196 protein-coding genes, 1 tRNA gene and 2 pseudogenes (2 of these 199 only partly in view) are annotated in these 226,755 nt (G+C 63.7%); 96 read left to right on the forward strand and 103 right to left on the reverse strand.

Annotation, left to right across the window (positions count from 1 at the left end):
- The 4 genes in view from glcF to C4K27_RS11365 are tightly spaced (at most 29 nt apart) and all read right to left on the reverse strand, a layout consistent with a single transcriptional unit that may run on beyond the window.
- Positions 1-539: the start of a glycolate oxidase subunit GlcF gene (glcF, locus tag C4K27_RS11350; RefSeq protein ID WP_053260492.1), read on the reverse strand. Its footprint begins 712 nt before the window's first position; only the first 539 of its 1,251 coding nucleotides appear in the window; its start codon is at positions 537-539; the stop codon falls past the left edge of the window.
- 14 nt (positions 540-553) lie between these two features.
- On the reverse strand, positions 554-1,618 hold the full coding sequence (gene glcE / locus C4K27_RS11355; RefSeq protein ID WP_053260493.1) for a glycolate oxidase subunit GlcE: 1,065 nt from the start codon (positions 1,616-1,618) through the stop codon (positions 554-556).
- A complete protein-coding gene (gene glcD / locus C4K27_RS11360; RefSeq protein ID WP_053260494.1) occupies positions 1,618-3,117 on the reverse strand; it encodes a glycolate oxidase subunit GlcD in 1,500 nt (499 codons plus the stop codon). Before glcD ends, glcE begins: the two co-directional genes overlap by 1 nt.
- 29 nt (positions 3,118-3,146) lie before the next feature.
- Entirely contained in the window at positions 3,147-3,326 is a 180-nt protein-coding gene (locus C4K27_RS11365) for a hypothetical protein (protein ID WP_053260495.1), read from the reverse strand.
- Between the two features lie 25 nt (positions 3,327-3,351).
- Here C4K27_RS11365 and glcC point away from each other — a divergent pair, with 25 nt between their 5' ends.
- Positions 3,352-4,116 (forward strand): transcriptional regulator GlcC, encoded by a 765-nt coding sequence (glcC, locus tag C4K27_RS11370; RefSeq protein WP_053260496.1) that lies wholly within the window; start codon positions 3,352-3,354, stop codon positions 4,114-4,116.
- Positions 4,117-4,219: 103 nt separating this feature from the next.
- On the forward strand, positions 4,220-4,390 hold the full coding sequence (locus tag C4K27_RS11375) for a metallothionein (RefSeq protein ID WP_007930741.1): 171 nt from the start codon (positions 4,220-4,222) through the stop codon (positions 4,388-4,390).
- A gap of 151 nt (positions 4,391-4,541) precedes the next feature.
- Here C4K27_RS11375 and C4K27_RS11380 read toward each other — a convergent pair whose 3' ends face one another.
- Entirely contained in the window at positions 4,542-4,769 is a 228-nt protein-coding gene (locus tag C4K27_RS11380; RefSeq protein ID WP_007930743.1) for a DUF6555 family protein, read from the reverse strand.
- A 212-nt stretch (positions 4,770-4,981) separates the two neighbouring features.
- Between C4K27_RS11380 and C4K27_RS11385 the strand changes: the two genes are divergently transcribed.
- The 3 genes from C4K27_RS11385 (at position 4,982) to C4K27_RS11395 (ending at position 7,274) form a co-directional block, all read left to right on the forward strand.
- Positions 4,982-5,761 (forward strand): AraC family transcriptional regulator, encoded by a 780-nt coding sequence (locus C4K27_RS11385; RefSeq protein ID WP_053260497.1) that lies wholly within the window; start codon positions 4,982-4,984, stop codon positions 5,759-5,761.
- 339 nt (positions 5,762-6,100) lie between these two features.
- Positions 6,101-6,274, forward strand: a complete 174-nt coding sequence (locus C4K27_RS11390; RefSeq protein ID WP_007930748.1) for a DUF1427 family protein — start codon at positions 6,101-6,103, stop codon at positions 6,272-6,274.
- 43 nt (positions 6,275-6,317) lie between these two features.
- The gene (locus C4K27_RS11395) at positions 6,318-7,274 is read left to right on the forward strand and encodes a quinone oxidoreductase family protein (RefSeq protein WP_053260498.1); all 957 of its coding nucleotides are present in this window, start codon (positions 6,318-6,320) and stop codon (positions 7,272-7,274) included.
- A gap of 224 nt (positions 7,275-7,498) precedes the next feature.
- Here the strand turns inward: C4K27_RS11395 and C4K27_RS11400 are convergent, their stop codons facing one another.
- Positions 7,499-8,542, reverse strand: coding sequence for a purine-nucleoside phosphorylase (locus tag C4K27_RS11400; RefSeq protein ID WP_053260499.1), 1,044 nt, complete (start codon positions 8,540-8,542; stop codon positions 7,499-7,501).
- A gap of 23 nt (positions 8,543-8,565) precedes the next feature.
- Positions 8,566-9,522 carry a nucleoside-specific channel-forming protein Tsx gene (locus tag C4K27_RS11405; RefSeq protein WP_053260500.1) on the reverse strand — a complete coding sequence of 319 codons (957 nt, stop codon included), beginning with the start codon at positions 9,520-9,522 and terminating at the stop codon, positions 8,566-8,568.
- 423 nt (positions 9,523-9,945) lie between these two features.
- On the opposite strand from C4K27_RS11405, the gene selD reads away from it, so the two are divergent.
- Both selD and mnmH read left to right on the forward strand, forming a co-directional pair.
- Positions 9,946-10,980: a selenide, water dikinase SelD gene (gene selD, locus C4K27_RS11410; RefSeq protein WP_053260501.1), complete on the forward strand. Its 1,035-nt coding sequence runs from the start codon at positions 9,946-9,948 to the stop codon at positions 10,978-10,980.
- Positions 10,980-12,083 carry a tRNA 2-selenouridine(34) synthase MnmH gene (gene mnmH, locus C4K27_RS11415; RefSeq protein WP_007932608.1) on the forward strand — a complete coding sequence of 368 codons (1,104 nt, stop codon included), beginning with the start codon at positions 10,980-10,982 and terminating at the stop codon, positions 12,081-12,083. Before selD ends, mnmH begins: the two co-directional genes overlap by 1 nt.
- 122 nt (positions 12,084-12,205) lie before the next feature.
- On the opposite strand, the gene C4K27_RS11420 is transcribed toward mnmH, so the two are convergent.
- Positions 12,206-13,261, reverse strand: coding sequence for a permease (locus tag C4K27_RS11420; RefSeq protein WP_007932609.1), 1,056 nt, complete (start codon positions 13,259-13,261; stop codon positions 12,206-12,208).
- 183 nt (positions 13,262-13,444) lie between these two features.
- Positions 13,445-14,221, reverse strand: coding sequence for an IclR family transcriptional regulator (locus C4K27_RS11425; RefSeq protein WP_009043140.1), 777 nt, complete (start codon positions 14,219-14,221; stop codon positions 13,445-13,447).
- Positions 14,222-14,390: 169 nt separating this feature from the next.
- Between C4K27_RS11425 and C4K27_RS11430 the strand changes: the two genes are divergently transcribed.
- From C4K27_RS11430 to C4K27_RS11445, 4 genes are read left to right on the forward strand one after another with little or no spacing between them, the layout of a single operon-like run.
- Positions 14,391-15,152 (forward strand): ABC transporter substrate-binding protein, encoded by a 762-nt coding sequence (locus C4K27_RS11430; RefSeq protein ID WP_053260502.1) that lies wholly within the window; start codon positions 14,391-14,393, stop codon positions 15,150-15,152.
- A 60-nt stretch (positions 15,153-15,212) separates the two neighbouring features.
- Positions 15,213-15,869 (forward strand): amino acid ABC transporter permease, encoded by a 657-nt coding sequence (locus C4K27_RS11435; RefSeq protein ID WP_009043142.1) that lies wholly within the window; start codon positions 15,213-15,215, stop codon positions 15,867-15,869.
- Positions 15,866-16,612, forward strand: coding sequence for an amino acid ABC transporter ATP-binding protein (locus tag C4K27_RS11440; protein WP_009048220.1), 747 nt, complete (start codon positions 15,866-15,868; stop codon positions 16,610-16,612). The genes C4K27_RS11435 and C4K27_RS11440 overlap by 4 nt, the downstream gene beginning before the upstream one ends.
- Complete coding sequence (locus C4K27_RS11445) at positions 16,609-17,898, forward strand: NAD(P)/FAD-dependent oxidoreductase (protein ID WP_053260503.1); 1,290 nt, start codon at positions 16,609-16,611, stop codon at positions 17,896-17,898. The genes C4K27_RS11440 and C4K27_RS11445 overlap by 4 nt, the downstream gene beginning before the upstream one ends.
- 10 nt (positions 17,899-17,908) lie before the next feature.
- Here the strand turns inward: C4K27_RS11445 and C4K27_RS11450 are convergent, their stop codons facing one another.
- On the reverse strand, positions 17,909-18,583 hold the full coding sequence (locus C4K27_RS11450) for a hypothetical protein (RefSeq protein WP_007932610.1): 675 nt from the start codon (positions 18,581-18,583) through the stop codon (positions 17,909-17,911).
- A gap of 326 nt (positions 18,584-18,909) precedes the next feature.
- Here C4K27_RS11450 and C4K27_RS11455 point away from each other — a divergent pair, with 326 nt between their 5' ends.
- Both C4K27_RS11455 and C4K27_RS11460 read left to right on the forward strand, forming a co-directional pair.
- The gene (locus C4K27_RS11455; RefSeq protein WP_053260504.1) at positions 18,910-19,614 is read left to right on the forward strand and encodes a glutathione S-transferase family protein; all 705 of its coding nucleotides are present in this window, start codon (positions 18,910-18,912) and stop codon (positions 19,612-19,614) included.
- Positions 19,615-19,822: 208 nt separating this feature from the next.
- Positions 19,823-20,665 (forward strand): PhzF family phenazine biosynthesis protein, encoded by an 843-nt coding sequence (locus C4K27_RS11460; RefSeq protein WP_053260505.1) that lies wholly within the window; start codon positions 19,823-19,825, stop codon positions 20,663-20,665.
- A 57-nt stretch (positions 20,666-20,722) separates the two neighbouring features.
- Here the strand turns inward: C4K27_RS11460 and C4K27_RS11465 are convergent, their stop codons facing one another.
- Positions 20,723-21,646: a LysR substrate-binding domain-containing protein gene (locus tag C4K27_RS11465; protein ID WP_053260506.1), complete on the reverse strand. Its 924-nt coding sequence runs from the start codon at positions 21,644-21,646 to the stop codon at positions 20,723-20,725.
- Positions 21,647-21,873: 227 nt separating this feature from the next.
- On the opposite strand from C4K27_RS11465, the gene C4K27_RS11470 reads away from it, so the two are divergent.
- From C4K27_RS11470 to C4K27_RS11510, 9 genes are all read left to right on the forward strand, one after another.
- A complete protein-coding gene (locus tag C4K27_RS11470; protein WP_053260507.1) occupies positions 21,874-23,178 on the forward strand; it encodes a dicarboxylate/amino acid:cation symporter in 1,305 nt (434 codons plus the stop codon).
- A 9-nt stretch (positions 23,179-23,187) separates the two neighbouring features.
- Complete coding sequence (gene cuyB, locus C4K27_RS11475; protein WP_053260508.1) at positions 23,188-24,657, forward strand: cysteate racemase; 1,470 nt, start codon at positions 23,188-23,190, stop codon at positions 24,655-24,657.
- Positions 24,658-24,955: 298 nt separating this feature from the next.
- On the forward strand, positions 24,956-25,891 hold the full coding sequence (locus C4K27_RS11480) for a Ppx/GppA family phosphatase (RefSeq protein ID WP_053260509.1): 936 nt from the start codon (positions 24,956-24,958) through the stop codon (positions 25,889-25,891).
- Positions 25,892-26,145: 254 nt separating this feature from the next.
- A complete protein-coding gene (locus C4K27_RS11485) occupies positions 26,146-27,117 on the forward strand; it encodes a Bug family tripartite tricarboxylate transporter substrate binding protein (RefSeq protein WP_053260510.1) in 972 nt (323 codons plus the stop codon).
- Position 27,118: 1 nt separating this feature from the next.
- Entirely contained in the window at positions 27,119-27,613 is a 495-nt protein-coding gene (locus tag C4K27_RS11490) for a tripartite tricarboxylate transporter TctB family protein (protein WP_053260511.1), read from the forward strand.
- Positions 27,614-27,637: 24 nt separating this feature from the next.
- Entirely contained in the window at positions 27,638-29,146 is a 1,509-nt protein-coding gene (locus C4K27_RS11495; RefSeq protein WP_053260512.1) for a tripartite tricarboxylate transporter permease, read from the forward strand.
- A 236-nt stretch (positions 29,147-29,382) separates the two neighbouring features.
- Positions 29,383-30,480 carry a carboxynorspermidine decarboxylase gene (gene nspC / locus C4K27_RS11500; RefSeq protein WP_053260613.1) on the forward strand — a complete coding sequence of 366 codons (1,098 nt, stop codon included), beginning with the start codon at positions 29,383-29,385 and terminating at the stop codon, positions 30,478-30,480.
- A 26-nt stretch (positions 30,481-30,506) separates the two neighbouring features.
- Positions 30,507-31,742 (forward strand): saccharopine dehydrogenase family protein, encoded by a 1,236-nt coding sequence (locus C4K27_RS11505; RefSeq protein WP_037036272.1) that lies wholly within the window; start codon positions 30,507-30,509, stop codon positions 31,740-31,742.
- A 300-nt stretch (positions 31,743-32,042) separates the two neighbouring features.
- The gene (locus tag C4K27_RS11510) at positions 32,043-32,447 is read left to right on the forward strand and encodes a DUF1801 domain-containing protein (RefSeq protein ID WP_125738009.1); all 405 of its coding nucleotides are present in this window, start codon (positions 32,043-32,045) and stop codon (positions 32,445-32,447) included.
- 66 nt (positions 32,448-32,513) lie between these two features.
- Here the strand turns inward: C4K27_RS11510 and C4K27_RS11515 are convergent, their stop codons facing one another.
- Complete coding sequence (locus C4K27_RS11515; RefSeq protein ID WP_007932635.1) at positions 32,514-33,056, reverse strand: Hsp20/alpha crystallin family protein; 543 nt, start codon at positions 33,054-33,056, stop codon at positions 32,514-32,516.
- Between the two features lie 499 nt (positions 33,057-33,555).
- On the opposite strand from C4K27_RS11515, the gene hemB reads away from it, so the two are divergent.
- A complete protein-coding gene (gene hemB / locus C4K27_RS11520; protein WP_053260515.1) occupies positions 33,556-34,530 on the forward strand; it encodes a porphobilinogen synthase in 975 nt (324 codons plus the stop codon).
- 157 nt (positions 34,531-34,687) lie between these two features.
- Here hemB and C4K27_RS11525 read toward each other — a convergent pair whose 3' ends face one another.
- The 3 genes from C4K27_RS11525 to C4K27_RS11535 are packed head-to-tail and all read right to left on the reverse strand — an operon-like array spanning position 34,688 to position 37,277.
- Complete coding sequence (locus C4K27_RS11525; protein WP_053260516.1) at positions 34,688-36,208, reverse strand: FAD-dependent oxidoreductase; 1,521 nt, start codon at positions 36,206-36,208, stop codon at positions 34,688-34,690.
- Positions 36,209-36,260: 52 nt separating this feature from the next.
- Positions 36,261-36,875, reverse strand: a complete 615-nt coding sequence (locus C4K27_RS11530) for a LysE family translocator (RefSeq protein WP_053260517.1) — start codon at positions 36,873-36,875, stop codon at positions 36,261-36,263.
- A 33-nt stretch (positions 36,876-36,908) separates the two neighbouring features.
- Positions 36,909-37,277, reverse strand: coding sequence for a VOC family protein (locus C4K27_RS11535; RefSeq protein ID WP_053260518.1), 369 nt, complete (start codon positions 37,275-37,277; stop codon positions 36,909-36,911).
- A 186-nt stretch (positions 37,278-37,463) separates the two neighbouring features.
- On the opposite strand from C4K27_RS11535, the gene C4K27_RS11540 reads away from it, so the two are divergent.
- Entirely contained in the window at positions 37,464-38,561 is a 1,098-nt protein-coding gene (locus C4K27_RS11540) for a DUF1615 domain-containing protein (protein ID WP_053260519.1), read from the forward strand.
- Between the two features lie 100 nt (positions 38,562-38,661).
- On the opposite strand, the gene C4K27_RS11545 is transcribed toward C4K27_RS11540, so the two are convergent.
- From C4K27_RS11545 to C4K27_RS11595, 10 genes and pseudogenes are all read right to left on the reverse strand, one after another.
- Positions 38,662-39,102, reverse strand: a complete 441-nt coding sequence (locus C4K27_RS11545; RefSeq protein ID WP_053260520.1) for a hypothetical protein — start codon at positions 39,100-39,102, stop codon at positions 38,662-38,664.
- Between the two features lie 133 nt (positions 39,103-39,235).
- Positions 39,236-40,846 carry an ABC transporter ATP-binding protein gene (locus C4K27_RS11555; protein WP_053260521.1) on the reverse strand — a complete coding sequence of 537 codons (1,611 nt, stop codon included), beginning with the start codon at positions 40,844-40,846 and terminating at the stop codon, positions 39,236-39,238.
- Position 40,847: 1 nt separating this feature from the next.
- Positions 40,848-41,870, reverse strand: a complete 1,023-nt coding sequence (locus tag C4K27_RS11560) for an ABC transporter permease (protein ID WP_009043168.1) — start codon at positions 41,868-41,870, stop codon at positions 40,848-40,850.
- Entirely contained in the window at positions 41,870-42,934 is a 1,065-nt protein-coding gene (locus C4K27_RS11565; RefSeq protein WP_053260522.1) for a microcin C ABC transporter permease YejB, read from the reverse strand. The genes C4K27_RS11560 and C4K27_RS11565 overlap by 1 nt, the downstream gene beginning before the upstream one ends.
- A gap of 1 nt (position 42,935) precedes the next feature.
- Positions 42,936-44,816, reverse strand: a complete 1,881-nt coding sequence (locus C4K27_RS11570; protein ID WP_053260523.1) for an extracellular solute-binding protein — start codon at positions 44,814-44,816, stop codon at positions 42,936-42,938.
- Positions 44,817-44,951: 135 nt separating this feature from the next.
- Positions 44,952-47,674: pseudogene (locus tag C4K27_RS11575) on the reverse strand (TonB-dependent receptor).
- Between the two features lie 207 nt (positions 47,675-47,881).
- A complete protein-coding gene (locus C4K27_RS11580) occupies positions 47,882-48,283 on the reverse strand; it encodes an ExbD/TolR family protein (protein WP_009043172.1) in 402 nt (133 codons plus the stop codon).
- The gene (locus tag C4K27_RS11585) at positions 48,283-48,990 is read right to left on the reverse strand and encodes a MotA/TolQ/ExbB proton channel family protein (RefSeq protein ID WP_009048248.1); all 708 of its coding nucleotides are present in this window, start codon (positions 48,988-48,990) and stop codon (positions 48,283-48,285) included. Before C4K27_RS11585 ends, C4K27_RS11580 begins: the two co-directional genes overlap by 1 nt.
- A 50-nt stretch (positions 48,991-49,040) precedes the next feature.
- Positions 49,041-49,862, reverse strand: a complete 822-nt coding sequence (locus tag C4K27_RS11590) for an energy transducer TonB (RefSeq protein ID WP_053260525.1) — start codon at positions 49,860-49,862, stop codon at positions 49,041-49,043.
- Positions 49,863-51,530: 1,668 nt separating this feature from the next.
- Positions 51,531-52,319, reverse strand: a complete 789-nt coding sequence (locus C4K27_RS11595) for a DUF4349 domain-containing protein (RefSeq protein WP_053260526.1) — start codon at positions 52,317-52,319, stop codon at positions 51,531-51,533.
- Between the two features lie 216 nt (positions 52,320-52,535).
- Between C4K27_RS11595 and C4K27_RS11600 the strand changes: the two genes are divergently transcribed.
- On the forward strand, positions 52,536-52,949 hold the full coding sequence (locus C4K27_RS11600) for a PaaI family thioesterase (RefSeq protein WP_053260527.1): 414 nt from the start codon (positions 52,536-52,538) through the stop codon (positions 52,947-52,949).
- A gap of 169 nt (positions 52,950-53,118) precedes the next feature.
- Here the strand turns inward: C4K27_RS11600 and rtcR are convergent, their stop codons facing one another.
- Positions 53,119-54,726, reverse strand: coding sequence for an RNA repair transcriptional activator RtcR (gene rtcR / locus C4K27_RS11605; RefSeq protein WP_053260528.1), 1,608 nt, complete (start codon positions 54,724-54,726; stop codon positions 53,119-53,121).
- Between the two features lie 204 nt (positions 54,727-54,930).
- Between rtcR and C4K27_RS11610 the strand changes: the two genes are divergently transcribed.
- The 10 genes from C4K27_RS11610 (at position 54,931) to C4K27_RS11650 (ending at position 63,772) form a co-directional block, all read left to right on the forward strand.
- Entirely contained in the window at positions 54,931-56,481 is a 1,551-nt protein-coding gene (locus C4K27_RS11610; protein WP_053260529.1) for an RNA-binding protein, read from the forward strand.
- A 434-nt stretch (positions 56,482-56,915) separates the two neighbouring features.
- A tRNA-OTHER gene (locus tag C4K27_RS31215) sits at positions 56,916-57,052 on the forward strand.
- 124 nt (positions 57,053-57,176) lie between these two features.
- Positions 57,177-58,403, forward strand: coding sequence for an RtcB family protein (locus C4K27_RS11615; protein WP_053260530.1), 1,227 nt, complete (start codon positions 57,177-57,179; stop codon positions 58,401-58,403).
- A gap of 4 nt (positions 58,404-58,407) precedes the next feature.
- The gene (locus tag C4K27_RS11620) at positions 58,408-59,751 is read left to right on the forward strand and encodes a hypothetical protein (RefSeq protein WP_053260531.1); all 1,344 of its coding nucleotides are present in this window, start codon (positions 58,408-58,410) and stop codon (positions 59,749-59,751) included.
- A 71-nt stretch (positions 59,752-59,822) separates the two neighbouring features.
- Entirely contained in the window at positions 59,823-60,611 is a 789-nt protein-coding gene (locus tag C4K27_RS11625; RefSeq protein WP_053260532.1) for a nucleotidyltransferase domain-containing protein, read from the forward strand.
- A gap of 8 nt (positions 60,612-60,619) precedes the next feature.
- The gene (gene rtcA / locus C4K27_RS11630; protein ID WP_053260533.1) at positions 60,620-61,651 is read left to right on the forward strand and encodes an RNA 3'-terminal phosphate cyclase; all 1,032 of its coding nucleotides are present in this window, start codon (positions 60,620-60,622) and stop codon (positions 61,649-61,651) included.
- A 43-nt stretch (positions 61,652-61,694) separates the two neighbouring features.
- Complete coding sequence (locus C4K27_RS11635) at positions 61,695-61,913, forward strand: hypothetical protein (protein WP_053260534.1); 219 nt, start codon at positions 61,695-61,697, stop codon at positions 61,911-61,913.
- A 43-nt stretch (positions 61,914-61,956) separates the two neighbouring features.
- Positions 61,957-62,586: a glutathione S-transferase family protein gene (locus tag C4K27_RS11640; protein ID WP_053260614.1), complete on the forward strand. Its 630-nt coding sequence runs from the start codon at positions 61,957-61,959 to the stop codon at positions 62,584-62,586.
- Positions 62,587-62,714: 128 nt separating this feature from the next.
- Positions 62,715-63,008, forward strand: coding sequence for a DUF3144 domain-containing protein (locus C4K27_RS11645; RefSeq protein WP_007932658.1), 294 nt, complete (start codon positions 62,715-62,717; stop codon positions 63,006-63,008).
- A gap of 347 nt (positions 63,009-63,355) precedes the next feature.
- Positions 63,356-63,772 carry a fascin domain-containing protein gene (locus C4K27_RS11650; RefSeq protein WP_007932660.1) on the forward strand — a complete coding sequence of 139 codons (417 nt, stop codon included), beginning with the start codon at positions 63,356-63,358 and terminating at the stop codon, positions 63,770-63,772.
- Between the two features lie 158 nt (positions 63,773-63,930).
- On the opposite strand, the gene lysA is transcribed toward C4K27_RS11650, so the two are convergent.
- Complete coding sequence (gene lysA, locus C4K27_RS11655; protein ID WP_053260535.1) at positions 63,931-65,169, reverse strand: diaminopimelate decarboxylase; 1,239 nt, start codon at positions 65,167-65,169, stop codon at positions 63,931-63,933.
- A 136-nt stretch (positions 65,170-65,305) separates the two neighbouring features.
- On the opposite strand from lysA, the gene C4K27_RS11660 reads away from it, so the two are divergent.
- Both C4K27_RS11660 and C4K27_RS11665 read left to right on the forward strand, forming a co-directional pair.
- Positions 65,306-66,229, forward strand: a complete 924-nt coding sequence (locus C4K27_RS11660) for a LysR family transcriptional regulator (RefSeq protein ID WP_007932667.1) — start codon at positions 65,306-65,308, stop codon at positions 66,227-66,229.
- A 75-nt stretch (positions 66,230-66,304) separates the two neighbouring features.
- Positions 66,305-67,510 carry an MFS transporter gene (locus C4K27_RS11665; protein WP_053260536.1) on the forward strand — a complete coding sequence of 402 codons (1,206 nt, stop codon included), beginning with the start codon at positions 66,305-66,307 and terminating at the stop codon, positions 67,508-67,510.
- A 21-nt stretch (positions 67,511-67,531) separates the two neighbouring features.
- Here the strand turns inward: C4K27_RS11665 and C4K27_RS11670 are convergent, their stop codons facing one another.
- From C4K27_RS11670 to C4K27_RS11685, 4 genes are all read right to left on the reverse strand, one after another.
- Positions 67,532-68,122 (reverse strand): hypothetical protein, encoded by a 591-nt coding sequence (locus C4K27_RS11670; RefSeq protein ID WP_053260537.1) that lies wholly within the window; start codon positions 68,120-68,122, stop codon positions 67,532-67,534.
- 347 nt (positions 68,123-68,469) lie between these two features.
- Positions 68,470-69,648 (reverse strand): acetyl-CoA C-acetyltransferase, encoded by a 1,179-nt coding sequence (locus C4K27_RS11675; protein WP_053260538.1) that lies wholly within the window; start codon positions 69,646-69,648, stop codon positions 68,470-68,472.
- Between the two features lie 14 nt (positions 69,649-69,662).
- Positions 69,663-70,322: a CoA transferase subunit B gene (locus C4K27_RS11680; protein WP_009043191.1), complete on the reverse strand. Its 660-nt coding sequence runs from the start codon at positions 70,320-70,322 to the stop codon at positions 69,663-69,665.
- Positions 70,323-70,354: 32 nt separating this feature from the next.
- The gene (locus C4K27_RS11685; RefSeq protein WP_007920583.1) at positions 70,355-71,053 is read right to left on the reverse strand and encodes a CoA transferase subunit A; all 699 of its coding nucleotides are present in this window, start codon (positions 71,051-71,053) and stop codon (positions 70,355-70,357) included.
- Between the two features lie 158 nt (positions 71,054-71,211).
- Between C4K27_RS11685 and C4K27_RS11690 the strand changes: the two genes are divergently transcribed.
- Positions 71,212-72,117: a LysR family transcriptional regulator gene (locus C4K27_RS11690; protein WP_053260539.1), complete on the forward strand. Its 906-nt coding sequence runs from the start codon at positions 71,212-71,214 to the stop codon at positions 72,115-72,117.
- On the opposite strand, the gene C4K27_RS11695 is transcribed toward C4K27_RS11690, so the two are convergent.
- From C4K27_RS11695 to C4K27_RS11705, 3 genes are all read right to left on the reverse strand, one after another.
- Entirely contained in the window at positions 72,114-72,953 is an 840-nt protein-coding gene (locus C4K27_RS11695) for an NAD-dependent protein deacetylase (RefSeq protein WP_053260540.1), read from the reverse strand. The two genes, C4K27_RS11690 and C4K27_RS11695, sit on opposite strands and share 4 nt — an antisense overlap.
- Positions 72,954-73,083: 130 nt before the next feature.
- Positions 73,084-75,309 (reverse strand): LTA synthase family protein, encoded by a 2,226-nt coding sequence (locus tag C4K27_RS11700; RefSeq protein WP_053260541.1) that lies wholly within the window; start codon positions 75,307-75,309, stop codon positions 73,084-73,086.
- Between the two features lie 221 nt (positions 75,310-75,530).
- The gene (locus C4K27_RS11705) at positions 75,531-76,607 is read right to left on the reverse strand and encodes an AbrB family transcriptional regulator (RefSeq protein WP_053260542.1); all 1,077 of its coding nucleotides are present in this window, start codon (positions 76,605-76,607) and stop codon (positions 75,531-75,533) included.
- Between the two features lie 128 nt (positions 76,608-76,735).
- Between C4K27_RS11705 and C4K27_RS11710 the strand changes: the two genes are divergently transcribed.
- A complete protein-coding gene (locus C4K27_RS11710) occupies positions 76,736-77,638 on the forward strand; it encodes a LysR family transcriptional regulator (RefSeq protein ID WP_053260543.1) in 903 nt (300 codons plus the stop codon).
- Positions 77,639-77,816: 178 nt separating this feature from the next.
- Here C4K27_RS11710 and C4K27_RS11715 read toward each other — a convergent pair whose 3' ends face one another.
- The 5 genes from C4K27_RS11715 to C4K27_RS11735 form a co-directional block, all read right to left on the reverse strand.
- Complete coding sequence (locus C4K27_RS11715) at positions 77,817-78,185, reverse strand: type II toxin-antitoxin system RelE/ParE family toxin (protein ID WP_394325640.1); 369 nt, start codon at positions 78,183-78,185, stop codon at positions 77,817-77,819.
- Positions 78,076-78,306 carry a ribbon-helix-helix domain-containing protein gene (locus C4K27_RS11720; protein WP_053260615.1) on the reverse strand — a complete coding sequence of 77 codons (231 nt, stop codon included), beginning with the start codon at positions 78,304-78,306 and terminating at the stop codon, positions 78,076-78,078. The genes C4K27_RS11715 and C4K27_RS11720 overlap by 110 nt, the downstream gene beginning before the upstream one ends.
- A gap of 214 nt (positions 78,307-78,520) precedes the next feature.
- The gene (locus C4K27_RS11725) at positions 78,521-79,501 is read right to left on the reverse strand and encodes an FAD:protein FMN transferase (RefSeq protein WP_053260545.1); all 981 of its coding nucleotides are present in this window, start codon (positions 79,499-79,501) and stop codon (positions 78,521-78,523) included.
- Positions 79,485-81,680, reverse strand: coding sequence for a PepSY domain-containing protein (locus C4K27_RS11730; protein ID WP_053260546.1), 2,196 nt, complete (start codon positions 81,678-81,680; stop codon positions 79,485-79,487). Before C4K27_RS11730 ends, C4K27_RS11725 begins: the two co-directional genes overlap by 17 nt.
- A 26-nt stretch (positions 81,681-81,706) precedes the next feature.
- Positions 81,707-82,177, reverse strand: a complete 471-nt coding sequence (locus C4K27_RS11735; RefSeq protein WP_053260547.1) for a DUF2271 domain-containing protein — start codon at positions 82,175-82,177, stop codon at positions 81,707-81,709.
- A 235-nt stretch (positions 82,178-82,412) separates the two neighbouring features.
- Here C4K27_RS11735 and C4K27_RS11740 point away from each other — a divergent pair, with 235 nt between their 5' ends.
- Together C4K27_RS11740 and C4K27_RS11745 are read left to right on the forward strand one after the other, a co-directional pair.
- The gene (locus tag C4K27_RS11740) at positions 82,413-83,072 is read left to right on the forward strand and encodes a response regulator transcription factor (RefSeq protein WP_053260548.1); all 660 of its coding nucleotides are present in this window, start codon (positions 82,413-82,415) and stop codon (positions 83,070-83,072) included.
- Positions 83,069-84,394: an ATP-binding protein gene (locus C4K27_RS11745; RefSeq protein WP_053260549.1), complete on the forward strand. Its 1,326-nt coding sequence runs from the start codon at positions 83,069-83,071 to the stop codon at positions 84,392-84,394. Before C4K27_RS11740 ends, C4K27_RS11745 begins: the two co-directional genes overlap by 4 nt.
- Before the next feature lie 54 nt (positions 84,395-84,448).
- Here the strand turns inward: C4K27_RS11745 and C4K27_RS11750 are convergent, their stop codons facing one another.
- The 8 genes from C4K27_RS11750 to C4K27_RS11785 all read right to left on the reverse strand — a co-directional run bounded on the left by C4K27_RS11750 (position 84,449) and on the right by C4K27_RS11785 (position 92,549).
- Complete coding sequence (locus tag C4K27_RS11750; RefSeq protein ID WP_053260550.1) at positions 84,449-84,889, reverse strand: CBS domain-containing protein; 441 nt, start codon at positions 84,887-84,889, stop codon at positions 84,449-84,451.
- A 174-nt stretch (positions 84,890-85,063) separates the two neighbouring features.
- On the reverse strand, positions 85,064-86,248 hold the full coding sequence (solA, locus tag C4K27_RS11755; protein WP_053260551.1) for an N-methyl-L-tryptophan oxidase: 1,185 nt from the start codon (positions 86,246-86,248) through the stop codon (positions 85,064-85,066).
- A 24-nt stretch (positions 86,249-86,272) separates the two neighbouring features.
- Positions 86,273-86,797 (reverse strand): DUF2867 domain-containing protein, encoded by a 525-nt coding sequence (locus C4K27_RS11760; RefSeq protein ID WP_053260552.1) that lies wholly within the window; start codon positions 86,795-86,797, stop codon positions 86,273-86,275.
- A 504-nt stretch (positions 86,798-87,301) separates the two neighbouring features.
- Positions 87,302-88,408: a polyamine ABC transporter substrate-binding protein gene (locus C4K27_RS11765; RefSeq protein ID WP_394325641.1), complete on the reverse strand. Its 1,107-nt coding sequence runs from the start codon at positions 88,406-88,408 to the stop codon at positions 87,302-87,304.
- 170 nt (positions 88,409-88,578) lie between these two features.
- Entirely contained in the window at positions 88,579-89,475 is an 897-nt protein-coding gene (locus C4K27_RS11770) for an ABC transporter permease subunit (RefSeq protein ID WP_009043201.1), read from the reverse strand.
- Positions 89,472-90,353, reverse strand: coding sequence for an ABC transporter permease subunit (locus tag C4K27_RS11775; RefSeq protein WP_162235127.1), 882 nt, complete (start codon positions 90,351-90,353; stop codon positions 89,472-89,474). The genes C4K27_RS11770 and C4K27_RS11775 overlap by 4 nt, the downstream gene beginning before the upstream one ends.
- A gap of 41 nt (positions 90,354-90,394) precedes the next feature.
- Positions 90,395-91,537 carry an ABC transporter ATP-binding protein gene (locus C4K27_RS11780; protein WP_007922906.1) on the reverse strand — a complete coding sequence of 381 codons (1,143 nt, stop codon included), beginning with the start codon at positions 91,535-91,537 and terminating at the stop codon, positions 90,395-90,397.
- 250 nt (positions 91,538-91,787) lie between these two features.
- Positions 91,788-92,549, reverse strand: a complete 762-nt coding sequence (locus C4K27_RS11785; RefSeq protein ID WP_053260554.1) for a gamma-glutamyl-gamma-aminobutyrate hydrolase family protein — start codon at positions 92,547-92,549, stop codon at positions 91,788-91,790.
- A gap of 265 nt (positions 92,550-92,814) precedes the next feature.
- On the opposite strand from C4K27_RS11785, the gene C4K27_RS11795 reads away from it, so the two are divergent.
- The 4 genes from C4K27_RS11795 (at position 92,815) to C4K27_RS11810 (ending at position 98,092) form a co-directional block, all read left to right on the forward strand.
- Positions 92,815-94,191 carry a glutamine synthetase family protein gene (locus C4K27_RS11795; RefSeq protein WP_053260555.1) on the forward strand — a complete coding sequence of 459 codons (1,377 nt, stop codon included), beginning with the start codon at positions 92,815-92,817 and terminating at the stop codon, positions 94,189-94,191.
- Between the two features lie 33 nt (positions 94,192-94,224).
- The gene (locus tag C4K27_RS11800) at positions 94,225-95,715 is read left to right on the forward strand and encodes an aldehyde dehydrogenase (protein WP_053260556.1); all 1,491 of its coding nucleotides are present in this window, start codon (positions 94,225-94,227) and stop codon (positions 95,713-95,715) included.
- A 207-nt stretch (positions 95,716-95,922) separates the two neighbouring features.
- Complete coding sequence (locus tag C4K27_RS11805; protein ID WP_053260557.1) at positions 95,923-97,206, forward strand: NAD(P)/FAD-dependent oxidoreductase; 1,284 nt, start codon at positions 95,923-95,925, stop codon at positions 97,204-97,206.
- A gap of 337 nt (positions 97,207-97,543) precedes the next feature.
- Positions 97,544-98,092: a cupin domain-containing protein gene (locus tag C4K27_RS11810; RefSeq protein ID WP_007922919.1), complete on the forward strand. Its 549-nt coding sequence runs from the start codon at positions 97,544-97,546 to the stop codon at positions 98,090-98,092.
- 343 nt (positions 98,093-98,435) lie between these two features.
- Here C4K27_RS11810 and C4K27_RS11815 read toward each other — a convergent pair whose 3' ends face one another.
- Positions 98,436-100,934: an AAA family ATPase gene (locus C4K27_RS11815; RefSeq protein ID WP_162235124.1), complete on the reverse strand. Its 2,499-nt coding sequence runs from the start codon at positions 100,932-100,934 to the stop codon at positions 98,436-98,438.
- A 472-nt stretch (positions 100,935-101,406) separates the two neighbouring features.
- On the opposite strand from C4K27_RS11815, the gene C4K27_RS11820 reads away from it, so the two are divergent.
- The 3 genes from C4K27_RS11820 (at position 101,407) to C4K27_RS11830 (ending at position 103,464) form a co-directional block, all read left to right on the forward strand.
- Complete coding sequence (locus C4K27_RS11820; protein WP_053260558.1) at positions 101,407-101,679, forward strand: hypothetical protein; 273 nt, start codon at positions 101,407-101,409, stop codon at positions 101,677-101,679.
- Between the two features lie 227 nt (positions 101,680-101,906).
- Positions 101,907-103,064, forward strand: coding sequence for a polymorphic toxin type 44 domain-containing protein (locus tag C4K27_RS11825; RefSeq protein ID WP_053260559.1), 1,158 nt, complete (start codon positions 101,907-101,909; stop codon positions 103,062-103,064).
- A complete protein-coding gene (locus C4K27_RS11830; RefSeq protein ID WP_238437604.1) occupies positions 103,042-103,464 on the forward strand; it encodes a hypothetical protein in 423 nt (140 codons plus the stop codon). The genes C4K27_RS11825 and C4K27_RS11830 overlap by 23 nt, the downstream gene beginning before the upstream one ends.
- Before the next feature lie 123 nt (positions 103,465-103,587).
- Here C4K27_RS11830 and C4K27_RS11835 read toward each other — a convergent pair whose 3' ends face one another.
- The 4 genes from C4K27_RS11835 to C4K27_RS11850 form a co-directional block, all read right to left on the reverse strand.
- Positions 103,588-104,340 carry a carbonic anhydrase gene (locus tag C4K27_RS11835; protein ID WP_053260560.1) on the reverse strand — a complete coding sequence of 251 codons (753 nt, stop codon included), beginning with the start codon at positions 104,338-104,340 and terminating at the stop codon, positions 103,588-103,590.
- 224 nt (positions 104,341-104,564) lie between these two features.
- Positions 104,565-105,329 (reverse strand): Fic/DOC family protein, encoded by a 765-nt coding sequence (locus C4K27_RS11840; protein WP_053260561.1) that lies wholly within the window; start codon positions 105,327-105,329, stop codon positions 104,565-104,567.
- Positions 105,326-105,589 (reverse strand): hypothetical protein, encoded by a 264-nt coding sequence (locus C4K27_RS11845; RefSeq protein WP_007922928.1) that lies wholly within the window; start codon positions 105,587-105,589, stop codon positions 105,326-105,328. Before C4K27_RS11845 ends, C4K27_RS11840 begins: the two co-directional genes overlap by 4 nt.
- 281 nt (positions 105,590-105,870) lie before the next feature.
- On the reverse strand, positions 105,871-106,173 hold the full coding sequence (locus C4K27_RS11850; RefSeq protein WP_053260562.1) for a hypothetical protein: 303 nt from the start codon (positions 106,171-106,173) through the stop codon (positions 105,871-105,873).
- Between the two features lie 283 nt (positions 106,174-106,456).
- On the opposite strand from C4K27_RS11850, the gene C4K27_RS11855 reads away from it, so the two are divergent.
- The 3 genes from C4K27_RS11855 (at position 106,457) to C4K27_RS11865 (ending at position 110,859) form a co-directional block, all read left to right on the forward strand.
- Positions 106,457-106,963 carry a sigma-70 family RNA polymerase sigma factor gene (locus tag C4K27_RS11855; RefSeq protein ID WP_007922932.1) on the forward strand — a complete coding sequence of 169 codons (507 nt, stop codon included), beginning with the start codon at positions 106,457-106,459 and terminating at the stop codon, positions 106,961-106,963.
- Positions 106,960-107,925, forward strand: coding sequence for a FecR domain-containing protein (locus tag C4K27_RS11860; protein ID WP_053260563.1), 966 nt, complete (start codon positions 106,960-106,962; stop codon positions 107,923-107,925). The genes C4K27_RS11855 and C4K27_RS11860 overlap by 4 nt, the downstream gene beginning before the upstream one ends.
- Before the next feature lie 96 nt (positions 107,926-108,021).
- Positions 108,022-110,859 carry a TonB-dependent receptor gene (locus C4K27_RS11865; RefSeq protein ID WP_053260564.1) on the forward strand — a complete coding sequence of 946 codons (2,838 nt, stop codon included), beginning with the start codon at positions 108,022-108,024 and terminating at the stop codon, positions 110,857-110,859.
- 52 nt (positions 110,860-110,911) lie between these two features.
- Here the strand turns inward: C4K27_RS11865 and C4K27_RS11870 are convergent, their stop codons facing one another.
- Positions 110,912-111,853 (reverse strand): LysR family transcriptional regulator, encoded by a 942-nt coding sequence (locus tag C4K27_RS11870; RefSeq protein ID WP_053260565.1) that lies wholly within the window; start codon positions 111,851-111,853, stop codon positions 110,912-110,914.
- Positions 111,854-112,008: 155 nt separating this feature from the next.
- Here C4K27_RS11870 and C4K27_RS11875 point away from each other — a divergent pair, with 155 nt between their 5' ends.
- Positions 112,009-113,226, forward strand: coding sequence for an MFS transporter (locus C4K27_RS11875; protein WP_053260566.1), 1,218 nt, complete (start codon positions 112,009-112,011; stop codon positions 113,224-113,226).
- 157 nt (positions 113,227-113,383) lie between these two features.
- Here the strand turns inward: C4K27_RS11875 and C4K27_RS11880 are convergent, their stop codons facing one another.
- From C4K27_RS11880 to C4K27_RS11910, 7 genes are all read right to left on the reverse strand, one after another.
- On the reverse strand, positions 113,384-115,585 hold the full coding sequence (locus C4K27_RS11880; protein ID WP_053260567.1) for an OsmC domain/YcaO domain-containing protein: 2,202 nt from the start codon (positions 115,583-115,585) through the stop codon (positions 113,384-113,386).
- Between the two features lie 132 nt (positions 115,586-115,717).
- The gene (locus tag C4K27_RS11885; RefSeq protein WP_053260568.1) at positions 115,718-116,335 is read right to left on the reverse strand and encodes a hypothetical protein; all 618 of its coding nucleotides are present in this window, start codon (positions 116,333-116,335) and stop codon (positions 115,718-115,720) included.
- Positions 116,336-116,392: 57 nt separating this feature from the next.
- Positions 116,393-116,692 (reverse strand): bacteriocin immunity protein, encoded by a 300-nt coding sequence (locus tag C4K27_RS11890; RefSeq protein WP_238437603.1) that lies wholly within the window; start codon positions 116,690-116,692, stop codon positions 116,393-116,395.
- Positions 116,680-116,919, reverse strand: coding sequence for a pyocin S6 family toxin immunity protein (locus C4K27_RS11895; RefSeq protein ID WP_053260569.1), 240 nt, complete (start codon positions 116,917-116,919; stop codon positions 116,680-116,682). The genes C4K27_RS11890 and C4K27_RS11895 overlap by 13 nt, the downstream gene beginning before the upstream one ends.
- Positions 116,916-118,085, reverse strand: coding sequence for a colicin E3/pyocin S6 family cytotoxin (locus tag C4K27_RS11900; protein WP_053260570.1), 1,170 nt, complete (start codon positions 118,083-118,085; stop codon positions 116,916-116,918). Before C4K27_RS11900 ends, C4K27_RS11895 begins: the two co-directional genes overlap by 4 nt.
- Before the next feature lie 368 nt (positions 118,086-118,453).
- On the reverse strand, positions 118,454-118,948 hold the full coding sequence (locus tag C4K27_RS11905) for a PaaI family thioesterase (RefSeq protein ID WP_053260571.1): 495 nt from the start codon (positions 118,946-118,948) through the stop codon (positions 118,454-118,456).
- Between the two features lie 44 nt (positions 118,949-118,992).
- The gene (locus tag C4K27_RS11910; RefSeq protein WP_053260572.1) at positions 118,993-119,424 is read right to left on the reverse strand and encodes a hypothetical protein; all 432 of its coding nucleotides are present in this window, start codon (positions 119,422-119,424) and stop codon (positions 118,993-118,995) included.
- 272 nt (positions 119,425-119,696) lie between these two features.
- Here C4K27_RS11910 and C4K27_RS11915 point away from each other — a divergent pair, with 272 nt between their 5' ends.
- The gene (locus C4K27_RS11915) at positions 119,697-120,026 is read left to right on the forward strand and encodes a hypothetical protein (RefSeq protein WP_007924875.1); all 330 of its coding nucleotides are present in this window, start codon (positions 119,697-119,699) and stop codon (positions 120,024-120,026) included.
- A 422-nt stretch (positions 120,027-120,448) separates the two neighbouring features.
- On the opposite strand, the gene C4K27_RS11920 is transcribed toward C4K27_RS11915, so the two are convergent.
- Complete coding sequence (locus tag C4K27_RS11920) at positions 120,449-121,345, reverse strand: DMT family transporter (RefSeq protein WP_053260573.1); 897 nt, start codon at positions 121,343-121,345, stop codon at positions 120,449-120,451.
- Positions 121,346-121,472: 127 nt separating this feature from the next.
- On the opposite strand from C4K27_RS11920, the gene C4K27_RS11925 reads away from it, so the two are divergent.
- Positions 121,473-122,807 (forward strand): aminotransferase-like domain-containing protein, encoded by a 1,335-nt coding sequence (locus tag C4K27_RS11925; protein ID WP_053260574.1) that lies wholly within the window; start codon positions 121,473-121,475, stop codon positions 122,805-122,807.
- A 37-nt stretch (positions 122,808-122,844) separates the two neighbouring features.
- Here C4K27_RS11925 and C4K27_RS31730 read toward each other — a convergent pair whose 3' ends face one another.
- The 4 genes and pseudogenes from C4K27_RS31730 to C4K27_RS11940 all read right to left on the reverse strand — a co-directional run bounded on the left by C4K27_RS31730 (position 122,845) and on the right by C4K27_RS11940 (position 127,091).
- On the reverse strand, positions 122,845-123,708 hold the full coding sequence (locus C4K27_RS31730; RefSeq protein ID WP_370686802.1) for a methyl-accepting chemotaxis protein: 864 nt from the start codon (positions 123,706-123,708) through the stop codon (positions 122,845-122,847).
- Positions 123,703-124,473: pseudogene (locus C4K27_RS31735) on the reverse strand (MCP four helix bundle domain-containing protein); the annotation flags it as partial. The gene C4K27_RS31730 and the pseudogene C4K27_RS31735, both read right to left, overlap by 6 nt.
- 319 nt (positions 124,474-124,792) lie before the next feature.
- A complete protein-coding gene (locus C4K27_RS11935) occupies positions 124,793-125,500 on the reverse strand; it encodes a DUF6602 domain-containing protein (RefSeq protein WP_053260575.1) in 708 nt (235 codons plus the stop codon).
- 145 nt (positions 125,501-125,645) lie between these two features.
- Entirely contained in the window at positions 125,646-127,091 is a 1,446-nt protein-coding gene (locus tag C4K27_RS11940; protein WP_053260576.1) for a SulP family inorganic anion transporter, read from the reverse strand.
- Positions 127,092-127,263: 172 nt separating this feature from the next.
- On the opposite strand from C4K27_RS11940, the gene C4K27_RS11945 reads away from it, so the two are divergent.
- From C4K27_RS11945 to C4K27_RS11960, 4 genes are all read left to right on the forward strand, one after another.
- Positions 127,264-127,623: a hypothetical protein gene (locus C4K27_RS11945; protein ID WP_007924887.1), complete on the forward strand. Its 360-nt coding sequence runs from the start codon at positions 127,264-127,266 to the stop codon at positions 127,621-127,623.
- A 168-nt stretch (positions 127,624-127,791) separates the two neighbouring features.
- Entirely contained in the window at positions 127,792-128,397 is a 606-nt protein-coding gene (locus tag C4K27_RS11950; protein ID WP_007924889.1) for an SCO family protein, read from the forward strand.
- The gene (locus C4K27_RS11955; protein ID WP_053260577.1) at positions 128,397-128,888 is read left to right on the forward strand and encodes a copper chaperone PCu(A)C; all 492 of its coding nucleotides are present in this window, start codon (positions 128,397-128,399) and stop codon (positions 128,886-128,888) included. The genes C4K27_RS11950 and C4K27_RS11955 overlap by 1 nt, the downstream gene beginning before the upstream one ends.
- 41 nt (positions 128,889-128,929) lie before the next feature.
- Positions 128,930-129,124, forward strand: coding sequence for a DUF1289 domain-containing protein (locus C4K27_RS11960; RefSeq protein WP_007924891.1), 195 nt, complete (start codon positions 128,930-128,932; stop codon positions 129,122-129,124).
- A 31-nt stretch (positions 129,125-129,155) separates the two neighbouring features.
- Here the strand turns inward: C4K27_RS11960 and dsdC are convergent, their stop codons facing one another.
- The 3 genes from dsdC to C4K27_RS11975 are packed head-to-tail and all read right to left on the reverse strand — an operon-like array spanning position 129,156 to position 132,845.
- The gene (gene dsdC, locus C4K27_RS11965; RefSeq protein WP_053260578.1) at positions 129,156-130,103 is read right to left on the reverse strand and encodes a DNA-binding transcriptional regulator DsdC; all 948 of its coding nucleotides are present in this window, start codon (positions 130,101-130,103) and stop codon (positions 129,156-129,158) included.
- Between the two features lie 24 nt (positions 130,104-130,127).
- The gene (locus C4K27_RS11970; protein WP_053260579.1) at positions 130,128-131,480 is read right to left on the reverse strand and encodes a D-serine ammonia-lyase; all 1,353 of its coding nucleotides are present in this window, start codon (positions 131,478-131,480) and stop codon (positions 130,128-130,130) included.
- A gap of 24 nt (positions 131,481-131,504) precedes the next feature.
- Positions 131,505-132,845, reverse strand: coding sequence for a GntT/GntP/DsdX family permease (locus tag C4K27_RS11975; protein WP_053260580.1), 1,341 nt, complete (start codon positions 132,843-132,845; stop codon positions 131,505-131,507).
- A gap of 282 nt (positions 132,846-133,127) precedes the next feature.
- Between C4K27_RS11975 and C4K27_RS11980 the strand changes: the two genes are divergently transcribed.
- Complete coding sequence (locus C4K27_RS11980) at positions 133,128-133,763, forward strand: hypothetical protein (protein ID WP_007924896.1); 636 nt, start codon at positions 133,128-133,130, stop codon at positions 133,761-133,763.
- A 42-nt stretch (positions 133,764-133,805) separates the two neighbouring features.
- On the opposite strand, the gene C4K27_RS11985 is transcribed toward C4K27_RS11980, so the two are convergent.
- The gene (locus C4K27_RS11985; RefSeq protein ID WP_007924898.1) at positions 133,806-134,351 is read right to left on the reverse strand and encodes a hypothetical protein; all 546 of its coding nucleotides are present in this window, start codon (positions 134,349-134,351) and stop codon (positions 133,806-133,808) included.
- A gap of 375 nt (positions 134,352-134,726) precedes the next feature.
- Here C4K27_RS11985 and C4K27_RS11990 point away from each other — a divergent pair, with 375 nt between their 5' ends.
- Entirely contained in the window at positions 134,727-136,148 is a 1,422-nt protein-coding gene (locus tag C4K27_RS11990; RefSeq protein WP_053260581.1) for a phosphatidylserine decarboxylase family protein, read from the forward strand.
- 51 nt (positions 136,149-136,199) lie between these two features.
- Here C4K27_RS11990 and yghX read toward each other — a convergent pair whose 3' ends face one another.
- Positions 136,200-137,099 (reverse strand): YghX family hydrolase, encoded by a 900-nt coding sequence (yghX, locus tag C4K27_RS11995; RefSeq protein ID WP_053260582.1) that lies wholly within the window; start codon positions 137,097-137,099, stop codon positions 136,200-136,202.
- Positions 137,100-137,279: 180 nt separating this feature from the next.
- Between yghX and C4K27_RS12000 the strand changes: the two genes are divergently transcribed.
- The 3 genes from C4K27_RS12000 to C4K27_RS12010 all read left to right on the forward strand — a co-directional run bounded on the left by C4K27_RS12000 (position 137,280) and on the right by C4K27_RS12010 (position 140,412).
- Positions 137,280-138,068: a DeoR/GlpR family DNA-binding transcription regulator gene (locus C4K27_RS12000; protein WP_007924902.1), complete on the forward strand. Its 789-nt coding sequence runs from the start codon at positions 137,280-137,282 to the stop codon at positions 138,066-138,068.
- A gap of 64 nt (positions 138,069-138,132) precedes the next feature.
- Complete coding sequence (locus C4K27_RS12005) at positions 138,133-138,999, forward strand: helix-turn-helix domain-containing protein (RefSeq protein ID WP_053260583.1); 867 nt, start codon at positions 138,133-138,135, stop codon at positions 138,997-138,999.
- A 153-nt stretch (positions 139,000-139,152) separates the two neighbouring features.
- Positions 139,153-140,412: a DUF1479 domain-containing protein gene (locus tag C4K27_RS12010; RefSeq protein ID WP_053260618.1), complete on the forward strand. Its 1,260-nt coding sequence runs from the start codon at positions 139,153-139,155 to the stop codon at positions 140,410-140,412.
- 73 nt (positions 140,413-140,485) lie between these two features.
- On the opposite strand, the gene C4K27_RS12015 is transcribed toward C4K27_RS12010, so the two are convergent.
- Together C4K27_RS12015 and C4K27_RS12020 are read right to left on the reverse strand one after the other, a co-directional pair.
- Positions 140,486-141,427, reverse strand: a complete 942-nt coding sequence (locus C4K27_RS12015; RefSeq protein WP_053260584.1) for a class I SAM-dependent methyltransferase — start codon at positions 141,425-141,427, stop codon at positions 140,486-140,488.
- Positions 141,428-141,548: 121 nt separating this feature from the next.
- A complete protein-coding gene (locus tag C4K27_RS12020; protein ID WP_081002254.1) occupies positions 141,549-141,737 on the reverse strand; it encodes a hypothetical protein in 189 nt (62 codons plus the stop codon).
- Positions 141,738-141,966: 229 nt separating this feature from the next.
- On the opposite strand from C4K27_RS12020, the gene C4K27_RS12025 reads away from it, so the two are divergent.
- A complete protein-coding gene (locus C4K27_RS12025) occupies positions 141,967-143,643 on the forward strand; it encodes an MFS transporter (RefSeq protein ID WP_053260586.1) in 1,677 nt (558 codons plus the stop codon).
- A gap of 69 nt (positions 143,644-143,712) precedes the next feature.
- Here C4K27_RS12025 and C4K27_RS12030 read toward each other — a convergent pair whose 3' ends face one another.
- Complete coding sequence (locus C4K27_RS12030) at positions 143,713-144,099, reverse strand: VOC family protein (protein ID WP_009048333.1); 387 nt, start codon at positions 144,097-144,099, stop codon at positions 143,713-143,715.
- A 229-nt stretch (positions 144,100-144,328) separates the two neighbouring features.
- Between C4K27_RS12030 and C4K27_RS12035 the strand changes: the two genes are divergently transcribed.
- Complete coding sequence (locus tag C4K27_RS12035) at positions 144,329-144,709, forward strand: RidA family protein (RefSeq protein ID WP_053260587.1); 381 nt, start codon at positions 144,329-144,331, stop codon at positions 144,707-144,709.
- 124 nt (positions 144,710-144,833) lie between these two features.
- Positions 144,834-146,822 carry a peptidase U32 family protein gene (locus C4K27_RS12040; protein ID WP_053260588.1) on the forward strand — a complete coding sequence of 663 codons (1,989 nt, stop codon included), beginning with the start codon at positions 144,834-144,836 and terminating at the stop codon, positions 146,820-146,822.
- Positions 146,823-146,937: 115 nt separating this feature from the next.
- On the opposite strand, the gene C4K27_RS12045 is transcribed toward C4K27_RS12040, so the two are convergent.
- Complete coding sequence (locus C4K27_RS12045) at positions 146,938-147,483, reverse strand: thioesterase family protein (RefSeq protein ID WP_053260589.1); 546 nt, start codon at positions 147,481-147,483, stop codon at positions 146,938-146,940.
- A gap of 107 nt (positions 147,484-147,590) precedes the next feature.
- Between C4K27_RS12045 and C4K27_RS12050 the strand changes: the two genes are divergently transcribed.
- The 10 genes from C4K27_RS12050 (at position 147,591) to C4K27_RS12095 (ending at position 172,824) form a co-directional block, all read left to right on the forward strand.
- Positions 147,591-148,556 carry a GlxA family transcriptional regulator gene (locus C4K27_RS12050; protein ID WP_053260590.1) on the forward strand — a complete coding sequence of 322 codons (966 nt, stop codon included), beginning with the start codon at positions 147,591-147,593 and terminating at the stop codon, positions 148,554-148,556.
- 254 nt (positions 148,557-148,810) lie between these two features.
- Entirely contained in the window at positions 148,811-151,639 is a 2,829-nt protein-coding gene (locus C4K27_RS12055) for an ATP-binding protein (protein ID WP_053260591.1), read from the forward strand.
- Positions 151,627-152,808, forward strand: a complete 1,182-nt coding sequence (locus C4K27_RS12060) for a response regulator cyclic di-GMP phosphodiesterase PvrR (protein WP_053260592.1) — start codon at positions 151,627-151,629, stop codon at positions 152,806-152,808. The genes C4K27_RS12055 and C4K27_RS12060 overlap by 13 nt, the downstream gene beginning before the upstream one ends.
- 53 nt (positions 152,809-152,861) lie before the next feature.
- Positions 152,862-156,092 (forward strand): hybrid sensor histidine kinase/response regulator, encoded by a 3,231-nt coding sequence (locus tag C4K27_RS12065; protein WP_053260593.1) that lies wholly within the window; start codon positions 152,862-152,864, stop codon positions 156,090-156,092.
- A 58-nt stretch (positions 156,093-156,150) separates the two neighbouring features.
- Positions 156,151-156,798: a response regulator gene (locus C4K27_RS12070; RefSeq protein ID WP_053260594.1), complete on the forward strand. Its 648-nt coding sequence runs from the start codon at positions 156,151-156,153 to the stop codon at positions 156,796-156,798.
- Between the two features lie 368 nt (positions 156,799-157,166).
- Positions 157,167-166,355, forward strand: a complete 9,189-nt coding sequence (locus C4K27_RS12075; protein ID WP_164523764.1) for an Ig-like domain-containing protein — start codon at positions 157,167-157,169, stop codon at positions 166,353-166,355.
- A 224-nt stretch (positions 166,356-166,579) separates the two neighbouring features.
- Positions 166,580-168,094 (forward strand): TolC family outer membrane protein, encoded by a 1,515-nt coding sequence (locus C4K27_RS12080; RefSeq protein WP_053260620.1) that lies wholly within the window; start codon positions 166,580-166,582, stop codon positions 168,092-168,094.
- On the forward strand, positions 168,091-170,247 hold the full coding sequence (locus C4K27_RS12085; protein WP_053260621.1) for a type I secretion system permease/ATPase: 2,157 nt from the start codon (positions 168,091-168,093) through the stop codon (positions 170,245-170,247). The genes C4K27_RS12080 and C4K27_RS12085 overlap by 4 nt, the downstream gene beginning before the upstream one ends.
- 19 nt (positions 170,248-170,266) lie before the next feature.
- Entirely contained in the window at positions 170,267-171,484 is a 1,218-nt protein-coding gene (locus tag C4K27_RS12090) for a beta-barrel domain-containing protein (protein ID WP_053260622.1), read from the forward strand.
- Positions 171,485-171,492: 8 nt separating this feature from the next.
- Positions 171,493-172,824, forward strand: a complete 1,332-nt coding sequence (locus C4K27_RS12095) for a tetratricopeptide repeat protein (protein ID WP_249040641.1) — start codon at positions 171,493-171,495, stop codon at positions 172,822-172,824.
- A 135-nt stretch (positions 172,825-172,959) separates the two neighbouring features.
- On the opposite strand, the gene C4K27_RS12100 is transcribed toward C4K27_RS12095, so the two are convergent.
- On the reverse strand, positions 172,960-173,889 hold the full coding sequence (locus C4K27_RS12100) for a LysR family transcriptional regulator (RefSeq protein ID WP_053260624.1): 930 nt from the start codon (positions 173,887-173,889) through the stop codon (positions 172,960-172,962).
- Between the two features lie 137 nt (positions 173,890-174,026).
- Between C4K27_RS12100 and C4K27_RS12105 the strand changes: the two genes are divergently transcribed.
- The gene (locus tag C4K27_RS12105) at positions 174,027-175,082 is read left to right on the forward strand and encodes a tartrate dehydrogenase (RefSeq protein ID WP_053260625.1); all 1,056 of its coding nucleotides are present in this window, start codon (positions 174,027-174,029) and stop codon (positions 175,080-175,082) included.
- A 91-nt stretch (positions 175,083-175,173) separates the two neighbouring features.
- Complete coding sequence (locus tag C4K27_RS12110; RefSeq protein WP_053260626.1) at positions 175,174-176,514, forward strand: dicarboxylate/amino acid:cation symporter; 1,341 nt, start codon at positions 175,174-175,176, stop codon at positions 176,512-176,514.
- A gap of 14 nt (positions 176,515-176,528) precedes the next feature.
- On the opposite strand, the gene C4K27_RS12115 is transcribed toward C4K27_RS12110, so the two are convergent.
- The 6 genes from C4K27_RS12115 to C4K27_RS12140 all read right to left on the reverse strand — a co-directional run bounded on the left by C4K27_RS12115 (position 176,529) and on the right by C4K27_RS12140 (position 180,369).
- Positions 176,529-176,969, reverse strand: a complete 441-nt coding sequence (locus tag C4K27_RS12115; protein WP_053260627.1) for a GNAT family N-acetyltransferase — start codon at positions 176,967-176,969, stop codon at positions 176,529-176,531.
- Positions 176,970-176,984: 15 nt separating this feature from the next.
- Positions 176,985-177,383 carry a hypothetical protein gene (locus C4K27_RS12120; protein ID WP_007924960.1) on the reverse strand — a complete coding sequence of 133 codons (399 nt, stop codon included), beginning with the start codon at positions 177,381-177,383 and terminating at the stop codon, positions 176,985-176,987.
- Between the two features lie 115 nt (positions 177,384-177,498).
- Positions 177,499-177,864 (reverse strand): DUF2784 domain-containing protein, encoded by a 366-nt coding sequence (locus C4K27_RS12125; RefSeq protein WP_007924961.1) that lies wholly within the window; start codon positions 177,862-177,864, stop codon positions 177,499-177,501.
- Positions 177,865-177,900: 36 nt separating this feature from the next.
- Complete coding sequence (pcsA, locus tag C4K27_RS12130) at positions 177,901-178,620, reverse strand: phosphatidylcholine synthase (protein WP_007924962.1); 720 nt, start codon at positions 178,618-178,620, stop codon at positions 177,901-177,903.
- 301 nt (positions 178,621-178,921) lie between these two features.
- The gene (locus C4K27_RS12135; RefSeq protein ID WP_053260628.1) at positions 178,922-179,518 is read right to left on the reverse strand and encodes an NADPH-dependent FMN reductase; all 597 of its coding nucleotides are present in this window, start codon (positions 179,516-179,518) and stop codon (positions 178,922-178,924) included.
- Positions 179,515-180,369: a sterol desaturase family protein gene (locus C4K27_RS12140; protein WP_053260629.1), complete on the reverse strand. Its 855-nt coding sequence runs from the start codon at positions 180,367-180,369 to the stop codon at positions 179,515-179,517. The genes C4K27_RS12135 and C4K27_RS12140 overlap by 4 nt, the downstream gene beginning before the upstream one ends.
- Positions 180,370-180,438: 69 nt before the next feature.
- Here C4K27_RS12140 and C4K27_RS12145 point away from each other — a divergent pair, with 69 nt between their 5' ends.
- Both C4K27_RS12145 and C4K27_RS12150 read left to right on the forward strand, forming a co-directional pair.
- On the forward strand, positions 180,439-181,398 hold the full coding sequence (locus C4K27_RS12145; RefSeq protein WP_053260630.1) for an AraC family transcriptional regulator ligand-binding domain-containing protein: 960 nt from the start codon (positions 180,439-180,441) through the stop codon (positions 181,396-181,398).
- Between the two features lie 135 nt (positions 181,399-181,533).
- Positions 181,534-182,775: an MFS transporter gene (locus C4K27_RS12150; protein WP_053260631.1), complete on the forward strand. Its 1,242-nt coding sequence runs from the start codon at positions 181,534-181,536 to the stop codon at positions 182,773-182,775.
- Here the strand turns inward: C4K27_RS12150 and C4K27_RS12155 are convergent.
- Positions 182,772-183,398 carry a TetR/AcrR family transcriptional regulator gene (locus C4K27_RS12155; protein ID WP_009043262.1) on the reverse strand — a complete coding sequence of 209 codons (627 nt, stop codon included), beginning with the start codon at positions 183,396-183,398 and terminating at the stop codon, positions 182,772-182,774. The genes C4K27_RS12150 and C4K27_RS12155 overlap by 4 nt on opposite strands.
- Before the next feature lie 104 nt (positions 183,399-183,502).
- On the opposite strand from C4K27_RS12155, the gene C4K27_RS12160 reads away from it, so the two are divergent.
- Positions 183,503-184,117: an NAD(P)H-dependent oxidoreductase gene (locus C4K27_RS12160; protein ID WP_053260632.1), complete on the forward strand. Its 615-nt coding sequence runs from the start codon at positions 183,503-183,505 to the stop codon at positions 184,115-184,117.
- Between the two features lie 53 nt (positions 184,118-184,170).
- Here C4K27_RS12160 and C4K27_RS12165 read toward each other — a convergent pair whose 3' ends face one another.
- Positions 184,171-184,488, reverse strand: coding sequence for a DUF2388 domain-containing protein (locus C4K27_RS12165; protein WP_007924983.1), 318 nt, complete (start codon positions 184,486-184,488; stop codon positions 184,171-184,173).
- 168 nt (positions 184,489-184,656) lie between these two features.
- Positions 184,657-186,030 (reverse strand): nucleotide 5'-monophosphate nucleosidase PpnN, encoded by a 1,374-nt coding sequence (gene ppnN, locus C4K27_RS12170; protein WP_007924984.1) that lies wholly within the window; start codon positions 186,028-186,030, stop codon positions 184,657-184,659.
- A gap of 275 nt (positions 186,031-186,305) precedes the next feature.
- Between ppnN and C4K27_RS12175 the strand changes: the two genes are divergently transcribed.
- Positions 186,306-186,716, forward strand: a complete 411-nt coding sequence (locus tag C4K27_RS12175) for a hypothetical protein (RefSeq protein WP_053260633.1) — start codon at positions 186,306-186,308, stop codon at positions 186,714-186,716.
- Positions 186,717-186,934: 218 nt separating this feature from the next.
- Positions 186,935-187,342 (forward strand): response regulator, encoded by a 408-nt coding sequence (locus C4K27_RS12180; RefSeq protein WP_053260634.1) that lies wholly within the window; start codon positions 186,935-186,937, stop codon positions 187,340-187,342.
- A 95-nt stretch (positions 187,343-187,437) separates the two neighbouring features.
- Here C4K27_RS12180 and C4K27_RS12185 read toward each other — a convergent pair whose 3' ends face one another.
- The gene (locus C4K27_RS12185) at positions 187,438-188,307 is read right to left on the reverse strand and encodes an isocitrate lyase/PEP mutase family protein (protein WP_009043268.1); all 870 of its coding nucleotides are present in this window, start codon (positions 188,305-188,307) and stop codon (positions 187,438-187,440) included.
- A 504-nt stretch (positions 188,308-188,811) separates the two neighbouring features.
- Between C4K27_RS12185 and C4K27_RS12190 the strand changes: the two genes are divergently transcribed.
- Entirely contained in the window at positions 188,812-189,351 is a 540-nt protein-coding gene (locus C4K27_RS12190) for a DUF4174 domain-containing protein (protein ID WP_007924989.1), read from the forward strand.
- Between the two features lie 140 nt (positions 189,352-189,491).
- Here the strand turns inward: C4K27_RS12190 and C4K27_RS12195 are convergent, their stop codons facing one another.
- A complete protein-coding gene (locus C4K27_RS12195; protein ID WP_053260635.1) occupies positions 189,492-190,715 on the reverse strand; it encodes an acetylornithine transaminase in 1,224 nt (407 codons plus the stop codon).
- A gap of 101 nt (positions 190,716-190,816) precedes the next feature.
- Here C4K27_RS12195 and C4K27_RS12200 point away from each other — a divergent pair, with 101 nt between their 5' ends.
- Positions 190,817-191,719 carry a LysR family transcriptional regulator gene (locus C4K27_RS12200; protein ID WP_053260636.1) on the forward strand — a complete coding sequence of 301 codons (903 nt, stop codon included), beginning with the start codon at positions 190,817-190,819 and terminating at the stop codon, positions 191,717-191,719.
- Positions 191,720-191,794: 75 nt separating this feature from the next.
- On the opposite strand, the gene C4K27_RS12205 is transcribed toward C4K27_RS12200, so the two are convergent.
- The 4 genes from C4K27_RS12205 to C4K27_RS12220 form a co-directional block, all read right to left on the reverse strand.
- Complete coding sequence (locus tag C4K27_RS12205; protein WP_053260637.1) at positions 191,795-193,633, reverse strand: flavin monoamine oxidase family protein; 1,839 nt, start codon at positions 193,631-193,633, stop codon at positions 191,795-191,797.
- Positions 193,634-193,846: 213 nt separating this feature from the next.
- A complete protein-coding gene (locus tag C4K27_RS12210; protein WP_053260638.1) occupies positions 193,847-194,353 on the reverse strand; it encodes an NUDIX hydrolase in 507 nt (168 codons plus the stop codon).
- Positions 194,354-194,361: 8 nt separating this feature from the next.
- The gene (locus tag C4K27_RS12215; protein ID WP_007924996.1) at positions 194,362-195,069 is read right to left on the reverse strand and encodes an NUDIX hydrolase; all 708 of its coding nucleotides are present in this window, start codon (positions 195,067-195,069) and stop codon (positions 194,362-194,364) included.
- A gap of 1 nt (position 195,070) precedes the next feature.
- Positions 195,071-195,616: an adenylyltransferase/cytidyltransferase family protein gene (locus tag C4K27_RS12220; RefSeq protein ID WP_053260639.1), complete on the reverse strand. Its 546-nt coding sequence runs from the start codon at positions 195,614-195,616 to the stop codon at positions 195,071-195,073.
- 183 nt (positions 195,617-195,799) lie between these two features.
- On the opposite strand from C4K27_RS12220, the gene C4K27_RS12225 reads away from it, so the two are divergent.
- From C4K27_RS12225 to nadE, 3 genes are read left to right on the forward strand one after another with little or no spacing between them, the layout of a single operon-like run.
- Positions 195,800-196,447 carry a nicotinamidase gene (locus C4K27_RS12225; RefSeq protein WP_053260646.1) on the forward strand — a complete coding sequence of 216 codons (648 nt, stop codon included), beginning with the start codon at positions 195,800-195,802 and terminating at the stop codon, positions 196,445-196,447.
- 9 nt (positions 196,448-196,456) lie between these two features.
- Positions 196,457-197,686 carry a nicotinate phosphoribosyltransferase gene (pncB, locus tag C4K27_RS12230; RefSeq protein WP_053260640.1) on the forward strand — a complete coding sequence of 410 codons (1,230 nt, stop codon included), beginning with the start codon at positions 196,457-196,459 and terminating at the stop codon, positions 197,684-197,686.
- Position 197,687: 1 nt separating this feature from the next.
- Positions 197,688-198,515: an NAD(+) synthase gene (nadE, locus tag C4K27_RS12235; RefSeq protein WP_053260641.1), complete on the forward strand. Its 828-nt coding sequence runs from the start codon at positions 197,688-197,690 to the stop codon at positions 198,513-198,515.
- A gap of 108 nt (positions 198,516-198,623) precedes the next feature.
- On the opposite strand, the gene C4K27_RS12240 is transcribed toward nadE, so the two are convergent.
- From C4K27_RS12240 to C4K27_RS12255, 4 genes are all read right to left on the reverse strand, one after another.
- Positions 198,624-199,937 (reverse strand): NAD(P)/FAD-dependent oxidoreductase, encoded by a 1,314-nt coding sequence (locus C4K27_RS12240; RefSeq protein ID WP_053260642.1) that lies wholly within the window; start codon positions 199,935-199,937, stop codon positions 198,624-198,626.
- 57 nt (positions 199,938-199,994) lie between these two features.
- Positions 199,995-201,359 carry a glutamine synthetase family protein gene (locus tag C4K27_RS12245; RefSeq protein WP_053260643.1) on the reverse strand — a complete coding sequence of 455 codons (1,365 nt, stop codon included), beginning with the start codon at positions 201,357-201,359 and terminating at the stop codon, positions 199,995-199,997.
- 480 nt (positions 201,360-201,839) lie between these two features.
- On the reverse strand, positions 201,840-202,499 hold the full coding sequence (locus tag C4K27_RS12250; protein ID WP_053260644.1) for a methyltransferase family protein: 660 nt from the start codon (positions 202,497-202,499) through the stop codon (positions 201,840-201,842).
- Between the two features lie 141 nt (positions 202,500-202,640).
- Positions 202,641-203,543, reverse strand: a complete 903-nt coding sequence (locus C4K27_RS12255; protein ID WP_053260645.1) for a LysR family transcriptional regulator — start codon at positions 203,541-203,543, stop codon at positions 202,641-202,643.
- A gap of 176 nt (positions 203,544-203,719) precedes the next feature.
- On the opposite strand from C4K27_RS12255, the gene C4K27_RS12260 reads away from it, so the two are divergent.
- On the forward strand, positions 203,720-204,364 hold the full coding sequence (locus C4K27_RS12260; protein WP_007925013.1) for a hydrolase: 645 nt from the start codon (positions 203,720-203,722) through the stop codon (positions 204,362-204,364).
- A gap of 147 nt (positions 204,365-204,511) precedes the next feature.
- On the opposite strand, the gene C4K27_RS12265 is transcribed toward C4K27_RS12260, so the two are convergent.
- Complete coding sequence (locus tag C4K27_RS12265) at positions 204,512-204,841, reverse strand: hypothetical protein (RefSeq protein ID WP_009043285.1); 330 nt, start codon at positions 204,839-204,841, stop codon at positions 204,512-204,514.
- Between the two features lie 569 nt (positions 204,842-205,410).
- On the opposite strand from C4K27_RS12265, the gene C4K27_RS12270 reads away from it, so the two are divergent.
- Positions 205,411-207,771: a DNA polymerase II gene (locus C4K27_RS12270; RefSeq protein ID WP_162235128.1), complete on the forward strand. Its 2,361-nt coding sequence runs from the start codon at positions 205,411-205,413 to the stop codon at positions 207,769-207,771.
- A 187-nt stretch (positions 207,772-207,958) separates the two neighbouring features.
- Here C4K27_RS12270 and C4K27_RS12275 read toward each other — a convergent pair whose 3' ends face one another.
- Positions 207,959-208,255, reverse strand: a complete 297-nt coding sequence (locus C4K27_RS12275; protein ID WP_007925020.1) for a hypothetical protein — start codon at positions 208,253-208,255, stop codon at positions 207,959-207,961.
- A gap of 278 nt (positions 208,256-208,533) precedes the next feature.
- Here C4K27_RS12275 and C4K27_RS12280 point away from each other — a divergent pair, with 278 nt between their 5' ends.
- Positions 208,534-209,967: a serralysin family metalloprotease gene (locus tag C4K27_RS12280; RefSeq protein ID WP_053260648.1), complete on the forward strand. Its 1,434-nt coding sequence runs from the start codon at positions 208,534-208,536 to the stop codon at positions 209,965-209,967.
- A gap of 120 nt (positions 209,968-210,087) precedes the next feature.
- On the opposite strand, the gene C4K27_RS12285 is transcribed toward C4K27_RS12280, so the two are convergent.
- Positions 210,088-211,710 carry an MFS transporter gene (locus C4K27_RS12285; RefSeq protein WP_053260649.1) on the reverse strand — a complete coding sequence of 541 codons (1,623 nt, stop codon included), beginning with the start codon at positions 211,708-211,710 and terminating at the stop codon, positions 210,088-210,090.
- 204 nt (positions 211,711-211,914) lie between these two features.
- Positions 211,915-213,561 carry a GMC family oxidoreductase gene (locus tag C4K27_RS12290; RefSeq protein WP_053260650.1) on the reverse strand — a complete coding sequence of 549 codons (1,647 nt, stop codon included), beginning with the start codon at positions 213,559-213,561 and terminating at the stop codon, positions 211,915-211,917.
- 133 nt (positions 213,562-213,694) lie between these two features.
- On the opposite strand from C4K27_RS12290, the gene C4K27_RS12295 reads away from it, so the two are divergent.
- Positions 213,695-214,597, forward strand: a complete 903-nt coding sequence (locus C4K27_RS12295; protein WP_053260651.1) for a LysR family transcriptional regulator — start codon at positions 213,695-213,697, stop codon at positions 214,595-214,597.
- Between the two features lies 1 nt (position 214,598).
- Here the strand turns inward: C4K27_RS12295 and C4K27_RS12300 are convergent, their stop codons facing one another.
- The 5 genes from C4K27_RS12300 to C4K27_RS12320 form a co-directional block, all read right to left on the reverse strand.
- Complete coding sequence (locus C4K27_RS12300; protein ID WP_053260652.1) at positions 214,599-216,479, reverse strand: DUF3857 domain-containing transglutaminase family protein; 1,881 nt, start codon at positions 216,477-216,479, stop codon at positions 214,599-214,601.
- A gap of 374 nt (positions 216,480-216,853) precedes the next feature.
- A complete protein-coding gene (locus C4K27_RS12305; RefSeq protein ID WP_053260653.1) occupies positions 216,854-217,249 on the reverse strand; it encodes a YybH family protein in 396 nt (131 codons plus the stop codon).
- Between the two features lie 17 nt (positions 217,250-217,266).
- Complete coding sequence (locus tag C4K27_RS12310) at positions 217,267-218,367, reverse strand: DNA alkylation repair protein (protein WP_053260654.1); 1,101 nt, start codon at positions 218,365-218,367, stop codon at positions 217,267-217,269.
- A 137-nt stretch (positions 218,368-218,504) separates the two neighbouring features.
- Positions 218,505-220,328: a monovalent cation:proton antiporter-2 (CPA2) family protein gene (locus tag C4K27_RS12315; protein WP_053260655.1), complete on the reverse strand. Its 1,824-nt coding sequence runs from the start codon at positions 220,326-220,328 to the stop codon at positions 218,505-218,507.
- Between the two features lie 220 nt (positions 220,329-220,548).
- On the reverse strand, positions 220,549-221,439 hold the full coding sequence (locus C4K27_RS12320; RefSeq protein WP_009043295.1) for a LysR family transcriptional regulator: 891 nt from the start codon (positions 221,437-221,439) through the stop codon (positions 220,549-220,551).
- A gap of 169 nt (positions 221,440-221,608) precedes the next feature.
- Between C4K27_RS12320 and C4K27_RS12325 the strand changes: the two genes are divergently transcribed.
- The 4 genes from C4K27_RS12325 to C4K27_RS12340 all read left to right on the forward strand — a co-directional run.
- Positions 221,609-222,685: a 4-oxalomesaconate tautomerase gene (locus tag C4K27_RS12325; RefSeq protein WP_053260656.1), complete on the forward strand. Its 1,077-nt coding sequence runs from the start codon at positions 221,609-221,611 to the stop codon at positions 222,683-222,685.
- Between the two features lie 45 nt (positions 222,686-222,730).
- Positions 222,731-224,053, forward strand: coding sequence for a C4-dicarboxylate transporter DctA (gene dctA, locus C4K27_RS12330; protein WP_053260657.1), 1,323 nt, complete (start codon positions 222,731-222,733; stop codon positions 224,051-224,053).
- A gap of 129 nt (positions 224,054-224,182) precedes the next feature.
- Positions 224,183-225,487 (forward strand): CitMHS family transporter, encoded by a 1,305-nt coding sequence (locus C4K27_RS12335; RefSeq protein ID WP_053260658.1) that lies wholly within the window; start codon positions 224,183-224,185, stop codon positions 225,485-225,487.
- Positions 225,488-225,639: 152 nt separating this feature from the next.
- Positions 225,640-226,755 carry the 5' portion of an OprD family porin gene (locus tag C4K27_RS12340; protein ID WP_053260659.1) on the forward strand. It continues 138 nt past the right edge of the window, so only the first 1,116 of its 1,254 coding nucleotides appear in the window; its start codon is at positions 225,640-225,642; its stop codon lies off the right edge, out of view.

The raw sequence follows: 226,755 nt of genomic DNA on the forward strand, positions 1-226,755 counted from the left end.
CTCGCTTGCACGCAGCCTTCCAGCAGCAAGACACGCCGCACGTGGGCCGTGGTCGGACGCGCCTTGGCCGGCTGCACCTGGCGCGGCAGCTTGCCTTGCACGGCCTCGGGCAGCCACGGACGCAAGGTGGCGCCGGTGCCGAGCAGCGCCTTGAACAGCGCCGGGTTCGGCGCCAGGGCGCGCAGGCCCTGGCGCAGCAGGCGCTGGCCGAGGGGCCGGGGCACGGCGGCATCGACCACGGCGCGGCCGATGTCCAGCAGGTTGTGGTAATCCACCCCGGACGGGCAGGTGGTTTCGCAGTTGCGGCACGACAGGCAGCGGTCCAGGTGCAGCTGGGTCTTGGCCGTGGCCTCGTGGCCTTCCAGCACCTGCTTGATCAGGTAGATGCGCCCCCGCGGTCCGTCCAGCTCATCGCCCAGCAACTGATAGGTGGGGCAGGTGGCGTTGCAGAAACCGCAGTGCACACAGGTGCGCAGGATGCTCTCGGCCTCCGCGGCGCGGGGCAGCTGGCGCGCCTGTTCGCTCAGGGTGGTTTGCATGCTCAGGTCTCCGATCAGAGCTCGGCGTAGAGCCGGCCGGGGTTGAAGATCCCTTGCGGGTCCAGTTGCGCCTTGAGCTGGCGGTGGTAGCGCAGCAGCACTGCCGGCAGTGGCTGGAACGGGCTGTCCACCAGGCCGTGGCTGTAGCAGGTGGCATGACCGCCGACGCGCTCGACCAGGCTGCGGATGCGCTCCGCGGGCGCCGCGGATTTCAGCCAGCGCTGGGCGCCGGCCCAATCTATTAACTGCTGGCCGGGCAGCTCCAGAAGTCCCGTGTTATTGGGCAGCGACAGGCGCCATAACGGCAGGCCTTCGTCGAAGAATGCCAGCCGTTGTTCGTTGAGGTTGGCCCAGTAATCGGCCGCCAAGGGCTCGCCACCCAGGCGGTCGCGGGCCGCGGCCACCGAACCTTCGCCGCCCTCCAGGCGCAGGTGCAGGCGCTGGCCGTCATGGCTGGCGGCGCTGATGGGCAGCGGTTGCTGGCCCCAGTCGGCGAGCCGGGCCAGGGCCTTGGCGCTGTCCATTTCCAGGCTCAGGCTGAGGCACTGGCGCGGTTTGGGCAGGACCTTGAGCGACACCTCGGTGAGCACTCCCAGGCAACCGTAGCTGCCCACCAGCAAGCGCGAGAGGTCGTAGCCGGCGACGTTTTTCATCACCTCGCCGCCAAAGCGCAGGAGCTTGCCGGTGCCGGTGATCACCCGGCTGCCGAGGACAAAGTCGCGCACCGAGCCGGCCCAGGGCCGCCGCGGGCCGGACAAGCCGGTGGCGACCATGCCGCCGACCGTGGCGCCGTCGCCGAAGGCCGGCGGTTCGCAGGCCAGCATTTGCCCGGCGGCGTCCAGCGTGGCCAGCAGTTCCGCAAGCGGCGTGCCGGCGCGGACCGTCACCACCAGCTCGGTGGGGTCGTAGCTGACGATGCCGCGATGGCCGCGGGTGTCGAGCACTTCTCCAGCACTCATCCGCCCGAGAAAGGCCTTGCTGTTGCCGCCCTGGATCAGCAGCGGGGTATTGCCGGCCAGCGCCTGCCCGACCTGTTCCAGCAGTTCGCCGCTGGCGTCGTTATCCGCGAGTGCCGTCATCAGAAACGCTCCAGCTCGGGGAAGGGCAATTGTCCGGCGTGCACATGCATGGCGCCGAATTCGGCGCAGCGGTGCAGGGTCGGGATGTTCTTGCCGGGGTTGAGCAGGCCGCCGGGGTCGAAGGCCGCCTTGACCGCGTGGAACAGGCTCAGCTCGTCGCTGTTGAACTGGGCGCACATCTGGTTGATTTTCTCCCGGCCGACCCCGTGTTCGCCGGTGATGCTGCCGCCGACCGCTACGCACAGTTCGAGGATCCTGCCGCCCAGGGCTTCGGCGCGGTCCAGTTCGCCGGGCTGGTTGGCGTCGAACAGGATCAACGGGTGCATATTGCCGTCGCCGGCATGGAACACATTGGCCACCCGCAGCTGGTATTCGGCGGCCAGCGCGGCGATGGCCTTGAGCACCCCCGGCAGTGCGCGGCGCGGAATGGTGCCGTCCATGCAGTAGTAGTCCGGCGACAGCCGGCCTACCGCCGGGAAGGCGTTCTTGCGCCCGGCCCAGAAACGCACCCGTTCGGCTTCGTCGCGGGCCTGGCGGACCTCGGTGGCGCCGGCCCGTTCGAGCACCGCGCGGACCCGGTCGCAGTCGTCGTGGACATCGGCTTCGACACCGTCCAGTTCGCACAGCAGGATGGCCTCGGCGTCCACCGGGTAACCGGCGTGAATGAAGTCCTCGGCGGCGCGGAGCGCCAGGTTGTCCATCATTTCCAGGCCGCCGGGGATGATGCCGGCGGCGATGATATCGGCCACCGCACGGCCGGCTTTTTCCACCGAGTCGAAGGCCGCCAGCAGCACCTTGGCCAGTTGCGGCTTGGGCAGCAGCTTGACCGTGACTTCGGTGATGATCCCGAGCAGGCCTTCGGAGCCGGTGAACAGCGCCAGCAGGTCGAAGCCTGGCGCGTCCAAGGCGTCGCTACCCAGGGTCAGGCGTTCGCCTTCGACGCTGAGGATCTCCACCTTGAGCAGGTTGTGCACGGTCAGGCCGTATTTCAGGCAATGCACGCCGCCGGCGTTTTCCGCGACGTTGCCGCCGATCGAGCAGGCGATCTGCGAGGACGGGTCGGGGGCGTAGTACAGGCCGAACGGCGCGGCGGCCTGGGAGATCGCCAGGTTGCGCACCCCGGGCTGGACCCGCGCGGTGCGGGCGGCGGGGTCGATATGCAGGATCTGGTTGAAGCGCGCCATCACCAGCAGCACGCCCTGTTCCAGGGGCAGGGCGCCACCGGAGAGGCCGGTGCCGGCACCGCGGGCGACCACCGGCACGCGCCGTTCATGGCAGATCCGCAGCAGCTCCTGCACCTGCTCGATATGCCGCGGCAGGGCCACCAGCATCGGCGTGGTGCGATAGGCCGAGAGGCCGTCGCATTCGTAGGGCTTGAGGTCTTCCGTCTGGTGCAGCAGGTCGAGGTCGGGCAGGCGCTGGTGCAGCGCTTGGAGCAATGCCGCTTTATCGACGCTAGGCAGCGCGCCGTCGACGCGTTCGTCGTAGAGGATATTCATGGGTGGCTGACGACCCTGAGTTGTTTTTATTAGGCGGCCGGCAGGGGCAGGCCGCTCAGTTGCATCATTGGCCCGGCTGGCCTTACTGTCCACGGGGCCGAACGCTGGTCGAACCAGTTTGTTTTGTCGTCGATGCCGGGTTTTTTATAAAAAGCCAGGTATATCAGCAGGATGGCCTGGCGGTCCGTTTGATCGGGTTTTTTCTTCACGGCTGGTCATACCAGTGGAGGGCGCATGCACAGGAGCGATTCGGGCCGGCACCAGGTGGCGGATGTGGTGTGTGAACGCATCGAACGCCTGATCGTCGACGGCGTACTCAAGACCGGCCAACTGCTGCCCTCGGAGCGGCGCCTGACGGAAAAACTCGGGGTGTCGCGCACGGCCTTGCGCGAGGGCCTGAAGCTGCTGCGGGCGCGGGGCATCATCGAAACCGAACAGGGCAAGGGCTCGTTTGTCGCCCAACTGTCGGGGCAGGGTACGACCTCGGCGCTGATGCACCTGTTCAGCTCCCAGCCGCGCACCCTCTACGACCTGTTCGAAGTGCGCAGCCTGCTGGAAGGCGAGTCGGCGCGGCTGGCGGCGTTGCGCGGCACCGAGGCCGATTTCGTGCTGATCGGCCGTGCTTACCAGGCGCTGCTGGACGCCCACGACCAGGCCCTTGATGCCTCGGCCCACGCGCGCCTGGATCACGCTTTCCACCTGGCGATCTGCGAGGCTTCGCACAACCCGGTGCTGGTGCAGACCCTGCGCTCGCTGACCGACCTGCTGCTCAATTCGGTGTTCGCCTCGGTCAACAACCTCTACCACCGCCAGGCGCAGAAGCGCCAGATCGACCGCCAGCACGCGCGGCTCTACAACGCCGTCACCGGACGCCTGCCGGAGCAGGCGCGCAAGGCCGCCATCGCGCATATCCAGGGCCTCTGCGACAACCTGCGGGAGATCGAAAACGAAGAGCAGCGCTTGGTGCGCGCGACCTTGCGCCTGGAAGGCTGGAACTGAAGCCGCCGCGACCAGGGGCCAATGGCGGCGATGGGCAGTTACTACACTGCTAGAGACGCGGCAACATCCGCGTCGTCGACGACCACCACAAAGGAGTCACCTTATGTCCAATGAGACTTGTGCCTGTCCGGGCTGCACCTGCAAGGTCGGCGCCCATGCCATCGTGCGTCACGGCAAGCACTACTGCTGCCAGGCCTGCGCCAGCCACCACGCCAACGGCGAACCCTGCGCCTCCACCGAAGGCTGCGATTGCGCCAAGGGCGCGCATCACTGACGTGCTGCAACAGTGGCGGGGCGAAAAAAACAGTGGAGCCTGTCGTGGCTCCACTTTCAATTGCGCAGGTGCAGGTAGTGGTTTCGCTGGCAAGGCGGCTGGCCGGCGGCTTTGGCAGCACACGCCGCACAAGGCATCGACCTCGCTTGGCTCAGGTCGACGGTCGCCAGGTGACGTTCTCGATACCGAATTTTTCCGCCAGGGGCTTGCTGGTCTTTTTCACCCGTTCCAGGCCAAAGCGGCCGATGCGGCCGACACCGGCGTCGCAGCTTGCCCAGTGCCACGCCTCGGCGTTGTCCATCTTCTCCGAGCGGATGATGAAGGACTTGGGGGTGCCGTGCAGGGTGTATTCGATGACGAAAAGTTTTGCGTTGTTCATAGAGCTATCAATCCTCCCTGTGATGGTTTAGTGACCCGCGCGGGCAGGGAAAAATTCACTCGGATTGTCGAGCAAGGGTATCAGCGGTCGGGCGAGCATCCGAACGGCTTATTGCCTGTCGCTGCGGCGCCCGTTCGGATGTTTTCTCGCGGTTTTCCAGGCGGATCGACGGGGTTACCATGGGCCCCCTTGCTTGACGACGATGCCCGGCCATGGCCCTTGCCGCACCTCCCGACCTCAGCGACACCGACGTACCGGTGCAACCCCTGGCGCGCACCTATCCGCGTGGCCTGTTCATCGAGCCCCACGAACATGCCTGGGGGCAGCTGCTGTACGCCATGAGCGGGGTGATGTGGGTCGAGACGCCGAACGAGGCGCTGGTGGTGCCGCCGCAACGGGCGGTGTGGTTGCCGCCGGGCGTGCCCCACGGGATCCGCGTGGTCACCGACCTGCAGATGCGCAATATCTATCTGCGCCCGTGCCTGGCGGCGACCCTCGACAGCCAGGTGCAGGTGTTGCAGGTGGACAACCTGCTGCGCGAGCTGATCGTACGCCTGGTGGAGCATGACGGCGCGCCGCAGCCGGAGTACTACGACGCGCTGGTGGGCCTGGCCCTGCTGGAGCTCAAGCGCGCCCGGCGCTCGCGGTTGAAGATCGTCCTGCCGGACAGTTCCGACCGGCGCCTGATCAGCCTCTGCCAGGCGGTGATGGCCGCGCCTTCCCTGGACATTCCCTTCGAACGCCACGCCGAGGCGGCGGGCGCCAGCGTGCGCACCCTGGCGCGGCTGTTCAAGGACGGCCTGGGCATGGGCTTCGCCGAGTGGCGTCGCCAGGTGCAGCTGGCCACGGCTGCCGCCGAGCTGATCCAGGGCGTGCCGGTCGGCACCATCGCCCGTGAGCTGGGGTATTCCCCCGGTAGCTTCAGCGACATGTTCCGCCGCGAGCTGGGGCTGGCCCCGTCGCAATACGCGGCCGGGGAAGCCCGCGCCTGAGCCGCGCTTCCTGTGGGCGCAAAGTGTGTTGGCGATGCAGGCGCTGCGGTAGGCAGGCCTGCCGTCATCGCGAGCAAGCTTCGCTCCTACGGGTAGGCGGCCTCCACGAAATAGCGGCCTGCCCGCACCTCTTCTGTAGGAGCGAAGCTTGCTCGCGATAGCGTCCTGTCTGGCACACCACAGTATCGGCATCGCCAACCAACCAGGCCGCCACGGCGCCCACCCACAGATTGGCCGAAATCCTGAAGTGCTTGGCCGGTTGCCCGGTTCGGCGTTCCCTAGACTCCCGGCATGCCCAATCGTCGCCGCTCTGGCGCGGCGCACTGCCTGGAGTTCGTCATGCATTACCTCATCTCCCTGGCCATCGGCCTCGGCGTCGGATTGCTCTACGGCGCCTTGAATTTTCGCTCGCCGGCGCCGCCGGCCATCGCCCTGGTCGGGCTACTCGGCATGCTTGCCGGCGAACAGCTGTGGCCCATGGGTCGGCAGCTGGTGAGCAACTGGTTGTCCTGAGGTCTTTCGATTCTTTTATGTATTCCTGTTCATGGAGGTGCTTATGCACGCCCTGCAATTTTCCAAGACCGGCGATCTCTCGTCGCTGCACTACGTCGAGGTGCCGACCCCGGTGCCGGCCGCCGATCAGGTACTGGTGCGGATCAAGGCTGCCGGCCTCAACCCCAGCGACGTGAAAAACGTGCTCGGGCGTTTTCCCTACACCACCGTGCCGCGTATTCCCGGGCGGGACTTTGCCGGAGTGGTGGTGGAGGGGCCGCAGGAGTGGGTGGGACAGGAGGTCTGGGGCACCGGCAAGGAGCTGGGGTTCTACGCGGACGGCTCCCATGCCCAGTACGTGGCGCTGTCGGCCAAGGGCGTGGCGCACAAGCCGGCGCAGCTGAGCTTCGCCCAGGCCGCCAGCCTGGGCGTGCCTTACACCACCGCCTGGGATGCCCTGGAACGCAGTGGGGTAAGCGCCGGCACCACTTTGCTGGTGATTGGCGGTGGGGCGGTGGGCAGCGCCGCCCTGGCCCTGGCGAAGGTTCGCGGAGCCCGGGTGCTGGCCGCCGCGCGGCGCCCGGAGCAGGTCAAGGCCTTGCAGGCGCAGGGGTTCCAGACCGTGCAGCTGGACCAGCCGGAAGACCTCGGGGCGCAGGTCAACGAGGTGTTCGCCGGCGGCGCCGAGGTGATCTTCGACACCACCGGTTTCTGGCTGCCGGCCTCGGTCGCGGCCCTGGCGCCGTTCGGCCGCATCGCCATCATCGCCGCGCCGGTGGACGGTCATGTGCAACTGCCGGCCCTGGGCCTGTATCGCAAGGGCGGTTCGGTGGTCGGGATCAACTCGTTGCTGTACGGCGTGCAGGCCTGCGCGGCCATGCTCGAGCAGTTCGGCCGGTTCTTCGATGAGGGGCTGTTGCCGTTGCCGCAGGGGCTGTTCGAATCGCCGCTGGAGCAGGGCGTCGAGCGTTATCACGAGGTGAACAAGGGCAGCGGCGAGAAGGTGATTCTGTTGCCATAAGGGTGGCCAACCTGCCTGAATCGGCAGGCTGGCACGGCTTTGTGTAGCCGCTGCCGAAGGCTGCGATAGGTCCGCAGGACCTCAACAATCGCAAGATCGCCACATCAATCGGCTTTATGTAGCCGCTGCCGCAGGCTGCGATAGGTCCGCAGGACCTCGGCAATCGCAAGATCGCCACGCCCCTTCGGGTCGATCGCAGCCTGCGGCAGCGGCTACAGGTTGGTTTACGCCTCCGGCACGCCTTTCTCCCACGCCGACCAGTTCTTCAGGATGTCCTGCACCAGCGGGTTGCCGGTGCGATAGAGGTTTTCCAGGGCCGGGACGAAACCGCCCTGGTCGGCGTACTTGAGCAGGTTGTCGACCTCGCTGCCGCCTGGCTCGGGGCGGTCGAAGTCGGAGCCGGCGCGGACCACCGCCAGCCGCTGCACGTCCACCCGGCCTTCGCGGCTGGCGCGCAGCAGGGCCTCGTAGGTCGAGTTGTCTTCCTGCTGGGTGGTGCAGTACTCGCCCTTGTTGTCGGTCAGCAGGCGGGTCCAGACCTCGGCCCGCTCGCTCAGGCGCGTGCCGGAGAACCAGGTGTTGCCCGCCAGGGTGTCGCACTGGGTCACCACCGGCGGCTGGTTGGCCGGGGCCGCCGGGTACTTGAGGCGCCAGGCCGCCGATTCCTTGCTTTCGCTCAGGCTTACCCGACGCGACAGGGCGAAGGCCTTGGCCTGGAGTTTCGGGTTGAGTTCGAAGACTTCGGTCTTGTAGTCCAGCGGCGGTTTCTCGTTCGGGCCTTTGGTATTGATGCCCAGGTAGCCGGTCGGCCAGTCCTTGGGCGCGTCCCGCGAATCCAGTTCCCACTGGGTACCGAATTCCACCAGGTAATGGGCCCAGGCAGTGGTGCCGATGGTCCCGTGTTTAGGGCTGATGCCGGCGATCCCGGCGACCAGGAAATAGCTTTTGCGCAGGTCGAATTTCGGCGACAGCGCCAGTGCCAGGGTCGAGGCCGCGGCGTTGGTCTGGCCCATGCCGGTGACCAGCAGGCAGACGTCCTTGGTGTTACAACGAATCGCCGGGTACTCCGCCGACAGGCCGGGTACGCGCACTTCCTGCTTCAGCTCCAGGCGCTCGATCCAGTGCTGGGCCTCGGGGGCGAACATGGTGATCAGCATCACCTTGGGTTTGATCGGGGTCGCCGGGGCCTCGGCGGCCCAGGCCGTCGACGCGAGCAGGGCGCCGCAGGCCAGGCCCACGGAAAGGGAAAGACGGGTCATCGCGTGCATGAAAGCCTCCATTGCTTGAGTGATCAGAACTGGTAACCGATGCCGGCGTAATAACCCCAGCCATTGGACCGGGCGCGGAAATCGCCATCGCCGAAATTCAGCTCGCTGCCGTCCTGCCAGTTGCCGCCGTTGTGGAAGTAACGGCCGACCAGAGTGAACCGCAGGTGGGTGAAGGAGTACAGCAGCACATTGGTGGCTACCGTGGCATTGGCGGTGCGGGCCGGGTTGTCCTTGTGCAGGTCCGAGCCGAAATCGAAGTTGGTGAAGCCGATATAGGTCAGCGACGCGCCGTTGCCGAACTTGCTGATGGGCACGATGTACTTGAGCTGGGCGCGGTAGCCGTCCCAGGAGTATTCATTGCTGGCGCCGTAGTTCTCCCATTGGTAGCGCCCGTAGAAGTTGGCCGACAGGTTGACCCGCGAATGGGTGTCGATGTCGGTGCCCAGGCCGCTGTACAGGGTATTGGCGCGGTTGGCGCTGTTGCTGCCGTGGTCGTAGATCCAGTCGAACGCCACGTACCACTCCTTGAACGGGCCGATGGCCAGGCTGCGCCCGGCCAGGTAGTCGATGGAGATCCGCGGCTCGTGCTCCATGAACACCGGCGAGCCGTGGTCCCACACGCCTTTGTCGTGGCTGTTGCCGATGTTGAAGATCTTCGGGATGTCGATGTAGCCGTACAGCTCGAACGGCCCCTTGCGACCGAAGTACTCGTACTCCAGGTAGATATCGTCGGCCGGCTGCGGGCCGAAACTGATGTCCTTGCTGCCGATCAGGGTCAGGTCCTGGTTGTACCAGTCCGACAGGTAGGGGCCTGGTTTCGCCGGTGCGGCAGCGGGGCTCAGGCTCTCGCCCTGGGCCGAGTCGTCGAGGGTTTTTTCCTCGGCCTGGGCGGTAGCGCTGAGTAGTCCTGTAACGGCGCTTAGTAGCAAGGAAACAACCAAGGTGTGGCGGGACGCGGAGGGGGTGAAAGGTACGTGCATTGAAAATCCCTGTTCGTGCGGTTCTGAAGCCCGAGTGGCCCGGCCTGGCCGAACTGGCGGCGAAAGCTCTCGAAGGCTGACCTCGCAAACGTTTGCATATGCTGTACCAACTTGAAGTATCTGATTGAAATAAAGGTGAAACCTACCCATAAGCTGTCTTTTCGGTCAGGACGTTGCACCGCGCCTGGGCGTTGTGCGCAAAGAAAGGGCGAAGGCGCTGGCGCCTGGCACAGGGCCGATGCGCCCTCGTTCAATCATCGAGGTGATGGCAACCAACGACCTTCGCGGCCTCGGGTCGAGTATTCGCTGACTATCTGGCTGCGTTCGTTCGATGCTGGTTCTGCAGTGCAGGGAAAGGGTGCTTGACGTTCTGCTCGGGTCGCTCTGCTAGAATCGCCGCTCCACGACTTCCAGAGGTGCCCCATGAGCGAGCCGATTCGCCTGACCCAGTACAGCCACGGCGCGGGTTGCGGTTGCAAGATTTCTCCCCAGGTCCTGGAGGTGATTCTGGCCGGCAGCGGTGCGCAGAACCTCGACCCGAAACTCTGGGTCGGCAACGCCTCGCGCGACGACGCGGCGGTGTACGCCATCGACGAAGAGCGCGGCGTGGTCTCGACCACCGACTTTTTCATGCCGATCGTCGACGACCCGTTCGACTTCGGGCGCATCGCCGCGACCAATGCCATCAGTGATATCTACGCCATGGGCGGCGACCCGTTGATGGCCATCGCCATCCTTGGCTGGCCGGTGAACGTGCTGGCGCCGGAAATCGCCCGCGAGGTGATTCGCGGCGGCCGCGCGGTGTGCGACGCGGCTGGCATCCCCCTGGCCGGCGGCCATTCGATCGACGCCCCGGAACCGATCTTCGGCCTGGCCGTGACCGGCCTGGTGGAAAAGCGCCATATGAAGCGCAACGACACCGCCACCGCCGGTTGCCTGCTGTACCTGACCAAGCCCCTGGGCATCGGCGTGCTGACCACGGCCGAGAAGAAGGGCAAGCTGCGCAGCGCCGACGTCGGCCTGGCCCGCGACTGGATGTGCACCCTGAACAAGCCCGGCAGCCGCTTCGGCAAGCTTGACGGCGTGACCGCGATGACCGACGTCACCGGTTTCGGCCTGCTCGGGCACCTGGTGGAAATGGCCGATGGCAGCGGCCTGACCGCGCGCATTCACTACGATCGCGTGCCGCGCCTGCCCGGGGTCGAGTACTACCTGGACCAGGGCTGCATACCGGGCGGCACCCAGCGCAATTTCGACAGCTACGCCGACAAGCTCGGGCGTATCCAGGCCCTGCACAAGCTGGTGCTGTGCGACCCGCAGACCAGTGGCGGGCTGTTGATCGCTGTCACCCCGGAAGGCAATGCGGCCTTCCTCGCGCTGGCCGCCGAACTGGGCCTGGAACTGGCGCCGATCGGTGAGCTGGTGGAACGACAGAGCACCGCGGTCGAGGTGATCTGATGCCCATCGATATTACCGACTACCGCGAAATCTTCCTCAACGACCGGCCGATGATGGATACCCGTGCGCCGGTCGAATTCAGCAAGGGCGCCTTTCCCGGGGTGGTCAACCTGCCGCTGATGACCGACCACGAACGACAGCGGGTCGGCACCTGCTACAAGCAGCAGGGCCAGCAGGCGGCGATCGTCCTCGGGCACCAGTTGGTGTCCGGGGCGATCAAGGCCGAACGCATCCAGGCCTGGGCCGACTTCGCCCGGGCCCACCCCGACGGCTACCTGTATTGCTTCCGCGGCGGCCTGCGTTCGCAGATCGTCCAGCAGTGGCTCAAGGACGAGGCCGGCATCGACTACCCGCGGGTCGGCGGCGGCTACAAGGCCATGCGTACCTTCCTGCTCGACACCCTCGAAGGAGCGGTGGCCGAGTGTGATTTTGTCCTGCTCGGCGGCATGACCGGCATTGGCAAGACCGAGGTGCTCAACCAACTGGCCAACGGCCTGGACCTGGAAGGCCACGCCAACCATCGTGGCTCCAGTTTCGGCAAGCGCGCCAGCGGCCAGCCGTCGAACATCGACTTCGAGAACCGCCTGGCGGTGGACATCCTGAAAAAGCGCGAGCGCGGCATCGGCGGGTTCGTGCTGGAAGACGAGAACCGCATGATCGGCAGCTGCGCCTTGCCGTTGCCGCTGTACCAGGGCATGCAGCGTTTCCCGATGGTCTGGCTGGAGGATGGCCTGGAGGGGCGGGTCGAGCGGATCCTGCGCGACTACGTGATCGACCTGTGCGCGGAGTTCGTCGCGGTGCATGGCGAGGACGGTTTCGCGCGGTTTTCCGAGCGCCTGCTGGAAAGCCTGAACAACATCCGCAAACGCCTGGGGGGCGAGCGTCACCAGCGCCTGTACCAGCTGCTGGAGGCCGCCCTGGCCGAGCAGGCCCGCAGCGGCAGCGTGGACCTGCACCGGGCCTGGATCGAAGGCTTGCTCAAGGAATATTACGACCCGATGTATGCCTTCCAGCGCGAAAGCAAGGGCGCGCGCATCGAGTTCGTCGGCGAGCAGGCGGCGGTGCTGGAGTATTTGCGCGAGCGCGCTCGTCAGCGCGGTTGAGTCGGTAGAAGGGCGGGGCCTTTGGCCCCATCGCGGGCAAGCTCGCTCCTACGGGGGGCGCTAACCATGTAGGAGCGAGCTTGCTCGCGATGACGTCCAGGCGGACGCCATCGAACCTTGGGTTACAACAGCGCCGCGCCAATCAACCCGCACACCACGCCAATCAGCATGGTCAGGCCGGCGACGGTCATCAGCACCCGCGCGTCGAAATCCTTGCGCAGCATCAAAAGCGACGGCAGGCTGATGCTCGGCAGGGTCATCAGCAAGGCCACCGCCGGGCCGGTGCCCATGCCCAGGGTCATCATGGTCTGCACGATGGGGATTTCCGCGGCGGTGGGAATCACGAACAACGTGCCGACAATCGCCAGCGGCACCAGCCACAGCAGGCTGTCGCCAATCGCGCCCTCGACATGGGGGAACAGCCAGACCCGCGCCGCGCCCAGCACCAGCACCGCCAGCACATAGATCGGAATGGTGCTCCAGAACAGTTGCCACAGGCTGCGTGCCCAGCGGCTAAAGAACGCACCTTCATTGCCCGTGCTGGCCTCGACCACGGCCTCCACCGCCGCTTCCGGCAGTTGCTCGGGACGGGCGATGCGCTGGGCCACCAGCGACACTCCCAGCACCAGCACGATGCCCGCCACCAGCCGCAGCGCGGTGAAACCCCATCCCAGGACAAAGCCCATGAACACCAGGGTCGCCGGGTTGAGTACCGGGTTGGCGATCCAGAAGGCCAGCGCCGCGCCCACCGAGACATTCTGCCGGCGCATGCTCGCCGCCACGGGCGCGGCGCAGCAGGAACACATCATGCCCGGCAGGGCGAACAGGCCGCCGCGCAAGGTCGAGCCGAAACCGGCGCGGCCGAACAGGCGCAGCAGCCAGTCCCGCGGGATCAGCACTTGCAGCAGCGAACCGAGGATCACCGCCAGCACCGCGGCCTTCCAGATCGCCAGGAAATACACCTGGGCGTAGGCCAGGGCGGCGTTCAGAGGCGAGGAGGGCTGATCGTTGATGATCGAGGCGCCGATGCTGTGGCTGTCGGCGGCGATAAAGGCCTTGGCGTAGTAGGGCGACCACTTGACGAAGTAGAGGCCGACGCACGCCACCAGGACGAACAGGGCGGGTTTCCACCAGAACGACCAGCCCCGGACGGGGCTGGCAGGGGCAAGGCTGGACATGAACAGTGATTCCGGGCAATGACGTTAGGTCGCGAATCTTAGCCTACTCGCGCACCTTGCGCGCCTGTGTAGCCGCTGCCGAAGGCTGCGATCGACCGCGCAGCGGTGGTAAAACCTCGCAACACGGAGTGCCGGGCCAAATCCCGGAATCCGCACCGGCGACTACAAAAGGGTCATGGCCACTCAGAGGGTACGAATCGAGGTGCGAATCGCCCGGGCGCACTCGATCACCGAAGGCGCCAGCTTGCGTTCGGCTTCTTCCAGGGTCCAGCGGCTGCTGGGGATCACCACGTGCACGGCGGCCACCGGCAGGCCCTGGCTGCCGATAATCGGCGCGGCGATGCTCATGTCGCCGAGAAACAGCTCTTCCTGGTTCAGGGCGTAACCGCGCTGGCGGGTGGCGACGATTTCCCCATGGATCGCGTCGATCCCGGTCAGGGTATGCCGGGTATGGGCCTGGCGGTCGCTGGCCTGGAGCATCGCCAGGGCTTCCTGGTCGGGCAGGGCGCTGAGGTAGGCGCGGCCGGAGCCGGTGCAGTACATCGGAATGCGGCTGCCGATGGGCATGTGGATCGGAATGAACTTGGGCGCCACGAAGCGCGCGACATAGACCATGTCCAGGCCATCGGGCTCGGTGAGGTTGGTGGTTTCGCCGGTGACCTGGGCCAGTTCGGCAAGGAACGGGTTGGCCACGTCCACCAGGGTGTCGGCGGCGAGGTAGTTGTAGCCGATCTCCATCACCCGCGGGGTCAGCTGGAAGCGTTTGGTCTGCGGGTGCTTACGCACGTAACCGAGCTGCTCCAGGGTGTGGATCATGCGTTGCGCCGAGCTTTTGTTGATCTCGGCGGCCTCGGCGATTTCCGCCAGGTTCATGGTCCGTTGGGCAGCGTTGAAGGCGCGCAGGACCGCCAGGCCTTTTTCCAGCGACTGATTGAACAGGCTATTGGGGGTGTCGCTCATGGCGGTTCCTTTGGATTTTTTGTGTTTTAAATATCGATATTCGATATTTATAAATCTATTTACGATTTTTGTAAATTGTTTATAGTCGAGCCCATGCCTCCTGCCCCCACTTTCAGAGGCCAACCATCACGGACTTCCAACAATAAAATCGTCCAATGGGAGATTCGCCATGCAAAAGCGTTTTCGTGTCCTTGCATTGTGCTGCGCACTCACCGCCGGCCTCGTCGGTTCTGTCAGTGCCGGCGCCGCGCCGGTGTACAAGGTCGGCGCCACCGCCACCGGCATTCCCTTCACCTTTCTCGACGTCAAGAGCCAGAGTATCGAAGGCATGATGATCGACGCCGCCCGTGCGGTGGGCCAGGCCGGCGGCTTCGAGGTGGACATCCAGCAGACCACCTTCGCCGCGCTGATTCCCTCGCTGACCTCGAACAAGATCGACATCATTTCTGCCGCCATGCTGCGCACCCCGGCGCGGGAGAAGGTGGTGCAGTACTCCAACCCGGTGTTCAGCTATGGCGAGGGGCTGATCGTGCGCGCCGACGACAACACCGCCTACACCCGCATGGAGGACTTCAAGGACCAGGTGGTCGGCGCCCAGGTCGGTACGGTGTTCATCGATGAGTTGAACAAGCGCGGGATTTTCAAGGAAGTGCGCGGCTACGACTCGATCCCCGACCTGCTGCGCGACCTGGCGCTGGGGCGGATCAAGGCCGGTTTCGCCGACCGGCCGATCGTCGCCTACCAACTGGCCCAGGGCACCCAGAACAAGGTGCAGCTGGTGAAAAGCTACCAACCGGTGGTGATGGGCGATGTCTGCCTGATCGTGCGCAAGGGCGATGCGCAGACCCTGGACGAGGTCAACCGCGGCATCGCGGCGATCAAGGCCGACGGCTCCCTGGAGCGGATCATCGAGAAGTGGAAGCTCAACTGACCACCCCGCGGCCCGGCCGTCCGGCGGGGTCGCTTCACTCCTGATTGCGCAGGTCCTCCTATGTTTCTCCAGAACGCTCTGGACTTCCTCCCCATTCTGCTGAAAGGGGCGGTGGTCACCTTGCAGGTCACGGCCGGCTCCTTTGTGCTCAGCTCGCTGATCGGCCTGGTATTCGCCTTGATGATGGTGTCCAAGGTGCGCTCGATCTCCCTGTTCGCGATTGGCGTGGTCAACGTCATTCGCGGCCTGCCGATCATCGTGCAGCTGTTCTACATCTACTTCGTGCTGCCGGATTTCGGCATCCAGCTCACGGCCATGCAGGCCGGGGTGATTGGCCTGGGCATCGCCTACTCGGCGTACCAGGCGGAGAACTTCCGCGCCGGCATCCAGGCCATTCACCAGGGGCAGATCGAGGCGGCCGAATCCATCGGCATGCGCGGCGGCATGATCATGCGCCGGGTGGTCCTGCCCCAGGCCTTTCGCATCGCCTTGCCGCCCTATGGCAACACCCTGGTGATGATGCTCAAGGACTCCTCGCTGGTGTCCACCATCACCGTGGCCGAGATGACCCGCGCCGGTCAGCTCATCGCGTCCTCGACCTTCGAGAACATGACCGTCTACACCCTGGTGGCCTTGCTCTACCTGGCCCTGAGCTTGCCGTTGTCCTTTGCCCTGCGTCGCCTGGAGGCGCGCTTCAGCACCCGGAGAAAGTCATGATCGAGATCAAGGGCGTACACAAGAGCTTCGGCAACGTGGCGGTACTCGAAGGCATCGACCTGAGCGTGCAGAGCGGGGAAGTGGTGTGCCTGATCGGACCCTCGGGGTCCGGCAAGTCGACCCTGCTGCGCTGCATCAACGGCCTGGAAAGCTACGAGCAGGGCGACATCCTGGTCAGCGGCGAGCGGGTCGACCGCCATGGCAAGACCATTCATCAGCTGCGCACCCAGGTGGCCATGGTGTTCCAGCGCTTCAACCTGTTCCCCCATCGCACCGCGTTGCAGAACGTCACCGAAGGGCCGATCTACGTGAAGAAGCAGAACCCGCAGCAGGCTCGGGAGCGGGCCGAGGCGCTGTTGGAAAAGGTCGGCCTGGCCCATCGCATGCATGCCTATCCGGACGAACTGTCCGGCGGCCAGCAGCAGCGGGTGGCGATTGCCCGGGCCCTGGCCATGGACCCGCAGGCGATCCTGTTCGACGAGCCGACCTCGGCGCTGGACCCGGAGCTGGTGGGCGAGGTGCTGGCGGTGATGCGCAAGCTCGCCGACGAAGGCATGACCATGATCGTGGTCACCCACGAAATGGGCTTTGCCCAGGACGTGGCGGACAAGGTGTGTTTCCTCCACAGCGGCAAGATCGTCGAGGCCGGGCCGGCGAAGCAGGTGCTGAGCGCGCCGCGCCATCCGCGCACCCAGGACTTCCTCAAGCGCCTGCTCAACCAGGGCGCGGAGGTGCAGGCATGAAGGCCGCCGAAACCTTGCGCCTGCCGCCTTCCTTGTGGGCCGCCACGGCGACGGCGGCGGTCGAGACCCCGGCGCTGGCCGAAGACCTGCGGGTCGACGTGGCCATAGTCGGCGCCGGCTACACCGGGCTGGTGACCGCGCTGCGCCTGGCCGAGGCCGGGGTCAGCGTCTGTGTGCTGGACGCCGGGGAGCCGGGTTGGGGTGCCTCCGGACGCAACGGCGGGCAGGTGATTCCCGGGCTCAAGTACGACCCGGATCAGTTGCTGGCCAAGTTCGGCGCGGCCCGCGCCGAAGCCATGCTGGAGGCGGCCGGCTCGGCCGCCGACGAAGTGTTCGCCCTGATCGAGCAGCATCGCATCGCTTGTGATGCGACGCGCAAGGGCTGGATTCAACCGGCGTTTTCCGCCAGTTCCCTGCAGGCCATCGAACAGCGCGCCGAACAGTGGCGCCGGCGCGGGGTGGCGGTGGAGTTGCTCGATCGCGCCGCCGTCGGTCGGCGCATCGGCAGCCAGAACTACCTCGGCGGCTGGGTCGATCCGCGCGCCGGCAGCCTGCACCCGCTGAACTATGCGCGCGGCCTGGCCAGGGTGGCGCAGCAGCAGGGCGTGCGGATTCACGGGCAGACTCGGGTCGAGGCTTTGCAGCGCGAAGGCGGGCAGTGGCAGCTGCGCACCGCCCAGGGCCATCGGGTCCAGGCCCAGCGCGTGGTGCTGGCGACCAATGGCTACACCGACGACCTGTGGCCACGGCTGCGGCAGACGGTGATTGCTGCCAACAGTTTCATCATCGCCACCCGCCCGCTGTCGGCCGAGCTGCGTCAGGGCATCCTGCCGAACGGCGAGGTCTGTTCCGACGCCCGGCGCCTGTTGCTGTATTTCAAACAGGATGCCCAGGGGCGCTTGTTGCTGGGGGGGCGCGGACCGTTTTCCGAACCGAGCCACAGCGGCGACTGGCGTCATCTGGAACGTTCGTTGCTGGGCTTGTTTCCGCAGTTGGCGGGCACGCCCATCGAGTATCGCTGGAGCGGGCGGGTGGCGTTGAACCAGAGTTTCCTGCCGCAACTGCATGAGCCGCAGCCGGGGTTGTCGATCCTGCTCGGCTACAACGGTCGCGGCATCGCCTTGTCCACGGCCCTGGGCAAGCACCTGGCGGCGCGGCTGTCGGGGGCGAGCAGTGAATTTCCGTTTCCGGTGACGCCGATCCGGCCGATTCCGCTGCATGGCTTGCAGCGCCTGTACCTGGGGGCGGGGATCGCCTGGTACCGCCTGCTGGACGCCCTGCGCTGAGGGCGGCGTATCAGGTCGGGCAGTTTTCCTCGCCGTTATCCAGGCCCTGCTTGTAGCTGCGGCTGTCGAGGGTGGCCTTGCCGTTGTGCCAGGTCAGGGTCAGCACGTAGAGCGAGTCGAAGTCGTTGGAGGCCCAGTCGTCGGTGATGGTGCGTTTCTCGCCGACGGCTTCGCGCGCCACCTTGTTGATCAGTTCCGGCAGGTAGCCGTGGGACCAGGCGGTGTAGATGATCGAGTTGTGGTAGCGGTCATGCAGCAGCTCATCGGCCAGTTCGCTGGTGTCGTTGGCCGAGAATTCGATGTTCACTGGCAGGCCGAGCTTGATGGCGCTGGGGCTGATGGTCATCAGCGGGCGGATGTAGCTGTAGGAGTTGTCGAGCTCACCTTCCTCGACATTGCGCGTCGGGTTGGCGGCGAACACGTAATTGGCCTTGCCGAATTTTTCCGGCAGCAGGGATGCCAGGTCGATGGCGCGGTTCAGGCCCTGGCAGTTGAGCTGGCCGAGGCCGCCGGCGGGTTTTTCCGCGTGGCGCAGAAAGACCAGGGTCTGGGTGCCGTCCACCGGCTGGGCGCGACTTTCGCTGGACTCCAGCGACAGCAGCAGCGCACTGGTCAGCAGCAGCGCCGGGAAGAACACGTAGGACCGGCGTTGCAGGCGTTGGGTGAAACTCAGCAGATTCTTCATGGATCGTCGGTACTTCAGCGCAATCGGTTAAGGCTGACAAACCTTTCCACGGCGAGCTCCCGGCATCGTGTGGTTTTCCCTGTCATTGAACGGGTGTTCTACCCGTAGGTAGCTCAGAGTCCCGGGATGTCTTTTGGTTCGATCCGACGTGGACTGCGAGTGTGGCCCCGTTACTTTATCCGCACCGCTGTCTGGCTGCCGGGAAGCTTAACCACCGGATGTTTCGAATTTAAGAATGCGCGCCGCGGACCGATGCCTGTAATCTAGCGCCGTCGCGCCCGGCCCCGGGCCACGGCCTTTCATCTGACTGTCATTGGAAGCCTGTCATGACCGATCTCCATGCATTCCCCATCACGCAGAAATGGCCCGCGCAGTACGCCGACTGGATTCAGCTGTATTCCTTGCCGACTCCCAACGGCGTCAAGGTCTCGATCATGCTCGAAGAGATCGGGCTGCCCTACGAGCCGCATCGCGTCAGTTTCGAAACCAACGACCAGATGTCCCCCGAGTTCCTCTCGCTGAACCCGAACAACAAGATCCCGGCGATCCTCGACCCCCACGGCCCGGGCGACCAGCCGCTGGCGCTGTTCGAGTCGGGGGCGATCCTGATCTACCTGGCGGACAAGAGCGGGCAACTGCTGGCCCAGGAATCCGCGGCGCGTTACGAGACGATCCAGTGGCTGATGTTCCAGATGGGTGGCATCGGCCCGATGTTCGGCCAGCTGGGCTTCTTCAATAAACTCGCCGGCAAGGACTACGAGGACAAGCGTCCGCGCGACCGCTACGTCGCTGAATCCCGCCGCCTGCTGAGCGTGCTCGAGGGCCGCCTGCAAGGCCGCGACTGGATCATGGGCGAGCGCTACACCATCGCCGATATCGCCACCTTCCCCTGGGTGCGCAACCTGATCGGCTTCTATGAAGCGGGCGATCTGGTGGGCTTCAAGGACTTCCCCAATGTGCAGCGTGTGCTCGAGCGTTTCCTCGCGCGCCCGGCGGTGATCCGCGGCCTGGAAATCCCCAAGCCCGTCTGACTGCCCTCTCTGTAGCCGCTGCCGCAGGCTGCGCTCGACGACGCAGTCGTCGCAAAAGGCCTGATGCGTTGTGCCAGATACACCGCGTCGTCAGGTTCTACGACGACTGCGTCGTCGAGCGCAGGCTTCGCCAGCGGCTACAGGTGAGCTTTTTTGCAGGTCAGGCCGGTTCCAGGCCTGGCCGTGTTCATTCAGACAAGGACCCGTAATGAGCCGCTTCGATTTCAAGCAAGTAGATGTCTTCAGCAACCAGCCGCTCAAGGGCAACCCGCTGGCGGTGGTGTTCGGCGCCGATGAGTTGAGCGACGCGCGCATGGCGGCGTTCGCCAACTGGACCAACCTCAGCGAAACCACGTTCCTCCTCGAACCTCGCGACCCGCGGGCTGATTACCGCCTGCGGATTTTCACCACCCTGCAGGAACTGCCGTTCGCCGGCCATCCGACCCTCGGCAGTTGCCATGCCTGGCTGGAAGCCGGCGGCGTGCCCAAGGGCGAGGAGATCGTCCAGGAATGCGCGGTCGGCCTGGTGCGCATTCGCCGCAACGGCGCCGAGCTGGCGTTTCTCGCGCCGCCTTTGCTCAAGTCCGGCCCGGTCGATGACGGGTTGCTGGAGCAGGTGCGCCAGGGCCTGAGGCTGGCACCCGGGGCCATTCTCGACGCGCAATGGGTGGACAACGGCGCCGGCTGGCTGGCGGTGCTGCTGGCCGAGCGCGGCCAGGTGCTCGACCTGCAACCCGACTATTCGCAGCTGAGGGGCCTTGCGGTGGGGGTGATCGCGCCCTGGAGCCCCGAGCACGATGGCGACGCGGCGCAGTTCGAAGTGCGCGCCTTTATCGCCGGCGACGGCATGCCGGAAGACCCGGCCACCGGCAGCCTCAACGCCGGCATCGCCCAATGGCTGCTGGGCGCCGGCCTGGCCCCGGCGTCCTACGTGGTCAGCCAGGGTTTGAGCATGGGCCGGGCCGGGCGCATCCAGGTCGAGCAGGTCGGCGATGAAATCTGGATCGGCGGCTCGGTGGTGACCTGTATCGAGGGCAGCCTGACGTTGTAGGCGAGGGCTGCAGGGGCTGGCCTTCCCCCCCCCTGAGTGTCGGGGAATGGTTGGCCATCAACCCTGGGCGGCAAGGTTCTGCGAGGCTTTTTCCAGGGTTTTCCAAAGCTCCAGCATGGTTGGGTTCTGGTTGGCCCTGGAGCAGTACGAACGTATTTCCAGCTGGGTGCTCCACTCGCTGCCGCCGGCCCGGACCAGGCGCCCGTGCTGCAGCTCCTCGGCCACCGCGCTCTCCGGCAGCCAGGCCACGCCGTAGCCCTCCATGGCCATGCGCATCAGCAGCATCGCCATGTCTGCTTCATAACAGCGCGTCAGCACGCACGGGACATGGCTGTCCTTGATCACGATATCGGCCACCCGGCCGAGAAAAGTGGTAGCGGTATAGGCTAGGTGCGGTACCGGTTTGCCGGCCTTGCCCGGCAGGCGGTGCAGGGGCTCGCCGCGCCGGTTCGGCGCGCACAGCGGGATGAACGAATCCTGGCCCAGGGTCAGGCTGACGAACTTTTCGTGGTCCAGCAGGATCGGCGCTTTGGGATGGTGGTAGACGATCATCAGGTCGCAATTGCCCTCCGCCAGGGCGATCACTGCGTCATGGATATTGGCTGCCACCACCCGGGCATTGAAGGGCTCGTTGTGCTGCTGGAACCGCGCCAGCCATTTGGGCAGGAAAGTCATCGACAGGCTGTGCCCGGCGGTGACCTGGATCGAGCGTCCGGGCATGCGCTCTTCCTGGCGTAGCGATGAGCGCAGTTCCAGCAACGAGGACAAGGCTTCGCGCCCCTGTTCGCAAAAGGTCTGTCCGGCCAGGGTCAGTTGAATGGGATAGGTACCGCGGTCCACCAACTCGACGCCGACCCAGTCCTCCAGCGAGCGGATCCGTCTCGACAGGGCCGATTGGGTCACGCAGCGGATCTCGGCTGCCCTGGAAAAATTCTTGCACTCGGCGATCGCCAACAGATCGTCCACCCACTTGATTTGCATGCCGCATCCTCAACCATGGCTGGAAAAAGTCTACGCCGCCGATCACGGATATTCGCGGCCTTTCGGAAACTATTCCAATAACGCATCAAGCTATGGCGATTACTCATCATCTGCGCCTCACGGGCTCCCTAGAATCGCCCTGACTACGCGCCACCGCCGAGTGGCCGTGCCTTCGATTCCTTCTCCTGCCAAGTAGAAATCCAATAACACCACTTGAGGAACGCACCGTGAAAAAGAACCGACTTCCCCGGCAGATCGCCTGCGGTATTGCCTTGGGCGTACTTGTGGGCTGGCTTTGTCATCGTTTTGCAGCGGATGCCAATGAGGCCAGGGACATCGCCTCGTACTTTTCGATGGTCACCGACATCTTCTTGCGCATGATCAAGATGATCATCGCGCCGCTGGTATTCGCCACACTGGTGGGCGGCATCGCCAGCATGGGCAGTTCGAGTTCGGTGGGGCGTATCGGCACCCGGGCGATGGCCTGGTTCGTCAGTGCCTCGATGGTGTCGCTGCTGATCGGCATGCTCCTGGTGAACCTGTTCCAGCCCGGGGTCGGGCTCGATCTGCAAGCCAGCCAGGCGGGTGCCGCCCCGGTGGCGATCAGCACCGGCGATTTCAGCCTCAAGGTGTTTATCGGACACGTCTTCCCACGCAGCATCGCCGAGGCGATGGCCAATAACGAGATCCTGCAGATCGTGGTGTTCTCGCTGTTCTTCGGTTTTGCGCTGGCGGCGGTGAAGAGGGCGGGGTTCACCCAGATCCCCGCGCTGGTGGATGACCTGGCCAGGGTGATGTTCAAGATCACCGACTACGTCATGGCCTTCGCCCCCATCGGTGTGTTTGCCGCCATTGCCGCGGCGATCACCACTGGCGGGTTGGGCCTGCTGCTGGACTACAGTAAGCTGATCGCCGAGTTCTACCTGGGCATCGCGATCCTCTGGGCGGTGCTGTTCGGCGCCGGTTATCTGTTTCTCGGGCGCTCGGTGCTGACCCTCGGGAAGTTGATCAAGGAACCCATCCTGCTGGCGTTCTCGACGGCCAGCAGCGAGTCGGCCTACCCGAAAACCATGGAGGCGCTGGAGAAGTTCGGCGCGCCCAAGCGAGTCTCGAGTTTTGTCCTGCCCCTGGGGTACTCGTTCAACCTCGACGGTTCGATGATGTACCAGGCGTTTGCCATCATGTTTATCGCCCAGGCCTACAACGTCGACCTGAGTTTCACCCAGCAGCTGTTGATCCTGCTGACCCTGATGGTGACCAGCAAAGGCATGGCCGGGGTCGCGCGGGCGTCGATCGTGGTGGTGGCGGCCACGCTGCCGATGTTCAACCTGCCCGAAGCCGGCATCTTGCTGATCCTCGGCATCGACCAGTTTCTCGACATGGCGCGTACCGCCACCAATGTGGTGGGCAACAGCATTGCCACGGCGGTGATTGCCAAGGCCGAAGGCAACGAGGAACCCAGTGCCGATGCCGTCGAGTCGCCGCTTGGCGTGGCGCGGGCCACGCAGAATCCTTCCTCCGTTTCCGCCTGAGAACCCGCGATGAAAAGCCTATCCAAACCGACACGCAAGCCAGCGCCGGCCAGCAGGCTGGGCATCGTAGGGGGACTGGGCTCCCTGGCCGGCGGCGATCTGTTCTTCAAGCTGGTGAAGTCCCGGGCGGTGTTGGCCGATCAGGGGCGTTATCACTTCCTGTTCGAGCAGCACCCGTTCAAGGACCTGCTGTTGCCGCTGGACCGCGACGCGAACATGACGTCCAGAAAGTTCTATGTTTTCCAGGTCTGCCAGTCGTTCGAAGGCAGCGGGGTGGACGCGATCATGCTGCCGTGTTTTGCCAGCCACACCTTCCGCGAAGAGATCCAGCAGGAGTTGGGCATCCCGATCCTGGACATGATGGCGGCGCTGAGCGCGCATATCCGCCATGTGCTGGAACCGGGCGCGGTCCTGGGCGTACTCGCCTCGGATTTCGTGCGGTACGCCGGGCTCTTCGAGCGGTACCTGGGGGCCGACTTCCAGCTGGTCTATCCCGAGCCGCAGGATCAGCAGGCCATGATGGCGGCGATCTACGGGGTGGACGGAATCAAGGACGGGCACCTGGACGGGGTGCCACTGGAAGGGGTGTACCAGGCTTGCCTGTCGTTGCAGGCACAGGGAGCGAACCTGATAGTGCCCGGGATGACCGAGCTGTCGCTGGTGTGCGCCGACCTGCAGCGTCGCGGGGTGACGCTGCTCGACGTCAACGAGATCTACGCCGCGGCGGCGACCCAGGCCGATGGCCAGCCCGCCCGGCCGCCGTTCAAGCTCGGCATAGTCGGCGGCGTGGGGCCGGCGGCCACCGTGGACTTCATGGCCAAGGTGGTCCGACATACGCCGGCCGATCGGGATCAGGATCATATCCGCATGGTGGTCGAGCAGAACCCGCAGATTCCGGACCGGACCGCGAGCCTGCTGTTCGACCAGGCCGACCCGACCATGGCCATGTATGCCACCTGCAAGCGGCTCGAAAGCGCCGGGGCCAACGCGATCGCCATACCCTGCAATACCGCCCACGCCTTTGTCGAACGCATCCAGCCTTACCTGCAAGTGCCCATCGTCAACATGCTCAACGAAACCGTCGAGGCGATCGTCGAGCAATACGGTCCAGGCAAGCCCATCGGCCTGCTGGCCACCTCGGGTACGGTGCAGAGCCGGGTCTACCACGAGGCTGCGCGGCTCGCCGGCCTGTCGTTGCTCACGCCGGGTTTCGATTATCAGGAACTGGTGATGAGCGCGATCTACGGCGAGCGCGGGATCAAGGCGGGTTTCGTCGACGGCATCTGCAAGGAGCAATTGCTGCTCGCCGCCGAGCACCTGTGCGAGCTGGGGGCCGAGGTGCTGATCCTGGGGTGCACCGAGCTGCCGCTGGTCCTCAGCCATTGCGCCGATTTCCAGGTCGGCGCTTACCGGGTGGCGCTGGTGGATCCGACCAGCATTCTGGCAATCCGTTGCGTGCAGCTGGCGACGCGCCCTTGAGCGCGATTCACGGGCAAAAAAAAGCCGCCGGGTGGGGCAGCTTTAAAGGAGAGCACGCGTTGTAGAACCCGAGTGTCACCGCGGGAAATGACAGAATGATGACAGGGTGTTGACGTTGTCGGCGGCCGCGCCCTGCGCCTGATTCACAGGCAGGGACATGGTGCGCGGGAGTGGGCCTGGAAAAGGCGGGCGGCTGTCATCTTGGCGTCATCGACGCCATGGCAAGATCGCCGCAAACCGTCTTGAGTGCTCGACAGGCCGCGGCCTGCCGGTCGATGAACCTGCCAGGAATCCCCCCATGAAAGGCGACGCCTCTCTGTTCGCAGCCATTGATCTTGGGTCCAATGCGTTTCGCCTGATGATCGGCCAGCCGGTCCGGCGCAGCCAGGGGTTCATGATCCAGGAAGTGAAGACCCTGCGTGAGCCGGTGCGCTTGGCGGAGGGCTTCCAGGAGGGCGCCCTGGACGAGCTGGCGCTGGACCGGGGCTGGCAGGCACTGGCGCGCTTTGGCAAGAAGCTGCGCGGTTTCGAGGCCGGGCGGGTGCGGGCGGTGGCCACCAGCGCCGTGCGCGAAGCCGACAATGCGCCGCTGTTTCTGGCCAGCGCCGAGCGTCACCTGGGGTTTCGCATCGATGTCATTTCCGGGCATGAGGAGGCGCGGCTGGTGTATGCCGGCGTCGCCCATACCGTGCCGGGCAGCGAAAGCATGCGGCTGGTGGTGGACATCGGCGGCGGTTCCACCGAGTTGATCCTCGGGCAGGGCGCCCAGCCCTTGCTGACCGAGAGCATCGCCATTGGCAGCGGGAGCTTTGGCGCGCGCTACTTTCCGGGCGGCGCGGTCTCGGCTCATGCCCTGCAGGAAGCCGAGCGCCTGGCCAGCCTGAAGTTCGAGAAAGTCGCCCGGCGTTATCGCCAGCTCGGTTGGCAGCAGGCCATAGGCTCCTCGGGCACCGCCCGGTTCCTGGCCAAGGTGCTCAAGGCCAACGGCCTGAACGACTATGGCCAGGACGGCATCACCTACGGCGGGCTGTTGCGCCTGTCGTTGCGCCTGCTGGAGGCCGGGCATGTCAAGCGCCTGCGGCTGGCCGGGCTGCAATCCCATCGCCTGGGCATCCTGCCCGGCGGCCTGGCGGTGATGCTGGCGGCGTTCAAGGTGTTTGGCGTCACCCATATGACGCCTTCCGAACCGGGGCTGCGCTTCGGCGTGCTGCATGGCCTGATATGTAATAACTGATTACCTAGCTTTATCCGCACAAGCGGCTGGCCTTCCTCCAGCCGGCCGGGCTTCATGCCGGCCAACCCCTCCCAATCAAGCCTCCCCAGGCGGCCCCTTGGCGGCGGCGCCCGGCCCTGGGGGCTTTGTTCAGCTAGGCTGCTCTGGCGGCCACGAAGCGCCGGCCGTCTACACTTAACCGCAGGCCCCGCAGGGTTACGCTCTGGGCGCATTCAACCGGTATCAACAAAAACAATAGTCTCGGGAGAAACCTGATGTTTACAGCACTGCGTCGATTCAGCCGCGGCATGGCCCTTGCCGCCAGCCTCGCCACGCTCACCCTCGCAACCCCGGCGTTTGCCCTGGATACGGTCAAGTTCATGGCCCCGGGCTCCGTGGGCGGCGGTTATGACCAGACCGCGCGGGTCTTGGGCAAGGCCCTGCTCGAGGCCGGCACGGCCAAGTCCGTGACCTTCGAGAACAAGGGCGGGGCCGGGGGCACCCTGGGGCTGGCGCAGTTCGCCAACAGCACCAAGGGCGACCCGAATGCGCTGCTGGTGGTGGGGGCGATCATGGTCACGGCGGTGGAGCAGAACAAGCCGCAGATCAGCCTCAAGGACGTGACGCCGATCGCCCGGCTGTTCACCGAATACAACGTGCTGGCGGTGCGTGAGGATTCGCCCTACAAGACCCTCGACGACCTGCTCAAGGACTTCAAGGCCAACCCGGCCAGCATCAAGTGGGGCGGCGGCTCCAAGGGTTCCATCGACCATATCGGCATCGCCGAGCTGGCGAGCAAGATGGACGTGCCGGTGAACAAGGTGAACTACGTCGCCTACGCCGGCGGCGGCGAAGTGGTGGCCGCGACCCTGGGCGGCCACATCACGGTGATCACCGGCGGTTATGCCGAGCTGGCCAAGTACGTGCAGTCCAAGCAGTTCCGCCTGCTCGCCATCGGCGCTCCGGAGCGCGTTCCCGGCATCGATGCGCCGACCCTCAAGGAGAAGGGCTACGACGTGATCATCGGCAACTGGCGCGGTGTCTATGGCGCGGCCAACCTCAGCGCCGAGCAGCGCAAGCAAGTCACCGAGGCGGTGCTGGCCGCCACCAACAGCAAGGTCTGGCAGGACAATGTGAAAGCCAACGCCTGGTCGCCGAGCGTCCTCACCGGTGACGAGTTCGGCCAGTTCGTCGACGAGGAACACCTGCGCCTGCGAGCGATGCTGGTCAAGGTCGGGCTGCTTTGAGATGGCCGGGCGCAGCAGGGTCGTACTGTCGCAGCTGGCGATTGGCCTGGGGCTGATCGCCATCAGCCTGGCGCTGGTCATCGGCGCCTTGCGCTTTCCGCCCGAGATGGGCTTCGTCATCCTCGGTGCCCATGTCTATCCCAGCGCGGTCGCCGCCTTCCTCGGCGCCGTGGGCCTGTTGCTGAGCTACCAGGCCTGTACCGGCGGTTTCCGCGAACTGGCCGCCCATGACGACGAAACCGCCCAGGCCTTGCCCGGTGGCAGGCTGGGCGTGGCCTGGGTCACCGCCGGCCTGGTGGCGCTTGCCGTACTGATCGACCTGATCGGTTTTGTCCTGGCCGCCAGCTTGCTGTTCGCCTGCTCGGCCCGGGGTTTCGGCAGCCGGCGGCCGCTGCGTGACCTGGCTATCGGCATCGCCCTGACCCTGCCGATCTACTGGCTGTTCAACGCCGGGCTGGGCGTGGCCCTGCCACCCCTGGTCAACGCCTGGATCTGAACCGGGCCCGAAGGAGGTCACACGGTGGACATTCTCTTGAGCCTGGCGACAGGTTTCTCCGCGGCGCTGGCGCCGATCAACCTGCTCTGGGGGTTTATCGGCTGCCTGCTGGGCACGGCGATCGGCGTGTTGCCGGGGATCGGCCCGGCGCTGACCGTGGCGCTGCTGTTGCCGATCACCGCCAAGGTCGATCCCACCGGCGCGCTGATCATGTTCGCCGGCATCTATTACGGCGCGCAGTTCGGTGGTTCGACCACCTCGATCCTGCTCAATACCCCGGGCGAGTCGTCGTCCATGGTCACCGCCCTGGAAGGCAATCTCATGGCCCGCAACGGCCGCGCCGGGCCGGCCCTGGCCACCGCGGCGATCGGCTCGTTTTTCGCCGGGACCATCGCCACGGTGCTGCTGACCCTGTTCGCCCCCATCGTCGCCATGCTGGCGCTGAAGTTCGGCCCCGCGGAGTATTTCGCGATCCTGGTGCTGTCCTTCACCACGGTGTCGGCGGTGCTCGGCGCGTCCATGCTGCGCGGTTTCGCTTCGCTGGGGATCGGCCTGGGCATTGGCCTGATCGGCCTCGACTCGACCTCGGGCATTGCCCGCTACACCCTGGGCGTTCCCGAGCTGGTCGATGGCATCGAGGTGGTGCTGGTGGCGGTCGGCCTGTTTGCCGTGGGGGAGGCCTTGTACAGCCTGCTGTATCAAAAGGAGGAAGCGTCCGGCCGACATCGCCTGACGTCCTTGTGGATGACCCGCGAGGACTGGAAACGCTCGATTCCCGCCTGGCTGCGCGGCACCCTGATCGGCTTTCCGTTCGGCTCGATCCCGGCCGGTGGCGCGGAAATCCCGACCTTCCTGTCCTATTCCACCGAACGCAAGCTGAGCAAGCACCCGCAAGACTTTGCCGCCAGCAAAGGGCCGGGCGCCATCGAAGGGGTGGCCGGCCCGGAGGCCGCCAACAACGCCAGCGCCACCGGTTCCCTGGTGCCGCTGCTGACCCTGGGCATTCCGACCTCCGCCACCGCGGCGATCCTGTTGGCGGCGTTCCAGAACTACAACCTGCAGCCGGGGCCGCTGCTGTTCCAGACTTCCGGTGAGCTGGTCTGGACCCTGGTGGCCTCGTTGTATATCGGTAACGTTATCCTGCTGGTATTGAACCTGCCGTTGGTCGGGCTCTGGGTGAAACTGCTGCAGATCCCGCGGCCGTACCTCAATGCCGGGATTCTGGTGTTCGCCTCCATCGGCGTGTACGGCATGCGCCATTCGTCCTTCGACCTGTTGCTGATGCTGGCGATCGGTTGGGGCGGGGTGCTGATGCGGCGTTTCGACTTCCCCGTCGCGCCAGTGATCGTCGGCATGCTGCTGGGGCCGATGGCGGAAAAACAACTGCGCAACGCCTTGTCCATCAGCCAGGGCGACTGGTCGATCTTCGTCACCCAACCCATCGCCGCGGCCTTCCTCGGCTTGACCCTGCTGGTGCTGGTGGTGCCCCACCTGCTGCACGCCCGGGGCATCAAATTGCACGAGGATGATTGAGCGGCGGGTGCGATGCGCCAGCCACCGCGGCGTGCCACGTCAGAACGTCATGGCGGGCCCCTAGGATAGGGGCTGCCAGGCGGTTTGCGTCCTGGCCCATTGCCTGCGACGGCGCCGATCCGGACACAGTGCCGAGGCACTGACCCGGCGAGCGGTGCTTTCTGCCCTTTCGATACGCAGCAAGTGAAGGCACAATGCGCATCCTTTTTTTGGCTGGCCTGGCCGGAGGCCTCGAAATGATCAAAACGCCGTACTACCTCATCGACAAACAGAAACTGCTCGGCAACATGGAGAAGATCGCCTATGTGCGCGAGCAGTCCGGCGCCAAGGCCCTGCTGGCGCTCAAGTGCTTCGCCACCTGGTCGGTGTTCGACCTGATGCAGCAGTACATGGACGGCACCACCTCGTCGTCGTTGTACGAGCTCAAGCTCGGCCGGCAGAAGTTCGCCGGCGAGACCCACGCCTACAGCGTGGCCTGGGCCGACGACGAAATCGAAGAGATGCTCGACAACTGCGACAAGATCATCTTCAACTCCATCGGCCAGCTGCAGCGCTTCGCCGAGGCGTCCGCGGGCAAGGTCCGCGGTCTGCGGGTCAACCCTCAGGTGAGCAGTTCCGATTACCTGCTGGCCGACCCGGCGCGTCCGTTCAGCCGCCTGGGCGAGTGGGACCCGGTGAAGGTCGAGGCGGTCATCGAGCAGATATCCGGCTTCATGTTCCACAACAACTGCGAGAACGCCGACTTCGGCCTGTTCGACCAGATGCTGGGCACCATCGAGGAACGCTTCGGCCATCTGCTGCACAAGGTCGAATGGGTCAGCCTCGGCGGCGGCATCCACTTCACCGGCGAAGGCTACGACCTGGACGCCTTCTGCGCGCGCCTCAAGGCGTTCTCCGAGAAGTACGGCGTGCAGGTCTACCTGGAGCCGGGCGAAGCGGCGATCACCCAGAGCGCGTCGCTGGAAGTCACCGTGCTCGACACCCTCTACAACGGCAAGCACCTGGCGGTGGTCGACAGCTCCATCGAAGCGCACATGCTCGATCTGCTGATCTATCGCCTGAACGCCAAGCTGGCCCCCAGCGCGGGCGAACACACCTACATGGTGTGCGGCAAGTCTTGCCTGGCCGGAGACATCTTCGGCGAGTATCAATTCGATCGTCCGCTGACCATCGGCGATCGGCTGTCGTTCGTTGACGCGGCGGGTTACACCATGGTCAAGAAAAACTGGTTCAACGGCCTGAAAATGCCGTCCATCGTAGTGAAACAACTCGACGGTAGTGTCGAGGTGGTTCGTGAATTTGGGTTCGAAGACTACCTGTCCAGCCTCTCGTAAGCTGGCGGAAAGGAGAGATAAAGAAATTGAAGAAGAACGTTCTTATCATTGGTGCAGGAGGTGTCGCCAAGGTGGTGGCCCACAAGTGCGCGCAGCACAACGACGAACTCGGTCGTATTGCTATCGCGTCGCGCAACATCTCCAAATGCCAGGCCATCATCGACAGCGTCAAGGCCAAGGGCAGCCTCAAACAGCCCGCGCAAATCAAGGCCTATGCGCTCAATGCGCTGGATATCGAGGCGACCAAGGCGCTGATCCGCGAGACCGAATCGCAGATCGTCATCAACGTCGGCTCCGCCTTCCTCAACATGTCGGTGCTGCGTGCCTGCATCGATACCGGCGTGGCCTACCTGGACACCGCCATTCACGAAGAACCGGGCAAGATCTGCGAGACGCCGCCCTGGTATGGCAACTACGAGTGGAAACACCTCGAGGAGTGCCAGCAGAAGAACGTCACCGCCATTCTTGGCGTGGGCTTCGATCCGGGCGTGGTCAACGCCTATGCGGCCCTGGCCAAGCAACAGTATTTCGACCGCATTGATTCGATCGACATTCTCGACGTCAATGCCGGTTCCCATGGCAAATATTTCGCCACCAATTTCGATCCGGAAATCAATTTCCGCGAATTCACCGGGCAGGTGTGGAGCTGGCAGGACAGCCAGTGGACCAGCAACACCATGTTCGAAGTCAAGCGTACCGACGACCTGCCGGTGGTCGGTTCGCAGAACCTGTACCTGACCGGTCACGATGAAGTGCACTCGCTGTCGAAGAACCTCGACGTGCCCAACGTGCGCTTCTGGATGAGCTTCGGCGAGCACTACATCAACGTGTTCACCGTGCTCAAGAACCTCGGCCTGCTCTCCGAGCAACCGGTCAAGACCGCCGAAGGCCTGGAAGTGGTGCCGCTGAAAGTGGTCAAGGCCGTGCTGCCCGATCCTGCCTCGCTGGCGCCGGGCTACACCGGCAAGACCTGCATCGGCGACCTGGTCAAGGGCACCAAGGATGGCCAGCCGCGCGAAGTGTTCATCTACAACGTGGCCTGCCACGAAGAAGCCTTTGCCGAAACCGACAGCCAGGGTATTTCCTACACCGCGGGCGTACCGCCGGTGGCCGCGGCCTTGCTGGTGGCCCGTGGCGAGTGGGACGTGCAGCGCATGGTCAACGTCGAGGAACTGCCGGCCGAGCCGTTCCTCAAGGCGCTGGACCTGATGGGCCTGCCGACCCGGGTCAAGGACGAGCACGGCGACCGTCCGTGGAACTGATTCACCCCCCGCTGTAAAGAAACCAGGTGCGCATGGATGGCGTGCCTGGCTCTCGATTCCCGCTACTCCCTCCTGTCAAGACAAGTGCCTCCTGCCTTCAATCTCAGGGGCGCCAGCGAATCCGAGCGACGCCAGAAGCAAGCCCGCATCAAGGGCATGCGGCGCCTGAAGACGGAAAACCCCATGCCAAAAAACAAACCGGGCACCGCGCTGCCGGTGTGACGCTCGTCGGTTACCTGGAGGGAAATGCCCCGTCAGCGATACTCAAATGTCGGGCGACCCCTCCAGAGGATGACCAGGATGAAGAAACAGAGCAGCGACGCCACGCCGGCAGAGCAGAGCGGTTGCGCTTCACAGCTGATAGACGGGCGCATCGAAGAGCTGGGCGACTGGCGCGGCGAGACGCTGGCCCGGGTCCGGAGGCTGATCCGCCAGGCCGACCCGCAGGTGATTGAGGAGTGGAAGTGGCGCGGGGTGCCGGTGTGGTCCCACGACGGAATCCTCTGCACCGGCGAGACCTACAAGAACGTGGTGAAACTGACCTTCGCCAAGGGCGCCGCGCTGGACGATCCGGCGGGTCTGTTCAACGCCAGCCTCGAGGGCAATACCCGACGGGCGATCGATCTGCATGAGGGTGACAAGATTGACGAGGCCGCCTTGAAGGCGCTGATCCTGGCGGCCGTGGCGCTCAATACGACGCGCTGAGCGGGTGTGCCGGCCGGCAAAAAAAGCCCCTTGCCATTTTCCCGGCAAGGGGCTGGCTGGCCTGGCTCATTCGCCTTTGATCTGCACGACCTTGTCCGCTGTCATGGCGGCGGGTTTTTTCGGCAGCGAGATACTCAGCACGCCTTTGCTGAAGCTCGCTTCGATCTTTTCGGCATCGACCCCCTTGGGCAGGTTGAACACCCGCTCGAAGGAGCCGTAATGACGTTCGCTCAGGTGGTAGCCCTTTCTGTTTTCTTGGGTTTCCTCGCGCTTTTCACCCTTGATGATCAGGCTGCCGTCGGAGAGTTTGATCTCGATATTCTTCTGATCCATGCCGGGTAATTCGGCAGTGATTTCGAAGCTCTCGTCTTTCTCGGTGATGTCGACGGCAGGCATGCCGCGGCCGATCAGCTCGCGCCGCCAGAACGGATCCACATCGAACAGCCCGCGGCTGAAGGGTGACAGGCCGGGGCCGCGATTGAAGTCATCGAACAGGTGATCGACCTGTTGCCGCAGTTTTTCCAGGGGTTGCCACAGGTCGCTCATGCTTGAGCGCCGGGTGGCCTTGTCTTCAGTCTGGATCGGCATTTTTTTCACGGAGTTGGTCATTTTCGCTTCTCCTCCCGGGTCAAGGGGCGGGCCGCGAACGTCCCTGTGGCGACCCGCCACGACAGAACGACAACCGGGCTCACAGCCTGCAAACCCGGTTCTTGTGCCCGCGACAGCCATCGCGCGAATGTGCTGCCAGGGAGCTCGACTGGAATCCTCGATGTCGTCCCCGGCAGATGATTCGCCCGGGCCCGCTTCTATCGGGCGCAAGGTCCTGCACACGCGGCGAGCAGGTGCCGCAGGCACTGGTCTTCAAGGCCGGCCTGCGCAGCTCTGCGTGTCTTATTTAGATCGAAAATCGACGCGACAGTTTCGCCGTGGAGCATTTGTCTGACAGGCGTAACCCCCTGCTTTCACGGCATTGTTACCAACGCGCAAACACAGTTTTGGCGACGCGGTATTTGTGCCGGTCGGGGCTTGGGGCATAAGCTTCGCTTCTTTTGGCTGCGGTCTTTTCGCGCCCAGCCTCGTCTTACTTGGCCTGCCCTGAGGAAGTCCCATGTCCAGCCAGTTCCCCCAAGCCCGTCCCCGTCGCCTGCGCCGCAGCGAACAGATGCGCAGCCTGTTCCAGGAAACCGAGTTCACCCTCAACGACCTGGTGCTGCCGATTTTCGTCGAGGAAGAGATCGACGATTTCGTGCCGATCAAGAGCATGCCGGGGGTGATGCGCATTCCGGAATCGAAGCTGGCCGGGGAGATCGAGCGTTACGCCCGCGCCGGGATCAAGTCGGTGATGACCTTCGGCGTGTCGCACCACCTGGACAGCAACGGCAGCGACACCTGGAACGACAACGGCCTGGTGTCGCGCATGTCGCGGATCGCCAAGGACGCGGTGCCGGAGATGATCGTGATGTCCGACACCTGCTTTTGCGAGTACACCGACCATGGCCACTGCGGCGTGCTGCACGGCCATGAAGTGGACAACGACCAGACCCTGGTCAACCTCGGCAAGCAGGCAGTGGCCGCGGCCCGCGCCGGCGCCGATGTGATCGCGCCGTCGGCGGCCATGGACGGGCAGGTCCAGGCCATCCGCCGCGCCCTGGACGAGGCCGGCTTCAGCCAGACCGCGATCATGGCTTATTCCACCAAGTTTGCCTCGGCGCTCTACGGGCCGTTCCGCGAGGCCGGCGGCAGCGCCTTGAAAGGCGACCGCAAGAGCTACCAGATGAACCCGATGAACCGCCGCGAAGCGGTGCGCGAGTCCTTGCTGGACGAACAGGAAGGCGCGGACTCGCTGATGGTCAAGCCGGCCGGCGCTTACCTGGACATCATCCGCGACATCCGCGAAGCCTCGCGCCTGCCGGTGACGGCTTACCAGGTCAGCGGCGAGTACGCGATGATCAAGTTCGGCGCCCAGGCCGGGGCCATCGACGAAGCGCGGGTGGTGCGTGAAAGCCTGGGCTCGATCAAGCGCGCCGGTGCCGACCTGATCTTCACCTACTTCGCGATGGACCTGGCGCTCGCCGGGATCTGACGCGCTCCAGTGGTGTACCAGATGTAAATGTATCGCCCTCAAGGGCTCTATCGCGGGCAAGCCTCGCTCCTACAGGTTTTATAGGAGCGAGGCTTGCCCGCGATGACGTCAATCCAGGCGCTGCATAATCCCGTCGACGAATTTATCTGCCCCCCCTTCACAGCGTAATCTTGCGCTCCTCGAAATACCGTTCCAGCACCTTCGGGTCCGCCGATTTCTCCGCCAGCGCCACGTAAGTGTCCGGCCGCAGCAGGTAGAAACCGTTGCGCGCGAGGCCAGCGGCCTGGTGCGCCGGTTCCCAGTCGAACACCGTCAGCGGCATCTGCCGCTCGGCGCACCAGGCGCGCAGGGCGTCGCTGGTGACGCCGTACACATGCACCTGCCACCCCAGGTAGTCGAGGCTGGCGAAGTTGTCGGTGACGGCGCCGTGGGCCCAGGGCAGGCGATCGCCGCCGTGGACATGGCCGGCGCTGCCGCAGCTCAGGGGCATGTCGCGGTAGTTGAGGGTGATCTGCGACACCGTGCGAAACAGGAACTCGCGCGCCGCTTCCACCGCAGTCACCTTGGGGATCAGCAGCGGCGCCAGGCGGGTGCGCAGCAGGTTGGCGATCGGCCCGTCGGCGGTGACGAAGCTGAACACCCGGTCGGTGGTGGCCACCAGGCGCCGGGCGAATTCGATGCGTTCGAACTCGTAGGTCGCCAGCAGGTGCTCCTCGGCCTTGCCGTTGAGCACCGCGGCGAGCTTCCAGGCCAGGTTGATGGCGTCGCCGATCCCGGTGTTCATGCCCTGGCCGCCGGCCGGACTGTGCACGTGGGCGGCATCGCCAAGCAGAAAGGCGCGGCCGCTGAAGAAGCGCTCGGCTACCCGGTGATGCACGCGGTAGGTGGAGAACCAGTTGACCTTGTCGACCTGGACCTTGAGGTTGTCCATGGCGCGCCGGCTGACGTCCTCGAACTTCAGGGTTTGCGCCTGTTCGGCACGTTCGTCGCGCACCGTGCCGATCAGCCGTGCCCGGCCTTCGCCGGCCAGCGGAAAGACCGCGAGGAAGTCCGCCTCGTCGAGGTCCGCGTGCAACTCGCCATTGAGCGCCGGCCCGCGGGCGTCGACATCGGCCACATAAAACACCTGCTGATAGGTGCCGCCGGGAAAGTCGATGCCCAGGGTCTTGCGCACTGTCGAATGGGCGCCGTCGCAGCCGGCCAGGTAGAAGGCCTGGCAGGTTTCCTCCTGGCCGTCGGGGCCGCGCAGCTGGGCGCTGACCAGGTGGCCGTGGTCGATGAAGCCCAGCAGTTCGGTCTGGCGCTCGACCGTCACGCCGAAACGCTGCAGACGCTCGATCAGCAGTTGTTCGTGCTGGTCCTGCGGGTAGATTTCCAGGAAGGGGTAGGGCGTCAGGTCGGCGCCGATGCTGCTCAGGGGCAGGTGGGCGGCCTGTTCGCCCTTGACCCAGAGGTTGGCGGCCGGCACCCGGTGACCCTGGTCGAGGATCGCCTGGGTCAGGTCCAGCTGGCGGTACAGCTCAAGGGTCCGGGCCTGCACCGCCAGGGCCCGGGAGGTGGTGCCGGGGCCGGCGGTCTGGTCGAGGATGCGCACCTTGACCCCTTGCCGGCTCAGCCACAGCGCCAGAACCAGGCCGGTGGGGCCGGCGCCAATGATCAGTACGTCGCTGCGGTTCATGTCCTTGCCCTCGTCGAGAGATCAATGTCATGCCGGTTTCGTGTAGCAGGTTTCAGCGCTGGGCGAACGCCAGGTTCAGGCCCAGGGCGGCGAAGCTCGCGGCAAAGCTGCGGCGCAGCCAGTTCTGCACCTGGGGCGACTCGATCACCGCCTTGCGGAACAGGTTGGCCAGCAGGCCGTAGACCACGAATACGGCGAAGGTCATCGCCATGAACACACCGCTCAGGCCGAGCATCTGCATGGCCGGCGAGGGGCCGTCGTGGCTGATGAACTGCGGCAGGAAGGCCAGGAAGAAAATCGTCAGCTTGGGGTTGAGGATGTTCAGCAGGCAGGCCTTGAGCACCAGGCCGCCGGCGCTGGTGGCGGGCAAGCGGGTGTCCACGGCGAAGGCCGAGCGGTCGCGCCAGGTGGCGTAGGCCAGGTACAGCAGGTAGGCGACCCCGGCGAACTTCAAGCCCTGGAAGGCCAGCGCGCTGGTGTGCAGGATGGCCGACAGGCCCAGCACCGAGGCCAGCAGGTGCGGGACTATCCCGGCGGTGCAGCCGATGGCGGTGAACAGGCTGGCGCGCTTGCCGGCCACCAGTGCCGTGGAAATGGTCAGGATCACGCCGCTGCCGGGGATCAGCACGACGATCAGCGAGGTGATGAGAAAATCCAGTGAGAGCATGGCGCAGGGAACTCCAGGGCAGGTAAAGGACGCTCAGGTCTGGCTGAACACTTCCAGTAGGTGGCCGTCGGGGTCATCAAAATACACCCGGCGTCCGCCTTCGTGGCGGTTGATTTCATTGGGGCGCTGCTTGCCCGGGTCGGCCCAGAACGCCAGGCCGCGCTGGCGAATGCGTTGCAGTATCGGTTCGAAGTCGTCGGCGGCGACCAGAAAGGCGTAGTGCTGGGAAGCGATGGGCGGGTCGTTGTCGTAGTAATCCAGGGACACGCCGTTATCCAGCTGCACCACCAGCATCGGGCCGAAGGGCACAGGTGGCGGCAGGCCGAGCACCTGCACGAGAAAATCCGTCGACCGTTGCTTGTCGCGGCACCAGACGATGGTGTGGTTGAGTTGCACGCTCACGATGGGCCCCCTGTGTTGTTTTTCTGTGGGCGATGAGGTTTCAGATTAGGTGAAATTCGCCGTCGGTCACGGGGAATGCTCAAATGGCCTGTCGCTGGTACGGAACAGCGCGGCGCCTTGAGGGTCGATATCCGCGGCGACGCATGCACCTCAAGCGCGGGCCACCTTCGGAATTACTGGGAAGCCATGTCTATAAAACCTCTGCATTCACTTCGCTGGGCCGCTGTCGCGGCCTCGCTGGCCCTGGCCGGCTGTGCCGGCCAGTTCGGTTCAAAGGCGCCGGCGCCCAGCCCGGCGCAGGTCCAGGCCCAGGTGGCGCGCCTGTTGCCGGCCAAGGTCGCCGATCGCCAGGGCTGGGCCCGGGATATCCAGGTGGCCTTTACCGCCCAGGGCATCGAGCCGAGCAAGAGCAACCTCTGCGCGGTGCTGGCGGTGGCCGAGCAGGAGTCCACCTATCAGGTCGACCCGCCGGTGCCGGGGCTGGGCAAGATCGCCCGCAGCGAAATCGACCGCCGCGCGGCCAAGGTGCATGTGCCGTCGATGCTGGTGAGCGCGGCGTTACAGGTGCGTTCGCCGAACGGCAAGTCCTACAGCGAGCGCCTGGCCGGGGCGCGCACGGAGAAGGAACTGAGCACGATCTTCGACGACTTCATCGGCAGCGTGCCCATGGGCAAGACCCTGTTCGGCGGTTTCAACCCGGTGCACACCGGCGGGCCGATGCAGGTCAGCATCGACTTCGCCGAGCAGCAGGCGCGCAATTACCCCTACAGCGTGGACGGCTCGATCCGCCGCGAGGTGTTCAGCCGGCGTGGCGGCATGTATTTCGGCATCGCCCACTTGCTCGGTTACCCGGTGAATTACCCGCAGCCGCTGTACCGCTTCGCCGATTTCAACGCCGGTTGGTACGCCAGCCGCAATGCCGCGTTCCAGAACGCCCTGAGCGTAGCCTCGGGGATTTCCCTGGCGCTGGACGGCGACCTGATCCGCTACGACTCGATCATGCCCGGCAGCACCGAGCTGGCGGCGCGCGCCCTGGGCAAATCCCTGGACATGCGCAACCCGACCATTCGCAACCAGCTGGAGAAGGGCAACAGCCTCGAGTTCGAAGACACCAAGCTGTACAAGCGGGTATTCGCCTTGGCCGATCAGGCCCAGGGCAAGGCTTTGCCGCGGCAGATCCTGCCGGGTATCCAGCTGAAGAGCCCGAAGATCACCCGCAAACTGACCACCGCCTGGTTCGCCAAACGGGTGGACGAGCGGTATCAGCGCTGCATGGCGAAGTGAGCAGGGTGAAAGCGATCGATCGGGGAATCCCGACGCCCTGAAATGAAAAAAGCCCGGCTGATAAGGCCGGGCTTTTTTTCGAGTACTGCGGACCGCGCAATCATACGGCGCGACGCTCGATCAGACGGTCGGAACCACCTTCGGCAACGCGACGCTCGATCAGACGATCGGAACCACCTTCGGCGACGCGACGCTCGATCAGACGGTCGGAGCCACCTTCGGCAACGCGGCGTTCGATCAGACGATCAGCACCACCTTCGGCAACGCGACGTTCGATCAGACGGTCGGAACCACCTTCGGCGACGCGACGCTCGATCAGACGGTCGGAGCCACCTTCGGCAACGCGACGTTCGATCAGACGATCGGAACCACCTTCGGCAACACGGCGTTCGATCAAGCGATCGGCGCCACCTTCGGCGAGACGTTTTTCAATCAGGCGATCCGAGCCGCCTTCGGCGACCACAGGGTAGGCCGAGGACGCGGCAAAAGCGTTTGCTGCAAGAACCGAGAAAGCGATGCTGAGAAGAATTTGGCGTTTCATGGTGGTGTGCTCCGGGGTGTTGTTTGGTTGGTATGGAGCAGATGTTACGTGGCGGATTTTTTTTGAGAATTTCATTGGGTCGATGGTGACCATCGACGCCAATGATAGCTGCGCCAACCCCCGGAACAGAGCCTCAGGCCGGTTCTTCGCAGGCCTGCGGCGGGCTCCATTGCAGCCCCGAAGCCTGTAACAGCTCCCGGGTATAGGGGTGTTGCGGCGCGCTGAAGATCGCCTGCGACGGCCCTTGTTCCACCACCTTGCCGTCCTTGATCACGATCAGGTCGTGGGCCAGGGCGTGGACCACCGCCAGGTCGTGGCTGATAAACAGGTAGGTCAGGCCGTGGCGTACCTGCAACTCCCGCAGCAGTTGGACCACCTGCTTCTGTACGGTGCGGTCGAGGGCCGAGGTGGGTTCGTCCAGCAGAATCAGCGCCGGCTCCAGCACCAGGGCGCGGGCGATGGCGATGCGCTGGCGCTGGCCGCCGGAAAACTCGTGGGGGTAGCGGTGGCGGCTCTGCGGGTCGAGGCCCACTTCCTCGAGCACGCGGATCACTGCCGCCTCGCGTTCCTCGGCGGTGCCGATGCCATGGGTCAGCAGGCCTTCGGCGATGATCTGCTGCACCGACATGCGCGGGCTGAGACTACCGAAGGGGTCCTGGAACACCACCTGCAGCTGCCGGCGCAAGGGGCGCATCAGGCGCTGGTTGAGGATGCTCAGCTCCTTGTTGCCGAAGCGGATGCCACCCTCGGACTCCACCAGCCGCAGGATCGCCTGGCCGAGGGTGGACTTGCCCGAGCCGGACTCGCCGACGATGCCCAGGGTCTTGCCCCGGTGCAGGCTCAGGCTGACGCCGTCCACCGCCTTGATGTAGTCGCGCTGGCGGCTGAACAGGCCCTTGGGCAGGGGAAACCAGACCTTGAGTTCACTCACTTCCAGCAGGTTGTGCGAATAGGCGCTGGGCACCGGGGCGCCGCTGGGCTCGGCTTCGATCAGCAAGCGACTGTAGGGATGCCGCGGAGCGCGAAACAGTGCTTCGCACTCGGCCTGCTCGACGATCTCGCCCTGGCGCATCACGCACACTCGCTGGGCGATGCGCCGCACCAGGTTGAGGTCGTGGCTGATCAGCAGCAGCGACATGCCCAGGCGTCGTTGCAACGCGATCAGCAGTTCGAGGATCTTGCGCTGCACCGTCACATCCAGCGCCGTGGTCGGCTCGTCGGCGATCAACAGCTCCGGCTCATTGGCCAGGGCCATGGCGATCATTACCCGCTGGCGCTGGCCGCCGGACAGCTGGTGCGGGTAGGCCTTGAGGCGTTTGTGCGGCTCGCGGATGCCCACCAGTTCCAACAGTTCCAGGGTCCGCGCCCGGGCCGCGCGACCGCGCAGGCCCTTGTGCACGTCCAGCACTTCGCCGATCTGTTTCTCCACGGTGTGCAGCGGGTTCAGCGAGGTCATGGGTTCCTGGAAGATCATCGCGATGCGGTTGCCGCGCAGGGTGCGCAACTGGGCGTCGCTGGCCTGCACCAGGTCCAGGCCGGCGTAGCGGATGCTGCCCTGGGTCTGCACCTTCTGCGCCGGCAGCAGGCGCAGGATCGAGTGGGCCGTCACCGACTTGCCCGAGCCGGACTCGCCCACCAGGGCCAGGCATTCGCCACGGCGGATATCCAGGTCCAGGCCATGGACCACTTCGGTGCCGGCGAAGGCCACCTTGAGGTTGCGGATTTCAATCAGGTTGTCGTGCATGTCAGCTCCGGGGATCGAAGGCGTCGCGGCAGGCCTCGCCGATAAACACCAGCAACGAGAGAATCAGCGCCAGGGCGAAAAACGCCGTCAGGCCCAGCCAGGGGGCTTGCAGATTGCGCTTGGCCTGGCCGATCAGTTCGCCCAGGGAGGCGGTGCCGGCGGGCATGCCGAAGCCGAGAAAATCCAGGGCGGTGAGGGTGGCGATGGCGCCAGTGAGAATGAACGGCAGGTAGGTCAGGGTGGAGGTCATGGCATTGGGCAGGATGTGCCGGCGCATCAGCTCGCCGTCGCTCAGGCCCAGGGCCCGGGCGGCCTTGACGTACTCCAGGTTGCGCCCGCGCAGGAACTCGGCGCGCACCACGTCCACCAGGGCCAGCCAGGAGAACAGCGCCATGATCCCCAGCAGCCACCAGAAGCTCGGCGAGACGAACCCCGAGAGAATGATCAGCAGGTACAGCACCGGCAGCCCCGACCAGATTTCCAGCAGGCGCTGCCCGAACAGGTCGACCCAGCCGCCGTAATAACCCTGCAGGGCGCCGGCGGTGATGCCGATCAGCGCACTGATGACGGTCAGCGCCAGGGCGAACAGGATCGACACCCGCGTGCCGAAGATCACCCGCGCCAGCACGTCCCGGGCCTGGTCGTCGGTGCCCAGCCAGTTCTGCGCCGAGGGCGGGCTGGGGGCCGGCAGGCTGAGGTCGTAGTTGACCGTGTCGTAGCTGAAGGGGATCGGCGGGAACAGCATCCAGCCGCCCTGGCCCTCGATCAGTTCGTGCACGTAGCTGCTGGAATAGTCGGGCTGGAACGGCAGTTCGCCACCGAACTCGGTTTCGTCGTAGTCGCTGAGGATCGGGAAATACCAGGCGCCGTGATAGCGGATGACCAAGGGCTTGTCGTTGGCGATCAGCTCGCCGCCCAGGCAGACCAGGCACAGGCCGATAAACAGCCACAGCGACCAGCGACCCCGGCGGTTGGCCTTGAAGTGTTCGATGCGACGACGGCCCAGGGGAGAGAGTGTGAACATCAGGCAGTCCTCGCCGAGAAGTCGATGCGCGGATCGACCAGGCTGTAGCACAGGTCGCCGATCAGCTTGATCAGCAGGCCGAACAGGGTGAACAGGAACAGCGCGCCGAACACCACCGGGTAGTCCCGCGACACCGCGGCCTCGTAGCTCATGCGCCCGAGGCCGTCGAGGTTGAAGAGGGTCTCGATCAGCAGCGAGCCGGCGAAGAACACCTCGATCAGCGCTGTGGGAATGCCGGCGATCACCAGCAGCATGGCGTTGCGAAACACATGGCCGTAGAGCACCCGACGCTCGCTCAGGCCCTTGGCCCGGGCGGTGACCACGTACTGGCGGCTGATCTCGTTGAGGAAGCTGTTCTTGGTCAGCAGGGTCAGGGTGGCGAAGCCGCCGATCACCAGCGCCGACACCGGCAGCACCAGGTGCCACAGGTAGTCGCCGACCTTGGCCAGGGGCCCGAGGCTGGCGAAGTTGTCCGAGACCAGGCCCTGCACCGGGAACCAGTCCAGGTAGCTGCCGCCGGCGAACACCACGATCAGCAGGATGGCGAACAGGAACGCCGGCATGGCGTAGCCGAGGACGATGGCGCTGCTGGTCCAGGCATCGAAGGCGCTGCCATTGCGGATCGCCTTGCGCACTCCCAGGGGAATCGACACCAGGTAGGTGATCAGGGTCGCCCACAGGCCGAGGGACAGCGAGGTCGGCAGTTTCTGCAGGATCAGGTCGGTGACCTTGGCCCCGCGGAAGAAGCTGTTGCCGAAGTCCAGTTGCGCGTAGTTCTTCAGCATCAGCCACAGGCGCTGGTGCATTGGCTTGTCGAAGCCGTAGTGGTGCTTGATCTCCTCGATCAGCGCCGGGTCCAGGCCACGGCTGCTGCGTCCGCTGCCACCCACGGCGGCGACCTCGGCGCCACCGCCCATGGCATGCCCGCCGAAGCCTTGCAGGCGGGCGATGGCCTGTTCCACCGGGCCGCCGGGCGCGGCCTGGACGATCAGGAAGTTGACCACCAGGATGCACAGCAGGGTGGGGATGATCAGCAGCAGGCGACGACTCAGGTAACGGCCCATGTCAGTGCGCCTCCAGGGTGCCGCGCAGGGTGCTCATCTGGCGGCTGGTCAGGGCCTTGGGGCTGACCTCCCACCAGGTGTTCAGGCCCTCGTCGTAGATCGGCGCGATGGCCGGCCGACCGAAGCGGTTCTGGAACACCGTGGGCGTGCCCTTGGAGTAGTAATTGGGAATCATGTATTGGCCCCATTGCAGCACCCGGTCCAGGGCCCGGGCGTAATGCACCATCTCGTCGCGGCTATTGGCCTGGACCAGGCCATCGATCAGGCGGTCCACTGCCGGGTTGGCCAGCACCATGGAGTTGGAGCTACCGACCTGGGTCGCGCTTTGCGAACCGTACAGGCTGTACAGCTCGCGACCCGGGGAGACGATGGGGTCGCCGCTGCGGGGGAAGCTGGTGACGATCATGTCGTAGTCCCGGGCGTTGAGCAGGTTGATGTACTGCGCCGAATCGATGCGCCGCAGGTTGAGGGTGATGCCGATCTGCGCCAGGGTGCGTTTGTACGGCAGCAGCATGCGGTCGAAGCCGCCCTGGCCATCGAGAAAGGTGAACTCCAGCGGCTCGCCGGCGGCGTTCACCAGTCGGTTGTTCCGGGGTGTCCAGCCGGCCTCGGCCAGCAGGCGCAGGGCCTGCAGCTGCTTGTCACGGATGCGGCCGCTGCCGTCGGTCTGCGGGGGCCGGTAGACCTGGGTGAAGACTTCGTCGGGGATCTGTCCGCGCAGGGGTTCGAGGATCTCCCGTTCGCGGGCGTCCGGCAGGGCGGTGGCGGCCATCTCGCTTTTCGGCCAGTAGCTCTGCTGGCGCACGTAGAAGCCGCGCATCATCTGCTTGTTGGTCCACTCGAAATCCCACAGCAGGGTCAGCGCCTGGCGCACCCGGCGGTCGTGGAAGACCGGCTGCTGCAGGTTGAACACAAAGCCCTGGGCGGCGGTGGGCTTGTCGGGTGCGAGGATCGCCTGTTGCAGGCGGCCGTCGCGCAGGGCCGGGCTGTCGTAGCCGACCACGTAACCGGACGAGGAAAACTCGCGGTTGTAGTCGAAGGCGCCGGCCTGCAGCAACTGGCGCGCGACGTCGGTGTCGCCGTAGAAATTCACCGTCAGGCGGTCGAAGTTGTACAGGCCGCGGCTGACCGGCAGGTCCCTGGCCCACCAGTTCGGGTCGCGCTCGAAGCTGATGCTGCGCCCGGCGTCGACCTTGCCGACCTTGTATGGCCCGCTGCCCAGGGGCGGCTCGAAACCGCCGCCGTTGGCGAAATCGCGGGTCCTCCACCAGTGTTCGGGCAGCACGCGCAGGGTCGCCAGGTCCAGGGCCAGGGTGCGGTTGAGGTTGTTCTTGAAGTCGAAGCGCACCTGCCCGGGGCCTTCGATCACCACGTCCCGCACGTCGCCGTACAGCTGGCGATAGCTCAGGCTGCCCTTGCTCAGCAGCAGGTCGAAGGTGTAGCGCACGTCTTGCGCGGTGATCGGCGTGCCATCGGCGAAGCGTGCCCTGGGGTCGAGGTAGAAGCGCACCCACAGGCCGTCGGGGTCGCGCTCCATGCGTTCGGCCACCAGCCCGTAGACGGTGTAGGGCTCGTCCAGGGAACGAAAGGCCAGGGGCGAATACACCCAGTCGTTGACCTGGGCCACCGCGATGCCCTGGTCGGCATAGGGGGTGATGTAGTTGAACTGGCCGATCTCCATCGAGGCGCGGCTCAGGGAGCCGCCCTTGGGCGCATCGGGGTTGACGTAGTCGAAGTGCTGGAAGCCCGGCGGGTACTTCGGCGGTTCGCCATAGACCGTCATGGCATAGCTGCCATGGGCGGCGGCCAGGGCCCCGCCGGCGGCGCCAAGCAGCGCGGCAGCCAGCGCCAGCCCAGCCAGGGTGCGGGTCAGTGCAGACATGATCGAAAGGTTCCTCGTGATGCCGGAAAGCCAGGGTCGGCAGGGCGAAAAGACCCACGGCGGCGGGCCGCCATGGGGCGCGAATTCGCAATGCGGCCGGGGCCGGCCGGAGTCTTGCGCGGCCCCGGCGGTGACTCAGAAGTGGTACGTCATGCGCGCGAACAGGGTGCGGCCCAGCGGGTCGGTGTAACGGGGGTCGTAGCCGCTCTGGAAGTTGTAGGCCTGGTTGGAGAACGGTGGGTCGCGGTCGAAGACGTTCTTCACCCCGGCGTCGACGTCCAGCACTTTGTCGAAGGTGTAGCCGGCAGCCAGGTCCCACACCGAGTACGAGGCCACGCGGGCGTTGGTGCTGCGGTCGTAGTCGTTGTAGCCGGTGGTGAAGCGGTTGCTCAGCGAGGCCCGCGCGGCGCCCAGGGTCCAGGTGCCGGTGAGATTGTGTTTCCAGCGGGCGATCACGCCATCGCCCTCGAAGTCGCCGACCTTGTCGGTGAACGGCCCCTTGATGGTGCTCTGGAAGTCGTAGCTCTTGACGTAGGTGCCTTGCAGCCCGAGGCCGAACTGGCCGTAGGGGTATTGGGGAAACGGTAGTCCAGGGATACGTCGACACCGTTGGTTTCGACTATGCCCAGGTTGGCGTTGCCGGTGACGATGTAGTTCAACGAACCGTCGGCGTTGCGCACGAAGCGGTCGGCGTAGGCGCCGGACTGGTCGAATACCGTGGATTCGGGGAACGGTTGGATCTGGTTGGAGATGTGAATCCACCAGAAGTCCAGGCCCACCGACAGGTCACGGATCGGCTGATAGACGAAGCCCAGGGTCACGTTGCGGGCCTTTTCCGGGGCCAGGTCGGTGTTGCCGCCGATCTGGTTGAGGAACTGCTGGCCGCAGTCACGCCCGCCGTTGCCGCCGGGCTGCACCACGCCGCCGGTACAGAGCACCGGGTCGTTGTAGTAGCCCTGGGTGTAGGTGATGCTGCGCGGCGCATACAGCTCGTACAGCGACGGTGCGCGGAAGCCTTCACTGTAGGCGCCGCGCACCACCAGCTCCTTGATCGGCTGGTAGCGGAACGAGTATTTCGGGTTGGTGGTGCTGCCGAAGTCGCTGTATTTGTCGTGGCGGATGGCGACGGACAGTTCCAGGCTGTCGAGCACCGGTACGTTCAGTTCGGCGTAGGCCGCCCTGACACTGCGATTGCCCTCGACACTGCCGGACGGGTCGATGCCCAGGCTCTGGATGTCACCGGCGAACTCTTCGTAGTCCTGGTGGAATTTCTCCTTGCGGTACTCGCCGCCCAGGGCCAGGCCGGAGGGCCCGGCACCGAACCAGTCGCCGATCTCGCGGCTGACGCGCCCATCGAAACCGACCACCCGACCGACAGCCGTGGAGTAGGCGCCGTGGTAGGCCGCCTGCTCGATGTAGTCCTGGCCGGCCTGGGTCTGCGGGCCGAACGGGTTGAGCAGGCCGCTGGCCAGGCCGGCGATCATCGCGCGGTCGCTGACGTAGCCGTTGGTGACGCTGGAGACCACCTTGTTCTGGTTGTAGGAGGCGCCGAGGTTGTAGTCCCAGCCGGCCACCAGGCCGTCGAAACTCAGGACGAAGCGCTGGCTGGTGTTCTGGTCTTTGGATTCCCGCGCACCGGCGGCGGTTTCGCGCCAGTTCACGCCGATCGGCTGGCTCGGGTCGAGGGTGAAGCCGGTCGGTGCCGGAGTGATGCCGTTGCCCGGGTAGTAGGGCGAGGAAGAGTCCAGGCTCAGACCGGTGAGGGGCGCCGGGCCGACCGCCGTAGCGTTGTTGTTGCGCGACCAGAAGTACTCCAGGTTGACGTTGTGGTCGTCGGCCAGCTTGGCGGTGCTCTTGCCGAAGAACGAGGTCTTTTCGGTCTCCGGCACCAGGTCGATGTACTCGCGGGTACTGAAGCGGCACAGGCCCTGGCGGGCAATCAGGTTCGGCCCGTTGCAGTTGCTGCCGGCCAGCGGGTTGGTGGCGTTGTCGCCCTGGGAGTAGTTGCCCGGAAAGGCCGTGCCCGAGGTCTGGTCGAGGCCACGGCCGGGACGGTAGTCGGTGGCGAAGGAGCGGTCGTTGGCGTCCAGGTTCTGCTGCTTGTTGTAGTTGAACACCCCAAGCACGTTGAAGCGGTCTTCTTCCAGGTCGCCGAAGCCCCAGCTGGCACTCATGTCCTTGCTCGCACCGCCGCCGCTGTGGGTCGGGGTTTCGCCGCCCAGGGTCAGTTGGCCGTCGGTCAGGGATTTCTTGGTGATGAAGTTGATCACGCCGCCGATGGCGTCGGTGCCGTAGAGGGCCGAGGCGCCGTCGCGCAGCACTTCGACCCGGTCGATGGCGGCGAAGGGGATCATGTTCAGGTCCACCGCGCCGCCGGCCGAGTTGGTGCCCGACAACGCGTTGTTGGCCAGGCGCCGGCCGTTGAGCAGCACCAGGGTCTTGTTGGCGCCGATGCCGCGCATGTCGGCGAAAGAGGCGCCGCCGGTGGCGGCTCCCACCGAGCCGGCGCTGTTATTGATCGACTGGCTGCCGGTGATGCGCTGCACCAGTTCGGCGGTGGTGCTCACCCCCTGTTTGCGCAACTCTTCGGCGCGCAGGATGGTGATTGGCACCGCGGTTTCGGCATCGACCCGGCGGATCGCCGAACCTGTCACTTCAACCCGTTGCAGTTGGGTGGTGGGCGCCACGGCCGCGGCACTGGCGGCCGGGACGGCGGCGCTGCTGTCAGCGTCCTCTTCCGCGGCTTGCGTGGTGCCGGCGCCCAGGCCCATGGCCATCAGGTACAGCGGGACAAAACGGTGCCGTTGCAGCGTGGTCACCAGTGGCTTGAGCGTGAAACGTGGAATGTTCATCAGCATGATTACTTCCGACTCTTTCAGACGTTTATCGAAATGGCCTTGTGGGCCCTCATTGCTCCGGCTGGGTTGTACCGGCCCCGGAAAACCACTTTCTTCAAGCAAGCCGATCCCCTCCGCAGGCGCGTGGCGCCTTGCGGTCGGCCGATTGCGACGGGATTTTTCGAGGCAGTGCCTGGCGCGTCCCTCAGGGGGCGCCAGGCACTGCCTTCATCGGGTGGTCATCACGGATATCCTGGTGATTCCCGAACGTTCGATGGAGGCCATGGCCTTGGCCACTTGGCCGTAGTTGACGGCGGCGTCGGCCTGCAATTGCACGCGCACCTCGCTGTCCTTGGCCTTGACCTCCTTGAGGCTGCTTTCCAGCAGCTCGGGGGCCACTTCGGACTTGGCCAGGTAGAACTTGCCGTCCTGGTCGACGCTGACCACCACCGGGTCTTTTTTCTCGGCAGGGGCCACGGCGTCGGTTTTCGGCAGGTTGACCTTGATCGCGTTGGTCATCAGCGGGGCGGTGACGATGAACACCACCAACAGCACCAGCATCACGTCCACCAGTGGCGTGACGTTCATTTCACTGAGCACTTCGTCGCTGTCTTGAGTAGAGAAGGACATCAGCTGGCCTCCCGTACGGCGTGGGCAGTCTTGCTGGCGATGGCCTGGCGGCTGATGGCGAAGGCGCTGCGCTGGGCCAGGGCGTCGAAGTCATGGGCGAAGTCGTCCATGCTGGCCGAGGCCAGCTTCAGGCGGCGCAGGAAGAAGTTGTAGATCAGCACCGCCGGCACGGCGACGGCAATGCCCACGCCAGTGGCGATCAACGCATGGCCGATCGGCCCGGCCACGGTTTCCAGGCTGGCCGAACCGCTGGCGCCGATGCTCTGCAGGGCCTCCATGATTCCCCAGACCGTACCGAACAGGCCGATGAAGGGCGCGGTGCTGCCGATACTGGCGAGCACCGCCTGGCCGCTTTCCAGGGCCCGGCGTTCCTTCTGGATCTGCTGGCGCAGGTTGCGCTCCAGGCGGTCGGCGCGGTTGATGGTGTGGGCCAGCTGCTGGGTGGTGCGCGGCGACTCTTCCACCAGCAGGGCCTCGAAGCCGCTGCTGGCGATGCGCGCCAGGGAGCCGGGGTACTGGCTGGCGTGCTCGGCGGCGGTGAGCAGGTCCGGGGCGCTCCAGAAGGCCTTGCTGAACTGCCGGTTCTGGGTCTTCTGCCGCAGGTACTGCGCCGACTTGACCAGCAGCAATGCCCAGCTGACCACGGAAAACAGCACCAGGGCCCAGAGCACACCGGGGACAATCAGGGATGTCAGGGAATCGTTCATGGCTACACCTCGCATGCGTAAACAGGTTGTGAGTTCAGGTCAGGCCGCGGTCATTGCGGCAATTTGAAATCGATGGTCTGGGTGGCGAAGCCTTCGATCGGCGTGTCGCCGCGCTTGGCCGGGATGAATTTCCAATTCTTCACCGCGGCCACGGCGGCCTCGTCCAGTTGCGGCTTGCCGCTGGAACGGGTGACTTCCACGCTGCCGGCGCGGCCGTTGGGCAGCACCTTGATGCGCAGCACCACGGTGCCTTCCCAGTTGCGGCGCAGAGCCAGGGACGGGTATTCCGGCGGCGGGTTGCCGAGGCTGGCCAGGCCGGAAACCGCCGCCGATTCCTTGACCGGCCCGGGGGCCGCGGCAGGCGCCGCAGCGGCGGCCGGCTGGCTGGGCGCTGCGGGCGCGGCCGGTGGCGCGGGGGCGGGTGGCGCCGGCGTTTTCGGCGGCTCGGGCTTTTTCACCGGCTTGGGTTTTTCGACCAGCTTGGGCTTTTCGATGGGCTTGGGTTTCTCCACCGGCTTGGGCGGCGGCTTGAGCGCGTCTTCGTCTTCCACCGGTTGCTCGGGTTCGGGCGGCGGTGGCGGCGGCGGAGGTTCCGGGGTGGGCGGCGCGGGCGGGGTCGGGCTGCTCAGCTCGACGGTCATTTCCGGGATTTCCGGGGGCGTTTCCAGCGGCGCGGCGCGGGTCTGCTGGAAGAACCACCAGGCGCCACCATGGAGCAGGGCCGAGACCGTCACCAGCAACAGCACCTGGCGCTTGCTCAGGCCTCCGGGTTTCGATGCATTACCCTTATAAGGACGGCCCCGCGCAACCTGGACGACGGCTTCATCGCCCAAGGGCCTCGGCAGGGTTCTGTTCTTTACCGCATCGTTCATTAAAGCTCCCTCGGTCGGATGAAGGGCAATAAGGCACCGTTCGAACATTGGCTGGAATGTTCGAAAGTCGGGTTTAACTTTTTCAAGGGTGAGCAAAAGCCGATAGTTGAACTATCCGGTTGAACGGCCCTGTGCAAACGAGTGGCTTATCGCCTTCGGCTTAGATTGTTCATTACCACTCCCTGGAAGATTGTTGTGGGATGAGCCGGTGTTTGTAATGCACCTGTCTCGTACTCGTTACATATAGCAACCGCTATGCCAGATTGTGTCGGTCTTTATGCAATTGGCGACGGCTCGTAGTGCATGTCGCATTTATATAAAATTGCGAGAAAAACTGGCGCAACAATATATATTCAGCGCCTCGAAAAGTTGACCGTAAATGCTTTTTACGGGCGAGCCTGCCTGCCCTGGGTTATCCGCTTTTCAGCCGGAAACAGGGGCGATCAATGCCGTGGCCAACGCACTAAAAAGTGTCTGGCGAATTGATTTGGTGCAAATAAATAGTGACTAGCCGGTCATTGCCTGGAGGTCCTTGATCTTGTTGTTTTCAGGGCTCTGCGTAGGGCTTCTGTAGTCTTTTACGGCCCGCTCGGGGAGCATTCTTGAGTATCCATGGCGCGCTCGCCTGCCCGCCATTGAGCAGGGCGATGACGGGCCTCTTATTAGCTTGTTGGGGGTACGGATAATTAACCGGTGCGTACATTGAATGTATGTAAACGGTGGTCCGTTCATTACCCAGTGGTCGATGCATTGATATTGAATTGCCTTATTGTCGGACAACGCTCTGATCATCCACTTTTAACGCGCTTTGGCACGTTTGTTTATTGTCGAATACGCAACGATAGAAATACGGCTTTCGCTCGGTGAAGTGTCACCGAGTGCAAAATGAAGTTGGCTGCTTAGTGGTTCAAAAACAGTCGACGATCGGTCTTGTCGAGGGTTCTTCCGTCGACGCTACTTGGACAGTGGCGAGACCGGGCTGGGGGCGAATGTTTGTGTCGGGATACTTTGGGCGGTACCTGGGAAGACTGGCTTGGATATCGGTACCGGGAGAGGGTCGGTCTTATAACAGCCGCTACCGCCAGCCTGAAAGTTGCCCCATCGACTGGAGCAGGGGTCATCGTCAGAGGCTGGCACAGGCAGCGCCGCGTAGCGTGCGCAAGGTCGATCGTCGATGACGCACAGGGCGCGAGGGCCGGTCCGGGCAGGGCTGCCGGACGAGGCGGAACCAGGGGCGAAACGGTGGAGCCAATAGCGGAAAACGCCGGTGAACATGACTGCACATCGCACATGAGACTTCCTTATCGCCAGTCTCAGCTCAACGAGCTTTTGGCTCGCCGTCTGCACTTTATGGGGACGCGGATAGCGTCCGATGATTGCTATTGGTGCGGGTAGGCACCGTCGATGCGGCTCTTGCGGTGGCTCGATTCGCAAGCTGCAGGTGCATGGGAAAAACGTGCCAGTTCCAGGTACGTTCGTGCAGTTTTCTTCGCCTATGCCCGCCAGGCCTTGTTTGGCGGGGCCTGGCGGTGGGCAGCCGATGTTGGCGGGGCAGGGGGCGGCCCGGCTCGCGATAAAAATCCTCGGGACGACAAGCTCGCCCATCGTGCCCATAAAAAAGCCCGGCGCATCAGGCCGGGCTTCTTGGGCTTTGCAGAGTGCTGCGACTCAACGACGGCGCACGAACCGGCGCCACAGCCAGACCCAGATCATCACCAGCGGGAAGGCCAGGATCAGGAACGGCAGCACGTAGCTGCCTTTCTCCAGGGCTTCGGCGGTGCCGTAGGCGAGGTTGTCCAGCAGGTTGTCGAACGCGCGTTGCAGTTTCGAGCCGCGCTGGCTGCTGTCGGTGGGCACGAAGTTCAGGGTCAGGCGGTTGGTGTCGAGCCGGCGCTGGTGCCCGGCGGCGACCTGGGCCAGGGCCTGCAGGTCGTTCTCGATGCTTGCCTGTTCCTTGCTCAGGGCGATCAGGTCGCTGACGGTGATGTCCTTGCGCGCCGCCAACTGGTCGAGGCGTTGCTGCTGGGCCTTGAGCCGTTCCTGCTGGCGCTGTACGTCGGCCACGGCGTCGGCCAGGTCTTCGGCGCTGGTGATGCGTTCGCCGATTTCGGCGCCCTGGGCGGCCAGCGCGACTATCGGTTCGACGCCGTCGGGCACGATGCGCAGGATCACCTGGGCGCGGTACTGGCCTTGTTGCAGGCGCAGGATATTGCAGGCGCCGAACGTGGCGTTTTCGCAGGCTTCGCGGGTGGCGGCCAGGCGCGGCGCGATCTGCGCCGAGGGCAGCGACAGGCTCAGTTCATGTTCATAGGCCAGTTGCGCGCCGGCCTTGCCCTGGGCGCCGCCGACCGCCACCGAGGACGAACGATCGCTGGGGGAACAGGCGGCCAGCAGGGTGCTGAGCAGCACTACGGCGAGGCTGCGCAGCGGGGTGGGGGTGTCGTCCTGAGGGTGCATGGTCGCTCCTTGAAATAAATGATCGTGCCCGGGGCTGGCGGGACGGCTGCGTATCTTATCGTCGATTGTGCGGGGAGGGGCGGATGTCGTGTCGCCGCGACTTATCGCCAGGAATTTGCCGGATGGATACGGCTGGGCGCGGGCACCGCTTCGGGGTACACCTCGGGGACCGATGACCCGTGCCTCGGTCATCGCCATCGGCAACGGAGATCCGTCATGAGCTCGCTCGAGTTACCCGAAGGTTATGCCCCCTTGTCCCGCAGCAGCCCGCTGCTGGAGCTGATCGGCCCGGTGTATTGCCGTGGCAGCGGCCTGCAACTGGAGATCGGCCTGCGCGCCGACCACCGTCACGCCAACGGGCGTGGCACCGTGCACGGCGGCATCCTCGCCACCCTGGCCGATATCGGCATGGGCTACGCCATGGCCTTCGCCAGCGACCCACTGCTGCCGCTGATCACCGCCAGCATGCACCTGGACTACCTCGGCGCGGTGCAGGTCGGCGAGTGGATCGACGTGCGCCTGGAACATTCCAAGCGCGGCCGGCAGATGGCCTTTGCCACCGTCACCCTGCAGGTCGGCGAGCGGGTGGTGGCCAGGGCCAACGCGGTGTTCGCGGTGCCGGGTGGCTGAGGGCAGGGCAGGTGTGTGGGGCGCTTTTGCGAGCGCTTCGCGCTCGATCGCAGGCTTCGCCAGCGGCTACCGGGGAAGCGATCTGTGCCGTTGGCGGGAGGGGCAGTGGGCTTGTGTAGCCGCTGCCGCAGGCTGCGATCGAGCGCGCAGCGCTCGCGGGCAACCCCTCTTAGTCCGCTGGTGCAACTATCTGCTTCCACTCCAGGCCGAAGCGCGCCAGGTACTTGCGCAGGCGGTCGGCGTCATTGGGCTGGGCCTTGGTCTGGCGGGACACGCCAAACAGTTTGCGCCCGGCATCGGACAGGCTGTCGGCCTGGCGACAGACTTCGATCACCGCCTGCAGTTGCAGGCGGTCGAACAGGTCGAGTTCGGCCGTGTCGCCCAGCAGGGTGGCCAGCGGATCCTGCTCCTGGCTCAAGCCCCAGGCATACCGTAGCCGCTCGATTTCTTCCTCGGCCTGGGCTTCGTCGATGCGCCCGCTGTCGGCCAGGGTGGCCATGCGGGTAATGGACGCCGACAGCTCGCGGAAGTTGCCCAGCCACGCCGCCTCGCTGGAACTGGCAAACGCCAGGTAGCGCCGCCGCGCCTCAAGGTTGAAGCGCACCAGGCGCCCTTGCTCGCGGGCGTGGCGTTCCAGTTCGAAATCGATGTTCGGCTCGATGTCCTCGCGCCGCCCGGCCAGCCCCGGCAGGTTGAAGGTCCAGAGGTTGATCCGCGCATACAGGTCCTCGCGGAACAGGCCCTGGGCGACTCGGCCGCGCAGGTCGCGGTGGGTGCCGGCGATGATCAGGAAGTCGCTGTCCACTTCCTTGTCCGAGCCCATGGGGAAGAAGCGTTTTTCCTCGATGGCCTTGAGCAGCATCGCCTGTTCGTCGAGCCCCAACTCGCCAATCTCGTCGAGAAACAGCATGCCGCCGTCCGCTGCCCGCAGCAGGCCGTCGCGGGCGTTCTGGGCGCCGGTGAAGGCGCCCTTGAGATGCCCGAACAACGCCGACATGGCGCCGTCGCCGCGCAGGGTGGCGCAGTTGACCTCGACAAAACGCCCCTGGACCTGATGCCGGCCGCGCTTGAGTTCATAGATGCGCCGGGCCAGGAACGACTTGCCGGCGCCGGTGGGGCCGATCAGCAGCATCGGTGCCCTGGAGCGCAGGGCCACCCGCTCGATCTGTTCGATGGAACGGTTGAACGCGGCGTTGCGGGTGGCGATCCCGGACTTGAGGAAGGCCAGGCCTTCCAGGCGCTTGCCGGCGAAGCGCGAGGCGATGCGGTCGTAGCGCGACAGGTCGAGGTCGATCAGGGCATGGGTGCCGGTGGCGTGCTCCTGCGGGTCGCGGCGCCGCGCCGGGGAGGTCTGGATCAGCCGCGCCGGCAGGTAGCGCGCCTCGGTCAGCAGGAACCAGCAGATCTGCGCCACGTGGGTCCCGGTGGTGATGTGCACCAGGTAGTCCTCACGCTCGGTGTCGAAGGGGTAGGCGCTGGTGAAGTCGTGCAGGGCGCCGTACACCTCTTCGAAATCCCAGGGGTTCTTCAGGCCCATGGGGTGCAGGCGCACCTCGGTCTGCGGCGACACCTGGCGAATGTCGCTGGCCACCCGCTCGGCCAGGCTGACGTCCCGGGCATCGACGCCGTGGATCAGCTCCAGGCGGTGGATCAGCACGTCCTGCTGCTGGCACAGGCCGACACTGGGGCGCCAATGGTTCCAGCGGTTGGCGCCCTTGCCGACGCGATCGAGGGTGGAACCGACAAAACCTATGGCGACCGTGGGCTTGCTCGACATGTTTATACCTGAAGATAAAAAGCGATAAACAAAGATATAAAATTATCGACAGCTTTGTCTCGAAGACTCGCAAAGGAAAAAGTATTTAAAAATAAAATCGTTATAAATCAATCAGTTAAAAAATAATTCGCAGGAAAAAATAAAACTGGCACAGCGGCTGCAATCTCTCTGGCAACGAACAAGACAACAGAGCGAGACGCCAAGATGGCCAACTTCCAGCTGTTCAACACCCAACAGGCCAAAGCGCCAGCGAGCAACACCCTGAACGCCGCCCAGGCCCCGGCCTATGCCTACAACGCCAAGCACCGCCTGGCCCAACTGGCGGTGACCGGTTGCTTGAACTCGACTTTCTACACCTCGCCCGAAGGCCAGCTGGAAGCGGTGCTGCAACTGGTGAACGAAGTCGACAGCCGTTTCGTCGCCCAGGCCGCGCGCTACGCTCGGCAACAGGGTCATATGAAAGACATGCCGGCCTTGCTGCTGGCGGCGCTGACCGCGCAACGCTCGGCCCTGGTGCCGGAGCTGTTCGCCCAGGTGGTGGACAACGGCAAGATGCTGCGCAACTTCGTGCAGATCCTGCGCAGCGGAGCGACCGGGCGTAAATCCCTGGGGTCGCAGCCCAAGCGCCTGGTGCAGAACTGGTTGAACAGCGCCACCGAACGCCAGCTGTTGCAGGCTGCGGTGGGCAACCAGCCGTCGCTGGCGGACGTGGTCAAGATGGTGCATCCCAAGCCTGGCGAGGCCTGGCGCGCAGCCTTCTTCGCCTGGTTGATCGGCAAGCCGGTGGAGGTGCAGGCGCTGCCTGAGCTGACCCGCGCCTTGCTGGCCTTTCGCAGCGGTGCGACCACGGCGGTGCCGCAGGTGCCGTTCCAGTTGCTCGGCAACGAAACCCTGAGCCGCGAGCAATGGGCCGAACAGGCGCACAATATGGGCTGGCAGGGGCTGCGCATGAACCTCCACACCCTGGCTCGCCATGGCGCGTTCCAGGTGCCGGGTTGCACCGAGTATGTGGCGGCGCGGCTGGCGGATGCCGCCGAGGTGGCCAAGGCCCGGGTCTACCCGTACCAGTTGCTGGCGGCCTACCGCATGGCCGGGGACGAGGTGCCGCAGCCGGTGCGCGAGGCGTTGCAGGATGCCCTGGAGCTGTCGCTGGCCAACGTGCCGGCGCTGCAAGGCGCGGTGGTGGTGTGCCCGGATGTCTCGGGGTCAATGCACAGCCCGGTCACCGGTTATCGCCAGGGCGCCACCACGGCGGTGCGTTGCATCGATGTGGCGGCCCTGGTGGCGGCCGCGGTGTTGCGCAAGCAGCCGGCGGCGCGGGTCATGCCGTTCGAGGTCGGGGTGGTGGATATCCGCCTCAACCCGCGGGACAGCGTGATGAGCAATGCGCAGAAACTGGCGGCCATCGGCGGTGGCGGGACCAACTGCTCGGCGCCCCTGGCACAACTGGCCAACGCCAAGTGCAAGGTGGACACCCTGATCCTGGTCTCGGACAACGAGTCGTGGATCGATGCGCGGCGCCATGGGGCGACCGAGACCCTGCGCCAGTGGGAGCGGATCAAGGCCATCAACCCGCAGGCGCGGCTGGTGTGCATCGATATGCAACCCGGGGCCACCACCCAGGCGCCGGACCGCGAGGACATCCTCAACGTCGGTGGCTTCAGTGACGCGGTGTTCGATGTGATCCAGCAGTTCACCGCAGGCAACTACGGTGCGCAGCACTGGGTCGAGGCGATCGAGGCGATGGCGCCCTGATCGGCAAGGCATGAGATAAACCGTGCGCCGCTCACCCGGCGCACGCCGAAGAATTTTTGTTCATAGGCCCCGAATGCCGCTGTGACTACATCCAAAGACGTCCCAGCACATGTTGTCAGGGCCTGTGAAGGCACGAATGCCAGTGGCTGTACATCATGGTTATGCCGGTTCGATTCCGGCGATCAGTCACTTCTTTTGTCGTGCCACCTTTTTTGCGGTTTCAGCGACGAATGCTGATGGAACTACATCCCAGATTCGTGATGCGGGTTCGAGTCCCGCCGGTGCCTGAAAAGGCGCCGTAGTTCAAAGGGTCAGAACACGAGTGCACGGTTTCATCGACCCTTGTCGTCGCAGTTTTTTCTCCCGCCCGAGCGGGATGGCAGCGAATGCCACAGGTACTACATCGTGTCGCGGGTTCGAACCCCGCCAGCCGCAAGGCTGTAGCTCAGTCGGTAGAGCAAATGTGCCTGTTCTCTTGTCGCTGCCCGCAGGCCCTGCCTGTACCGATTGACCCGGCGAATGCCGGTGGAACTACAGGACAGCGTGGTCGCGGGTTCGATTCCCGCCAACCGCAAGGGGCTAGCTCAGTGGCAGAGCGCGCTGCATGTTCCGCCTTCACTGGTCGCCGTTTTATGCCGGACCACCGGCCACCGAACAAGGCTGGATTTTCAGCCACAGAAAAAAGAGTCAGGAACATGGAACACAAGACCTACCAACTGCTGGAAGTCGCCAACGGCAAGCCGATCAAGATGTGGACCGAGGGCGTGCCCGTGGAAAACGAAGCCCGCCAGCAATTGATGAACACCGCGAAGATGCCGTTCATCTTCAAGCACCTGGCGGTGATGCCGGATGTGCACCTGGGCAAGGGCTCGACCATCGGCAGCGTGATCCCCACCCTGGGCGCGATCATCCCGGCGGCGGTCGGGGTGGATATCGGCTGCGGCATGATCGCCGCCCGCACCTCGCTGACCGCAGCCGACCTGCCGGATAACCTGCACGGTTTGCGCAGCGCCATCGAACAGGCGGTGCCCCATGGCCGCACCTCGCCGCGCAGCGGCCGCGACAAGGGCGCCTGGGGCGACGTGCCGCGCCAGGCCGACCAGGCCTGGGCGGCCTTGCAGCCGCGCTTCAAGGCGATCACCGACAAGTACCCGGCGCTGGCCAACAGCAACAACCGCCAGCACCTGGGCACCCTCGGCGGCGGCAACCACTTCATCGAGGTCTGCCTGGATGAGGCCAACCGGGTCTGGTTCATGCTTCACAGCGGTTCCCGTGGCGTAGGTAACGCCATCGGCAACCTGTTCATCCACCTGGCCCAGGCGGACATGCGCCAGCATATCGCCAACCTGCCGGACCGCGACCTGGCCTACTTCGAGGAAGGCAGCCGGCACTTCGACGATTACGTCGAGGCCGTGGCCTGGGCCCAGGACTTCGCCCGGCACAACCGTGAACTGATGATGCAACTGGTGATCCAGGCCACCCGCAAGGTGATCAACAAGCCTTTCGAGGTGGCGCTGGAGGCCGTGAACTGCCACCACAACTACGTGCAGAAGGAGCGCCACTTCGGTGAAGAGGTGCTGGTGACCCGCAAGGGCGCGGTGTCGGCGCAGAAGGGCGAGCTGGGGATCATCCCGGGATCGATGGGCGCCAAGAGCTTCATCGTTCGCGGGCTGGGCAACGAGGAGGCGTTCTGCTCCTGCAGCCACGGTGCCGGGCGCACCATGAGCCGCACCAAGGCCAAGAACACCTTCACCCTGGCCGACCAGATCCGCGCCACCGCCCATGTGGAATGCCGCAAGGACACCGCGGTGATCGATGAAATCCCGATGGCCTACAAGGACATCGACCAAGTCATGCACGCCCAGCGCGAGCTGGTGGAAGTGCTGCACACCCTGCGTCAGGTGGTGTGCGTCAAGGGGTAGAACAATGCACGACATGGACGCAGTAATAGAGGCCCCGCCCAGCTGGCATGACCAGCTGAGCGACTACGAAGCCCGCCGCGTGCGGGAAGTGATGGACACTCTGGACAGGCACAGCGCCTGGCTGGAACTGAGCCGCTTCGGCAACGGATTCGTGCGGCAGGCCGCGGTGCGTGGATTGTCCGCGCAGCCATCGGCCGAGGCCTTGGCGGCGCTGCTGGAACGTCTCAACGATTGGGTGCCCCAGGTTCGCCAGGAGGCGGCCGCGGCAGTCGAGGCGTATTGGGCGCCGGAGCACGCCGGGCTGCTGTTGCAGACCCTGGCACCGTTGCTGGCCCTTGCCAGCAAGCAGCGGGCCGACCACGGCGCGACTCTGGAGCGGGCCACCGCGGTGTTGCAACTGGCCCAGGTGCGCGACGAAGTGCAAGGGGCCTTTGGCGATTGCCGGGGCAAGGCCGCGCGCTTTGTCTTCGAGCTGTTGCTCAAGGGCGTCGAGGACCGGCCGGCGCTGCTGGCCATGGCGTTGCGCCACCCCGAGGTCAGCGTGCGGCAGATGGCAGTGGATGCCTGCGCTGAACTGCCCGACGAGCAGGCGGTGCCTTTGCTGGAAGCAGTGATGCGCAGCTGTGGTGCCAGTGTGCGGGTCAAGGCCTTGCGGCTGCTGTTGTCACGCTTGGCCGATTGTCGCGGGTACCTGGCGCAGGCCCTGCTCGACCCTTCGGGGGCCTTGCGTTGCCTGGCCCATTGGGCCGCGCCACGCCATGGGCTGGACCCACGGCAAGTGCTGCTGGACCGGTTGCAGCAGCCGGCTCCGGGCAACAAGCGCGAGTGGCTGGGCCTGCTGGGGCTGCTCAAGGAACTGCGGGAGCCACAGGCCGACGCCATGCTGCAACAGGCCCTGGCCTCGAAGGCGCTGACGGTGCGCCTGCTGGCCCTGCAGACCCTCGGCGAACGTGGCGTGGCCCAGCAGTTGGCGGCCCTGGACGATCCGTCGGACAAGGTCTTCGACTGCGCCCTCGACCTGCTGCGCGAGCAGCCCTGGGCGGCGTTCGAAGAGGCCCTGGAACAGCAGCTGGACCAGCATTGGCATGCGCTGCCGAAGGCGCGTCGCTGGGCCTTGCTGGGGCTCAAGCCGGGCTGGCGCCAGTTGCAATACCTGCTGTGTCGCCTGGATCGGGCGGGCAGCGAAGCCGCTTATTGGCGCGAGGCCCTGGCCCGTTGGTGCGATGCCCGCTACGCGATGTTCGACCCGGTGACCCCCAAGCCACTGCGAGAAGCATTGGCGCAGCGGTTGCAGGCGATGGAGGAGGCCGGTGAACTGCCTCGCGGATCGCTCAAGCGCCTGTTGTGAATATCGATGTACAAGGCGATCAGGCCAGCGCTGAGGTGCTGGCAATCGTCGATTGAACAGGACAAGGAATCATGGAATTCAATGAACGCTACCCGCTGAGCAGCGCCATGCGCGAGCGGGTACTGGATGAGCTGGCGCGGATCGAGCGCGAGCGTAACGTGCAGGTGTTGTATGCCTGCGAATCGGGCAGCCGGGCCTGGGGCTTTGCCTCCACCGACAGCGATTACGATGTGCGGTTCGTCTATGTGGAGAAGCCCGAGTGGTTCATCCAGGTGGACGCCGGGCGGGACGTGATCGAGCGGCCGCTGGACGACGAGCTGGACATCAGCGGCTGGGAGTTGCGCAAGACCCTCGGGTTGCTGCGCAAGTCCAACCCGACCCTGCTGGAGTGGCTGGATTCGCCCCTGGTGTATCGCCGCGAGCCGGCGGCAACCGCGCGCCTGCGAGAGTTGGCGGAGGCCTTCTACAGTCCGCCGGCGGCACGCAATCACTACCTGTCGATGGCCAGGAAGAACTTCCGCGGCTACCTGCAAGGCGACAGCGTGCGGTTCAAGAAGTACTTCTACGTGCTTCGGCCGTTGCTCGCGGTGCGCTGGATCGATCAGGGGCGCGGCCGCCCGCCGATGACCTTCGCCGAGCTGCTGGGCACCGTCGACCATCGGCCACTGCTGGACGAAGTGGATGAGTTGCTGGCCTTGAAACGCAGCGCCGACGAGGCCGCTTACGGGCCGCGGCGCCCGGCGCTGCACGCCTTTATCGCCGCCGAACTGGAACGCCCGGTGCCCAAGCTGGCGCGCACCCATCAAGACAACGCTGTGCTGGACGCCTACTTGCGAGACAGTGTCCGGCGCTACGCCTGAGGAATGTGATGAAACAGGATGTCATCGAACTGGACGGCGCCATTGGCGGCGGCCAGGTCCTGCGCAGTGCCCTGAGCCTGTCGATGCTCACCGGCAAGACCCTGCGCATCCACAACATACGGGCCCGGCGCAGTCGCCCGGGGTTGCTGCGCCAGCACCTGACCGCGGTGCTGGCGGCCGCGCAGGTCTGCGCGGCCAGGGTCTCGGGCGCCGAGCTGGGTTCCCGGGCGCTGACCTTCGAGCCGGGACCGATTCGCGGCGGCGACTACCGTTTCGCCATCGGCACCGCCGGCAGCTGCACCCTGGTGTTGCAGACCCTGCTGCCGGCGCTGTTGCAAGCCCCGGAGCCCAGCCGCGTGAGCATCAGCGGCGGCACCCACAACCCGCTGGCACCGCCGGTGGATTTCCTCCAGCAGGCCTGGCTGCCGCAACTGCGGCGCATGGGCGGGCAGGTGGAGGTGCAGCTGCTGCGCCATGGCTTCGTTCCCGCCGGCGGTGGCGAACTGCAAGCCTTTATCCAGCCCTCGACCCTGCAACCCCTGCACCTGGAACAGCGTGGCGAACTGCTCGGGCGTCGGGCCTGGGCCTTGAGCGCCGGCCTGCCGGAGCATGTGGCGGAGCGCGAATTGCGCCGCGTCGGCACTCGTCTGGAGCTGCCTCGGGAGCACCTGAGCCCGGTGCGCCTGGATGAGCAATGCGGCCCGGGCAACGTGTTGTTGCTGGAGTTTGTCTTCGAGCACCTGACCGAGCTGTTCAGCGGTTTTGGCCAGAGCAGCCTGCGGGCCGAAAGCGTGGCCGATCGTGCCATCGACCAGGCCCGCGAGTGGCTGGATTCCGGCGCCGCGGTGGCCGAGCACCTGGCGGACCAACTGCTGCTGCCCATGGCCCTGGCCGGCGGCGGGAGCTTCACCACCCCGCGCATGAGCGAGCACCTGCAGAGCAATATCCGGGTGATCGAGGCGTTTTTGCCGGTGCGTATCGACTGTGCGACGGGCGTTCACGGGGTGCTGCGCATCGAGGTTCTAGCCCAGCGTCATTGAGCTTGTCCATCACCAGATCCGGTTCTCCGCTTGCGGCAAGTTCTTGCAGGTCAAGGCCGGGATGCGGCTGGAGATCGAGCGCTTTGGGATGCTCAATCGCTTGATCCATTTCCTGGTGCGGCGCATGCGGGCTCCCGAGCCGCTGAGCCTTTACCTTTTGAGCTACCGTGGAAGCGTTCTGCGCGTGCCGGCCGAGGCTGTTCACCAGCATCCGACCTATCGCCTCGCGGACTTCCGGCACTGGAGTGAACAACCCGCGTAAGCCACCCGTCAGATGTAAGGCCCAGTCAAGCGAGGGGATGGTCATGTATCAACTTTATGGGACACAAGGCTCCGGCTCGGCCATCGTCGAGATCGCCCTGGAGTGTTGCCAGGTGCCGTACCGCATCGTCGAAGCCTCGTCCTGGGCGCCGTCGCCCGGGGCCGATGAGCTGGCGCGGCTCAATCCGCTGAAACAGGTCCCGACCCTGCAACTGCCGGACGGCAGTGTCCTCACCGAGAGCGCGGCGATCCTGATCGAGCTGGGTTTGCGTTATCCGCGCTCGGCGCTGCTGCCCGAGGATGAGAGCGCCCGGGCGCAGGCCATTCGCGGCCTGGTGTTTATCGCCGCCAATTGCTACTCGGCGATCAGCGTGATCGATTACCCGGAACGCTGGCTGCAGGGCGCCGATGAAGCGCTGAGGGCGCGGGTACGGGACGCGGCCCATGAGCGCCTGCACCGCAACTGGGAGGTGTTCGCCGATCAGTTCGCCACGCAGCTGTACGCCAGCGGTTCACCCCTGGCGGCCCTGGATTTCCAGGCGGCGGTGGTGTCGCGCTGGTGCGGCACGCGCGAGCATCTGCGGCGCGAACGCCCCGAGTGTTGTGATCTGCTGGAGCGCATCGACCGCCACCCGCAGGTGGCACAGGTGCTGGAGCGGCATTGGCCGGACTGAATACGGCAGAGCGCGAGGCAGCAAAAGCCGTCGATGGTTGGGCGCGAGGCTTTTATACTCGCCGGCTTTCTTCAGGCTCATGTTTCATCGCCTATCGCTCATCTGCCCACTTTCAAGAGGAATGCCCCTTGGCCAACGAAACGGATCAGGATTTCTACAACCGCGCCGATGCCATCATCGAACTGGCAAACACCCATATCGGCGACAGCAGCCGCGGCAAGGCCAGTGCCTCGCTGATGTACGCCAACTCGCGCTTCGCCGCCTGGGTCAGCGCCTGCGGTTGCCGCAACGCCGAAGAACTGGCGGCGGCCAAGCAGCAGGCGGTGGATTATTTCGTCGAGGAATTCCGCCTGATGATGGAAGAGAACCTCACTGACTACATCGAGAATTTCTCGCGGTACATGAACCCCCAGCAAGACTGAATCCTTCCCCCGACAGGCTTCACAGCCCAGCTGTGAAGCTGTCCCGGCACTCGACTCCTGGCTCTTCGGAGCATGGGCACTCCGCGGTTTTTTATAGCCTTGTGGCGTCTGCATCTGGCTGTGCATAGCGCTTTGATCTGAGGGCGGCGGGGCCGCGGCAACCGCTGGTCCAGTTGTCTCCCGGGCGCCCAGGGAGCCGGCAATCGCTCGACTACACTGCGCCTGCGGCAGGCAATCCAGGGGTGTTGAATATCCCATCCGGGATGAGCACGGTCATGAGTTGCCAAGGCATTGCTGCGCCTGTGGTTACACCAGGGAACCTACCCAATCAGCAAGGAGTGCCAAACATGATCGTTCTTCCTCAACGTGTGATTGAAAACGGTACTGTCATCTCGCTACGCGGCGACTCGGGCAACTACATGTCGCGGATGGGCGCGACCGGGCTCGAACTGTCCAAGGGCGCCATCGACCAGTACTGCAAGTTCAGGGTCACCCTGATCCAGATCGGCAACGACAAGAAGCTGGCATTGCAGGGCGACACCAACAAGTTCATGTCGCGGATGGGGGCGACGGGGCTTGAACTGTCCAAGGACAGCATCGATCAGTACTGCCAGTTCTCCTATGCCATCGACACCGCCAGCGGGCAGATTTCCCTGCGTGGCGACAACGGCAAGTGGATGTCGCGCATGGGCGAGACCGGGCTTGAGCTGTCCAAGGACGGCATCGATCGCTACAGCCAGTTCCTGGTGGTGGTCGAGGGCTAGCACCAGGCGGTACCCGGCGTCGGGGCAGGTTTTTTGATTGGCGTGGCCAGCACTCCAGCGGCTGGCCACGAAGTCCCGGCGTCGATCGAGGGGCGATGTCTGGAAGGGGGGACAGGCAGATCGTCCCCCGCTTACCTGTGACGTTGCGTCTCAGGCCCTTACAGCCCCATCTCCAGTTCCAGCAGGTCCGCCAGCGGCTGGCGCCGGCGGATCAGTTTCACCTGGCCATCCTCGAACAGCACCTCCGGCAGCAGCGGCCGGCTGTTGTAGTTGGAGGACATGCTGGCGCCATAGGCACCGGTGTCGTGGATCACCAGCAGGTCGCCGACCCGGGCCTGGGGCAGCAACTGCGGGGTCAGGCTTTCGTCGTCCTGGGTGAAGATATCGCCGGACTCGCACAGCGGGCCGCCGACCACGGTGGGCCGCAGTGGACGCTGCACCGCCTGGCCGTTGGCGTCGATCAGGTTCATGGCGTGATAGGCGCCGTACATGGCCGGGCGCATCAGGTCGTTGAAGCCGGTGTCGGCCAGCACGAAGTGATGGTTGCCGGCGTCTTTCACCACCCGCACTTCGCTGACCAGGCAGCCGGCCTCGGCCACCAGGAAACGCCCGGGTTCGATTTCCATGCGCACGCCGTGGCCGAGCCAGGCTTCGATTTCCTCGCGGGCCTGGCGCCAGGCATTGGCATAGCGCCGCACGTCCACCGGCTCATCGCCCACGCGGTACGGGGTGGACAGGCCGCCGCCGATGGAGAAGGCCTCGATGTCGTGGTCCAGGGACTTGACCGCGGCCACCATGGCGGCGCCGACCTGTTCCAGGTGCCCGTAGTCCACGCCGGAGCCGATGTGCATGTGCAGGCCTACCAGCTTCAGGCCGTACTGGCGGATCACTGCGAGGGCTTCGCCGACCTGTTCGTGCCAGATGCCGTGCTTGCTGTTTTCACCGCCGGTGTTGGTCTTGCGGCTATGGCCGTGGCCGAAGCCCGGGTTGATCCGCAGCCACACGCGGTGGCCCGGGGATTTCTCACCAAGCTGGCGCAGCATGTCGATGGAACCGGCGTTGACCTCGATGTTCAGCTCCACCACCCGTTGCAGGGTGGCGGTGTCGAACAGGTCGCAGGTGAAGACGATGCCGGCCGGATCGCCTTGCGGGCTGAACCCAGCCAGCAACGCCCGCTCGATTTCCCCCAGGGACACCGCGTCCACCCGCACCCCGGCCTCGCGGATCAGGCGCAGCACCTGCAGGTTGGAGCAGGCTTTCTGCGCGTAACGCACCACGTCGAAGGCCTTCAGTTGCTGGATGCGCACCTTGATGGTCCGCGCGTCGTAGCACCACAACGGGGTGCCGTACTGGCGGGCGGCGGCGGTCAGTTGCTCGGGAGAAAAGGGAATGGCCATGGCAATCGTCTGTGGCGAGGAAAGAGGCCTGCATGATGCCGAGGGCGGCGTATTCAATAAAATATCTATTCTTTGTATCTCGATTCAGTTCTGATATGACTTGTGTGAATCAACGTCTCAAACCGAGGAGCAAGCCGTGGACATTTCCCTGCGCCATATCGAGGTGTTCCGCGCCATCATGCAGGCCGGCAGCGTCACCGGCGCCGCGCGCCTGCTGTTCACCTCGCAACCCACGGTCAGCCGCGAGCTGGCGCGGCTGGAGAGCCTGTCCGGGCTGAGCCTGTTCGACCGCGAGGGCGGCCGCTTGCTGCCGACCGCCCAGGCCATGCTGTTGCTGGAAGAAGTGGAGCGAGCCTATGTCGGCCTGGAGCGGATCAACAGCGTGGCGCAATCGATCCGCCGCTTCGAGCACGGCCAGTTGAGCCTGACCTGCCTGCCGCTGTTTTCCCAGACTTTGCTGCCGCGGGTGTGCAAGCACTTCCAGGAGCAACACGCCGGCATCGGCCTGAGCATCACCGCCCAGGAATCGCCCTTGCTGGAAGAGTCCCTCAGCGCCCAGCGCCACGACCTGGGCCTGACCGAAAGCGAACACCTGCCACGGGGCACCCAGGGCGAACTGCTGTTTTGCGCCGACATGGTGTGCATCCTGCCGGAAGGGCACCCGTTGCTGGCCAAGCCGCTGCTGCACAGCGAAGACTTTCGCGGGGTGGATTTCATCAACCTGTCAGGCCTGGACATTTATCGTCAGACCCTCGACGAGCACTTTCGCCAGGCCGGCGTCGACCGCCGGGTGGTGATCGAGACCACCAATGCCGCCTCGGTCTGCGCCATGGTGCGCCAACAGCTGGGGGTGGCGATCATCAACCCGCTGAGCGCCATGGAGGAGGCGGGCAGGGGCCTGGCGATCCGCCCGCTGCAGTTGTCGGTGCCATACCGGGTCATGCTGATCCGTCCGGATTTCCGACCGTCGTCGATTTTCGTCGAGGCCTTCTGCGCCTCCTTGAAACAGGAGGCCTCGGTGTTGGCCGCCGCCCTCGAGCGCCGGCTGCGACGGGAGTGAAGGCAGCAGGGCCGCCGTTGTGCGCCTAGGCTTGAAGCGACCGGTAGCATTTGTACCCCTTGAGGACTGTCTGTCATGTCGGAACCTGCAATGAGCGACACCGGCAAGCCCCTGAGCCGCGGCATTCCGCGCACGGTCTGGGCGCTGGGATTCGTCAGCCTGTTCATGGACGTGTCGTCCGAGCTGGTGCACAGCCTGTTGCCGCTGTACATGGTCGGCACCCTGGGCATCAGCATGCTGGCGGTCGGCATCATCGAAGGGGTGGCGGAAGCCACGGCGCTGATCGTGAAAGTCTTTTCCGGCGCCCTCAGCGACTTCATCGGCCGGCGCAAGGAACTGCTGCTATTGGGTTACGGCCTGGCGGCGCTGACCAAGCCGCTGTTCCCCCTGGCGAGTTCGGCGGAACTGGTGTTCAGCGCGCGCCTGCTGGACCGCATCGGCAAGGGCATTCGCGGCGCGCCACGGGATGCCCTGGTGGCGGACGTGGCCCCGGCAGAAATTCGCGGCGCCTGTTTTGGCCTGCGCCAGTCGCTGGACACCGTGGGGGCGTTCCTCGGCCCGATCCTGGCCATCGGCCTGATGCTGTGGCTGGCCAACGATATCGCCCAGGTTTTGTGGCTGGCGGTGATTCCCGCGGCGCTGGCCGTGGCGCTGTTGGTCTTCGCCATCCGCGAACCCGAGCACGCCCCCGGCCGCCGGCACTTCCAGTCGCCATTGCGGCTGGCCTCGCTGCGACGGTTCTCCCGGCATTACTGGTGGGTGGTGGCCATCGGCGCGGCCTTCACCCTGGCCCGTTTCAGTGAGGCGTTCCTGGTGTTGCGGGCCCAGCAACTGGGCTTCTCCGCCGCCTGGGTGCCGCTGGTGATGGTGGTCATGGCCGGGTTCTATATGGTCTCGGCCTATCCAGTCGGCAAATGGTCGGACCGCATCAACCGCAGCGCCTTGCTCAGCGTCGGCCTGCTGTTGCTGATCCTCGCCGACCTGGTGCTGGCCTATGCCGAGTCGGTGCCGCAGGTGTTGCTCGGCGTCGCCCTGTGGGGCCTGCACATGGGCTTCAGCCAGGGCATCCTCGCCACCCTGGTGGCCGACACCACGCCCGCCGACCTCAAGGGCACGGCCTTCGGTGTGTTCAACCTGTTGAGCGGAATGGCCCTGCTGCTGGCCAGCGTAATCGCCGGCTGGCTGTGGCAGGCCCATGGCGCGGCGCTGACGTTTTACGCCGGGGCGGGGTTTGCCGGCTTGTCGTTGTTGTTGCTGATGGGCAAGCCGAAGTCGCAGTGACAGCCTCTGGGGGGCAAGGCGCTAACGGCTCCCGCCGGGCTGATCGGCCGACAGGCTCCAGACAATCGAGCTGAGGATGCCCAGGTCGAGCAACAGGGCCTGCGAGCGCAGGACCTTGCGCAAGGATGGGTAGTCGGCCTTGGTCGCCTTGAAGCTGGACCTTTCCAGCACATGGATATGCCTGGTCACCACAGTGACGGCCAGGCTGGCCAGCTGCTTCTCGGTGTCGGGCACCGCGATATCCAACTCTTGCAAGCGGTTCTGGAAGGCGCTGATGGCGTCTTTTTCACTGTCATCCCGGGGCTGGTAGAGGATCTTCTGCTCGGAGGCGCTTGCAGTGACTTTCTTGTACAGGGCGACCGACTCGTTGAAGTGCTCCAGGGCTGCTGCCTTGGCCTCGGTGGCATGCAGGGTGTCCCGCAGTTCGAGGTACATCAGCATTTCGTGGGACTTCTGCAAGCCTCGGTGCAGCTCGGCGCCGGCGTTGGTCGAGAGTTTCTCGAGTCCTTTTCTGTCCGCGTCGAAGGAGGGGCCGGCACTGGCCTGGAGGCTGGCCAGCCCCGCCAGCACTATGCAAAAGCCGGTGTAGAGCAGGCATCTGATCGGGCGCATGTTCCGCTCCTCGTTATCGGGTCGATGAAGCAGGCAAAGGACTGGGTGGCATACCGGGCTCTGCCCATGGGGGCTTGAGCGCTGTGATCCGGCTTCGACGGATAAGGCTCCACGCATCGGCCTGGACTGTTTCAGCCGTGAGTCAGTGGGCAGGAAGGCGTGGAAAACGAGTCTCGCCAGCCGCATGAGTTGAATGTAGCTGACGGATGGGGGGCTGCCAGCGGCCTCTGGCCGGCGTCTGCCGGGCCGCAAAACGAACCCGGCGCACCATGGGGTGCGCTGGGCGTATTGCCGGCCAGCCGCCGGATGTCGTGGGTCCGAGGGCCGGCCGTGGTGCGCGGTAAGCGTTAGCGTTCGATGGCCAGTGCCACGCCCTGGCCGCCACCGATGCACAGGGTGGCCAGGCCTTTCTTGGCGTCGCGCTTGAGCATCTCGTGCAGCAGGGTCACCAGCACCCGGCAGCCCGAGGCGCCGATCGGGTGGCCGAGGGCGATGGCGCCGCCGTTGACGTTGACCTTGCTCGCGTCCCAGCCCAGCTCCTTGCCCACCGACAGCGCCTGGGCGGCGAAGGCTTCGTTGGCTTCGATCAGGTCCAGCTGCTCCAGGGACCAGCCGGCCTTGTCCAGGCAGCGGCGGGTGGCCGACACCGGGCCGATGCCCATGATCGCCGGGTCGACGCCGGCGTTGGCGTAGGCGGCGATCTTCGCCAGCACCGGCAGGCCCAGGGCCCGGGCCTTGGCGGCGCTCATCAGGATCACCGCGGCGGCGCCGTCGTTGAGCGACGAGGCGTTGCCGGCGGTGACCGTGCCGTCCTTCTTGAAGGCCGGCTTGAGCTTGCCCAGGGATTCGGCGGTGGTGCCGGCGCGCGGCTGCTCGTCGGTGGCGAAGGCCACGGGCTCGCCCTTGCGCTGGGGAATCAGGATCGGGGTGATTTCATCGACGAAACGTCCGCCTTCGATGGCGGCCACGGCCTTCTGCTGCGAGGCGGCGGCAAAGGCATCCTGGGCTTCGCGGCTGATGGCGTATTTGTCCACCAGGTTCTCGGCGGTGATGCCCATGTGGTAGTCGTTGAAGGCGTCCCACAGGCCGTCGCTGATCATGCTATCGACGATCTGGCTGTGACCCATGCGCAGACCGGTGCGGGCACCGGGCAGCACGTAATTGGCCAGGCTCATGTTCTCCTGGCCGCCGGCGATGATTACCTCGGCGTCGCCGCAGCGGATCGCCTGGGCGCCCAGGTGCAGGGCCTTGAGGCCGGAGCCGCAGACCTTGTTCAGGGTCAGGGCCGGCACGGCGTGGGGCAGGCCGGCCTTGATCGCGGCCTGGCGCGCGGGGTTCTGCCCGGCGCCGGCGGTGAGCACCTGGCCCATGATCACTTCATCGACCTGGGCACCGTCCAGGCCGGTCTGGGCCAACAGCTGGCGGATCACCGCGGCGCCGAGATCGACCGCGGGAATGGTCGCCAGCGAACCCTGGAAACTGCCGACCGCGGTGCGGGTGGCGGCAACGATTACGACGTCTTGCATGGTCTGGTTGCTCCTCAGGCGAACTGCATTTCAGGCACGTGGGCCGGCACGATCAGCTTGCCGGCGGTCTTGCCGACGATTTCCTCGACGCTCACGCCCGGGGCGCGCTCCTTGAGGATGAACGCGCCGTTCTCGATCTCCAGGTAAGCCAGGTCGGTCAGCACGCGCTTGATGCAGTTGGCGCCGGTCAGCGGCAGGCTGCAGCGCGACAGCAGTTTCGACTCGCCGTCTTTCGAGGCGTGGGTCATGGTGACGATGATGTTGTCCGCGCCGGCCACCAGGTCCATGGCGCCACCCATGCCCTTGACCAGCTTGCCGGGGATCATCCACGAGGCGATGTTGCCCTGCACGTCGACCTCGAAGGCGCCGAGCACGGTGAGGTCGATATGGCCGCCACGGATCATCGCGAAGGATTCGGCGGAAGAGAAAATCGACGCGCCGATGCGCGCGGTGACGGTCTGCTTGCCGGCGTTGATCATGTCGGCGTCGACTTCGTCGTCGGTGGGGAAGGCGCCCATGCCGAGCAGGCCGTTTTCCGATTGCAGCATCACTTCCATGCCGTCGGGGATGTAGTTGGCCACCAGGGTCGGGATACCGATGCCGAGGTTCACGTAGAAGCCGTCCTGCAGTTCGCGGGCGACGCGTTGAGCCATTTGTTCGCGGGTAAGAGCCATTTTTTATTCTCCGTCAGTCGTTGGGCGGGCGATTACTTGCGCACGGTGCGCTGTTCGATGCGTTTTTCGAACGTGCCGCAAATGATCCGGTCGACGTAGATGCCGGGGGTGTGGATCTGCGTCGGGTCCAGCTCGCCCGGCTCGACGATCTCTTCGACCTCGACCACGGTGATCTTGCCGGCGGTGGCGGCCAGCGGGTTGAAGTTCTGGGCGGTGTGGCGGTAGACCACGTTGCCGAAGTGGTCGGCTTTCCAGCCTTTGACGATGGCGAAGTCGCCGGTGATGGATTCTTCCATCAGGTAGGCGCGGCCGTTGAATTCACGGGTTTCCTTGCCGTCGGCGACCGGGGTGCCGACGCCGGTGGCGGTGAAGAAGGCCGGGATGCCGGCGCCACCGGCACGCATTTTCTCGGCCAGGGTGCCTTGCGGGGTCAGCACCACTTCGATTTCACCGCTCAGCAGCTGCTTCTCGAACAGGGCGTTTTCACCGACGTAGGAGGCCACCACCTTGCTGATCTGCCGGTCTTCCAGGAGCACGCCGAGGCCGAAGCCGTCGACGCCGCAGTTGTTGGAGACCACGGTCAGGTCGCGGGTGCCGCGACGCTTGATCTCGGCGATCAGGTTTTCCGGAATGCCGCACAGGCCGAAGCCGCCGGAGATCACGGTCATGCCGTCCTTGAGACCTTCGAGGGCTTCCTCATAGGACGCCACGCGCTTGTCGAAACCTGCCATCTGCACATCCTCTTGTTATTGGTATTTGCGTTGCCAGCCGGCTGGCTGGCCGTATGAAGAGAGTGAGCAGCAGTGTTGCGCCAGGGGATTGATTTGTTAAGTTGATTTTTAAGGTTGATTGATAGATAAAACTCAATAGTCGATCCCGAGGACAGAGCATGACCGTCAAACAGATCCGCGCCTTTCTGGCGGTGGCCCAGAGCCTGAGTTTCGCCGTGGCCTGCGAACGCCTGCACCTGTCGCAGTCGGCCCTGAGCCTGACCATCAAGGCTCTGGAGGACGGCCTCGGCGGGCGCCTGTTCAGCCGCAATACGCGCAACGTCGCCCTGACCCCGGAAGGCGAGGCGCTGGTGCCCCTGGCGCGGCGCTTGATCGCCGACTGGGACAACGCCGAGGACGAACTGCGCCAGCGCTTCACCCTGCAGCGCGGGCGGGTGACCCTGGCGGCCATGCCGTCCTTTGCCGGCAACCTGCTGCCGCCGATTCTCAAGACCTTTCGCGCGCGTTACCCGCAGGTCAATGTCACGGTCAACGACGTGATCAACGAGCAGGTACTGGAGATGGTCCGCGACCGCCAGGTGGAATTGGGGGTGGCCTTCGAGCCGCAGCAAAGCGCGTCGCTGCAATTCACCCCGCTGTACATCGACCGCTTCGTCGCCGTGGTGCCCAGCGATTCGCCCCTGGCCGACCTGAAGGACATCGACTGGCAATCGCTGCTGGAACAGCCCTTCATTACCCTGCAACGGCCGTCCACGGTGCGGGTGATGCTTGAAGAGCATTTGCTGGCGCGGGACATGAAACTGCCGGTGGAATTCGAAAGCCATCAACTGGCGACGGTGGGGCGCATGGTCGCCAGCGGCCTTGGTGTGAGCGCGGTGCCGGCCCTGTGCGCCGGACAGATGCGCGAGCTGGGCGCGCGCTGCATCACCCTGCGCGACCCGGTGGTGGAACGCGCCATCGGCGTGCTGACCAACCCCGGGCATGAGCTGTCCAGCGCGGCCCAGGCGCTGTTCGACATTCTGCGCGGGGCCGGTCTGGCCGAGCGCCTGTCGGGGGTTGCCTAGGAGGTCAGGCGCTCGGCCAGCAGCGGCAACAGTTGCTCGCAGGAGGCGGCGATCTTCAGGTCCAGCAGCTCGTCGGCGCGGGTCTTGCCGAAGTTGATGGCGATCAGCGGCTTGCCCTGGTCGGCCATGACCTTGCACAGGCGAAAGGCCGAATAGGCCATCAGCGACGAACCCACCACCAGCAGGCCGGCGGCCTGCTCGATGCTGTGCATGGCCTTGGCCGCGGTGGCCTGGGCCATGTTCTCGCCGAAGAACACCACATCCGGTTTCAGCCGCTCGCCAGCGCAATGAGGGCAGCGGGGCACCTGGAAACGTTCCTCGAACACCGGGTCGAGCAGGGTGTCGCCGTCGGGCGCCTGCACCGCGTCGACGCCGGCCAGGTAGGGGTTGTGCAGTTCCAGCAATTGCTGGATCGCCTGCCGATCGCTGCGTTGGCGGCAATCCAGGCAGACCACCCGGTGCAGGTTGCCGTGCAGTTCGATCACATCGCGGCTGCCGGCCTGGTCGTGCAGGGTGTCGACGTTCTGGGTGATCAAGCCGGCGATTTTCTGCCGCGCCTGTAAATGCGCCAGGGCCTCATGGGCTGCGTTCGGCCGGGCCTGGCGGATCCGCGGCCAGCCGAGCATGGCCCGCGCCCAGTAGCGGCGCCGGGCCTTGGGTTCGGCCAGGAACTCCTGGTACATCATCGGTTGCTGGCCGCGCCGCACGCCGTCGTTGTCGCGGTAATCGGGAATCCCCGAAGGGGTGCTGATGCCGGCGCCGGTGAGGACCATGAAGGGGCGCTCGGCCATCAGTCGCTGCAGCTGCTCCAGAGGGGTGTCCAGGGTGTCGGTCATGTGCGTCCTCGTACTCCGGCGGTGGCGCTGCGGACCGCAGCGAGGCCATACCTTGTGCCTGACCAGGAGTTTAGACAAGGGCGCGGGAGCTGGACGGTGGTGCTGCCGTCCAGCGTCCCGGGGAGGCGATTCAGGAGGCGTGCGGGTTGTCGTCCTGGGGTTCTTCGCTGTCTTGCTCTTGCCCCGGCAGTTCGGTGATCACGCTGAAGTCACTGACTTCCACCGCGCCCAGGCCGTAGCCCAGCAGGTGGAAGGAGAAGGCCTTGCGCGATTCCGGGTTGGCGAAGCTGAAGTCCATTTCCAGCGGCTGGTCGGGGGTGACCAGCATCTCTTCCGGCAGGCCCAGGGCCACGTCCTGCTCGCGCTCCTTGCCCTTGAGCAGGATGTAGGCGTTCTGCTGCGGGTCGGCCGAGCGCACGGTGAAACGTACGCGGGTCAGCGAGCCCTTGGGCATTTCCAGGTACTGCGCGCCGATCAGGTTGTCGGCCCAGTCATCCTTGATCTGCGCCTGCAGCGGGATGATCGCCGGGCTGCCGAACTGGTAGCGCAGGTTCAGCGGCGATTGCAGCAGGGTGCGGTCCAGGCCTTCGGCCCGGGCGCTGATCTGGCGCGCCCGCAGGCCGCCGTACTGGCCCTTGAAGGTGGCGCTGTCGGCGATGAAGCCGGTGCTTGAGTAGTAGCGGCAGCGCTGCTGGAAATCGCATTCGGTCAGGGTGCCCTGGCCATCGTGATAACGCAGCTTGCCGTTGGTGTAGGACATGATCTCCCGGCCCAGGGCGTAGGCGCGAAATAGCGAGCGACCGCTGAGGCTCTCCGGCACCTGGAAGCCGAAGTAGTCGAGTACCGAGGCGCTCAGGTCGACATGGCCGTAGGTCCCGGACTTGAGTTTGGGCAACTGCGCCTGCTCCGGGGCGAGCATCAGGTTGAAACCCCAGGACGAGGCCAGGCGCACGCCATCGATGCCGTGGGACTCGTCCGAGGTGATCACCACCAGGGTGTCCTTGAGCACGCCCTGGCGCTCCAGCTGGTCCATGAACTCACCGATGGCATCGTCCAGGTAGGCCACCGCGGCCTGCTTGGGTGTGTCGAAGCGGTTGAGGTAGTCCTCCGGCGCGGAGTAGGGCTGGTGGGTGCCGACGGTCAGCAGGGTGAGCATCCACGGCTGCTTCTGCTTTTTCAGCTGGCCGACATAGTCCAGCGCGCCTTCGAAGAAAGCCTTGTCGTCCTTGCCCCAGGGGAAGTCCAGGTAGTTGGCGTTGCTGAACCACTCCAGGCCGTGGGTCGAGTCGAAGCCGATGTGCGGCATGATCTTGTCTTTGGCCATGAAGCGCAGGCCGGCGCCTTGCAGGTAATGGGTGTTGAAACCCTGCTTGCGCAACTGCGCCGGCAGGCAGGCCTGGTTGCGCTGGCTTTGGGTCAGCAGCTCGATGCCCTTGGGCGTACCGTTGTCGAGCTTGTCGTAGTCGCCGCAGAGCATGGCGTACAGGCCGCGGATGGTCTGGTGGCTGTGCAGTACGTAGTCCGGGGTGTTCATGCTGCGTTCGGCCCAGGCGCTGAGCTTGGGCATCAGGTCGTCCTGGTAGCGGCTGTGCAGGGCCTCGCGGTTGGTCTTGATATAGGCGCCGGGAATGCCTTCCAGGGCGATCACCAGCACGTTGCGCGCCTGGCCCGGGGCGGCCAGCAACGGCTCGCCGTCGAGGTCGAGCTGGGTCAGGCCGGCCATCTGCACCGGCAGTTCGGGCACATCGCCTTCCAGCCATTGTTCCAGCTGCACCTGGCCCTGGCCGGCGGCGGCCGCGAGCAACTGGTGCGGCAGGTTGAACAGGCGCCATTGATCGGCTTCGCTGGGGTTCAGGTATTGCACGCCGCCATGGGCCAGCCACAGCAGCGCCGGGGCGGTCCAGGCATGGCGCGGCAAGCGCGGGGCGCGGGTGCCGCGGGCCGCCCATTGCACGCCCAGCCACAACGCCAGCCCGGACAGCAGCGCCGCCGCCAGCCAGGGATGAGCCAGGCCGCCGCCGGTGGAGTTGCCGACGAACTGCGGGTCGAACAGGTAATGTAGGTCGGAGGCATTGGGCAGGCGGCCCACGGCGCTGACCAGCTCGGCGCTGGCGATGCTCAGCAGGCTCCACACCAGCAGCACCGGCAGGGCCAGCCACCAGGGCCGGCGGTACAGCAGCAGGGTCAACAGGCCCGCGGTGCCCAGGTCGGAGAGATAGCCCAGGGGATCGGACCAGCCGAGCAGCGCGCGCGCCACCAGGGGCACGAGCAGCACCAGGCTCAGCAGTGCGCCGAGGGGGGCCAGGGGATGATGGAAAACACGCCGGATGAAATTCACGAAAAACCTGCCAGTCATTAAATCTTCACGCAAATGTGCGTCATGGTAACAACAGCCGGCGGCAAGACGTTTCTTATTCGCGAGGGAAATAAGCTCCCGGGTCGCTGGCGAAACGGCCCGGGGTGCTGCAGGACGGTGGCTTGAAGCCCGTATTCAGGCGCCTGGCGGCGGAGCCAGGGAAGGGCGGATAGCGCTTGGATTTACTATTTCAGAGTGTTTAAAGACGCGCGGCTCCAGGTTCAGCGCGACCACTTGATGATCAGCCGGGCGAAAAAAGCGCCGCTGACAATCACCGCGAACAGCCGCAGGGTCTGCATGGCCAGCACCAGGCCGACGTCGGAGTGGGTGTCCACCGCGATGATCGTCATGGCGTCCAGGCCGCCGGGGCTGGTGGCGAGGTAGACCGAGAGGAAGTCCTTGTCCAGCCAGTGCGCCAGCAGCCAGGCCGACAGCGCGCAGAGGGCGATCAGCAGCACCGCGCCGACGATCATCGCCGGCAGGCGGGCCCAGACGTAGCGCACGGTCGGCCGGTCGAAGCGCAGGCCGATGTAGCAGCCGATGGCGCCATAGGCCAGGGCCAGCAGCCAGCCGGGCAGGGTGATGTGCAGCAGCCCGGAGATCTGCAAGGCGCCGCCGATCAGCAGCGGTACCAGCAGGGCCCCGGCCGGCACCCGTGAGCCGAGCAGCACGCCGAGCACGATGGTGCCCAGGGTCAGGCCGAGGTTGAGCAGGGTGAAGGTCTGCAGGACCACCTCGGTGCTGTGGGCCTGGCTGCCGCCGGCCGGGACGCCGATCCAGTGGCCGGCCAGGGCGCCGATCATCACCACGCAGACCACTCGCACGTACTGCATGGTGGCCACCACCCGCGAGTCGGCGCCGAAATCGTCGGCCATCGCCACCATGGCCGAGGCCGCCCCCGGCGCGGTGCCCCAGGCCGCGGTGCTGGGTGGCAGGCCGCCGAGGCGTACCAGCGCCAGGCCGACCAGGGCACTGAGGCAGACGGTGAGCACGGTGGCGAACAGCATCACGTGCCAGGACTGCACCATCGAGGCCAGCACCGCCATGGTCATGGAGTGGGCGGCCAGGACCCCGACCGAACCCTGGCCGAGGCGAAAGGCCTGGCGCGGCACGCGGATGCTGGCGCCGCTGACGCCGAAACCGATGGCCACCAGCATCGGCCCGAGAAACTGCCCGGCGGGCACCTCGAAGTGGTTCAGCAACTGCCCGGCGCTGCCGGCGAGGATCAGCAGCGCCAGCCATTGCAGGGCAAGGGGCCAGGCGGACAGGGACAAAGGCGAGGGACTAGGCAAGGGCATTCTCCAGCGCGCTGGCCGTTCCTGTTGCGGGACCGTTGCTACCAGCGCTTCGAAGCAAATTATTGATAGCGCAATTGATCAAGTCCAGTTTCTAATTGTGATCAACCAATAACTCTGGTTTATCGATTATGGACCTGCGTGACCTGACCTATTTCGAAACCATCGCCGAGCTCGGCCACCTCGGGCGCGCGGCGCAGAAGCTCAATCGCAGCCAGCCGGCGCTGACCAAGAGCATCCAGCGCCTGGAGGAGTCCTTTGGCACCAAGCTATTCGAGCGTGACGGGCGGCGGATCAAGCTGACGGCGGTGGGCCAGTTGCTGCAACAGCGCGCCCGGCAGTTGCAGCAGAACATCGCCGAGACCCATCGCGAGGTGCGCGATTTTGCCAGCGGCGTGCTCGGCAATATTCGCCTGGGCTGTGCCGCCAGCATGGCCGAGCACTTGCTGCCGCAAATGACCGCAACGCTGCTGGAGCGCGCCCCGGACATCACCCTGAACCTGGTGATCGGCCAGGACGACGTGCTCCGCGACTCCCTGCGTTCGGGGCGCCTGGACATGGTGATTTGCCCGCTGTCCGAGGGTGACCCGCACCTGAGCCATCACACTCTGTTCGAAGACCAGGCCGTGGTGGTGGCCAGCCGCGACCATCCGGTGTTCGACACGCCGATGCGCCTGCAAGACCTGTGTGACTACCGTTGGGTACTGCCGGGAACCGGGGTCTCGGCCCGCCGCTGGATCGACAATGTGTTCCAGAGCCACCAGCTGCCACTACCGGCGGTGCAGATCGAGACCAACACCATTTCCCTGCTGCCGCGGCTGATCGCCAAGACCGGGCTGCTGAGCTTCCTGGCCCGGGAAACCCTGGACGACTTCAAGGGCATCGCCCACCTGCGGGAAGTGCCGCTGGCGCAAACCCGCATGCATCGCAGCATCGTGGTACTGGTGCGGACCGAAGGCTACCTGTCGCCGGCGGCCCAGCTGCTTTTGGATTTGCTCAAGCGCGATGGGCGGCAGTTCTTCACCGCGGGCTGAATAGCGCCTGGTAACGGGCTACGCATGGCGTGCCTCTGTAGGAGCAGCCGGTCGACGCTCGATTGCTCGCGATAGCCGGCAAAGCCGGCGTAATTGAATGCTGCTGGTCGATCAGTGTGCGGGGCTTTGCGTCAGCGAGGCGGGAATGTCCCGCATGGCATGCAGGACGCGCCACGCGTCAATGGGGGGCGTCGTGCCGGGCGTAGAACACCAGATAGGGATAGTGACTCAATGGCCAGTAGAGAAGCCCCGGCAAATCGAGCTCATGGGGGTAGCGAGAAAGGCCTGAGGCCGGATGCCGGGCGATATGCGCATAGGCGGCTTGCAGGTCGTCGATGAAGCCCAGGGTCGCCTGCTCGGCCTGTTGAGCCAGGTAGTCATCGATAGCATCTTCTACATCCTGATTGGCCAGGGTCTCGGAATGTCCTGCTGTGTCTTCATTCCTTGCGGACCCTGGCGCGTAGAGCGTCGAAGTAACAATCGCCCACAGGAGCGCCAGGCGCCGATTCAGCTCCTGCGAGCAGCAGGCCGCGCAGGTACTGTCGATCCTGATCCTTGCGGATCAGCTCCCGGACGTACTCGCTGCTGGTGCTGTAGCCCCGCTGGCTGACCTGATCGTCGACAAAGGCCTTGAGGGCTTCCGGCATGGAAATGTTCATGGTGCTCATGGTTTTGTCCACGCTTGGCAAAAATTGCCAAAGGTTACGCCTCCAGCCTCACCTTGCCAGCGAGGAACATCAGGGACATGCCGCCGATCCACGGCGCCACGCTGGGCTCCCACCGCAAGGGCCAACCACCAAGCTCGCGGCCAACCGATGCGGTCGTTAGCGTGCCGTTCGCAGTGCCGGTACATGAGTTTCATCGGGGCAACAGACACCGGCTTCAGCGGGTCTCGATCTGCGCCTGCAACTGTCCGCCCACGATAGACACCTCGCGCAACTGCGCGCCGTCGCGGATCACGAACAAGGCATCCATGCCGCGCTCCTGGGCCAACCGCGGTCCCTCGACTTCGCCGAGCACCAGCAGCGCGGTGGCCCAGGCATCGGCCAGCATGCAGTTGGCGGCCACCACGCTGACCGAGGCCAGGCGGTTGTCCAGGGGCGCGCCGGTGGCCGGGTCGAGGGTATGGGCATAGGACTGCCCGGCGATCTCCACCCAGCGCCGGTAGTCGCCGGAGGTGGCAATGGCTGCATTGCTCAGTTCCATCACCCCCATGACTTGGCGTACCCCACGCAGGGGTTTCTCCAAGGCCACGGTCCAGGGTTGTCCGGCGGGCTTGCTGCCCCTGGCGCGCATTTCGCCGTCGATCCCCACCAGATAGTCACGGATGCCCGAGGCTTCCAGGGCGCGGGCCAGTTCATCGACGCCAAAACCCTTGGCAATGCCATTGAGGTCCAGGCGCAGCTTGGCCCGCTTGCGCAAGCGGTGGCGCCGGGGTTGCAGCTCCAGGCCGTAGCTGGCGGGGGCGAGGCGCTGCCGGCCCAGCTCGGCCAGCGCCGGCTGATCCAGTGTCCGGGCCGTGGGGCCGAAGCCCCAGCCCTGGACCAGTTCGCCCACGGCAATCTCGAAGGCCCCTGCGGATTGCTCGCTGACCTGCAGCGCCGTGGTGATGACGTTCATCAGTTCCCTGGGCACGCTGACCCAGTGGTGCCTGGGCGCCGAGTTGAGTCGGTTGAGATCGGACGTGGGGTTCCAGCTCGACATCTGTTGTTCAACCCGTTCTACCGCCTGGGCCAGGCGGTCCGCGATGTCTCGGGTAGCGAATCCCGGGGCGGCATAGAACAGCGCGGTGTAGCGGCTGCCCATGGTCGGGCCGTTGAGGCTGTAGCGTTGCAGTCCGGCGGTTTCAGTAGATGTCTTCACGGTAACGTCCTTGGGCCTTGAGGGTCAGTACGCTGAGGTTGAGCGGCGCCAGCACTTCGTCCAGGGCCTGGATCACCCCCTTGGCCATGTCCCGGCTGCCGCAGACCAGCACCTGGGCGCCTTTTTCCACCAGCCGGCGTAGCGCCAGGGCATCGGCGAGCAGCCGGTCCTGCACGTAGCCGCGCGCCGGGACCCGGGAGAAGGCCGCGTGCAGGGCGGTCAGGCGTCGGTCGGCCAGATAGCCCTTGAGTTCCGGCTCGTAGAGGAAGTCCGAGGCCGGGTGGCGCCCGCCCCAGTACAGGTGCATCGGTTGCCGGGCCCGGTTGCCGCGGATAAAGCCCGCCAGGGGGCCGATCCCGGTACCGGCGCCGATCAGGATCACTGGTTGCGGGCCCTGGACCGGACGAAATTGCGGGTTGGGCTGGATAAAGCCCTGGATCCGCGCTCCCGCTTGCAGGTCATGGAGAAAGCCTGAGCACAGGCCACCAGGGTGCTTGCGCACGCAGATCTCCAGGACCCCGTCGGCACTGCTGCTGGCCAGGGAGTAGAAACGCGGCTGCGCAGTGCCGGGGGGCAGGATGCCCACCAGGTCGCCGGCCTGGAATTCGGGCAAGCCTTGGCCGCTGCCGTCGGCCGGGGCCTTGAAGCGCAGGATCCGGGTCGGTGCCTGGACCTGGGCGCCATAGGCCACGGACTCGACCAGCTCCAGGTCATGGCTGGGCGGGGTTTGGCTGTGGTGCTGCAAGTCCAGCTCCAGCCCCAGGGCCGCTCCCAGCGCCTGGCCCCAGCGCTGGAACTCCTGGGCGCACTGGCGATGGATGCAGTCCAGGGGCAGCAGGGGTCGCGCACCGCTGGCGGCCAGGGCGTTCTGCACTTGCTCGGCGAAGCCGCAGAAGCGTGGGAACTGACGGTCGCCAAAACCCAGCACGGCAAATGGCAGCCCGGGCCCCGGCGGGTTTTGCCCCAGGCGCGCGAGAAAAGCCGTGGCCGAGGCCGGGGCATCGCCATCGCCGTGGGTGGCCGTAAGGATCAGCAGGTGGCGCGCCTTGGGGTAATCGCTTTGCAACTGGTTCATCGGCGCGCTGTGGACCTTGATCCCGGCCATCACCAGGGCCTGGTGCAAAGTGTGGGCAAAGCCCCAGGTGCTGTTGTTCTCGCTGCCCACCAGGATCACGCAGTCGGCGTTGGCGGCCGTGCTGTTGTCGTGGATCGGCGTGGCGCCGCGGCGCCGGCGCCACCACAGCCACAGGCCGGTGACGCTCATCAGCGGCACGCCCAGGGCGCAGGTCCCCAGCAGCAGGCCCAGCCACCACAGGCCTTCGCCAGTGTGCAGTTGGTAGATGAATGCATAGGCCTGATGCGCGCCGGCGTAGGGCTGGAAGGACAGCAGGGCGCCGCTGGCCTGGTCGACATAGCCCTCGCCGGCGGTGGTGCGCAGGCTGTACAGGTCCTGGGGGTTGCCAGGGCTGGGGTAGACCAGCTCGCGCAGGTCATTCAGGTCCAGGGCCTGCAACGCCGGCAGGCTGGCCACCGGCAAGGCCGGGCCGGCGCTGAGCAGGGTGGGGACGGCCGGGTCGGCCTGGCTGCCGTCGGCAATCAAGCCGAAGGTGCCGGCCGACAGGTACAACCCGCTCAGGGCCGACAGCAGCAGGCCCAGGGTGGTCAGGCGTCCGAGCTCGGCGTGCCAGCGCTGGCTGAAGCTGCCCCGCAAGGGCCGCAGCAGGTTGCCCCAGCCGCCGACGCGGCGGGCCAGCAACACGGCACCGGAGCACGCCAGCAAAAGCATCGCCAGGGCGCCCAGGGCCGATACGGCGTGGCCCGTCGTGTCGAGAAACAGCGAGCGGTGCAGTTCCTTGACCCAACGGGCAAACGCCGAGGGGGCGTAGGGCGCGAGCACCGAGCCGGTCAGCGGGTCGACCGTGCTGGCCAGCGCCTGGCCGTCCTGGCTGTGGTAGACGATCACCGAACCCGAGGGCGTGCGCCGGATTTGCTCGATCCCGCTCAGATGGCTGGCAATGCGTCCGGCCAGTTGCCCGACCGAGACTTGCGCCGCAGCCGGTTGGGGGGTATGCAGGCGTTCCAGCGCCGGGTTCAGTGCCAGGGTCGCGCCGCTGATGGCCAGCAGCATCACCAGCAGGGCGGCGATCAGCCCGGGAATCGAGTGCAACGAGCGCAACATGGTTGTGCCTCCTGACGGCGTGGGCATTACAGGTCGTAGCGCAGGGATTGCACGTAGGTGCTGCCGCTGGCCGGCTGGCCTGCGCCCTGGAGTGTCAGGGGCAGGACCACGTCGGCGCGGACATCGCGCTGGTCCTCCACGGCGCTGTCGATGCGGATCTGATACCCGGCGTCGATCAGGCTGTCCGCCAGCTCGGCGCTGACGGTCAGGGTCTCGCCGCTGCCGACGCTGGCACCGCTGATGCCGTCGTACTGGGCGGCGGCCATGCGGCTGCCCCGGGCCCAGTCCGGCAGGTGCTTGTAGTACTTGGCCTTCTTGCCGGCGACCCACAGGGTCTGCTGGTAGGTGCCATTGGCGTCGGTGAGGTAGATCGCCAGGTAAGCGTCATTGCCGCTGTAGTCCTTCAGGCGGGTGGTCAGGGTCACTTCACGGGCCTGGGCCAGCCCAGGCAAGGCCAGAACCGCGGCGAGGCAACTGGCGACGACAAGCTTGTTCATGAGGGTGTCCTTTTCGAGTGATGTGGCTGCAGCCTGAGCCGCTTAGCTGACAGCAACCTGAAGGACGTTGAAAAAGCTTCGAGGCCGGGCGAATGGGCTTTTCATGATCTGGCTCCGGCTGTCGGGGGGCGCGTGTGGCTACCCTGATGAGGATTTTGATGGCCAGCTGAATCTTCAGGTTGGCGTCAGGTTCGGCGGTTAAGGTGCGTCACCACACAGATCAGGGGAGGGCGTCATGCGGGTGTTATTGGTCGAGGACGCGGCGGTACTCGGGGAAGCGGTGCGCGAGCAGATTGCCGACGATGGCCACGCCGTGGATTGGGTGCAGCGCCTGGAGCAGGCCCGGGCCAGTGTCGCCAGCACAGCCTACGACCTGATCCTGCTGGACCTGATGCTGCCCGACGGGCGCGGCCTGGAATTTCTGCGCCAGCGCCGCGGTGCCGGAGACGTGACGCCGGTGATCATCCTCACCGCCCAGGACCAGATTTCCGAGCGCATCGCCGGGCTCAACGCCGGTGCCGATGATTACCTGGTCAAGCCCTTCGACTTGTTTGAGCTCTCGGCGCGGGTCGCGGCGGTGGCCCGGCGCTACAGCGGCAACCCCAACCCGCAGATCCGTCTCGGCGAGCTGCAAGTGAATATCAGCGCCCGCACCGTGCAGCGCGGCGGCGCCATCATCGATCTCACCGCCCGTGAGTGGGCGGTGTTCGAGGCCTTTGTCCAGCGCCCCAGCGCCTTGCTCTCCAAGTCCCAGCTGGAGGAGCGGCTGTATGCCTTCGGCGCGGAAATCGAGAGCAACACCATCGAGGTCTACGTCAGCCGGCTGCGCAAGAAACTCGGGCGCGAACTGATCGAAACCGTGCGCGGCATGGGCTACCGGCTGATGCCCGCATGAAGCGTCCGACCAGCCTGCAAAAGCGCCTGAGCCTGGGGCTGACCCTGGGCATGACCCTACTCTGGCTGGGGGCCACCGCCGGCACCTGGCTGGCGGTCCAGCATGAGTTGGAAGAAACCTTCGACAGCGCCCTGGAAGCCACGGCCCAGCGCATCCTGCCCCTGGCCGCGCTGGAAATCGGCAACCGTTCCGGGCCGCGCCGAGCCCGACATGTGGCGACCCTGAAGATGGACAGCGAATACCTGACCTACGTGGTGCGCGACGCCGAGGGGCAGATTCTGATGCGCTCCCACGACGCCAAGCTGAAGATCTTCAGCCACCGGCCCAGCCCGGGGTTTACCACCCGGGGCAAATACCGCTTGTACAGCGCCAGCGCCGAGAACGACTCGATCGTCATCGAGATCGCCGAGCCCCTGGCCCAGCGCCGCGAAGCTTCCCGGGAGGCGCTGTTCGCCTTGCTGGTGCCCTTGCTCGGGTTGATTCCCGTCAGCCTGCTGGGCACCTGGCTGTTCGTGCGCATCAGCCTGCGCAGCGTCTTGGCCTACCGGCGAGCAGTGGAGGCCCGCGGTGTGGGCGACCTGTCACCAATCAAGGTGGCGCGCCTGCCGGCGGAAATCGATCCCCTGGCCGAAGCGGTCAACCATCTGCTGGAGCGCCTGCGCAAAGCCCTGGAAACCGAGCGCAGCTTTACCGCCAACAGCGCCCATGAATTGCGCACGCCCCTGGCGGCGACCCTGGCGCAGATCCAGCGCCTGCGCCATGAAGCCCCGGAGGGGCCGTTGCAGCTACGGGCGGCGAAGATCGAGAACGCCCTGCGGGAGCTGGCCCGGCTCTCGGAAAAACTCATGCAGCTGGCCAAGGCCGAGGGCGGCGGGCTGTTGTCCGAAACCCCCGAGGACTTGATTCCGCTGCTGGCCCACGGTGTGGAGGAGTGGAATCGCGGCGCTGCGCCGCGCATCCGGCTGCAGTTGCCGGAGACGGCCCGGGTGTGTGCTGCCATCGACCCGGACGCCTTTGGCATCCTGCTGCGCAACTTGATCGAAAACGCCCTGAAGTACGGCGATCCGTTGCAGCCGGTAGACGTCAGCCTTGGCGCCGATGGTTGCCTGCGGGTGGTCAATGGCGGGCCGGTGGTGCCGCCGCCAGTGCTGCAACGCCTGACCGAGCGTTTTGTCCGCGGCAACAGCGAGGCCAGCGGCTCCGGCCTGGGGCTGGCGATTGCCCAGAGCATCGTTCACGGCGTGGGCGGCGAACTGCACCTGGCATCACCGGCCAGTGGCCGTTGCGATGGGTTCGAGGTGCGCGTGCAATTTCCCGTGTAGGGCCGGCGTGCGAAGGCGCCGCCGGCTCCAGGGGGGTGGGTCGTGGGGGCGGGCTTACTCGCCGCGAATGTACTGTTCCAGCTGGCGGATCAGGTCGGCCTGTTCGGCGATGGCTTCCTTGACCAGGTCGCCGATCGACAGCAGGCCCAGCAACTGGCCGTCTTCCACCACCGGCAGGTGCCGCAGGTGGCTGTCGGTCATGATGCCCATGCAGGTCTCCACGCTCTGGTGCGAGTCCACGGTGATCACCGGCGAGCTCATGATCGCGCTGACCGGCGTGCCCACCGAGGAGCGGCCGTGCAGCACCAGTTTGCGCGCGTAGTCGCGTTCGCTGATCACCCCGACCACTTCGCCGTTCTGCATCACGGGCAGGGCGCCGACGTTCTTCTCGGCCATCAGCATCAGTGCTTCGAGCACCATCTGGTGGGGCGCGATGGTGTGCACTTGCTGGTTGTGCCTGGCCTTCAACTTCAGTACTTCAGCGACGCTCTTCATGGGGCGCTCCTGTTGTTTTGCCCAGGGCGGCCTGGCGCCGCCCCGAGGGGGTCTCTACAGAATCGTAGAGAGTGAACGAAGGGGCAAGGTTGAAAGCGGCGCTCACAGGAGGAAAAACGCCACTGAATCGTTTCTGCCTGGAAAGCGCCCCGTCACGGGGCGTCCAGGCGTTGCTCAATGGTCGAAGCGCGCCAGGGAAAACGCGCTCAAATCGATCTCGCTGCGTCCGTCCACCAGCCGCTGGGCCAGGGCTTCGCCAATCGCCGCCGAGTGCTTGAAGCCGTGGCCGGAACAGGCGCTGACCACCGTGACATTGGCCAGGCGCGGGTTCTCGTCGATGATGAAGTGCGAGTCCGGGGTCACGGTGTAGGCGCAGACCGCGGACTTCACCAGTTGCGGCGTCACCCCGGCGATATTGGCCAGCACCAGGTCGCGGTACATCGCCTCGCTCTGCGCCGCGCTGACCTGGCGGTCCAGGCTGTCTGGGGTCGAGGTCTCGCTGTACTGCTCGGTGGCGATCTTCATGCTGCCTTCGCCGGGTATCGGCGGAAAGCCGTAGCAGGTCTGCTCGTCGCTGGCGCCGTGGACGATAAAGCTCGGCGAGTGCTCGGGGAAGATCACCGGCTCCGCCAGTTGGTACCAGTACAAGGTCTGCCGGCAGACCCGCAGCAGCTTGTCGAACGGCGCGCCGAGCAATTGGCTGGACCACATGCCGGCACAGACCACCACTTTGGCCGCAGTGATGTGCCGGTTCTGGCAGGTGACCTGTACCCGGCCCGGGTCGCTGTCGATACCCAGCACCGTCTCGCCGGTGATCAGGGTCGCGCCCAGCTGGCGGGCCAGGCTCAGCTGCGCATCGATGCAACGCTCCGGCCGCACATAACCGCCGCCGGGTTCGAAGTAACCCAGGGCGCCGTCGTGGATCGGCGCGAACTGCGGGAAGCGCTGGCGGATCTGCGCGGCGTCCAGCACCTCATGCTCGATGCCGAATTGGCGAGCCAGGGCCAGGGTGTTTTCGGTGAAATCCGGCGTGCCGTCCTGGCCGCTCGGGGTGGCGCTGGAGGTCATCACCAGCACGCCGCACTGCTCGAACAACGGCTGCTTTGTCGGTACATCCAGCTCGGCTTCCAGCTCGCGCCAGATTTGCTGCGCGCGGATCGCCAGCGGCACATAGGCGGCGCCTTCGCCCACCGCCTGGCGGGTGATGCGGGTGTCGCCATGGCTCGAACCCTGGTCGTGGGGCGGGGCAAAACGGTCGATGCCGGCCACCTTCACGCCACGCTTGGCCAACTGGTACAGGGTCGCGGCGCCCATGGCGCCGAGGCCTACTACAACAACGTCGAACTCGGGTGTCTGCATGGCAGTGTCCTTGAAAGTGGCGGCTCAGCGGCGATTGATGTTGGCCAGGGTCATGGGCGCGATGAGCCGGTGGAACGGCGCCACCGGCAGCATGTACAGGCGCCCCAGCAGGTTGTGCGGATGGACCACGGTGGACAGCACCACCGGGCGTTGGCCCTCGGCGGTCAGCGGCAGGCGGTTGAGGGACAGGTACACGTCCAGGTGCTTGTCGCGGTCCACCACCAGCACCTCGTCGGGGGCCTGGGCAACCAGGGTGAAGATGCCGACCCGGTCGTCCGGCCGGTAATCCTCGTCCGCCCTGGTCAGGTCTATGTGTGTCAGGCGCCCCAGGTCCTTGAGGCCGAACAACTGCACTACACGGTTGCGCAGGCCCATCATCCGGTCGATCCAGGCCGGGGTCTGGCTCATCAGGTTGAGCAGGTGGCGCATGGCCGTGCGGTCGGGGTCGTTGGCCAGCACCTGGCGGCAATCGATGAAGCTCGCCCCGACCGCCAGGTTGGCAATGCTGGATTGGCTGGGCAATGGACAAGGCTGGACGGCGGTCTGCATCGATACGGTTCCCTGTAAAAATGGCGGTGCCCGGCTGCACCGCAAGCGGCAAAAAATATCATTGTTTGTGGTTGGGGGGACCCGCTGGATGCTGCTGCGCCCCTGTAGCCGCTGCCGAGCCCGCGAGGTTGCGACAAGGCCCGCAGGGCCTTCATGGGTCTTGAGATCGCCGCGTCCCTGCGGGCCGATCGCAGCCTGCGGCAGCGGCTACACGAAGCCAGACCCCGCCTGTAGCCGCTGCCGAGCCTGCGAGGCTGCGACAAGTCCCGCAGGGCCTTCATGGGTCTTGAGATCGCCGTGTCCCTTTGGGCCGATCGCAGCCTGCGGCAGCGGCTACAGGGTTTTGTGTGGGGGCTAAAAGCAAAAAAGGCGCCCGAGGAGGGCGCCAAGGAGTCACCTGAACCGAGGGAGCCAGGCGAGCCCGTTCGCAGGGGTGTCGCGGTGGTAAGGCGCGACTGAACGGAAGAGGGCAGCGGCGCCCGCCGCGATGGCGGGCGCGGGGTGTCATTTGCCGAGCTTGATCCGCGTCCAGCCGCGGTTCATCACGCGCTGGATGGCGATCGGCTGGTCGGGTACCGCGTACAGGGTGGCGAGCACGGCCTGCGGCGGGTACGAGGCCGGGTCGTTGCGGATGGCTTCGTCCACCAGCGGCGTGGCGGCGGCGTTGGCGTTGCTGTAGCCGAGGCTGTTGGTGACCTCGGCGATGATGTCCGGGCGCATCAGGAAGTTCATGAACAGGTAGGCGTTGTCGACGTTGGCCGCGTCCTTGGGCATGGCCATCATGTCGTAGAAGCTGCCGGCGCCTTCCTTGGGAATGCTGAAGGCGACCTTTTCCTTGTTGCCGGCCTCTTCGGCGCGCGAGCGGGCCTGCAGCACGTCGCCGGAGTAACCCACGGCCACGCAGATATTGCCGTTGGCCAGGTCGGAGATGTACTTGGAGGAATGGAAGTAGGTCACCGAAGGACGGATCTTCATGAACAGCGCCTCGGCCTCGAGGATCTGCGCCTTGTCCTTGCTGGTCACCGGGTAGCCCAGGTAGTGCAGGGCGGCGGGGAGCATTTCCGTCGGCGAGTCGAGGAAGCTGATTCCGCAAGCCTTGAGCTTCTCGGCGTTCTCCGGCTTGAACAGCAGGTCCCAGGAGTTGGTCGGCGCGTCGCTACCGAGCACCGCCTTGACCTTGTCCGGGTTGTAGCCGATGCCGATCGAGCCCCACATGTACGGGAAGGCGTGAGCGTTGTCCGGGTCGCTGGCGGCGACGTTCTGCAGCAGCACCGGGTTGAGGTTCTTCCAGTTCGGCAGTCGCGACTTGTCCAGTTCCTGGTAGACCCCGGCCTTGATCTGCTTGGCCATAAAGCTGTTGGACGGGACCACGATGTCATAGCCGGACTTGCCGGTGAGCAGGCGCGCTTCCAGGGTTTCGTTGCTGTCGAAGACATCGTAGATGACATGGATGCCGGTCTCGGCCTCGAACTTCTTCAGGGTGTCCGGGGCGATATAGTCCGACCAGTTGTAGACACGCAGCTCCTTGTCGCTGGCTTGAGCGCCGGTCACCATCGTGCCCATCAAGGACAGGGTCAGCATGGTTTTGGCGAACAGTGTCCTGCCAAGCATTTTCATCACTACAACTCCATTTCTTATTGTGCAGAATTGCTGCATTCGCAATGCGGTGTGTCAGGGTGGGCGCCATCGCCAGCAAGCTGGCTCCTACAGGGACGGTGCATGTCTGTAGGAGCGAGCGTGCTGGCGATCCAGGCGCTGCCGTGTGTCGTGAACGCGATGGCCTAGGCCGTCGCAGGCGCTGGTGCAGCAGGTTTGCTGGCGGCCGCTGGCTGCCAGGCTTCGTTGGCGGTGTAGTCCATGGCTTCCTGGATCGCCCGCTTGCGGGCCGCTTCGGCGCGCCGGCCGAAGTACCAGACCAGGAAGGTCACCAGCGACACCGCCAGCAAGATCAGGCTGGCCACCGCGTTGATCTCCGGTTTCACCCCGAGGCGCACCGCCGAGAACACTTCCATCGGCAAGGTGGTGGAACCCGGGCCGGAGACGAAGCTCGCCAGCACCAGATCGTCCAGGGACAGGGCGAAGGACATCATGCCGCCGGCCGCCAGCGACGGGGCGATCATCGGGATGGTGATCAGGAAGAACACCTTCCACGGCCGCGCCCCCAGGTCCATGGCCGCCTCTTCGATGGACAGGTCCAGCTCACGCAAGCGCGCGGAGACTACCACGGCCACATAGGCGGCGCAGAATGTGGTGTGGGCGATCCAGATGGTGACGATGCCACGCTCCTGCGGCCAGCCGATCAACTGGGCCATGGCCACGAACAACAGCAGCAGCGACAGGCCGGTGATCACCTCCGGCATCACCAGCGGCGCGGTGACCAGGCCGCCGAACAGGGTGCGGCCCTTGAAGCGGGTGACCCGGGTCAGCACGAAGGCCGCCAGGGTGCCCAGGGCCACCGCGGCGATCGCGGTGTAGCAGGCGATCTCCAGGGAGCGCACCACCGAGCCCATCAACTGCTGGTTATCCAGCAGGCCGACGTACCACTTCACCGACCAGCCGCCCCAGACCGTCACCAGCTTGGAGGCGTTGAACGAGTAGATCACCAGGATCAGCATCGGCAGGTAAATGAACACCAGGCCGAGCACCAGCATCAGGCTGGAAAATCCGAAACGTTTCATGCCCGTCCCTCCATCTCTTTGGCCTGGCTGCGGTTGAACAGCAGGATCGGAATAATCAGGATCGCCAGCATCACCACCGCCAGGGCGGAGGCCACCGGCCAGTCGCGGTTGTTGAAGAACTCCTGCCACAGCACGCGGCCGATCATCAGGGTCTCCGGGCCGCCCAGCAGCTCGGGAATCACGAACTCGCCGACCACCGGAATGAACACCAGCATGCAACCGGCAATGATGCCGTTCTTGGCCAGGGGCACGGTGATTTTCCAGAAGTTGTTGAAGTTGCTCGAACCCAGGTCCGACGCGGCCTCCAGCAGGCTTTGGTCGTGCTTGACCAGGTTGGCGTACAGCGGCAGCACCATGAACGGCAGGTAGGCGTAGACCACGCCGATATAGACCGCGGTGTTGGTGTTGAGGATCTCGATCGGTTCCGAGGTCAGGCCGCTCCACATCAGGAAACCGTTGAGCAAACCGTTGTTGCTGAGGATGCCCATCCAGGCATAGACGCGGATCAGGATCGCGGTCCAGGTCGGCATCATGATCAGCAGCAGCAAGACGTTCTGGGTTTCCTTGCTGGCCTTGGTGATCGCGTAGGCCATGGGGAAGCCGATTACCAGACACATCAGGGTGCTGAGCAGGGCGACTTTCAGCGAGCCGAGGTAGGCTGAGATGTACAGCTCGTCACCCACCAGCAGCGCGTAGTTGCCGACGTTGAGCAGCAGCTGGAATTTCTGTTCGGCGAAGCTGTAGATCTCCGAGTAGGGCGGAATGGCCAGGGCCGCTTCCGAGAAGCTGATCTTCATCACCAGGAAAAACGGCAGCATGAAGAACAGGAACAGCCAGAGGAATGGAATGCCGATCACCAGCTTGCGACCGCTGGGCAGCACACGGGACAAACGCTGATTGAGAGTCATGCTGGAGGTATTCATGCGCGCAGTACCACGCCGCTGTCGTCTTCCCACCAGACGTACACCTGGTCGTCCCAGGTCGGCCGCGCGCCGCGGCGTTCGGCGTTGGCCATGAACGACTGGACGATCTTGCCGCCGGGCAGTTCGACGTAGAACACCGAATGCCCGCCGAGGTAGGCGATGTCATGCACCTTGCCCCGGGACCAGTTGTAGCGGTGCTCGGGTTGGCGGGTGCTGACCAGCATCTTTTCCGGGCGGATGGCGTAGGTCACCGACTTGTCCTGCACCGAGGTGCTGACGCCATGGCCGACGTAGATCTGCTGTTCCAGCTCCGGGCAGTGGATCACCGCGTGACCTTCCAGGTCTTCGATGACGGTGCCGTCGAAGGCGTTCACGTTGCCGATGAACTCGCAGACCATGCGGCTGACCGGGGCTTCGTAGATGTCGATCGGGCTGCCGATCTGGGCGATCCAGCCCAGGTGCATGATGGCGATGCGCTGGGCCATGGTCATGGCCTCTTCCTGGTCATGGGTCACCATCACGCAGGTCACGCCGACGCGCTCGATGATCTCCACCAGTTCCAGCTGCATCTGCGAGCGCAGCTTTTTATCCAGGGCGCCCATGGGTTCGTCGAGCAGCAGCAGCTTCGGCCGCTTGGCCAGGGAGCGGGCCAGGGCCACGCGCTGGCGCTGGCCGCCGGACAGCTGGTGCGGCTTGCGCCTGGCGTACTGGGTCATGTGCACCAGGCGCAGCATCTCTTCCACCCGCGCGTCGATCTCGCTGGCCGGCAGGCGGTCCTGCTTGAGGCCGAAGGCGATGTTCTGCGCCACGGTCATGTGCGGGAACAAGGCATAGGACTGGAACATCATGTTGATCGGCCGCTCATAGGGCGGCATGTCGGTGATGTCCACGCCGTCCAGGTAGATACGCCCCTCCGTCGGCCGCTCGAAGCCCGCCAGCATGCGCAGCAGGGTGGACTTGCCGGAACCCGAGCCACCGAGCAGGGCGAAGATCTCGCCCTGGTGAATGTCCAGGGACACATCGTCCACGGCCACGGTTTCATCGAACTTCTTGGTCACGCGGTCGACTCTCACCAGCACCTTCTGCGGTTGCGGGTGACCTTCCAGAGCCTTTCTGTACGTGCTGGAGGCGTTTGCCATGTGGAACTCCCAACAGATGTCAGTCGTCGGGCCAAAGCGGCCCGGCTTAATAGATGGATGACAAACCCGCGGTGGCGGGTTTATTCGGCGCTGCCGTCCTGGCGGCCTGACGCTGGTTCTTGTTGTTAAAAGCAGGTTCTCGTAGTGCTGGGTGTGGCTTGAACCGCCCCACGGCCCGGGGCGGGCGCACAAAGGCGCGCCGCCGCCGGCCAGGGGGCGTGGCAGTCAATTTCGTGGGTGAAGCTTTTGATCAGTGGCCGTTGCGCTGCGCCGCCCGTTGCCGGCAGGCATCGCCGAAGGCCTGGAAGATCCGCAGGTAGACCGGGTTCGACAGCACCTGCCATTCCGGATGCCACTGCACGCCCAGGGCAAAGGCCGTGCTGTGTTCCACCGACACGGCTTCTATCAGGCCGTCCGGTGCCAGCGCCTCGGCGCGCAGGCCGGGGGCCAGGCGGTCGATGCCCTGGCTGTGGATCGAGTTGACCTGGAATTCCTGGGGCAGGTCCAGGGCCTGGAACACGCCGCCCGCTTGCACCCTGACGGCATGGGCGGGGGCATATTGCACGGCCAGGTCCGGGTGGGCGGCTTCGCGGTGATCGAGGTAGCCCGGCAACTCATGCACCTTCTGGTGCAGGCTGCCGCCGAAGGCCACGTTCATTTCCTGGAAGCCGCGGCAGATGCCCAGCACCGGCACGCCGGCGGCAATCGCCGCGCGCAGCAGGGGCAGGGTGGTGGCATCGCGCTGGGGATCGTGGGCGGTGCCCGGTTCGCTGTCCGGGCCCTGATAGTGGAAGGGCTCCACATTCGACGGAGAGCCGGTGAACAGCAGGCCGTCCAGGTTCTGCAGCAGAGCCTCGGTATCGATGAGGTCCGCCAGGGAAGGAATGATCAGGGGCAGGCCCTCGGCCGCGCTGCTGACAGCACGCAAGTACTTGTCGCCGCTGACGTGGTAGGGGTGCAGCCCGATCTCTTTGACGCACGCAGTAACGCCGATCAATGGCTTGAATGCCATTTTTATCACCTCGAAATTCACGCTGGAACGAGTTTTTCCAGAGCTTATCCTCGTTGATTTTAATTAACAACTTCCGTGTAAAAAATTCTAAACGCAGCTCGTCGGATATTCGGTATCTGTGGGTCTATTGCCTGCTTGTGCGACCATATAGGGCAAAATATTTAACGCTGTGGGCCCCGTGTTCGCTATTGACTTCACTTTTCCTTTCGGATTGACTGCTGCCACGAAACCGCTTTGAACATAATAATTAACACATAGGTGCATCATGTCGGTCCCACTGCGTGCCGTTCAGCTCAACGAAGCCAACGCCTTCCTGAAGAACCATCCCGAGATCCTCTACGTCGACCTGCTGATTGCAGACATGAACGGCGTGGTGCGCGGCAAGCGCATCGAACGTACTGCCCTGCACAAGGTGTACGAGAAGGGCATCAACCTGCCGGCCTCGCTGTTCGCCCTGGACATCAACGGCTCCACCGTGGAAAGCACCGGCCTGGGCCTGGACATCGGCGACGCCGACCGCATCTGCTACCCGATCCCCGGCACCCTCAGCGTCGAGCCCTGGCAGAAGCGCCCGACCGCGCAACTGCTGATGACCATGCACGAAATCGAAGGCCAGCCGTTCTTCGCCGACCCGCGCGAAGTGCTGCGTCAAGTCGTTGCCAAGTTCGACGAACTGGGCCTGACCCTCTGCGCCGCCTTCGAGCTGGAGTTCTACCTGATCGACCAGGACAACGTGAACGGTCGCCCGCAGTCGCCACGTTCGCCGATTTCCGGCAAGCGTCCGCAGTCGACCCAGGTCTATCTGATCGACGACCTCGACGAATACGTCGACTGCCTGCAAGACATCCTCGAAGGCGCGAAAGAGCAGGGCATCCCCGCTGACGCCATCGTCAAGGAAAGCGCCCCGGCGCAGTTCGAGGTCAACCTGCACCACGTCTCCGACCCGATCAAAGCCTGCGACTACGCGGTGCTGCTCAAGCGCCTGGTGAAAAACATCGCCTACGACCATGAGATGGACACCACCTTCATGGCCAAGCCGTACCCGGGCCAGGCCGGCAACGGCCTGCACGTGCACATCTCGATTCTCGACAAGCAAGGCAACAACATCTTCGCCAGCGACGACCCGGAAACCAACGACGCCCTGCGCCACGCCATCGGCGGCGTGCTGGAAACCCTGCCGGCGCAGATGGCGTTCCTCTGCCCGAACGTCAACTCCTACCGCCGCTTCGGCGCACAGTTCTACGTGCCGAACTCGCCGAGCTGGGGCATCGACAACCGCACCGTGGCCGTGCGCGTGCCGACCGGTTCTTCCGACGCCGTACGCATCGAACACCGTGTCGCCGGCGCTGACGCCAACCCCTACCTGCTGATGGCTTCGGTACTGGCCGGTATTCACCACGGCCTGACCAACCAGATCGAGCCCGGCGCGCCGGTGGAAGGCAACTCCTACGAGCAGAACGAGCAGAGCCTGCCGAGCAACCTGCGCGACGCCCTGCGCGTGCTGGACGACAGCGAGGTGATGGCCAAGTACATCGACCCGATGTACATCGACGTGTTCGTCGCCTGTAAGGAAAGCGAGCTGGCCGAGTTCGAAAACTCGATCTCCGACCTCGAATACAACTGGTACCTGCACACGGTCTGATGGCCGTTCCTTATCCTGCGTTGAGTATTTGCCATGACTAAATCCCGCAGCGACTGGGAGCAGCGCTTCCAGTCCTTGACCCTCGAAGGTCGCGCCTTTATCGACGGCCAGTATTGCCACGCCGCCAGCGCGGCCACTTTCGAGTGCATCAGCCCGGTGGACGGGCGCTTTTTGGCCAACGTCGCCAGCACCGACGAGGCCGACGCCAACCGGGCGGTGCAGGTGGCACGCCAGGCGTTCGAGTCCGGCGTGTGGTCGCGCAAGGCCCCGGCCGAGCGCAAGCGCGTGCTGATCCGCTTCGCCGATTTGATCCTCGAGCACCAGGAAGAACTGGCGCTCCTGGAAACCCTGGACATGGGCAAGCCCATCGGCGATTCCCTGAGCATCGACGTACCGGCCACCGCCAACGCGATCCGCTGGAGCGCCGAGGCCATCGACAAAATCTACGACGAAGTCGCGGCCACGCCCCACGATCAACTGGGCCTGGTGACTCGCGAAGCCTCCGGCGTGGTGGCGGCCATCGTGCCGTGGAACTTCCCGCTGATCATGGCCAGCTGGAAATTCGCCCCGGCCCTGGCGGCGGGCAACTCGTTCATCCTCAAGCCTTCGGAAAAGTCGCCGCTGACCGCGATCCGCATCGCCCAGCTGGCGCTGGATGCCGGCATCCCCAAGGGCGTGTTCAATGTGCTGCCGGGCTACGGCCACACTGTGGGCAAGGCCCTGGCCCTGCATATGGACGTGGACGTGCTGGCGTTCACCGGCTCCACCGCGGTGGGCAAGCAACTGCTGGTGTATTCCGGCCAGAGCAACATGAAGCGGGTGTGGCTGGAGGCGGGCGGCAAGAGCCCCAACGTGGTGTTCGCCGACGCGCCAGACCTGCGCGCTGCGGCAGAAGCGGCGGCCAGCGCCATCGCCTTCAACCAGGGCGAAGTCTGCACCGCCGGTTCGCGCCTGTTGGTGGAACGCTCGATCCGCGAGCAATTCATTCCGCTGCTGGTGGAGGCCCTCAAGGCCTGGAAACCCGGGCATGCCTTGGACCCTGCGACCCGCGTCGGCGCGCTGGTGGATCAGCGCCAGCTGGACAACGTGCTGCGCTACATCGGCATCGGCAAGGAGCAGGGCGGTCAATTGCTGGCTGGCGGCGCGCGGACCCTGGAAAGCACCGGCGGCCTGTATGTCGAGCCGACCATTTTCGACGGCGTGACCAACGCCATGACCATCGCCCGCGAAGAGATCTTCGGCCCGGTGCTGTCGGTGATCAGCTTCGACACCGAGGAAGAGGCGCTGACGATCGCCAACGACAGCATCTTCGGCCTCGCCGCCGGGGTCTGGACCAGCAACCTCAGCCGCGCCCATCGCTTCGCCCGTGGCCTGCGCGCCGGCAGCGTGTGGGTCAACCAGTACGACGGCGGCGACATGACCGCGCCGTTCGGCGGCTTCAAACAGTCGGGCAATGGTCGCGACAAATCGCTGCATGCCTTCGACAAGTACACCGAGCTGAAAGCGACCTGGATCAAGCTCTAGGCGCTTTACGAAAACTCGTCGAGCGGCGATCAGGCAAGGCAAAAACAGGCGAGGAACGGCCGGGGTCGCGTTCGACTGTAGGGGCCTACATGAGCATTCCGAGCCTGTTTTTAACGCAGCCTGATCGACGCGCAGACAGTTGTCGTTAAGACGACTACCTATAACAACGGCGGGGCGGGCTACGACCCGCACCTGCTGGGGAACTTCATGATGCAAACCTACGTAAACAGCTACTACGCCGCGACCCGCAACCAGACCGCCGATTTCCCGGTGCTGGAAGAATTGGTGGAATGCGACGTCTGTGTGATTGGCGCCGGCTACACCGGCCTGTCCTCGGCGCTGTTCCTCGCCGAGGCGGGCTACAGCGTCACCGTGCTCGAAGCGGCCAAGGTCGGCTTCGGCGCCAGCGGGCGCAACGGCGGGCAACTGGTCAACTCCTACAGCCGCGACGTCGATGTGATCGAGTCGCGCTACGGCGAGAAAAGCGCCGAAGTGCTGGGCAGCATGATCTTCGAAGGCGCCGACATCATTCGCCAGCGCATCCAGCACTACGACATCCAGTGCGACTACCGCCCGGGCGGGATCTTCGCCGCCATGAACAAGAAGCAGCTCAAGGGCCTGGCCGAACAGAAGGCCAGCTGGGAGCGCTACGGCAACAACAACCTGAAGCTGCTGGACCAGGCGCAGATCGCCCGGGAAGTCGGTTCCGACGCCTACGTCGGCGGCCTGCTGGACATGCAGGGCGGGCACATTCACCCGCTGAACCTGGCCCTGGGCGAAGCCAGCGCCATCATCGGCCTGGGCGGCAAGATCTTCGAGCAGTCGGCGGCGCTGGAAATCACCTACGGCGAACCGAATATCGTGCGCACCGCCAAGGGCGTGGTGCGCGCCAAGTACCTGTTGATCGCCGGCAACGCCTACCTGCAGCAGGACCTCGACCCACGGGTGACCCGCAAGAGCATGCCGTGCGGCTCGCAGATCGTGGTCACCGAACCGCTGCCTGCACAAGTCGCCCGCAGCCTGATCCGCAACAACTACTGCGTCGAAGACTGCAACTACCTGCTGGACTACTACCGCCTCACCGCCGACAACCGCCTGCTGTACGGCGGCGGTGTGGTCTACGGCGCCCGCGAGCCGAACGACATCGAGCAACTGATCCGGCCGAAGATCCTCAAGACCTTCCCCCAGCTCAAGGACGTGAAGATCGACTACCGCTGGACCGGCAACTTCCTGCTGACCATGTCGCGCATGCCGCAATTCGGCCGCATCGAAAAGAACGCCTACTACATGCAGGGCTACAGCGGCCACGGCGTCACCTGCTCGCACCTGGCCGGTAAACTGATCGCCGAAATGATCCGCGGCGACGCCGAACGTTTCGACGCCTTCGCCTCGCTGCCGCACATGCCGATGATCGGCGGCCGCACCTTCCAGGCCCCGCTAACCGCCATGGGCGCCGCGTACTACGCGCTGCGTGACCGCTTCGGTATCTGATCGCGACCCTGTTCCTGCGTTTGCCCGCGTTCGCGCGGGCTTTTTTCCAGCAAATTCGCAGCCGCAACCGCTTTACCTGTAGCCGCTGCCGCAGGCTGCGATAAGGGCCGCAGGCCCTTCCAGCGCCCGAAAAAACACCGCCGGTTTTCAACGCCTGGCACCGCCCACGGCAAGGCCGGTCACCCGCGTCGCCCACCGCTACAGCTCCACCCACAAACGTGATTTAATAGCCGCCTTTCAGGTTCCGGGGCCACTGGATCGGCGAACTTCGCAACTAAAAGTCACCGGCCGCACTCCAACGCGCAACACCCTCACGTACACCTCACACAAGGCTGCTATGGACACGGGCACTCGACTCAAACTCGTTCGCGAAAGCTACAAACTGTCCCAGCGCGAGCTGGCCCGGCGCAGCGGCGTGACCAACGCCACCATCTCCCTGATCGAACAGAACCGCGTCAGCCCCTCCGTCAGCTCCCTGAAAAAGCTGCTCGAAGGCATCCCCATGTCCCTGGCCGACTTCTTCACCTTCGACCAGCCCCCGCGCGAACACCAATACGTCTTCCGCGCCAACGAACAACCCGACCTCGGCCGCGACGGCGCCCGCCTGCTGCTGATCGGCGCCGCCCTGCCAACCCGCCAGATGCGCTTCCTGCGCGAACAATACGCACCGGGCGCCAGCTCCGGCGACGAGCCGATCGTGCATGCGGAAGGGGAGGAGTGCGGCCTTGTCACCCGTGGCACCGTGGAACTGACGGTGGACGGGCAGGTGAGCGTGTTGAATCCGGGGGATGGGTATTATTTTCCAACCACCTTGCCGCATAAGTTTCGCAATATTGGGCAGGATGAGGCGGAGATTATTAGTGCGAATACGCCGGCGAATTTTTGATTGGCGAAATACTTAGAACCTCTATTAGTGAGGCGGCCGTTGGCGGCCGCTCATGTCCCCCCATCGATAATTCCTCGCCTTAATTTTTTATGATTGTAGTTCTGTTGTTTGCACGAGAGAAGTGGCTATCTCGACCATGGCAACCACTCATTATTGTTGTGATTCGCATGAGGGTGATAATTTTTTAAAGTCTGGCTCCTTCCAAGCAGTTATTGGTAATTACTTTTCTAGAACGTTAGCTTGATACTATTTATGCTCCAAAGGTCAGCATTGTAGCGTTAGTAGGAAGCTATCAAGTTTCGGAAGGCTGTACTGGTGGATATATGCTTCTAAAATAGTCTGGTCACGGGCTCAAAGGTCGATATGGTTTTGCAGTTCCGTTTTTGTGGCGTCGATCAGTTGTCCGCGCCGAAACTCTCTGTAATATTACGTCCATGTCCGCGCGTACTGCGGCGATCCATTCAAACAAACCAGTTGGTTCTATGGTGATAAGTCTGGAGTCGCTGGCTTTTAGCTCAGTCAAAATTAATCGGCAGATTTTCATCCATCCTGGATGATCGCGCTGAACCTCCTCTCTAATTTCTATGGCAACCGACTCACTCTCTAATAGGGTTACTAATGCCATCTGTGAAAGGTAAACGTTGTCACTAAATACCAATCTATAATGAGCTATACCTGCGGCGCTAACTCGGATCAGTGAGTCGTCGTTTAACGCCTTTTCGGAAGGGTCATATATCTCTAGTAGTCCACGGCCGAAAAGACGATCAACGAAGTATCGAAAACTTTCTCGAGCTATATTCAGTGCAGAAAAAATAGCCCATAACTCTGACATCCTTATAAAGCGATCACGAGTAGTTGCCGCTCGATCATCAGTGCTCATAAGAAACCTTAAAATGTAAAGTGCCATCAGCGGTGAAGATACAGATCCTGCAGGGCGGGCAAATATATTAGTGATAAAGCTATGTTTGTCCTCATCAAATAGGGAGCCTTTCTGAAGGATGAGTGCATTCAGAAAATCTGTCCTTCTTGGGGTTAGTTCCCCGCGTGCGACATATAGTCTTAGTAGTTGATCAAGACCTATCCAAGGTGATGAAAGTATTGATCCTGCTAACTCAAGGCTGCGTCTCACATCATAATTACAGAGCTTGCCTATAATCGTAGTGACATCAGAGGTAACAACAAAAATTGATTCGACAGTTGCGCAGAAATACTCAAGGTGGGGGATCTCAAGTTTCCATCCAGGCCCGACTAAACCACTCAGGCGTTTACGAACATGCCCCTCCATTACCTGATTAGTTCTTAGTACCTCTAATCTTTTAGCAAAGACCTCTTTGAGACTAGGTACTGGTAGGAAAAAAGCCCTAGAGTGGAAGCTTTGTAGAGGGCCAGCCTTGCTCAATGACCAAACAGTTGTATCTGTTACAGGGCAGACCAAGAATGATGCGACGTTGCTTGAAATTCCTATTGCATATTGGAAAACTGCGTCTTGGGTTGAACGAGACAAATGATCAACATTATCAATAACCAGCACTGGCAGTAGTCGGCGACTTGCAAGTGAGTTTTTTAACAATGCCAATAGATACTCACGTGGCTGTCTCAATCGAAGTTGCCGCAATTCCTCTCCGAATTGCTGCCGAAAAGCTTCGCGGTTATTTTTATATAACGGGGCCAATTCTCCCCTGCTAAGTCTCTGATATCTTCCCCAGAATGTTCCTCTCAGTTCGTCATAGCTAGGTGTGGATGTTCCATATAAACCTCTTTCTGCTTGATCAATAAGGCTGTTGGAAATCCAGTCAGTTAAACGCTCCTCTGAACCCTCGCTTTTGAGTAGGTTTATACTCAAAAATAAAACTTGGTCTTTTGTAGATTTCGGAATTACTTTTTGGAAAAATCTCTGCAAAAATGTCGTCTTTCCTGAACCTTTATTTCCCACAAGCAGTACAAATTCCCCGGTCTTTAACTCAACCGAGGACTCTAAAAGATTCTGCAGAGCTTCAGGTTGTGTACTGTCAATCTGCTGGACGCGCTTAACTCGTTCAAGTAATTCGTCTACAATTTTTTCAAAGGCCACGTCTGCATCATGGCTTGCTTTGGTTTCGACAAAGCAATTCATTAAAACATCAAGAGACTGTCCGTTCATCCTTATAAAGGATGTTGTAAAAAGCTCCTCTATTGCGTAGCTGAGATCGCTTGTGGGCGGCATTTTTTTGAAACTTCTATCAAAGGCTCTGAAGTAGTTTGCTGATATAGGCGTAAATCCAAGTTCTCTTTCTCGTAGATGGTTTATGAGTCTTGATTCTTGGAGTCCTATGTCGGAGAGGAACTCATAAAATCGTGACCAGCTTCTAACAATTGCTTCTATCGATGGGAATACCACGCAAAGCCCGTCGGTTGGAGCTAATCCATCTGCTCTGGATGCTAAAAAAGCTATCCATTGCCTTCCATTGGTAACGATTCCTATCGGCGCACCAAATTTTGAAGCGTAACGAATCGCTTGTTCAATTCCAGAGCTAGCACAAGTTAGAGAGCTGCTGTTAAGAGGTATTACTCCAATCTCTCCTTGCTCTGAGGAGCAAAGAGTTAACTCATCACGTTTGGCTTCTAATACTATTCGGCAGCGTGGTCCGCTGAACAAAGCGTAGTCGGCGTATCCCGCGCCTGATAGGTATGGCTCTACCCTTAAAGACTCTTTGGGCCAATCTAATTCAGCTGTTAAGAACTCATCGATAACGTGAAAACGTGTCTGTGCTTCATTATCATCATTTAGGAGAGCCTCCCGATAACCCTCAATACGATCCTTGATACCAATTTCCTTTGCCGCCGAAATAGCAAGGACATCCATGCTGAAAGCTCCGATTTGCAGGGAAGGTAGCCAATGCAGATTTATCTCTGTATAGACGATACGATGCCAAGATGCCATCCGTTGTATCGTAATTGCACCTCAACTTTGATCTTGTCTGATCGATCTCGTGCTAGGAGCAGCGACTGCTCATACCTAAAGATCACGAGACGATTCGCTGTTAATGACAATCTCTGCTTTGGACCGGGCTCTGCCTGTAGCAACCGTTCGCTTTTGGTCGAAAACACCATCTGTAAGCTGATCACTGTATATTTTTGAAACGATAAATCGAGCTGCCTTTCACCTACAGAACTGTCTTTCAACGGTGCTGCTTCTATAGTTCAATTCGTCATTGCTGGCCAATGACTGGTCATCGCGGGCCAAAAACTATGTGCATAGCGCCTCATTCCACAACCGATTTCGTCATGCGGTTGTGTGATGAAGGCAAAGCTTTGTTTCTCATGGAGCGTCACCAATGACCCGCACATACATCTGTAATCCCATCCCCCTGACCCGCAACGACACTGACCATCCCGTCCTCTACCTGGACGCCAACGCCTCGCTCTCCGATCTGTACACCTGCGCCCTACAACGCATCGGCGCTGCCCGCAATCTGCTGGAAATACTCGACTGCGCTTCCGGTGCTCAAGATGTCGCCCAGATCCGTTTTGCCATCGGCCTGCTGCTCAGTGACGGCTGCGATCTGCTGCGTACCTTGGGCGATAAGTCTCAGGCGCTGAACGCTTAATCTCGACAATCAACGACCGGGCAGCGCAGGCCCGGTTGTAACCTGCGTTGTTGGAAGTAAGGTAGGACGAGACGCGTTAGTCATCGATAAGTAAACCGACGTTCATAATTTTTCAGATGTTCCTTACAGACCATCTCCAACCGCATGCAATAACGTCCCAAAGCCAGCTGAAAATGGTAATTCGTCCCTATGACGGGGACTTTTTATGCATGGAACAAGGACGGAGCATGATTTCTTCTGCACGATTGGGTGACAAGCATGTCTGCCCAATGCCCGGTCACGGCGTTACCCCGATTGCTTCTGCCAGTGCTGACATCCATATCAATTTCATGGGTGCCGCTCGTGTCGGTGACACTTGCGGTTGCGGGGCGGTCATCACCACGGGCTTTCCCTCGATCCTAATCAATGGTCGCCCCTTGGCTCATGTGGGCAGCCCTACCAGCCACGGTGGGACGATCATCACTGGATCAGGTGATACCTTCGGCGGGTTTGTGATGGGAACTGCACCAGGGGCAGCCATTATCAACTTCGCAGCTCTAGGGGCATTCCGGTCAGATGGCTCTGTAGATGATGAGAAGATGGCTACCCTGCTGGCCGATCCGAACCTCATAGAAAAGGCCGTTGCTGCAAATGCTCTGGTAGATCCCGGCGATTCGTCCAAAACACAGGATACGGGGGCAGCGGAGCCGGTTGTATGTAACCATCCCGATCAGATGGAGCAACTGGCCACCTACATCGCTGAAGAGATGAATCGCAACATTCACGACCCGGCTGTGTTGAAGATGAGAAGTCTTATTGACTACGATCCCGAGGTTGCGGCGAAGCGGTTCACAGCGCTACCGCTGTTTGCGCGCATAGGCGGACGGCCAAACTTTGGCGATATTGCAAAAGCCCGGAAAGCTGCGGCGGCGGCGATCTGGACTAAAAAAGTGGGTCAGAATCAAGAGTGGGACCATAAGCCCAAGTTGAAAGCGCTGTTTAACGGCACCTTCTGGCACAAGCAAGGGAAGTACATGTACTTCTACGACATTTGGTCGAATATCCATTACGGGTATGTTGGAATTATTGGCGGACTATCCGAAAGCGTGCTGCTGGATGGCGCAGGAGCTGAACAGATTGTCTCGGACACCCTAAGGAAGGGGGAGGAGTGGGTCAAAAAGCCGCAAAAGGATTGGAGACTCCCTGGCCCACACCCAACAGCCAGCCCATGGACAGAGTTGCGATCATGGGACGACGTTGCCGATAGGGTGGCGATCAGTATTGGTGTGAAGCTCGCCAACCAGCGCCCCAACGGAGGGATAACAGCGAAGATGGTCATGGACGAAGTACTAGCAGTACCGCCAGAAAACTGGGGAGAAGGGATTGACGACCACAAATGTGAGTAAGGGACGATCTGGATGTGCTTGGCTGCTATTCATTCCGTTACTACCGGTATTGTTTTTTGTCGGGCAGACCATTCTTGAGCCGACAGTAACTGTTCACTACGCCCAAAATGGCAAGGAAGAGCTGAAGTACATCTGGAACGTGCAGCACCGGATATATAAAGGACGGATGCAACCCGGAGGCGGAACATCAGATAACGGCTTTATATTTCCAGACGAAGACTTTTTCATGCAGTTGGATTGGTGGAGCGACAAGGGTCGCCACCATTGCGTCAGCATCACCCCAAAATGGCCGAACACCCATATCTATCTCGACCTGAATGGGAACATCGACACAGAGAAAGGGGTTGGGACTGATGAGGACCGATTGGATCAGTGCAAAGGAGACTGGGCAAAGCCATAAGACGAGACTCCCAACCGGGCAGCGCAAGCCCGGTCGTTTATCCAGGCGGCGAAAACCAGCAGAGCCCAGCCGGTGTGCAGGGCTCTTTCTCGGCTTATCGGTAGGCGATGCGCACTGTCCGGTTCAGGCAATCAACTCGACTTTACCGGTGGCAAGGCGGTAGATGCCGCCTACGATTTTCAGCCTGCCTTTGTCGAGCGCATCGGTGAGCAGTGGCGTGGCCTGTTTAAGACTGTCGACCGAGTCCTTGATGTTTTGCGCCGTGGCATTTTCCATAAGAACCCCGGGTTGCTTGAGCACTTTCTCGATAGAGGGTTTGAGTGCATCGGTCAGTTTCTGGATATGCCCAGGAAAAACGGCGTGGTCTTTTACGGCTTTTATGCCGGCCTCGATGGCGCCGCAACTCTCATGCCCCAGTACGAGAATAAGCGGGGCGCCGAGTACCGCGACGGCGTATTCGAGGCTGGCCAGGCCTTCGCCGGTTACGAAGTTGCCCGCAACGCGTATGGCGAAAAGATCGCCTCGGGCTGTGTCGAAAGCGTATTCGGGAGCGATCCGCGAGTCGGAGCAACTGAGCACCGCCACGAATGGGTTCTGCCCGGAAACCAGGGCTTCGCGCTCGTCCTTGAAATCGTGGGTCTTTGAGTTTCCGCTGACATAACGCTCATTACCTTCGATCAGCCTTTGCAGTGCCTGGTCGGGGCTGATGGCGTTCTGTGGTTTGGGCGGCGCGGCGGTTTTTTCGGCGGCATGGACCAGCCTGTCTGGCAGTACGCCGGCTATCAGCAGGGCGCCTGCCCCCAGTCCGGCGAAGCGAAGAAAACGACGACGATCGTGGGTGTTTGCGGCGGGGTTTGAATCACATGATTCACACATGATTTTGTGTACTCGGGTCGACTCGGTGGGAATGACTGCCGTTGGGGGCCAGGAACCTTCGGCCCTGGAATACTGGAGTCTAGACGGTCTGTAACACGATGTTTTCCGCGGCCTCGAAGGGTTGCAAAGAGTGACCTTCGGACGCTGCGTGACTCACTGAACGCTTTTGCAAGCACCCATGAAGCGGAAGAGAGAAGAGCGGAATTGTTTTGAGGGTAACGGGTTCAGTCATCAGCCCCCGGCACCACCGGGGCATCTTGAAGCTGGGCCCGATAGGTTTTGTAGAGCTGCTGGACTTCCGGGTTATCCAGGCTCTCGTAGGTGATGTCTTCTTTGTCGAGTCCATCCAGGCCGCGAATGCCACCGATCATCTGTGGCCACTCGTCACGGCTTGTTATGGCAGTTACGAAAGGTTTCAGGTAGTTGTCGAGGTGCCCTTGGAAAGGCGCCCGAATTTCGTCGCTCAGTGCTCGCAGGTAGTCATCTTTGTTCGTTCTGGACCAATTGATCGCGAATCTGGCCCGGTAGCAGAGTTCCATGAAAACCAGTAGAAGGGTGCGTCCGTTGCCGTCCAGGAAGGGGTGGGCGAATGCCAACTGGCCCATGACCTCTCCTGGTCTTTCTTGGAACTTTTTCTTGTCTGCCGCCAGCTTGAGCGCATAGTCGACGGACCTCTTGATGAAGTCAGGGCGCTCGAAAATGGTGCTGTGCGGGTCGTTGTATGCGCCTTTGAATATGGCGAGATGTGGGACTAGCTCATTTCGATCTTTGCCCGCCCAAGGATAAAACCCGCCAAACAGGATCTTGTGAACCTTAAGGATGGCTTTGTAGTCAGGTCGCCTCTTTCGAGCCAAGTGTGAAAGCGCTTCCTCGATACTCAGTTCGAAGACAAAGTGTTCGGATTCTTTGACTTCGACAGGGTCTTTGAGGCGTTGATGATTTCGAAGATAGCCGGCCGTTTCGAAATCACCGAAAGGATCGAAACTCATGCGCTAAGTTTCTTTTTGGCCTGCCTTTTTTCCTGGAGATAGCGCTCCTGAAATGCAAGGGTTTGGCTCTTGCTCAGCACGCCTTTCTTTTTGAGATTGACCAGTAATCGCTCAATGCTATCCAGCTCGACCGAGTCGCCGGCAAGGCGGGTGATGGTGGCAGCCATGCGACTCATGCTGTCAGGCTCAGTGGTGACCTTGTGAGCCTTGGCAAGCTTGCGAACTTCACTGGCAACGCCAGAAACGGCGGTTTTGCTCATCGAATAACCCTCCATTAGCCGTCAAATCATAGCATCAACGCCTGCTTGTTTATGTCGGTGCCAAGCTTCTGATCGCCTCGATTTGTTACGCACTTAAGAGACGCTATAGAGGAGGAGCCGAGCGGGCTTATATGGAGGCCCTGGCGGCGCGGCTGGCGGGGGTGTCGCCGCGCAATTGGTTCCGAGATCAGGCTACGTGAAACCCTGGCAATCTACTGCTCGCTCAAAACAAAAAGGCCCCGACAAGTCGGGGCCTTTTGCTTCAAGCCGCTGCCACCCGCTCAGTTCGTACAAGTAAGCCGTGAATACTTCGGCGGATCGAGCAGGATCCCCGGGGTCATGAAGGTCGAACAGTTGAAGACGCGGCCCTTGGCGGTGGTGGCTTTGAAGGTCAGTTCCGAGCCGCCGAGGAAGTCTTCCTTGCCTTTGGTGACGGGGCCCATGGTGAGTTCATCGGTGGAGGCCAGGCCAATGGTTTCCGCGGTGACTTTATGTATTTGCAAGACATTGGGGTTGGTCGAGCAACCGGCCAAGGTAGCCGCCAGAAGCAGTAACGCGGGGGCAAAGAGGTAGTTTTTGTTCATGGCATATCTTCCTTAATAGTGTTTCGCCCTGGTTATCAGCGATCCTCAACGGGGCACGTCAGAAAACGTGGAGTCAGGGAATCTGGCACGGCCGGCCCCTGTTAAATCTGACTCAATAGGGGGATTTATTTCAGCATGGCGTTGGAGGGGGGCATATAGGGCAAATGTGCTATGCCGAGGGCATTTCAGGGCTCTGCTAAAACCCGAGCCATTTCCTCGGTGCTGTACAACGCCTGTCGCCAAACTCTAAAATGAGAAGCATTATCATTAATGCGGATCTGACATGCACGACGACAGCTTTGCCTCGCCCGTCGCCCGGTTGTATGCGAACCATCACGGCTGGCTTCGCGGCTGGTTGCATCGGCGGCTGGGGCACAGTGCCGATGCCGAGGACCTGGCCCACGACACCTTTGTCCGCGTGATGCGCTCGCAAGAGGATGTGCGCGAGCTGCGCCAGCCCATGGCGTTTCTCGCGACCATTGCCAATGGTTTGCTGATCAATCGCTGGCGGCGCCAGGCGATCGAGCGGGCTTACCTGGAAGCGCTGGCGGCGCGGCCGGTGGCCGAGGAGCCTTCGCCGGAAGAGCGGCACTTGATGATCGAAACCCTGTTGCAGCTGGATTCGCTGTTGGTGGGGCTGTCGTCGCGGGTGCGGCAGATTTTCTTTTTGTCCCAGCTCGACGGCTTGACCTACCCGCAGATCGCCGCGCGGTTGAACCTGAGCGTGGCCCAGGTGCAGCGGGCCATGGGCAAGGCGTTCAGTGTCTGTTACGCGAGCCGTTTTGAATGAGTGGCGCCGTGGTTGATCCGCGGGTGCGCGACAGCGCCATCGACTGGATGGTCCGCGCGCAGTCCGGGCTGATGAGCGATGTCGAGCATCAGGCTTTGCAGCAGTGGCGGCAGGCGAGCGCCGAGCATGAATACGCCTGGCAGCGGGTCAGCAGCTTGCCGCTGATGCTGCAGCCTGGGGCCAGTCTGTTGGCCGATGCCACGGCGCGGCGGGCACTGGAGTCGGCCGGGGCCGATCCGCAGCGGCGTCGGCAGGTGCTCAAGTGTCTGCTCGCCCTGGGACTGTTCGGCGGGGTGGCCTGGCAAGGTGCGGATTCCACCCTGGTGCGTTCGGCCCTGGCGACTTACCGCACCAGTATCGGCGAGCGTCGGCGCTGGGCCCTGGCGGACGGTGGCTCGCTGTGGCTGAACACTGCCAGCGCCGTGAACCTGGAGCTGACCGCGCAGCGGCGCAGTGTGCAGTTGGTCGAGGGCGAGCTGGCGCTGGATACGCCGGCGGAATCGGCGTCGCTGCAACTGCTGACCCCGGACGCGGTGTTGTACGGCCGTGGCGCCCATTGGCTGGTGCGCCATGACCGGTTGGGCACCCAGGTCACGGTGCTGCGCGGTCTGGCGCAGGTCAGTGCGCGACGCCATTGGCTACCGGTGCCGCTGCAGGCCGGTTGGCAAACCCGGGTCGACAGCCAGGGCGTCGCGGCGCCGAGCCGCGTTGATCCGTTTATGGCCCAGGCCTGGCTGCGCGGCATCTTGCCGGCCGAACGCATGCGCTTGGATACCTTGCTGGCTGAACTTTCGCGTTACCGCCCGGGTTTTTTGCGTTGCAGCGCAGCGGTCGCGGCCTTGCGCGTGACCGGCAGTTTCCAGCTGGACGACACCGATGCCGCGCTGGCGCTGGTGGCCAATACGCTGCCGGTGCGCATCGAGCGACGAACCCGTTACTGGGTGACTGTGGTGCCAGCCTGAAAATATTTTTCCCCCGGGGCGCAGTTTTTTCGATCTGGCTTGGCCTTCAGGTATGACCCACCGGGACAGGTGGGTGCCAACCCCTAGGAGCCTTGCATGATCTTCCCCGCCCGAGCCTTGTGTGCCCGCACCTTTGGCCTGCTTTTCCTCAGCCTGCCGCCGCTCTGCGGCGCGGCCGTTTTCGCGGCTGGCGAGCGCCAGCACTACAGCATCGACGCCGGTCCGCTGGACCAGGCGCTGTCGCGTTTCGGTGTGCAGGCAGGCATCAATATGGCGGGCAGCGCCACGCTGACAGAAGGCAAGCGCAGCCAGGGCCTGCAAGGCGATTTCAGCACCGAGGCGGGCCTGGCGCGGTTGCTGGCGGGAACCGGCCTGGGCTATCAGCGCCAGGTTGACGGCAGCTTCGAGTTGTATCGGGCGGGCGGGGATATGGTGCTGCCGTCGCAGAAAGTCGTCGGCGAAGACCTCGAGCAGAAGGAGGTGTACTCGGCGCCGCGATCCTCGGTGTATATCTCCGGCGAGGACATGCAACGCTTTGGCGTGATCTCGGTCGGCGACGTGCTCAAGGGCCAGCCTGGGGTGCAGGTCGGCGACAGCCGCAACGGCGGCGGCCTGGATGTGAACATCCGCGGCATCCAGGGCCAGAGCCGGGTGGCGGTGACGGTCGATGGCTCGCAACAGGCGTTGGATGTCTATCGCGGGTATGCCGGCACCCAGCAACGCAGCTACATCGACCCGGACCTGATCAGCGACATCGCCATCGACAAGGGCCCGAGCCTGACCTCCAGCGCCATCGGCGGCACGGTGAAGATGCGCACCCTCGGCGTCGACGACATCCTGCGGGACGGCAAGAATGTTGGCCTGCGTTTGAAGGGCGACCTGTGGAACAACGGCGTCGCTCCCGCCTCGCGTGATAGCCATTCGATGACCGAGGAGCTGTTCTCGGAACCGCATCGCAGCCGCGGCGGCCTGTTCGGTTCGAAGGCCGAGTCCGGCAGTGCCGCGTTCGCCTATAGCCATGAGTTGTTCGACGTGGTGGCGGCCTACGCCCACCGCAACCAGGGCAACTATTTCGCCGGCAAGAAGGGCCAGGACCGCTATCGCACCTATGACCGTTACGGCGACGAAGAGACGAGTGTGGCCACCACCTATAACGCTGGCGAGGAGGTGCTGAACTCCTCTTCGGAGACTGAGTCCTTCTTGCTCAAGACCACCCTGCGCCCGGTGGACGGCCACACTTTCGATCTGGGCTACCGCCGCTACGACGGGCGCATCGGCGAAATCATGCCGTCGGACATTTTTCGTTTCGGCACCGGCGGCATCTACCAGTACCCCCTGGGCCATACCAAGATCGACACCTACACCGCGCGCTACCGCTACCTGCCGGACGGCAATCCGCTGGTGGACCTGACGGCCAGCCTGTGGATGACCGACGCGCAAACCAGCCAGCTGACCTCGGTGGCGGCCCCGGCTTCGCAAGCCTATCGCTCGGACCGCAGCTGGAGCCGCCAGGCCGACCGCCGCATCGGCGGCGACCTGGCCAACACCTCGCATTTGCAGAGCGACTATGGCGATTTCAAGCTGGACCTGGGCGGCTCGTTCCAGGTCGAAGACCTGCGTCCGCAAAAGGGCGTGGTCACCACCCAGCACGACATCAATGCCAACCGCATGCTACGCGAAGGAGAACGGCAGGAGTTCAGCCTGAACGGCAAGCTGGAGTACAAACCGGTCGACAGCCTGACCCTGTGGGGCGGCGGTCGTTATACCTATTACCGCAGCAAGGACCACGTCGCCCAAGCGACGGCGCGCTGGGAGGAGCGCGACTTGAGGTACCTGCGGGTCTCGAACGCGGACACCTCCGGCAACATGCTGTGGTTCCCGGACTCGAACGGGCAGTACACCGACGCCACCGACCCGCGGCGGAACAATGGGATTGTCTTCAACAACACCAACTTTCCGTTCGAGGGCATTCGCTACAACGACTTCGGTGCGACCGACTCGACGGTCTATCCGTCGCAGGTGGGCGAGGTGGTCAGCGGTTATGACTATTCCGGCAAGCAGAGCAACAGCGGCGGCGCCTTTGCACCGGCCTTCGGCATCAATGTCGAGGTGCTGCCAGACACCTTCGTCTATGCGTCCTACACCCAGGGCCTGCGCATGCCCTCGCTGTTCGAAACCAGCCAGGGCGTGTTGCAGACCACGCCGGGCAAAGGCCTGAAACCCGAACGTTCCAGCAACTGGGAAATCGGCGCCAGCACGCTGCACAAGGGCCTGCTGCTGGACAACGACTCGGCGGCGATCAAGCTGGCCTACTTCAACAACAGCATCAAGCACTACATCACCCGCTACTACGACCCGAGCCCGGGCCTGATGGGCCAGATGCGCTTCAGCAACACCGACAGCTTCAAGACCAGCGGCCTGGAGCTGCAGTCGCGCTACGACGCGGGCCGGGTGTTCGCGGACTTTTCGTCCACCTACTACCTGAAGACCGAAACCTGCGACTCGGCCTTCGCCGCACGGCTGCGGGCCAGCAGCAATCGCTATCGGGACTTGAGCAACACGCCGGACTGCACGCCGGGCAGCTTCATGGGCTCGTACTCCAACACCCAGAACCCGCCACGGTTCTCGGCGAACCTGACCTCGGGCCTGCGCTTTTTTGACCAGTCCCTGACCGTCGGCGGGCGCGCCACCTACAGCTCCGGGCCGACGGTCAAGGCCGATGAGAACTGGCAGACCGGTGCGACCACGCCGCAGCTGGTCTACCGCGAGGTGGCGCTGTTCGATCTGTTCCTCAACTACAAGTTGAAGGAGCACACCCACCTCAATGTTTCGCTGCAGAACCTGACCGATCGCTACTACCTGGACCCGCTGGCGCAGAGCTTCATGCCGGCACCGGGGCGGACGCTGCGGGTGGGGGTGCTGACGAAGTTCTGAGGGCAGGGAGGGGGCTATCGGCCGGCGGCAGGTGCTGGCCGATCCTTGCCTGTCAGCGGGCAGGGCTGGCGGTCAGGTCGCCGTCATCTATCGGCGTCAGCCCTGTGACCAGGGCCTCCAGCAGGACCCTGACCTTGGGCAGCGTTTCACGACTTTTGACCCAGGCCAGGTTGATCGGCATCCCCTCGCTTGCCCGATGGGCAAGCACCTCCACCAAGGTCCCTTCGTCCAGCTGCCGCTGGATGAGCCAGGACGGCAACTGCGCGATACCGCAACCGGCCATGGCCGCCATCACGATGCCTTCGCCATTGCCCACCACAAGCTGGGCGGCGACCTGCCGGCGCGTCGTTACGCCCTGATCGTCGGCGAAATTCCAGGGGTTGATTCTTCCATCCACCCAGCCATAGGCGATGCACTGATGCTGTTGCAGATCGCTTTCGGTCAATGGGATGCCCTGCCTGGCCAGATAGGCGGGGGAGGCACAGAAGAGGTGTCGTTCGCGGGCCAGGCAACGCTGCCCCAGCGTATCGGGCCAGGCATCCGCGCCGCCAATACGCACAACGATGTCCACGCCTTCCTTGAACGGGTCGACGAAACCGTCGGAGAAGGAAATATGTGGAGTCAGCGCTGGATGATCCTGGGCAAGGCGCAGCAGGATCGGCAGCACCTGGGCGCGGCCAAAAGCCCCTGGCAGGTCGATGCGAACACTGCCGCGGGCCTCGTTGGCTTCGGCCTTCAGTGCAAACTCGGCGTCTTCCAGGTCGGCTAGCACGCCGGTGCAGGTGCGATAGAAGGTCATCCCCGCGTCGGTCAGCGCCACGCGTCGCGTGGTCCGATGCAGCAGGCGAGTGCCCAGCCGGCCCTCCAGGCGCGCGATGCTTTTACTGACGGCGGAGCCTGTCAGGTGCATTTTCTCGGCGGCGGCCGTGAAGCTGCCAGACTCGGCCACGCAGACAAATACATCGATGCCCTTCAAGCGTTCGGAGGAAAACATAGACATTCCTTATTCGTGAATCTGGCTCCACGCACCCGGTAAAAACCATCAGCAATGAGAACTGGGTTCAGCAGTATGCTTGATCCGCGCCGGCTTTCCTGCGATTGCCACAGCGCGAACCCGACAAAAATAATGGCGATAACGATGAGGCAAGGATGCTGGCCACGCTAAGAAACTATCCGACCACGGTAAACCTGCTGCTTTCAGCGTCCCTGATCCTGACCCTCGCTCGCGCGATCACCCTGCCTTATCTGGTCATTTATTTATCGGGCCACTTCCACTTGAGCATCGCCGATGTCGGCCTGGTCATCGGCAGCACGCTGATCATTGGCTCGCTGTTGAGCCTGTATGGCGGGTTCCTGGTGGACCGGATGTCCAGCTACAGGCTGATCCTGGTCTGCAGTGGCGTGTTCACCGCGGGTTTCCTCGGCACCTTTGTCGCGCGCGATCTCTGGCTGTTCTACCTGTGCCTGGTGTCGATCAACCTGGCCTACGCGGTCATCGATATCGCCGTGAAATCGGGCTTTGGCAGCCTGCTCCCCGTCGCTGGCCGGGGCGAGGTGTTTTCGATCAAATACACGCTGACCAATATCGGTTATGCCGTCGGCCCCTTTCTCGGCGCGGGGCTGGCCGGGCTGGATATCAGCCTGCCTTTTCTGTTGTCCGCGGGGCTGGGCGCAGGGTTCTTTTTTGTCTACTTCGTGTGGGGCGACAGGGGCTTGGCGGGCGTTGAACCAAGCCAGCCCCGCGCGCCATTCCTGGCCGTGGGCAAGCTGTTGCTGAGCGATCGCCGGCTGGTGTGCTTTACCCTGGGCGGGCTGCTCAGCGCCGTGGTCTTCGGCCAGTTCAGCGCCTACCTCTCGCAGTACCTGGTGGTGACCACCACAGCCGAAACCGCCTACCGGATTATCAGCAGCATCGTGGCGACCAATGCCCTGACGGTGATCAGCCTGCAATACCTCATCGGCAGGAAAATCTCCCAGCAACACTTGAGCCTGTGGCTCGCGGGCGGGCTGGTTATGTTTGTCCTGGGGCTGGCGGGCTTCGCGCTGTCGAGCAGCTTGGTGTTCTGGGTCGGCGCCATGGTCATTTTCACGCTCGGCGAGATTATCGTGTTTCCCGCCGAATACATGTTCATCGACAACATCGCCCCCAGCCATTTGCGGGGCATGTATTACGGGGCGCAGAACCTGAGCAACCTGGGCGCGGCATTGGGGCCGGTATTGTGCGGGGCGGTCTTGGCGGTGCAGCCGCCCCAATACATCTTCTACATGCTGATGCTGTTTATCGTCGCGGGCGGGATGCTGTACTTCCTCGGGGCTGCCATTGCCGGCAATACGGCGCCGGGGGAGGAAGGTGTCGCCGGGGGCTAGCAGGGAAGGGGTTGGAAGGTCGCTGAGAAGTAGCTGGTTCGAGCCGGCAGCGGCGTGGGTCCGGCGGGTTGGCCCGCTGATCGCCCGGGCCATTTCCTATGCCTGTGGGGCCAGCGCCTGTCGATTCAACGGCGGGCGCTGATCCCCGGCCTGGCCATCAGCTGGACAGCGCCGTCACCCTGGCCCGCGCCGCGTGCAGCTTCTTGTAGCTGTCGATCAGGCGCAGGTGGCGGTCGATCCCCTCCAGCTTCATGCTGGTCGGCGTCAGGCCATAGAAGCGCACATCGCCATTCACCGAGCCAATCACCGCGTCCATCCGCTCGTTGCCGAACATGCGACGGAAATTGGCTTCGTAATCCGCCAGGTCCAGATCTTCGTCGAGTTCCATCTCCAGCACCGCATTCATCGCCTGGTAAAACAGGCCACGCTCGGCGGTGTTGTCGTTGTACTGCAGGAACATCTCCACGCATTCCTTGGCTTCTTCATATTGCTGCAAGGCCAGGAAGATCAGCAGCTTCAACTCCAGGATGGTCAGTTGACCCCAGGCAGTGTTGTCGTCGAACTCGATGCCGATCAGGGTGGTGATATCGGTGTAGTCGTCCAGTTCGCTTTCTATCAGGCGCTCGAGCAACGCCTGCAACTCTTCCTCGTCGAGGCTGTGCAGGTTGAGGATGTCGGAGCGGAAGAACAGTGCCTTGTTGGTGTTGTCCCAGATCAGGTCTTCCACCGGGTAGATTTCCGAGTAGTCCGGCACCAGGATGCGGCAGGCGGTGGCGCCCAGGTGCTGGTACACGGCCATGTAGGACTCTTTGCCCATGCCTTCGAGAATGCCGAACAAGGTCGCGGCTTCCTGGGTATTAGAGTCTTCACCCTGGCCGGAGAAGTCCCACTCGACGAATTGGTAATCCGACTGGGCGCTGAAGAAACGCCACGACACCACGCCGCTGGAGTCGATGAAGTGCTCGACGAAGTTGTTCGGCTCGGTGACCGCCTGACCTTCGAACGTCGGCGGCGGCAGATCGTTCAAGCCCTCGAAACTGCGGCCTTGCAGCAGCTCGGTGAGGCTGCGCTCCAGCGCCACTTCCAGGCTTGGGTGCGCGCCGAACGAGGCAAATACGCCACCGGTACGCGGGTTCATCAGGGTCACGCACATCACCGGAAACTCACCGCCCAGCGACGCATCCTTGACCAGCACCGGAAAGCCCTGGGCTTCCAGGCCCTGGATGCCGGCGAGAATCCCCGGGTATTTGGCCAAGACTTCTGCCGGTACATCCGGCAGGGCGAATTCGCCTTCGATGATTTCGCGTTTGACGGCGCGCTCGAAGATCTCCGACAGGCACTGCACCTGGGCTTCAGCCAGGGTGTTGCCGGCGCTCATGCCGTTGCTCAGGTAGAGGTTCTCGATCAGGTTCGACGGGAAATACACCACTTCGCCATCCGACTGGCGCACGAATGGCAGCGAAACAATGCCACGCTCTTCATTGCCGGAGTTGGTGTCGAACAGGTGCGACCCGCGCAGCTCGCCTTCGCGGTTGTAGACCTTCAGGCAGTACGCGTCGAGGATTTCGCTCGGCAGCTCGTCGTTGGGGCCTGGCTGGAACCAGCGCTCGTCCGGGTAATGCACGAACGGCGCGTTGGCGATCTCCTCGCCCCAGAACTGATCGTTGTAGAAGAAATTGCAGTTCAGGCGCTCGATGAACTCGCCCAGGGCCGAGGCCAGGGCGCCTTCCTTGGTCGCGCCCTTGCCGTTGGTGAAGCACATCGGCGACTGCGCGTCGCGGATATGCAGCGACCACACGTTGGGCACGATATTGCGCCACGAAGCGATCTCGATCTTCATGCCCAGGCCGGCCAGGATGCCGGACATGTTGGCGATGGTCTGCTCCAGTGGCAGGTCCTTGCCGGCGATATAGGTGCTGTGCGAACCCGCGCTCGGCATCAACAGGGCCTGGGCATCGGCGTCGAGGTTTTCCACCTCCTCGATCACAAACTCGGGCCCGGCCTGTACCACTTTCTTGACGGTGCAGCGGTCGATGGAACGCAGGATGCCCTGGCGGTCCTTGTCGGAGATATCCGCCGGCAACTCGACCTGGATCTTGAAGATCTGGTTGTAGCGGTTTTCCGGATCGACAATGTTGTTCTGCGACAGGCGAATGTTATCGGTGGGGATATTGCGGGTGTCGCAGTACAACTTCACGAAGTACGCCGCACACAACGCCGATGACGCCAGGAAATAGTCGAACGGACCCGGTGCCGAGCCATCGCCCTTGTAGCGGATGGGTTGATCGGCCACCACCGTGAAGTCATCGAACTTGGCTTCAAGTCGGAGGTTGTCGAGAAAGTTGACCTTGATTTCCATGGGGCACACCGAATAACGAGCAAAACGAAATGGCGGCCATTATCCGGTTTTTCAGCGCGAAGTCTTGCGCTTTTCGGCAAGCGGGCCAGGTGGTTGGGGGGAGGAGGTCGCGGCCTGCGGCATCAGCTCCTCTCACTCATCACCGATTGACATCAGGCTGGCAGCCCACGCTTGGCTGGCAGCGTAGCGGGCGTAATAAGCCAGCTTTTCTGCCTTACTCAAGCCGGTAAAAAACGGCAGGAAGTACTGGTCGTTGTAGTAACCCTGGGCACCTTGCAACTGCCTTCCCCACCATGCAGGGTCGTAACCTTCGAAGGCTACCCAGGGCGGCGGAACGGCGAAACGCTGGCGCTGAATGGCTTCGAGAAAGTCAGTGCTGTTGGTTACCAGGCGCACCGTGACGGCGTTGAATTCCCGGGTGGATATCAAACAGATCAGGTGCTGGTGGTTTTGGCGGTTTTCATACTGCCTGACGGGAAGGTCGTTGAAGCTGCGCTCGTGGCTCAAGGTGAAGCTGGATTCGATAAGGGCCTGGAAGGCATGCCTGTCGCTCCCATCGATCAGCAAGGCCCAGTAATAAGCCGGCACGCCTGTGTCTTCCAAGGAAACCACACGCAGTGGAAGGGGCAGGGCGGGAATGTGTGGCAGAGGTTCGGTGAAAACCGCTTGGAGTTCTGACAGGGAATAGCCCGCAATTTGCTCCTTGGGGGTTCGGTCAAAAAGACCTGCGATGCGGCTGAAAAAATTCATATCGTCCTTGATTCAGCTTTGATGTGTCCATTGAAAGGGCTCCTCGAGGCCATTGATTTAGGGTTCCTTGAAACCCGGCAAGCCATTGGCCTTACGCCAGTCTTGGACTGTTTTCAAAATTCCCTTTGGCGAATCGTCTTCACCATCCTCGAGATAATAAATCCAGTCAGATGCAGCGGGATTGCCGGTCATTTCAATAAAGTGCTCTAGCAACTGATCCTGATATTTCTCGGTGCCCACCGCATTGCATATTTCGTCGAGCAGTTTAAGAAAATCGCTTTCGGTGTACTCAGGTAGGGTTTTTCCTTTATGGGGGGCGTGCCAGGCCGACCATATAGAGTCGGTCAGCAGTGGCAACTGATGTACAGCTCCAGATCTTTGGGGAGGGGGATGGCTGTAAGGCGTTCTATGGCGCTGGCTTGCTCTCGGGTGAGGAGGTAGCTATGTACGGCGTCTGCTTCGCTCTGCCAACCCATAATCGGCATCAGCATTTCTGTAGTGAGAGTTGGTAGTTTTGTCTCGAATACAGCGTCGTCACTATTTGTAGGTGCGCCGTGTATCTCGAATTTCAGGTTGTACTTCATGGCTCAATCACTCTGGTTTTATCCGCTGGTTTGGTTTGCTGGCCGGTTATTGGGTCGAACTCGCCTAAGTGTTTGCCACGTTTGTTGTACTTCTCCAGCCTGCCGTGTTGGGAGTCCCATTCGTAGATCGTACCGTCTTTGTCTTTCCATCGATCACGCAAGCCGCCACCTTTTTTGGGGGTTTTAGGCTTTGACCATTTGAGGCCAGGGAAAGCGGGGAGATTTTGGGGTTTGGGATGATAGTTCTGGCCTCTGGGCAGATTTAACACGATATAGAGCGGCCGAACCCCGGACCCCGGCGGGAACACCAGGATGAAGTCCTTGTACTCCGGCGGGTAGATCGGGTTGACGATGAGGGTGTCCGCCTGTTCGGTGGGCGGAAAGATCCAGATGTGCGGCGCTTGGGGCGCGGCCTCCAGTGGGGGGATGCCGGAGGTGCTGGACGGGTCCACCGCGGGCGTCCAGATCAGGGTGACGCCATCGCCGAAGTCGGCCACCTGTTGCTGGCCTTCGGCAGCAAAGCGCACCACCGGGACCATTTCCCAGCCACGCTGCTTTTGCGTGTTGTAGCCATAGCCCTTGAGCGTGCCGTCGGGCCGTTGTTCGAGATGCAGGCGGACGCGGGTACGGCCTTCTTTCAGCGCGTCGAGTTGCTCGGGCGTGTACAAGGCGCTATCGCCCAGGCTCGAAGGCCAGAGCATGGCCACCATGCCAGCCAGGGCACCCGCGATCACGCCGCCGACCCCGGCGGACGCCACGGCCTCGCCACCCAGCGCAAGGCTACCCAGGGCGGCGGGAAGGGCGCCGCTGATTTTCTTGAGCGGGATATTCCCCGTCGCGTCCGCGCCACGGCCCCCCAGCAAGACAAGCTCGCCATAGTCCTTGATGGCGTCGGTGGGAATCGCCCCGGATGGGCTGAGGTAGTCCATGACCCCGTCGGGCAGCTTGCAGGATTTGGTAAAGGTGCAGCCGGCCATCGCCTGTTGCTTGCGGGGTGGGCTGGCGAGGCTGTCTGCGTAGGCTTGTTGGCGAACCAGCATCTGTTCATAGGCGTTTTGCCTGGCCTCTTGCTCAGCCCGTTCGCTGGGGGTCATGTCTCGATAGGTGACGTGGTGGCCGTCGCCGGAAGGGGGATTCTTGATCGGGGGGAGTCTGTTGCGCGCCATCGAGGGTTCTGCCTGTCCATCCAGTGCGGTTTTCCAGCCGGCGGCGGGATGGCATCAACCCTATTGGCTATGGACAGGCATTACTGCGGGAGGAATCTGAAAGGTTTGAAGGGCAAGTCTTTACTTTTACGGGCTGACAAGCAGGACGATTCTGGCTAATGCCGATCCGTTAAGGACGAGAGTGGGGGCTGGTGTAGGAGCGAGCTTGCTCGCGATGGACTTGAGAGCGCCGCGTTCATCCACTCGACACGCGTTATCGTTAACCGCCATCGCGAGCAAGAACTAGGCGTCCCCCTTGTAAGCTGGTTTTGCCTGCTTCGGATCGTGGTTCGCAAAGGTTTCAAGGTCGTGAGCGAGCCTGAGCCGGCTCAGGCTTCCCGGCCGTGGGCCGCCGCGGCCAGCTGTTCGGTATCGACCCGCACGAAGATCGAGTCGCCAATCGCCGTCAGCACATCGCCGGCGTAGACCTCGCAGATCACCCGGCTCTTGCGCCCGACTTCGCCTTCGACCTTGGCGCGCAAGGTCAGGGGCACGCCCATCGGTGTGGGCTTGATGAATTTGATGCCGAGGTTACCGGTCACGCAGTTGATCCGCGGCTGGCTGTCCAGGGCGCGATTTTCGGCGCGGTAGTGGTAGGCCATGGCGGTCCAGTTCGAGTGGCAGTCCACCAGCATGGCGATCAGGCCGCCGTACACCAGCTCGGGCCAGCCGCAGTATTGGCTGTCCGGCAGGTGCTCGGCCATCACATGCACCCCATCCTCATGCCAGTGGCTCTTGATGTGCAGGCCATGGGGGTTGCGGCTGCCGCAGCCAAAACAAACGCCGTCCGGCGCGGTGCTGTCTTGCAGGGAGAGTGGGTGCATGTGTCTTACCTTTTTTATTGTTGGAGAGGGGCCTGGCGATGCCCTCAGGCCGCCACTTGTGCCTGTATCTGCAGGTCGCCGTCGACGTCCTTGACCAGCCCGCTGGCCAGCAGCAGGGGCAGCAGGCACTGGTGCAGTTGCGGCTCGACGAATTCCTTGACGGTGTCCAGCGCCAGGTTGCCGCTGGTTTCCAGCTCGGCCTTGGTGTAGGACAGCCAGGCCTTCTTCAGCACCAGCAGCACGTCGCTGCCAGCGGTGGTGGCGAAGCGGCGGTGGGTGACTTTACCGTCGAAGTCGAAGCTGTGCTGATAGGCATAACCGCTCTCGACGCCCGCGCTGGCGACACAACGACCGCAGGTGCATTTGCCGTCGCCGAAGGCCGTGCGCAGATAGGTGTTGAAGTCCACCACGGGCTTGAGCCCCAGGCGCTTGTCGACTTCGAACAGATCCCCGGTCAGTTTTTCTTCAGTGCTCAACGTCCATTTCCTCAAGTCATGCGGCGTGTTTTTACAGGGCCGCACGATACCAGCCGGACGCTTGCAGGGGTAATTTTCTGCCCGGAGGGGGCGAGAAACCCTGCGCCATGAACCTGGACCGGCGGCTGTTGCCGAGCCTGGCGCCCGTAGTGAACAAGTGGCCAGTAAAAGAGAGGCATATTGCCTTCTCCAATAAGGCCCGATGCTGGCCCCGCGGTCACTCAATTACCGCCAAAATCACTTTAATTTCAGGTGGTTAGGTAGATCGAAAAATGCGCAATGTGTGGATGACGCTGACCTCGTTCGCCTTGGTCAGCGTGGCTGTCGCGGCCGAGGGCAAGGAGTTGCCGGCCAATGACCGGTATGTGTGCAGTTGGGGCGCGGGGACGGCGGCGCGGGCGCAGGAACTGAAACTGTCGGGCGTTTCGCTGTATGCCGCGCGGCAGAAGCTGCAGACCTACAAGTTCAGCAAGGGCTGGATGCGCATGTTGGCCCTGGGCATTACCGAACAGACCTACGACAGCCCCTCGCGGGCCAAGCCGGCGACGGTGCGGCAGAGTTTTTACGACGATTGCGTGCGCTACAAGCTGGCGCGCAAATAACCCGGGAAGGCACGCGCAATTGCCGGTTGCCCGGGCTGCCATGCTGGCCTGGGCGCCGGCGATCCTGGGTCGAGGCCTGTCGGCTTTGCCTCATGTACCCGGACCTTTGGTCCATGGGCCGACAGCGTCCGCCGCCATCTGATCCGTATTTTTCTTCGTCACCTGCGTCTGTATCGGGATCAGATCTGGCCTGACAATAACGCACCCCTCAGGCGCACCGGCCCGCCGGCTGGAGCCTGAGGCTGCGTTCTGCTTTTCGCGTTGGCGAAAACCTATTGTTCAGGAGGCCTTTATGGCGAAGATGGCGATTTTCTTGTTTGGATTCTTGGCGCTGACCATCGCGATCGGTCTGCTGGCGACCATCTCTCCGGTCTGAGGGGAAAACCTCAGGCCAGCCCCGTCTCGCCGAGGCGGCCGAACCACTATTTGGAAAACTTCCTCGCCCCGGCCACGCACAAAATCACCGCCACGGTCACTCCCAGCATGCCCAGGCTGACCTGTTCATGCAGCAGGGTGGCCGCCAGGGCCAGGCCAAAGAACGGTTGCAGCAACTGCAACTGGCCGACGGCGGCGATCCCTCCCTGGGCCAGCCCGCGATACCAGAAGACAAAGCCGATCAGCATGCTGAACAACGCGACGTACCCCAGGCTCAGCCAGGCGGGCAGGGTAATGCCGCTAAATGAAGGCGGGGCACGCAACAGGCTCAGCACGGCCATCACCGGCAGCGCCAGCACCAAAGCCCAGGAAATCACCTGCCAGCCGCCCAGGGTGCGGGAGAGCTTGGCGCCTTCCGCGTAACCCAGGCCGCAGACCAGGATCGCCAGCAGCATGAGGATGTCTCCGGCCGGCGCGGCGCTCAGCCCCTGGGACAGGGCAAACCCCACCACCAGCAGGCTGCCCAGCACCGAGAACAGCCAGAACACCGGCCGCGGCCGCTCGCCGCCGCGCAGCACGCCGAACACCGCGGTGGCCAGCGGCAGCAAGCCCAGGAAGACGATGGAGTGGGCCGAGGTCACGTACTGCAGCGCTAACGCGGTCAGCAGGGGAAAGCCCACCACCACGCCCAGGGCGACTATCGCCAAGGGCCACAGCTGGTTTCTGTTCGGGCGTTTTTCCTTGAACAGCAGCAACAGGCACAAAGCCAGGACCCCGGCGATGCTGGCGCGGGCCACGGTCAGGAATAGCGGGTCGAATTCCAGCACGGCGACCCGGGTGGCCGGCAGCGAGCCGCTGAAAATCAGCACGCCGATAAAACCGTTGAGCCAGCCGCTCGCGGCCTTTTGCGTGGTGGGGTGTGGCAGGGGGGATGTCCGTTCCATTCAGGGGCTCAGCTCTGTTCAAGGGTAAGCGCCGCGCTGCAGGGCGAGATTGCGCCTGGGCTGCTCAGGCCCCATCCTAGGAGCGCTAAGCAATACAATCAAAATATTGTCATGGATACATTCCGCTATGGCCCGTGCCCGCTACAAACAACTGGTCGATGCTTTTGCCGCCGATATCCGTGGCGGCGCACTGCCGCCCGGTGCCCGCCTGCCGACTCACCGCGAGCTGGCCGCCAGGGAAGGGCTGGCCCTGGTGACCGCTTCGCGGGTGTATGCCGAGCTGGAGGCCATGGGCCTGATCAGTGGCGAAACCGGGCGCGGCACCTTTGTCCGCGAGACCGCGTTGCCGCCGGGCCAGGGTATCGACCAGCAGGCCACGGCGGCGGGCACTCTGGACCTGAATTTCAACTATCCGGCGTTGCCCGGGCAGGCCGAAGTGTTGCGCGGCGGCCTGCGCCAACTGGCGGCCGCCGGTGACCTGGAGGCGCTGCTGCGCTACCAGCCCCACAGTGGCCGCAGCCACGAGCGGGCCGCGGTGGCACGGTATCTGGTCTCTTGCGGGTTGCGGGTAGACGCCGAGCAGGTGTCGATCGTCAGCGGCGCCCAGCATGGCCTGGCGACCACGGTGATGGCGCTGCTCAAGCCCGGCGATGTGGTCGCCACCGATGCCCTGACCTACCCGGGGTTCAAGGTGGTGGCCGACGCCCACGGCGTGGAGCTGGTGTCGATTGCCCTGACCGAGCACGGTCCCGACCTGCAGGCTTTCGAGCGGTTGTGCCGCAGCCGGCGGGTGCGGGCGGTGTACGCCATGCCGACCCTGCACAACCCCATGGGTTGGGTGCTGGATCTGGCGTGGCGCGAGCGTCTGGTGCACATAGCCCGACAGCATCGCCTGCTGATTATCGAGGACGCCGCCTATGCCTTCCTCGCCGAGGATCCGCCCGCGCCCCTGGCGGCCCTGGCGCCGGAACTGACGGTGTATGTGTCGGGCTTTTCCAAGAATGTCGCCACCGGACTGCGGGTCGGTTTTGTCGTCGCGCCACCGGCCTGGGTGCCGCTGATCGAACGGGTGATCCGCGCGACCACCTGGAACACCCCCGGGGTGATGACGGCGCTGGTCTGCAACTGGATCGACGACGGCACCGTGGCGCGCCTGGAAACCGAGAAGCGCCAGGACGCGCAAGCCCGTCAGGCGCTGGCCAGGGAGGTGTTGGCCGGCCTGGCGTACATCGGGCATCCGGCGTCCTATTTTCTCTGGCTGCCGCTGCCCGAGGAGGTGCGTGCCGATCAGGTGGCCATGGCCTTGCTGCGGGAGAATGTCTCGGTGTCCACCGCCGAGCCCTTTGTCAGCGCCGCGCCGGTGCCCCACGCGATTCGCCTGGCCCTGGGCTCGGTCGATATGGATCAGCTGCGGGTGGCGCTGGAAAGGGTGCGCAAGGTGATTGCTCAATACGCCTACTGAAGGCCCCGCGCGGCAAGGCGCGGGAGCCCGTTGGCCGTCAGACCTTGAACTGGGTTACCAGGCCGTTGAGTTCCACCGCCAGGCGCGACAGGTCCTGGCTGGCAGCGTTGCTCTGGTTGGCTCCGGCCGAGGTCTGGGTCGCCAGGTCGCGGATGTTCACCAGGTTGCGATCCACCTCGCGGGCGACCTGGGCCTGCTCTTCGCTGGCGCTGGCGATCACCATGTTGCGTTCGTTGATCGAGGTGATGGCCTGGGTGATCTGGTCCAGGGCCAGGCCCGAAGCGCGGGCGGCTTCCAGGGTCAGGTGGGCGCGTTCGTTGCTGTGGCGCATGGCGCTGACCGCGCCTTCGGTGCCTTCTTCGATGGTGTTGATCATGCTTTCGATTTCCTGGGTCGACTGCTGGGTGCGATGGGCGAGGGCCCGCACCTCATCGGCGACCACGGCGAAACCGCGTCCGGCATCGCCTGCCCTGGCGGCCTCGATGGCTGCGTTGAGGGCCAGCAGGTTGGTCTGCTCGGCGATCGAGCGGATCACCTCCAGGACCTGGCCGATATTGCGCACATCCACCGCCAGGTGCTCGACCTGCTCGCAGGTGCGGGTCACCTCGTCGGCCAGGTCGCCGATGGAGTCGACGGTGTGCTGCACCTGCTGCCGGCCGTGGTGGGCGGTGGCGTCGGTTTCCCGGGATGCTTCGGAGGTGCTGACGGCGTTGCGCGCCACTTCTTCCACTGCCGCGGTCATTTCGTTGACCGCGGTGGCGGCCTGTTCCAGCTCGTTGCTCTGCTGGTGCAGGGTCTTGCTGGAATCCTCGGTCACCGCATGCAGTTCCTCGGCGGCCGACGCCAGCTGGCTGGAGGAATCGGCGATCTTCTGCAGGGTGCTGCGCAGGCTGTTCTGCATGCGTTGCAGGGCGTGCAGCAGGCGCGCCGGTTCGTCGTTGCCGGTCACGCTGATGGCATGGCACAGGTCGCCGCTGGCGATGGTTTCGGCGACTGCCACGGCCTGGCTCAGCGGCCGCACGATGCTGCGGGTGAGCACGATGGCCAGGCCGACGGTCAGCACCAGCACGATGGCCAGGATCGCCAACACCAGCCCGACCGCGCTCTGGAACACTTCGTTGCTGCGCGTGGCGGCCACTTCGCCGCCGTGGGTATTCACCTCGACCACGCTCAGCAGTTCCTTGAGCATGGCGTCGGCATTGGTCAGGAACGGCCCGCCGTCGACGATCGCGATCGCCTCGTCCTTGCGCCCCTGGCGCGCCAGGTCGAGGACGCGCTGCTGGTCCTTGAGGTACAGCGCCCTGACCCCCAGGTAGCGCGCGTACGCAGCCTTTTCCTCGGGGGCGATACTGAGTTTTTCGTAGGCCAGTTGCTGGGCCGACAGTTGCTCGTCGAGTTGCTTGACCCGGTCCAGCAGGGCCTCGACTTCGGTTCTGTCGCGTACGACCAGCAGGCGCAGGGTCAGGGTACGGATCTGGGTACTGGTCAGGGCCACGGCATTGGCCGCGACGATCGAGGGCAGCCAGTTCCTGTCGACCTCGAGCGACTGCTCGTTCATGCGCCGCATTTCCAGCAGGGAGAACGCCCCGAGCGCAACCGCGAGCAACGCGATCAGGGCAAAACTGAGGCCTGCACGGCGGGAAATGTTCATCGATCGTAAAAGCATGACTGTGTTCCTTGTGGCGGCAAAAGGCACAACCTGCGCGGCATCCGGCAGGTTCGCAGCAAAGCGGCGCGCGCTCGGAAAGGCTCCGGGGCGTCGTCGGTTCTTGCAGGCAAGACAGGCGGGAGGCGCATCGTGGCGCCTTCTTTTATGGGGTCTTCCGGAGTGGATGGGATCGCGCGGACCCTGGCCGGAGAGGGGGCGATGATATCACAGTGATGTCGCTTTTTTGGCCGACACAGGCTGTTTCCGGCCGATGAAAAAGGCGAGCCGTGGCTCGCCTTGGGTTTTTCAGGGTGTTTGCCGGGGTCGGCGGATCTGCTCAGTCGTCCTCGGCTTCAGCCAGTAGCGCGACGTAGTTCTTGATGTCGAACTGGCTGTCTCTGTTGAAGGCCAGCCAGTTGGAGAGGCTGCAGAGGAACGCAAAAATGGCGCTGTCCCCGAATGCCTCGAAGTTGCCAGTGGGTTCATGGCTGAAAAAATAAGCGGGTTCCAGGCACAGGATGCCGGTGGGGTAATGCTGTTTTTTTTCCCGGCACTCTTCAAACATCCACTTGGCGATGGTGGTTGAGTCCGCACCTTTGAAAGCGATGATGTAGGAAGGCACCTGGTATTGATTTTTGAAAAAGGGCTTTTCTTCCGACTTTTTCCGTTGCAGCCGCTGGACGGCGTGGCTCTGTTCGAACGCCTGGACCTTCTGGACCCGTAGGTCGGACTTCACTTCGATGGCCGCCGCCACGGTATCGGCAAAGTACAGCCGTTGCTTGCCGGAGGTAATCGGCAGGCTGAAGCTTTGCTCGCACTCGAGGACGATATCCACCTGGCCGGTGGTTTGGCCGTAGCAGTCCATGATGACGCCAGAGCCATAGCGAATGTTCTGCGGCAGGACCCGCGCCAGCAGGCTTTCGATAATGAGCTCCCGTTCATTTCCAATAACCGTCGAAGGGTACTTCTGCGATTGCTTGTGCCCCAGCATCAAGCTTTCTTTCAGCGTCTCGATGCTGTTAAGCAGCAGGTCTTTCCCTGGCATGACTCACTCCGTGTATGACATTTATGGATCAAGCAGCCCCGTTTGAATCCGGGGCTGCCCGACAGTAAGAAAGCCGGGAAGGGGTGTAAAGGCATTTGTCGAGAACAGAAGTGCCGCTGAAGGCGGTCGTTCCGTGAGCCTGGGTTCAACCGTGCTGGATGCCCGCGCGCTTGAGCAACTGCTTGCAGCGCTCGGACAGGTGGGTCACCCGCAGGTGCTTGCCGGCCTTGCCGTAGCGTTCGCGCAGGGTTTTCAGGGCGGCGATGGCCGAGTAGTCGACGAAGCTCAGGTGGCGGCAGTCGAGGGTCACCTGGGCCGGGTCGCCCGCCGGGTCGAAGTGGTTGAGGAAGGAGGTGGTCGAGGCAAAGAACAGGGTGCCGTGGACCCGGTACAGCTTGCTGCCGTCGGCTTCCTCGTGGCTGTCGGCGTAGAGCTCGCGCGAGTGCTGCCAGGCGAAGTTGAGGGCGGCGATGACGATGCCGCACAGCACCGCGATGGCGAGGTCGGTGAACACGGTGATGATGGTCACCGCGACTATCACCAGCATGTCGTTCAGCGGCACTTTGTGCAGCACCCGCAGCGAACCCCAGGCGAAGGTCTGCTGGGCCACCACGAACATCACCCCGACCAGTGCCGCCAGCGGAATGCGCTCGATCAGGGGCGAGAGAAACAGCACGAACAGCAGGATCATCGTCCCGGCGACCACCCCGGACAGCCGGCCGCGGCCGCCGGAGCTGAGGTTGATCACGGTCTGGCCGATCATCGCGCAACCGCCCATGCCGCCGAACAGGCCGGAGGCGATATTGGCCGCGCCCAGGGCCACGCATTCGCGGTCGGGGAAGCTGCGGCTCTCGGTGATTTCGTCGGTGAGGTTGAGGGTCAGCAGGGTTTCCAGCAGGCCAACCATGGCCATCAGGAACGCGTAGGGGGCGATGATGCCCAGGGTCTCCAGGTTCCACGCAATGTCCGGCAGCACCAGGCGCGGCAGGCCGCCGGCGATATGGGCCATGTCGCCCAGGGTGCGGGTCGGCAGGCCCAGCAGGTAGACCAGCAGGCCGACCCCGAGGATCGCCACCAGCGCTGGCGGCACCGCGCGGCTCAAGCGTGGCAGCAGATAGACGATGGCCATGGTCAGCGCCACCAGCCCGAGCATCAGCCACAGGGGCGTGCCGCCGAGCCAGCGTTCATCGGCCTTGAAGTGTTCCAACTGAGCCAGGGCAATGATGATCGCCAGACCGTTGACGAAGCCGAGCATCACCGGATACGGCACGATCCGCACCAGTTTGCCCAGGCGCAGCAGGCCGAAGGCGATCATGACCAGCCCTCCCAGCAGCACCGTGGCCAGCAGGTACTGCACGCCGTGCTGCACCACCAGCGCGACGATCACCACCGCCATCGACCCGGCCGCGCCGGAAATCATCCCCGGGCGGCCGCCGAACAGCGCGGTCAGGGTGCAGATGATAAAGGCCCCGTACAGTCCCATCAGCGGGTTGAGGTGGGCGACCAGGGCGAAGGCGATGCACTCGGGCACCAGGGCGAAAGAGGTGGTGAGTCCGGCCAGGACGTCGGCGCGAAGGCGAGCGGGTTTCATGGTTTACCTGAGAGGGTGGCCAGGGGCGGCCGGGGTTGCGGGGGATTGTCGAAAGGCGGCGAATGTTACGGAATTACAGCCGCGCCAGCCAGCCATGGGGCTTGTATTGATGGGCGCTCGCGGCAAGACTGCACGGCTCCGGCGCTTAATACCGGGCAGCCAAGGAGCCTCCATGCCATCAAGCAAACGCGAGCAGGCGCGTCTCGAACGCCGCCTGGTCGCCAGCCTCACCGACGCCTGCGAAACCGCCAAGGCACAAATCGTCGGGTTCTCCTGGCTGACCCATGTGGTCGATTACGCGGCGTTTCCCGCCAGCCTGAGGGTGGTATGGGTGTTCGACACCCAGGCCAGCAAGGCCCTGGCCCTGGCCTGCGGGCAGGGTGAGCGCATGCTCGAACTGACAGCCATGGCGCTGCATGACGCCGGCGTGGAGTTGCAGGCGCTGGCGGCCCATGTGCGCTACGACAGCGAAGAACAGTGCCAGCGCATCAACGGCGGCAACTGGCAACAACGCCTGGCGCGGCTGGGCTGAGCGCCGCTGGCAAGCGCGGCTAAACGCCGCACCCGACCAAGGTCGCACACAACCTGTCATCCATTTGGCAGGAAGCGGGGCGCCTCGTTTTGCTACCATGCGTGGCTTTTACGGATGAGCCGCCTGGCGACTCGTCTGGACTTTCGGCTCCTCAAAGGGCGGTAACGAATGAGTGTTTTGTTGAGTCGCCGCGAGGTGATTGCAGGTATGGGGGTGTTGGGTCTCGGTCTTCTGGCCGGCTGCGATACCCGGGGCCAGCTGTCGTACAAATATGGCAAGGATCTGAGCGACAAGATCATGGGCCGTACCTTCAAGCTGAAGGACACCGAGGGCAACGTCAGGACGCTCTCAAGCTATAGCGGCCTGATGCCGATGGTGTTCTTCGGTTTCACCCAGTGCCCGGCCATCTGCCCCACGACGCTGGCGCGCGCGGCCCAGGCCAAGAAACTGATGGGCCGCGACGGCGACCGCCTGCAGGTGATCTTCATCACCCTGGACCCCGAGCGGGATACCCCGGAGGTCCTCGACGCCTACGTCAAGGCCTTCGACCCGTCGTTCGTCGCGCTGTATGGCACGCTGGAGCAGACCGCGGCCACGGCCAAGGAATTCGACGTGTTCTACGAGAAGATCCCCAGCGGTTCGACCTACACCCTGTCCCACACCGCCACCAGTTTTGTCTACGACTCCCGGGGCACGTTGCGCCTTGGCTTGTCCCAATCGCTTACCGCGCAAGAGTGCGCGGAAGATTTACTGACCGTCATGGAGGTCTGCTGATGTACCCGGCCCTGAATAAAACCGCTATCGCCCAACGCGCCAAACGCATCCTGATCGGCCTGTCCCTGCTGGGCCTGGCGGGCCAGGCCGCGGCCCAGACCCAGGTCGACGACGCCTGGGTACGCGCCACCGTCGCCGGGCAACAGGCGACCGGGGCCTTCATGACCCTGACCGCCAGCGACGACAGCAAGCTGCTCAGCGTCGAGTCGCCAGTGGCCAAGATTGTGCAGATTCACCAGTCGAGCATGCACAACGATGTGATGAGCATGCGCCCGGCGGACTTCGTCGCGTTGCCGGCCGGCCAGGCCGTCGCCCTGGACCCCCACGGTTATCACGTGATGCTGATCGACCTGGTCGCCCAGGTGAAGGAAGGCGACAAGGTGCCGCTGACCCTGGTGGTGGAAAATGCCAAGGGCGAGAAAGAGTCGATCAAGGTCGAGGCCCAGGCCCGCGCCCTGAATATGCCCGACCACAGCAAGATGCAGCATTGATGGTTGGCGGCACCTGCGACGACCGGCAGCCAGGCTGAAGCATGGCCAAGGAAATCGACAACCCCTGCATCGCCGTTTGCCAGTTGAGCGGCGACCTGTGCCTGAGTTGCGGGCGCAGCAAGGACGACATCCGCCAATGGAAGCGCATGAAGCGCCCGGAAAAGATGGCGGCGGTGCAGCGGGCGAGCCAGCGCTTGAAGGCGCTGCGCAAGAAGGGCGGCGGAGCCAGCCGCTGATCTCCCCCCAGCCGGCCTCCAGCGCCGGCCTTCAGATTCCCGGCGTCTGCGCCGCACACTCGCGTAACCAGGCGATACAGGCCGAGACCCGTCGCGGCAGGGCCTCAAGGGCCGGGTGGACGATGTAGTAGTCGTATTCGCCGCTGCGGGTAAACCCGCTGAACGGCAGCACCAGCCGGCCTTGCCCGATTGCCTCGCTGACCAGATGCTCGCGCCCGATCGCCACGCCGGCATGGTGGATGGCGGCGGTAACGCAGAGGTCCGAGCGATCGAAAGTCACCCCGCGTTTCGGCATGGCCACGCCGGCGCCGTGCTGGCGAATCCACAGCGCCCATTCGGAATCGAACGTGGCGTGGTCCCAGGCCAGTGAGTCATGCAGCAGGGTGCAGTGCTGCAGTTGCTCGACCGCGCCGGTCAATCCATGGCGTTCGGCGTATTGCGGGCTGCACACCGGTGCGACCCGCTCCTGCATCAGCTTGTGTGCCACCAGCCCATGGAACTCGCCATTGCCGTAGTACAGCGCCAGGTCGATCTGCCGGGTGCGGAAGTCGATGCGGTCGTTGCCTACGCGCAGGTCGAGCCTGACCCCGGGAAAGCGCTGGCCGAACTCGGCCAGGCGCGGCACCAGCCAGGAATGGGCGATGGACGGGTGGGCGTACAGGGTCAGCGGCCCGGCCAGGTCGGCGTCGACCGGCTGGGCCAGGACTTCGGACAGCTCGCCCAGGGTCTGCTGGAGGATCGCGAAAATCCGTTCGCCGGCCTCGGTCAGCTCCACCCGCCGGGTCAGCCGGCGGAACAGCTGGATCGACAGCTCCGCCTCCAGCCGGGCGATGCGATGGCTGACCGCGCTGGCGCTCAGGCACAACTCATCGGCGGCCTTGCTGAAACTCAGGTGGCGGGCCGCGGCCTGGAAGGTGAACAGGTTCGAGAACTGGCTGCTGTTGAGCTTGGCATCCAGTCGGGGCGGTAGGTTGTACAAGCCGGCGCTTCTCCTGTCGGTCGGTTATGAGCCTTGCAGCACCCGGGCGCCTTGCGCCAGGTAGGCCTGCATCTCGGTGTCCGGGACCATGCTGCCGCCCGTGGCCCAGACCAGGTGGGTGGCCCGGGCGTAAGCCGCGGCGCTCAGGCCGCTGCGCTGTAGGTACTGGTCACGCTGTGCCTGCACCCGGGCGATGCCTGGGACACCAGCCACCGCCGAAGGCTCCAGGTGCAGCTGTTGGTGCTTGGCCATCAGCCAGACCAGGGCATGCAGTTCGTCATCGCTGACGGTGTAGTAACCCTCGATCAGCCGCTGCATGGCGCGGCCGACGAAACCCGAGGCACGGCCGACGGCCAGGCCGTCGGCGGCGGTGAGGTTGTCGATGCCGAAGTCCTGCACCGACACCTCGTCATGCAGCCCGGTGTGCACCCCAAGCAGCATGCACGGCGAATGGGTGGGCTCGGCAAATATACAGTGAACGGCGTCGCCGAACGCCAGCTTCAAGCCGAACGCCACGCCGCCGGGGCCGCCGCCGACGCCGCAGGGCAGGTAGACGAACAGCGGGTGCTCGGCATCGACACGGACCCCGGCCTGCGCCAGTTGCCGGCTCAGGCGTTCAGCGGCTACGGCGTAGCCGAGGAACAGGTCGGTGGAGTTTTCGTCATCGACGAAGTGGCAGGCCGGATCGGCGCTGGCCTGCTGGCGCCCCTGGGCCACGGCGATGCTGTAGTCGCTTTCGTACTCCATGACGTTCACGCCATGGGCGCGCAGCTTGTCCTTCTTCCATTGGCGGGCGTCGGCGGACATGTGCACCGTGACCTGGAAGCCTAGCCGGGCGCCCATCAGGCCGATGGACAGGCCCAGGTTACCGGTGGAGCCGACGGCGATCCGGTAGTGGCTGAAGAACGCCCGGGCCTCGGGCGAGTCGAGCACGCTGTAGTCCTGGTCCGGGTGCAGCAGGCCGGCCTCCAGGGCCAGGCGTTCGGCGTGCTTGAGCACCTCGTAGATACCGCCGCGGGCCTTGATCGACCCGGAGATCGGCAGGTGGCTGTCCTGCTTGATCCACAGCGCGCCGGGCAGGGCTTGCCCATAGCGGCTGGCCAGCACCGCCTGCAAGGCCGGCAGCGGCTGGATCGGCGATTCGAGAATGCCGTGGCTGGCCAAGGTCTCGGGAAAAGCCACGCGAAAATACGCGGCGAAACGCGCAAGGCGGGCGCTGGCGTCGGCCACGTCGGCGGCGCTCAGCGCAAGATCGCCCAGGCCATCGGCCAGGGGCGCGCGGGTGGCGGTGAACCAGGTGGTTTCGCGCAACGCCATCAGCTCTTCGAGTAGCGGGAAGCGACGGGTCCAGGTAGCGAGTGGCTGGCCTGCGATCATGGGGAAGTCTCCTGTGGCAAAGGTTTAAACGAAATGAGAGAGGGCCAGGGTCAGCAGCAGGGCCACCACCGAGGCCAGGACCGTGGCGCTGGTGAAGGTCTTGAGGGCATCGGCCAGCGACACCCCGAGGTATTCCTTGACCACCCAGAAGGCCGAGTCGGTGACGTGGGTCCAGCCGATGGCCCCGGCGCCGATGGCGACCACGATGATCTCCTTGCTGTAGCCTGAGTCGACGCCCAGGGTCGGCAGCACGATGGCGGCGGCGCTCATCATGGCCACGGTCGCCGAGCCCACCGCGAAGTGCATCAGGCCCGCCACCAGCCAAGCCAGGACTACGGGGTTGATGTCCAGCCGGGTCAGAGAATCGGCCAGCACCTTGCCCACGCCGCTGTCGATCAGGATGCCGTTGAAGGCGCCGCCGGCACCGATGATCAGCAGGATGCTGGCCAGCGGCGGCAGGCTTTTCTGGGTGTGCCCCAGCAGGTCTTGCATGCCCAGGCCACGGCGCAAGCCCAGGGACCAGTAGGCGAAGACCACGGCGATCAGCAGCGCCACCAGCGGGTTGCCGAAGAACGACAGCAGCCCGGACAGCGTCGAGCCGGCGGGCAGGGCGCTGGCGAAAGTCTTGCCGATCATCAGCAGCAGCGGCAGCAGGATGGTCAGCAACGTCAGCCAGAAGCCGGGCAGCACTCGTTCGCCACGGGCCTCGCAGCGCTCCTCGAGGAAGGCCGCCTGCCAGGGTTCGGCCTGGCTGCGCGCCACCAGGCGGATCCACAGCGGCCCGGCGACTATGGCGGTGGGCAGGCCGACGATCAGGCCGTAGAGGATCACCTTGCCGACGTCGGCCCCCAGCAAGTGGGTAATGGCCATGGCCGCGGGGTGCGGCGGCAGCATGCAGTGCACGCACATCAGCGACACCGCCAGCGGCACGCCGAGGCGCAACAGGTTGAGGCGGGTGGCCTTGGCCACCACGTACACCAGCGGAATCAGCAGGATGTAGCCGACCTCGAAGAACACCGGGATGCCGGCGATGAACCCCACCAGCATCATCACCCAGGAGGCGCGCCGCTCGCCCAGGGTGTCGAGCAAGGTCCGGGCGATGCGTTCGGCACCTCCGGACTCTTCGAGCATCTTGCCGAGGATACTGCCCAGCCCGATGATCGCGGCGAGAAACCCCAGGGTATCGCCCAGGCCCTTCTGAAACGATTCGAGCATGGCATTCAAGGGCATCCCCGAGCCCATCCCGACCAGGCCGCAGGCGGCGATCAGCGCCAGGAAGGCATGCACCCTGAACCTGACAATCAGCACCACGATCATCACGATCGCGGCTAACAACACCCACAGCAACGCGCCATTGCTTTGCATCGGCCAACCCTCTTATTGATTTTGTGACGGGGTCCGTCAAAGGACTTCGCGGGGCGAGAGTTAACGCTCGGCCGCGCGGGGCTGACAAAAGATCATTGCTCAGCAGATGGGTGATGCTGGGTCAGCTGTGGGCGCCGGTGGCGGGTGCGGTACAGCAAGGGATTGCGGTTGGCGGGAAGAATTTTTCATTGGTGGCCTTTTGATATTGCTCGTCACTCTCTAGAATCGCCGCGGCCACTCCAGCCATGGAGGCGCTTCGCTACCCAACCTAAGGAAACCGCAATGAAGATTGGAAAGATTCTGGGCCTGTCCCTGATGCTCGCGCTGACCGGTTGCGCCAGCTTCACCAAGGACGAAGTGGCTACGGTGGATCTGCCATCCATGTCCAGCTACGCTAACAAGCCGAATGTCTATGTGAGCTTCAACTTCTATCAGGGCGAGCCTCAAAGTGCTTCGGCCGTCGAAGTGCCGCAGGCGCGCGACATGCTCAAACCCCAGTTGCAAAAAATCTTGAGCGACTCCGGCCTTTTCGGTCGCGTGACCCTGGATGAGTTCCAGAAGCAACCAGGTGACTACAATCTGCGGCTGAAGGTCTACAACCATCCACCTGGTGGCGGGCAGATGGTCATGGCCTTTATCAGCGGCTTCACCTTCACCATCATCCCGACGATGGCAACCGATCAATACACTATGAGCCTCGAGGCGCTGGACCCGCAGGGCCAGGCTGTCAGCAGTTCCAGCAACCATGATGGGATCAATACCTGGATGGGCATCTGGTTCGTGCCGCTGATGGGCAATACCCCGAAGGCAGCGGTGAGCGATACCTTCACTCGGCAGGTCAATGCGCTGCTCAAGCAGATGGTCGAGCGCAACAGCCTGAAATATTCGGCGCTCGATTCCCGCGTGCCCCGGGTCTGAACCGAATAAAAAAGAGCCGCTTGAGCGGCTCTTTTTTTGTCCTTATTTCAGCGCCTGGATGAACTGCGGGTCGCTGTACAGGGCTTTCAGCAAATCACGCACCAGCGGGTTGTAGGCATTGGCGGCGTTGGGGATAGCGATGGGCCCGAAGAAGCTGCTACTCCATTGGCTGCTCACGGTCTGGGTCGACTCATATGCCACCTCGCTGCCCTTGAGCAGGGTGAAGCGCGCCGCAAGCTCGCCATGACCGCTGGCCACTCCGGCGCTCAGTTCGTTCTTCAGCACCAGCACCTGCAGGTGCCGTTGCGCTTGCGGGTCCAGCAGGCCGGCGCGGCGCAGCTCTTCGTTGATGGCGTCCTGAATATGCAAGGGGATGCTGCCGCTGGGCGAACGGATCGGATTGGCGCGGACCGACAGCGAACCCTGGCCGGCCGCCGCCGTTACCTGTGTATCGCTGATCGTGTGCAGAGGCGGGCTCTGTTTGAGTCGTTGGACGTTGTCGTAACTCGGTTCATAGCGCGTCATGGTCATGCCACAGCCTTGCAGCAACAGCGCGAGCAGAGGAACGAACAGCAGGGATTTTTTCACGGCATTTCCTTGCGTGAGGGGATTGGTGGGGCGGGATTATCGAATGATGTCTATTTGATATCAATGTTGTAAGGCATGATCCTGGAAAACCCTTTGTCGCCTGCGGCCTGAATTTTCCCGGCGCCCCCCAGAAACCCGCCAGAGCAGCTTTACTTGTCCAGGCAAGTCGCGCCTGTAGATGGCCCCGCCGCATTCTGCCCGGGACCGGCATTGCGAGAAGGACACGGAGTGTCGTTCAACCCCGTACAAAACCCTTGTCGCCCCCCTGACATGAACGCCTGTTGGAGCAGTCGTTTGCTGGCCAGTACCTCATCGCGGTCTGGTCGCGCCCGTGCCATCGCAGCCCGGGCGCCGCCTCTTTAAAGGAGTAAAGACATGACTCAGTATGACAAACAGCTCAACAACCCCAAACAGCCGTCGCGCCAGGCACGCCTGGAAAGCACCGGCGCCGAACGCCTGACGCTGGCCAACGCCGGGCCGATCCAGATGGGCTTCTGGGTGCCCAACCGGGTATGGGCCACGGCCAAATTCCTGGTGCCGCTGCGCAACCTGATCGCCGAGAAGAAAAAGGCCGGCACCCTGACCCCGATGCGCACGGAAATCATCGAGTTCAAGACCTGGGTCACCCACAACAGCGTGTACCGCATGTGGGTCAACTCGATGATCGAACAATCGAACGCCTACGTGGCGACCCTGGACGAGGCGACCAAGGAGCAGATCAAGGACACGGACGGCGATGCGCTGTGGATCGCCGGCTACGACAGCTTCTTCGAGATTCTCAACGAGATCATCAGCACCTCCTCGTCGTTCAATACCACGGCCCAGGTCGGCACGCCGATGAACGCTTTCCTGGCGGTGTCGATGGGCACCGAGGCGGGTGTCGCGCTGTTCCATGACACGACCTTCAACCAGCAGTTCAAGAAGGTCCTCAATGCCTGGAACGCCTTCCTCAAGAGCAGCGCTTCCCTCGACAAGCTGGACATCAACGACCCGGAAAAAGAGGGCTCGTGGATCTCCGCGGCGGCCCATGAGGCCGGGGTCTGGACGCAGATGGAGCATGACCCGAACCTGCCCGGCTACGGCTTCGATTCCTGGAACGCGTTTTTCATCCGCAGGTTCGTGCCCGGCGCGCGGCCGTTCCAGGGCAATCCGCTGACCCAGGTCGATATCGGCTGCGAGACCACGCCCTGGCAGTACGAAAACGATGTGGCGTTCGAGACCGAGTTCTGGATCAAGGACGTCAATTACTCGCTGCTCGATCTGTTCGGCGGCCAGGAGCAGTGGGCCGCGCCGTTCCAGGGGGGGCAGGCTTACCAGGGCTTCCTGTCGGCGACCCACTATCACCGCTGGAACGCCCCGCTCGATGGCAAGCTGGTGCGCTCCTGGGTACAGCCGGGCACCTATTTCGCCCAGCGTCCGGCCCAGGGCGAAGACGAGGGCACCTGGGAGGGCACCGAGTCGCAGCCGTACCTGGGGCATGTCGCCGCCCGGGCGATCTTTGTCTTCGAGCACCCGACCTGCGGTTATGTCGCGCTGATCTGCATCGGCATGGTCGAGGTCTCGACCTGCGTGATCGAGCCGCCGTTCATCGTCGACGAAGGCGCGGCACCGGTGAACATCACCCGTGGCACCGAGATCGGGCATTTCGAGTTCGGTGGTTCGACCCACATGATGATCTTCCAGAAGGGCCGGGTGCAGTTGGAGGACTGGGCGGTGAACGCGGTCGCGCACCAGAACGACCCGCAACCGACGCCCATGGGCACGGTGATCGCCACGGCGCTGCTGAACAAGGGTTGAGCCGCCGAGCACAAGCGACGGCGCCCTCGCGCCGTCGCCTGCAAACCGCTGTCAGCCGCTGGCCTGGACCAGGTACTTGTGGAACCACGCCAGCGTCCGGTCCCAGGCCAGGGTGGCCGCCGCCTCGTCGTAGCGCGGGGTCGAGTCGTTGTGAAAGCCGTGGTTCACCCCGGGGTAGATGTAGGCCTCGTAGGTCTTGCCCGCGGCTTTCAGTGCCTGCTCGTAGGCCGGCCAGCCTTCGTTGATGCGGGTGTCCAGTTCGGCGTAGTGCAGCAACAGCGGCGCCTGGATCCGCTCGACTTCCGCGCTGTCCGGCTGGCGCCCGTAGAAGGGCACCGCCGCCGCCAGTTCCGGATAGGCCACGGCCGCGGCATTGGCCACGCCACCGCCATAACAGAAGCCGGTGATGCCGACCTTGCCGGTGCTGGCGTCGTGCTCGAGCAGCCATTGGACGGCGGCGAAAAAGTCGTTCATCAGCTTTTCCGGATTGATCTTCAGTTGCAGTTCGCGACCCTTGTCGTCGTTGCCGGGGTAACCGCCGAGGGAGGTCAGGCCGTCGGGGGCCAGGGCGATGAAACCGGCCTTGGCCAGGCGCCGCGCGACGTCCTCGATGTACGGGTTGAGCCCGCGATTTTCATGGGCTACCACCACCGCCGGCAACTTGCCTTCGCCTTTCGCCGGGCGCACCAGGTATCCCCGGACCTGTTCGTGGCCCTTGGGCGAGGGGTAGGTGATGTATTCGGCGACGATCGCCGGGTCGGTGAACGACACCTGTTCGGCCAGGGCGTAGTTCGGCGTCAGGGCGGCGAGGGTGGCGCTGGCGGTCAGCCCGACCAGGGTGAAGGCCGCCGCCCGGTCGAGAAACTCGCGGCGGCTGATCTTGCCGTGGGCGTAGTAGTCGTAGAGCTCGAGCAGCTCGGGGGCGAAGTCTTTGGCACTGAGACGTTGCATCGCGCGTTATCTCCTCACTCATGGGCGTCCGGGTGCCACATGACTTGTGGGCGGGACGAATTCGCCCCGGTTGCCTCAGTAAAGCAAGCCTGGGCCCGGGCGGCCAATGCGCAGGGCCGGCGTTGTGTTTGGGCAAAGCCTTGGCTAATCTCGCATAAACACGCAAAAACAGGCATAACCATGCAAAATCAGCATTCCATCGCCGAACTGCCCCATGTGCGCCGGCAGAAGATCCTGCTGCTGCTCGAACGCGACGGCAAGGTCATGGCGTCCGAGCTGGGCCAGCATTTCGCGGTCTCGGAGGACACCATCCGCCGCGACCTGGCGGAGCTGGCCGATGCCGGGCTGCTGCAGCGGGTGCACGGCGGCGCGCTGCCACGGCCCAAGGACACCGGCAAGGATGTGTTCACCCGCCTGGGCGAAAGCAGCGAGGTCAAGCGCCACCTGGCCAGGCTCGGCGCGCAGCGGGTGCAGGAAGGGCAGATCGTGATGTTCGACTCGGGCTCGACCACGCTGCTGATCGCCCAGTCGCTACCTGCCGATATCGGCATCACCGCGGTCACCGCTTCGCCGCTGATCGCCGTCGCCCTGGCCGAATACCCGCGCAGCCAGGTGATTCTCGCCGGCGGCCGGCTCAACCCGGCGACCCTGTCTTCCGGCGGCCATGAGGCGGTACGCCTGATCCAGGGCATCCGCGCCGACCTGCTGTTCACCGGGGTATGCGCGATTCACCCGGAGGTCGGCATCACCTCGCTGCACTTCGACGAGGTGCCGGTAAAGCAGGCCTTGCTCGACAGCGCTTCCCAGGTCATCGCGGTGACCACCGCCGACAAGCTCGGCGCGGTGGAACCCTTCGCCGTGGCGCCGTGCAATCGCCTGCATACGCTGATCACCGAGCAGCACCTGGCCTCGGGCAGCATCGAGGATTACCGGCGCCTGGGCATCGAGGTGGTGCAGGCGCCGGTGTGACGGCGGGGCCGCTTCAGGGTACTTTCTCTGGCCATGAGCCTCGCCAACAGGACAGCGTGTCGCCATGAAACCGAGCTTCGAGCAGATCCCCACCACGGCCACCGCCTCCTGGTCGATGCTCGATCGGCGCCTGGCCGAGGAAATTCCCTTCGAATGGCATCACCACCCCGAATACGAACTGACCCTGACCCTCAACAGTCGCGGGCAGCGCTATATCAGCGGCGATGTGCGTGCCTATGACGATTGCGACCTGGTGCTGGTGGGGCCGAACGTGCCCCACAGCTGGAGTTCGCAGCAGCGGATCGACCCGCGCCAGCCCCATGTCGCCCTGGTGATCTGGTTTTCCGAAGCCTGGGCGACTGCCCTGGTCGAGCTGTTTGCGGAAATGGCCGGCCTGCGCCCCCTGCTGGCCGCGGCCCGCGGTGCCTTGCAGTTCAGCGGCGAGGCGGCACGGGAGTCGCGCCCGCTGATCGAGGCCATGGTCGCCCAGGATGAACCGACGCGGCTGGTGTCGTTGCTGGCGTTGCTGACGCGCCTGAGTCGCGACCGTGGCGCCGAGAAGATCCTGCCGGCCGCCGCCGGCCCGGCGGTGCTTGAGGACGGGCGTCTGCAGCGGGTGCTGGAGCATATTCACGCGCATTACTGCCAAGCGCTGAGCATCGCCGAGCTGGCGCGGATGGCCTGTGTCAGCGTCTCGGCGTTTCACCGGATGTTCCGCCGCCATACCCGGGCGACGCCCCTGGAGTACATCGCTCGCCTGCGCATCGGCCGTGCCTGCGCGCTGCTGGTGCAAGGGCCGCAGACCCCGGTGACCCAGGTTGCCGAGGCCGTGGGCTATGGCTCGCTGGCCCTGTTCAATCGCCAGTTCAAGGCCCGGCAGGGCATGACCCCTTCGGCTTTCCGCCAGCGCCACCGCGCGCATTTCCAGTGACAGTATCCTGCTGCCAGCGGCGCTGGAAACGCCACAATCGTATCGGTCGACGCGCCAAACCCCACTGCCTGCGGCCAGGGCCCTGGGGTTTCATGGCAACAGCGCGGCGCCATGCTCGCGCTTCTCCCGACCCGAACGACACAGGCCATGACCATGAATCCTTACGCTGCCTTCCACTGCCAGACCCTGCCCGACAACTACCGTGAGCACATAGTGCGGATGAAGCGCGCCCTGCGTGCGCGGATCGGCGACGTGCAGTCGCTGTTCGCCGAGGTCAGCGCCTTTATCGAGCAGGAGATCGCCTCGATCGATGCCCAGGGCGGCCAGGCCTGGCCGCAGCTGGACTATGCGCAGATCGCCGCGGGCCGGGTCAGCGCCGAACAGCGCGCGGCGATCCACCGGCGCGGTTGCGTGGTGGTGCGAGGGCATTTCGCCCGGGACAGGGTCAGCACCTGGGACCAGGATCTGCTGGGCTATCTGGCGCGCAATGATTTCGAACGGATCTACCGCGGCCCGGTCGACCGCTTCTTCGGCAACCTGGAGGCCTCGCGGCCGCAGATCTTGCCGATCTACTGGTCGCGGGCGCAGATGCAGTTGCGCCAGCACGAGCGCATGGCCCGGGTGCAGGTCTTTCTCAACCGGCTGTGGAAGAGCGAGTCCCAGGGCCGGCAATGGTTCGACCCGCAGGTGAATGCGCTGTACCCCGACCGGGTCCGGCGCCGGCCGCCGGGCACCCGTTCCGGAGGGCTGGGCCCGCACACCGATTCCGGCGCCCTGGAGCGCTGGCTGCACCCGGCCTACCTGAAGGTTTTCGACAGCCTTTACCGTAATGACTTCGCGGCCTACGACCCCTGGGACGCGGCGCATCGCACCGAGGTCGACGAGTACGCTTACCGCGACACGGTGACGTGCTCGGTGTTCAGGACCTTCCAGGGCTGGACCGCGCTATCGGACATGCGCGCCGACCAGGGCGTGCTGCACTGCGTGCCGATTCCCAAGGCCATGGCCTACCTGCTGTTGCGCCCGTTGCTCGACGACGTGCCGGAAGATGAATTGTGCGGCGTGGCGCCGGGCCAGGTGTTACCGGTTTCCCGGCAATGGCACCCGCTGTTGATGCAGGCCTTGCGGCCGATCCCCGAGGTGCGCGCCGGCGATTCGGTGTGGTGGCATTGCGACCTGGTCCACAGCGTGGCCGCCGTGGAAAACCAGCAGGGCTGGGGCAATGTGATGTACGTGCCGGCGGCGCCCATGTGCGCGAAAAACCAGGCTTACGCCAAGGCGGTGTATGGCGCTTTCGAGCGGGGCGTATCGCCGCCGGACTTTCCCCGGGAAGACTATGAAAGCACCTGGCAGGGCCGGTTCGGCCCCGAGGAGCTCAACGCCATCGGCCGGCGCGGCCTGGGGCTGGAGTGACCTCTAGGCTATCGGGGCTCAGGCCGAGGGCGGTGGTGTCTGTTGCTGAGGGGCCGGGCGAGGGATGCCGGGCTTATTCGACCCGGCGGAATACCAGCGCCTTCAAGCCGCTCTCGATATCGCTATCGGGAAACTCCGGCGGGTTGTCCAGGCGTTGCTCGAAGCGCAGGCCCGGGGCCTCGCGGGTGACGCCGTCGATCAGGAAGTCCGAGGCGACGGCCGGGTCGTTCATGCAGGCCAGCACGCAGCCGTCGGCCGTGAGCAGTTCCGGCAGGCGCCGCAGCACCCGGGCGTAGTCCTTGGTCAGCAGGAAGCTGCCTTTCTGGAACGAAGGCGGGTCGATGATCACCAGGTCGTAGGGCCCGCCACTTTTTACCTTGCTCCAGGACTTGAACAGGTCGTGGCCGAGAAAGCTCACCCGGCTCAGGTCGTGGCCGTTGAGCCGGTGGTTGTCGCGGCCACGGCTCAGGGCCGCGCGCGACATGTCGAGGTTGACCACATGGGTCGCTCCGCCCTCGATGGCCGCCACCGAGAAGCCGCAGGTGTAGGCGAACAGGTTCAGCACGCGCTTGTCCCGGGCATTGGCGCGCACCCAGTTGCGGCCGTAGCGCATGTCGAGAAACAGGCCGTTGTTCTGCTTCTGGCCCAGGTCCACCCGATAGCGCAGGCCTTCCTCGACAAGGGTCCATTCATCGATAGGTTCGCCCACCAGCCAGTCCACCGGGCTTTGCAGCTGATAACGGTGTTGCAGCAGCAGGGTATGGGCGCCACAGGCCTGCCACTGCGGCGAGGTGCTGAGTGCCAGCAGCAACTGCTTGAGCGCCTCCAGCTGCTGCGGCTCCGGCTCCTTGAACAGCGCCACCAACACCACGCCCTGCAGCCAGTCCACGGTCACTTGCTCCAGCCCCGGCCAGCAACGCCCGCGGCCATGGAACAGGCGCCGGGTTTCCGCCGGAGCGGACGCCAGGGCTGTCAGCAGGTGATGGTGCAGGATGGAGAGGGCGTCGGAGTTCATCGCAGGGGCCAGCAGCGGAAAAGGGCGGGCATTTTAAACACAAATGCCGCGTGGGGAACGCGGCAAGTCAGTGGCTTGCACCCGTGCCGATGGCCGGGGCTATGTCGAGCGGGGCTGCCGATCAGGTGTGGAACAGGGCGATGGCAAAGGAAACCACGATCATGCAGGCGACCGCAAAATTGATATTCATGACGTACTTGTCCGACGGTATTGAAGGTGGCGCCATTCTGAAGGCATCGGCGGAAAATGAAAAATCCGCTTTCATGATTTGAATGATCGACGGCAGTGATGGTTGACGGCGGCGTGGCATGAGGGCCGCCAGGCGGCGGGCGAGTGGATATCTGCACGAAGCTGATTATGCTTCAGGGAAACCTGGCAGCGATGCGAGGCCGTCAGCCTGTTTCCATGCGTTGTGCAATCCGTAGTTCGATGAGCTTCAGTGCGGTGAGCTTCAGTTCGATGACATCAGCCCAGGGCCTGGGTGTGGCAAGGGTAGTAAGGCACTCCGGCCTATAACAAGAACAAGACGGAGAACCCTCATGCCGGCAATCGACAGTACAACCACGGGCAGCACGCCCAACCGCGGGATCACCCGGGAGGAGCGCAAGGTCATTTTCGCTTCGTCCCTGGGCACCGTATTCGAGTGGTACGACTTCTACCTTTACGGCTCGTTAGCCGCGATCATCGCCAAGCACTTCTTTGCTGGCGTCAACGAGACCACCTCCTTCATCTTCGCCCTCCTGGCATTCGCCGCGGGCTTTGCCGTGCGACCGTTCGGCGCGATCGTGTTCGGCCGCCTGGGCGACATGATCGGGCGCAAGCACACCTTCCTCATCACCATCGTGATCATGGGTGTCTCCACCGCCGTGGTCGGCCTGCTGCCCAGCTACGCGACCATCGGCGTGGCGGCGCCGATCATCCTGATCAGCCTGCGCCTGCTGCAAGGCCTGGCGCTGGGCGGCGAGTATGGCGGCGCGGCGACCTATGTGGCCGAGCACGCCCCCAAGGGCAAGCGCGGCTACTTCACGTCGTGGATCCAGACCACGGCGACCCTGGGCCTGTTCCTGTCGCTGCTGGTGATCCTCGCCTGCCGCACGATCCTCGGCACCGAAGCCTTCGAGGCCTGGGGCTGGCGGATTCCCTTCCTGCTGTCGATCCTGCTGCTGATCGTCTCGGTGTACATCCGCCTGCAACTGAGCGAGTCGCCGGTGTTCCAGAAGATGAAGGCCGAAGGCAAGTCGTCCAAGGCGCCGCTGACCGAGTCCTTCGCCCGTTGGGACAACCTCAAGATCGTGATCATGGCGCTGCTCGGCGGCACCGCCGGCCAGGCGGTGGTCTGGTACACCGGGCAGTTCTACGCGCTGTTCTTCCTGCTGCAGACGCTCAAGATCGACCCGCAGACCGCCAACCTGCTGATCGCCGGCTCGCTGTTGATCGGCACGCCGTTCTTCATCCTGTTCGGCAGCCTGTCGGACCGCATCGGGCGCAAGGGCATCATCATGGCCGGCTGCGTCCTCGCGGCGCTGACCTACTTTCCGATCTTCAAGGCGCTGACTGAATACGGTAACCCCGAGGTGTTCAGCGCCCAGGAGCGCAATCCGGTCACGGTGGTCGCCGATCCCGCCCAGTGTTCGTTCCAGTTCGACCCGGTGGGCAAGGCGCGTTTCACCAGCTCCTGCGACCTGGCCAAGAGCGTGCTGGCGAAGAAGGCCATTCCCTACGAGAACGAGAAGGCCATGCCGGGCGCGGTAGCGCAGGTGCGGATCGGCGACAAGGTGCTGCCGAGCTTCGAAGGCACCGGAATGCCGGCCGCCGACTTCAAGGCGCAGAACGATGCCTTCGTCGCCACCCTGGGCAGCGCCCTCAAGGACGCCGGCTACCCCGAGAAGGCCGACCCGGCCAAGACCAACTATCCGGCGGTGCTGGCGCTGCTGACCCTGCTGGTGATCTACGTGACCATGGTCTACGGCCCGATCGCCGCCTGGCTGGTGGAGCTGTTCCCGGCGCGCATCCGCTACACCTCGATGTCGTTGCCGTATCACATCGGCAACGGCTGGTTCGGCGGCTTCCTGCCGACGGTGGCGTTCGCCATGGTGGCGGCCACCGGGGACATTTACTACGGGCTCTGGTACCCGATCGTCATCGCGGTGATGACGGCGATCCTGGGCACCTTGTTCCTGCCGGAAACCAAGGATCGGGACATTCATCACACCTGAAGGCGCTCAGCCGTCCTCTCCCGCAAGGGAGAGGACGCGCCGGTTTTCAGCGCGCCGCGCCGTGGCCGTTCAGTTCTGCTGGACGATCTGGATCAGGTTGCCGCAGGTATCATCGAAGACCGCGAGGGTCACCGGGCCGGCGACCGTCGGCGGCCGGGTGAACTGCACGCCCAGGGCGCTCAGCCGGGCATATTCGGCGTGTATGTCCTCGACCCCGAAGAAGGTGAAGGGAATGCCATCGCGTTTCAGCGCCGAGGTGAACGGCTTGGCGGCCGGGTGGGCGTCGGGCTCCAGCAGCAACTCGACGCCGTCGGGGTCGCCGGGCGAGGTCAGCGTCAGCCAGCGGTGCTCGCCCATGGCGATGTCGTGCTTGAGCTGAAAACCCAGCACATCCCGGTAGAAGGCCAGGGCCTTGGCCTGGTCGTCGACGACCACGCTGGTGATCACGATCTTCATGGGTTTGTTCTCCGTATTGATGCGCGAATGGCCAGCAGGATATCGAGGGCCTGTCGGCGATAAATGCCTGACAGGGATAATAGTCGGGCAGCAGCGTCGCCCTCGCCCTGGAGTGTTACAGGCTGCCACCGGGCGAGGAGGGCGGGCCGGGTTTTCCCGCCGATTCCCGCACGATCCGGCGCCGGGGCTGTAAACTGGCGCCTTTTATCCCCTCGAACAAGAGAGCCCCATGGCCAACCACGATATCGATTTCATTCCCGATCCCGACGCGGATTCCATCTCTTCCGACGTTGCCGGTTTCGCCGGCATCCTGGTCTCCACCCAGATCCCCACCCGTGCCGACGGCAGCCTGGAGCTGGGCGACATCACTGCGCAGAGCGAGTGCACCCTGCAGGCGCTCAAGGTGGCCCTGGAAAAGGCCGGCAGCTCCATGGACCGGGTCCTGCACCTGACCATCTACCTCACCGACATGGCCGAGCGCGCCGCGTTCAATGCGGTCTACCAGCGCTTCTTCGCCAAGCCCTGGCCGGTGCGCGCCGCCGTTGGCGTGGCGTCCCTGGCGGTCGAAGGCATGCGCGTGGAAGTCACCGCGATGGCGGCCAAGGGCTGAGTTTGCGGCGTTATCCGGTGGTGCCGCTCGGCGAGTGGGCGCCACCGGGCAGTACACGGGTGCCGGTCAGGCGTTTCGCCGCTACAATGCGCGCCTCGACTGTGACAAGCCTGACTAAAAAAATATGTCCTTGCCCAAGCATCACCTGGAATTGCTCAGCCCTGCCCGCGATGTCGCCATCGCCCGCGAGGCCATCCTGCATGGCGCCGACGCCGTGTACATCGGCGGCCCGAGCTTCGGCGCGCGCCACAACGCCTGCAACGAAGTGAGCGAAATCGCCGAGCTGGTGGAGTTCGCCCGCCGTTACCACGCGCGGATCTTCACCACTATCAACACCATCCTGCACGACAACGAGCTGGAGCCGGCGCGCAAGCTGATCCACCAGCTGTACGACGCGGGCGTTGATGCGTTGATCGTCCAGGACCTGGGCGTGATGGAGCTGGACATTCCGCCGATCGAGCTGCACGCCAGCACCCAGACCGATATCCGCACCCTGGCGCGGGCCAAGTTCCTCGACCAGGCCGGCTTCTCGCAACTGGTCCTGGCCCGCGAGCTGAACCTGCAGGAAATCCGCGCCATCGCCGACGAGACTGATGCGGCGATCGAGTTCTTCATCCATGGCGCGCTGTGCGTGGCCTTCTCCGGCCAGTGCAACATCTCCCATGCGCAGACCGGCCGCAGCGCCAACCGTGGCGACTGCTCCCAGGCCTGCCGCCTGCCGTACACCCTCAAGGATGAAAAGGGCGGTGTGATCGCCTACGAGAAGCACCTGCTGTCGATGAAGGACAACAACCAGAGCGCCAACATCCGCACCCTGGTGGAAGCCGGCGTGCGTTCGTTCAAGATCGAAGGGCGCTACAAGGACATGGGCTATGTGAAGAACATCACCGCCTATTACCGCCAGCGCCTGGATGACGTGCTCGAAGACCGTATCGACCTGGCCCGCGCCTCCAGCGGCCGCACCGCGCACTTCTTCCTGCCCGACCCGGAAAAGACTTTCCACCGCGGCAGCACCGATTATTTCGTCACCGATCGCAAGATCGACATCGGCGCCTTCGACTCGCCGACCTTTACCGGCCTGCCGGTGGGCGTGGTGGAGAAAGTCGCCAAGCGCGACCTGCACGTGGTGACCCATGAGCCGTTGTCCAATGGCGACGGCCTCAATGTGCTGGTCAAGCGCGAAGTGGTGGGTTTCCGCGCCAACATCGCCGAGCCCAAGGGCGAGTTCGAAGAGGACGGCGAGAAGCGCTATCGCTATCGCGTCGAGCCCAACGAGATGCCGGAAGGCCTGTACAAGCTGCGGCCGAACCACCCGCTGAACCGCAACCTCGATCACAACTGGCAGCAGGCCCTGCAGAAGACTTCGTCCGAGCGTCGCGTGGCCCTGAGCTGGGTCGCGCGCCTGCGCGAAGAACAGCTGGAAGTGACCGCGACGAGTGAAGAGGGGATCAGCGCCAGCGTGACCCTGGACGGCCCGTTCGGCGTCGCCAACAAGCCGGAGCAGGCGCTGGAACAACTGCGCGACCTGCTCGGCCAGCTCGGCACCACGCAGTACCACGCCATCGACATCAAGCTCGATGCGCCGCAGGCATTCTTCATCCCCAACTCGCAGCTCAAGGCCTTGCGCCGCGAAGTGATCGAAGCCTTGACCGCCGCGCGGGTTGCCGCTCACCCGCGTGGCAGCCGCAAGGCCGAGACCACGCCGCCACCGGTGTACCCGGAGTCGCACCTGTCGTTCCTGGCCAACGTGTACAACCAGAAGGCCCGCGACTTCTACCATCGCCATGGGGTGAAGCTGATCGATGCAGCCTACGAGGCCCACGAAGAGGCCGGCGAAGTGCCGGTGATGATCACCAAGCACTGCCTGCGTTTCTCCTTCAACCTGTGCCCGAAACAGGCCAAGGGCGTCACCGGCGTGCGCACCAAGGTGGCGCCGATGCAGCTGATTCACGGTGACGAAGTGCTGACCCTGAAGTTCGACTGCAAGCCGTGCGAGATGCACATCATCGGCAAGATGAAAGGCCATATCCTCAACATGCCGCAACCGGGCAGCGTGGTCGGCCACATCAGCCCCGAAGACCTGCTCAAGACCATCCCCCGCGCTCCGCACTGAGTGACGGGCGGGCGCGGCGCCATCACGGCGTCGCGCTCGTTCAAGCGCTGGCTGTCGTGCATCAACGCCATTGTCGACTGGGTCGGCAATGGCGTTGTTGTTTCTGCGAACCGCCTTAACGCGCTGGATCTTCCTCGGCGCGCAACTGAACACTCATGTCGTCGCAGCTTTGCGACCAGTCTTGCAGCCACTGTGGCAACTCGGGAGAGGTGTCCACGCCCAGCTCGTGGACGAACTCGCCGGGGGCGATGGTGCCTTTGGCCGAGCGGAACAGCCCGCGCATCACCACCACGCCGATCACCCGGCCTTTGCTCACGAAGCGGTGTTCCATAAAGCTCCATTTTTCGTCCCAGCCGAGGATCCGGCTATGGACCTCGAAGGCTTCGAACAACTTCAGTTCACGGCGGAATTTGCCCCACACATCGCCAACGATCGGCACTGCCCTGTGGCGCAGGGCCACGCGGTAGGCGCCGCTGCGCAGGACGAAATCCATGCGCCCGAGGTCGGCCAGGGTGAAGTAGCGGCCATTGGTGACGTGGCGGTTGAGGTCGAGGTCGAGCGGCCAGACGCGCATGCGCACGACGGTGGTGGCCAGGCCTTCTACCGGCTTGCGCCACGGACGACGAAACAGCATGAGCAGCATGCGGAACCAGAGATTCATGAGTACACCGATGATGGAAAAGGATGGCTGCACTCTAGGGAAGAAGAATCGGCTAAGGTAGGTGCGCAAATGACATTTTTCATGCGAAAAGCGCAACGGAATCCACTATGCACGTCACCTTGCTCCTGGCTGATCACTGTTCCGCCGCCAGCGCCACCCTGGCCCTGGAAGTGCTGAGCGCCGCCAACCTGTTCGCCGACAGCGCCAGCGCGCCGTTCGAGGTGGTGGTCGCCTCGCTGGATGGCGCCGATGTCAGCGCCTGGGGTGGGCAGGTGCTGCGGGTGCAGCGCTCGGTGGCCCAGATCGCCCAGACCGATCTGGTGCTGATCCCCGGTTTTCTCTTCACCCTGAAGGAGGCCTTGCCGGCATTTGCCGGGCATGGGCCCTGGTTGCGGCAACAGCATGCCCGGGGCGCGGTGCTGGCCTCGATGTGCACCGCCACCTTCCTCCTGGCCGAAGCCGGCCTATTGAAGGGCGCTCGCGCCACCACCCACTGGGCCTTCGCCGAACTGTTCCGGCGGCGTTATGCCGGGGTCGAGCTGGACGAGGGGCAGCTCCTCTGCGAGGACGATCGTCTGATCACCAGCGGCGGCGCGAGCGCGGCCATGGACCTGCTGTTGCATTTGGTGCGGCGTTTCGCCTCCCTGGAGCTGGCGCAGAAGTGCGGCAAGTACCTGCTGATCGACAAGGTGCGCAGCGAGCAGTCGGTCTATGTCATGTGGTCGCTGCCCAAGAGCCACGGCGATGGCGAGATCCTGCGGGTGCAGGACTGGCTGGAGGAACACTTCGACCAGCCGCTGCTGATCGACGACACGGCCCGCCGTTTTGGCTTTGGCGTGAGGAACTTCAAGCGCCGCTTCAAGGAGGCCACCGGCTACACCCCCCTGGCCTATCTGCAGACCCTGCGCCTGGAGAAAGCCAAGGAGCTGCTGGAGTCCACGCGCATGACCCTGGACAGCATCACCTACAAAGTGGGCTACGAAGACAGCAACTCGTTTCGCCGGCTGTTCCAGCAACGGGTCGGCCTGCTGCCGGCGGCTTACCGCAAGAAGTTCCAGGCCGGTGCGAGTTGATTCGCAGGCGAGTGAGGAGTGCGCTGAAGCTCGCGTCGCAGCGCTCAGGTGAACTGGAAAGGGGGGAAAAGCTACACAGGTACAACGCGAAGGGCTGTCGAACCCTCTGCTGCCTGGATGGATATCCGCCTATCGGGCAGGTGATGAAGGTCAATGTTCTTATTAATTGCATCATGGGCTGGTCTGAGCGCACAAAGGTGGCTTTAGGGATTTTCCGATAGGTTCTGTTTGGCGGCATCCCTAACCTTGGATGCATGAAATACAAACAGTTTCTTCAACCACTGGACAAAAACTTTTCCTCGCCCAAGGCGGTTGGCAAGCTCCTTCTGCTTTTGGCCTGGTTACTCCTGTTGTGCCTGTTCTGCGGTCTCTGCTTCTATTGGGTGTCCAGTTTAAATAACGAAATCTCCAAGCACCGCCGAGTGATGAATGACGAGGTTTACAGCGTTCAAGAGTCGCTGTTTCAGCGCGAGGCCTTGTTGCTGCATTTCAGCCGCTCGGTTCATTTGAATTCACCGGATGTGGTGTCTGCACCCGAAGCACTGAAAGTTCCTTTGGGTCAGGACCAACGCAAGAGAATCCTGCTGGGCAACTACGATTCGCCTTGGAGCCTGACTCTTTCCGGGCGCGATATTCGCGAGTTGGAAGAGTTTCAGCTCGGCCTCGTGTATGTGTCCAACAATGCAGAGCACACCATCAGCCGCATCTACGATCGCAGCTTCGACCATTACGTCCTGCCGAGCAGCGTGCTCAATGCGCTGGCTGCGACGACCATGGCAAGTAATCAGCAGTTCATCTGGTTGAACGATCCTGGTGATCCGCTCACGCGAATCTACATCTTTCGGCGCATTTCCAATGGTCAGGATGCTGGTTGGCTGGGCTTGGAAATTGTTGGCAAAGAGCTGGCGGCGGGGCTGCTTGGTCAAGGTTCGGATGGTTATCTGTTGTTGAACAGGGCGCGCCAGCAAGTGTTGGGCAGCGAGCCGGACAAAGACCTGAGCACCTATTTTTCCAGGGTCTGGTCCAAGGACGACTTCGGCTTTACTGGCCGCGGCCTGAACCTCGGTTATCTGTCCCTGAGCAAAAGCATCGGCGGTTCAAGGTGGATGTTGATCTACTACGTACCGTTCAAGGCGCTGCTGACGCCGCTGTGGCGGGACTCCGTGCTGGCCCTGCTGGTGTTCGGCCTGATGGCCATAGGCGTTCAGCGTCTGGTGCTGCGGATTAATCGGCGGTTGGTCAACCCGGCTCTGCATCGTTTGGAAGCCTTGATCGAAAGTGAAGAGTTCAGTCGTACGGTCATCGACACGGCTCCGGTAGCCCTGTGTGTGTTACGGCGTCTTGATGGCCAGGTGGTGCTGGAAAATCGTCTGTGCGTGCAGTGGTTAGGTGGAGACGCACAGCGCATTGCTCTGGAGCAGGACTGGATACGACGCGCGTTCGACAACAATTCACCTGTCTGCGAGGAGTTGGAGGCTGCCAGTGGTCATCATTTGCACCTGAGCTCGGTGCCTACCCGCTACAAGGGGGAGGACGTGCTGCTCTGTGCCTTCAGCGATATCAGCGCGCGCAAACAAATGGAGCTGGCCTTGGCTCGGGCCAAGCAGCATTCCGATGCGACCAACGAGGCTAAAAGCGTCTTTCTCGCGACCATCAGTCACGAAATCCGCACGCCTCTTTATGGGTTGCTCGGCACGCTGGAGTTGCTTGGCTTGACGAAGCTCGAACCACAGCAGGCGAATTATCTGGATGCCATGCAGCGCTCAGCATCGACCTTGGGACATTTGATCAACGATGTATTGGATGTCTCCAAGATCGAAGCTGGCCAGTTGGTGCTTGAGCCCGATGATTTCAACCCCTGCGAATTGGTGCAGGAGTTGATTCAGATGTTTTCCGCGGCAGCACAACGCAAGGGATTGATCCTACAAGCGTTCTGCGACCCGAAACTACCGATGATGATGCGCGGAGATGCGGCGCGGATTCGGCAGATTCTCAGCAATCTGCTGGGCAATGCCTTGAAGTTCACTGACTCCGGTCGAGTGGTGTTGCGCGTCAGGATCGAAAGTCGCGATTGCGAACGGTTGAACCTGCTTTGGCAAGTGACCGACACCGGCTGCGGCATTCGCATGGAAGAGCAAAGTCGTCTGTTCGAGCCGTTTTATCAGGCCGGAGACCGTCAGAGCCGAGCCGGTGGTACCGGGCTGGGCTTGTCTATTTGTCAGCGTCTGGCCGAGTTGATGAATGGCGATATCCGTCTGGTCAGTGCCTACGGGTTGGGTAGCAGTTTCACCTTGTCGTTACCGCTGGAGCTGGGTCGCCCGGAGAGCATGAGCGAGCAGGGCATTCGCCTGGCATCGTTACCGGTTTTCGTCAGCTCTCCTCTCCAGGAAGCGGCAGAAAACGTGTGCGGCTGGCTGAACCGTTGGGGGGCGTCCGCTCAGATCCTCAACAGCACCGAATTGCAACTGCCGCCTAGGGCGACGTTGGTGGAACTGACCGTCGAGAACGGCGCTGCCAACTCACTGCTATTACCCAGCAGTTCGCGGGTACGGGCTTACCTTGGGGCGCCAGGGCAGCCAGTACTGACGGACAGCGCCTGGGAGGTCAACCTCAACAATATTCACGCTATCGGCCAGGCGGTCAGCCTGGCTCAAGGCAGCAGCCAGGCGCGTGCCGAGACCAGCACCGAACCCTTTCGTCAATTGTTGCAACGAGTGTTAGTGATCGAAGACAACCCCATCAATCAGTTGGTGCTCAAGGAACAACTCGAAGTGCTGGGCTGTGAGGTGACTCTGGCCAGCGACGGACGCGAAGCGCTGATGCAATGGGCATGCGGCACCTTCGATCTGGTGCTGACCGACATCAACATGCCTGGCATGGATGGCCACCAATTGGCGCGACACATGCGCCGTATCGGTTGCGCCGTGCCGATCGTGGGAGCGACGGCCAACACTGACCCCGAAGAAGCTGCGCGTTGTCTTGATTCGGGCATGAACCTGTGTTTGACGAAGCCCGTGGATCTTCTGTCCCTGTTCAACAGCTTGAACGCCTTAAAGCCGGAGAAAATCGTATGTGCGCCATGAGTGTATTGATCGTCGAAGATCACCATTTTCAACGCGAATATCTGAAATCGCTGTTCAAGGCCGAGGGCGTGCATCGTATCGAGATTGCCGCTGACGGACAGGAAGCCCTGCAATGGCTGGACAAGCGAGACTTCGATCTGGTGCTCAGTGATCTGATGATGCCGGAGCTCGATGGCGTGCAGTTCATCCAGCAGCTGTCGTTGTCGAAGAAGCCGCCCCGCCTGGCGCTGATGAGCTCGTCCTCGCGACGCATGCTGGGGAGCGCCTGTACCGTGGCTGAAATGCTGGGAATCGAAGTGATCGATACGATTTCCAAACCTGCCATGCCGGCCTCGATCAGGAGCCTGATTGACAAGTGTGCGGCTCCCCGGGCGGTTCCCGAGAGCGCGCCGGCTCCGGTGTTGGTTTTCAACCGACAGCAGTTGCAGGAGGCCTTGGAACAGGGGCAGTTCAAAGCGTGGTTCCAACCGAAGAAGGCGTTGAGAAGCGGCAGGATCGCCTCGGCCGAGGCGTTGGTGCGTTGGGAACACCCGGCTTTGGGGACTTTGTTGCCTGGGCAGTTTCTATCGCAGATGGTTGATGCCGGGCTGGAAGAGGCATTGTTGTTCTGCATGATCGAACAAACTGTGAAGGCCCAGTTCAGCTGGCAGAACAGTGGTTTTCGAGTTCCGGTTTCGATCAACCTGCCGACTCACTTGTTGAATGACCCGACCTTGCCCGATCGGCTTCATGAATGTGTTCTACGCTTGAACGGCATGCCGTCCAGGCTGTGTTTCGAACTGACCGAATGCAGCATGACCGAGTTGCTCAGCCACTACATCGCCGGGGTATGCCGGTTGCGGATGAAAGGTTTCGGATTGGCCCAGGATGACTTCGGACAAGGGTTCAGTTCGTTTTACAACCTGGTGAAAACGCCCTTTACCGAGTTGAAAATCGACCGTGCGCTAATAGCCAATTGCGAGCATGAAGAAAGTACCGCCGCGGCGCTCAAAAGTATTATTGCACTGGGGCAGCATTTGGGACTTGAAGTCGTTGCAGAGGGTGTTGAGAATCACGCGCAGCTGGCGTTATTGCGCCAGTTCGAGTGTGACGCGGTACAGGGGTTCTTGATTTCCAAAGCCGTATCGAAAGAGTCGTTTTCGGCTTTGCTACAACAGGAGGGTCGATGATGAAACAGTCGACCCTCTAGGCTTCTCACTGGGTTGGATCAGCCGGATGATTTATGGGAAACGATAATCTAATTAAAAATTTTGCCCGTACTTCCTTGCGGTTGAACATGCTACTGATCGTAGCGGTTTCGCTGGCAATTCTGTTGTTCGCCATGACCTACTGGGCTGCCGAGCGCCTGGTTCAGGAACAGTTGTACAAGATAGAATTTCACTTCTCGCGCTTGATGGGCAACATCCATGAGCAGGAAGAATTCTTGCTGCGTGTTGCCCGGCATAGCGATGAGGTGACACAAAAACGGGATCAGGCAGTCATTCCGTTTCAGCATCGCTTGCTCAAGGAAGCACGCGACTCCTGGATCTACGAAGGACGCGAATTCTCCTTTTCCATGCCGTTCACTCTGGCTGTGCCCACTGAGATGGCTTCGCAGGGTGAAGATCAAGTTGCCGGTATTGGGAAGTTTGGGGTGCTGATTTCCAACTTGTACGGCTCGTACTGGAGCATTTCTTCTTATGCTGCGCCGCAAACGCTACTGCTGGATCTTGATAGCTCAATCAGCATTGGTGTTCCGGCAGCTACTGCCTCAAGGGAAAATGGACAGGTCGGTAAGAACGACTACCTGGAGCTGAGTGAAAACCTGAAAAAGCAAATTTTGAAGTTCCGCCCGGCACAATCGGATAATGCCGTGATGTGGGCGCCGGCCAATCATGTCCAGGGTGATGGGTCGTCTATCAAGTTCATTACCTACATGTACACCGACACGCCACAAAACCTGTTGGTCCACGATCAATCGAAGCGTCAACTGGTCATCGCCTCGTTGCTGGATCTGCGTTCAATTACCGACTCTTCTCGTCTCAGCGATTGGACGGTATTCGATGCCATGGAACTCATAACCCCCGACGGGTTGTTGCTGACGGGCAAGATACCCAGCTTCGACGATGCTCAAGAAGGGTTGCAATTGACCAGTGCCGGGTTCCTGGTCAAGACCACCAGCAAAGACGGCTGGCGCGGTTACTATCACCTTGATTACCGAAGCTTTTTTCAATATGCCAAGTGGCAGTTACTGGTGTTGCTGGCTGTGTGTCTGGCGTTTGTTGTCGTGGGTTATTTCTTGTTGCGCTGGTATGCCATGAGAGTGGTCGTACCGGCTCGCCGGGCTCATGACCGGGTTGTAGAGAGTGACTCGTTCAGCCGCGCGATCATTCAGAACGCCCCAGTGGCGTTGTGCGTGCTGGCGCGCAAAGATCGCAAGGTGGTGATGGAAAACGAGCTGGCGCTGCAATGGCTGGGAGACACACAAACCATCAGTCAGCTTAGCCGCGGCTGGCCTTCCGTAGCCGAATCGGCTGGAGCCGTCGAGGACAAGCATCTATCGATCACAATCAACGACCGACAGCTGGAAGTCAGTTTTTTGCCGTCGCGCTATCAAGGCGAAGACGTGGTGCTTTGTGCGTTCAGTGACATCAGTGCTTACAAGCTGGCGGAGCGGGCACTGGCTCAAGCCAAGCAATCGGCGGACGCTTCAAACGAGGCCAAGACCGTATTTCTGGCGACCATGAGCCATGAGATCCGCACGCCGCTGTATGGGGTGCTCGGCACCCTGGAACTCCTGACCCTGTCGCCGCTCAATGCCCTGCAACGTTCGCAAGTGCAAACCATGCAACGTTCCTCTTCGATTCTGTTGCAGGTGATCAGCGATATTCTGGACGTGTCGAAAATCGAAGCCGGGCAACTGGCGATCGAACACGTCGAGTTCAGTCCATTGGAAATGATCGAGGATGTCCTGCAGGCCTATTCGGCTGCTGCGGGTGCCAAAGGTCTGCACCTCTATGCCTGCGTGGAAGTCGAGCTACCGCGAAGAGTCAGAGGCGACGCAGCCAGAATTCGGCAGATACTCAACAATTTGCTCAGCAATGCGATCAAGTTCACCGATGTCGGACGAATCGCCTTGCGGGTCAAAAGCGAGCAGGTCGAGGGTGCCTGGCAGTTTCAGTGGCAGGTCACCGATACCGGCTGTGGCATTTCCAGCGAGCATCAGGTCCGCCTGTTCGAACCCTTCTATCAGGCACATAGCCAGCAGCACACCGTCGGTGGTACCGGGCTTGGCCTGTCGATTTGCTGGCGCTTGACGCAATTGATGGGCGGCAACCTGGCGATCGTCAGTGACACAGGACTGGGCAGCAGTTTCACCTTGAGCCTGCCACTCACGGTTGTGCCTGGTGAACATCCGCTCCTACCTGGGTTCACCCTGAAGAACGAGGCCGTTGCAGTACGCGCTCCCATCAAGGAGTTGGCCATCAGCGTCTGTAACTGGCTGTCGCATTTCGGAGCGCTGGCGGTGACCGGTAGCGAGGTATCCGATGACCGCTATCCTGGCGCGGTGCTTGTCGATGTGATCCCGGAACTTTTGCCGGCGCTGGAATGGAGTGGTGAGCGGGTTCGTTGCTCGGAAGAGGGATTGATCAAGCCACAGCGTACCGCCGATGGCTATACCGTCAGTCTGCACAGCCTCAAGGGCCTGCTACGAGCAGTGGCCCTGGCCCAGGGCGAGCCATTGGCTGCGAATGAAAGCGCCGAAGCGATACAGAGTTGGTGTCGGTTCAGCTTGCATGTGCTCGTCGCCGAAGATAACCCGATCAACCAGACCTTGATCAAGGAGCAGCTCCAGCAGCTGGGGTGCAGCGTGGCATTGGCATCCAACGGCGTGGAAGCGCTGCGACTCTGGGATCATGATGCTTTCGATGTCGTACTGACTGACGTCAATATGCCGGAAATGAATGGGTATGAATTGACCACGGCGCTACGTCGAGCCGATAGCAACACCCCCATTGTCGGCGTGACCGCCAACGCGTTGCGCGAGGAAGAGGAACGCTGTATCGGCGTAGGCATGAACGCTTGTGTGGTCAAGCCGATGTCATTGCAAACCCTGCACAATGTGCTGTTGAAACTCTGCGGACACCTGGATGGCGCAATACTGTCCGAGGAAGAGGCGTCGGAAGAGAAAAGTGTCATGCAAGTGTCCAGTCAATTGCGTGATGTATTCATTCAGACGTTCAAGGAAGACCTTGCCAAAACTCGCGCAGCAGTGCGGGACAAAGATGCCAAGGCAGTGGGCTCCATGTTGCACCGGATACGCGGTGGGTTGTCGGTGGTTCAGGCACAGGATCTGCTCGATCGTTGCGTGGCTATTGAAGCGCAACTGGATGCACAGGGTTGGGTGGAGGAAAGACGGCGTGAAGTAGAGGATGTCCTCGAGCAAATCACGCAGGAGATGGAAAAGTTATGAATGCTACGGAGAGCGTCGGGAGCGGTTTGGTCATTTCTTTTTCAAGGGCAGTCTTAGCATGAATAAAATAAAAGTGGTGCTGGCCGATGATCACCCCATCGTATTGGCAGGGGTGAAAGAAACGATCGAGAGTGACGGCGTGTATGACGTGGTGAGCGTGGCCAAGACGTCTGGCGAGTTGATGAGTGCCATCAACGAACATTCGCCGGATATCGTGATCACTGATTTCTACATGCCAGGCGATGAGCACTATGGCGATGGCATGCGCCTGATCAGCTACCTGGTGCGTCATTTCCCGCAGGTGCGTTTTCTGGTGCTGACCATGCTGAACAACCGTTCGATCCTGGGGAGCCTTTACGATTGCGGAGTGTCCGGCGTGCTGCAGAAAAGCATCAACCTCGATGAAATAAATGTGGCGTTGCGCACTATCTCCAAGGGCGGCATCTACAAGGGCAACTTCACTCTTGAGCCTGACAGTGTGATGGCCTCTACGTCGTCAGTCAGTGAGCGCATCGCGAGTATTTCAATCAAGGAAGCAGAAGTGCTGCGGCTGTTTTTGGCGGGTGAGCGGCTCAAGGATATCGCTACCAGCCTGCAACGCAGTGCAAAGACTGTCAGTACTCAGAAGACTTCGGTCATGCGCAAATTATGTGTCCACTCCGACCAGGAGCTGTTCGCATTCTGTCAGGAGCATCAGGTCGTCTGAAAGGACCTGGATTCAACGACTGACTTACCTTCTTGCGACTATTTTTCGTGTTGCTGACCACCTTGGGTGGTCATGTCTCCAGCATTGATCCAATTGGATTCTTGCTGCTCGTATTTTGATTCCTTCCTTGATCGCGCCTCGACTCTGCTCGGATCGGCGCGTTTTAGGTTTTTCCCTAAATACCCCTCCAGGGGCGCTCCTTACCATTTGATCAATTCCAAGCACTGGCTCTGCCCATTGTGAAGCAGCCCTGAGAAAAAGCTGTTCCCGCAGGCCGGCATTGGAAGGAGGTACGACAGTACGAAACGCCATTTGAGTAGCCGTTTCGCTCTGTGCAGGACTTGAATTGAATGTTTAACGGAGTGGTTATGTTACCGATCAAGATCATCGCAAAAGACACTGGGCATCCGCTGGATGTCACTGGCAGCAATCTGCTGACAATCAATCGGCCGGCGGTCATCAAGATGTCCGCGCCAGCGGAAGATATTCAGTCGGTCAGTCGCGAAGGCGAACGTCTGGTCATCAAGCTCAAGACTGGCGAAACCATCTCCATCGATGGCTTCTTCGATGTGATCGACGGCGTGAAAAGCGATCTGGTGTTTGAAGATCCCAAGACCGGCGAGCTGCTGATCGCTGATTATTCGGTCCCTTGGACCGGCGTTGCCCTGGTGCCGCTTGAGTCGATCGATTCGCTGCTTGTCGTGGCCGAGGCCGATTCCATGGGCCTGCTGGCGCCCTTGCTGGGCCTGGCCGCCGTGGGCGGTGCGGTGGCGATTGCCAACCATGACAGCGGTGGCGGTGGCGGTAGCAGTGCTGATGCGGCGAATGCCGATCAGGGGCTGACCACGCCTTCGACACCGAGCGTGCTGTTCAACAACATGCATGGCCTGACCGGCAAGTCCGATGCCGGGGCTACCGTTGCCCTTACCTTGGCTGACGGTACCGTGGTCACTACTGTGGCCGACGATACCGGGCTCTGGCATTTCAACCCCAATCCGCTGGCCGATGGCGAACAGGGTTCCCTGCAAGCCAGCCTGAATGGCGTGCAGAGCGGTTCCACCAGCACCGGCGTGGCTGACGTCACGGCGCCCGCCGAGCCGGTAGTGACCCAGAACAACCAGGATGGCCTGGCCGGTATGGCCGAGCCGGGCAGTACCATTACCGTCAGTCTTGCCGATGGCAGTACCGTCATTGCGACCGTGGGGGCAGACGGTCAGTGGAATGTCACCCCGAACCCGCTGACTCCGGGTGTTAGCGGATCGATCGTCGTCACCGATACCGCCGGTAACTCCAGTGCGAGCGTCGACACCGGAATCATCAATTCCACGCAACCGGTACCTCCCACTGTTGACCAGAACAACGCCGATGGCCTGAGTGGCACCGGCGAGCCAGGCAGCACCGTGACCGTCGAACTGCCAGACGGCAGTACCGTGACAACTATCGTCGACGGAGACGGTAATTGGTCGTTCGTGCCGAACCCGTTGCAACCGGGTGAAGAAGGCTCGGTCACCATCACCGATCCAGATGGCAACACCAGCACTGGCGTCGACACGGGTTCCAGCGATCAGACCCCACCTGCAGCCCCGACCGTTGACCAGAACAATGGCGATGGTCTGAGCGGCACCGGCGAGCCGGGCAGCACCGTAGTCGTTGAACTGCCGGACGGCAGCACCGTGACCACCACTGTCGATGAAAACGGCAACTGGTCGTTCGTGCCGAACCCGCTGCAACCGGGTGAAGCAGGTTCGATCACCGTCATCGACCCGGCTGGCAACGCCACTGAAGGGGTGAACACTGGTACCAATGACCAGCCGCCATCCCCAGCTCCCGCTGACCAGAATCCTCCTGCTGCTCCCACTATTGACCAGAACAATGGTGATGGCCTGAGCGGCACCGGCGAGCCGGGCAGCACCGTGGTCGTCGAACTGCCGGATGGCAGCACCGTCACTACCGTTATCGATGAAAACGGCAACTGGTCGTTTGTACCAAACCCGCTGCAACCGGGTGAAGCAGGCTCGATCACCGTCATCGACCCGGCGGGCAACGCCAGCGAAGCGGTGAACACCGGTTCCAGCGATCAGACCCCACCTGCGGCGCCGACCGTTGACCAGAACGATGAATCGGGTATTAGCGGTACTGGCGAGCCGGGCAGCACCGTGGTCGTCGAACTGCCGGACGGCAGCACCGTCACTACCGTTATCGATGAAAACGGCAACTGGTCGTTCGTGCCGAACCCACTGCAACCGGGTGAAGCAGGTTCGATCACCGTCATCGACCCGGCGGGCAACACCAGCGAGGCTGTGAACACCGGTTCCAGCGATCAGACTCCACCGGCGGCGCCGACCGTTGACCAGAACAACGGCGACGGGATTAGCGGTACCGGCGAGCCGGGCAGCACCGTGGTCGTCGAACTGCCGGACGGCAGCACCGTCACTACCGTTATCGATGAAAACGGCAACTGGTCGTTCGTGCCGAACCCACTGCAACCGGGCGAAGCAGGCTCGATCACCGTCATCGACCCGACGGGCAACGCCAGCGAGGCGGTGAACACCGGTTCCAGCGATCAGACTCCACCGGCGGCGCCGACCGTTGACCAGAACAACGGCGACGGGATTAGCGGTACCGGCGAGCCGGGCAGCACCGTGGTCGTCGAACTGCCGGACGGCAGCACCGTCACTACCGTTATCGATGAAAACGGCAACTGGTCGTTCGTGCCGAACCCACTGCAACCGGGCGAAGCAGGCTCGATCACCGTCATCGACCCGACGGGCAACGCCAGCGAGGCGGTGAACACCGGTTCCAGCGACCAGACTCCACCTGCGGCACCGACCGTTGACCAGAACAATGAATCGGGTATTAGCGGTACTGGCGAGCCGGGCAGCACCGTGGTCGTCGAACTGCCGGACGGCAGCACCGTCACTACCGTTATCGATGAAAACGGCAACTGGTCGTTCGTGCCGAACCCGCTGCAACCGGGTGAAGAGGGTTCGATCACCGTCATCGATCCAGCGGGCAACGCCAGCGAAGCGGTGAGCACCGGCTCCAGCGATCAGACCCCACCGGCGGCGCCGACCGTTGACCAGAACAACGGCGACGGGATTAGCGGTACCGGAGAGCCGGGCAGCACCGTGGTCGTCGAACTGCCGGACGGCAGCACCGTCACTACCGTTATCGATGAAAACGGCAACTGGTCGTTCGTGCCGAACCCGCTGCAACCGGGTGAAGAGGGTTCGATCACCGTCATCGATCCAGCGGGCAACGCCAGCGAAGCGGTGAGCACCGGCTCCAGCGATCAGACCCCACCGGCGGCGCCGACCGTTGACCAGAACAACGGCGACGGGATTAGCGGTACCGGCGAGCCGGGCAGCACCGTGGTCGTCGAACTGCCGGACGGCAGCACCGTCACTACCGTTATCGATGAAAACGGCAACTGGTCGTTCGTGCCGAACCCACTGCAACCGGGCGAAGCAGGCTCGATCATCGTCATCGACCCGACGGGCAACGCCAGCGAGGCGGTGAACACCGGTTCCAGCGACCAGACTCCACCTGCGGCACCGACCGTTGACCAGAACAATGGCAGCGGCCTGAGCGGTACTGGCGAGGCCGGCAGCACCGTAACCGTGGAACTGCCAGACGGCAGCACCGTCACTACCGTTATCGATGAAAACGGCAACTGGTCATTCGTACCGAACCCACTGCAACCGGGTGAGGAAGGTTCGATCACCGTCATCGACCCGGCTGGCAACGCCAGCGAGGCTGTGAACACCGGTTCCAGCGACCAGGCCCCACCTGCGGCGCCTGCCGTTGACCAGAACAATGAAGCAGATCTGAGCGGCACCGGCGAAGCCGGTGGCACTGTGACCGTTGAACTGGCCGATGGCAGCACCGTGACCACCGTTGTCGATGAAAACGGTGACTGGTCGTTCGTGCCGAACCCACTGCAACCGGGCGAAGCAGGCTCGATCACTATTACCGATGCGGCTGGCAATATCAGCGAAGCCACGCAGACCGCTCCAAGCGATCAGACCGCACCGGTCATCGAGGAAGGCTCGCTGGATCTGGTGGATAACGTCGGCACAATCACCGGCACCATCGCCCGTGGCGATGTCACTGACGATGCACAACCGGAGTTCAAAGGCTCGTTCGCGCCTGACGATGCGACCCTGGTCAAGATCTATGACAACGGTGTGCTGATCGGCAGCGCCGCCGTGGATGCCTCTGGTCACTGGAGCTTCGTACCGACACTGCCACTGACCGCGGGTGAGCACAGTTTCGTGGCCGAGGCTGTGGACGCTGCGGGTAATGTCAGCGACAAGACTGCGGCCTGGGACTTCACTCTGGCCGGGGACGCCCCGGCGGCACCGGCCATCACTCAAGTGCTGGACGATGTCGGTACGGTTACCGGCGCCTTGCAGAAAGGCGACAGCACCGACGATAACACCTTGACCATCACCGGTACCGGCGCGGCACAAACGCTGGTCACTGTGTTCGTCAACGGGGCTGTTGTCGGCTCTGTCATGGTCGACGCCAGTGGCAACTGGAGCCTGACCACTGCGGATCTGGGCGCGGATGGCGTGAAAAACATCACCGCGCAGGCCTCCGATCTGGCCGGGCAACTGAGCCCGATGACTGGCGAATATTCGGTCACTTTGGACACCCAGGCGCCGACTCAGCCTGTGCGGGTCGTCGCGACCGACGATCAAGGAGCACAGGTAGGTCCGATCGCCCAGAACGGCGTCACCGACGATGCCATCCCGACCTTCAGTGGCAGCGGCGCGGAGAGCGGGGCGCTGGTCAAGCTCTACGACAACGGTGTCGTCATCGGTTCGACCACGGTCGATGCCAGCGGCAACTGGAGTTACACCGCATCTGCCGCGTTGGCCGGTGGTGCCCATGCCATCACCACGACCCTCACGGACAAGGCCGGCAATACCAGCGTTGCCAGCGAAGCACTCAACTTCAGCGTCGAAACCGGTGAAGTGGTGGTCAGCATCGTCAAGGCCATCGACAACGTCGGCAGCATCCAAGGGGATATCGCCAGCCGCGGCCTGACCGACGATGCCGCGCCGACATTGGTCGGCACGGCAACCGCTGGTGCTCTGGTCACCGTCAGCGAGGCGGGTAAGGTCCTGGGCAGTGTGACGGCCGATGCTTCCGGCAACTGGAGCATGGAGCTGCCGATACAGGCCGAAGGCTTGCACACTTATACCGCCGTCGCGCGCAATGCTGCCGGTACCGAAGGCTCGGCAGATTTCATGCTGGACATCGACCTGACTGCGCCGTCCGCACCCGTGGTATCCGGTGCGTTCGATGACGTGGGTGTGTACCAGGGGCAACTGGCACAGAACGGTTTCACGGATGACACCACCCCGACCCTGAGCGGCAGCGGCAATGCGGGTGAAGTGGTCAAGGTCTACGACAACGGCACCTTGCTGGGCAGCGTGACGGTGTCCGCCGAGGGCGCCTGGAGCTTCACCCCATCGACGCCGCTGGCGCAGGGCGCTCACAGCCTGACCGCCACACAGTCGGATGCGGCCGGTAACGAAAGCGTGGCCAGCGCAGCGGTCTCGTTCACTGTCGACACCACCGCGCCAACCGCCATCGTGCAGATCACTGCCATCGATCAGGACACTGACGTGCCGGGTGACTTCATCACCTCCGATACGTCGCTGACCTTGTTCGGCACGCTGTCCACGGCGCTGGGGGCCAACGAGAAGGTGCAGATCAGCCTCAACGACGGTAGCACCTGGTTCGATGTGGTCGTGAGCGACCTCAACTGGCGTTATGACGATGCTCGGGTGCTGACCGATGGCCTGCACAACTACCAGGTACGCGTCATTGATGCGGCTGGCAACGTCGGCTCGCAAGCCTCGCAAGCGGTGGTCATCGATACCGGTATCGGCATTGGCCTGAATATCACCGACATCACTCCGGATTCGGGTGTGTTGGGTGACTTCATTACCAGCGCCACCAGCATTGCCGTCAAGGGCACGCTGAGCCAGGAGCTGCCGACCGGGGCACGGGTCCAGGTATCCAGCGATGGCGGCCTGACCTGGGCCAATGCAGCCACCACCGGTACGACCTGGATTTTCGAAGATCCGACCGTACACGGCGACTCCGTTGTGGTTTATCAGGCGCGTGTGGTTGCGGCCGGCGGCGCAGTGGTGGATAGCGCCAGCCAGGAAGTCACCTTCGACACCACGGCGCCTGCGGCTTCGGCTTTGATCGAATCGATCACCGAAGACCGCGGCGCCAGTCCGAGCGACTTCATCACCAACGACAACCGTCTGGTGATCAACGGTTCCTTAAGCGATGCCGCCGAGGCCACTGATCGGGTCGAAGTCAGCCTCAACGGTGGCAACACCTGGGAAATGGCTGCTTTCGAGAACGGTAAATGGAGCCTGGACATGACCGACCGCGTGTTGGCCGATGGCACCTACATCGTCCAGGCCCGGGTGGTGGATGCGGCGGGCAACCGTGGCACCATCAGCAGCCAGGTCCTGACCATCGACACGGTCGGCCTCAGCGCCAACGGCATGACCTCGACCTTTGTGGTCTCCACCGATACCGCCGCCGGCGTCAGCAACGGCCACAGCACTGCCGAAAGCGCGACCAACAGCGACATGGTCACCCGTGACACCACGGTCACCGTGTCCGGCACGCTGAACGTCTCGCTGCAAGCGACGCAGAACCTGCAAGTATCGTTCGATAACGGCCAGAGCTGGGTCACCGTGCTGTCCTCCAGCGGTTCGCTGTGGACATACACGCTGCCTGAGTTCGCCCAGAGCCAGACGCTGAACGTGAAAATGCAACTGGTCGATACTGCCGGTAACGTCGCCACGGGCACCAGTTTCAACGACTACACCGTGGTCGTGGATCTGGACGCACCGGAACCTGTCACCGTCGCTCCGGTCGTGGCTGCGGCCATTACCAGCGGCGCTGCATTGTCGTTCGCCAGCGATGTCCATGGTCGTGTCGAGTCCGGTGCGCTCATTGCGCTGGTCGAAGACAGCAACAAGGACGGCGTGTACAGCGAAGGGCTCGACAAGATCCTGGGCTATGCCACGGCGGATGCGCAGGGCGATTGGAAAATCGACGCCTCGCTGAGCAAAGGCAATCACTCCATCGGCTTCGTCGTCTGGGATGCCGCCGGCAACCGCTCCAACCTCAGCGAGCTGGTGCAGGTCACGGCCAGCGATGCAACTACCGCCGGCAGCCGGTTGCAGCAGACGACCTGGGGCGGAACCGCCAGCGGTGCGCAGTATGGTTTGAACGCCGCCGCGGTGACGGTCAACGAAGACGGCACCTGGTCGTTCTTCCAGAGTTCGATGGCGCAGAGCTCCGGTGCAGTGGCCAACGCCGGTTATGTCTATAGCGGCACCGATAACCAGAATTACACGGCCACTTACCTGGCGGAGCCCACTGGCGTCTCGGAGCACTGGGAAGGGGGAGTGATCAGCCAGGCGGTCTTTGCGGACTACAACCGTGATGGCTTGCAGGACATCATGAGCCAGACCAGCAGCAGTACCCGCAATACCGCCCTGTGGACCAAAAATAGCGACGGTACCTATACGGGCACGTCGCTGGCCCTTGGTTGGGGTGGCGTTTTGGGGGTAGGTGCCAATGGTACTGAAACCCATGTCGGCGGTGTTGTCGCCTACGACGCTCAAGGTGACGGATACCTGGACTTCGCATTTGCCGGCTCCAACGACAGTGCATACGTCAAGGTCACCAACGACAAGGGGACGCTGAACTACACGATGGAAAACGGCGGCACCAATTTCGCTCACGAAATCAGCGCGGTCGACGTCAACAACAACGGTACCGTGGAGCTGGCCGGTCACTCGGGCTACGACTGGACCAAAGGCCTGTCGGTCCAGTTGAGCAACGCAGACGGCAGCATCGCCTCCACCTATAACCAGGGTGGCGTGTTCCGCCGTGACAGCACGGTCGACCACAGTAACCTGCCGATCTCCATGACCTGGGCGGACTTCAACGGTGACGGTTACCTGGACCTGTTCATCAGTCGCAGCCTGGGTGACGACCGTGCAACCGATACTGACGAAAGCCGTATCTACCTCAACCTTGGCAACGATGCCAACGGTAACTGGTTGGGGATGGCCCAGAATGAGCAGTCGTTGAAGTTTGGCGACAGCATGGACGGCGGTGCTTCGTTCGCCGTGGACTGGAACCACGACGGGCAGATGGACGTTATCGAGGTGCCACGTCGCAATGCGACTGATAGTGTTGCCCAGACAGGTTCGCCTACGGTGTACCTGAACCAGGGCAACAACGTCTGGAGCGGTACCGGACAGTCCCTCAGCGGTACGACGGCTTACGACAACATCACCGGTGCAACCGCAGTGGACTATGACTGGGACGGCGCGGTCGACCTGATCATGTACCGCGCCGGCAGCACCAGTGCCGGCCTGGATCCGAACACCGCCACATCGATTCTGGTCAGGAACGAAAACGTGGTGGCCGACGGCACCAGCCTGCACCTCCGCATCCTGGACAAGAACGGCCTGAACGTGTTCTACGGCAACACCGTCAAGCTGTACAACTCGGCGGGGGACCTGGTCGCAACCCAGATCATCAACCCGCAGTCCTCGGCATCGAGCAACAGCCAGGGCCTGGTGAATTTCTACGGCCTGGACGCCAGCGAGACGTACTCGGTGCAGTTGCTGCGCACCGAGAACAGCACCATCAACCATGTGGGGGCTTCGACCTATCAGCAAAACTATGTCAACGGCACGGTGAACCTGAACTGGGGCGGGCTGACTACGGGGGCCGCACATGATGCTTATGTGCTGACGGCGGAGTCGACCACTGCGGTCAACGACACCATCGGTGAGTCGGGGCTAGTCGGGACCGGTTACAACGACACCTTCTTCGGTTCCGAAGGCAACGACACCATCAATGGCGGTGGGGGCTGGAACACCGCCATGGACGGTACCCAGACCTGGAGCGCGACGCAGGGCATGGACGTGGTCGACTACAGTCGCTCCACCCTGGCCATGCAGATCAACCTGGAGTCGGGTGTGGCGATCGGCATGGGGACGGACAACCTGATCAGCATCGAGGGCATCGTCGGCAGTGCGTTCTCCGACAGCATCACCGACAGTTCGGCCAACAACCGGATCGAAGGCGGCGCGGGCAATGATGTGATCTACCTCACCAATGGCGGTAATGACACGCTGCTGTACAAGGTGTTGGACGCCAGCAATGCCACCGGTGGTAATGGTAGCGATCAGATCTACAGCTTCCACGTAGGCAATGTGCTTACCGACGGTAATGCCGACGTCATCGATGTCAGCGAACTGCTGGGCTACAAAGGCACGGCAGGGCTGTATCAGGACCAGGGCGTGACCAAACTGGACAGCGCCTCCAGCGAGTTGCTGGACTACCTGAAGGTGGAAGTCGTGGGTAACGACACGGTCATCAGCGTCGATCGTGATGGTGCCGGGGCTGAGTTCGGCTTCAGCTCCATCGCCACGCTGGTCGATGTCAAGACCGACCTGTTGACCCTGATGCAAAACCACCAGTTGGTGGTGTGATGTGAAAAAGCCCACCTGCGCTCGATGGACCGGGCGCAGGCGGGTTGGCTTGAGAAAAACGCAGACGTGAGTCTGCGTTTTTTTTGCCCCGAGAGCGGGAGGGCGTTCCCGGGTGAGCCCAGCGGCTCACCGATCGGGCCGTTTTCGCTTTAGGGTTTACCCTACAGATCCCGCGGTGTGGTGTTCTTACCATGAAGACCTTGCTTCATGGAGGTCTACCAAAAATGAGTCACAAATATTGGAGAGCGGGCCTGATCACCGTTGTCTCGTCGATCGCCTTGCTGGGCTTTTCCGAACCGGTGGTTGCTGATACCTCACCTCGTCCCGCTGGGCAGAAACGCATTGTCTGCAACCCGCAATGCGAAACCGTAAGCACTTCAGCAGCGCCAACCTCGCGGCCGACTCAATCGGCTCCCGCGCAACCTGCAGCACAGCAGCCGGGCGTTGCGGGCAAGCGCAATCCTTTTTCCTATGACAGCTTGCCGGCAATGGACGGCAAGGCCATAAACCTGCCGGCCTCCTCGGCCAACCAGGCTCCGGCGCCAGCTGGCGATCTATGGCAAGTCGTCTCGCTGGCGGTCAACCGTTACCCATCGATCCGCGATGCGGCTTCGGTCCTCGAGCAACGCCGTGAAGGCATCGACGTCGCCCGGGCCGGCTACCTGCCGAAAGTGGACGTGGGCATCAGTTCCGGCCGGCAGAGTTTCGGCAGTAACGGGCAGGCACTGTCGCTCACCGCCAGCCAGATGCTGTACGACTTCGGCAAGGTCGGTGGCGCGGTCACCGAGGCCGAGTCCAACGTGGTGCTGCAACAAGTGAAATGGCAGGGCGAGATCGACGACATTGCCCTGCAGGCCGCCGAGGCGGTGATCGAGGTGCGTCGGTACGAAGCGCTGGTCAATGCCGCGCAAGCGCAAAAAGAGCAACTGGAAAAACTGCAGCAACTGGCTGCGCGCCGGGTCAGCGAAGGGGCCAGCACCCAGGCCGACCTGATCCAGGCGCAATCTCGGGTCGAGGCGGCCGAAGCCTCGCTGCTCGCGAGCCAGACTCAGCTGAGCCAGCAACGTAGCAAGCTGCGCATCCTGATAGGCCAGGAACCGCTCAATGACATCGCGGTGCCCGAGAGCCGTTTGGCCCAGGCCCTGGCAACTATCGATCCCGATATGGAAATGACCATCGGCGTGCAGCAGGCTGAAGCCGAATGGAGTGTCGCCCAGGCCCAAGCCGCTCAGGCCCAGGCCAATGCCAAGCCGACCGTGTCCCTGGATGCGGGCGTCGACAAGTACCTGGGCAATGTCCCCTCGGGCCGGGACGAGTACGCCTACACCTTGACTGTAAGCGTCAAGCACAGCCTGTTCGACGGCGGCGCGCCATCAGCACGGATTCGCGGGGCGGGCCAGGCGGTCCGTGCCGCCGAAGAGCGCATCCATACCCGCAAGCTTGAGGCGCAGAACGCCTGGTTCCGCCTGCAAGAGCAAATGGCCGGGTTGTCGAGCCGGATCAAGGTACTGGGTGACCGCTACAAAAGCATGGTCGATACCCGTGCGCTGTACGAACAGCAATACCTGGCGCTCGGTACGCGCTCCTTGCTCGATCTGTTGAACGCCGAACAGGAAATCTTCCAGGCCCAGACCGACCGGGAAAACTCCCGCCACGACCTCTGGCTGGCCCAGGTGAACTACATCAACGCCACCGGCCATATGCGTAACGTATTCGCCCTGATGGGAGCTTCGTCATGACCACTCATTCAACCGTTGCCTCTGCAAGCTCTACCGCGGATGTAGCGAACCCCTGGCTGGACGCCATGCTACAAGTGGCCCGGCATTATCGGCTGGAGACCTCGACGGAGCGTGTGCGCGTCATGCTCGACTGGCAAACCGACCACCCGGCCGACGTCCAGCTCAAGCAAATGGCGCGCGACATGGGCATGTCGCTGTGTTTCGAGAAACCCGGCAAAGGCATTCTGGACCCCTGGCGGCTGCCGGTGGTGGCCGAGTTCGACAACGGCCAGGTCGGCGTCATCGAAAGTGTCGACAACGGCCAGTTCGTCGGCGTGCGCCTGAGCGGCGAGCAGGGCGTATTGCAGGCTTTGCCGGTAGCCGAGGTCTGCGCCCGGATACAACGGGTCTTGCTGTTGCGCCCTGAAGTGTCGACGCCCGATGCGCGGGTCGACGACTACATCAAGCCCTTCGAGGCCAACTGGTTCTGGAAACTGGCGCTGCACGACTGGCGGCGGTACTCCGATGTGATGCTGGCCTCGCTGATTGCCAACGTCCTGGCCCTGGGCGCCATGCTGTTCTCGATGCAGATCTACGACCGGGTGATTCCCGCCCAGTCCGAGCCGACCCTGTGGGTGCTGTTCGGCGGGGTGGTCATCGCCATCGTTTTCGAGTTCTGCATGCGCCTGTCGCGGACCCATCTGACCGACAAGATTGGCAAGCGCGCCGACCTGCGGATTTCCGACCGGGTCTTTGGCCATGCGCTGCGCATCCGCACCCAGGATCAGTCGAAATCCACCGGCTCCTTCATTTCGCAGATCCGCGAGCTGGAGCAGGTGCGCGAGCTGATCACCTCCACCACCGTGAACGCCATGGCGGACCTGCCGTTCTTCTTCCTGTTCCTCGGCGTGCTGTGGTACGTCGGCGGGATGATGGCCTTGGTGCCGCTGGCGATCCTGCCGTTGCTGATCATTCCCGGCCTGCTGGCCCAGCGCTGGTTGGCCAGATACTCCAAGGAAGGCATGCGCGAAGCTTCGCTTCGCAACGCGATGCTGATCGAGGCCGTCCAGGGCAACGAAGACATCAAGCTGCTGCGTGCCGAGCAGCGCTTCCAGACCCAGTGGAACCACCTCAACCAGGTGTCGGCCGACATCAGCATGCGCCAGCGCTTCATCACCGGTGCGTTGATGACCTGGACCCAGGAACTGCAATCGCTGGTCTATGTGCTGGTGATCCTGGTGGGCTGCTTCATGGTCATCAGCGGCGACATGACCACCGGCGCCTTGATCGGTGCCTCGATCCTGTCGTCGCGGATGATTGCGCCCCTGGCGCAATTGTCGGGCGTCATGGCGCGCTGGCAGCAGGCCAAGGTCGCCCGCGAAGGCCTGGACGAGTTGATGAAGCGCCCGGTCGACCAGCCCCTGCACGGCAAGATGCTGCACCGTCCGGTCATCCACGGCGACTACCGCTTCGACGGCGTGAAGTTCCGCTACGAGCAGGAGCAGAAGCAGCCGGCGCTGGAGATCCCCGGCCTGACGATCAAGGCCGGCGAGAAAGTGGCGATCCTGGGTCGCAACGGCGCCGGCAAGTCGACCCTGCTGCACCTGTTGTCCGGCTTGCAGGCGCCCCAGGAAGGCAACGTGCTGCTGGACTCATTGAACCTGTCGATGATCGATCCGTATGACGTGCGCCGTGACGTGGGCTTCCTCAGCCAACAGGCATCGCTGTTCTTCGGCTCGCTGCGCGACAACATCATCATGGGCAAACCCATGGCCACTGACGACGAGATCATCCAGGCACTGACCTTGAGTGGCGCGCTGTCGCTGGTGCAGTCGTTGCCCGATGGCCTGGATCACATGATCCGCGAGGGCGGCAAGGGCTTGTCCGGCGGCCAGCGGCAAATGCTCTTGCTGGCCCGCACGCTGATCCGCAACCCCCGCGTGCTGCTGCTGGACGAGCCGACCGCCTGGCTCGACGAACTCAGCGAGCAGCAGCTGATTGAAAAGCTGCTGCCATGGCTCGAAGGCCGCACGCTGATCGTCGCCACCCACCGGCCGGCCGTCCTGAAATGGGTGGACCGCATCATCGCCGTGGACAAGGGCCGGATCGTCCTGGACGACACCAAACACATCGTCATCAGCCAGATGAGCAAACCGCGCGCATCCGCTGCCTGATCGCCGAACGGGAGAGATTATGAACATCAAATTACCTTCATCCGATCGCCTGAACCCGATCAACTTCAGCCTGACCCGTCCGGATCTGTTCGAAGCCCACAGCCGGCTTCCGCGGGCGTCGTGGTTCGTCTGGCTGACCTTCGCCGGTCTCGCCTTGCTGCTGGTCTGGGCGTACTGCTTCACCCTCGACGAGGTCTCCAGCGGCACCGGGAAAGTGATTCCCAGCTCGCGCGAGCAGGTCATTCAATCCCTGGAAGGCGGGATCGTGGCGCAACTCAACGTCAAGGAAGGCGACGTGGTGCAGGCCGGGCAAGTGCTTGCGCAACTGGACCGCACCCGTTCCGAGTCGTCGGTGGATGAAAGTTCTTCCCGGGCCCGCGCCGCTCTGGCAACGGCTAGCCGCTTGCGGGCGGAAGTGGAAGGTAGCGAGCTGACGTTTCCCGACTACGTCATGGAAGACCCGGCCCTGGTGCGTTCGGAAACGGCGCTGTTCAAGTCGCGCAAGGACAGCCTGGCCAAGAGCCTGGCGGGCATCCAGGAAGCCCTGGCGCTGGTCAGGCGCGAGCTGGCGATGACCGAGCGCCTGGCGAAAATGGGCGCGGCCAGCAACGTCGAAGTCCTGCGCCTCAAGCGTCAGGCCAACGAACTGGAAATGAAGGCCAACGATACGCGCACCCAATACCTAGTGCGTTCGCGCGAAGAACTGGCCAAGGCCAACGGCGAAGTCGAAGCCCAGCAATCGGTGACCCGCGGGCGTGCCGACATGCTGTCGCGCCTGACGGTGGTGTCGCCGGTGCGCGGCGTCGTGAAGGATATCGAGGTCAATACCGTCGGTGGCGTAATTCCACCGAACGGACGACTGATGGTGATCGTGCCGATCGAGGATCAGTTGCTGGTCGAGGCGCGGATCTCGCCGCGGGACGTCGCTTTCCTGCATCCGGGCCAGCGGGCCACGGTGAAGATCAGCGCCTATGACTACGCCATTTACGGCGGCCTGGAAGGCGAGGTGGTGACCATCTCGCCAGACACCATCCAGGACGATGTCAAACGCGATGTCTATTACTACCGGGTCTTTGTCCGCACCCAAAGCGATTCGCTGTTCAACAAAAGCGGCGAAGCCTTCCCGATCTTTCCCGGGATGATCTCCACCGTGGACATCCACACCGGCGGCAAAACCGTTTGGGAGTACCTGGTCAAGCCGCTTAACAGAGCTCGCGAAGCCTTGCGCGAACGTTAAGAGCCGCGTTGTACCCCACTACCTTTTTGCGCACCGGGCTGGCCTTGGGTCAGCCCGGCAAGGAGCTTGTCATGGCTAAAAAAAGAACTCGAAAGTCCGCTATTCCGGCGATCCGCAATTCGGCGCAGCTATTGATCGAAACCGCGAGCAAGCGCGCCAAGGCCCTGCATCAGCAAGGGCGCTACGAAGAGGCGCTCAATGTCTGCCAGCAAGCGATCCGCATGGCGCCCGAACTGACCCAGGCCTGGACCGATGCGGCGGTCAACTGCCTGAAGCTCGAGCGTTGGCAGCAGGCAGTGGGTTATGCCGAACAGGCACTGGCGCGTGGAGGCCGCAGTTTTGCATTGTTCGACGCCTTGTCCCATGGTCATGGTGCGTTGCGGCAATGGGAAGACGTCAGGAAGTACGGCTTGATGGCCTTGCAACTGCGGGATCAGCGTTTCGGCATGACGCCAGCGGCGCCCCATGCGGCACCGGAAATGCCGCCTTTACCTTCCACACAAACCCAGGATAAGAACGTCATTGCATTCTCGTTATTCGGTGCCGACTCCAAGTATTGCGAAACGGCAGTGCTTAACGTGATTGAGCAACCGAAGATCTATCCGCACTGGACGTGTCGCTTTTACATCGACGACAGCGTGCCGCCGAGCGTGGTCGAAAGACTGACCGTGGCCGGCGCGCAAATCGTGCCTGTCGATGAGCAGGCACATGGCTGGCCCGGCCCGATGTGGCGGTTTCTCGCGTTGCAGGATGAGCACCTGCACCGAGTGCTGTTCCGCGATGCCGACTCGGTGATTTCGATCCGGGAAGCCGAGGCGGTGGAGGAGTGGCTGCACAGCGATTGCCGGTTCCACTGCATGCGCGACAGCGGCACCCATACCGAGCTGATGCTGGCGGGGTTGTGGGGCATGGTGGCCGGCGCTTTACCGCCATTGCAGCAATTGACGCAAGCGTTCTTCGGCGCCGCTGTCGAGTCGCGGCACTTCGCGGACCAGTATTTCCTGCGCCAGCACGTCTGGCCTTACGCGCGGCAGAGCCTCATGCAGCATGATTCGATGTTCGGTTTCATGCAGGCACGGACCTTTCCGGGTGGCCCCATGCCGGCCGATTTTCACGTTGGCTATGCCGAAGGTTCGCCGCTGTTCAAGGCCCAGACGGAATGGGCTGATGGCACCCCGGTGCAATGGACATTGCTGCTCAAGCAAGCGGAGCAAGACGTCGTGGTCTGTCGTTATCCTGGCGTGGTGAAGGCGGGGTTGGTGAGCGCGCATATCCCGGCACGGTTTGCCAGGATGATCAGTAGCACGGAGGCAGAGATCAGGTTGATGCGGTCCATATGAAAGGCATGGAGGCGTATAGCTTCTGTAGGCGCGAGGGAGAGAATGGGGCCTGGCACGCGATGAACGATAACTCGGTGGTAAAGACATTCCGCCTCGCGGCCATCGTGGACACGTCGGATCGCCGTCCGCTCGCTCCTACGGCAGGGTGGGCGGCGACCCCGGCTCGTCGAGGTTGTCGATGTGCTTGAAGCGCTCCACCAGAAAGTCGATCAGGCTGCGCACCCGCGCCGACAAGTGCAGCTGTTGCGGGTAGACCGCGTAGACGTCGGCGCGGGTCGGCGTCTGGTCTTCCAGCACCAGGCGCAGGCGGCCGCTGCGCACGTAACGGGCGATGTCCCATTCGGCCCGCAGCAGGATGCCGTAACCTTCCAGGGCCCAGTTCAGGGCCACCTCGCCGTCGTTGCAGCCCAGGGCGCCGCGGACCTTGACGTTCTGCGTGCGCCCGCCGTTGGTAAAGCTCCACACCCCGTAGGGCGTCTCGTTCTGGCGCAGGAAGATGCAGTTGTGCTGCTGCAGGTCTGCCAGGCGTTGCGGCACGCCATGCTTTTGCAGGTACAGCGGCGAGGCGCATAACAGGCGGCGGTTGGAGGCGATCTTGCGCGCATGGAAGGCCGCGTCCGGCAGGCTGCCGAAACGGATGCCCAGGTCGAAGCCGTGGGTCGCCAGGTCCAGCGGGTGGTCGCTGATTTCCAGCTGGATTTCCACCTCGGGGTAGCGCGCGAAGAACGCGGCCAGGGCCGGGCCGATGTAACGCCGGCCGAACCCCAGGGAGGCATTGACCCGGATCAGGCCCTTGGGGGTCGCCCGGCTGCTGCCGAGCAGCTGCTCGACCTCGTCGATCTGGGTCAGGATGCGCGCCGCGTGGGAGAAATACAGCTCACCTTCAGTGGTCAGGCTCATGGAACGGGTGGTGCGGTTGACCAGGCGGATGCCCAGCCGGGCTTCCAGCGCGGACAGGCGCTTGCTCACCGCCGGTGGGGTGACGCCCAGCTCGCGGGCAGTGGCGGCGAGGCTGCCCTTGTTCGCCAGCAGGTAGAAAAACGACAGGTCGAGGCTCGGGTTCATTGGTAACTCAAAGTTATGTATGTAGTGATTTTGAGTAACTCATGGGGCTTTTCTCACTACATATACTCCGCCCACACCCTGTCTGGACAGCCTTGTCCGACAGGCACAACAAGAAGGTAACGAGAAAGGGGTGGACCATGAGTGCATACACAATTGCCACGATCCCGGGTGATGGCATCGGTGTGGAAGTGATCGCCGCGGGCGTCGAGGTGTTGCAGGCGCTGGCGAAGAAGTCGGCCTTCCAGCTGGACTTCAAACACTTTGACTGGAACTCCGACAACTACCTGAAAAACGGCTACTACATTCCTGAAGGCGGCCTGGCGGAGCTGAAGACCTTCGACGCCATCTTCTTCGGCGCGGTCGGCGCCCTCAACGTGCCGGACCATATTTCCCTGTGGGGCCTGCGCCTGCCGATCTGCCAGGGCTTCGACCAGTACGCCAATGTGCGTCCGGCGCGGGTGCTGCCTGGGGTGAAAAGCCCGTTGCACAACGGCGAGCAGATTGACTGGGTGGTGGTGCGGGAAAACTCTGAGGGCGAGTACTCCGGTAATGGCGGCCGGGTGCACCGCGGCCTGCCTGAAGAGGTGGCAACCGAGGTTTCGGTGTTCACCCGGTCCGGGGTCGAGCGCATTCACCGTTTTGCCTTCGAGCTGGCGCAAAGCCGCCCGCGCAAGCACCTGACCCTGGTCACCAAGTCCAACGCCCAGCGCCATGGCATGGTGCTATGGGATGAGATCTTCTATGAGGTCGCCCGGGACTTCCCGGACGTCAGGGTCGACAAGGAACTGGTGGACGCGGTGACCACACGCATGGTGCTGAAGCCGGCGACCCTGGACGTGATAGTCGCCACCAACCTGCATGCCGACATCCTCTCCGACCTGGCGGCGGCGCTGTCCGGCAGCCTGGGCATCGCCCCGACCGCCAACCTCAACCCTGCGCGGCGTTTTCCCTCGATGTTCGAGCCGATCCACGGCTCGGCCTTCGACATCACCGGCAAGGGTGTGGCCAACCCGATCGCGACCTTCTGGACGGCGGCGATGATGCTCGAACACCTGGGCGAAGCGGCCGCGGCCAAGCAACTGATGTCGGCCATCGAGGCGGTGACCGAGAGCGGCCTGCACACGCCTGACCTGGGCGGCACGGCCAGCACCCGGCAGATCACCGACGCGGTGCTCGCCCTGATCAATCGCTGATTCACAGTCGTACTGCGGCACAACGCCAGGGGGCGGGTCGCGATCCGCGCCCCTGGCATTTCCTGACAACAATAAGAATCAGGGCCCTGTGATGAAAAGAATACTTGGCAAACTCTATGTGCAAGTCCTTATCGCCGTGATGCTCGGCGCCCTGGTCGGGGTGCTGGTACCGGAAACCGGCGCCGCGCTGAAACCCTTGGGCGACGCCTTTATCAAGTTGATCAAGATGCTCCTGGCGCCGGTGATCTTCCTCACCGTGGTCACCGGCATCGCCCGCATGGAAAGCATGAAGGAGCTGGGCCGGGTCGGCTTTCGCGCGCTGATCTATTTCGAGGTGGTCTCCACCCTGGCGCTGGTGGTGGGGCTGGTGGTGGTGGACGTGTTCAAGCCCGGCGCCGGCATGAACATCGATGTCGCCAGCCTCGATACGTCCAGCCTGGGCACCTACACCAGCGCCGCCAGGCACGCCTCGTTCATGGACTTCGTGCTCAACATCATTCCCGACACCATCGTCGATGCGTTCGCCAAGGGCAACGTCCTGCAGATCCTGCTGTTTTCCATCCTGCTGGGCATTGCCCTGGCCCAGGTCGGACCGCGGGGCAAGTTCTTCGTCGATGCCCTGGATAGCCTGATGCAGGGCATGTTCCGCATCGTCAACATGGTCATGCGCCTGGCCCCCATCGGCGCGTTCGGTGCCATTGCCTTCACCATCGGCAAATACGGTTTCGGCTCGCTGTTTTCCCTCGGCAAGCTGATGGCCTGCGTCTACCTGACCTGCGTGCTGTTCGTGATCTTCGTGCTGGGGCCGATCTGCCGCTACAGCGGTTTCAGCCTGTGGAAGTTCCTGCGTTTCATCAAGGAGGAGCTGTTCACCGTGCTCGGCACCAGCTCCTCGGAGTCGGTGCTGCCGCAGATGATTTCCAAGATGGAAAAGGCCGGTGTGTCCAAGCCGGTGGCCGGGATGATCATTCCCTCGGGCCTGACCTTCAACCCGGACGGGCAGGCGATCTACTACACCATCGCCGCCATCTTCATCGCCCAGGCGACCAACACGCCGCTGACCCTCACCGATCAGTTGATCGTGCTGGCGGTGCTGATGTTCACCTCCAAGGGCTCGGCGGGGGTCACAGGTTCGGGGTTCATCATTCTGGCGGCGACCCTGGCGTCGCTGGGCACCATTCCGGTGGCGGGCATGGTCCTGCTGTTGGGCGTCGACCGCTTCATGTCGGAAGCGCGGGCGATCACCAACACCATCGGCAACGGGGTCGGCACCCTGGCCATCGCCAAATGGGTGGGGGCACTGGACTCGGCGAAGATGCACAAGGCGTTCAATGGCGAAGTGCAAGAGGCGCAGCCGGCGCCTGACAGCACGCCGCCGGCGAAAGCGGCCGGCACCTTGCTGCCCGGCCTGGAGAAGGCCTCTCGGGCCTAGGCAGCCCTGGTCGCCTACAAGGCCTTGCTCATGAAGATCCGGCTGCTGCCCGCGGGCTCGCAAGGGATCTCGCCGAAGCGTTGCCAGCCGTGTTTTTCGTAGAACGACGGCGCCTGGAAGCTCAGGGTGTAGAGCACGGCCGAGCGGCAGCCGCGGCGCCGGCCTTCGTCTTCGCAGGCTTGCAGCAGTCGGGCGCCGAGGCCCGAGCCGCGCAGGCTGTCGGGCAGGTAGAACAGGTCGATGAACAACAGGCCCAGGGAGGTGCGGCCGCTGATGCCGCCCAGTACCTGGCCGGTTTGCGGGTCCTTGAGTTCCACGGCCAGGGGCTGGCGATCGTTGTAGCCGGTCATCTGTTCGTTGAAGGCGGCGAGGCCCTGGCCGAGCAGGGTTTCGAAGGTGCTGTCGATGGTGTTGCTGATAACGATCAAGGGGCTGGCCGTGACGGCGGGTTTCATAGGGAGCATTCCAGTTCAGGCATCGCGCAACAGGTCGTGGGCGTCGAGCAGACGGTAGGCGATTTCCGGGTTCTTCTCCAGGCCGCGGCGGATCGCGGCGGGGATCGACTGGCGGGTCTTGCGACACAGGCCCGGTAGCTCGTCGAGCTGGATGGCGATGCCGCGCATGCTGCGCACTTCGTTGAAGCTGGGGGCGATCTGCACGCGGATGCCCAGTAGTTCGTACATCCGCCGCTGCATGTGTTCGAGGTCGCTCAGACTTTGCAGGTTCTCCAGCCGCTCGAGCAGGCGCTTTTCCTCCTGGCGGGTCAGGCCGAGGATGCGCAGGTCGGTGCCAGGGGTTTGCAGCAGGCGCTCGCGCTCGCAATCGCAGGCGCCGGGTGGGCAAGGCTGGCGGATCTGGAAATCGGGCATCTATGGACTCCACTCGAAGCGATCGCGGATCGCCGTTGCCCACGGGGTTGCCTGGAAATATACACAGACGGGGCAGGCTGTGGCGCGGGATTCGCCAGCCATGCCGCGGATTTTTTCAAGGCTGCCGGCGCCGCCACAACAGCCGCCCGTAGACCAGGGCGTTGATCAGCAGCACCAGCGCGCCGAGGCCCAGCTGGATCTGCGGCGTCAGCCCGGCCGGGTAGATCAGCGGGATCAGGTAGTGTTCGATGAAACCGTCGCCATACCCCTGCTGGCCGGCGCCGTGGCGCAGGCGGTTTTCCCACTCGGTCAGCGGGCAGGGCAGGTGGAATACTTCGACCGCCACGCCCCAGGTCGCGGCGGGCAGGTGCAGCCAGGCCAGGCGCGGCCACTTGAGCACCAGCAGGCCGCCGAAGAGTACGAACAGGATAAAGGTCAGGTGCAGCGATACCAGGGCGTCAGCGGCGAAGCGGTAGAGCATGTCGAGTCTCGTTGCGGTCAGGGATACAGCAGGGGTTCAGGTTCGCGCGCGGTCGAACCAGCCCAGCGCGGTGCGCCAGATACAGATGCCCAGGAAGTACGCCGACATGGCCAGCCACAAGCCCATCACCCAGGGGCCATTGTAGGGATGGTTGATCACCAGAGATAGGCTGCACAGCAGCCAGATGGCGGTCACCGCGATGTTCACCGGCATGAAGCGGCGCACGCGGAAGGGGTGGAGGAATTTCATCCGGGTCAGGGTCAGCAGCGCCAGGACCACGATGCTCGACAGGCTCAGCCAGGGTGTCGGGGCAAGAATGTACAGCGCCAGGGCCACCACGTTCCAGGCCGCGGGAAAACCGACGAAATAGTTGTCCTTGCTCTTCATGTTGACGTTGCAGAAGCAGAACAGCGACGACACCAGGATCACCGAGGTCGCCAGCAGCGCGCTGTAGTCCGGCAGCGGGATGTAGCGATAGATGAACAGCGCCGGGATGAACACATAGGTCAGGTAGTCGATCACCAGGTCCAGCACCGAGCCGTCGAAATGCGGTAGCACCGACTGCACATTGACCTTGCGCGCCAGCGAGCCGTCGACCCCATCGACGATCAGCGCCACGCCCAGCCACAGCAGGCAGGCCTTGGGCTGGTTGTCGAACAGCGCCAGGGTGGCGAGAAAGGCCGTGACCACGCCGGTCGCGGTGAAACCATGGGCGCCCCAGGCTTTGAGACTGGCGATGTGTCGGGTCGTTATCACGGGCGTTCTCCAGGAAATGAAACCAGCCGTGCGACGCCCCATTGGAAGAAACGGGGGCTTATCGCCAAACCTGGCCAGATTGCATCTATCGACCGGGCAGGCGGCAATAAGGTTCACCCTTGCCCGTGTCTTTGTCAGGCCGCTCATGGACTTGCCCGCGTGCAGCAGGATGCCAAGCCCGTGGCGACTTATAAGACTGTAGCCACAGTTGGCCGGGACGAGCCTTGGCGAAAGCGAATTCCTTCACGGCGCCGGGGAGGCAGGGTGCCCCCCCGGAGCGTTCACTCCCTGTATTGCGTGGCTACATTCCGTTGGCGAAGGGCACGGCGCGGATATCGATGCGCGAGCGCAGGTGCTTCAGCGCGCCGGCGTATTCGGCCAGGACTTCCAGGCTCCAGTCGGCGCGGGCACGCAGGTGGCGTTCTTCAGGCGTGGGCTCGGAATGCGCATTGAATACGCCTTCCACCTGGCGAACGATCAGCTGTTCTGGCAGGTAGCAGATCCGGCAGTTCTTGTAGCTGGAGGCCCGCAGCTCGGCGAGCGGGTAGGCACCACCGAGGCCGGCCGAGACCCCGACCAGCAACGCCGGCTTGTGCCCCAGCTCGGTGTGGCCGGCATACACGAAGAAATTCTTGATGGCCGGGCAGGCCATGCCGTTCCACTCCGGCGTCACCACCACCAGCGCGTCGGCCTGCAGCAAGGTGGCCGAGTACTGGCTCCAGGCGCTGTTCGAGTCCGGGCTTGGCCAGAGCGGCAAGGGCGAGCGCCCGAGGTCAAGCAACGTGACCTGCTCGCAGAGTTTCAGCTGTTGCAGGCGTTGGCCCAGGTAATGGGCGACCTTGGCCGACTGGCTGCCGACTTGGCTGGAGCCGGCGAGCAGCGCGATATGCAGGCTCATTGCACCACCTCCTGCTTGGCTTCGGGACGCGCTGCGGGTTTGGGCGAACGCACCAGCGGCCAGAACAGTTCCTGCTGCCAGCTGATGGGGCGCAAGTCTTCGATGCCATAGGCGATGGGCCGGCGGCGAGTGATTTTCGCGGTGCCGAACAGCACGTCCCAGAAGAACAGCAGATTGCCGAAATTGCCTTTGTAATGGGTCACCCCGTCCTTGGCGTTCAGGCCGTGGTGGGCGGAGTGGGTGGAAGGGGTCGAGATGGTCCGCTCCAGCAGCCACATCAGCGGGCGCAGGGCCGGGATGCGATAGAGCCTGTCGTCCCAGGCGACGCTGCTGTGGGCGGCGAAGATCACCGTCATCTTGACGATCAGGTAGCCGTAGTAGACCGGCGCCAGGCCCAGGTAGATGAGCGCTCCGGAGAGCCAGATGCCCGGCATCAGCAGGTAATAGAAGCTGTTGTTGCGGTAGACGATGCGGATGCTCATGTACGGCGCCGAATGGTGCGCGCGGTGCAGCGCGTAGAGGAACGGCAGGCGGTGGGTCAGGCGATGCCACCAGTACTGGGTCATGTCATCGAGCAACAGGAACAGCGCCGCGCCCGCCACCCAGTGCAAGTCGCCCAGGCTGTTCTTCAGGGACGGCGCGAAGGTGTCGAGCAGCAGGGTGCTGAGGAACATCACCAGGGGGAAGGTGAGGCCCAGCAACAGCGAGGAACCGATGATCTCGATCAGCACATCGCGGCGCTGGCCCTTGGGCTGGCGAAAGCAGGTACAGGCGATTTCCAGGAGGATGAAACCGAGGAAAATCCCGGCCACGACCAGGATTGGATTGTTGGCGAGCATTGTTGTATTCATGGCAATCTCGAGTCAGGCCCGACATGGGCATTGCCCGAACAATAAGAAACCAAGAGCCGCCCGGACCCTATGCGCGAACTGGACAAAAACACTGGCGAAGAGGCCAATCAACCGGTCCGCCGTTTTCACCGGGGCCAGCTCGGCCGGGTGCTGGAACGGGTCCTGCAACGCCAGACCCGCGGCGACCGCCAGGATTACAACCTGCTGGAACTGGAACAGTTGTGGCGCCTGGCGGCGGAGCGCGACCCGGCCATCGGCCTGCACCTGTTCGGCGAATTCACCCCCCAGGACCTGCACGTACTGGCCTACATCTGCCTGTACTGCCCGGACGTGCGCGGCGCCATGCAATGCTGGGCCGACTACGCCGCGCTGGCCTCGGACATGGACAGCCTGAAGCTGGTCAGCGACGGCGATCTGCTCGGCGTCGAACTGTGCATCGACGCGCCCGCCAGGCTGACCCGCTACGTGGTCGAGCATTACTGCGTCATGGCCCTGACCCAGATGCGCCACGGCACCGGGCAACCCGTGCAACCGGTACGCGCCTGCTTCAGCCATCCGCGCCCGGCGTACCACGCGCAATACCGCCAGTGGTTCGGCGACAACCTCGAATTCGATTGCCCGCACAACTGCCTGTACTACGACCAGGCCACCTTGCGCCTGCCGCTGCTGACGCGCCACGCCGGCATGCAGGCGTTGTTGCGCAGCGAGCTGGACCGCCGCCTGGCCCAGCGCCTGCAACTGGCCGGCTGGACCGGCAAGGTCGCGGCCTGCATGCGCGACAGCCTGGCCCGTGGCGTGGTGCCGAGCCTGGAGAACCAGGCCGAGGCGCTGTACCAGAGCCCGCGCACCTTGCGTCGGCGCCTGGAGGAGCAGGGCATGACCTTTCGCCAGTTGCTCGATCAGGTCCGCGCCGAGCTGGAGCAACAGCTGGAGTTTCTCGGCGAGAGCCGCGTCCAGGTGGCGGCCCAGCTGGGTTACGGTGATCTCGCGGCATACCTGCATGCGCGCAAGCGCTGGAAGCGCGACTGAATCCATCAGGCTCGCGGCATCACCGCAGGCGTTGCGCGGATTCCTTAAAGGAATCCACTGCATAAAAAACATGAATTTTATTTATCGAATTCGAGCCTGTAGCGTGGCCCCGTCCCTGACCGATGGAGCGCCCCAATGTCCACCCCGCAGCCACTGTCTCCCGCCGAACGCTACTGGCAGCGCAACCTCGCGGTGTGCGCCCTGGGGGCGTTCACCACCATTGTCGCGATGACCCTGCTGCTGCCGTTCCTGCCGTTGTACGTCGAGCAACTGGGGGTCAGCGACCCGGCGGCCATCGTCCAGTGGTCCGGCGTGGCGTTTGGCGCGACCTTCCTGTCGGCGGCGATCACCGCGCCCTTGTGGGGCCGCCTGGGTGACCGCTATGGGCGCAAGCTGATGCTGATCCGTGCCAGCCTCGGCATGGCCGTGGCCATGTCGTTGATCGGCCTGGCGGAGAACGTCTGGCAGTTGGTGTTGCTGCGCCTGCTGGCGGGCTTGCTCGGCGGCTATGCCTCGGGGGCGACCATCCTGGTCGCCACGCAAACCCCCAAGGCGCGCTCCGGCTGGGCCCTGGGCGTGCTGTCTTCGGGGATCATGGCCGGCAGCCTGGCCGGGCCGCTGGTGGGTGGCCTGCTGCCGCCGTTGATCGGCATCCGCAACACCTTCTTCATCGCCGGGGCGGTGATCTTCGTGACCTTCCTGGCCACCACCTTTCTGCTGAAGGAGGCGCCGCGCGAGCCGCGCCCGGCCACGCAAAAGGGCCAGGCGCCGGACAACTCCTGGGCGTCGGTGCAGGACAAGAGGCCGGTGCTGAGTATGTTCGCGGTGGCCTGCCTGCTGATGTTCGCGACCATGTCCATCGAGCCGATCATCACCGTGTACCTGCAGGAACTGCGGGCGGAAAACGTCACCCTGATGGCGGGGCTGGTGATGTCCGCCGCGGCCCTGGGCAGCATTATTTCCGCGTCACAGTTGGGCAAACTGGCCGACCGTATCGGCCACTGGCGGGTGCTGACTGTGTGCCTGGCCGCCGCGGCCCTGCTGCTGATTCCCCAGGCGCTGGTCAGCGCGCCCTGGCAACTGGTGCTGCTGCGCTTTCTCATGGGCCTGGCGTTGGGCGGGCTGTTGCCTTGCATCTCCAGCATCATTCGCCATTCGGTGCCGGAAAACATCGCCGGGCGGATGCTCGGCTACTCGACCTCCAGCCAGTACGTCGGGCAGGTGCTCGGCCCCCTGGCCGGGGGCTTTCTCGGTGGGCACTTGGGCATGCGCACGGTGTTTGTCGGCACCTGCGGCGTCATGGCCTTGTGCGCCCTTGTCACCTGGTGGTTCGGTTCGCTGAAGCGGGCCGTGCCGCTGGCAGGTGAAGCGGGCTAGACCGGGCCGGCGCCACGCCGCGCACTGCGCTCGACCATGGCGACGATGCTGTCGAACAGCTCGTCGCGGGCCTGCTCGCGGCTGATCTCTCCAGTGGCCGCGGCATGGGACAGCGCCTCGGCCGCCCCGAGCATCGCCCGCAGGCCAGCCGTTGCTATGGTCCCGGGCGCCGCGAAGGGGGCGAGGGCGGCGCGGCATTTTTCCAGGAAGATCAGCTCGTACTCCTCCTTGATCCGCGCCAGTTCCGGCGAACTGGCCAGCGCGGCGATCACCCCCGGGATCTCGCGGCCTTGGGTCAACACACAATCGACGTAAGAGCCGGCGATGACCGCCGCGCGGCTGGCCAGGGTCGCTTCGCTGCGGTCCAGGGCGGCGTCCATCAGCAATGTCTGGCGGGCATCGAAGTCCTGGTACAGCGCCGCCAGCAATCCTGCGCGGGTGACGAAATGGTCATAGACCACCGGCTTGGTCACCCCGGCCTGTTCGGCGAGGCGGCCCAGGGTCAGGGCTTCGGTGCCTTCCGCGCCGATCAATTGCCAGGCCACTTCCAGCAACTGTTGCAGGCGCTCTTCGCGGGACAGGCGGCGACGGGGGGGTGAAGCCTCGGAGGGGGTGCTTGACATGCTTATATACCAAAAGTAACTTACTGTTCGTAACTTACCAAAAGTATATAGGGCCTGGTTGCCACCCTCAATCCAATTTGCCTCTATCGGCAGGAGTCTTCGCCATGCATGCGCTTATCGTTGTCGCCCACCATGATCCCCGCTCCCTCAGCCACAGCCTGGCGGCCCAGGTCGCCGAGGGGCTGGGGCCGTCCCACTCGTTCGAGATCGCCGACCTGTTCGCCGAGGCGTTCGATCCACGCTTCAACATCGCCGACCACGCGGTCCATCGCCGGCAGGAACAGCCACCGGCCGACGTGCTGGCCGAGCAGGCGCGCATCGACCGCGCCGATGCGCTGGTGCTGGTCTATCCGGTGTATTGGTGGTCGATGCCGGCGCTGCTCAAGGGCTGGATCGACCGGGTGTTCGCCAACGGCTGGGCATTCGATTTCAACCTCGAAGCCAATCGCTTTGAGAAGAAACTCGGGCATCTGCGGGTGCATCTGCTTGGCGTCGGTGGGGCCGATGCCGGCACTTACGGGCGCCACGGCTACGAGACGGCGATGAAGACCCAGATCGACCACGGGATCTTCGACTACTGCGGGGCGCGGGTGCTGACCTCGGAGCTGCTGCTGGAATCGGAAAGCCAGGATCCGGCGCTGCATCTGCGCACGGCCCGGGCCATCGGTCGCGATCTGTTCAGTCGCGCCAGCACCGCCGCGGCGGTCCAGGCGGGATGAGGGGATAAGGCTCCGCGACGTCCCGGTCGCGGAGCGCAGGACGGCTTTGGCCGTCAGTGCCCGGCGGGCTGCGCCTGTTGAGTGAGGATGGCCCTGGCCAGTTCTTCATCGCTGGCATTGAGGCCTGGGTTTTCCTGGCGGATTTTCTGCAGCACCGACTCCAGGTAGACGCCACGGATGGCGCCACCGCTGGCGACGAAGCTGGAGGCGTCGTCACGGGCGGGAATCACCATCTTGTCGTCCTTGAAGGTCGAGTACAGCGAGGCGGAAACCCCTGCGGAGGTGGCGACATCACCCGCATCGACACGGGCCATGGCTGAACCTGCGGGCAGACAGAGCAACAACGAAGAAACGAGTAATAGGCGGCGCATGAGGGCGTCCTCCGACAGCATGAAGCGAAAAGGAAGTACTACACAATCTAGGATGCGCGACGCAGCCCAGGAGTTCCCCGGGCGCTCGCTGTGCCCGCTGGCCGGGTGTTTTGCAGGGGGTAGCCAGCAGCCCCCGGCATTGCGCCGGGGGCCAGGGTCAATGGGTTGTCAGCTCACCACCCGGTAGCACGGCACATAGGCCGCGCCGCCCGGCAGTTTCATCCGGTGCTGCTGGACGAAGGATTTGAGCAGGTGATCCAGCGGCTGCATGATCGCGGTGTCGCCGTGGATTTCGTACGGGCCGTGCTTCTCGATCAGGCGGATGCCCTTGTCCTTGACGTTGCCGGCGACGATGCCGGAGAACGCGCGACGCAGGTTGGCCGCCAGCTCGTGGGACGGCAGTGCGCGGTCCAGTTGCAGGCTGGCCATGTTGGCGTGGGTCGGGTCGAACGGACGCTGGAAGCCTTCGTCGATTTTCAGCAGCCAGTTGAAGTGGAAGGCGTCGTTGCGTTCGCGGCGGAACTGCTTGACCTCCTTGAGCCCCTCGGTCATCTGCCGGGCGACCTCGGCCGGGTCGTCGATGATGATCTGGTACAGGCTGTGGGCCGCATCGCCCAGGGTCGCGCCGACGAAGGCGTGCAGTTGCTCCAGGTAGGGCGCGGCGCTTTTCGGCCCGGTGAGGATCACCGGGAACGGCAGCTCGCGGTTGTCCGGGTGCATGAGGATACCCAGCAGGTACAGGAACTCCTCGGCGGTCCCTGCGCCGCCCGGGAAGATGATGATGCCGTGGCCGACGCGGACGAAGGCTTCCAGGCGCTTCTCGATGTCCGGCAGGATCACCAGTTCGTTGACGATCGGGTTCGGCGCCTCGGCGGCGATGATGCCCGGCTCGGTGAGCCCCAGGTAACGGCTGCCGCTCATGCGCTGCTTGGCATGGGCGATGGTCGCGCCCTTCATCGGGCCTTTCATCACGCCCGGGCCGCAGCCGGTGCAGACGTCCAGTTTGCGCAGGCCCAGCTCATGGCCGACCTTCTTGGTGTACTGGTATTCCTCGGTGCTGATCGAGTGGCCGCCCCAGCACACCACCATCTTCGGTTCCACGCCCGGGCGCAGGGTGCGGGCGTTGCGCAGCAGGTGGAAGACGTAGTCGGTGATGCCCTGGGAGCTTTCCAGGTCGATGCGCTGGCTGGCCAGTTCGCTTTCGGTGTAGACGATGTCGCGCAGGGCGCTGAACAGCATTTCCCGGGTGCTGGCGATCATCTCGCCATCGACGAAGGCATCGGCCGGGGCGTTCAGCAGTTCCAGGCGCACGCCGCGGTCCTGCTGGTGGATGCGGACTTCGAAATCCTTGTAGGCGTCGAGGATGGTCTTGGCGTTATCGACATGGGCGCCGGTGTTGAGGATGGCCAGGGCGCACTGGCGGAACAGGGCATAGATGCTGCCGGAACCGGCTTCGCTGAGTTGTTGCACTTCACGTTGGGACAAAGTCTCCAGGCTGCCTTTGGGGCTGACCGAAGCGTTGATGACGTGTCTTGAATGCATTCTGGATTCCTTGAAAGCGAGACCACCGGCCCATGCGGGCCCATGGCTTAAGAATAGTGAGCGGCGGGCGGGACGCCGGGAAAACATTCTCCCGGGCTTCACCACGCGAAGGCAAACGGGGCCACCGGAACGTGCGGCGCGTCCGCCACGCTACTTTCTCACAGCTGGTGGTCCGAAGCGAAAGCGGCGTGCATCGCCCTTGGCTATGCTCAGCCCAGTCACCCATAGGGCTGGGGAGCGCAACCCCAGGCCAACAGCATCGGACGGCGGCAACCATGAGCATTCCTTCACAGATCCGCCCCATCGAGGTACCAGCCAACCAGTCCTGTATCACCAGTGAGTTCGAAATCGAAGCCGGGCATCGCTACCGCTTCCTGGTGGAAGGCCTGTGGGCCGATGCCTCGGACCCGCCGACCAAGCCCGAGGGCGTGGCGCACCCGGGCGGCATCCGCGAGGGCTTCGGCTGGGCCAAGCGCTTGCCCGAAGCGGCCTGGATGGCGCTGCTGGTACGGACCAAGGGCCCGGCGGGCCAGTCGCCCTGGCGCCTGCTCGGGCGCGGCGACGGCGTCTGGTCGGACCTGCCGCCGGGGCGCCTGCAGTTCTGCGCCAACGACGTGCCCGGCTTCTACCGGAACAACTCAGGGAAGATGGACGTCAGGGTGATCGATGTCACCCAGGGTGGCTAGCGGGGCTCTTGGCGGGTGCGCAGAGCGGCTTTGGGGCAGGTGTGGGAGCAAGGCGCCTCTGGCGGTGATCCCGCTGCCGCCGGCGCAACCGGCGGTGCGTGGGCGGTCTTGTCCGGCACCTCGGCAGGCCGAGTGAATTTATCGGCCAGGCGCTGCTCATAACTTTAAATGGCGTAATCGCGCCAGGGTTGTGTACGTAGTCAGGGAGCGGCATCCACATGAGCCCAGTTTCATCTGTCAATCCAGGCCAGCCTTGTCGCCTGCTGTTAGTGGTCGAGGACGAGCCGATGATCCTGGAGTTCCTCTGCGAGATCCTGCAGGACGAGGGCTTTGCCACCCAGGCCATGCCCCGCGCGGATGAGGCGCTGCAGTTCCTGGAAAGCCACCCGGACCAGGTGCGTCTGCTGCTGACCGATATCAATATGCCGGGCACCTTGAACGGCGCGGGCCTGGCCAATCGGGTGCGCGAGTGCTGGCCGGAAATGCCGGTGCTGGTGATGTCCGGTTATGAGACGCCGCAGAGTTCCGGCATCCGCTATCCGGTGTCGTTCATCCGCAAACCCTGGACCATCGGGCAGATCCTCGACAGTGTCGACGAGGCGTTGAACAAGGCGGGGAATAGGTAGTTGGGCGGGGCGCTGGCGAGATGAGGAGTGAAGCGGCTTTCGACCACCCAGGACCTTGGGTCCTCGGTGATCGCAAGGGCGGGTGAGCTAGCGGCTCACTCTTTGACGCTCATGAACTCTTTGGCCCAGACGATGTACTCCTCGGGCTGGGTGTAGGTGTGGGCCAGCTCGGTGGCGCTGAGGTCCGAGGCCTGGGTGAAGATCTGCCGCTGTTCGCGCAGGCAGTCGTAGGTGGCCTTGATCGCCGCGAAGTACGCCGCGTGGCCGTCGACGATGATCTTCGCGCCCAGTTGCGCCAGGCGCGCATCGTCGCGCAGCGCCGGGTTGCCGTAGGTCACCAGCATCAAGGGGACCGACAGGTGCTCGGAGATCTGCTCCAGCTGCTCGAAATCCTTGATCCCGACCATGCAGATGCCGTCGGCGCCGGCGCGCTCGTATTGCTGGGTGCGGCTGATGATTTCCTGGATCGGCAGGATGGCCGCGTTGGTCCGGGCGATGATCGCCAGTTCCGGGTCGACCCGTGCTTCCAGGGCCGCGCGGATCTTGCCCACGCCTTCGGCGACCGAGATCAGGTCGGTGGACTTGCGCCCGAACTGGGCCGGCAGCAGGGTGTCTTCGATGGTCAGGGCGGCGACGCCGGCGCGCTCCAGTTCGACCACGGTGCGCATCACGTTGAGGGCGTTGCCGTAGCCATGGTCGGCGTCGGCGATCACCGGCAGCTGGGCGACGCGGCCGATGCGGGTGGCCTGCTCGGCGAATTCGCTCAGGGTGATCAGGGCGAAGTCAGGCGCGGCCAGCACCTGCAGCGAGGCGACGGAGCCGCCGAGAATGCCCACTTCGAACCCCAGGTCGGCGGCGATCCGCGCCGACATCGGGTCGAATACGGAGGCGGTGTGAAAGCAGGAGTCTGAAGCGATCAACTCGCGAAAACTACGGCGTAAATCTTGATGAGACAGCCTGGACATACGAACTCCCGGAAGGAGGTAAAAGAGATGCCGACGATAGCGTCGAGTCAAAAATGCAATCGGTCGTCCAGCGCGCCTGTGTAGAAGGGTCGCTGCGAAAACCTGGGCAGATGAAGACGAAGCAAGCAGGTGTGAAACGGCGGGTGACGCCGCACCGGATGGAAAAAGCCAGGCGGGCGCTCTTGTTATGGCCGGGATGAAGGCTATCACGCCGCCGCGGCGAAAATGATGACGAATTCGTATGGGCCCATGCCAGAACGGCATAGGCCATGCCGGTTGTCATGGGCGCCAAGGCGGGTCGACCATGCCGAACAAGAAGGTTCGGTTATCACTGGCATTTATGGGAGCGTCGATCTGTAGCGGCGAGGACGAGAGTACGCAGCGCTTGTCGCAACGCCTCGAGCCAGGGGAAAGGCTCAATAAAATGTCAGAATTTGAGTCCGGGTCTGGACCTTTTCCCCTGATGCGCAATCATTAGGACGTGGATACCCAAAGGAGAGACGCATGTTCATTCGGTCATTGACCCTCGCAACGCTGCTCGCTGTCGTCGGCCCCGCAATGGCGGCCGACAACGAAGGCCCTCTGGCCCAGGATCAGGGCAAGGCGCGCCCACTGATCGTCATCGCTCCCAGCACCGTGGACCCAACCCTGGTGGCGCTGAAGAAGTCCCTCGACGAGCCGGCCAACCGCCAGGCCTTCAGCGAACGCAACATGGTGCTCTACACGGTGATCAACACCATCGGCCAACGCGACGGCAAAGACCTGGACCCGCAATCGACCATGGCGTTGATCCGCAGCCTGAAGCTCGGCGCCGGGGCGCAGACCAAGGTGATCCTGGTGGGCAAGGACGGTGAGAAGAAGCTCGAGCATTCCGGGGCCATCGAACTCAAGGAAGTCTTCAGCACCATCGACCAACTGCCGGCCGCGGAAAAGGAAGCCACCGCGCCGGCATTGGCGCCGGTCTCGGAAGTCAAGGCGGCCCACGCCGGCAAGGCCGCCAAATCGGGCAAGCCTGCGGCACCACCCAAGCCGCTGGACGACTGAGTTTGGCCGTCACCGTTTCCTGATAGCGCATCGCGGGCAAGCTCGCTCCTGCAGAAACATACAGGCTCCTGTGGAGCGAGCTTGCTCGCGATAGCGTTCTAACTCACCTCGTCTGAGCTCAGCTGACCATCAGGCATCGGTCACGACACTGCCAGCATTTCTGCCTCTTTTGCTGCACCGCCATCACCTTCAGCGCTTTGCAGCGTCCGGCTGACCCCGCGCACGACCATCTCGACTTCCCGTTCATCGATGATCAGCGCTGGCAGCAGGCGGATGGTGGTGCCCCGGGTCACGTTGATCAGCAGTCCGTGATCCTGCGCCGCCCGTAGCGCCAGCTCGCGCTGCGGGGCTTTGAGCTCGATGCCGATCATCAAGCCCAGGCCGCGCACCTGCAGGACCTGCGGGTGATCCGCCAATTCCACCCGCAAGCGTTGCAACAGGTGCTCGCCCTGGCGCCTGGCGTTGGCCAGCAGGCCTTGTTCCTCGATGACCTCCAGCACGGTGCAGGCCACCCGGCAGGCCAGCGGGTTGCCGCCGAAGGTGCTGCCGTGGCTGCCGGGGGTGAACAGCTGCGCGGCCTTGCCCCGGGCCAGGCAGGCGCCGATGGGGATGCCGTTGCCCAGGCCCTTGGCCAGGGTCATCACATCCGGGACCACACCCTCGTGCTGGCAGGCGAACCACTGGCCGGTGCGGCCGATGCCGGTCTGGATCTCGTCGAGCATCAGCAGCCAGTTGCGCCGGCTGCACAGCTCGCGCACGGCCTTCAGGTAGCCGGGCGGGGCCAGGCGGATACCGCTTTCGCCCTGGATCGGCTCCATCAGCACCGCGGCGATACGCGGGCCGTGGGCCTGCGCGGCTTGCTCCAGGGCGGCCAGGTCACCGAAGGGCAGCTTGAGGAAATCCCCGGGCAGCGAGTTGAGGCCCAGGCGTACCGCCGGCCCGTCGCTGGCCGCCAGGGTGCCCAGGGTACGGCCGTGGAAGGCGTTCTCCATGACAATCACCAGCGGCCGCTCGATGCCTTTGTGCCAGCCGTGCAGCCGTGCCAGTTTCAGCGCGGTCTCGTTGGCTTCGGCGCCGGAGTTGTTGAAGAACGCCCGGTCCATGCCAGCCAGTTGGGTCAGCCGCTGCGCCAGCCGCTGTTGCCAATCGATGCTGTACAGGTTGGAGGTGTGCAGCAGCAGGCCGGCCTGTTCGCGGATGACGCTGACCAATTTGGGGTGGGAATGGCCGATGCCCGTCACCGCCACGCCGGCCACCGCGTCCAGGTATTCGCGGCCGGCCTGGTCCCAGAGGCGGGTGCCCAGGCCGTGGGTGAAACTCAGGGGCAGCGGTTGATAGGTGCTCATCAGGCAGGTGGCGGTCATGACGGGTCGCTCCATCGAGTGGGGTGTGCTGGCAGTATCGTTAGCCACCTGAGCTAGATAAACTCGTCAATTCTTTAATCATCTTCAAGTCAGGGTTGATAATGGATCTGTTCCAGGCGATGACGGTGTACGTGAAGGTGGTGGAGGCGGGGAACATGACCGCCGCCGCCCGTGAGTGCGGCCTGTCCACCACCATGGTCGGCAATCACCTGCGGGCCCTGGAGCAGCGCCTCGGGGTCAGCCTGCTCAGCCGCACCACAAGGCGCCAGCGCCTGACCGAGTTCGGCGCCGAGTATTACCAGCGTTGCCTGGCGGTGCTGGGGCTGGTGGCGGACTCCGAGCGCATGGCGGAACAGGCCCAGGGCGAGCCGTCCGGCACCCTGCGCATCACCGCGCCGCTGACCTTCGGCACCGAGCGCCTGGCGCCGGCGCTGAGCGAATTCCAGCAGCGCTGCCCGCAGGTCAAGGTGGAGCTGACCCTGGCCAACCAGCGCTTCGATTTGATCGACGGCGCCTTCGACGTGGCTTTTCGCCTGGGCAACCTGGACACCACGTCGCTGATCGCCCGGCCCCTGGAGGACTACACCCTGACTATCTGCGCCGCGCCGGACTATCTGGAGCGCTGCGGTACACCGCAAGTCCCGGAGGACCTGCAACACCACAACTGCCTGGCGTTCGCCTATCCGGCCGGTGACGAGTGGAGCTCCACCGCCACTCAATGGCCGTTAAGTGGGCCCGAGGGGGACGTACTGATCCCGGTGTCCGGTTCGCTGCTGACCAACACTTCGTCCGGCCTGCACCGCGCGGCGCGGGGTGGCCTGGGGGTGGTGATGATGCCCGATGCCCTGGTGGAGGAGGACCTGCAACAGGGGCGGCTGGTGCCTGTGTTGCAGGACTATCAATTGCCCTTGCGAGCGATGCACCTGCTGTACGCCCAGGACCGTTACCGCCTGCCCAAGCTGCGCAGCTTCGTCGAGTTCGCCTTGGAGAAATGGGGGCGCTAAGCAGCGTCAGGTCATGAAACAAAGACCCCGTCGTGCCGGTCTGGCAGCGACGGGGTCGGGTTCACGCAGGTTCGGTCAAGCCAGTTCGACAGGCTTCAGGCTGTCCCAGGACTCCACCGGCCCCGGATTGTTTGGTTGGCTGCCGCCGCCAAAGCAGACCGCCAGTTTGTTCAGCGCATTGATCGCAGTGGTGACCGCGCCTTCGGCCCAGCCGGCGGTCCAGGACACATCGTCGCCAGCCAGGATGAAGCGATCGGGATTGTCCGTGCCGATGCCGCTCATGAATTGGGAAAAGATCCTGCGCTGATATTCGTACTGCCCTGGCAGGTTCATTTTGAAGGCGCCCAGGTACAGCGGCTGGTCCTCCCAGTTGTGCTCCACGAACGCATCGACCGTGCTGTATTGCTCGTTGAGCTTGATATCCGGGTAGAGGTTGGCCAGCAGGTTGGTGCACAGATCGACATGCTGCGGCAGCGGCGCGGGGCGGTCGCCGAGGAACTTCAGGGCGTCGTCGTTCCAGGTGTAGGACAGGAAGATCCCGCTGCCCTTGTATTTACCCTTGCTGGCCGAGTAGTCCACCAGGTAGGTGCCACGGGTCAGGCGGTCGGAGAGGGTGATGCTCATCTTGCGTTGCTCACCCTCTGCCACCGGGTCGTTCCAGAACGGGCGCTGGGTGGCGGCGAAAATCTTCGCCGACTGCATGTAGTGGGTGTACATGATGGCTTCCCAGGTATCGATGGGCAGCAGGCTGTCCATGGCGGGAAGGCTTTGCGGGTTTCCCGAGTAGCGCAGTTTGTCGAGGATCCGCACATGCGGGGTGTAGATGACGCTGGGGAAGTCGCACTGCTGGGTCTGCCGGGTGCGGGTGTCGGTAATGGAGACGCGGAAGGAGCCGTCCTGCTGGCGTTCGATGTGTCGCACCTCCTGGTGGAACGGGTCGGCGAATACCTCGCGCGACAGCGCTTCGACCGTGGTGTCCGCGCCCCAGTGCAGCATCGCGTCCCCCAGCTCTTTCGGGGTCTTCGACCAAAGCCGTTGCGGTAGGCTGGAGGAACCGTCGAACATCAGTTGGTGGTCGGCATCCAGGCCGGTGTACAGCACGCGCAGCAGTTCGAGGATGCTGTTCGGGTAGTCGGTGTTCCAGCCGCCGGTGCCGAAGCCGATCTGTCCGAACAGGTCGATATCGGCCTTGTCCCAGCCGGAGTTTTCCAGGAGCGCGGCGTAGAAGCTGACATCGTCGCCGCTGGTTCCCAACTGGGGTTTGATGATGGCGTTCCACAGCTTCTTGATCGTCTGTTGACTGATGGAGCCTTCGGTCATGGCCCTTTCCATGGCGGTGAAATCGTAGGTTTCCAGGAACTTATCGAAGAACTGGTTTTCCAGGTCGGTGTATTCCGGTGGTTTTGGAAAGTCCGGGTTGCCATCCACTTCGTAATAGGTTTTTTCCCCGCGGTAATCGACCACGGTGCTGATCGCCGCGGCAGTCCCCGGGTTGGGAAAGTCCGCCGAGTTTTCGGTCATGCCGACCTTTCGGAAGTAGTGGAACAGCGCCTTGCCGGACACCGGAAAACGCATCGCGCCCAGTTCGCAGAGCACCTGGTCGCCCGGGTTTTCGGGGTCGCCCTGGAGCTTGGAGTAGAGCCGCCCGCCGATGCGCTCCGAGGCTTCGACCACCACCGGGTGCAGGCCCATGCGCATGGCCTCATAGGCGGCGACCAGGCCGGCGACACCAGCCCCGACGATCAGCACTTTCTGTCCATAGTTCGCCGGGTCCACCTGGCAGGGAGGAAGCTTTCGATTAGCCGCGCTCTCCAGATATTTGGCGTAGTGAAAGGGGAAGTCCGGAATCAGCGCGGTGACGTCCTTGTTCATGCGCAGGGGAGAGCGGTTGGTTCTTGAAGGAATCGCAGACATGGGGTTTCTCCTTGAAAGTCATTTCCATGTGTTTCCACTTGCTCGATGGCTCTAAATCAATAGTCGCCAGAGGTCCAAGCCTAGAACAGATTTCGGGGTGCATAGGGTCGGGCGGGGTTTATGCCCGTGCGGGGCAGCAACGCAAGGGCGTGAGAGGAAGATTTGATGCCCGATGCCCTGGTGCCGGAGGACCGGCAGCAGGGCTGGCTGGCGTCAGGCCGACTCGCTGGCCAGCAGCATCATCGCCGCCGACAAAGTGTGGCCGTCGGTGATCCGGCCGGTGGCGATCATCGTCATCAATTCCTGGCGACTGACCCACAGCAGATGGTCCACTTCACCATCGGTGGCGGCGGCCTGTTGCTCGGCAATCTGCACCTGACACACCACCACCGCGCTGGCGATCAGCGACGTATTGCTGTGCAGCAGGCCCAGTTCGCGAACGTGCGACGCCTGCCAGCCGGTTTCCTCCAGCAATTCGCGGGCCGCGGCGTCAACGGCACTTTCCCCGGCATCGATGGCGCCGCGGGGAAACTCGATGGACTGGCCGCCGATGGCCCGCCGCTTGAGGTTGACCAGCATCAGCCGGCCATCGGCCAGGGTCGGCACGGCCACCACGCCGTTCACCGCCCGGGGTTCCTTGATGATGAAGTAGCCCTGCTCACGGACCACCTTGAAATACGGGGTTTCCAGCAGGCACTGGTTGTCGGCGATGGAACTCATGGGGGGTATCACTCCAGAAAACAGCGATCGAACAGGTACAGCTCGGCGGGCTTGAGATTTTCCACTGTGGCTTGCGGCCGGCCGCCGTCGCCGCTTTTCTTGCGTCCGGTTTCGCGCAGGTAACCGGCTTCGCTCATCTTCAACAGGCGCTGGCGGATGCTGGTCTTGAGCACTGGCCGTTGCAGCACCAGGGAGAAGATGCTCACCGCTTCGGGGGCGCTGAACTCGCTGCCGAGAAACATCAACGGCAGGCTGCTGTACAGGGATTTGGAGAACAGCCGCTCGTGCACCTGGGCCACCAGGCTGTTGTGGTCGAAGGGCAGCTTGAAGCTGCCGCTGGCCACGTCGCCGAGGGTAAAGAAACCCTGCTGCGGACCGGGCTCCACCGGCTCGCTGACGATCCCCAGGTAGAAGGTCGAGGACGACCAGCAGCGCGGGTCGCGAAAGGCGTCGCCGACCGTGCCCACCTGCTCCAGCCAGGCCAGGGGCATGTCCACCTTGCTGGAGCGCCGCAGCCGCTGCACCGCATCATTCAGGCTGCGGTCCTCGACATCGCCGTTGACCACGATGCCCGGCAGGGCCCAGTGCCCGGCGAAGGGCTCGCTGTCGCGTTGATGGAGGAGGATTTCCAGCTCGGAGCGTTCGCGGTTATAGCGCAGCAGGCACAGGTCGATGGTGTGCAGGTAGGCGCTGGGGGAGAGGGGGCGGTCGGGCATATCAACTTCCGTGGACGGCGTAGAGGCCGTAGTTTAGCGGATTCATGCCCGGTGCCAGCCATTGGCTTGGCGGGGTTTCGCCGCGGGCCAGGCATTGGCGCAACACGCTGCTGCGTACCCCCGGTTGTTCTTCGATCCGCAGGATGGAAAAGCGCTGCAGCAACTCCTCGCCGCGATGGAATCCGGGCAACTGGCGCGCCACGTCTTCACCCACCACCAAGGCAATGCGCTTGCCGTCCAGAGCCAGGTCGTCCGCCAGCCGTTGCAGCAGGGTGTAGCTGTAGACCGGGGCGGGATCGGCCAGGCCCAGTTGCTGCTCCAGGCGACTCACTGCCAGTTCGGCGGGGCACTCGGGTTGCAGATGCCGGGTGATGGCCTGCAACCAGTTCACCCGTTGCTCGAAGTCGGCCATGCGCTTGCCGTCCGGATGGCGAAAGCTGGGGGTCACCAGCACGCGCCGGGCGTGGCGGGCGGCTTCAAGCATGACCCGGGCGTGACCGGCGTGGGGCGGGTTGAAGGCACCGCCATAGAGGGCCAGTTCAAACATCGGCATCTCCTGATTTGGTACATGACGTGTACCTTATCATTGCTTGTGTGCGCAGGGAATTGGCATGTCATGCACAATTTATGTTGTTTGCTCCGGACCGCTGAAATAAAAACAGAGTCAAAGGGGGTTGTCATGAAAGTACATGACATGTACTTTGTGTTCCATGCAAAGGAGAAAACCAGCATGAACAGCCAAACGATGAAGACCGCTTCCTTCGATGTCGATGCACAAAAGAGCTTTACCCCGCTGTGCCCGGACGAGCTGCCCGTGGCCGAGGGCGACCGCATCGGTGGCGAGCTGAACTTCATGGCGACCCTGGCCAGCCTGCGCATCGGCAGCAAGGACGCCCACAGCCCCCAGGCCCCCTGGGTGGTGAACGAGCCCGGGCAGATGCTCCAGCCCACCGGCCTGGAGCATGCCGACCTGACCTGGGTCAGCCACTGCGTACCGGGCACCGAAGGGTTCGCCCTGCTGGACGAATTGCCGACGCCCTATGACTACGACTACTTCGTGTGGAAGGGCGTGGAGCCGGACCTGCACCCCTACGGCGCCTGCTACCACGACCTGCACGGCAAGCTGTCCACCGGGGTCATCGAGTACCTCGACAGCCAGGGTGTGCAACGGGTCATCGTCGGTGGCCTGGCCCTGGATTTCTGTGTCAAGACCACCGCCCTGCAACTGGCCGCCGCCGGCTTCAAGGTGATCATCCATCTGCCGGCATGCCGCGCCATCAGCGCAGAGGGCGCCACCCAGGCGATCGACGAGATGCAACAAGCGGGTATCGCGGTGGCCGCGACCCGCGAAGAAACCGCCAGATTGGCCAGTGCCTGAGGAGTCACCATGGAAAGTGCATTTGACCGTAACAATGGCGTGATCCAGGGCCTGCTGGACACCGACTACTACACCTTCACCATGATGCAGGCGGTGCTGCACCAGCACCCCAATGTCGATGTGGAATACCAGTTCATCGTCCGCTCCAGAGAGTCCCTGGTGCATCTGATCCCGGAGATCCGCCAGGAACTGGAAAAGCTCGCCAGCCTGCAGATGCGCGAAGGCGAACAGCGCTTTCTGTTCAACAAGCGTTTTCGCGAGTACCTGACCCCGGACTTCGAGCAGTTTCTCGGCCTGTTCCGTTTCAACCTGCGCTACATCCACGTGGCGGCGGTCGATGGCCAACTGAGCATTCGCGTCCGCGGCCCGATGTTGCACTGCATCATGTTCGAACAGCCGGTGCTGGCCATGGTCAGTGAGTTGCGCAACCGCGACAGGTATCCGGAGGTGGAGCTTGCTGACGTCACCCGCCGGCTCTATCGGAAATTCGAATGGCTGGAGAAAAACGCCAGCCGCGAAGAACTCGCCGAGCTGCGGGTCTCGGACTTCTCTACGCGTCGGCGTCTGTCGTTCAAGGCCCAGCGCGAGGTGGTGAAGATCATGCGCAGCGACTTCCCCGGGGTCTTCGTCGGCACCAGCAATGCCCACCTGGCCTACGAGTTCGACCTGCCGCTGATCGGCACCATGGCCCACCAGTGGCTGATGGTGCACCAGCAATTGGGACGGCTGCGGGAGAGCCAGAACACGGCCCTGGAAAACTGGGTGCGCGAATACCGCGGACGCCTGGGCATTGCCCTGACCGACTGCATCAGCACGGACTTCTTCCTCAAGGATTTCGACCTGTACTTCGCCAAGCTCTACGACGGCCTGCGCCAGGATTCCGGGGACCCGATTGCCTGGGCCGACAAGGTCCTGGCCCGCTACCGGGAACTGGGCATCGATCCACGGAGCAAGGACCTGATGTTCTCCGACGGCCTGAACTTCGAGAAATGCCTGCCGATCCTGCGTCACGTGCGTGGCCAGGCCCGGTTCGGTTTCGGCATGGGCACCAGCCTGGCCTGCGATGTCGAAGGCGTCGAGCCGCTGAGCATCGTGATGAAGCTGGTGCGAGTGCATGGCGAACCGGTGGTGAAGTTCTCCGATGACCCGATCAAGAACGTCTGCGAAGACCCGTCGTTCCTCAGGTACGCGGCGCAGGTGTTCAACGTCAACCTCAGTAACTCGCCCCTGGAGGCCTGATATGAGCAGCCAAACCCAAGAACGAATTGCCCGGGAGCTGGGCATCGATCGGCAACTGGCGCGCGGAGACGAAGCCGCGGAAATCGTCCGGCGCGTGGATTTCATCCAGCAGGTGTTGCGCGAGTCCGGCGGCAAGGCCCTGGTGCTGGGCATCAGCGGCGGCGTCGATTCCCTGACCGCTGGCCGCCTGTGCCAGCTGGCGGTGGAGCAGATGCGCGGGGCAGGGCACGACACTCGCTTTATCGCTATGCGCCTGCCCTATAAAAGCCAGGCTGACGAAAGCGATGCCCAGGCCTCCCTGGACTTTATCCGCCCGGACTCGGTCAGCACCTGCAACATTGCCGACAGCGTCGACGGTCTGATGAGCCAAGTGCGGATCGATGGCTTGCAGCCGTCGGCCGAACTGACCGACTTCGCCAAGAGCAACGTCAAGGCGCGGGCGCGGATGCTGGCGCAGTATGCGGTCGCCAACTTCAGCAACGGCCTGGTGGTGGGGACCGACCACGGTGCCGAGGCCCTGATGGGGTTTTTCACCAAGTACGGCGACGGTGCCTGCGACCTGGCTCCGCTGTCGGGCCTGACCAAGACCCAGGTGCGCGCGCTGGCCGAGGCGCTTGGCGCTCCCGGGCACCTGGTGCACAAGGCCCCCACCGCGGACCTTGAAGAACTGGCGCCGGGCAAACTGGACGAAACGGCTTATGGCTGCAGCTACGCCGAGATCGACGCCTACCTGATGGGCGAGCCGGTGTCCGATGGCGTGCGCCAGCTGATCGAAACGGCCTACCACCGCACCGCCCACAAGCGCGCCTTGCCGCGCACCCCTGCCTGACCCGCCTTGGCTTGCCGGCGATGGTGGCTTGCCGGCGATGGCGGTCTCAAGGGCGCTATCGCGAGCAAGCTTCGCTCCTACGGATACGAGGAAGGTTGGGCTGGGGCCTCAGCGCAACCGTTCGAGCATCTGGTAGTACCACATGCCCGCCGCCAGCATCGGGTTGCCCAGCTGGTCGCCGAAGGGCACGCGGATGTGCCGGCAGGCGGCGAAGGTGTCGTAGTGCTCGAGGTGGCCGGTGATGGCCTGGGCCATGATCTCGCCCATGATGTGGCTGGTGGCGATGCCGTGTCCGGAGTAGCCCTGGCAATACCAGACGTTGTCCGAGAGCTTGCCCAGCTGCGGGATGCGGTTGATCACGATGCCCATGGCGCAGCTCCACTGGAAGTCGATGGCCACGCCCTTGAGCGCCGGGAAGGTGCGTTCGATGCAGGGGCGCAGTTCGCCGGCGATGTCCCGCGAATCCTTGCCGCTGTAGTTGGCGCCGCCGCCGAACAGCAGGCGGCCGTCGGCGGTCATGCGGTAATAGTCGAGCACGAAGCGGCAGTCGTAGACCGCCAGGTCCTGGGGGTTGAGGCGCCTGGCCAGGTCGCCCAGGGGCGCGGTGGTGACGATGCCGCCCATGGCCGGGAAGATCTTGCCCTTGAGCTGTTTGGGCTCCAGCTTGTGGTACACATCGCCGGCCAGCAGCACCTGCTTGGCGTCGATGCGGCCTTGGGCGGTGATCACCGCCGGGCGCTCGCCGTGGACGATCCGCAGCACTTCGCTGTGTTCGAAGATCAGCGCGCCGAGGCTTTCGGCGGCGCGGGCTTCGCCGATGCACAGGTTCAGCGGATGCAGGTGCAGGTTGCGGGTGTTCTTGATCGCGCCGTGGTACAGCTGGCTTTCCAGCACCTCGCGCACCTGTTGCCGGTCCAGCAGGCTGACCTCGTCGCCCATGCCGCGGCGCACCGCTTCTTCGTAGTCGGCGCGCAGGCCGGCGAGGTGGCTGGGCTTGTAGGCGGCGTGCAGGTGGCCGTGCTTGAGGTCGCAGGCGATGGCGTATTTGTCCACGCGCTGGCGGATGATCCGGTGCCCGCGCCAGCGCAGTTGCCAGATGAAATCGTCGACTTCGTCGCCCAGGGTGCGGCGCATCTGCTTGCGCATGGCCTCGTCGCCGGACAGGCTGCCGGTGACCTGGCCGCCGTTGCGCCCGGTGGCGCCCCAGCCGATCTTGTGGCTTTCGACAATGGCCACCTTCAGGCCTTTTTCCGCCAGTTCCACGGCGCTGGCGACGCCGGTGAAACCGCCGCCGATGATCACCACGTCGACCTGATGAGTGCCTTGCAGAGTCGGGTAATGGGTTTCCTGATTCAGGGTGGCGCTGTAATACGAAGGGCAGCGTTCGGCTGCCGGTGTGACCGGATTGAGTGCGGCTGTCATGGGCTGTTCTCGAATTTTTGTTGGGGCCGGGCCGGCGCCGTGACGCCGGCCAGCACGTCACGCCTGGGTCAGGTACCAGCGCCAGTCCTGCTCGCCGACTTCGGCCATGAACTGGCGGTATTCGGCGCGCTTGACCGCCAGGTAGACCCCAAGGAATTCGCTGCCCAGGGCGTCGCGGGCCCAGGTGGAGTTTTCCAGGGCGGTCAGCGAGGTCAGCCAGTCGGTGGGCAGCAGTTCGCTGGCCTGGGCATAGCCGTTGCCTTGCACCGGATCGCCCGGGTCGAGCTGCTCACGCAGGCCGCGATGGACCCCGGCGAGAATCGCCGCCGCTGCCAGGTAGGGGTTGGCGTCGGCGCCGCAGATGCGGTGCTCGATATGCCGGCTGTTGGCCGGACCGCCCGGCACCCGCAGGCTCACGGTGCGGTTGTCGACGCCCCAGGTCGGCGCCAGTGGCGCGTAGCTGTTGGCCTGGAAGCGGCGGTAGGAGTTGGCGTTGGGGCAGAACAGCAGCAGCGAGTCGAGCAGCGACGCGAGCATGCCGCCCACCGCCTGGCGCAGCAGCGGGGTGCCGGCCGGGTCTTCGGCGGCGAACAGGTTGTGGCCCTCGGCGTCGGCGATGCTCACGTGCATGTGCATACCGGTGCCCGCCAGGTCATCGAAGGGCTTGGCCATGAAGGTCGCCTGCATTCCGTGCCGGTGGGCCACCGCCTTGACCAGGCGCTTGTAGCGTACCGCCTGGTCCATGGCCTCCAGGGCGTCGCCGTGTTCCAGGGTGATTTCCACCTGGCCCGGGGCGTATTCGGAGATCGCCGTGCGCGCCGGGATGCCTTGCAGTTTGCAGGCGGCGTAGAGGTCGGTGAGGAAGGGTTCGATCTGTTCCAGCTCGCGCAGGCCATAGACCTGGGTGTGCCGCGGCCGGCCGCCGTCGGCGTCCAGTGCCGGTTGCGGGCGGCCGCTGCTGTCGCGCTTGGCATCCAGCAGGTAGAACTCCAGCTCGCAGGCCATCACCGGGTAATAGCCCTCGGCCTTGAGTTGGTCGATGACCTTGATCAGCAGGTGGCGCGGGTCGGCGATGCTGGCGGGCAGGCCTTCCTGCGGGTGCATGCTGACCTGCACCGCGGCGGTGGGGATCTGCCGCCACGGCAGGCGCACCAGGCTGCCGGCCAGGGGGTAGGCGCGGCAGTCGATATCGCCGACGTCCCAGACCAGCCCGGAGTTTTCCACGTCGTCGCCCTGCAGGGTCAGGCCGAGGATGGTGCTGGGCAGCGGCCGGCCGCTTTCATAGACCGCCAGCAGTTCCTCGCGGTGCAACAGCTTGCCGCGCGGCACGCCGTTGGCGTCGAGGATGAACAGCTCGATCATGTCGATATCGGGGTTGGCGGCCAGGAAGCTACGGGCCTCGTCAAGGGCTGCAAATTTCATGGTTCTCTCGCTTGCGCCATGGCGGCGCGCAGGTTCGGTTCATGCAGCGGCGCCGGCAGGGCCCGGTTGCAATGGCAGATAGCAAGGCGGCAAGGCTCGACGCGCAGAGGGGCGCGTTCAGAGCGAAAGCGAGAGGTCCGGAGGGCGCGAGGAATGACGCAGGCGGGAGCGGCACAGGGCCATGGGCAGGTTGACCAGCAGTTTCATCGCAGGTCCCCGGGGTTGCCGTGGAGATCGCCGTGGGTGCGTTGCGTTGTTGCCGTTCCAATGCCGATGCCGAAGCGGCTGCACGGGGCAGCAGCGCGGGTCTGGCAGGGCGGGCGGCAACACAAGGCGTTCATCGGCCGGCGGATCTCGTCAAGAATTCACGGACATTTCGTGCAAGTGAGGCTCACCGTTTTACCGGGACTGGTCCTCGCTGCCAAGGGGCGCGTCACAAAATATTTAACACCGCTCCCGGCAGCACGGCGGAAAAAAACCTCAGTAAACCCACGGCACCAGGCGCCAGGTGTAGGCGCAGTAAGTGTCGTATTGCTTGCCGAATTCTTTGCGCAGCAAGGCTTCTTCGGCGTGGATGCGGGCAATCAGCGGGATCAGCATCAAGGCGGTCAGCAGCAGGCCGACCCCGGAGCGGAAGGCCAGGGCCCAGCCCACGCAATTGATCAGCAGCCCCAGGTAACTCGGGTTGCGTAGGGTGCCGTAGATACCGGTGGTCACCAACTGGTGGCCGGGCTGGATCGCCACCAGGCCACTGAAGCGCTTGCCCAGCACGAACACCGGCCACAGCCGCAATATGCCGCCGCCGATAAAGAACACCACGCCGAACCAGCGCACGTCGGCACTACCAAAGGTCCAGAAATGCAGGCGGTCGGTGTAGGCGGGGAGAAAGGCCAGCAACAGTCCGAGAATGCCGAAGGCGACGAGGACCCAGCGGTTTTCCCGGTCTTCCTGTTTGCCGGGGCTCAGGTTGCCTTCGCTGAACTGGGCCACACCGGCCATGGCCAGCAGGGACAGGGTAATGACCCACAACGCCGGGTGGGAGAAGAACGCCACCGGTCCGCCCATGCCGAGGATGGCCAGGCCGAGGTAGGCGAGGGTAGCGATCAGGCTGAGCGCCGCGAGTTGGGGAGAGTTACGCATGATGGCCCCTCACGAATGCCGAGGTGTATGCCTTCAGTGTAGGTCCATCGTCGCCACATCCCGCGCCGCCCGGCCTCTGTAGGAGCGAGGCTTGCCCGCGAAGCACTGTGGCTGATGCACTGCGTCGTTTGCATCGCGTGCCTACGGCAGCACGGGCGCTTTGTCGGCCAGTTGGGCGACCAGGAACTCGATAAAGGCCCGGGTCTTCTGCGGCACACGCCGGGCGGATGGGTACACCGCGTGGATGCTGATCGGCGGCGCCTGCCATTCGCACAGCACGGGCACCAGGCGGCCGGCGGCCAGGGCGTCGGCGACGATGAAGTCGGGCAGCAGGGCGATGCCCATGCCGGCCTCGGCGGCCTGGGCCAGCAGGTCGCCGTTGTTGGCGTGCAGCGGGCCGGTGACATGGACGCGCTGGGTGTCCTTGCCGTTGCTCAACTGCAGGCTGACCCCGCTTTGCAGGTAGCCGTAGTTCAGGCACTGGTGGGCGGTCAGGTCGCGGGGTGTCTGCGGGGTGCCGGCGCGCTTCAGGTAATCCGGCGAGGCCACCATGATCCGCGGGGCCGGGGCCAGCAGCTTGGCGACCATCGACGAGTCGGCCAGGCTGGCGATGCGGATGGTCACATCGAAACCGCCGCGCACCGGGTCCACTTGCTGGTCGCTGAGCACCAGCTGCAATTCGATGTTCGGGTGCTGCTCATGAAACAGCGGCACCAGCGGCCCGAGGCGACGCAGGCCGAAGGACATCGGCGCGTTGACCCGCAGCACCCCGCGCAATTCGCCGATGCCATCCCGCGCCCGTTGTTCGGCTTCGTCCACGGCGGCCAGGACTTCCCGCGCCGACTCGTAGTACTCGGCACCGGCTTCGGTCAGGTGCAGGCTGCGGGTGGTGCGGTGCAGCAACTGCACGCCGATGGCTTCCTCCAGCGCCTGGATCTGTTTGCTGACTTTCGAGCGCGGCACGTCCATGGCCCGGGCCGCGGCGGCGAAGCCGTTGGCATCGACCGTGACGACAAACGCGCGCATGCATTCGATGCGATCCATGACTGTCCCTTTTTTGGAATCAATGATTCTCGATTTTAGGGAATTGTTCCTTTTTATATCAACCCATAAATTAGCCACCAAGCCGGCCGCAAAGCCTCCCGCAGCGGAACCCGCGCCGAGCTCCCGAATTGTGCAACTCAACGCTTGAACCCACTCGACAGCAAAAGGAACGCGCCATGTCTATCCGTGAACTGCTCAACCCAAGCAACTCTGCCCTGATCCTGATCGACCACCAGCCGCAGATGTCCTTCGGCGTGCAGTCGATCGACCGCCAGACCCTGAAGAACAACACCGTGGGCCTGGCCAAGGCGGCGAAGATCTTCAATGTGCCGACCATTTTCACTTCGGTGGAAACCGAGAGTTTCAGCGGCTACATCTGGCCGGAACTGCTCAGCGTGTTCCCGGATCACCAGCCGATCGAGCGCACCTCGATGAACTCCTGGGAAGACAAGAAACTGGTGGAAGCAGTCAAGGCTACCGGGCGCAAGAAACTGATCATGGCCGCGCTGTGGACCGAGGTCTGCCTGAACTTCCCGGCCCTGGAAGCCCTGGCCGAAGGCTACGAGGTGTACATCGTCACCGACGCTTCCGGCGGCACCACCCAGGAAGCCCACGACATGTCGGTACAACGGATGATCCAGGCCGGCGCGGTGCCGGTGACCTGGCAGCAGGTACTGCTCGAGTTCCAACGCGACTGGGCGCACAAGGACACCTACGACGCGGTGATGGACCTGGTTCGCGAGCACAGCGGCGCCTACGGCATGGGCGTGGATTACGCCTACACCATGGTGCACAAGGCGCCGCAGCGTCAGGTCAAGTAAGTCTGCCGCCAAGGATAACGCGGTTTAGCAGAAACACCGCGTCGTCCAACTATCTGGCAAGTTGCAATAAAAAAGGGACGCTCTTATTGGAGCGTCCCTTTCTATTTAATGGATCAACGGTTGATCAGCGACAACGACAAGTTGCACTTAGCAGAACCGATCAATCACCCGAACTTCCGACTTGTTCTGCAGCGATTGCCATTCATTCTTCAGGGTATCGAATACCCGTCCGATGAAGTCCCTGTCGGCGGCGGCCTTCTTGCCGACGTAGCCCTGGCCACGGCGGTACATTTTCAGGCGGGCCAGCAGGTCCTGGTTGTTCTTGTCGAACTCTTCTTCATGGGCGTGGGGCGACAGGCAGTCGATATGGACCTGGCCAGACTTGGCAATCCACAGGATGTGGCTGTCATGGCTGTCTTTCTGTGCCGCGAACAGATGAGACAGTTCATCAATAGTAGGTTGATTGTTCAGATTCATTTGTAAGCCCCTTGACCATTTCGATCTATCTAGTTGAGTCGCTAATTGATATCGCTACATCGGTAAGTTGAACCCTGATACCGGAAACAGGGCGACAGAGGGTGTCTGTCGGATACAGATAAGGCCCAGAGCCTGATGCGTGTAGTCGTCTTGATTAACTGCTACGCAATAGCGTCACAACGAAGAGAAGCAGCGTAAACCTGGATCAAGCTGCCGAAGTTTTCAGTTTCGGCCACAAGCATCTTGAGGAGTTTTCGCCAGCTTCCCGCCCTTTGTACTGGACGTTCATGCCAGGTCAGTTTCATCAATCTGCCTTGTGGGCAGTACACATCCGGGTTAACAGCTCGGCGGTCAGACGAGCTTGCTCATAACACCTTTGCCAAGTCTCCCGATCGGGGAGACGCCTGCATCATGCAAGGGCAAATTCGCCTCGTCAACGGTTTTGTAGTGAAAATTTTAAAGCACTACATATTGTCCGACAAAACCTTTCGGCACATGAGTGGAACGGGCTATCGCGACCGAGGACAGGTAGAATCGAGACCTTGAAACAGGTGCTTGAGGTTGCAGTGGTGGATTTACAGCAGGGCTTCGTCCTGACCCGGCATTGGCGTGACACGCCGGCAGGCACGGAAGTCGAGTTCTGGTTGGCGACCGATGCCGGGCCGCGCCAGATCCGCTTGCCGGTGCAGACCTCCGTGGCCTTCATTCCCGCCGAACAGCAGGAACAGGCCCGGCGCCTGCTGGCCGACGACCGCGATGTGCAATTGCGGCCCCTGGGCCTGTGCGACTTCCAGCACCGCCCGGTGCTCGGCCTGTACTGCCCGCAGCACAATCAATTGATCCGCCTCGACAAGACCCTGCGCCGCGCCGGGGTCGAGGTGCTCGAGGCCGACGTGCGGCCGCCCGAGCGCTACCTGATGGAGCGTTTCATCACCGCGCCGGTGTGGTTCGGCGGCACCCCGGGCGAGGGCGGGGTACTGCTGGAGGCGCAGATGAAACCGGCGCCGGACTACCGGCCGGCGTTGAAGCTGGTGTCGCTGGATATCGAGACCAGCGAGACCGGCGAGCTGTATTCCATCGCCCTGGAAGGCTGCGGCCAGCGCCAGGTGTACATGCTCGGCCGCGCTCGCGAGGACGACAGCGCGGTGGATTTCGACCTGGAGTTCTGCGCCAGCCGCGAGCAGTTGCTCGAACGCCTCAACCAGTGGCTGGCGCGGCACGATCCGGATGCGATCATCGGCTGGAACCTGGTGCAGTTCGATCTGCGGGTGCTGCACGAACACGCGCGTCGCCTGGCGGTGCCCTTGCGCCTGGGGCGCGGCGGCGAAGAGATGCAGTGGCGCGAACACGGCAGCCGTACCCATTATTTCGCTGCGGCCGCCGGGCGCCTGATCATCGACGGCATCGAGGCCCTGCGCTCGGCGACCTGGAGCTTTCCGTCGTTCAGCCTGGAAAACGTCGCCCAGACCCTGCTTGGCGAAGGCAAGTCGATCGACAACCCTTACCAGCGCATGGACGAAATCAACCGCATGTTCGCCGAGGACAAGCCCGCCCTGGCGCGTTACAACCTCAAGGACTGCGAGCTGGTGACGCGGATTTTCGCCAAGACCGAGCTGCTCACCTTTCTTCTCGAACGGGCCACCGTCACCGGCCTGCCGGCCGACCGCAACGGCGGCTCGGTGGCGGCCTTCACCCACCTGTACATGCCGCTGATGCACCGCCAGGGTTTCGTTGCGCCGAACCTTGGCGAGAAGCCGCCGCAAGCCAGCCCCGGCGGCTTTGTCATGGACTCGCGGCCCGGTCTGTACGAGTCGGTGCTGGTGCTGGACTACAAGAGCCTGTACCCGTCGATCATCCGCAGCTTCCTGATCGATCCGGTGGGGCTGGTGGAAGGCTTGCGCCAACCAACGGACGAGCAATCGGTGCCGGGCTTTCGCGGCGCGCGGTTTTCCCGCACCCGGCATTGCCTGCCCTCGATCGTCGCCCGGGTCGCCGAGAGCCGCGAAGTGGCGAAGCGCGAACACAACGCGCCGCTGTCCCAGGCGCTGAAGATCATCATGAACGCCTTCTACGGTGTGCTCGGTTCCAGCGGCTGCCGCTTCTTCGATCCGCGCCTGGCGTCGTCGATCACTATGCGCGGCCACGAAATCATGCGTCGCACCCGCCAGCTGATCGAGGCGCATGGGCACAAGGTGATCTACGGCGACACCGACTCGACCTTCGTCTGGCTCGGCAGCGCCCACGCCGAGGCGGACGCCACGCGCATCGGCCGCGCGCTGGTGGCGCACGTCAACCAGTGGTGGTGCGATCACCTGCGCGATGAGTACGGCCTGGAAAGCGCCCTGGAGCTGCAATTCGAAACCCACTTCTGCCGTTTCCTGATGCCGACCATTCGTGGCGCGGAGGAGGGCAGCAAGAAGCGCTACGCTGGCCTGGTGACCCGCGCCGACGGCACCCAGGACATGGTCTACAAGGGCCTGGAAGCGGTGCGCACCGACTGGTCGCCGCTGGCCCAGCAGTTCCAGCAGGAGCTGTACCAGCGGATCTTCCACCGTCAGCCGTACCAGGACTATGTGCGCGATTACGTGCGGCGCACCCTGGCCGGCGAACTGGACGAGCAGCTGGTGTACCGCAAGCGCCTGCGCCGCCAACTGGACGATTACGAACGCAACGTGCCGCCCCATGTGCGCGCCGCGCGCCTGGCTGACGAATACAACCAGCGGCAGGGCCGGCCCCAGCGTTATCAGAACGGTGGCTGGATCAGCTACGTGATCACCCTGGCCGGTCCCGAACCCCTGGAAAACCGCACCGCGGCCATCGATTACGATCACTACGTGACCCGCCAATTGCAGCCGGTGGCGGATGCCATCCTGCCGTTCGTGCAGGACGACTTCAGCACCCTGGTGGGTGGGCAGATGGGGTTGTTCTAGGAGGCGTCTCGTCGTAGCCGCTGCCGAGCCTGCGAGGCTGCGAACGACTTGGGCGGCATTCCGACGCAGCAGGCGCAAAACCTGAGAATGCATTGAGTCAGGGTAACCGCGATGCCCCTGCTGCGGCCGCTGCGCTGCCGATCGCAGCCTCGCAGGCTCGGCAGCGGCTACACGTGAGTGAGTTGGCTCAGTCGTCGACCGAGGTGCAAATGCCGCTGGCACCCTGTTTGCCGCTGTAGGTCACGACCACCGAGTCGTCGTCCTCCACGCTGATGTCCACCGTGATGCCCGAGCCCTTGGCCTCGAAATAGCGCTCGTTGACGGTCTTGGTCTGGGCCTCTTTGCCGTTGATGAACACCGGCCCGCCTTCCTCCGCGCTGACCGGAATATTGCCCGGACAGTCGACGTTGAACAGCGGGATGCCTTCGGCGTGGGCGGCACTGGCAACGATCGACAGGGCGCAGCTCAGGAGGATTTTTTTCATTGTGGACTCCTTCGGGAAACAGGCAGAAGCACGAGTGTGGCAGCGGTTCCATTAGCGCTGAAGCTTAGCGTATGGCACGCCGGGGCAGGGGCTGGGTAGCGATTTTAATGAGGCGCAAAGTCGCCCGGGCATATTGTCCGACAATAAAAATCGTGGACGCCACGCCAGGGTCTGTGTCAGTTTTTCCCCGCCTTGAATAGGGCGAGTGATAGGACGATCTCGCTAACAGGTCGCCGTGGTCTATCGGAAATTTTCAGCGTTTAACAAGGATGTAAATGATGTCAAAAGCCAAAGAAAATGCCGGTTTTTCGGCAGCTCCGGGCAGCGATGCCTACCAACTGATCACTGCCTTCAGCCATGCCTATGACCGTGGCGGCGCGGAGCTGGTGAATGGCAAGCCGTCGTACACCGCGGACCAGGCCGCCGAGCAGATCCTGCGCAAGGGCCTGTCCTGGCACGACCAGAATGGCGACGGCAAGGTCGAGCTCAGCTACAGCTTCCTCACCAGCAAGCCGGCCAACTACAACCCGAACCTGGGTAGCTTCAGCGAGTTCAGCGCCTTGCAGAAAGCCCAGGCGTTCCTGGCCCTGCAATCCTGGTCGGACGTGGCCAATGTGCGCTTCAATGAAGCCGCGAGCGGCGGTGACGGGCACCTGAGTTTCGGCAACTACAGCGTCAGCACCGGTGGCGCGGCTTTCGCCTACCTGCCTTCGGGCGGCAGCTATGACGGCCAGTCCTGGTACCTGATCAACGATCAGTACCGGGTCAACGAAACCCCGGGCAACGGCAACTATGGCCGCCAGACCCTGACCCACGAAATCGGCCACAGCCTGGGCCTGTCCCATCCGGGCACCTACAACGCCGGCAACGGCAACCCGACCTACAACGATGCCACCTACGCCCAGGACACGCGCGGCTACAGCCTGATGAGCTACTGGAGCGAGAGCAACACCGGGCAGGACTTCAGCAAGGACGGTGGTGGCGCCTACGCCTCGGCGCCGCTGATGGACGATATCGTCGCGGTGCAGAAACTCTACGGCGCCAACCACGAGACCCGCGCCGACGACACCGTGTACGGCTTCAACTCCAACACCGGGCGCGACTTCTACAGCGCCAGCTCATCTGCCTCCAAGCTGGTGTTCTCGGTGTGGGACGGCGGCGGCAACGACACCCTGGACTTCTCCGGCTTCACCCAGAACCAGAAGATCAACCTCAACGAGGGCTCGTTCTCCGACGTCGGTGGCCTGGTGGGCAACGTGTCCGTGGCCCACGGCGTGACCCTGGAAAACGCCATCGGCGGCTCGGGCAACGACCTGCTGATCGGCAACGCCGCGGCCAACATCCTCGAAGGCGGTGCCGGCAACGACATCCTCTACGGTGGCGGCGGTCGCGACACGCTATGGGGCGGGGCGGGAGCGGACACCTTCGTGTTCGGCGCGGCATCCGATTCGACCTTCGACGAGCCCGACTGGATCATGGATTTCACCAGCGGCCAGGACAAGATCGACCTCAGCGGCCTGGCGCCGTTCGCCTCGGGGCAGGCGAGCCTGAACTTCGTCAGCGGCTTTACCGGCCATGCCGGCGACGCGATCCTGACCTACTACGCCGAGACCGACCAGACCAGCCTGCTGGTCGACCTCACCGGCCTGGGCGCGGTGGACTTCGCCGTGGGCACCGTTGGCCAGGCGGCGACCACCGATATCGTGGCCTGATCGACAGCAACGAAAGCGGCGCGCCATGGCGCGCCGTTTTTTTTGCCAGGTCCCCTTGGCTGACGCTGAGGGCCCCAAGGCCTGCAACCCTGCTTGGGGCGCTACCGTCAGCCGGGCTTTTCAGTTCTTGTCGATATCGACGTTGCGGGTCTCGCGCAGGCAGATCAGGCCGACGAGCAGGCTGACCCCGGTGATCACCACCGGGTACCACAGGCCGTAGAAGATATCGCCGGTGTACACCACCAGGGCGAAGGACACGGTGGGCAGGAAGCCGCCGAACCAGCCGTTGCCGATGTGGTAGGGCAGGGACATGGAGGTGTAGCGGATGCGGGTCGGGAACAGCTCGACCATCAGCGCCGCCAGCGGGCCGTAGCACATGGCGGCGATCAGGATCAGCGCGACGATCAGCACCACCACCATGGTTTTGTTGACGTTCTGGGTGTCGGCCTGTTGCGGGTAGCCGGCCAGGGTCACGGCACCGCGCAGGGCCGCTTCGTCGAAACCGTCGATCTGCACGTCGCCGACGCTGACCTGCACCGGGCTGCCGGCGGGCGCGGCGACGCTGGTGTAGGGCAGGCCCTGCTTGACCAGGAAGGTCTTGACCTTGTCGCACGGGCTGTCGAAACGCGCCTTGCCCACCGGGTCGAACTGGAAGGTGCAGGTGGCGGGGTCGGCCAGCACGCTGATCGGCGCCTGGCGGCTGGCCTGGTCGATGGCCGGGTTGGCGTAGTGGGCCAGGGACTTGAAGATCGGGAAGTACAGTGCGGTGGCCAGCAGCAGGCCGACCATCAGCACCGGCTTGCGGCCGATCTTGTCCGACAGCCAGCCGAAGAAGATGAAGAACGGCGCGCCGATCACCACGCTGATGATCAGCAGCATATTGGCCAGGGCCGGGTCCATCTTGAGGAACTGGGTGAGGAAGAACAGCACGTAGAACTGCGCGGCGTAGAAGGTCACCGCCTGCCCGGCGTTGATGCTGAACAGGGCGATCAGCACCACCTTGAGGTTTTCCCATTTGCCGAAGGACTCGCGGATCGGCGCCTTGCTGGCGCGGCCTTCTTCTTTCATCTTCAGGAAGGCCGGCGACTCATGCAGGCTCAGGCGGATCCAGGTGGAAATGCCCAGCAGCACGATCGACAGCAGGAACGGCAGGCGCCAGCCCCAGACTTCGAACTGATCGCCGGTGAAGTAGCGGCAGCCCAGCACCACCAGCAGCGACAGCAGCAGGCCGAGGGTCGCGGTGGACTGGATCCAGCTGGTGTGGAAACCGCGCTTGCCCTGGGGCGCGTGCTCGGCGACGTAGGTCGCGGCGCCGCCGTATTCACCGCCCAGGGCCAGGCCCTGGAGCATGCGCAGGGCGACCAGGATGATCGGCGCGGCGATGCCGATGCTCGAGTAGGTCGGCAGCAGGCCCACGGCGAAGGTCGCCAGGCCCATGAGAATGATGGTGGCGAGGAAGGTGTACTTGCGCCCGATCATGTCCCCCAGGCGACCGAACACCAGCGCGCCGAACGGCCGCACCACGAAGCCGGCGGCGAACGCCATCAGGGCGAAGATAAAGGCGGTGGTGTCGTTGACCCCGGCGAAGAACTGCTTGCTGATGACTGCCGCGAGGGCGCCGTAGAGGAAAAAGTCGTACCACTCGAACACCGTCCCCAGGGACGAGGCGAAGATGACTTTCTGGCTTTCCTGGCTGGTGGGCGCGGCGACTGCCGCGTCCATCGATTGAGCATGTTCCGACATATCGATATCCCTCACAGTGATTGTTTTTGTTGTTCCACTGTCGGCGCCAGCGTGGCGTCGCTATCTGCATCTTGTCGCTGTCTTCTGCACCGTGCCTTGTGTCGTAGGAGCGAAGCTTGCTCGCGATGGCGGCCTATAGAGCGCTGCAAGGCTCAAGGGCCTCTCGCGAGCAAGAACTGGGCGTCCCCCTTGCTCCTACCCAATTCAGGCCGCGGTAACGCTTGGTTTTTCGGCGGCAGGGCTCCTGGTCGAGGTGGCGAGAATCAGCTCGGCGGCCTTCTCGGCGATCATCAGCGTCGGTGAACAGGTATTGCCGGAGGTGATGTACGGCATGATCGAGGCATCGGCGATGCGCAGGCCGGGGATGCCATGTACCCGCAGCTCGGCATCGACCACCGCCTCCGGACCCTGGCCCATGCGGCAGGTGCCCACCGGATGGAAGATGGTGGTGCCGATGCGCGCGGCGGCTTCGTGCAGTTGTTCTTCGCTGCGCAACTCGGCCCCCGGCAGGTATTCGGTCGGCTTGAAGGCTTGCAGGGCCGGCGCGGCGACGATGCGCCGGGTCAGGCGAATGGCGTCGGCGGCGACCCGCAGGTCCTCCGGGTGGCTCAGGTAGTTGGGCTGGATCAGCGGCGCCGCCTGCGGGTCGGCGGAGCGGATTTGCACCCGGCCACGGCTTTGCGGGCGCAGGTCGCAGACCGACGCGGTAAAGGCCGGGAACGCATGCAGCGGTTCGCCGAAACGTTCCAGCGACAGCGGCTGGACGTGATATTCGAGGTTGGCCGAAGTCTGTTCCGGCCCGGAGCGGGCAAACGCCCCCAGTTGGCTCGGCGCCATGGACAGCGGGCCGCTGCGGTCGTACAGGTAGCGCAGGCCCATGCCCAGCTTGCCCCACAGACTGCCGGCGATCTGGTTCAGGGTGCGGGCGTTTTCCAGTTTGTAGATCAGCCGCAGTTGCAGGTGGTCCTGCAGGTTGCCGCCGACCCCCGGCAGTTCGTGGGCGACGCCTATGCCCAAGCGTTGCAGCAGGGCGGCGGGGCCGATTCCCGAACGCTGCAGGATGCTCGGCGAGCCGATGGAACCGGCGCTGAGGATGATTTCGCGACGCGCCTTGAAGGTCTGCGGCTGGCCCTGGTAACGGGCGCTGAGCGCCGCCGCGCGGCCGTTTTCCAGGAGCACCCGATCGACCTCGACCCCGGTCAGCACCGTGAGATTGGGTCGCTGGCGGATCGGTTTGAGGAAGGCCTTGGCGGCATTCCAGCGCACCCCGGCTTTCTGGTTGACCTGGAAGTAGCCGCAGCCTTCGTTGTCGCCGCCGTTGAAGTCGTCGACGCTGGCGATGCCGCTCTGTTCGGCGGCGTTGCGGAAGGCATCGAGGATCGGCCACGACAGGCGTTGGCGCTCGACCCGCCATTCGCCGGCGGCGCCGTGGAATTGCGAGTCGCCGGCAAAGTGGTTTTCGCTTTTGCGAAACAGCGGCAGCACGTCCTGCCAGTTCCAGCCGGGGTTGCCGTCGGCGGCCCAGCGCTGATAGTCGCCGGCCTGGCCGCGCATGTAGATCATGCCGTTGATCGACGAGCAGCCGCCCAGCACCTTGCCGCGCGGGTAGCTCAGGCTGCGGCCTTGCAGGCCGGGTTCGGCTTCGGTCTTGAAGCACCAGTCGGTGCGCGGGTTGCCGATGCAGAACAGGTAGCCGACGGGGATATGGATCCAGGGGTAGTTGTCGCGACCACCGGCTTCCAGCAGCAGGACACGGTGGGCCGGGTTGGCGGACAGCCGATTGGCCAGCAGGCAACCGGCGGGACCGGCGCCGACCACTATGTAGTCGTAGGGATCAAAGGCAGGCAGCATCCATGACCTCGTTTTATCGTTCTTGTTGCGGCTCATCCTAGTTGTTAGCTTTCGTTAAAAGAATGTTAGTTTTTGCTCAGCCGCTGTGCGTTTTTAAACAGCGGCTTCCCCCCGGCATCTGCAAGGAAGAGTCATGTTCGACTGGAACGACCTGCGGTTTTTTCTCGAGCTGCAACGCAGCGGCCGCCTGCTGACCGCGGCCCAGCGGCTGAAGACCACCCATGCCACGGTGGCCCGGCATATCGAGGCGATCGAGAAAAGCCTGGGCACTGCGCTGTTCGTCCAGCATGCCCAGGGCTATGAGCTGACGCCGGCCGGGGAGGCCTTGCTCAAGCACGCCGAAGCCATGGAGAACGTGGCCTTGCTGGCCCAGGAGGAAATCACCCAGTCCACGGCGCCCCTGGGCAAGATCCGCGTGGGCGTCACCGAGGGCCTGGGCATCATGTTTCTCGCCAGCCGCATGCGTGGCCTGTTCGAGCGTTATCCAGGGCTGGAGGTGGAGCTGGTGGCGGTGCCGCGTTTTGTCAGCATCCTCAACCGCGAGGCGGAAATCAGCATCCACCTGGAGCGGCCCAACGCCGACATGCTGGTGACCCGCAAGCTCACCGACTACCGCCTGGCCCTGTACGCCAGCCAGGATTACCTGGACCGCGCACCGCCCTTGCGCAGCCGCGAGGACCTGGGGCGGCATGCCTGGATCGGCTATGTCGACGACCTGCTGTTCAGCCAGGAGCTGATCTTCCTCACCAGCTTCTGCCGCAACCCCCAGGTGGTGTTCCACAGCACCAGCGTGATCGCCCAGCAACAGGCCGCGCGCTCCGGCCTCGGCATCGCCGTGCTGCCGTGCTACATGGCCGCCGGCGATCCGCAACTGGTGCCCTTGCTGCCCAGCGAGAGCATCCAGCGCGCCTACTGGATCAGCACCCGCCGCGAGCTGCACAAATCCGTGCGTTTGCGCGTGGTGTGGGACTACGTGGTCGAGCTGTGCGCGGCCGAGCAGGGCTTGCTGCTCGCCGAGCCGAACTCCCTGGCCTGATTCAGGTTTTTTTCGCTGTGCCCTTGAGCTGGACCAGTTGCCGCGTTTGCTCGGCGCACGCCTTGGCCTGGCTGACCATGGCGTCGAATGGCGCGCTGACGATTTCGTCATGGCTCAGCCAGCGCTTTTTCTGGCTCAGGCGGTAGTGATAGCGGTACTCGCCCTTGACCCGTTCGCTGCTCAGGTCCATGTCGAACCAGGGCGAGCGCACGTTGCAGGCCTTGATGTCCTTGTCCAGCCGGGCACCGGAGAGGGTGAAGGTGTAGCGCAGGGTGTTGGCGTCGCCGATGTACAGGTCCGCCAACTGGCCGTTGCGGCGATAGTTGACCAGGAAGTCCCAGTCGCCCTCCAGGGCCGGAGCCTTGTAGAAGTAGTTGCCGGAGATGTTTTCCAGGGGCTTGAGGTCGGTCAGGGAGGCCTTGATCCGGTAGGTCGCAGGCGCGACGAAGGCAGTCGGCTCGCGGCTGATCTGGCAGTCGCGCAGTTCCCGGGTGAAACGCTCGCACAGGCCCTGGTCGTTGCTGGCGATACCGTTCTGGTTGTCGGAGACCATCAGCCGCATCAGCTCCATATGGCTGAACTCGATACGCGCGTTGACCCGGGCCTGGCCGTTGCTGTCGAAGTGCTCCTGCTTGTCCAGCACGAGGCTGGTGTCCGGGGTTTCCAGGGGGATGTAGTCCTCGCGCACCTGGCCCTTGGCGTCGCTGACAAAGGCCCAGCGCTCCTGGATGTCGGGCATGCTGCGGCCCGGGTCGAACACCGGGTTGGTCGGGTCCAGCCACCACACTTTGCCATCGACCTCGGCCCGCACGATGGCGTGGTTCGGCGCATGGGTGCCGGGGATCAACAGCGGCGCGACGACGTTCTCGCGGCTGACCCAGGCCGTCTCGGCCTTGATCCCGCTGGCCTTGAGCATGGCGGCCAGGAGCACCGCCAGGTCCTTGCAGTCGCCATAGCCGCGCTGCTCGATCTGCTTCAGCTCGAAGGGCAGGTAACCGCGCTCGGTGGCGCGCCAGTCGCCCAGGTAGCGGTAGTTGTCGTTGATGTGCTGCATCAGCCCGGCCACTTTCCGGGCTGGCGGCAGGTTGCGCAGGCCGGCCACGGCCTTGGCGCTGGCTGGCGGCAGGGGCGCGGCGAGGATCTGCTGGTAGCGCTGGGCCAGGGGGCCGAAATAGTCCTGCACCTCGGTGCTGCTGCCCAGCTCGACCCGCGGCACCCGCTGGATAAAGCCGATCGAGGGTTCATTGATGTAGTTGAGGAAGACCGGCGCCTTCTGCTCGATGGTCAGTTTTTTGCGGTCGCTGCTGGCGGTAAAACGGTAGTCGTCCATCTGCTCGCTGCGCCAGACGATCGGGCGCGTGGCGCGGTAGGTGATCTTGAAGCTGTCCTGGCGCACCGGCTTGGGGCCGAACTGCAGCACCGAGTGGAACTGCCCCAGCAGCGGTTTGGCCGCGTAGTGCTGCTGCACGGTGTAGCTGAGCCGGGTGCCGACCCGCAGGTTGGGGAAGGCCAGGGACGTCTGCTTCTCGCGCAGGAAACCCTGTTCCGGATTCGGCGCGGTGCGCGTATCGATCTGCGCCGGCGCCAGCGCCACGGGCTTGCCGCCCGGCTGGGTGAATTCGGCCTTGCGCAGTTCGAAGCCGTCGGTTTCGGCATAGCTGAAGTCGATGCGCGAAAGCATGTCCCGGCCCGCCGGGGTGAGGATGCTGTAGTGCTGGGTGGTGGTGCAGTCGCTGCTGTGGTCGGCGTTGAACTGGCATTCCATTTCGGAGTCGGCGGCCAGGGCGGCTTCCGATTGCGGTTGATAGGCAGCAAAGGCTTGCCAGGAGAGCAGTCCGAGACCGGCGCAGATCAGGGGACGGTAAAGCGGAAAACGGTACATGAGCGCCTCGGGTGAATCATTGAAATCAGCCACGTCGCACCGGTCGAATCACCTGTGCCAGGGGCATGGCTGGCGGGGGAGGCGCCAAATGATAATTTATCGCAATACGGATTTACACCATTGTCTGACAATTAGTCTTGGCTGAAATGCCCGAGATAGAGCGGTTTCTTTGGAGAGGTCGGGATTGTTGGACGGCTGGGAAGGGTGTCCGCAGTGCTGGGATTTTTCCTCGAAATACCGTTTTTGCCCCCGCAGATATGGCGCAAAGCCATATCTGCGGGCTGAACAGTTCCAGGCGGCTTTCCGTTGTTTCTGCAAGAAGTGGCTTGGCTGATTTTGCGAAACAATTTGTTACGAGATCGGCGCCCACTGGCTCAGCCGTCGAGCAGGTCGGTGCCGTAGGAATTGTCGATCACACAGCGCCAGCCATCCGCCGGCTCATGGCGAAAAACATAAGTGGCGCGCCGTTCGAGGGTGCTGGCGATGCCGTCCCGATCCAGGGTGTCGAGCAGGGTATGCATGATCACCAGTGCAGTGCCGGCGCCTTCGATGACCTGCATCTCGCCCTGCCGGACCACCATGCTGTGGTTGAAGTGCTCGGCGATGGCCACGAAGGCCCGGCGGATCTGTTCCTTGCCCCGGGCTTCCAGGCCCGGCTTGACCACCAGCGTGGCGTCCTCGGCGTAGAAATCCATCAGGCTGTCGAAGTCTTCGGCGGTGATGGCGCGGTCGGCGGCTTCGATCAGGGTTTTCAGCGGATGGGCCGGCATGTTCGCTCCTTGCGGTTTCAGTTGTGGATATCGAACGCCGTGCTGCCCAGGCGTTCGCCGTTGACCAGGATATGCAGCGCATGGCGCCCGGGATAGTGACGGCGGGTGCTCAGTTCGCGGATGTGCTGGGCGCGGCCAAGTTGCTCCCGGGCCTTGGCCGGCAGGGTGAAGGCCTTGAGCTTGAACACCTTGGCGCGGGTGCCGCCCGAGGCCTTGACGTAGTCGATGGCGTAATCCACCACCAGGCGCTGGCTGGCGTCGGCAGTGGACTCCAGGGCAAAGGACAGGTTGATCCGTTCGCCCAGGCGTATCACCGCCGGCTCGACCCGCAGGCCATGCAACTTCACCTGCGGCGCATGCCCGGCGCCGACAATCGCCAGCGCCCGCCGATGGCCCTGCTTGATCAGGCTGCGCAGGGCGTGGCGGGCGATCCAGGCGGTGTGCGGGTGGTCCAGCGGCCAGCCTTCGAGCAACCCCAGCAGCCAGTCGGGATGATCCTTGCTGATGTCGTTGAGGTGGTTGGCCACCGACTTGCGCACGTACAGGCTGGGGTCGGCCTTGAGGCATTCGAGGATAGGCACAGCCAGGGTCGGGTCGGCCTGGATCCGCGCCAGGCGGAACGACCAGGGCAGGCGCGGGCGGCTGCCTTCGCTGGCCAGGCGGCGCACATGCTCGTTGTCGTCCCGGGCCCAGCCCTGCAGCACCGCCAGGGTGCGCGACAGGTCGCTGGCGAGGAACGGGCGGATGGCGAATTCCGAGGAGCCGAAGGCGGTGAAATACTTGAGCGCCGCCATCGAGCGCTCGAAGGCATGGCCGCCGTAACTGGCCACATAGTGCGGCAGGAACATGCAGACGAAGCGGCTGTCCAGGCGCGGCGCGAGATCGTACAGCCGTGCGAGGTTGGCGTCGTAGTCCGCCGGCAGCACCGCGTGCAGGCTCTCGCTGACCCGCGCCAGGCGCTGCATCACCGACAACTCGGCGAGGCCCTTGTTCGCGTGGGCGAGAAAGCCGCGGTGGTCGAACGCCGGGTACACCGCGAGCATTTCTTCAGCGATGTGTTCCAGGCGTTCGGCGTTGAAGATTTCCTTGAGGGCAGGGGTGTTGCTGGTGGCGGTCATCGGCGTATCCATTCGGGACGGGGCGCCGGGCACTGTAGCGCAGCGAGCTGACAGATTGTGTCAGGAGCGCCCCGGCAAGCCCCGCTTCTGTAGGAGCGAGGCTTGCCCGCGAAAGGCCGCAGCGCGCGGCCCGAGGTTCAGCGCGGCGCCGGCAACACGCCTTCGGCCTGCTCGTCCTCGGCGTCCGCCTCGAACAGCCGCGCCAGCTCGGCCCGGGCTTCCTGGGCCGATTGCAGGATCTTCGCGTGGTCGTCGTAGATCGCGTGCTGGGCTTCGAGCACCTGTTCGTCGTGGGCGGTGAAGCGCTTGATCCGCGAGTCGGCCTGGGCGTGGGTCAGGCCCAGGCCGATCAGCGCCTTGCGGCTCATTTCCAGGCTGGAGTAGTAGGTTTCCCGCACCGCTTCGGCCCCCAGGTCCACCAGCTTGTGCACGTGCTGGCGGTTACGGGCGCGGGCGATGATCTTGATGTGCGGGTAGAGCTTGCGCACCACCGCCGCGGTGTTGATGTTGGTCTGCGGGTCGTCGGTGGCGATCACGAAGTACTCCGCCTCGCCGACCTTGGCCGCCTTGAGGATTTCCGCTCGCATCGGGTCGCCGTAGAACACTGGCATGCCACCGAAGCTGCGGGTCAGCTCGATGGTGTCGACCGAGGTGTCGAGGGCCACGAAGGGGATGTTCTGCGCCCGCAGGATCCGCGCGACGATCTGGCCCATCCGGCCCATGCCGGCGATCACCACCCGTGGCGCGTCGGTTTCGATCTCACGGTATTCGGCGGGCATCTCCACGGGCTTGGCCTTGGGCTGCAAGAAGCACGCGCAGGCCAGGAGCAGCAGCGGGGTCACGGCCATGGACAGGGTGATGGTCAGCACCAGCAGGTCATACAGGCGCGCCTCGAACAGGCCCTGGTCGCGGCCGATCTTGAACACCACGAAGGCGAATTCGCCGCCGGCCGCCAGCACCACGCCCAGGCGCACCGCGCTCAAGCGCCCCAGGCCACCGGCCAGGCGCCCGACCACGAACAACAGCGGCAGCTTGATGGCGATCAGCAGCAGGGTCAGGCCCAGCACCGCGATCGGCGCGCTGAACAGCAGGCCGATATTGGCGCCCATGCCGACGCTGATGAAAAACAGCCCCAGCAGCAGGCCCTTGAAGGGTTCGATCTGCGCTTCCAGTTCGTGGCGATATTCCGAGTCCGCCAGCAGCAGGCCGGCGAGAAAGGCGCCGAGGGCCATGGACACGCCAACCATGTCCATCAGCCAGGCGGTGCCGATCACCACCAGCAAGGCAGTGGCGGTGGACACTTCCGGCAGGCCGGTGCGCGCCACCACCCGGAACACCGGGCGCAACAGGTAGCGCCCGCCGATCACCACCACGGCGATGCTGCCCAGCACTTGCAGGCCATGGCGCAGGTCTTCGGCGCTGCTGGTGTTGTGGTCGGCCCCGGCCAATACCGGGACCATGGCGATCAACGGAATCGCCGCGATGTCCTGGAACAGCAGGATGGCGAACGCCAGGCGCCCGTGGGGGCTGGTCAGCTCCTTGCGTTCGGCCAGGCTTTGCAGGCCGAAGGCGGTGGACGACAACGCCAGGCCCAGGCCCAGCACGATCGCGCTGTTGAGCGGCTGGCCAAACAGGAACAGGGCGACGCAGCCGATCACCACCCCGGTCAGCAGCACCTGGGCCAAACCGACGCCGAACACCGCTTTGCGCATCACCCACAAGCGCCGGGGCGACAGCTCCAGGCCGATGATGAACAGCAGCAACACCACCCCCAGCTCCGACACATGGCTGATGCTCTGTGGGTTGCCCACCAGCCCCAGCACCGCCGGGCCGATGATCACCCCGGCCAGCAGATAACCGAGCACGGCCCCCAGTTGCAGGCGCTTGGCCAGGGGAACGGTCAGCACCGCCGCGAACAGAAACACGACAGCGGCTTGCAACAGGTTGCCTTCATGGGGCATGGGCTTACTCCTGGGAAAACGGGTATTGGGTGGTGCGCGGAAAACAACGGCTGCGCCTCAGGCAACCGTTTGGCCCGCAGGTTCCATGGGGGGATGGCTGTGCAGCATAAAGTCTGGGGCCGGCGCAGTCAGCCGTTAATGGCCGATACGCCGCAGGTTGTCAGGCGCAGGTTGCAGGCATTCGTGCTCTTCGATACTGGCGTGCCTGCACCATCGATCGTCAATGCGGCCATTGCTCGAGCAGGATCGACACGAACTTTTCCGCCGCCGGCGACAGCGAGGCGCCGCGCCGGTAGACCAGGCCCAGGGTGCGGTTGACCACCGGTTCGCTCAGCGGAATGCTCACCAGGGTCGGATGGTCGGCCGCGGGCATGGCCAGGCTGGGCATGGCCGACACCCCGAGCCCGGCCTCGACCATGCCCAGTGAGGTGGACAGGTGCTGCACCTCGTAGAACCACTGGGGACGCCAGCTCAGGCCGGACAGGGCGTGGTCCAGCAGCATCCGGTTGCCGCTCAGGCGGCCGACGCCGATCAGTCGGTAATCGCTGAGTTCCGACCAGGTGACCGAGGCCTTTTTCGCCAGTTCATGGTCACGCCGGCACGCCAGTACGAAAGGTTCGTTGACCAGGGGCACGAACTCGATGTCCGGGTGCTGCCCGCTCATCATGTTGATGCCGAAATCCGCTTCGCCGCGCAGCACGGCTTCCAGCCCTTCATTGGCGCTGAGGTCGAGCAGGCGGATACGGATTTTCGGATAGCGCTCGTTGTAGAGACGGATCACCGACGGCAGGAAGTAGAAGGCCGCGGTGGGAATGCAGGCCAGGGTCACCTGGCCGATCTGCCGTTCCGCCAGTTCGCGGATATTGAGGATCGAGTCGTCGAAGTCATCCAGCAGGCGCCGGGCCTTGGGCAGGAAGTCCCGGCCGACGCTGGTCAGGCTGACCTTGCGCGTGGTGCGGTCGAGCAGGGCGGTGCCCAGGCCTTCCTCCAGCTTCTTGATCCGGCGGCTCAGGGCCGGCTGGGACAAGTGCAGGGCATCGGCCGCCTCGTGGAAACTTCCGAGTTCGGCGATTTTCACGAAGGATCTTATGTCCTGGAGCTCATATTCCATGTTTTTCGTCTCAAGCGGGGGCGGGAAGGCAGGCGCTGTTCACCTTAAATTTTTCATGTGTGAAACGCAATAATTGCTACGATCTTTGCATTGGAAACATGATTTATTCCCTGACACTCTTGTGCCCAGAACATCAATTAACCCGATTGATTAACAAGAGTCTGTGTCCATGCAACGAATTCCTTGTGTGCTCATGCGCGGCGGTACCTCCAAGGGGCCGGTGTTTCTCGCCTGGGATCTGCCGGTGTCCATCGAACAGCGTGATGAGCTGCTGCTCGACCTGATGGGCTCGGGACATGAACTGGAGATCGACGGCATTGGCGGTGGCAGCCCGCAGACCAGCAAGGTCGCGATCGTCAGCCCGTCGCTGCACCCCGAGGCCGATGTCGATTACCTGTTCGTGCAGGTGATGGTGTCCCAGCGCCGGGTCGATACGGCGCCCAACTGCGGCAACATGCTGTGCGCGGTCGGCCCCTTCGCCGTCGAGCAAGGCCTGGTCAAGGCCACGGGCGAGCAGACCCAGGTGCGGATCCGCAATCTCAATACCGGCACCTTCGTCAATTCCCTGGTGCAGACGCCGGCGGGAAAGGTCAGCTACGAAGGCGATACCGCCATCGATGGCGTGCCCGGCACCGCCGCTCCGGTGCAACTGACGTTCCTCGACGCCGCCGGCAGCAAGACCGGCAAACTCTTCCCCACCGGGAACACCCGGGACCTGATCGATGGCGTACCGGTGACCTGCATCGACATGGCCATGCCGCTGCTGATCGTCGAGGCCGGTCAATTGGGCAAGCGCGGGGATGAAACCCCGGCCGAGCTGGACGCCGACAAGGACTTCCTGCGGCGGCTGGAGTCCCTGCGCTTGCAGGCGGGCCTGGCCATGGGCCTGGGCGACGTCAGCGACAAGGTGATCCCCAAGCCGGTGCTGATCTCGCCGGCGGTGGCCGGCGGCACCTTGCAGGCGCGTTACTTCATGCCGCACAGCTGCCATCGCGCGCTAGCCATCACCGGCGCCATCGGCCTGGCCACCGCCTGTGTCAGCGAGGGCAGCGTCGCCGCCGAACTGCTGGGCGGAGCCACACAACTGAAGCAAGTGCGCCTGGAACATCCCAGTGGCGGGATCGATGTCGTATTGTCCTACACCGGCAACCAGGGAGAGACCATTCGCGCCTCGGTGGTACGTACCGCGCGAAGGCTGTTCTCCGGTTTCGTCTACGCCCCGGCGTCACAACGCCTGGCCGGATAGTCCTGCACCGCAGTGACAGTCGTTCGCATCAGAACAATTCTAAAAATGGGTGATGCCATGAAAGTCGTTAAATCGCTCTACTTCCAGATCATCTGTGCCGTGCTGCTGGGCGTGGTGGTCGGGCACTTCTGGGCCCAGCAGGCCATTGCCCTCAAGCCCCTGGGCGATGCCTTCATCAGGCTGGTCAAGATGATGATCGCGCCGGTGGTGTTCTGCACCATCGTCACCGGGATCGCCGGGATGAACGACAAGCGTTCCCTGGGCCGCCTCCTGAGCAAGACCCTGCTGTTGTTCCTGGCGCTGACGCTGGTCAGCCTGATCATCGGCCTGGTGGCGGTCTACCTGTTCAAGCCCGGCGCGGGCATGAACATCGACCCCACTCACCTGAGTACCCAGGGCTTGTCGCAGTACACCGAGTCGGCGGCGAAGCTGGGGGTGGTGGAGTTCTTCATGCACATCATTCCCGAGACCTTTATCGGCGCCTTCAACAAGGGCGAGGTGTTGCCGGTGCTGTTCATCGCGGTGCTCTGCGGTTTTGCCCTGTCGTCCCTGGGCGAGCGCGGCAAGCCCGTGCTGGATGTACTGGAAGCCGCCTCGCACATGGTGTTCAAGATCTTTTCCTACCTGATGCGCTTTGCCCCGATCGGGGCGTTCGGCGCGCTGGCCTTCACGGTCGGCCAGTACGGCATCACCTCCCTGGGCGCCCTGGCCAAGCTGATCATGACCCTCTACATCGCCTGCGGATTCTTCGTCTTCGTGGTGCTGGGGGGGATTTGTCGCGCCCATGGGTTCAGCCTGTGGAAGCTGTTGCGCTACCTGCGTGAAGAGTTCCTGGTGGTGCTGGGCACCTCATCCACCGAGCCGGTGATGCCGCGCATGCTGGAAAAGCTCCAGGCCCTGGGTTGCAAGAAAGGCGTGGTGGGCCTGGTGCTGCCCACCGGCTATTCGTTCAACCTCGATGGCACGGCCATCTACCTGTCGCTGGCGGCGATTTTCATTGCCCAGGCCTGCAACATCGACTTGAGCCTGGGGCAGGTGATCACGATGCTGGCGATCATGCTGTTGTCGTCCAAGGGCGCGGCGGGGGTGACTGGCAGCGGCTTCGTCGCCCTGGCCTCGACCCTGACGGTGATCCACGACATCCCCTTGGCGGGGCTGGCGCTGTTGATCGGCATCGACCGCTTCATGTCCGAGGCCCGGGCGCTCACCAGCCTGGCCAGCAATGCCGTGGCCACGGTGGTGATCTCGCTGTCGGAAAACGCCTGCGATCGCCAGGTGCTGCTACAGACCCTGGATGGCAAGGCGACGCCCAACGCCCAGGCCAGTGACCCAGCCTGGGAGCCGGCGCAGGCCGGCAAACACCTCTAGCCGCTTGCGGCTCCCTCCACCTTCCGTTTTTGACTCCGGTTGAAACCCTCGCCAGGCCCCGCCTGGCGGGTAGGGGGCCGTGCGCCTGGGCGTCGGCCATGCTTGTCCATAACAACAAGAGAATCCTTCATGCTTGCATTACTCGGCCTGGCCATGGTGGTCGTGTTCACCTTCCTGATCATGACCAAACGCTTGTCCCCGATCGTTGCCCTGACCCTGGTGCCGATTGTCTTCGCGGTGATCGGCGGGTTTGCCGGCAGCACCGGAAAAATGATGCTCGACGGCCTGAAAATGGTCGCCCCCTCCGCGGCGCTGCTGCTGTTCGCGATTCTGTTCTTCGGCCTGATGATCGACGCGGGCCTGTTCGACCCGCTGATCCGCAAGATCCTCAAGCGGGTCAACGGCGACCCGGTGAAGATCGCCGTCGGCACCGCCTTGCTGTCGCTGCTGGTGGCCCTGGACGGCGACGGCACCACCACCTACATGATCACCTGCGCGGCGATGCTGCCGCTGTACAAGCGTATCGGCATGAACCCGATGATCCTCGCCACCATCGCCATGCTGTCCCTGAGCATCATGAGCGGCATGACCCCCTGGGGCGGTCCGGCCACCCGGGCCATCGCCGCCCTGGGGCTGGATGCCGGCGAGTACTTCGTGCCGTTGCTGCCGACCATGATCGGCGGTGCGGCCTGGGTGGTGTTCAGCGCCTTCCTGCTGGGCCGCGCCGAGCGCAAGCGTATCGGCAACACCCAGCTGCAGAGCGGTGGCGGCAACTGCTACATCAAGGCCATTGTCGAAGACACGCCCTGCAAGCGACCGAAGCTGGCCTACGTCAATCTGTTGCTGGTGGTGGCGGTGATGGTGGCGCTGGTGATGGGCCTGATGCATTCGGCGATCCTGTTCCTGATCGGCTTCGTGCTGGCGCTGATGATCAACTACCCGCAACTGGAGATGCAGAAAGAGCGGATCCTCGCCCATTCGGGCAATGCCATGACGGTGGTGCTGCTGGTGTTCGCCGCCGGCATCTTTGCCGGGATCTTCTCCGGTACCAAGATGGTCGATGCCCTGGCGCAGACCCTGGTGGACTGGATTCCGCCGTCGTGGGGGCATCTGTTCCCGCTGGTGGTGGCCATCACCAGCATGCCGCTGACCTTCGTGCTGTCCAACGATGCCTACTACTTCGGCGTGGTGCCGATCCTCGCCAATGCCGCGGCGGCCTATGGCATCGATCCGCTGGAGATCGCCCGGGCCTCGATCCTCGGTCAGCCGGTGCACCTGATGAGCCCGCTGGTGGCCTCGACCCTGCTGCTGGTGGGGATGGTCGACCGCGACATCGGCGACTTCCAGAAAGCCACCGTCAAATGGGCGGTCCTGACCTCCCTGGTAATTACCGCCCTGGCCCTGCTGACCGGCGCGCTGACCCTGTTTTCCTGAGCCTGTTCTCCTGAGTCATCCCCCTGAACCATCGGGTGTTCCCTGGCGCGCCGGGTCCATGGCGCGCGGCACCTGCACCTTGAATAACGGCACCTCGAATAGCTGCACCTTAAAAAAACAACAACTCGAATAACAACAATGAGTAGTCCGATATGAGCCGTTCGATCACCCCTGGGGCGTGGTTTCCTCTGGTCGCCCTGTTGCCGCTGACGACCGTCGGCGCGGCAGGCTTCAGCGACGACAGCACGCTCAAGCTGCAACTGCGCAATGTTTACTTCAATGAGAACTTCCGTGACGAGCATGGCCTGAGCGCCCGGGCGGCACGCACGGCCAAGAGCGAGCGCACGGAGTGGGCCCAGGGCCTGCTGCTGGATTTCCAGTCGGGTTTCACCCCCGGCACCCTCGGCCTGGGTATCGACGGGCTGGCCCTGGTCGGGGTCAAACTCGACTCGGGGCGGGGCCGCAGCGGTACCGGCCTGCTGCCGGTGCATGACGACGGTCGCGCCGCCGACGCGTTCGCCAGTGCCGGTGTCACGGCCAAGGCCAGGCTGGCCGGGACCACGCTCAAGCATGGCACCTTGCTGCCGAGGAACCCGGTGCTGATCTACAACGACGCGCGGCTGCTGCCGCAGACCTACCAGGGCACGCAGCTCACCAGCAGCGACATCGACAACCTGACGTTCACCGCCGGCCGGCTGGATCGCTTCAAGCTGCGCGATTCCAGCGACAGCGTGCCGATCGTGGCGGACGGTTATGCCGGCGACAAGTCCGGGGACTTCACCTATGCCGGGGCCGACTACAAGCTCGGCAAAGACTTGCGCCTGAGCTACTTCTACGGCGAGCTCGAGCACTTCTACCGGCAGCACTTCGCCGGTCTCCAGCACGACCTGAAGCTGGGCGCCGGCGTGCTGACCAGTGACTTGCGTTACTTCCACAGCAGCGACAGCGGTTCGGCCTACGGCGGCAACATCGACAACGATATGCTCAGCGGGCTGCTGTCCTATGCCGTGGCCGGCCATACCTTGAGTGGCGGCTATCAGGTGCTCAGCGGTGATGCCGGCTTGCCTTATATCAGCGGCGCCACGGTGTACTCGTTCAGCAACGTGGGCATTGGCAAGTTCATCGAGGAGGACGAGAAAACCTGGATGCTCGGCTACGGCTACAACTTTGCCGGGCTCGGGGTGCCGGGGCTGGCGTTTTCCACCCGCTACCTGAGCGGCAGCGATGGCCGGTCAAACTCGGCGATCAAGGAATGGGAACGCGATGCC

Origin of the sequence: Pseudomonas chlororaphis subsp. chlororaphis (assembly GCF_003945765.1) — a bacterium.
GTDB classification, from domain to species: Bacteria; Pseudomonadota; Gammaproteobacteria; order Pseudomonadales; family Pseudomonadaceae; genus Aquipseudomonas; species Aquipseudomonas chlororaphis.

Excerpts from the sequence above, each read along its gene's own strand:
- glcE (WP_053260493.1), bottom strand. The coding sequence starts at position 1,618 with ATGACGGCACTCGCGGATAACGACGCCAGCGGCGAACTGCTGGAACAG.
- glcD (WP_053260494.1), bottom strand. The coding sequence starts at position 3,117 with ATGAATATCCTCTACGACGAACGCGTCGACGGCGCGCTGCCTAGCGTC.
- glcC (WP_053260496.1), top strand. The coding sequence starts at position 3,352 with ATGCACAGGAGCGATTCGGGCCGGCACCAGGTGGCGGATGTGGTGTGT.
- C4K27_RS11375 (WP_007930741.1), top strand. The coding sequence starts at position 4,220 with ATGTCCAATGAGACTTGTGCCTGTCCGGGCTGCACCTGCAAGGTCGGC.
- C4K27_RS11380 (WP_007930743.1), bottom strand. The coding sequence starts at position 4,769 with ATGAACAACGCAAAACTTTTCGTCATCGAATACACCCTGCACGGCACC.
- C4K27_RS11385 (WP_053260497.1), top strand. The coding sequence starts at position 4,982 with ATGGCCCTTGCCGCACCTCCCGACCTCAGCGACACCGACGTACCGGTG.
- C4K27_RS11390 (WP_007930748.1), top strand. The coding sequence starts at position 6,101 with ATGCATTACCTCATCTCCCTGGCCATCGGCCTCGGCGTCGGATTGCTC.
- C4K27_RS11395 (WP_053260498.1), top strand. The coding sequence starts at position 6,318 with ATGCACGCCCTGCAATTTTCCAAGACCGGCGATCTCTCGTCGCTGCAC.
- C4K27_RS11400 (WP_053260499.1), bottom strand. The coding sequence starts at position 8,542 with ATGCACGCGATGACCCGTCTTTCCCTTTCCGTGGGCCTGGCCTGCGGC.
- C4K27_RS11405 (WP_053260500.1), bottom strand. The coding sequence starts at position 9,522 with ATGCACGTACCTTTCACCCCCTCCGCGTCCCGCCACACCTTGGTTGTT.
- selD (WP_053260501.1), top strand. The coding sequence starts at position 9,946 with ATGAGCGAGCCGATTCGCCTGACCCAGTACAGCCACGGCGCGGGTTGC.
- mnmH (WP_007932608.1), top strand. The coding sequence starts at position 10,980 with ATGCCCATCGATATTACCGACTACCGCGAAATCTTCCTCAACGACCGG.
- C4K27_RS11420 (WP_007932609.1), bottom strand. The coding sequence starts at position 13,261 with ATGTCCAGCCTTGCCCCTGCCAGCCCCGTCCGGGGCTGGTCGTTCTGG.
- C4K27_RS11425 (WP_009043140.1), bottom strand. The coding sequence starts at position 14,221 with ATGAGCGACACCCCCAATAGCCTGTTCAATCAGTCGCTGGAAAAAGGC.
- C4K27_RS11430 (WP_053260502.1), top strand. The coding sequence starts at position 14,391 with ATGCAAAAGCGTTTTCGTGTCCTTGCATTGTGCTGCGCACTCACCGCC.
- C4K27_RS11435 (WP_009043142.1), top strand. The coding sequence starts at position 15,213 with ATGTTTCTCCAGAACGCTCTGGACTTCCTCCCCATTCTGCTGAAAGGG.
- C4K27_RS11440 (WP_009048220.1), top strand. The coding sequence starts at position 15,866 with ATGATCGAGATCAAGGGCGTACACAAGAGCTTCGGCAACGTGGCGGTA.
- C4K27_RS11445 (WP_053260503.1), top strand. The coding sequence starts at position 16,609 with ATGAAGGCCGCCGAAACCTTGCGCCTGCCGCCTTCCTTGTGGGCCGCC.
- C4K27_RS11450 (WP_007932610.1), bottom strand. The coding sequence starts at position 18,583 with ATGAAGAATCTGCTGAGTTTCACCCAACGCCTGCAACGCCGGTCCTAC.
- C4K27_RS11455 (WP_053260504.1), top strand. The coding sequence starts at position 18,910 with ATGACCGATCTCCATGCATTCCCCATCACGCAGAAATGGCCCGCGCAG.
- C4K27_RS11460 (WP_053260505.1), top strand. The coding sequence starts at position 19,823 with ATGAGCCGCTTCGATTTCAAGCAAGTAGATGTCTTCAGCAACCAGCCG.
- C4K27_RS11465 (WP_053260506.1), bottom strand. The coding sequence starts at position 21,646 with ATGCAAATCAAGTGGGTGGACGATCTGTTGGCGATCGCCGAGTGCAAG.
- cuyB (WP_053260508.1), top strand. The coding sequence starts at position 23,188 with ATGAAAAGCCTATCCAAACCGACACGCAAGCCAGCGCCGGCCAGCAGG.
- C4K27_RS11480 (WP_053260509.1), top strand. The coding sequence starts at position 24,956 with ATGAAAGGCGACGCCTCTCTGTTCGCAGCCATTGATCTTGGGTCCAAT.
- C4K27_RS11485 (WP_053260510.1), top strand. The coding sequence starts at position 26,146 with ATGTTTACAGCACTGCGTCGATTCAGCCGCGGCATGGCCCTTGCCGCC.
- C4K27_RS11490 (WP_053260511.1), top strand. The coding sequence starts at position 27,119 with ATGGCCGGGCGCAGCAGGGTCGTACTGTCGCAGCTGGCGATTGGCCTG.
- nspC (WP_053260613.1), top strand. The coding sequence starts at position 29,383 with ATGATCAAAACGCCGTACTACCTCATCGACAAACAGAAACTGCTCGGC.
- C4K27_RS11510 (WP_125738009.1), top strand. The coding sequence starts at position 32,043 with ATGAAGAAACAGAGCAGCGACGCCACGCCGGCAGAGCAGAGCGGTTGC.
- C4K27_RS11515 (WP_007932635.1), bottom strand. The coding sequence starts at position 33,056 with ATGACCAACTCCGTGAAAAAAATGCCGATCCAGACTGAAGACAAGGCC.
- hemB (WP_053260515.1), top strand. The coding sequence starts at position 33,556 with ATGTCCAGCCAGTTCCCCCAAGCCCGTCCCCGTCGCCTGCGCCGCAGC.
- C4K27_RS11525 (WP_053260516.1), bottom strand. The coding sequence starts at position 36,208 with ATGAACCGCAGCGACGTACTGATCATTGGCGCCGGCCCCACCGGCCTG.
- C4K27_RS11530 (WP_053260517.1), bottom strand. The coding sequence starts at position 36,875 with ATGCTCTCACTGGATTTTCTCATCACCTCGCTGATCGTCGTGCTGATC.
- C4K27_RS11540 (WP_053260519.1), top strand. The coding sequence starts at position 37,464 with ATGTCTATAAAACCTCTGCATTCACTTCGCTGGGCCGCTGTCGCGGCC.
- C4K27_RS11545 (WP_053260520.1), bottom strand. The coding sequence starts at position 39,102 with ATGAAACGCCAAATTCTTCTCAGCATCGCTTTCTCGGTTCTTGCAGCA.
- C4K27_RS11555 (WP_053260521.1), bottom strand. The coding sequence starts at position 40,846 with ATGCACGACAACCTGATTGAAATCCGCAACCTCAAGGTGGCCTTCGCC.
- C4K27_RS11560 (WP_009043168.1), bottom strand. The coding sequence starts at position 41,870 with ATGTTCACACTCTCTCCCCTGGGCCGTCGTCGCATCGAACACTTCAAG.
- C4K27_RS11565 (WP_053260522.1), bottom strand. The coding sequence starts at position 42,934 with ATGGGCCGTTACCTGAGTCGTCGCCTGCTGCTGATCATCCCCACCCTG.
- C4K27_RS11570 (WP_053260523.1), bottom strand. The coding sequence starts at position 44,816 with ATGTCTGCACTGACCCGCACCCTGGCTGGGCTGGCGCTGGCTGCCGCG.
- C4K27_RS11580 (WP_009043172.1), bottom strand. The coding sequence starts at position 48,283 with ATGTCCTTCTCTACTCAAGACAGCGACGAAGTGCTCAGTGAAATGAAC.
- C4K27_RS11585 (WP_009048248.1), bottom strand. The coding sequence starts at position 48,990 with ATGAACGATTCCCTGACATCCCTGATTGTCCCCGGTGTGCTCTGGGCC.
- C4K27_RS11590 (WP_053260525.1), bottom strand. The coding sequence starts at position 49,862 with ATGAACGATGCGGTAAAGAACAGAACCCTGCCGAGGCCCTTGGGCGAT.
- C4K27_RS11595 (WP_053260526.1), bottom strand. The coding sequence starts at position 52,319 with ATGCACCCTCAGGACGACACCCCCACCCCGCTGCGCAGCCTCGCCGTA.
- C4K27_RS11600 (WP_053260527.1), top strand. The coding sequence starts at position 52,536 with ATGAGCTCGCTCGAGTTACCCGAAGGTTATGCCCCCTTGTCCCGCAGC.
- rtcR (WP_053260528.1), bottom strand. The coding sequence starts at position 54,726 with ATGTCGAGCAAGCCCACGGTCGCCATAGGTTTTGTCGGTTCCACCCTC.
- C4K27_RS11610 (WP_053260529.1), top strand. The coding sequence starts at position 54,931 with ATGGCCAACTTCCAGCTGTTCAACACCCAACAGGCCAAAGCGCCAGCG.
- C4K27_RS11615 (WP_053260530.1), top strand. The coding sequence starts at position 57,177 with ATGGAACACAAGACCTACCAACTGCTGGAAGTCGCCAACGGCAAGCCG.
- C4K27_RS11620 (WP_053260531.1), top strand. The coding sequence starts at position 58,408 with ATGCACGACATGGACGCAGTAATAGAGGCCCCGCCCAGCTGGCATGAC.
- C4K27_RS11625 (WP_053260532.1), top strand. The coding sequence starts at position 59,823 with ATGGAATTCAATGAACGCTACCCGCTGAGCAGCGCCATGCGCGAGCGG.
- rtcA (WP_053260533.1), top strand. The coding sequence starts at position 60,620 with ATGAAACAGGATGTCATCGAACTGGACGGCGCCATTGGCGGCGGCCAG.
- C4K27_RS11640 (WP_053260614.1), top strand. The coding sequence starts at position 61,957 with ATGTATCAACTTTATGGGACACAAGGCTCCGGCTCGGCCATCGTCGAG.
- C4K27_RS11650 (WP_007932660.1), top strand. The coding sequence starts at position 63,356 with ATGATCGTTCTTCCTCAACGTGTGATTGAAAACGGTACTGTCATCTCG.
- lysA (WP_053260535.1), bottom strand. The coding sequence starts at position 65,169 with ATGGCCATTCCCTTTTCTCCCGAGCAACTGACCGCCGCCGCCCGCCAG.
- C4K27_RS11665 (WP_053260536.1), top strand. The coding sequence starts at position 66,305 with ATGTCGGAACCTGCAATGAGCGACACCGGCAAGCCCCTGAGCCGCGGC.
- C4K27_RS11670 (WP_053260537.1), bottom strand. The coding sequence starts at position 68,122 with ATGCGCCCGATCAGATGCCTGCTCTACACCGGCTTTTGCATAGTGCTG.
- C4K27_RS11675 (WP_053260538.1), bottom strand. The coding sequence starts at position 69,648 with ATGCAAGACGTCGTAATCGTTGCCGCCACCCGCACCGCGGTCGGCAGT.
- C4K27_RS11680 (WP_009043191.1), bottom strand. The coding sequence starts at position 70,322 with ATGGCTCTTACCCGCGAACAAATGGCTCAACGCGTCGCCCGCGAACTG.
- C4K27_RS11685 (WP_007920583.1), bottom strand. The coding sequence starts at position 71,053 with ATGGCAGGTTTCGACAAGCGCGTGGCGTCCTATGAGGAAGCCCTCGAA.
- C4K27_RS11690 (WP_053260539.1), top strand. The coding sequence starts at position 71,212 with ATGACCGTCAAACAGATCCGCGCCTTTCTGGCGGTGGCCCAGAGCCTG.
- C4K27_RS11695 (WP_053260540.1), bottom strand. The coding sequence starts at position 72,953 with ATGACCGACACCCTGGACACCCCTCTGGAGCAGCTGCAGCGACTGATG.
- C4K27_RS11700 (WP_053260541.1), bottom strand. The coding sequence starts at position 75,309 with ATGACTGGCAGGTTTTTCGTGAATTTCATCCGGCGTGTTTTCCATCAT.
- C4K27_RS11705 (WP_053260542.1), bottom strand. The coding sequence starts at position 76,607 with ATGCCCTTGCCTAGTCCCTCGCCTTTGTCCCTGTCCGCCTGGCCCCTT.
- C4K27_RS11710 (WP_053260543.1), top strand. The coding sequence starts at position 76,736 with ATGGACCTGCGTGACCTGACCTATTTCGAAACCATCGCCGAGCTCGGC.
- C4K27_RS11720 (WP_053260615.1), bottom strand. The coding sequence starts at position 78,306 with ATGAGCACCATGAACATTTCCATGCCGGAAGCCCTCAAGGCCTTTGTC.
- C4K27_RS11730 (WP_053260546.1), bottom strand. The coding sequence starts at position 81,680 with ATGTTGCGCTCGTTGCACTCGATTCCCGGGCTGATCGCCGCCCTGCTG.
- C4K27_RS11735 (WP_053260547.1), bottom strand. The coding sequence starts at position 82,177 with ATGAACAAGCTTGTCGTCGCCAGTTGCCTCGCCGCGGTTCTGGCCTTG.
- C4K27_RS11740 (WP_053260548.1), top strand. The coding sequence starts at position 82,413 with ATGCGGGTGTTATTGGTCGAGGACGCGGCGGTACTCGGGGAAGCGGTG.
- C4K27_RS11745 (WP_053260549.1), top strand. The coding sequence starts at position 83,069 with ATGAAGCGTCCGACCAGCCTGCAAAAGCGCCTGAGCCTGGGGCTGACC.
- C4K27_RS11750 (WP_053260550.1), bottom strand. The coding sequence starts at position 84,889 with ATGAAGAGCGTCGCTGAAGTACTGAAGTTGAAGGCCAGGCACAACCAG.
- solA (WP_053260551.1), bottom strand. The coding sequence starts at position 86,248 with ATGCAGACACCCGAGTTCGACGTTGTTGTAGTAGGCCTCGGCGCCATG.
- C4K27_RS11760 (WP_053260552.1), bottom strand. The coding sequence starts at position 86,797 with ATGCAGACCGCCGTCCAGCCTTGTCCATTGCCCAGCCAATCCAGCATT.
- C4K27_RS11765 (WP_394325641.1), bottom strand. The coding sequence starts at position 88,408 with ATGCTTGGCAGGACACTGTTCGCCAAAACCATGCTGACCCTGTCCTTG.
- C4K27_RS11770 (WP_009043201.1), bottom strand. The coding sequence starts at position 89,475 with ATGAAACGTTTCGGATTTTCCAGCCTGATGCTGGTGCTCGGCCTGGTG.
- C4K27_RS11780 (WP_007922906.1), bottom strand. The coding sequence starts at position 91,537 with ATGGCAAACGCCTCCAGCACGTACAGAAAGGCTCTGGAAGGTCACCCG.
- C4K27_RS11785 (WP_053260554.1), bottom strand. The coding sequence starts at position 92,549 with ATGGCATTCAAGCCATTGATCGGCGTTACTGCGTGCGTCAAAGAGATC.
- C4K27_RS11795 (WP_053260555.1), top strand. The coding sequence starts at position 92,815 with ATGTCGGTCCCACTGCGTGCCGTTCAGCTCAACGAAGCCAACGCCTTC.
- C4K27_RS11800 (WP_053260556.1), top strand. The coding sequence starts at position 94,225 with ATGACTAAATCCCGCAGCGACTGGGAGCAGCGCTTCCAGTCCTTGACC.
- C4K27_RS11805 (WP_053260557.1), top strand. The coding sequence starts at position 95,923 with ATGATGCAAACCTACGTAAACAGCTACTACGCCGCGACCCGCAACCAG.
- C4K27_RS11810 (WP_007922919.1), top strand. The coding sequence starts at position 97,544 with ATGGACACGGGCACTCGACTCAAACTCGTTCGCGAAAGCTACAAACTG.
- C4K27_RS11815 (WP_162235124.1), bottom strand. The coding sequence starts at position 100,934 with ATGGATGTCCTTGCTATTTCGGCGGCAAAGGAAATTGGTATCAAGGAT.
- C4K27_RS11820 (WP_053260558.1), top strand. The coding sequence starts at position 101,407 with ATGACCCGCACATACATCTGTAATCCCATCCCCCTGACCCGCAACGAC.
- C4K27_RS11825 (WP_053260559.1), top strand. The coding sequence starts at position 101,907 with ATGATTTCTTCTGCACGATTGGGTGACAAGCATGTCTGCCCAATGCCC.
- C4K27_RS11835 (WP_053260560.1), bottom strand. The coding sequence starts at position 104,340 with ATGTGTGAATCATGTGATTCAAACCCCGCCGCAAACACCCACGATCGT.
- C4K27_RS11840 (WP_053260561.1), bottom strand. The coding sequence starts at position 105,329 with ATGAGTTTCGATCCTTTCGGTGATTTCGAAACGGCCGGCTATCTTCGA.
- C4K27_RS11845 (WP_007922928.1), bottom strand. The coding sequence starts at position 105,589 with ATGAGCAAAACCGCCGTTTCTGGCGTTGCCAGTGAAGTTCGCAAGCTT.
- C4K27_RS11850 (WP_053260562.1), bottom strand. The coding sequence starts at position 106,173 with ATGAACAAAAACTACCTCTTTGCCCCCGCGTTACTGCTTCTGGCGGCT.
- C4K27_RS11855 (WP_007922932.1), top strand. The coding sequence starts at position 106,457 with ATGCACGACGACAGCTTTGCCTCGCCCGTCGCCCGGTTGTATGCGAAC.
- C4K27_RS11860 (WP_053260563.1), top strand. The coding sequence starts at position 106,960 with ATGAGTGGCGCCGTGGTTGATCCGCGGGTGCGCGACAGCGCCATCGAC.
- C4K27_RS11865 (WP_053260564.1), top strand. The coding sequence starts at position 108,022 with ATGATCTTCCCCGCCCGAGCCTTGTGTGCCCGCACCTTTGGCCTGCTT.
- C4K27_RS11870 (WP_053260565.1), bottom strand. The coding sequence starts at position 111,853 with ATGTTTTCCTCCGAACGCTTGAAGGGCATCGATGTATTTGTCTGCGTG.
- C4K27_RS11875 (WP_053260566.1), top strand. The coding sequence starts at position 112,009 with ATGCTGGCCACGCTAAGAAACTATCCGACCACGGTAAACCTGCTGCTT.
- C4K27_RS11880 (WP_053260567.1), bottom strand. The coding sequence starts at position 115,585 with ATGGAAATCAAGGTCAACTTTCTCGACAACCTCCGACTTGAAGCCAAG.
- C4K27_RS11885 (WP_053260568.1), bottom strand. The coding sequence starts at position 116,335 with ATGAATTTTTTCAGCCGCATCGCAGGTCTTTTTGACCGAACCCCCAAG.
- C4K27_RS11895 (WP_053260569.1), bottom strand. The coding sequence starts at position 116,919 with ATGAAGTACAACCTGAAATTCGAGATACACGGCGCACCTACAAATAGT.
- C4K27_RS11900 (WP_053260570.1), bottom strand. The coding sequence starts at position 118,085 with ATGGCGCGCAACAGACTCCCCCCGATCAAGAATCCCCCTTCCGGCGAC.
- C4K27_RS11905 (WP_053260571.1), bottom strand. The coding sequence starts at position 118,948 with ATGCACCCACTCTCCCTGCAAGACAGCACCGCGCCGGACGGCGTTTGT.
- C4K27_RS11915 (WP_007924875.1), top strand. The coding sequence starts at position 119,697 with ATGCGCAATGTGTGGATGACGCTGACCTCGTTCGCCTTGGTCAGCGTG.
- C4K27_RS11920 (WP_053260573.1), bottom strand. The coding sequence starts at position 121,345 with ATGGAACGGACATCCCCCCTGCCACACCCCACCACGCAAAAGGCCGCG.
- C4K27_RS11925 (WP_053260574.1), top strand. The coding sequence starts at position 121,473 with ATGGCCCGTGCCCGCTACAAACAACTGGTCGATGCTTTTGCCGCCGAT.
- C4K27_RS31730 (WP_370686802.1), bottom strand. The coding sequence starts at position 123,708 with ATGCAGAACAGCCTGCGCAGCACCCTGCAGAAGATCGCCGATTCCTCC.
- C4K27_RS11935 (WP_053260575.1), bottom strand. The coding sequence starts at position 125,500 with ATGCCAGGGAAAGACCTGCTGCTTAACAGCATCGAGACGCTGAAAGAA.
- C4K27_RS11940 (WP_053260576.1), bottom strand. The coding sequence starts at position 127,091 with ATGAAACCCGCTCGCCTTCGCGCCGACGTCCTGGCCGGACTCACCACC.
- C4K27_RS11945 (WP_007924887.1), top strand. The coding sequence starts at position 127,264 with ATGCCATCAAGCAAACGCGAGCAGGCGCGTCTCGAACGCCGCCTGGTC.
- C4K27_RS11950 (WP_007924889.1), top strand. The coding sequence starts at position 127,792 with ATGAGTGTTTTGTTGAGTCGCCGCGAGGTGATTGCAGGTATGGGGGTG.
- C4K27_RS11955 (WP_053260577.1), top strand. The coding sequence starts at position 128,397 with ATGTACCCGGCCCTGAATAAAACCGCTATCGCCCAACGCGCCAAACGC.
- C4K27_RS11960 (WP_007924891.1), top strand. The coding sequence starts at position 128,930 with ATGGCCAAGGAAATCGACAACCCCTGCATCGCCGTTTGCCAGTTGAGC.
- C4K27_RS11970 (WP_053260579.1), bottom strand. The coding sequence starts at position 131,480 with ATGATCGCAGGCCAGCCACTCGCTACCTGGACCCGTCGCTTCCCGCTA.
- C4K27_RS11975 (WP_053260580.1), bottom strand. The coding sequence starts at position 132,845 with ATGCAAAGCAATGGCGCGTTGCTGTGGGTGTTGTTAGCCGCGATCGTG.
- C4K27_RS11980 (WP_007924896.1), top strand. The coding sequence starts at position 133,128 with ATGAAGATTGGAAAGATTCTGGGCCTGTCCCTGATGCTCGCGCTGACC.
- C4K27_RS11990 (WP_053260581.1), top strand. The coding sequence starts at position 134,727 with ATGACTCAGTATGACAAACAGCTCAACAACCCCAAACAGCCGTCGCGC.
- yghX (WP_053260582.1), bottom strand. The coding sequence starts at position 137,099 with ATGCAACGTCTCAGTGCCAAAGACTTCGCCCCCGAGCTGCTCGAGCTC.
- C4K27_RS12000 (WP_007924902.1), top strand. The coding sequence starts at position 137,280 with ATGCAAAATCAGCATTCCATCGCCGAACTGCCCCATGTGCGCCGGCAG.
- C4K27_RS12005 (WP_053260583.1), top strand. The coding sequence starts at position 138,133 with ATGAAACCGAGCTTCGAGCAGATCCCCACCACGGCCACCGCCTCCTGG.
- C4K27_RS12010 (WP_053260618.1), top strand. The coding sequence starts at position 139,153 with ATGAATCCTTACGCTGCCTTCCACTGCCAGACCCTGCCCGACAACTAC.
- C4K27_RS12015 (WP_053260584.1), bottom strand. The coding sequence starts at position 141,427 with ATGAACTCCGACGCCCTCTCCATCCTGCACCATCACCTGCTGACAGCC.
- C4K27_RS12020 (WP_081002254.1), bottom strand. The coding sequence starts at position 141,737 with ATGCCACGCCGCCGTCAACCATCACTGCCGTCGATCATTCAAATCATG.
- C4K27_RS12025 (WP_053260586.1), top strand. The coding sequence starts at position 141,967 with ATGCCGGCAATCGACAGTACAACCACGGGCAGCACGCCCAACCGCGGG.
- C4K27_RS12030 (WP_009048333.1), bottom strand. The coding sequence starts at position 144,099 with ATGAAGATCGTGATCACCAGCGTGGTCGTCGACGACCAGGCCAAGGCC.
- C4K27_RS12035 (WP_053260587.1), top strand. The coding sequence starts at position 144,329 with ATGGCCAACCACGATATCGATTTCATTCCCGATCCCGACGCGGATTCC.
- C4K27_RS12040 (WP_053260588.1), top strand. The coding sequence starts at position 144,834 with ATGTCCTTGCCCAAGCATCACCTGGAATTGCTCAGCCCTGCCCGCGAT.
- C4K27_RS12045 (WP_053260589.1), bottom strand. The coding sequence starts at position 147,483 with ATGAATCTCTGGTTCCGCATGCTGCTCATGCTGTTTCGTCGTCCGTGG.
- C4K27_RS12050 (WP_053260590.1), top strand. The coding sequence starts at position 147,591 with ATGCACGTCACCTTGCTCCTGGCTGATCACTGTTCCGCCGCCAGCGCC.
- C4K27_RS12055 (WP_053260591.1), top strand. The coding sequence starts at position 148,811 with ATGAAATACAAACAGTTTCTTCAACCACTGGACAAAAACTTTTCCTCG.
- C4K27_RS12060 (WP_053260592.1), top strand. The coding sequence starts at position 151,627 with ATGTGCGCCATGAGTGTATTGATCGTCGAAGATCACCATTTTCAACGC.
- C4K27_RS12065 (WP_053260593.1), top strand. The coding sequence starts at position 152,862 with ATGGGAAACGATAATCTAATTAAAAATTTTGCCCGTACTTCCTTGCGG.
- C4K27_RS12070 (WP_053260594.1), top strand. The coding sequence starts at position 156,151 with ATGAATAAAATAAAAGTGGTGCTGGCCGATGATCACCCCATCGTATTG.
- C4K27_RS12075 (WP_164523764.1), top strand. The coding sequence starts at position 157,167 with ATGTTACCGATCAAGATCATCGCAAAAGACACTGGGCATCCGCTGGAT.
- C4K27_RS12080 (WP_053260620.1), top strand. The coding sequence starts at position 166,580 with ATGAGTCACAAATATTGGAGAGCGGGCCTGATCACCGTTGTCTCGTCG.
- C4K27_RS12085 (WP_053260621.1), top strand. The coding sequence starts at position 168,091 with ATGACCACTCATTCAACCGTTGCCTCTGCAAGCTCTACCGCGGATGTA.
- C4K27_RS12090 (WP_053260622.1), top strand. The coding sequence starts at position 170,267 with ATGAACATCAAATTACCTTCATCCGATCGCCTGAACCCGATCAACTTC.
- C4K27_RS12100 (WP_053260624.1), bottom strand. The coding sequence starts at position 173,889 with ATGAACCCGAGCCTCGACCTGTCGTTTTTCTACCTGCTGGCGAACAAG.
- C4K27_RS12105 (WP_053260625.1), top strand. The coding sequence starts at position 174,027 with ATGAGTGCATACACAATTGCCACGATCCCGGGTGATGGCATCGGTGTG.
- C4K27_RS12110 (WP_053260626.1), top strand. The coding sequence starts at position 175,174 with ATGAAAAGAATACTTGGCAAACTCTATGTGCAAGTCCTTATCGCCGTG.
- C4K27_RS12115 (WP_053260627.1), bottom strand. The coding sequence starts at position 176,969 with ATGAAACCCGCCGTCACGGCCAGCCCCTTGATCGTTATCAGCAACACC.
- C4K27_RS12120 (WP_007924960.1), bottom strand. The coding sequence starts at position 177,383 with ATGCCCGATTTCCAGATCCGCCAGCCTTGCCCACCCGGCGCCTGCGAT.
- C4K27_RS12125 (WP_007924961.1), bottom strand. The coding sequence starts at position 177,864 with ATGCTCTACCGCTTCGCCGCTGACGCCCTGGTATCGCTGCACCTGACC.
- C4K27_RS12135 (WP_053260628.1), bottom strand. The coding sequence starts at position 179,518 with ATGAGCCTGCATATCGCGCTGCTCGCCGGCTCCAGCCAAGTCGGCAGC.
- C4K27_RS12140 (WP_053260629.1), bottom strand. The coding sequence starts at position 180,369 with ATGAATACAACAATGCTCGCCAACAATCCAATCCTGGTCGTGGCCGGG.
- C4K27_RS12145 (WP_053260630.1), top strand. The coding sequence starts at position 180,439 with ATGCGCGAACTGGACAAAAACACTGGCGAAGAGGCCAATCAACCGGTC.
- C4K27_RS12150 (WP_053260631.1), top strand. The coding sequence starts at position 181,534 with ATGTCCACCCCGCAGCCACTGTCTCCCGCCGAACGCTACTGGCAGCGC.
- C4K27_RS12155 (WP_009043262.1), bottom strand. The coding sequence starts at position 183,398 with ATGTCAAGCACCCCCTCCGAGGCTTCACCCCCCCGTCGCCGCCTGTCC.
- C4K27_RS12160 (WP_053260632.1), top strand. The coding sequence starts at position 183,503 with ATGCATGCGCTTATCGTTGTCGCCCACCATGATCCCCGCTCCCTCAGC.
- C4K27_RS12165 (WP_007924983.1), bottom strand. The coding sequence starts at position 184,488 with ATGCGCCGCCTATTACTCGTTTCTTCGTTGTTGCTCTGTCTGCCCGCA.
- ppnN (WP_007924984.1), bottom strand. The coding sequence starts at position 186,030 with ATGCATTCAAGACACGTCATCAACGCTTCGGTCAGCCCCAAAGGCAGC.
- C4K27_RS12175 (WP_053260633.1), top strand. The coding sequence starts at position 186,306 with ATGAGCATTCCTTCACAGATCCGCCCCATCGAGGTACCAGCCAACCAG.
- C4K27_RS12180 (WP_053260634.1), top strand. The coding sequence starts at position 186,935 with ATGAGCCCAGTTTCATCTGTCAATCCAGGCCAGCCTTGTCGCCTGCTG.
- C4K27_RS12185 (WP_009043268.1), bottom strand. The coding sequence starts at position 188,307 with ATGTCCAGGCTGTCTCATCAAGATTTACGCCGTAGTTTTCGCGAGTTG.
- C4K27_RS12190 (WP_007924989.1), top strand. The coding sequence starts at position 188,812 with ATGTTCATTCGGTCATTGACCCTCGCAACGCTGCTCGCTGTCGTCGGC.
- C4K27_RS12195 (WP_053260635.1), bottom strand. The coding sequence starts at position 190,715 with ATGACCGCCACCTGCCTGATGAGCACCTATCAACCGCTGCCCCTGAGT.
- C4K27_RS12200 (WP_053260636.1), top strand. The coding sequence starts at position 190,817 with ATGGATCTGTTCCAGGCGATGACGGTGTACGTGAAGGTGGTGGAGGCG.
- C4K27_RS12205 (WP_053260637.1), bottom strand. The coding sequence starts at position 193,633 with ATGTCTGCGATTCCTTCAAGAACCAACCGCTCTCCCCTGCGCATGAAC.
- C4K27_RS12210 (WP_053260638.1), bottom strand. The coding sequence starts at position 194,353 with ATGAGTTCCATCGCCGACAACCAGTGCCTGCTGGAAACCCCGTATTTC.
- C4K27_RS12215 (WP_007924996.1), bottom strand. The coding sequence starts at position 195,069 with ATGCCCGACCGCCCCCTCTCCCCCAGCGCCTACCTGCACACCATCGAC.
- C4K27_RS12220 (WP_053260639.1), bottom strand. The coding sequence starts at position 195,616 with ATGTTTGAACTGGCCCTCTATGGCGGTGCCTTCAACCCGCCCCACGCC.
- C4K27_RS12225 (WP_053260646.1), top strand. The coding sequence starts at position 195,800 with ATGAACAGCCAAACGATGAAGACCGCTTCCTTCGATGTCGATGCACAA.
- pncB (WP_053260640.1), top strand. The coding sequence starts at position 196,457 with ATGGAAAGTGCATTTGACCGTAACAATGGCGTGATCCAGGGCCTGCTG.
- nadE (WP_053260641.1), top strand. The coding sequence starts at position 197,688 with ATGAGCAGCCAAACCCAAGAACGAATTGCCCGGGAGCTGGGCATCGAT.
- C4K27_RS12240 (WP_053260642.1), bottom strand. The coding sequence starts at position 199,937 with ATGACAGCCGCACTCAATCCGGTCACACCGGCAGCCGAACGCTGCCCT.
- C4K27_RS12245 (WP_053260643.1), bottom strand. The coding sequence starts at position 201,359 with ATGAAATTTGCAGCCCTTGACGAGGCCCGTAGCTTCCTGGCCGCCAAC.
- C4K27_RS12250 (WP_053260644.1), bottom strand. The coding sequence starts at position 202,499 with ATGCGTAACTCTCCCCAACTCGCGGCGCTCAGCCTGATCGCTACCCTC.
- C4K27_RS12255 (WP_053260645.1), bottom strand. The coding sequence starts at position 203,543 with ATGGATCGCATCGAATGCATGCGCGCGTTTGTCGTCACGGTCGATGCC.
- C4K27_RS12260 (WP_007925013.1), top strand. The coding sequence starts at position 203,720 with ATGTCTATCCGTGAACTGCTCAACCCAAGCAACTCTGCCCTGATCCTG.
- C4K27_RS12265 (WP_009043285.1), bottom strand. The coding sequence starts at position 204,841 with ATGAATCTGAACAATCAACCTACTATTGATGAACTGTCTCATCTGTTC.
- C4K27_RS12275 (WP_007925020.1), bottom strand. The coding sequence starts at position 208,255 with ATGAAAAAAATCCTCCTGAGCTGCGCCCTGTCGATCGTTGCCAGTGCC.
- C4K27_RS12280 (WP_053260648.1), top strand. The coding sequence starts at position 208,534 with ATGTCAAAAGCCAAAGAAAATGCCGGTTTTTCGGCAGCTCCGGGCAGC.
- C4K27_RS12285 (WP_053260649.1), bottom strand. The coding sequence starts at position 211,710 with ATGTCGGAACATGCTCAATCGATGGACGCGGCAGTCGCCGCGCCCACC.
- C4K27_RS12290 (WP_053260650.1), bottom strand. The coding sequence starts at position 213,561 with ATGCTGCCTGCCTTTGATCCCTACGACTACATAGTGGTCGGCGCCGGT.
- C4K27_RS12295 (WP_053260651.1), top strand. The coding sequence starts at position 213,695 with ATGTTCGACTGGAACGACCTGCGGTTTTTTCTCGAGCTGCAACGCAGC.
- C4K27_RS12300 (WP_053260652.1), bottom strand. The coding sequence starts at position 216,479 with ATGTACCGTTTTCCGCTTTACCGTCCCCTGATCTGCGCCGGTCTCGGA.
- C4K27_RS12305 (WP_053260653.1), bottom strand. The coding sequence starts at position 217,249 with ATGCCGGCCCATCCGCTGAAAACCCTGATCGAAGCCGCCGACCGCGCC.
- C4K27_RS12310 (WP_053260654.1), bottom strand. The coding sequence starts at position 218,367 with ATGACCGCCACCAGCAACACCCCTGCCCTCAAGGAAATCTTCAACGCC.
- C4K27_RS12315 (WP_053260655.1), bottom strand. The coding sequence starts at position 220,328 with ATGCCCCATGAAGGCAACCTGTTGCAAGCCGCTGTCGTGTTTCTGTTC.
- C4K27_RS12320 (WP_009043295.1), bottom strand. The coding sequence starts at position 221,439 with ATGGAATATGAGCTCCAGGACATAAGATCCTTCGTGAAAATCGCCGAA.
- C4K27_RS12325 (WP_053260656.1), top strand. The coding sequence starts at position 221,609 with ATGCAACGAATTCCTTGTGTGCTCATGCGCGGCGGTACCTCCAAGGGG.
- dctA (WP_053260657.1), top strand. The coding sequence starts at position 222,731 with ATGGGTGATGCCATGAAAGTCGTTAAATCGCTCTACTTCCAGATCATC.
- C4K27_RS12335 (WP_053260658.1), top strand. The coding sequence starts at position 224,183 with ATGCTTGCATTACTCGGCCTGGCCATGGTGGTCGTGTTCACCTTCCTG.